Source organism: Chryseolinea serpens, assembly GCF_900129725.1.
GTDB lineage: Bacteria > Bacteroidota > Bacteroidia > Cytophagales > Cyclobacteriaceae > Chryseolinea > Chryseolinea serpens.
The window spans coordinates 346,029-576,714 of record NZ_FQWQ01000006.1; the positions used below are offsets into that span (position 1 = coordinate 346,029).

At 51.1% G+C, this 230,686-nt stretch carries 208 protein-coding genes and 2 tRNA genes (2 of these 210 only partly in view); 127 read left to right on the forward strand and 83 right to left on the reverse strand.

The features are described 5' to 3' along the window. The 3 genes in view from BUB30_RS32930 to BUB30_RS32940 are tightly spaced (at most 53 nt apart) and all read right to left on the reverse strand, a layout consistent with a single transcriptional unit that may run on beyond the window. Positions 1-499: the 5' portion of a substrate-binding periplasmic protein gene (locus tag BUB30_RS32930; RefSeq protein WP_073143054.1), read on the reverse strand. It extends 335 nt beyond the left edge of the window; 499 of the gene's 834 nt are visible here — the first part of the coding sequence; the start codon lies at positions 497-499; its stop codon lies beyond the left edge, outside the window. A gap of 53 nt (positions 500-552) precedes the next feature. Continuing rightward, positions 553-954 carry a hypothetical protein gene (locus tag BUB30_RS32935; RefSeq protein ID WP_073143055.1) on the reverse strand — a complete coding sequence of 134 codons (402 nt, stop codon included), beginning with the start codon at positions 952-954 and terminating at the stop codon, positions 553-555. Next, positions 951-1,514 carry an RNA polymerase sigma factor gene (locus BUB30_RS32940; RefSeq protein WP_073143057.1) on the reverse strand — a complete coding sequence of 188 codons (564 nt, stop codon included), beginning with the start codon at positions 1,512-1,514 and terminating at the stop codon, positions 951-953. Before BUB30_RS32940 ends, BUB30_RS32935 begins: the two co-directional genes overlap by 4 nt. A gap of 151 nt (positions 1,515-1,665) precedes the next feature. On the opposite strand from BUB30_RS32940, the gene BUB30_RS32945 reads away from it, so the two are divergent. Beyond that, positions 1,666-2,019 carry a DUF6249 domain-containing protein gene (locus BUB30_RS32945; protein ID WP_143165179.1) on the forward strand — a complete coding sequence of 118 codons (354 nt, stop codon included), beginning with the start codon at positions 1,666-1,668 and terminating at the stop codon, positions 2,017-2,019. Positions 2,020-2,050: 31 nt separating this feature from the next. Next, positions 2,051-4,480 (forward strand): ABC transporter permease, encoded by a 2,430-nt coding sequence (locus BUB30_RS32950; protein WP_073143061.1) that lies wholly within the window; start codon positions 2,051-2,053, stop codon positions 4,478-4,480. A gap of 97 nt (positions 4,481-4,577) precedes the next feature. Here the strand turns inward: BUB30_RS32950 and BUB30_RS32955 are convergent, their stop codons facing one another. Continuing rightward, on the reverse strand, positions 4,578-5,795 hold the full coding sequence (locus BUB30_RS32955; protein ID WP_073143063.1) for a BaiN/RdsA family NAD(P)/FAD-dependent oxidoreductase: 1,218 nt from the start codon (positions 5,793-5,795) through the stop codon (positions 4,578-4,580). 102 nt (positions 5,796-5,897) lie between these two features. Here BUB30_RS32955 and BUB30_RS32960 point away from each other — a divergent pair, with 102 nt between their 5' ends. Continuing rightward, a complete protein-coding gene (locus BUB30_RS32960; protein ID WP_178377250.1) occupies positions 5,898-7,145 on the forward strand; it encodes a THUMP-like domain-containing protein in 1,248 nt (415 codons plus the stop codon). Between the two features lie 4 nt (positions 7,146-7,149). On the opposite strand, the gene BUB30_RS34735 is transcribed toward BUB30_RS32960, so the two are convergent. Further along, positions 7,150-7,683 carry a peroxiredoxin family protein gene (locus tag BUB30_RS34735; protein WP_143165181.1) on the reverse strand — a complete coding sequence of 178 codons (534 nt, stop codon included), beginning with the start codon at positions 7,681-7,683 and terminating at the stop codon, positions 7,150-7,152. Beyond that, positions 7,680-7,874 carry a hypothetical protein gene (locus BUB30_RS34985; RefSeq protein ID WP_073143066.1) on the reverse strand — a complete coding sequence of 65 codons (195 nt, stop codon included), beginning with the start codon at positions 7,872-7,874 and terminating at the stop codon, positions 7,680-7,682. Before BUB30_RS34985 ends, BUB30_RS34735 begins: the two co-directional genes overlap by 4 nt. Positions 7,875-7,986: 112 nt before the next feature. Here BUB30_RS34985 and mfd point away from each other — a divergent pair, with 112 nt between their 5' ends. Further along, a complete protein-coding gene (mfd, locus tag BUB30_RS32975) occupies positions 7,987-11,361 on the forward strand; it encodes a transcription-repair coupling factor (protein ID WP_073143068.1) in 3,375 nt (1,124 codons plus the stop codon). Here mfd and BUB30_RS32980 read toward each other — a convergent pair. Continuing rightward, positions 11,322-11,573 (reverse strand): hypothetical protein, encoded by a 252-nt coding sequence (locus BUB30_RS32980; protein WP_073143070.1) that lies wholly within the window; start codon positions 11,571-11,573, stop codon positions 11,322-11,324. The two genes, mfd and BUB30_RS32980, sit on opposite strands and share 40 nt — an antisense overlap. Positions 11,574-11,830: 257 nt before the next feature. On the opposite strand from BUB30_RS32980, the gene gldJ reads away from it, so the two are divergent. Then, positions 11,831-13,063, forward strand: a complete 1,233-nt coding sequence (gene gldJ / locus BUB30_RS32985) for a gliding motility lipoprotein GldJ (protein WP_073143072.1) — start codon at positions 11,831-11,833, stop codon at positions 13,061-13,063. 50 nt (positions 13,064-13,113) lie between these two features. On the opposite strand, the gene BUB30_RS32990 is transcribed toward gldJ, so the two are convergent. Then, positions 13,114-13,812 (reverse strand): ComF family protein, encoded by a 699-nt coding sequence (locus BUB30_RS32990; protein ID WP_143165182.1) that lies wholly within the window; start codon positions 13,810-13,812, stop codon positions 13,114-13,116. 66 nt (positions 13,813-13,878) lie between these two features. Between BUB30_RS32990 and BUB30_RS32995 the strand changes: the two genes are divergently transcribed. From BUB30_RS32995 to BUB30_RS33040, 10 genes are all read left to right on the forward strand, one after another. Next, a complete protein-coding gene (locus BUB30_RS32995) occupies positions 13,879-14,220 on the forward strand; it encodes a carboxymuconolactone decarboxylase family protein (protein ID WP_073143074.1) in 342 nt (113 codons plus the stop codon). Then, positions 14,213-14,599, forward strand: a complete 387-nt coding sequence (locus BUB30_RS33000; RefSeq protein ID WP_073143075.1) for a hypothetical protein — start codon at positions 14,213-14,215, stop codon at positions 14,597-14,599. The genes BUB30_RS32995 and BUB30_RS33000 overlap by 8 nt, the downstream gene beginning before the upstream one ends. Before the next feature lie 110 nt (positions 14,600-14,709). After that, positions 14,710-18,222, forward strand: a complete 3,513-nt coding sequence (locus BUB30_RS33005) for a DUF4175 family protein (RefSeq protein ID WP_073143077.1) — start codon at positions 14,710-14,712, stop codon at positions 18,220-18,222. A 47-nt stretch (positions 18,223-18,269) separates the two neighbouring features. Continuing rightward, positions 18,270-18,674 (forward strand): ATP-binding protein, encoded by a 405-nt coding sequence (locus tag BUB30_RS33010; protein WP_073143079.1) that lies wholly within the window; start codon positions 18,270-18,272, stop codon positions 18,672-18,674. Beyond that, positions 18,675-19,097 (forward strand): rRNA maturation RNase YbeY, encoded by a 423-nt coding sequence (ybeY, locus tag BUB30_RS33015; protein ID WP_073143081.1) that lies wholly within the window; start codon positions 18,675-18,677, stop codon positions 19,095-19,097. A 133-nt stretch (positions 19,098-19,230) separates the two neighbouring features. Further along, positions 19,231-21,093, forward strand: coding sequence for a tRNA uridine-5-carboxymethylaminomethyl(34) synthesis enzyme MnmG (gene mnmG / locus BUB30_RS33020; RefSeq protein WP_073143083.1), 1,863 nt, complete (start codon positions 19,231-19,233; stop codon positions 21,091-21,093). Continuing rightward, positions 21,090-21,980 (forward strand): class I SAM-dependent methyltransferase, encoded by an 891-nt coding sequence (locus BUB30_RS33025; RefSeq protein WP_073143085.1) that lies wholly within the window; start codon positions 21,090-21,092, stop codon positions 21,978-21,980. Before mnmG ends, BUB30_RS33025 begins: the two co-directional genes overlap by 4 nt. Next, positions 21,977-23,719 carry an Ig-like domain-containing protein gene (locus tag BUB30_RS33030; RefSeq protein ID WP_084138528.1) on the forward strand — a complete coding sequence of 581 codons (1,743 nt, stop codon included), beginning with the start codon at positions 21,977-21,979 and terminating at the stop codon, positions 23,717-23,719. The genes BUB30_RS33025 and BUB30_RS33030 overlap by 4 nt, the downstream gene beginning before the upstream one ends. 257 nt (positions 23,720-23,976) lie before the next feature. Beyond that, on the forward strand, positions 23,977-25,878 hold the full coding sequence (locus BUB30_RS33035; RefSeq protein ID WP_073143088.1) for a tetratricopeptide repeat protein: 1,902 nt from the start codon (positions 23,977-23,979) through the stop codon (positions 25,876-25,878). Between the two features lie 156 nt (positions 25,879-26,034). Next, the gene (locus BUB30_RS33040; RefSeq protein ID WP_073143090.1) at positions 26,035-27,474 is read left to right on the forward strand and encodes a M20 family peptidase; all 1,440 of its coding nucleotides are present in this window, start codon (positions 26,035-26,037) and stop codon (positions 27,472-27,474) included. Positions 27,475-27,480: 6 nt separating this feature from the next. Here BUB30_RS33040 and BUB30_RS33045 read toward each other — a convergent pair whose 3' ends face one another. Both BUB30_RS33045 and BUB30_RS33050 read right to left on the reverse strand, forming a co-directional pair. Beyond that, positions 27,481-27,969 (reverse strand): MOSC domain-containing protein, encoded by a 489-nt coding sequence (locus BUB30_RS33045; RefSeq protein WP_317044241.1) that lies wholly within the window; start codon positions 27,967-27,969, stop codon positions 27,481-27,483. Positions 27,970-28,024: 55 nt separating this feature from the next. Next, positions 28,025-30,163: a DUF5916 domain-containing protein gene (locus tag BUB30_RS33050; RefSeq protein ID WP_245804217.1), complete on the reverse strand. Its 2,139-nt coding sequence runs from the start codon at positions 30,161-30,163 to the stop codon at positions 28,025-28,027. A gap of 235 nt (positions 30,164-30,398) precedes the next feature. Here BUB30_RS33050 and BUB30_RS33055 point away from each other — a divergent pair, with 235 nt between their 5' ends. The 5 genes from BUB30_RS33055 (at position 30,399) to BUB30_RS33075 (ending at position 36,861) form a co-directional block, all read left to right on the forward strand. Continuing rightward, positions 30,399-30,845 (forward strand): MarR family winged helix-turn-helix transcriptional regulator, encoded by a 447-nt coding sequence (locus tag BUB30_RS33055; RefSeq protein ID WP_073143095.1) that lies wholly within the window; start codon positions 30,399-30,401, stop codon positions 30,843-30,845. A gap of 69 nt (positions 30,846-30,914) precedes the next feature. After that, entirely contained in the window at positions 30,915-33,314 is a 2,400-nt protein-coding gene (locus BUB30_RS33060) for a 3-hydroxyacyl-CoA dehydrogenase/enoyl-CoA hydratase family protein (RefSeq protein ID WP_073143097.1), read from the forward strand. Between the two features lies 1 nt (position 33,315). After that, a complete protein-coding gene (locus BUB30_RS33065) occupies positions 33,316-34,491 on the forward strand; it encodes a thiolase family protein (RefSeq protein ID WP_073143099.1) in 1,176 nt (391 codons plus the stop codon). A gap of 34 nt (positions 34,492-34,525) precedes the next feature. Next, positions 34,526-36,328, forward strand: a complete 1,803-nt coding sequence (locus tag BUB30_RS33070) for an acyl-CoA dehydrogenase family protein (protein WP_073143101.1) — start codon at positions 34,526-34,528, stop codon at positions 36,326-36,328. Positions 36,329-36,573: 245 nt separating this feature from the next. Then, entirely contained in the window at positions 36,574-36,861 is a 288-nt protein-coding gene (locus tag BUB30_RS33075) for a hypothetical protein (protein ID WP_073143103.1), read from the forward strand. Between the two features lie 4 nt (positions 36,862-36,865). Here the strand turns inward: BUB30_RS33075 and BUB30_RS33080 are convergent, their stop codons facing one another. The 3 genes from BUB30_RS33080 to BUB30_RS33090 form a co-directional block, all read right to left on the reverse strand. Then, complete coding sequence (locus BUB30_RS33080; protein ID WP_143165183.1) at positions 36,866-37,249, reverse strand: hypothetical protein; 384 nt, start codon at positions 37,247-37,249, stop codon at positions 36,866-36,868. 466 nt (positions 37,250-37,715) lie between these two features. Continuing rightward, on the reverse strand, positions 37,716-38,327 hold the full coding sequence (locus BUB30_RS33085) for a thioredoxin family protein (protein ID WP_073143106.1): 612 nt from the start codon (positions 38,325-38,327) through the stop codon (positions 37,716-37,718). A 15-nt stretch (positions 38,328-38,342) separates the two neighbouring features. Beyond that, positions 38,343-38,813, reverse strand: coding sequence for a TlpA disulfide reductase family protein (locus BUB30_RS33090; protein ID WP_073143108.1), 471 nt, complete (start codon positions 38,811-38,813; stop codon positions 38,343-38,345). 349 nt (positions 38,814-39,162) lie between these two features. Between BUB30_RS33090 and BUB30_RS33095 the strand changes: the two genes are divergently transcribed. Both BUB30_RS33095 and BUB30_RS33100 read left to right on the forward strand, forming a co-directional pair. Continuing rightward, entirely contained in the window at positions 39,163-40,110 is a 948-nt protein-coding gene (locus tag BUB30_RS33095) for an NAD(P)H-dependent flavin oxidoreductase (RefSeq protein ID WP_073143110.1), read from the forward strand. Next, positions 40,107-40,499: a VOC family protein gene (locus BUB30_RS33100; RefSeq protein WP_073143112.1), complete on the forward strand. Its 393-nt coding sequence runs from the start codon at positions 40,107-40,109 to the stop codon at positions 40,497-40,499. Before BUB30_RS33095 ends, BUB30_RS33100 begins: the two co-directional genes overlap by 4 nt. On the opposite strand, the gene BUB30_RS33105 is transcribed toward BUB30_RS33100, so the two are convergent. Continuing rightward, positions 40,496-40,762, reverse strand: a complete 267-nt coding sequence (locus BUB30_RS33105; protein WP_073143114.1) for a hypothetical protein — start codon at positions 40,760-40,762, stop codon at positions 40,496-40,498. The two genes, BUB30_RS33100 and BUB30_RS33105, sit on opposite strands and share 4 nt — an antisense overlap. Positions 40,763-40,906: 144 nt before the next feature. Between BUB30_RS33105 and recG the strand changes: the two genes are divergently transcribed. The 9 genes from recG to BUB30_RS33150 all read left to right on the forward strand — a co-directional run bounded on the left by recG (position 40,907) and on the right by BUB30_RS33150 (position 57,098). Further along, the gene (recG, locus tag BUB30_RS33110; RefSeq protein ID WP_073143115.1) at positions 40,907-43,000 is read left to right on the forward strand and encodes an ATP-dependent DNA helicase RecG; all 2,094 of its coding nucleotides are present in this window, start codon (positions 40,907-40,909) and stop codon (positions 42,998-43,000) included. A gap of 62 nt (positions 43,001-43,062) precedes the next feature. After that, a complete protein-coding gene (locus BUB30_RS33115) occupies positions 43,063-45,852 on the forward strand; it encodes a triple tyrosine motif-containing protein (protein ID WP_073143117.1) in 2,790 nt (929 codons plus the stop codon). 194 nt (positions 45,853-46,046) lie between these two features. Continuing rightward, complete coding sequence (locus BUB30_RS33120) at positions 46,047-48,716, forward strand: PAS domain S-box protein (RefSeq protein WP_073143118.1); 2,670 nt, start codon at positions 46,047-46,049, stop codon at positions 48,714-48,716. Between the two features lie 31 nt (positions 48,717-48,747). Then, on the forward strand, positions 48,748-49,263 hold the full coding sequence (locus BUB30_RS33125) for a DinB family protein (protein WP_073143120.1): 516 nt from the start codon (positions 48,748-48,750) through the stop codon (positions 49,261-49,263). A 3-nt stretch (positions 49,264-49,266) separates the two neighbouring features. Next, positions 49,267-50,562, forward strand: a complete 1,296-nt coding sequence (locus BUB30_RS33130; protein ID WP_073143121.1) for a D-alanyl-D-alanine carboxypeptidase/D-alanyl-D-alanine-endopeptidase — start codon at positions 49,267-49,269, stop codon at positions 50,560-50,562. Continuing rightward, positions 50,549-51,829, forward strand: coding sequence for a glycoside hydrolase family 3 protein (locus BUB30_RS33135; RefSeq protein ID WP_084138529.1), 1,281 nt, complete (start codon positions 50,549-50,551; stop codon positions 51,827-51,829). Before BUB30_RS33130 ends, BUB30_RS33135 begins: the two co-directional genes overlap by 14 nt. Positions 51,830-51,886: 57 nt before the next feature. Next, the gene (locus BUB30_RS33140; RefSeq protein WP_073143125.1) at positions 51,887-52,702 is read left to right on the forward strand and encodes an N-formylglutamate amidohydrolase; all 816 of its coding nucleotides are present in this window, start codon (positions 51,887-51,889) and stop codon (positions 52,700-52,702) included. Continuing rightward, complete coding sequence (gene hutF, locus BUB30_RS33145) at positions 52,699-54,060, forward strand: formimidoylglutamate deiminase (RefSeq protein ID WP_073143126.1); 1,362 nt, start codon at positions 52,699-52,701, stop codon at positions 54,058-54,060. Before BUB30_RS33140 ends, hutF begins: the two co-directional genes overlap by 4 nt. 122 nt (positions 54,061-54,182) lie before the next feature. Beyond that, entirely contained in the window at positions 54,183-57,098 is a 2,916-nt protein-coding gene (locus tag BUB30_RS33150) for a DEAD/DEAH box helicase (RefSeq protein WP_073143128.1), read from the forward strand. A gap of 73 nt (positions 57,099-57,171) precedes the next feature. On the opposite strand, the gene BUB30_RS33155 is transcribed toward BUB30_RS33150, so the two are convergent. Next, positions 57,172-59,532, reverse strand: coding sequence for a prolyl oligopeptidase family serine peptidase (locus BUB30_RS33155; protein ID WP_073143129.1), 2,361 nt, complete (start codon positions 59,530-59,532; stop codon positions 57,172-57,174). Between the two features lie 62 nt (positions 59,533-59,594). On the opposite strand from BUB30_RS33155, the gene BUB30_RS33160 reads away from it, so the two are divergent. Then, on the forward strand, positions 59,595-60,098 hold the full coding sequence (locus BUB30_RS33160) for a GNAT family N-acetyltransferase (RefSeq protein WP_073143131.1): 504 nt from the start codon (positions 59,595-59,597) through the stop codon (positions 60,096-60,098). A 68-nt stretch (positions 60,099-60,166) separates the two neighbouring features. On the opposite strand, the gene BUB30_RS33165 is transcribed toward BUB30_RS33160, so the two are convergent. After that, complete coding sequence (locus tag BUB30_RS33165; RefSeq protein WP_073143133.1) at positions 60,167-61,489, reverse strand: amidohydrolase; 1,323 nt, start codon at positions 61,487-61,489, stop codon at positions 60,167-60,169. Positions 61,490-61,556: 67 nt separating this feature from the next. Between BUB30_RS33165 and BUB30_RS33170 the strand changes: the two genes are divergently transcribed. From BUB30_RS33170 to BUB30_RS33180, 3 genes are all read left to right on the forward strand, one after another. Further along, entirely contained in the window at positions 61,557-61,877 is a 321-nt protein-coding gene (locus BUB30_RS33170; RefSeq protein ID WP_073143134.1) for a Rieske (2Fe-2S) protein, read from the forward strand. A 53-nt stretch (positions 61,878-61,930) separates the two neighbouring features. Beyond that, positions 61,931-62,941: a hypothetical protein gene (locus BUB30_RS33175; RefSeq protein WP_073143136.1), complete on the forward strand. Its 1,011-nt coding sequence runs from the start codon at positions 61,931-61,933 to the stop codon at positions 62,939-62,941. A 120-nt stretch (positions 62,942-63,061) separates the two neighbouring features. Continuing rightward, the gene (locus tag BUB30_RS33180; protein ID WP_073143138.1) at positions 63,062-63,409 is read left to right on the forward strand and encodes a hypothetical protein; all 348 of its coding nucleotides are present in this window, start codon (positions 63,062-63,064) and stop codon (positions 63,407-63,409) included. Positions 63,410-63,560: 151 nt separating this feature from the next. Here the strand turns inward: BUB30_RS33180 and BUB30_RS33185 are convergent, their stop codons facing one another. After that, positions 63,561-65,657 (reverse strand): TonB-dependent receptor plug domain-containing protein, encoded by a 2,097-nt coding sequence (locus BUB30_RS33185; protein WP_073143139.1) that lies wholly within the window; start codon positions 65,655-65,657, stop codon positions 63,561-63,563. 337 nt (positions 65,658-65,994) lie between these two features. Between BUB30_RS33185 and BUB30_RS33190 the strand changes: the two genes are divergently transcribed. Next, positions 65,995-66,477 carry a TfoX/Sxy family protein gene (locus BUB30_RS33190; protein ID WP_143165184.1) on the forward strand — a complete coding sequence of 161 codons (483 nt, stop codon included), beginning with the start codon at positions 65,995-65,997 and terminating at the stop codon, positions 66,475-66,477. Position 66,478: 1 nt separating this feature from the next. On the opposite strand, the gene BUB30_RS33195 is transcribed toward BUB30_RS33190, so the two are convergent. Continuing rightward, positions 66,479-67,174 carry a hypothetical protein gene (locus BUB30_RS33195; protein ID WP_143165185.1) on the reverse strand — a complete coding sequence of 232 codons (696 nt, stop codon included), beginning with the start codon at positions 67,172-67,174 and terminating at the stop codon, positions 66,479-66,481. Between the two features lie 201 nt (positions 67,175-67,375). Here BUB30_RS33195 and BUB30_RS33200 point away from each other — a divergent pair, with 201 nt between their 5' ends. Both BUB30_RS33200 and BUB30_RS33205 read left to right on the forward strand, forming a co-directional pair. Then, on the forward strand, positions 67,376-69,751 hold the full coding sequence (locus BUB30_RS33200) for a GAF domain-containing protein (RefSeq protein WP_073143143.1): 2,376 nt from the start codon (positions 67,376-67,378) through the stop codon (positions 69,749-69,751). A 31-nt stretch (positions 69,752-69,782) separates the two neighbouring features. Next, the gene (locus BUB30_RS33205; RefSeq protein WP_143165186.1) at positions 69,783-70,313 is read left to right on the forward strand and encodes a hypothetical protein; all 531 of its coding nucleotides are present in this window, start codon (positions 69,783-69,785) and stop codon (positions 70,311-70,313) included. Positions 70,314-70,401: 88 nt separating this feature from the next. Here the strand turns inward: BUB30_RS33205 and BUB30_RS33210 are convergent, their stop codons facing one another. Then, positions 70,402-70,941: a TlpA family protein disulfide reductase gene (locus BUB30_RS33210; protein WP_073143477.1), complete on the reverse strand. Its 540-nt coding sequence runs from the start codon at positions 70,939-70,941 to the stop codon at positions 70,402-70,404. A gap of 198 nt (positions 70,942-71,139) precedes the next feature. Continuing rightward, the gene (locus BUB30_RS33215) at positions 71,140-71,727 is read right to left on the reverse strand and encodes a nitroreductase family protein (RefSeq protein WP_073143147.1); all 588 of its coding nucleotides are present in this window, start codon (positions 71,725-71,727) and stop codon (positions 71,140-71,142) included. Positions 71,728-71,773: 46 nt separating this feature from the next. Here BUB30_RS33215 and BUB30_RS33220 point away from each other — a divergent pair, with 46 nt between their 5' ends. Next, positions 71,774-72,529 carry a hypothetical protein gene (locus BUB30_RS33220; RefSeq protein WP_073143148.1) on the forward strand — a complete coding sequence of 252 codons (756 nt, stop codon included), beginning with the start codon at positions 71,774-71,776 and terminating at the stop codon, positions 72,527-72,529. Positions 72,530-72,588: 59 nt separating this feature from the next. Here BUB30_RS33220 and BUB30_RS33225 read toward each other — a convergent pair whose 3' ends face one another. Beyond that, complete coding sequence (locus tag BUB30_RS33225) at positions 72,589-73,695, reverse strand: amidohydrolase family protein (RefSeq protein ID WP_073143479.1); 1,107 nt, start codon at positions 73,693-73,695, stop codon at positions 72,589-72,591. A gap of 173 nt (positions 73,696-73,868) precedes the next feature. Between BUB30_RS33225 and BUB30_RS33230 the strand changes: the two genes are divergently transcribed. Together BUB30_RS33230 and BUB30_RS33235 are read left to right on the forward strand one after the other, a co-directional pair. Continuing rightward, the gene (locus BUB30_RS33230; protein ID WP_073143150.1) at positions 73,869-74,978 is read left to right on the forward strand and encodes a tetratricopeptide repeat protein; all 1,110 of its coding nucleotides are present in this window, start codon (positions 73,869-73,871) and stop codon (positions 74,976-74,978) included. Further along, entirely contained in the window at positions 74,975-75,880 is a 906-nt protein-coding gene (locus BUB30_RS33235) for a diacylglycerol/lipid kinase family protein (RefSeq protein ID WP_073143152.1), read from the forward strand. Before BUB30_RS33230 ends, BUB30_RS33235 begins: the two co-directional genes overlap by 4 nt. A 49-nt stretch (positions 75,881-75,929) precedes the next feature. Here BUB30_RS33235 and BUB30_RS33240 read toward each other — a convergent pair whose 3' ends face one another. Beyond that, entirely contained in the window at positions 75,930-76,406 is a 477-nt protein-coding gene (locus BUB30_RS33240) for an RDD family protein (protein ID WP_073143153.1), read from the reverse strand. Positions 76,407-76,511: 105 nt separating this feature from the next. Between BUB30_RS33240 and BUB30_RS33245 the strand changes: the two genes are divergently transcribed. Both BUB30_RS33245 and BUB30_RS33250 read left to right on the forward strand, forming a co-directional pair. Beyond that, positions 76,512-77,030, forward strand: a complete 519-nt coding sequence (locus BUB30_RS33245) for a DinB family protein (RefSeq protein ID WP_073143155.1) — start codon at positions 76,512-76,514, stop codon at positions 77,028-77,030. A gap of 57 nt (positions 77,031-77,087) precedes the next feature. Beyond that, on the forward strand, positions 77,088-79,625 hold the full coding sequence (locus tag BUB30_RS33250) for a M14 metallopeptidase family protein (RefSeq protein WP_073143156.1): 2,538 nt from the start codon (positions 77,088-77,090) through the stop codon (positions 79,623-79,625). Positions 79,626-79,693: 68 nt separating this feature from the next. Here BUB30_RS33250 and tpx read toward each other — a convergent pair whose 3' ends face one another. The 5 genes from tpx to BUB30_RS33275 all read right to left on the reverse strand — a co-directional run bounded on the left by tpx (position 79,694) and on the right by BUB30_RS33275 (position 82,796). After that, positions 79,694-80,194, reverse strand: a complete 501-nt coding sequence (gene tpx, locus BUB30_RS33255; protein ID WP_073143158.1) for a thiol peroxidase — start codon at positions 80,192-80,194, stop codon at positions 79,694-79,696. Positions 80,195-80,273: 79 nt separating this feature from the next. Beyond that, entirely contained in the window at positions 80,274-80,759 is a 486-nt protein-coding gene (locus BUB30_RS33260) for a regulatory protein RecX (RefSeq protein WP_073143160.1), read from the reverse strand. Between the two features lie 122 nt (positions 80,760-80,881). After that, positions 80,882-81,409 (reverse strand): YcxB family protein, encoded by a 528-nt coding sequence (locus BUB30_RS33265; RefSeq protein WP_073143161.1) that lies wholly within the window; start codon positions 81,407-81,409, stop codon positions 80,882-80,884. A 51-nt stretch (positions 81,410-81,460) separates the two neighbouring features. Further along, positions 81,461-82,318, reverse strand: a complete 858-nt coding sequence (gene nadC / locus BUB30_RS33270; protein ID WP_073143163.1) for a carboxylating nicotinate-nucleotide diphosphorylase — start codon at positions 82,316-82,318, stop codon at positions 81,461-81,463. 76 nt (positions 82,319-82,394) lie between these two features. After that, positions 82,395-82,796 (reverse strand): DUF4783 domain-containing protein, encoded by a 402-nt coding sequence (locus BUB30_RS33275; RefSeq protein ID WP_073143165.1) that lies wholly within the window; start codon positions 82,794-82,796, stop codon positions 82,395-82,397. Between the two features lie 168 nt (positions 82,797-82,964). Between BUB30_RS33275 and gpmI the strand changes: the two genes are divergently transcribed. The 5 genes from gpmI to BUB30_RS33300 all read left to right on the forward strand — a co-directional run bounded on the left by gpmI (position 82,965) and on the right by BUB30_RS33300 (position 88,566). Continuing rightward, entirely contained in the window at positions 82,965-84,491 is a 1,527-nt protein-coding gene (gene gpmI / locus BUB30_RS33280) for a 2,3-bisphosphoglycerate-independent phosphoglycerate mutase (RefSeq protein ID WP_073143167.1), read from the forward strand. Between the two features lie 62 nt (positions 84,492-84,553). Continuing rightward, positions 84,554-85,156 carry a hypothetical protein gene (locus BUB30_RS33285; protein WP_143165187.1) on the forward strand — a complete coding sequence of 201 codons (603 nt, stop codon included), beginning with the start codon at positions 84,554-84,556 and terminating at the stop codon, positions 85,154-85,156. Between the two features lie 8 nt (positions 85,157-85,164). After that, entirely contained in the window at positions 85,165-86,973 is a 1,809-nt protein-coding gene (locus tag BUB30_RS33290; RefSeq protein ID WP_073143171.1) for an ABC transporter ATP-binding protein, read from the forward strand. A 14-nt stretch (positions 86,974-86,987) separates the two neighbouring features. Further along, positions 86,988-87,404, forward strand: a complete 417-nt coding sequence (locus tag BUB30_RS33295) for a Fur family transcriptional regulator (protein ID WP_073143173.1) — start codon at positions 86,988-86,990, stop codon at positions 87,402-87,404. Between the two features lie 175 nt (positions 87,405-87,579). Further along, complete coding sequence (locus BUB30_RS33300) at positions 87,580-88,566, forward strand: TerC family protein (protein ID WP_245804218.1); 987 nt, start codon at positions 87,580-87,582, stop codon at positions 88,564-88,566. Here BUB30_RS33300 and BUB30_RS33305 read toward each other — a convergent pair. The 3 genes from BUB30_RS33305 to BUB30_RS33315 are packed head-to-tail and all read right to left on the reverse strand — an operon-like array spanning position 88,563 to position 91,543. Continuing rightward, positions 88,563-89,834, reverse strand: a complete 1,272-nt coding sequence (locus BUB30_RS33305) for a co-chaperone DjlA (protein WP_073143174.1) — start codon at positions 89,832-89,834, stop codon at positions 88,563-88,565. The two genes, BUB30_RS33300 and BUB30_RS33305, sit on opposite strands and share 4 nt — an antisense overlap. 55 nt (positions 89,835-89,889) lie before the next feature. Beyond that, positions 89,890-90,402 (reverse strand): 5-(carboxyamino)imidazole ribonucleotide mutase, encoded by a 513-nt coding sequence (purE, locus tag BUB30_RS33310; protein WP_073143176.1) that lies wholly within the window; start codon positions 90,400-90,402, stop codon positions 89,890-89,892. 1 nt (position 90,403) lies between these two features. Further along, positions 90,404-91,543 (reverse strand): 5-(carboxyamino)imidazole ribonucleotide synthase, encoded by a 1,140-nt coding sequence (locus BUB30_RS33315; RefSeq protein WP_073143178.1) that lies wholly within the window; start codon positions 91,541-91,543, stop codon positions 90,404-90,406. A gap of 155 nt (positions 91,544-91,698) precedes the next feature. On the opposite strand from BUB30_RS33315, the gene BUB30_RS33320 reads away from it, so the two are divergent. After that, a complete protein-coding gene (locus BUB30_RS33320; protein WP_073143180.1) occupies positions 91,699-93,069 on the forward strand; it encodes an enolase C-terminal domain-like protein in 1,371 nt (456 codons plus the stop codon). Positions 93,070-93,080: 11 nt separating this feature from the next. On the opposite strand, the gene BUB30_RS34740 is transcribed toward BUB30_RS33320, so the two are convergent. Genes BUB30_RS34740 through BUB30_RS33350 form a run of 4 tightly spaced genes read right to left on the reverse strand, consistent with a single transcriptional unit; the run spans position 93,081 to position 97,784 of the window. Next, positions 93,081-95,012, reverse strand: a complete 1,932-nt coding sequence (locus tag BUB30_RS34740; RefSeq protein ID WP_084138533.1) for a peptidylprolyl isomerase — start codon at positions 95,010-95,012, stop codon at positions 93,081-93,083. Beyond that, complete coding sequence (locus BUB30_RS33340; RefSeq protein WP_073143182.1) at positions 95,009-95,392, reverse strand: tellurite resistance TerB family protein; 384 nt, start codon at positions 95,390-95,392, stop codon at positions 95,009-95,011. Before BUB30_RS33340 ends, BUB30_RS34740 begins: the two co-directional genes overlap by 4 nt. Before the next feature lie 38 nt (positions 95,393-95,430). After that, positions 95,431-97,551, reverse strand: coding sequence for a ferrous iron transport protein B (gene feoB, locus BUB30_RS33345; protein WP_073143184.1), 2,121 nt, complete (start codon positions 97,549-97,551; stop codon positions 95,431-95,433). Beyond that, positions 97,551-97,784, reverse strand: coding sequence for a FeoA family protein (locus tag BUB30_RS33350; protein ID WP_073143186.1), 234 nt, complete (start codon positions 97,782-97,784; stop codon positions 97,551-97,553). The genes feoB and BUB30_RS33350 overlap by 1 nt, the downstream gene beginning before the upstream one ends. 215 nt (positions 97,785-97,999) lie before the next feature. Here BUB30_RS33350 and BUB30_RS35390 point away from each other — a divergent pair, with 215 nt between their 5' ends. After that, on the forward strand, positions 98,000-98,176 hold the full coding sequence (locus BUB30_RS35390) for a hypothetical protein (protein ID WP_178377251.1): 177 nt from the start codon (positions 98,000-98,002) through the stop codon (positions 98,174-98,176). Positions 98,177-98,188: 12 nt separating this feature from the next. On the opposite strand, the gene BUB30_RS33355 is transcribed toward BUB30_RS35390, so the two are convergent. Together BUB30_RS33355 and BUB30_RS33360 are read right to left on the reverse strand one after the other, a co-directional pair. Continuing rightward, complete coding sequence (locus BUB30_RS33355) at positions 98,189-100,624, reverse strand: bifunctional UDP-N-acetylmuramoyl-tripeptide:D-alanyl-D-alanine ligase/alanine racemase (RefSeq protein WP_073143187.1); 2,436 nt, start codon at positions 100,622-100,624, stop codon at positions 98,189-98,191. 4 nt (positions 100,625-100,628) lie between these two features. Continuing rightward, positions 100,629-100,970 carry a tRNA-binding protein gene (locus BUB30_RS33360; protein ID WP_073143189.1) on the reverse strand — a complete coding sequence of 114 codons (342 nt, stop codon included), beginning with the start codon at positions 100,968-100,970 and terminating at the stop codon, positions 100,629-100,631. Positions 100,971-101,131: 161 nt separating this feature from the next. Here BUB30_RS33360 and BUB30_RS33365 point away from each other — a divergent pair, with 161 nt between their 5' ends. Then, positions 101,132-101,518, forward strand: a complete 387-nt coding sequence (locus BUB30_RS33365) for a hypothetical protein (RefSeq protein ID WP_073143191.1) — start codon at positions 101,132-101,134, stop codon at positions 101,516-101,518. Positions 101,519-101,561: 43 nt separating this feature from the next. Next, complete coding sequence (locus BUB30_RS33370) at positions 101,562-103,955, forward strand: TonB-dependent receptor (protein ID WP_073143193.1); 2,394 nt, start codon at positions 101,562-101,564, stop codon at positions 103,953-103,955. A 10-nt stretch (positions 103,956-103,965) separates the two neighbouring features. Here the strand turns inward: BUB30_RS33370 and BUB30_RS33375 are convergent, their stop codons facing one another. After that, positions 103,966-104,709, reverse strand: a complete 744-nt coding sequence (locus tag BUB30_RS33375; protein ID WP_073143195.1) for a 1-(5-phosphoribosyl)-5-[(5-phosphoribosylamino)methylideneamino]imidazole-4-carboxamide isomerase — start codon at positions 104,707-104,709, stop codon at positions 103,966-103,968. A gap of 161 nt (positions 104,710-104,870) precedes the next feature. On the opposite strand from BUB30_RS33375, the gene BUB30_RS33380 reads away from it, so the two are divergent. Continuing rightward, complete coding sequence (locus BUB30_RS33380) at positions 104,871-106,457, forward strand: PD40 domain-containing protein (RefSeq protein ID WP_073143196.1); 1,587 nt, start codon at positions 104,871-104,873, stop codon at positions 106,455-106,457. Positions 106,458-106,460: 3 nt separating this feature from the next. Here the strand turns inward: BUB30_RS33380 and BUB30_RS33385 are convergent, their stop codons facing one another. Continuing rightward, positions 106,461-107,015, reverse strand: a complete 555-nt coding sequence (locus BUB30_RS33385) for a DUF2911 domain-containing protein (protein WP_073143198.1) — start codon at positions 107,013-107,015, stop codon at positions 106,461-106,463. Positions 107,016-107,287: 272 nt separating this feature from the next. Between BUB30_RS33385 and BUB30_RS33390 the strand changes: the two genes are divergently transcribed. Then, positions 107,288-107,821 (forward strand): LOG family protein, encoded by a 534-nt coding sequence (locus BUB30_RS33390; RefSeq protein WP_073143200.1) that lies wholly within the window; start codon positions 107,288-107,290, stop codon positions 107,819-107,821. Between the two features lie 63 nt (positions 107,822-107,884). Next, positions 107,885-109,135 (forward strand): retropepsin-like aspartic protease, encoded by a 1,251-nt coding sequence (locus BUB30_RS33395; RefSeq protein WP_073143202.1) that lies wholly within the window; start codon positions 107,885-107,887, stop codon positions 109,133-109,135. 46 nt (positions 109,136-109,181) lie between these two features. Here BUB30_RS33395 and BUB30_RS33400 read toward each other — a convergent pair whose 3' ends face one another. Beyond that, positions 109,182-109,664: a hypothetical protein gene (locus tag BUB30_RS33400; RefSeq protein WP_073143204.1), complete on the reverse strand. Its 483-nt coding sequence runs from the start codon at positions 109,662-109,664 to the stop codon at positions 109,182-109,184. Positions 109,665-109,792: 128 nt separating this feature from the next. Between BUB30_RS33400 and BUB30_RS33405 the strand changes: the two genes are divergently transcribed. The 6 genes from BUB30_RS33405 to BUB30_RS33430 all read left to right on the forward strand — a co-directional run bounded on the left by BUB30_RS33405 (position 109,793) and on the right by BUB30_RS33430 (position 115,050). Beyond that, positions 109,793-110,902, forward strand: coding sequence for an NAD(P)/FAD-dependent oxidoreductase (locus BUB30_RS33405; protein WP_073143205.1), 1,110 nt, complete (start codon positions 109,793-109,795; stop codon positions 110,900-110,902). Between the two features lie 100 nt (positions 110,903-111,002). Next, positions 111,003-112,001, forward strand: coding sequence for a sugar phosphate isomerase/epimerase family protein (locus BUB30_RS33410; protein ID WP_073143207.1), 999 nt, complete (start codon positions 111,003-111,005; stop codon positions 111,999-112,001). Between the two features lie 246 nt (positions 112,002-112,247). After that, the gene (locus BUB30_RS33415; RefSeq protein ID WP_084138534.1) at positions 112,248-112,691 is read left to right on the forward strand and encodes an SRPBCC family protein; all 444 of its coding nucleotides are present in this window, start codon (positions 112,248-112,250) and stop codon (positions 112,689-112,691) included. A gap of 81 nt (positions 112,692-112,772) precedes the next feature. After that, entirely contained in the window at positions 112,773-113,360 is a 588-nt protein-coding gene (locus BUB30_RS33420; RefSeq protein ID WP_073143209.1) for a TetR/AcrR family transcriptional regulator, read from the forward strand. Positions 113,361-113,440: 80 nt separating this feature from the next. After that, positions 113,441-113,734 carry a hypothetical protein gene (locus BUB30_RS33425; protein WP_143165188.1) on the forward strand — a complete coding sequence of 98 codons (294 nt, stop codon included), beginning with the start codon at positions 113,441-113,443 and terminating at the stop codon, positions 113,732-113,734. 17 nt (positions 113,735-113,751) lie between these two features. Further along, the gene (locus BUB30_RS33430; RefSeq protein WP_073143211.1) at positions 113,752-115,050 is read left to right on the forward strand and encodes an MFS transporter; all 1,299 of its coding nucleotides are present in this window, start codon (positions 113,752-113,754) and stop codon (positions 115,048-115,050) included. Between the two features lie 59 nt (positions 115,051-115,109). Here the strand turns inward: BUB30_RS33430 and BUB30_RS33435 are convergent, their stop codons facing one another. Then, positions 115,110-115,994, reverse strand: a complete 885-nt coding sequence (locus tag BUB30_RS33435) for a UbiA family prenyltransferase (RefSeq protein WP_073143213.1) — start codon at positions 115,992-115,994, stop codon at positions 115,110-115,112. A 73-nt stretch (positions 115,995-116,067) separates the two neighbouring features. Here BUB30_RS33435 and BUB30_RS33440 point away from each other — a divergent pair, with 73 nt between their 5' ends. From BUB30_RS33440 to BUB30_RS33455, 4 genes are all read left to right on the forward strand, one after another. Further along, complete coding sequence (locus BUB30_RS33440; RefSeq protein WP_073143214.1) at positions 116,068-117,171, forward strand: type III polyketide synthase; 1,104 nt, start codon at positions 116,068-116,070, stop codon at positions 117,169-117,171. Positions 117,172-117,178: 7 nt separating this feature from the next. Continuing rightward, complete coding sequence (locus BUB30_RS33445) at positions 117,179-117,889, forward strand: methyltransferase domain-containing protein (RefSeq protein WP_073143216.1); 711 nt, start codon at positions 117,179-117,181, stop codon at positions 117,887-117,889. Between the two features lie 106 nt (positions 117,890-117,995). Beyond that, complete coding sequence (locus BUB30_RS33450; protein ID WP_143165189.1) at positions 117,996-118,550, forward strand: hypothetical protein; 555 nt, start codon at positions 117,996-117,998, stop codon at positions 118,548-118,550. Between the two features lie 121 nt (positions 118,551-118,671). Further along, positions 118,672-119,532 (forward strand): DUF4097 family beta strand repeat-containing protein, encoded by an 861-nt coding sequence (locus BUB30_RS33455; protein ID WP_073143219.1) that lies wholly within the window; start codon positions 118,672-118,674, stop codon positions 119,530-119,532. A 20-nt stretch (positions 119,533-119,552) separates the two neighbouring features. Here BUB30_RS33455 and BUB30_RS33460 read toward each other — a convergent pair whose 3' ends face one another. Further along, positions 119,553-120,317 (reverse strand): hydroxypyruvate isomerase family protein, encoded by a 765-nt coding sequence (locus BUB30_RS33460; protein ID WP_073143487.1) that lies wholly within the window; start codon positions 120,315-120,317, stop codon positions 119,553-119,555. 197 nt (positions 120,318-120,514) lie between these two features. Here BUB30_RS33460 and corA point away from each other — a divergent pair, with 197 nt between their 5' ends. After that, positions 120,515-121,468, forward strand: a complete 954-nt coding sequence (gene corA / locus BUB30_RS33465; protein ID WP_073143221.1) for a magnesium/cobalt transporter CorA — start codon at positions 120,515-120,517, stop codon at positions 121,466-121,468. A 41-nt stretch (positions 121,469-121,509) separates the two neighbouring features. After that, positions 121,510-122,379, forward strand: coding sequence for a hypothetical protein (locus BUB30_RS33470; protein ID WP_073143222.1), 870 nt, complete (start codon positions 121,510-121,512; stop codon positions 122,377-122,379). Positions 122,380-122,383: 4 nt separating this feature from the next. On the opposite strand, the gene BUB30_RS33475 is transcribed toward BUB30_RS33470, so the two are convergent. Beyond that, positions 122,384-123,649, reverse strand: a complete 1,266-nt coding sequence (locus BUB30_RS33475; RefSeq protein ID WP_073143224.1) for a metal-dependent hydrolase family protein — start codon at positions 123,647-123,649, stop codon at positions 122,384-122,386. 43 nt (positions 123,650-123,692) lie between these two features. On the opposite strand from BUB30_RS33475, the gene BUB30_RS33480 reads away from it, so the two are divergent. Continuing rightward, entirely contained in the window at positions 123,693-124,556 is an 864-nt protein-coding gene (locus tag BUB30_RS33480; RefSeq protein WP_073143226.1) for a TolB family protein, read from the forward strand. A 52-nt stretch (positions 124,557-124,608) separates the two neighbouring features. Further along, positions 124,609-125,244, forward strand: a complete 636-nt coding sequence (locus BUB30_RS33485) for a deoxynucleoside kinase (protein ID WP_073143228.1) — start codon at positions 124,609-124,611, stop codon at positions 125,242-125,244. A 21-nt stretch (positions 125,245-125,265) separates the two neighbouring features. Here the strand turns inward: BUB30_RS33485 and BUB30_RS33490 are convergent, their stop codons facing one another. From BUB30_RS33490 to BUB30_RS33500, 3 genes are read right to left on the reverse strand one after another with little or no spacing between them, the layout of a single operon-like run. Then, a complete protein-coding gene (locus BUB30_RS33490; protein WP_073143230.1) occupies positions 125,266-126,180 on the reverse strand; it encodes a DMT family transporter in 915 nt (304 codons plus the stop codon). Positions 126,181-126,182: 2 nt separating this feature from the next. Beyond that, the gene (locus tag BUB30_RS33495) at positions 126,183-127,328 is read right to left on the reverse strand and encodes an aminotransferase class V-fold PLP-dependent enzyme (protein WP_073143231.1); all 1,146 of its coding nucleotides are present in this window, start codon (positions 127,326-127,328) and stop codon (positions 126,183-126,185) included. 23 nt (positions 127,329-127,351) lie between these two features. Beyond that, on the reverse strand, positions 127,352-127,561 hold the full coding sequence (locus BUB30_RS33500) for a DUF2905 domain-containing protein (RefSeq protein WP_073143233.1): 210 nt from the start codon (positions 127,559-127,561) through the stop codon (positions 127,352-127,354). 41 nt (positions 127,562-127,602) lie between these two features. Between BUB30_RS33500 and BUB30_RS33505 the strand changes: the two genes are divergently transcribed. From BUB30_RS33505 to BUB30_RS33520, 4 genes are all read left to right on the forward strand, one after another. Continuing rightward, positions 127,603-128,322, forward strand: coding sequence for an SAM-dependent methyltransferase (locus BUB30_RS33505; RefSeq protein ID WP_245804219.1), 720 nt, complete (start codon positions 127,603-127,605; stop codon positions 128,320-128,322). 111 nt (positions 128,323-128,433) lie between these two features. Next, positions 128,434-129,690, forward strand: coding sequence for a methionine adenosyltransferase (metK, locus tag BUB30_RS33510; protein ID WP_073143237.1), 1,257 nt, complete (start codon positions 128,434-128,436; stop codon positions 129,688-129,690). Between the two features lie 189 nt (positions 129,691-129,879). After that, positions 129,880-131,964 (forward strand): TonB-dependent receptor, encoded by a 2,085-nt coding sequence (locus BUB30_RS33515; protein WP_073143239.1) that lies wholly within the window; start codon positions 129,880-129,882, stop codon positions 131,962-131,964. Between the two features lie 5 nt (positions 131,965-131,969). Further along, positions 131,970-132,857, forward strand: a complete 888-nt coding sequence (locus BUB30_RS33520) for a fructosamine kinase family protein (protein ID WP_073143241.1) — start codon at positions 131,970-131,972, stop codon at positions 132,855-132,857. A 12-nt stretch (positions 132,858-132,869) separates the two neighbouring features. On the opposite strand, the gene BUB30_RS33525 is transcribed toward BUB30_RS33520, so the two are convergent. After that, on the reverse strand, positions 132,870-133,853 hold the full coding sequence (locus tag BUB30_RS33525) for a YpdA family putative bacillithiol disulfide reductase (RefSeq protein WP_073143243.1): 984 nt from the start codon (positions 133,851-133,853) through the stop codon (positions 132,870-132,872). 73 nt (positions 133,854-133,926) lie between these two features. Between BUB30_RS33525 and BUB30_RS33530 the strand changes: the two genes are divergently transcribed. From BUB30_RS33530 to BUB30_RS33565, 8 genes are all read left to right on the forward strand, one after another. Next, positions 133,927-136,329, forward strand: a complete 2,403-nt coding sequence (locus BUB30_RS33530) for an ABC transporter permease (RefSeq protein ID WP_073143244.1) — start codon at positions 133,927-133,929, stop codon at positions 136,327-136,329. 58 nt (positions 136,330-136,387) lie between these two features. Next, positions 136,388-138,529, forward strand: coding sequence for a S9 family peptidase (locus tag BUB30_RS33535; protein WP_073143246.1), 2,142 nt, complete (start codon positions 136,388-136,390; stop codon positions 138,527-138,529). A gap of 62 nt (positions 138,530-138,591) precedes the next feature. Then, positions 138,592-140,130, forward strand: a complete 1,539-nt coding sequence (gene gltX / locus BUB30_RS33540; RefSeq protein WP_073143248.1) for a glutamate--tRNA ligase — start codon at positions 138,592-138,594, stop codon at positions 140,128-140,130. Positions 140,131-140,272: 142 nt separating this feature from the next. Further along, on the forward strand, positions 140,273-140,491 hold the full coding sequence (locus tag BUB30_RS33545) for a hypothetical protein (RefSeq protein WP_073143250.1): 219 nt from the start codon (positions 140,273-140,275) through the stop codon (positions 140,489-140,491). 200 nt (positions 140,492-140,691) lie between these two features. Continuing rightward, the gene (locus BUB30_RS33550; protein WP_073143252.1) at positions 140,692-141,465 is read left to right on the forward strand and encodes a TIGR00266 family protein; all 774 of its coding nucleotides are present in this window, start codon (positions 140,692-140,694) and stop codon (positions 141,463-141,465) included. Between the two features lie 8 nt (positions 141,466-141,473). Then, positions 141,474-142,049 carry a Crp/Fnr family transcriptional regulator gene (locus tag BUB30_RS33555; protein WP_073143254.1) on the forward strand — a complete coding sequence of 192 codons (576 nt, stop codon included), beginning with the start codon at positions 141,474-141,476 and terminating at the stop codon, positions 142,047-142,049. Between the two features lie 90 nt (positions 142,050-142,139). Continuing rightward, entirely contained in the window at positions 142,140-142,721 is a 582-nt protein-coding gene (locus BUB30_RS33560) for a DinB family protein (RefSeq protein WP_073143489.1), read from the forward strand. Positions 142,722-142,777: 56 nt separating this feature from the next. Beyond that, the gene (locus tag BUB30_RS33565) at positions 142,778-143,983 is read left to right on the forward strand and encodes an NAD(P)-dependent oxidoreductase (protein ID WP_073143256.1); all 1,206 of its coding nucleotides are present in this window, start codon (positions 142,778-142,780) and stop codon (positions 143,981-143,983) included. On the opposite strand, the gene BUB30_RS33570 is transcribed toward BUB30_RS33565, so the two are convergent. Next, the gene (locus BUB30_RS33570; protein ID WP_073143257.1) at positions 143,980-144,408 is read right to left on the reverse strand and encodes a hypothetical protein; all 429 of its coding nucleotides are present in this window, start codon (positions 144,406-144,408) and stop codon (positions 143,980-143,982) included. The two genes, BUB30_RS33565 and BUB30_RS33570, sit on opposite strands and share 4 nt — an antisense overlap. Positions 144,409-144,484: 76 nt before the next feature. On the opposite strand from BUB30_RS33570, the gene trhA reads away from it, so the two are divergent. The 4 genes from trhA (at position 144,485) to BUB30_RS33590 (ending at position 146,292) form a co-directional block, all read left to right on the forward strand. Then, on the forward strand, positions 144,485-145,117 hold the full coding sequence (gene trhA / locus BUB30_RS33575) for a PAQR family membrane homeostasis protein TrhA (RefSeq protein ID WP_073143490.1): 633 nt from the start codon (positions 144,485-144,487) through the stop codon (positions 145,115-145,117). Positions 145,118-145,207: 90 nt separating this feature from the next. Then, positions 145,208-145,510, forward strand: a complete 303-nt coding sequence (locus tag BUB30_RS33580; RefSeq protein ID WP_073143259.1) for a DUF4286 family protein — start codon at positions 145,208-145,210, stop codon at positions 145,508-145,510. Positions 145,511-145,595: 85 nt separating this feature from the next. Then, the gene (locus tag BUB30_RS33585; RefSeq protein WP_073143261.1) at positions 145,596-145,901 is read left to right on the forward strand and encodes a hypothetical protein; all 306 of its coding nucleotides are present in this window, start codon (positions 145,596-145,598) and stop codon (positions 145,899-145,901) included. A 106-nt stretch (positions 145,902-146,007) separates the two neighbouring features. Next, positions 146,008-146,292 (forward strand): hypothetical protein, encoded by a 285-nt coding sequence (locus BUB30_RS33590; protein ID WP_073143262.1) that lies wholly within the window; start codon positions 146,008-146,010, stop codon positions 146,290-146,292. 64 nt (positions 146,293-146,356) lie between these two features. Here the strand turns inward: BUB30_RS33590 and BUB30_RS33595 are convergent, their stop codons facing one another. Further along, positions 146,357-146,836 (reverse strand): GNAT family N-acetyltransferase, encoded by a 480-nt coding sequence (locus BUB30_RS33595; protein ID WP_073143264.1) that lies wholly within the window; start codon positions 146,834-146,836, stop codon positions 146,357-146,359. A gap of 84 nt (positions 146,837-146,920) precedes the next feature. After that, the gene (locus BUB30_RS33600) at positions 146,921-147,598 is read right to left on the reverse strand and encodes a peptidylprolyl isomerase (protein WP_073143265.1); all 678 of its coding nucleotides are present in this window, start codon (positions 147,596-147,598) and stop codon (positions 146,921-146,923) included. A gap of 79 nt (positions 147,599-147,677) precedes the next feature. On the opposite strand from BUB30_RS33600, the gene BUB30_RS33605 reads away from it, so the two are divergent. Next, on the forward strand, positions 147,678-148,223 hold the full coding sequence (locus BUB30_RS33605) for a hypothetical protein (protein WP_073143267.1): 546 nt from the start codon (positions 147,678-147,680) through the stop codon (positions 148,221-148,223). 91 nt (positions 148,224-148,314) lie between these two features. Here BUB30_RS33605 and BUB30_RS33610 read toward each other — a convergent pair whose 3' ends face one another. Further along, entirely contained in the window at positions 148,315-149,556 is a 1,242-nt protein-coding gene (locus tag BUB30_RS33610) for a hypothetical protein (RefSeq protein WP_073143269.1), read from the reverse strand. Further along, on the reverse strand, positions 149,549-150,118 hold the full coding sequence (locus BUB30_RS33615) for an RNA polymerase sigma factor (RefSeq protein WP_317044245.1): 570 nt from the start codon (positions 150,116-150,118) through the stop codon (positions 149,549-149,551). The genes BUB30_RS33610 and BUB30_RS33615 overlap by 8 nt, the downstream gene beginning before the upstream one ends. 155 nt (positions 150,119-150,273) lie before the next feature. On the opposite strand from BUB30_RS33615, the gene BUB30_RS33620 reads away from it, so the two are divergent. Beyond that, complete coding sequence (locus BUB30_RS33620; RefSeq protein WP_073143271.1) at positions 150,274-150,999, forward strand: hypothetical protein; 726 nt, start codon at positions 150,274-150,276, stop codon at positions 150,997-150,999. Positions 151,000-151,003: 4 nt separating this feature from the next. Here BUB30_RS33620 and BUB30_RS33625 read toward each other — a convergent pair whose 3' ends face one another. The 4 genes from BUB30_RS33625 to BUB30_RS33640 form a co-directional block, all read right to left on the reverse strand. After that, positions 151,004-152,380: a hypothetical protein gene (locus tag BUB30_RS33625; RefSeq protein WP_073143272.1), complete on the reverse strand. Its 1,377-nt coding sequence runs from the start codon at positions 152,378-152,380 to the stop codon at positions 151,004-151,006. Between the two features lie 112 nt (positions 152,381-152,492). Next, positions 152,493-152,578 (reverse strand) — tRNA-Leu (locus BUB30_RS33630). Between the two features lie 103 nt (positions 152,579-152,681). Continuing rightward, positions 152,682-152,754, reverse strand: a tRNA-Gly gene (locus tag BUB30_RS33635). 141 nt (positions 152,755-152,895) lie between these two features. Next, entirely contained in the window at positions 152,896-153,273 is a 378-nt protein-coding gene (locus BUB30_RS33640; protein ID WP_073143274.1) for a RidA family protein, read from the reverse strand. A gap of 72 nt (positions 153,274-153,345) precedes the next feature. Between BUB30_RS33640 and BUB30_RS33645 the strand changes: the two genes are divergently transcribed. From BUB30_RS33645 to BUB30_RS33665, 5 genes are all read left to right on the forward strand, one after another. Next, positions 153,346-154,008 (forward strand): 3-hydroxyacyl-CoA dehydrogenase family protein, encoded by a 663-nt coding sequence (locus tag BUB30_RS33645; RefSeq protein ID WP_073143276.1) that lies wholly within the window; start codon positions 153,346-153,348, stop codon positions 154,006-154,008. Between the two features lie 82 nt (positions 154,009-154,090). After that, positions 154,091-155,707, forward strand: coding sequence for a Na/Pi symporter (locus BUB30_RS33650; RefSeq protein WP_073143277.1), 1,617 nt, complete (start codon positions 154,091-154,093; stop codon positions 155,705-155,707). Positions 155,708-155,744: 37 nt separating this feature from the next. Next, entirely contained in the window at positions 155,745-156,101 is a 357-nt protein-coding gene (locus BUB30_RS33655; protein ID WP_073143280.1) for a phage holin family protein, read from the forward strand. Positions 156,102-156,106: 5 nt separating this feature from the next. Then, the gene (locus tag BUB30_RS33660) at positions 156,107-156,520 is read left to right on the forward strand and encodes a hypothetical protein (RefSeq protein WP_073143282.1); all 414 of its coding nucleotides are present in this window, start codon (positions 156,107-156,109) and stop codon (positions 156,518-156,520) included. Then, positions 156,517-157,281 (forward strand): phosphoglycerol geranylgeranyltransferase, encoded by a 765-nt coding sequence (locus BUB30_RS33665; RefSeq protein ID WP_073143283.1) that lies wholly within the window; start codon positions 156,517-156,519, stop codon positions 157,279-157,281. Before BUB30_RS33660 ends, BUB30_RS33665 begins: the two co-directional genes overlap by 4 nt. Before the next feature lie 64 nt (positions 157,282-157,345). Here the strand turns inward: BUB30_RS33665 and BUB30_RS33670 are convergent, their stop codons facing one another. After that, positions 157,346-157,906 (reverse strand): DinB family protein, encoded by a 561-nt coding sequence (locus BUB30_RS33670; protein WP_073143285.1) that lies wholly within the window; start codon positions 157,904-157,906, stop codon positions 157,346-157,348. Positions 157,907-158,032: 126 nt separating this feature from the next. On the opposite strand from BUB30_RS33670, the gene BUB30_RS33675 reads away from it, so the two are divergent. From BUB30_RS33675 to BUB30_RS33685, 3 genes are all read left to right on the forward strand, one after another. Further along, entirely contained in the window at positions 158,033-159,892 is a 1,860-nt protein-coding gene (locus BUB30_RS33675; protein WP_073143287.1) for a M1 family metallopeptidase, read from the forward strand. Between the two features lie 45 nt (positions 159,893-159,937). Further along, complete coding sequence (locus BUB30_RS33680) at positions 159,938-161,293, forward strand: acyl-CoA dehydrogenase family protein (RefSeq protein ID WP_073143289.1); 1,356 nt, start codon at positions 159,938-159,940, stop codon at positions 161,291-161,293. Between the two features lie 70 nt (positions 161,294-161,363). Next, complete coding sequence (locus BUB30_RS33685; protein WP_073143494.1) at positions 161,364-164,231, forward strand: alpha/beta hydrolase family protein; 2,868 nt, start codon at positions 161,364-161,366, stop codon at positions 164,229-164,231. Between the two features lie 371 nt (positions 164,232-164,602). Here the strand turns inward: BUB30_RS33685 and BUB30_RS33690 are convergent, their stop codons facing one another. After that, positions 164,603-166,336 (reverse strand): alpha/beta hydrolase, encoded by a 1,734-nt coding sequence (locus BUB30_RS33690; RefSeq protein ID WP_073143291.1) that lies wholly within the window; start codon positions 166,334-166,336, stop codon positions 164,603-164,605. Between the two features lie 174 nt (positions 166,337-166,510). On the opposite strand from BUB30_RS33690, the gene BUB30_RS33695 reads away from it, so the two are divergent. Further along, entirely contained in the window at positions 166,511-167,383 is an 873-nt protein-coding gene (locus BUB30_RS33695) for a hypothetical protein (protein ID WP_073143292.1), read from the forward strand. A gap of 56 nt (positions 167,384-167,439) precedes the next feature. Here BUB30_RS33695 and BUB30_RS33700 read toward each other — a convergent pair whose 3' ends face one another. The 3 genes from BUB30_RS33700 to BUB30_RS33710 form a co-directional block, all read right to left on the reverse strand. Continuing rightward, positions 167,440-168,777, reverse strand: a complete 1,338-nt coding sequence (locus tag BUB30_RS33700; RefSeq protein ID WP_073143294.1) for an MATE family efflux transporter — start codon at positions 168,775-168,777, stop codon at positions 167,440-167,442. A 100-nt stretch (positions 168,778-168,877) separates the two neighbouring features. Continuing rightward, positions 168,878-169,288: a DUF6691 family protein gene (locus BUB30_RS33705; RefSeq protein WP_073143296.1), complete on the reverse strand. Its 411-nt coding sequence runs from the start codon at positions 169,286-169,288 to the stop codon at positions 168,878-168,880. Next, entirely contained in the window at positions 169,285-169,845 is a 561-nt protein-coding gene (locus tag BUB30_RS33710) for a YeeE/YedE family protein (protein ID WP_073143298.1), read from the reverse strand. The genes BUB30_RS33705 and BUB30_RS33710 overlap by 4 nt, the downstream gene beginning before the upstream one ends. 128 nt (positions 169,846-169,973) lie before the next feature. Between BUB30_RS33710 and proC the strand changes: the two genes are divergently transcribed. The 5 genes from proC (at position 169,974) to BUB30_RS33735 (ending at position 176,027) form a co-directional block, all read left to right on the forward strand. Beyond that, positions 169,974-170,771 carry a pyrroline-5-carboxylate reductase gene (gene proC / locus BUB30_RS33715; RefSeq protein ID WP_073143299.1) on the forward strand — a complete coding sequence of 266 codons (798 nt, stop codon included), beginning with the start codon at positions 169,974-169,976 and terminating at the stop codon, positions 170,769-170,771. A gap of 62 nt (positions 170,772-170,833) precedes the next feature. Then, positions 170,834-172,147: a sensor histidine kinase gene (locus BUB30_RS33720; RefSeq protein WP_073143301.1), complete on the forward strand. Its 1,314-nt coding sequence runs from the start codon at positions 170,834-170,836 to the stop codon at positions 172,145-172,147. Further along, positions 172,144-172,512, forward strand: coding sequence for a response regulator (locus BUB30_RS33725; RefSeq protein WP_073143303.1), 369 nt, complete (start codon positions 172,144-172,146; stop codon positions 172,510-172,512). Before BUB30_RS33720 ends, BUB30_RS33725 begins: the two co-directional genes overlap by 4 nt. A 146-nt stretch (positions 172,513-172,658) precedes the next feature. Next, positions 172,659-173,927, forward strand: coding sequence for a replication-associated recombination protein A (locus BUB30_RS33730; RefSeq protein ID WP_073143305.1), 1,269 nt, complete (start codon positions 172,659-172,661; stop codon positions 173,925-173,927). Positions 173,928-173,942: 15 nt separating this feature from the next. Continuing rightward, entirely contained in the window at positions 173,943-176,027 is a 2,085-nt protein-coding gene (locus BUB30_RS33735; protein ID WP_073143307.1) for a vWA domain-containing protein, read from the forward strand. Between the two features lie 540 nt (positions 176,028-176,567). Here the strand turns inward: BUB30_RS33735 and BUB30_RS33740 are convergent. Continuing rightward, positions 176,568-179,108: an ATP-dependent Clp protease ATP-binding subunit gene (locus BUB30_RS33740; protein ID WP_073143309.1), complete on the reverse strand. Its 2,541-nt coding sequence runs from the start codon at positions 179,106-179,108 to the stop codon at positions 176,568-176,570. Between the two features lie 104 nt (positions 179,109-179,212). Then, positions 179,213-179,839: a WbqC family protein gene (locus BUB30_RS33745; protein WP_073143310.1), complete on the reverse strand. Its 627-nt coding sequence runs from the start codon at positions 179,837-179,839 to the stop codon at positions 179,213-179,215. 217 nt (positions 179,840-180,056) lie between these two features. Between BUB30_RS33745 and BUB30_RS33750 the strand changes: the two genes are divergently transcribed. Then, positions 180,057-181,382 (forward strand): N,N-dimethylformamidase beta subunit family domain-containing protein, encoded by a 1,326-nt coding sequence (locus BUB30_RS33750; RefSeq protein ID WP_073143312.1) that lies wholly within the window; start codon positions 180,057-180,059, stop codon positions 181,380-181,382. Positions 181,383-181,385: 3 nt separating this feature from the next. Here the strand turns inward: BUB30_RS33750 and BUB30_RS33755 are convergent, their stop codons facing one another. Continuing rightward, complete coding sequence (locus tag BUB30_RS33755) at positions 181,386-182,015, reverse strand: L-threonylcarbamoyladenylate synthase (RefSeq protein ID WP_073143313.1); 630 nt, start codon at positions 182,013-182,015, stop codon at positions 181,386-181,388. A gap of 136 nt (positions 182,016-182,151) precedes the next feature. Between BUB30_RS33755 and mltG the strand changes: the two genes are divergently transcribed. The 3 genes from mltG to BUB30_RS33770 are packed head-to-tail and all read left to right on the forward strand — an operon-like array spanning position 182,152 to position 184,597. Then, on the forward strand, positions 182,152-183,210 hold the full coding sequence (gene mltG / locus BUB30_RS33760; protein WP_073143315.1) for an endolytic transglycosylase MltG: 1,059 nt from the start codon (positions 182,152-182,154) through the stop codon (positions 183,208-183,210). Positions 183,211-183,212: 2 nt separating this feature from the next. After that, positions 183,213-183,620: an acyl-CoA thioesterase gene (locus BUB30_RS33765; RefSeq protein WP_073143316.1), complete on the forward strand. Its 408-nt coding sequence runs from the start codon at positions 183,213-183,215 to the stop codon at positions 183,618-183,620. Next, entirely contained in the window at positions 183,617-184,597 is a 981-nt protein-coding gene (locus BUB30_RS33770; RefSeq protein ID WP_073143318.1) for a YihY/virulence factor BrkB family protein, read from the forward strand. The genes BUB30_RS33765 and BUB30_RS33770 overlap by 4 nt, the downstream gene beginning before the upstream one ends. Before the next feature lie 109 nt (positions 184,598-184,706). Here the strand turns inward: BUB30_RS33770 and BUB30_RS33775 are convergent, their stop codons facing one another. Then, on the reverse strand, positions 184,707-185,201 hold the full coding sequence (locus BUB30_RS33775) for a hypothetical protein (RefSeq protein WP_073143320.1): 495 nt from the start codon (positions 185,199-185,201) through the stop codon (positions 184,707-184,709). 66 nt (positions 185,202-185,267) lie between these two features. On the opposite strand from BUB30_RS33775, the gene BUB30_RS33780 reads away from it, so the two are divergent. The 3 genes from BUB30_RS33780 to BUB30_RS33790 all read left to right on the forward strand — a co-directional run bounded on the left by BUB30_RS33780 (position 185,268) and on the right by BUB30_RS33790 (position 187,392). Continuing rightward, positions 185,268-185,879: a 2OG-Fe(II) oxygenase gene (locus tag BUB30_RS33780; protein WP_073143322.1), complete on the forward strand. Its 612-nt coding sequence runs from the start codon at positions 185,268-185,270 to the stop codon at positions 185,877-185,879. Positions 185,880-186,021: 142 nt separating this feature from the next. Continuing rightward, positions 186,022-186,495 (forward strand): DinB family protein, encoded by a 474-nt coding sequence (locus BUB30_RS33785; protein ID WP_073143324.1) that lies wholly within the window; start codon positions 186,022-186,024, stop codon positions 186,493-186,495. A gap of 51 nt (positions 186,496-186,546) precedes the next feature. Continuing rightward, complete coding sequence (locus BUB30_RS33790) at positions 186,547-187,392, forward strand: dienelactone hydrolase family protein (protein ID WP_073143326.1); 846 nt, start codon at positions 186,547-186,549, stop codon at positions 187,390-187,392. A gap of 74 nt (positions 187,393-187,466) precedes the next feature. On the opposite strand, the gene BUB30_RS33795 is transcribed toward BUB30_RS33790, so the two are convergent. Beyond that, on the reverse strand, positions 187,467-189,101 hold the full coding sequence (locus tag BUB30_RS33795; RefSeq protein ID WP_073143328.1) for an AMP-binding protein: 1,635 nt from the start codon (positions 189,099-189,101) through the stop codon (positions 187,467-187,469). A gap of 255 nt (positions 189,102-189,356) precedes the next feature. Here BUB30_RS33795 and BUB30_RS33800 point away from each other — a divergent pair, with 255 nt between their 5' ends. Further along, complete coding sequence (locus BUB30_RS33800) at positions 189,357-189,836, forward strand: hypothetical protein (RefSeq protein WP_073143329.1); 480 nt, start codon at positions 189,357-189,359, stop codon at positions 189,834-189,836. A gap of 83 nt (positions 189,837-189,919) precedes the next feature. On the opposite strand, the gene BUB30_RS33805 is transcribed toward BUB30_RS33800, so the two are convergent. After that, complete coding sequence (locus BUB30_RS33805) at positions 189,920-190,450, reverse strand: Uma2 family endonuclease (RefSeq protein WP_073143331.1); 531 nt, start codon at positions 190,448-190,450, stop codon at positions 189,920-189,922. 78 nt (positions 190,451-190,528) lie between these two features. Here BUB30_RS33805 and polA point away from each other — a divergent pair, with 78 nt between their 5' ends. Further along, positions 190,529-193,258, forward strand: coding sequence for a DNA polymerase I (gene polA, locus BUB30_RS33810; RefSeq protein WP_073143332.1), 2,730 nt, complete (start codon positions 190,529-190,531; stop codon positions 193,256-193,258). 21 nt (positions 193,259-193,279) lie between these two features. Here polA and BUB30_RS33815 read toward each other — a convergent pair whose 3' ends face one another. Continuing rightward, positions 193,280-193,630 carry a YraN family protein gene (locus BUB30_RS33815; protein ID WP_073143334.1) on the reverse strand — a complete coding sequence of 117 codons (351 nt, stop codon included), beginning with the start codon at positions 193,628-193,630 and terminating at the stop codon, positions 193,280-193,282. A 136-nt stretch (positions 193,631-193,766) separates the two neighbouring features. Between BUB30_RS33815 and BUB30_RS33820 the strand changes: the two genes are divergently transcribed. From BUB30_RS33820 to BUB30_RS33845, 6 genes are all read left to right on the forward strand, one after another. Next, entirely contained in the window at positions 193,767-194,585 is an 819-nt protein-coding gene (locus BUB30_RS33820) for a metallophosphoesterase family protein (protein ID WP_073143336.1), read from the forward strand. Position 194,586: 1 nt separating this feature from the next. Further along, positions 194,587-195,321, forward strand: coding sequence for a lipoyl(octanoyl) transferase LipB (gene lipB, locus BUB30_RS33825; RefSeq protein ID WP_073143338.1), 735 nt, complete (start codon positions 194,587-194,589; stop codon positions 195,319-195,321). A 15-nt stretch (positions 195,322-195,336) separates the two neighbouring features. Further along, entirely contained in the window at positions 195,337-195,741 is a 405-nt protein-coding gene (locus tag BUB30_RS33830; protein WP_073143340.1) for a hypothetical protein, read from the forward strand. Positions 195,742-195,798: 57 nt separating this feature from the next. Continuing rightward, positions 195,799-196,518 carry a 3'-5' exonuclease gene (locus tag BUB30_RS33835; protein ID WP_073143341.1) on the forward strand — a complete coding sequence of 240 codons (720 nt, stop codon included), beginning with the start codon at positions 195,799-195,801 and terminating at the stop codon, positions 196,516-196,518. Positions 196,519-196,861: 343 nt separating this feature from the next. Further along, on the forward strand, positions 196,862-199,021 hold the full coding sequence (gene rnr, locus BUB30_RS33840) for a ribonuclease R (protein WP_073143343.1): 2,160 nt from the start codon (positions 196,862-196,864) through the stop codon (positions 199,019-199,021). Positions 199,022-199,030: 9 nt separating this feature from the next. Then, positions 199,031-200,008 (forward strand): polyprenyl synthetase family protein, encoded by a 978-nt coding sequence (locus tag BUB30_RS33845; RefSeq protein WP_073143345.1) that lies wholly within the window; start codon positions 199,031-199,033, stop codon positions 200,006-200,008. 17 nt (positions 200,009-200,025) lie between these two features. Here the strand turns inward: BUB30_RS33845 and uvrA are convergent, their stop codons facing one another. Continuing rightward, positions 200,026-202,875, reverse strand: coding sequence for an excinuclease ABC subunit UvrA (gene uvrA, locus BUB30_RS33850; RefSeq protein WP_073143347.1), 2,850 nt, complete (start codon positions 202,873-202,875; stop codon positions 200,026-200,028). 179 nt (positions 202,876-203,054) lie between these two features. Continuing rightward, on the reverse strand, positions 203,055-203,447 hold the full coding sequence (locus BUB30_RS33855; RefSeq protein ID WP_073143349.1) for a hypothetical protein: 393 nt from the start codon (positions 203,445-203,447) through the stop codon (positions 203,055-203,057). A gap of 177 nt (positions 203,448-203,624) precedes the next feature. On the opposite strand from BUB30_RS33855, the gene BUB30_RS33860 reads away from it, so the two are divergent. After that, a complete protein-coding gene (locus BUB30_RS33860) occupies positions 203,625-204,275 on the forward strand; it encodes an RNA polymerase sigma factor (RefSeq protein ID WP_073143351.1) in 651 nt (216 codons plus the stop codon). A 187-nt stretch (positions 204,276-204,462) separates the two neighbouring features. Here the strand turns inward: BUB30_RS33860 and BUB30_RS33870 are convergent, their stop codons facing one another. Next, positions 204,463-205,056: a 3-keto-disaccharide hydrolase gene (locus BUB30_RS33870; protein ID WP_073143355.1), complete on the reverse strand. Its 594-nt coding sequence runs from the start codon at positions 205,054-205,056 to the stop codon at positions 204,463-204,465. A 60-nt stretch (positions 205,057-205,116) separates the two neighbouring features. Here BUB30_RS33870 and BUB30_RS33875 point away from each other — a divergent pair, with 60 nt between their 5' ends. Continuing rightward, complete coding sequence (locus BUB30_RS33875; RefSeq protein ID WP_084138542.1) at positions 205,117-206,358, forward strand: glycosyltransferase family 4 protein; 1,242 nt, start codon at positions 205,117-205,119, stop codon at positions 206,356-206,358. A 5-nt stretch (positions 206,359-206,363) separates the two neighbouring features. On the opposite strand, the gene BUB30_RS33880 is transcribed toward BUB30_RS33875, so the two are convergent. The 6 genes from BUB30_RS33880 to BUB30_RS33910 all read right to left on the reverse strand — a co-directional run bounded on the left by BUB30_RS33880 (position 206,364) and on the right by BUB30_RS33910 (position 212,375). Then, positions 206,364-207,554, reverse strand: a complete 1,191-nt coding sequence (locus tag BUB30_RS33880; RefSeq protein WP_143165190.1) for a Gfo/Idh/MocA family protein — start codon at positions 207,552-207,554, stop codon at positions 206,364-206,366. Positions 207,555-207,624: 70 nt separating this feature from the next. After that, on the reverse strand, positions 207,625-208,821 hold the full coding sequence (locus tag BUB30_RS33885) for a nucleoside permease (protein ID WP_073143359.1): 1,197 nt from the start codon (positions 208,819-208,821) through the stop codon (positions 207,625-207,627). Positions 208,822-209,049: 228 nt separating this feature from the next. Then, positions 209,050-209,883, reverse strand: a complete 834-nt coding sequence (prmA, locus tag BUB30_RS33895; RefSeq protein WP_073143362.1) for a 50S ribosomal protein L11 methyltransferase — start codon at positions 209,881-209,883, stop codon at positions 209,050-209,052. Positions 209,884-209,964: 81 nt separating this feature from the next. Continuing rightward, entirely contained in the window at positions 209,965-210,726 is a 762-nt protein-coding gene (tpiA, locus tag BUB30_RS33900; protein ID WP_073143364.1) for a triose-phosphate isomerase, read from the reverse strand. Between the two features lie 67 nt (positions 210,727-210,793). Next, complete coding sequence (gldB, locus tag BUB30_RS33905) at positions 210,794-211,801, reverse strand: gliding motility lipoprotein GldB (RefSeq protein WP_084138543.1); 1,008 nt, start codon at positions 211,799-211,801, stop codon at positions 210,794-210,796. A 67-nt stretch (positions 211,802-211,868) separates the two neighbouring features. Then, entirely contained in the window at positions 211,869-212,375 is a 507-nt protein-coding gene (locus BUB30_RS33910; protein WP_084138544.1) for a DUF6702 family protein, read from the reverse strand. 190 nt (positions 212,376-212,565) lie between these two features. On the opposite strand from BUB30_RS33910, the gene BUB30_RS33915 reads away from it, so the two are divergent. The 3 genes from BUB30_RS33915 (at position 212,566) to BUB30_RS33925 (ending at position 217,753) form a co-directional block, all read left to right on the forward strand. Further along, positions 212,566-213,162 carry a HupE/UreJ family protein gene (locus BUB30_RS33915; protein ID WP_073143366.1) on the forward strand — a complete coding sequence of 199 codons (597 nt, stop codon included), beginning with the start codon at positions 212,566-212,568 and terminating at the stop codon, positions 213,160-213,162. 29 nt (positions 213,163-213,191) lie between these two features. Next, positions 213,192-215,414: a M1 family metallopeptidase gene (locus BUB30_RS33920; protein WP_073143368.1), complete on the forward strand. Its 2,223-nt coding sequence runs from the start codon at positions 213,192-213,194 to the stop codon at positions 215,412-215,414. A 110-nt stretch (positions 215,415-215,524) separates the two neighbouring features. Continuing rightward, positions 215,525-217,753 carry a M1 family metallopeptidase gene (locus BUB30_RS33925; RefSeq protein WP_073143370.1) on the forward strand — a complete coding sequence of 743 codons (2,229 nt, stop codon included), beginning with the start codon at positions 215,525-215,527 and terminating at the stop codon, positions 217,751-217,753. 33 nt (positions 217,754-217,786) lie between these two features. On the opposite strand, the gene BUB30_RS33930 is transcribed toward BUB30_RS33925, so the two are convergent. The 6 genes from BUB30_RS33930 to BUB30_RS33955 form a co-directional block, all read right to left on the reverse strand. Beyond that, positions 217,787-218,179: a hypothetical protein gene (locus tag BUB30_RS33930; protein WP_073143371.1), complete on the reverse strand. Its 393-nt coding sequence runs from the start codon at positions 218,177-218,179 to the stop codon at positions 217,787-217,789. A gap of 1 nt (position 218,180) precedes the next feature. After that, positions 218,181-219,134 (reverse strand): pyridoxal-phosphate dependent enzyme, encoded by a 954-nt coding sequence (locus tag BUB30_RS33935; protein WP_073143373.1) that lies wholly within the window; start codon positions 219,132-219,134, stop codon positions 218,181-218,183. Positions 219,135-219,220: 86 nt separating this feature from the next. Next, complete coding sequence (locus BUB30_RS33940; protein WP_221408838.1) at positions 219,221-219,733, reverse strand: endonuclease V; 513 nt, start codon at positions 219,731-219,733, stop codon at positions 219,221-219,223. A 90-nt stretch (positions 219,734-219,823) separates the two neighbouring features. Next, positions 219,824-220,654 carry a toxin-antitoxin system YwqK family antitoxin gene (locus BUB30_RS33945; RefSeq protein WP_073143375.1) on the reverse strand — a complete coding sequence of 277 codons (831 nt, stop codon included), beginning with the start codon at positions 220,652-220,654 and terminating at the stop codon, positions 219,824-219,826. 102 nt (positions 220,655-220,756) lie between these two features. After that, the gene (gene htpG, locus BUB30_RS33950; RefSeq protein WP_073143377.1) at positions 220,757-222,664 is read right to left on the reverse strand and encodes a molecular chaperone HtpG; all 1,908 of its coding nucleotides are present in this window, start codon (positions 222,662-222,664) and stop codon (positions 220,757-220,759) included. 114 nt (positions 222,665-222,778) lie between these two features. Beyond that, complete coding sequence (locus BUB30_RS33955) at positions 222,779-223,231, reverse strand: DUF4293 domain-containing protein (protein WP_073143378.1); 453 nt, start codon at positions 223,229-223,231, stop codon at positions 222,779-222,781. Between the two features lie 87 nt (positions 223,232-223,318). Here BUB30_RS33955 and BUB30_RS33960 point away from each other — a divergent pair, with 87 nt between their 5' ends. The 6 genes from BUB30_RS33960 (at position 223,319) to BUB30_RS33985 (ending at position 229,930) form a co-directional block, all read left to right on the forward strand. Then, the gene (locus BUB30_RS33960) at positions 223,319-224,521 is read left to right on the forward strand and encodes a thiolase family protein (RefSeq protein WP_073143380.1); all 1,203 of its coding nucleotides are present in this window, start codon (positions 223,319-223,321) and stop codon (positions 224,519-224,521) included. Positions 224,522-224,652: 131 nt separating this feature from the next. Continuing rightward, the gene (truA, locus tag BUB30_RS33965; protein ID WP_073143382.1) at positions 224,653-225,408 is read left to right on the forward strand and encodes a tRNA pseudouridine(38-40) synthase TruA; all 756 of its coding nucleotides are present in this window, start codon (positions 224,653-224,655) and stop codon (positions 225,406-225,408) included. Positions 225,409-225,416: 8 nt separating this feature from the next. Further along, entirely contained in the window at positions 225,417-227,189 is a 1,773-nt protein-coding gene (locus tag BUB30_RS33970) for an ABC transporter ATP-binding protein (RefSeq protein ID WP_073143384.1), read from the forward strand. A gap of 68 nt (positions 227,190-227,257) precedes the next feature. Further along, entirely contained in the window at positions 227,258-227,992 is a 735-nt protein-coding gene (locus BUB30_RS33975; RefSeq protein WP_073143385.1) for an outer membrane beta-barrel protein, read from the forward strand. A gap of 102 nt (positions 227,993-228,094) precedes the next feature. Next, positions 228,095-228,847, forward strand: a complete 753-nt coding sequence (locus BUB30_RS33980) for a hypothetical protein (RefSeq protein WP_073143387.1) — start codon at positions 228,095-228,097, stop codon at positions 228,845-228,847. A 57-nt stretch (positions 228,848-228,904) separates the two neighbouring features. Next, entirely contained in the window at positions 228,905-229,930 is a 1,026-nt protein-coding gene (locus BUB30_RS33985; RefSeq protein ID WP_073143388.1) for a tetratricopeptide repeat protein, read from the forward strand. 8 nt (positions 229,931-229,938) lie between these two features. Here BUB30_RS33985 and BUB30_RS33990 read toward each other — a convergent pair whose 3' ends face one another. Continuing rightward, positions 229,939-230,686, reverse strand: partial view of an ABC transporter ATP-binding protein gene (locus BUB30_RS33990; protein WP_073143390.1) — the final stretch only. It continues 1,055 nt past the right edge of the window; the window shows 748 of its 1,803 coding nt (coding positions 1,056-1,803); its start codon lies off the right edge, out of view; it ends in the stop codon at positions 229,939-229,941.

Here is a 230,686-nt window from a genome sequence, read left to right on the forward strand (position 1 = left end):
ACTTCATGTGCGTGCTTCCCGTGATCACCAGGGCTGAAAACCCGGCATATACTTTAGGCAGGTCCTTGAGGTTGGTAAGGGCGGGAGCGTTTTGATGGGTGAGCAGGACCAGTTGTGTGGTCATGAACGGTGGGGTGAACTTCAATATCTTTTTTCGCTCATCCGTGATGCTGGTGTTGGTAACCCCCAGGATATTGGGCGTTGACTGGACGACTTTCAGAAATCCCGAGAATTCGCGCTCCTCACCCGCATAGTTGACGGTAACAGTCTTGCTATACTTTTCCTGGATGAATTTCGAGAAGTCGGAAAGGATGTCGACACAAACACCCTTCATCTGCCCGTTGTCTTTATAGATAAGACCGGGCTGTTCGTAATACACAATCGTTAGCGTTCCTTTGCCGGAGGCTTTTGTGTCGGCCCAACTGTTGCCCTGGTATTTCTGTGCGGCGGCCGATAGGGATACCATCAATACAACGGCTGCGCTAATCCATTTTTTCATAGTGACAAATTTCTCTCACGAAGATAGAAGAGAAATGTTACCGCACAAATTTGTCAGCTCGCCGTTCGCTTGTTCCGGAGCAATCGCTTGTCGAGGAGATGAAGCAGGCTTATGAATACAATGGCAAATAAAAGTAGACCCTTATAGTTTTTCACGGCAGTAAAAACGCCGACGTCAAATTTGAAGTCCGTTAGCACAATCGCGGTGATGAATGCGGCCAGGAGGAGCACAATGCCCACACCAAACCAAACGTATTCCCGAGTCGTAGTTTTTTCGGTCTGCTGTTGGACCAGCGCCCTTATCACGCGATTTGCAAAGGCGTGGGGCAAAACAAATTCGGGCTCCTGCCGGAGAGCATCAAACACGTGCCGGTAGGCCTTCACATCGATTTCGTCTCCAGGGCCAGATCGTCCGGCCTCCAGATTTTTCTGCATTTCTTCGTCGTGGATGTTCATAGTAGCTCTTCTTTGCCGATACATTTCTTCACTTTCTCTTTCAACAAATTTCTGGCCCGGAACAAGTAACTTTTCACGGTGCCTTCCGGGAGGCCGGTCACTTGCCCAATTTCGTCATAGCTCATGGCGTCGACATGGTAAAGTGTCAAAATGGTTTTGTACTGCGGGGGCAGGGCGTCGACCAGCGTCATCACAAACCCATTCATGTCCTGGTCCGACAAAAGGGATTCGGGATTCTCCTCCTCTACAAACGCCGCCTTGAAATGATCTTCCTCCGCCAGGTCGGTCATGGGCATCTTCCGTTTTCGCATCCAGTTGATCGCGTGCCGGTAGGCGATGGTAGCGACCCAGGTCGACAGTTTTGACTGAAAGCTGAAATCCGAAAGCTTTTCATACACTTTCAGGAACACGTCCTGGCAAAGCTCCTCCCGCTCCTCGTTGTTCTTGACCAAACGCCCGATCATGTGGGCCACAAGCCTTTCATGCTGCCCGATCAGCAGCCTGAAAGCTTGCATATCTCCCTGCAAAACCCGGGATACAAGCGTTTTGTCATCCGTCATGGGTGGGTGAGACACGTTTTCCTGGGGCCATGTTGCAGTAAAAGGTAATTAATTTTTCTAAAGGATTTTTCTTTCCGTGTCTGCAACATTCCGGCGAAGAGCCGTGTCATACGCACCAAAACCGAAAAATCAACGCTTAAATATCCAGGTTATGAACGAAAACTTAAAAGATGTCTTAATGCCCCTCACCATTATCGGGACCTTTGGAATGTCGCTGCTATTCTTTGCGCGCACCATCACCGACTACATCCTGAAAAAGAAAATGATTGAAAAGGGATTTGTCAACGACGACACGCAAGCCATTTTCAAACGCCACACGGAAGAGAATAAATTCAGCACTTTGAAATGGGGTCTCATTATTTTGTCGGCCGGCCTTGCCCTGATCATCCTGGAGTATGTGCCCTACGAACGTGAGTCGCCCCTGCCGTATGGCATCTTTGCCGTCGCGGTATCGTTAGGCTTCCTGTTATATTATTTCCTGGTCCGCAAAGACCTCAACAAGTAGTCCGTTTTCTTCGACACTTTACTTCCAAAAAATGATCCGAAACTATATCCTCGTGGCGCTGCGAAATATCCGGCGCCACAAATTTTTCTCGCTCATTAATATCTTAGGGTTAGCCGTAAGTATGTCGGTTTGTTTGGGCATCATTATGTTGGTGGCCGACCAAATGATGTATGACCAATACAACACGAAACGCGATCGCATCTACCGCGTTATCACACGGCATCTAAACCCCGACGGTTCAGGGGCGGGAAACGATTACTCAACATCACCCCAACCTCTGGCCACTTCCCTGCTCGACGACTACACCGGCGTTGAAAAAGCCGTGCGCTTGCGCCGAGGATTTGGCAACACCTGGATGGAAATGGAACCCGACTTTGACGTGAACATCCCGCTGGGCGGACTGTTTGCCGATCCCGACGCACTCGATGTTTTTGAATGGGAGCTGGAGCAAGGCGACGCCAAAACAGCGTTGACAAAACCATACTCGGTAGTGCTCACGCGCAAAGCCGCTAACAAACTATTCAAGCAACCCAATCCTGTGGGCGAGGTGATCAAAGTAGGCCGCTTGGGAGAGTACACCGTTACGGGGGTGCTAAAAGAAAAAAATCAAAAATCACACATCGTCTTTGAAGCGCTCGCATCCTACAGCACCATCAAAAGCCTCGAAGCCGACAGCATTTTTTCCAAAGAGGATGGCGAATATGGAAACTGGACTTCCGGCTGGGTATACTTGCTGTTGGAGGAAGGCCATTCGCCAACGGAAATAGAGCGGCACCTGCACGACATCACCAAAAAAAATCTCCCCGAAAGAGAGTCGGCGGCCGACGAGCACATCTATCAATTCTACTTACAAAATCTTACGAGCATCACACCGGGACCATTCATCAACAATCCCATCGGTCCGTTTATGCCGATGATCTTTGTATACTTTTTTGGAGGGCTTGCACTATTGGTCATGATCACATCTTGTTTCAATTATACCAATCTCAGCATTGCCCGATCGCTGACGCGCGCGCGTGAAATCGGTGTGCGCAAAGTGAATGGTGCCAATCGTCTGCAAATATTTTCGCAATTCATGTCAGAGTCCGTGGTGATCGCTCTGTTTGCGTTGGGCCTTGCGCTGCTTTTGCTGATGGTGGTGAAGCCCTTCATGCTTCACCTGAAGTTCGCCCAAGTTTTGAAGTGGGACCTGGAAGCCAACTATCTGGTGTTCGGAGTCTTTGTAGTGTTCAGCCTGGTCGTCGGTTTGTTGGCGGGACTCTTTCCGGCCGTGGTGCTTTCTAAATTCAAACCGGTGAAAGTTTTGAAAGGAGCCGGCTCCATGAGGTTGTTTTCGCGCATGGGGCTGCGCAAATCTTTGTTGGTCGGCCAATTTGCGCTCTCGCTTCTTTTCATCCTCTCGGTGTTGCTGCTCTACAATCAGCTAAAACTCTTTGTGAAAGCCGATCACGGTTTCGACATGGCGAATAAAATAAATGTCCGCGCCAAAGATATTTCGCTGCAGGCCATGCAGTCGGAGTTGAGCAAATATTCCAACATCCAAAATGTGGCTGCCTCCTCACACATTCCCGCCACCGGCGTAACCTATGGCGACGGTTTTAAGCGCACGCTCGATGAGGCTGAAGACACCGGGGTAGATTATTTCTATGTCGATGAAAACTATCTCGCGAACATGAACATCGAGCTTTTGGCCGGCCGGAACTTCAGAGATGCGGATGGCGAGTCGAACAAGAATTTTCTGGTCATCAACGAAACGGCTGTAAAGAAATTTCAATTCACGTCACCCTCCGACGCGTTGGGTCAGGAGATCTATGCCGCCCGCGACTCGGTCAAATTCGAGATCATCGGCGTAGTGAAAGACTACAACCATCAATTCATGATGGCGAAGATCGATCCGATGGCTTTGCGTTTCGACACGAAAGAATTCAAGGTGTTGCAAGTGAAGTATTCCGGCAGCCACGACCAGGCCGTGAAGACCATCGAGAAAGCCTGGGGCAAGGTGAACCCCAACCTTAAACTCGACTACAAAGACTTTGAGGAGGAAGTGCGGTTTTTTTACAATACGATCTTTAGTGATTTTGTCACCATTGTCGGCGTCATTGCGTTCATGGCCATTTTCATTTCGTGCCTGGGTTTGTTGGGCATGGCGACTTATGCCACGGAGACGCGATTGAAAGAGATCTCCATCCGGAAAGTATTGGGGTCGAGCGATGGTGCGCTAGTCATGCTTTTATCGCGTGGGTTCCTGGGATTGCTTTGCATCGCGGTGTTCATCGCTGTTCCGGCTGCGTGGTTTATCAACAATTTATGGTTGGAACTGATTGCCTATCGCACCGAATTTAGTGTTGGCGTTATCGGCCTTGGCATTTTGATATTGCTTTTCCTGGGCGGCCTCACGGTGGGTTCTCAAACCATTCGAGCAGCGTTTACGAATCCGGTTGATAATCTGAAGAACGAATAGACTTCATTCAAAATTGAGTCAATGAAAAAGGTGGTCCTCACAAAGGCCACCTTTTTTTATTTTCTACCAGTGTAAACTCCCGCAAATTCATGACCTGCTATGAGGCGATGGTCCTCGCCGCCACGTACGCCGTTGTCCAAGCGGCCTGAAAATTGAAGCCACCCGTTTCGCCGTCGATATGCAAAACCTCGCCGGCAAAAAACAAACCGGGCACCAACTTGCTTTGCAGCGTTTCCAGATCGACCTCTTTCAGGTCCACCCCCCCGCAAGTGACAAACTCTTCCTTGAATGTAGTTTTACCTTTTATTTGAAACGGACAGCGGATCATGTTTTCCATGAGCTTGTTCATATTCTTTTGTGGCACCTCCGCCCAGATCTTGGTCTCTTCAATTTCCGACAGTTCGCATAATTTTTGCCACAAACGCTGTGGCAATCCAAATAATGGATTGGTGGTCACTTTTTGTTTGCCCCTTTGTTTCTTGTGTTCTTGCAAACCTTCCATAAATTCCATCTCCTTCATCGGACCGATCCAACTCACCAACGCCTGAAACGTATATTGAATGCCATTCAAATATTCTGCCGCCCATGCGGAAAGCTTTATCACGGCAGGTCCACTCAAACCCCAGTGCGTGATGAGCAACGGTCCCTCCTGTACAAATTTTGTCCCCGCAATTTTCACCTCCGCCCGCGGCACGGAGATGCCCATGAGATCTTTGAATTTCTTTTCACTTTCGTTGAAGGTAAACAAAGAGGGGATCGGTTTTATGATGGTGTGACCGGTGTCCGCTATCCATTGATAGGCTTGTGCCTGCGCATTGCCGCCGGCCGCAATCAAGACCTTGTCCGCTTCAAAAACTCCCTGACTGGTTTCGACCACGAAAATGTTGTCATGTTTCTTCACAGCCGAAACGGGGGCGCCAAGTTCAAGTCGTATTTTTCTGGAGTGCGCCTGCTCCATAAGGCAATCGATAATGGTTTGCGAGTCGTCGGTGATGGGGAACATCCGGCCATCCTCTTCTGCTTTGAGCGCCACGCCTTTTGATTCGAACCATCGCACAGTGTCTTCGGCCTGGAAGGATTTGAACAAATTTTTTAGCGCCTTCTCACCCCTCGGGTAGTGCCGGGCCAGCTCGAAGGGGTTGAAATTGTTGTGGGTAACGTTGCACCGGCCACCGCCCGAAACCTTCACTTTCGTTAACAGCTTGGTCGTTTTCTCGAGGATCAACACCTTCAGTCCCGGTTTCCGCTCGGCGGCCTGGATGGCCCCAAAGAAACCAGCCGCGCCGCCACCGATAACAACCAGATCGAATTTCATTTATAGATCCCTCTTTTTCCGTCAAATATAAACCGTCCAGACCACAAGTTGATGCTGGCTTATTTCTGCCGGGCCGCTTCTGTAAAGCGCGTGAGAGTAAACTTGCTAAAGATCCTGTTTATCTTTGGGAAAAAGCTGTCCTTGTTTCACAACATCCTATCCGCCGACGTCCAACGCTTCATTCACGAACACGACCGTGACGACGTGCGCGCACTGGTTTTGAAACATGCCGCCGTGAATGGTGTTCCGATGTCCATCATAGCCGAACAGATCTCCGGTCGAAAAAAAGCAAAAGAAAAAATTCCGCTCCTCGTCGAGACTGCCGGCATTGTTTATCCACCGAACCTTAATCTTGAGCAAAGCTCTTCCCAAAAAACAGCGCTCTACAAAAATACTCTACTCAAAGATGTCCAATCGAAAGATCGCTGCGTGGACCTCACCGGCGGATTCGGCATCGACGCGTTCTTTTTCAGCAAAGTTTTTCGGGAAGTTCTGTATGTTGAGCCGAATGAAAATCTTCTTCGCCTGGTGGAACATAACCATAAGCAACTGGAGGCCGACAATATTCTTCATCAAGTAAACACCGCCGAAAAATTCCTGACCGACGCGTTGTCGAAGCAAACGAAACTGGATCTTGCCTACATCGATCCATCCCGCAGAAACAAGATCAACAAAAAAGTCTTTTCATTAACGGAATGCGAACCCGATGTCACAACGCTGCTGGATACAATTTTCAAGATAACAGACGTGCTGTTGATCAAGGCCTCTCCCTTACTAGACCTTCATCAAGGCCTGTTGGAATTGAGGTTTGTTCAAAAGATCATTGTGGTTGCCGTGGAGAACGAGGTGAGGGAAGTGCTCTTTTTATGTGTGAAGAATTTCGAGGGCGAGCCTTTGATCCAACCCATCAATCTTTTAAAAGATGAGAAGGAAGAGGCGTTGTCCTTTTCGTTTTCTGAAGAACGTGCGGCCACATCAACTTTCTCGGATCCACAGAAATTTCTCTACGAACCCAACGCTGCCATCCTGAAAGCCGGCGCATTCAAAATGATTTCACAAAAGTTTCAGCTAGCAAAACTACATCCGAGTACACACCTCTATACGTCCTCCATACTTCTTGAAAATTTTCCTGGAAGAGTATTCGGGATCCTGGAAACGCTGAAAGCTTCTCCAAAATCAGTAGCGAGCCAATTTCCGGAAGGGAAAGCAAACATCACCACGCGCAACTATCCGTTGTCCGTAGAAGAACTCAAGAAAAAAACGGGACTGAAAGACGGCGGCTCAAATTACCTCATCGGCTTTTCGGGGCAACAAGAGAAATTTCTCGTGGCGGCCAAACGTCTGCAATAGAACGTTACAATACTTTCAGGATATCGTCCACCGGCGTCTCACCATTGAAATGTTTCACGAGGGCGTGGTCCTCGGAGTAAACATATAATGAAGGAGCGGAAATGGGCCCAAACGTGTTGACGATCTTTTCCACCGGGGTCAACGCAAAATGAACATTTATTTGATCGTTGAATTTATACTCCTTGGCAAACGCCTCCGATTCCTGCACCGTGGAGGCCGTAATAAAATAAACCTCGTAAGACTGCAGGGCTTCGATGTGCTCACGCAGTGCCGTAGACTCCCGCTGGCAATGGTCGCAATCGGGTTGGTATAAAATTAAAATGATTTTTCCTTTCAGGGTCCGCAGGTTCACCGGCGTGCCGTTCAGGAGATTGACGGTCAGTTCGGGCAGCTCATTTTTTGCCGGTTTGGGCGCCGGAACAGCTGCAACGGTGTCCGCGCTGGCCTGCGCACTGTTGGTTTCGGTGTTGGTTGACTTTCCACAAGCGGCGAAAAGCACGATCGAAAATAGAACGAAAAGTTGGGTTAGTGTCCTCATGGCATGATCCAGATAAAAAGCCAATATACCAGATAACTCACGATCCCCACACTGCCGTATAACTTTATCACCTTGCGCCGGTTTTGAACACCCTCCCACCAAAGCATGGCCCAGGGTCTGAAAAGTCCGATCACCATAAAAAGAAACGACGTTACACTGCAAAACAGGAAAATCTGAGGAAAGAATTTCATGGATCAAAAATAACGGAATTTTCGTTCTCCCTTTTTGGATCGGCATAGACCCCAGCCCTATCTTTGTGGCCTTTGCCGCTTTCCCAAGCAGCAGATAGTAAAGACACCGATATTGAGGGCGAATGATTTCTTAAGCATCTACACCGCGGATGGTTTCATAAAGACCGTAGCCGCAGGGATAAAAGCGTCCAATCACAAAAACACCCAACTCAAAGGATTATCCGGAAGCCTGGACGCCCTGGTGATGGCCGCCGTCTTCAAACTCCACCACCTCGACCACGTGGTCATTCTCCACGATCGCGAAGAAGCCGCCTACTTCCAAAACGACCTCCAGAACTTGCTGGGACGGGAAATTCTTATTTTTCCCATGTCCTATAAACGCCCCTACGAATACGACGAAACGGAAAACGCCAACATCCTCATGCGGGCAGAGGTGCTGAACAAACTGGCCAACAAAACGTCGCCCGAGATCATTGTCACCTACCCGGAAGCCCTCAGCGAGAAGGTTATCAATAAGCGATCGCTCGCCTCCAATACCTTCACCGTGACGCTCGGCGAAAAGCTGGATGTGCCGTTCCTGGAAGAATTTCTTCACAACTACGATTTCGAAAAAACAGACTTTGTTTACGAAGCCGGACAGTTTGCCATCCGGGGAGGCATCATCGATATTTTTTCGTTCGCCTATGAGTTGCCCTACCGCATCGAACTCTTTGGTGCCGAAGTAGACAGCATCCGAACCTTCGACCCGGGCTCCCAACTGTCGGTGGATGCGTTGGAAAAAGTCAACATCATTCCCAACGTCCAGTCCAAGCTGATGCAGGAAGAGCGCCAATCTTTTTTGGAGTTCATCGCACCCGATACGCGGCTTTGGTACAAGGACGTGCAGCTCACGCGCGATGTGATCCAGAAGAGTTTTGAAAAAGCAGAGCAGTCCTTCCAAAACATCAAAAAAACAAGCGGCACGCAGGTAATCTCCTCTGCCGACAAATTGTTTGATAACGGCGAAGCATTCACCGTAAAAGCCGCAAGCTTTCATGCCATCGAGTTCGGCAGCCGCTTTCGTTTTAGCGACGGGCAGCGGTTCGATTTCCACTCGTCGGCACAACCGTCGTTCAACAAAAACTTTGAACTGCTGGCCAAGGACCTGTACGATCAGCAAGTACAGGGCTTTAGCAATTTCATTACCGCCGATGTGCCGCGTCAAACCGAGCGTTTGAAAGGCATCTTCGAAGAGATCAATGCAGAGCTCCGTTTTCAACCACTCGATTTCGCGATGCGGCAGGGATTTATCGACGCCCAGCTAAAGATTGTTTGTTATACGGATCACCAGATCTTTGAGCGCTTTCACCGCTATCGCAGCAAAGAAAAATTTACAAAATCGAAGGCGCTCACCTTGCGTGAACTGCAAACCCTGCAGCCCGGCGATTTTGTGACCCACATCGATTATGGCATCGGCAAATTTGCCGGCCTCGAAAAAAAGGAAGTGAACGGCCACGACCAGGAAGCCATCCGCCTGGTGTTCCGCGACGACGATTTGCTTTACGTAAGCATTCACTCCCTTCATAAAATTTCAAAGTACTCCGGCAAAGACGGTTCACCACCCGTCATCAGCAAGCTGGGCTCACAGGAATGGGAAAACAAAAAATCTAAGGCAAAGAAACGCGTAAAGGATATTGCGAAAGAATTGATCTCGCTTTACGCCAAACGAAAATCTGCCCCTGGCTATGCTTTCCCACCCGACGGATTCCTGCAAGCGGAATTGGAATCGTCCTTCATGTATGAAGACACCGCCGACCAGGCCCGTGCCACAGAAGATGTGAAGCGCGATATGCAACAACCCCACCCCATGGACCGTCTCGTTTGTGGCGACGTGGGTTTCGGAAAAACCGAAGTGGCCGTGCGCGCTGCATTCAAAGCCGCCACCGAAGGAAAACAAGTAGCCGTGCTGGTGCCCACGACCATCCTGGCCATGCAACATTATCGCACGTTCAGTGAACGCCTCTCCGCTTTCCCGGTAAAGATCGACTACGTTTCCCGTTTCAAAACGGAAAAGGAGATCAAGCAAATTCTGGAAGATGTAAAGTCGGGCGACATCAACATTCTCATCGGCACACACCGTGTCGTGAGCAAGGACATTGAATTTAAAAATCTGGGACTTTTGGTCATTGACGAAGAGCAAAAATTCGGCGTGAAGGTAAAGGACCGGCTAAAAGAATTGAAGGTAAACGTAGACGTGCTCACCCTCACCGCCACACCAATACCCCGGACGTTGCACTTCTCCTTGATGGGCGCACGCGATCTCAGCATCATCTCCACGCCACCACCCAATCGCCAACCGGTAACCACCGAGTTGCACACCTTCGATGAAGCCCTCATTCGCGATGCAGTGAGCTACGAGTTGCGCCGCGGCGGACAAGTCTTCTTTGTGCACAACCGCGTCAGCGATATCGAATCCATCGCCAACGTCATCTACCGTCTTGTCCCCGACTCGCGCATCGGCATAGCGCACGGACAAATGGAAGGCGACAAATTGGAAAAGGTGATGATGCGATTTATTGACGGCGAATATGATGTGCTGGTGTCGACCAACATCATCGAGTCGGGATTGGACATTCCCAACGCCAACACTATCATGATCAACCACGCCCATATGTTCGGGCTTTCAGATCTGCACCAAATGCGTGGTCGCGTGGGCCGGTCGAACAAAAAAGCGTTTTGCTATTTGCTCACACCCCCCACATCCTTGTTGACGGCCGATTCGCGCAAGCGACTCGGAGCCCTCGAAGAATTCTCCGAACTGGGCGACGGCTTCAAGGTGGCCATGCGCGACCTCGACATCCGTGGCGCCGGCAACTTGCTCGGAGGCGAGCAAAGCGGTTTCATCACCGACCTCGGTTTCGACACCTATCATAAGATCCTGGACGATGCCATCCAGGAATTAAAGGAAACCGATTTCAAAGATCTCTTCACCGCAGAATTGGAGGAAAAGGCAAAACTTATTGTTCAGGATTGTGTGATCGAGACCGACCTGGAAATACTGATCCCCGACAACTATGTGAACAACATCAGCGAACGGCTGCAGTTGTATTCACGGTTAGACAACATCAAGGACGAAAAGCAGTTGAAAGAATTTTCAGACGAGGTGCGCGACCGCTTCGGACCGTTGCCGCCGGCTACTGAAGAGCTGGTCAACACCGTACGCCTGCGTTGGTTAGGGGAGAAGTTGGGATTCGAAAAGCTAAGCTTGAAAAGTGACAAGATGCGCGCATTCTTCGTAAGCGGCAACGACAAGTACTTCAGCTCGGATGTTTTTGGGGGCATCCTTTCCTTTGTCCAAAAACATCCGCGTCAATGCAAGATGAAAGACAGTGCCGGAAAAGCGATGCTGGTGATTGAAAGTATTAAGACCGTGGACGCCGCCATCGACCTTCTCGGTCAAATGACCATTCAAACCCCTAAATCGGCCAAGGAAATCCTATCCAAATAAGGCTCCAGCCCGAGGGTTTTCTCAAAGGCATTGATCATGAGCACCTTTTGGTAGCGGGGAGAATAGAAAACTTCGATGAAAAAACCATCTGTAAAGTATAAGAAAACCTTACAGTCAGAAAGGGTGCGCTGCGACAGGTAGTTGCCCGAAAACGTAATCACATCACATTTCTTCTCGAAGGGCATTACTCTAAAATCTTCCAGGGTGTACATACTTTGTGTGCTTTGCACAACCCAGTAGAAATTCTATGCCACTCACTTTGGCCCTTCAAAATGTTCACTAAACGCCATTAGCTAAACTTCGGCTTCCCAATTCTGGAGAACACTTTCCCGAAACAATAACTACCTGGGCAAAGCGTTCTTAATCCGCGCGTTTCTGTTCCATTACTAGTTGATCAATAAACTTGCACCAACTTGGAAAACATCTGATTATCCATTTAATTAGCATTCTGTTTAAACTCGAAAATCAAATGAGGTATTCACTCAGGGTTGTTTTGTATGTAATAGGCGGTTCAGTTGCCCTGACCTCCTGTTCACTTTTTGGAGGCAAAGGCGGTAAGCCGAATGCCCAGAACCCAGGTCAGAACAGTACGGCCACAGGCTTGGCGTACAATGACGAAGATCAGGGCGGTTTCATGGTGAATCCCTACGAAGGCCAACCTGATGCACCGAACATGGTGTTCATCGAAGGTGGTCGCGCCGTAATGGGTTCCTTTGAAGAAGATGTTATGTCCTATCGCGACAACATTGAAAGAACAGTTTCCGTCGCTTCTTTCTACATGGACGAAACGGAAATTGCAAACGTGCACTGGCTGGAATACATGCACTACCTCGCGAAAGATTCCTCGCAGGAAGCCTACCAGGCCGCCCTTCCCGACACTACCGTGTGGGTTGGAAAGCTTGCCTTCAACGATCCTTACGTAGAACATTATCTCCGCTATCCCGGCTTCCGCTATTTCCCTGTTGTGGGGATCACCTGGAGCCAAGCTAGCAAATATGCTGTGTGGAGAACCCGCGCGGTAAACATCAAACTGGCTGAAGATGCCGGCGAAGAATATGCAGAAAGCGATGGCCGCATTCCCCTGGAATCTGGTATCGTGGTCCCTGCCTACCGCCTGCCTACCGAAGCAGAATGGGAATACGCCGCCCAAGCCCTCATCGGCACCCAATGGCTGGAAGAATTGCAAACCCACCAACGCATTTATCCTTGGGACGGCCACGCGGTTCGTAATCCTTATGGAAAACAAATGGGCTTCATGCTGGCCAACTTCAAACGCGGCCGCGGTGACTATGCCGGTATCGCCGGAAGACTGAACGATGCTGCGCTGATCACTTCTTATATATATGAGTATCCTCCGAACGACTACGGTCTGTACAACATGGCCGGTAACGTGAGCGAATGGGTACAAGATATCTACCGCCCGATGTCCTTCCAGGATTTCGACGATCTGAACCCTATCCGTCGCGATGGTTTCCTCGATCCCGCTTCCGGAGCAAACTCTGGTTATAACAGCGACTTCGAAAAGAACCCCGAAGCATTCACTTCGCTCATCACCGACCGTGCCCGCGTTTACAAAGGCGGTTCATGGAAAGATGTGGCTTACTGGATGTCGCCCGGTACCAGAAGATACCTCGACCAGGATTCTGCCACGGCTACAATCGGTTTCCGTTGCGCCATGATCCGCGCCGGTTCGAACTACTAAGCCTCACGAGATCAAAAATATAAGACCCCGGCTAATCCCCGGGGTTTTTTTTATGTCTCGGCAATACAGGCAATGCTCAGCTCCGAGCATCCTTCTTTAAACAAAAGTTGACCGCAGGCCTCCAACGTGGCACCCGTCGTGACGACATCGTCCACTAAAAGAATCCGTTTGCCCGCGAGGTTTTCGCGACGGTTTAACTGGAAGACCCCTCTCATATTTTCCAGCCGATCCAATTTGCTTTTACGGGTCTGAGTCTCCGTTTTTTTCCCTCGCGCCAGCGTGCTGTCGGAAAACGGAATTCCTAACTTCTCGGATAAACCCTCAGCAAACTTGGCACTTTGGTTATAGCCGCGTCTCCTTCTCCGGGCCGGATGCAGGGGCACCGGCAAAATAAGGTCGAATGCCTGGCCCAGCCCACCGGCGATCATTCGCTCGCCGTACACTCTGCCCAGCATGACGCCGATCTCAGGGTGATTTTTGTATTTCAACTGGTGGAGCACCTGCTGAACCCGCCCGTTCTTGCTGAATTTAAACAGGGCCATCGCCCGCGCCAGGGGCATTTGCAGTGAGAGTCTTTTATATAGAGCGTTCTCCTGGTACAGGTGATCTTCTGTTTTGGCCATCTCCAGCATACAGGTGGTGCAGATCGTTTCTTCGCCTTTCACCAACGCGTCGCTGCATCCCAGGCAATAGCGCGGGAAAAAAAGATAGACAAAATCAAGCAGGATCTCCGTGAATCTTGAATTCATGGTTTAGGGATTATATTTGCCGCTAACAGTGTTTCTAAGTTAATTCAAAATCAAAGTTTTTTCTATATGGGATTAGTGGAAGATTTCAACGGCTACCGGAGCAAAATGAACGAAAAGATCATGGACTCCGACAGCCTCATCATCAAACGTATATTCAACCTCGACACCAACGCATACACCGAAGGACACCTCGATCTCAAATCCAAGGAATTGATCGGGCTCACCTGTTCGCTGGTGCTGCGGTGCGACGACTGCGTGAAATATCACCTGGGCAAAAGCAAAGAGGTGGGCCTCACCACCGAGCAGGTGAATGAAGCCATGGGGATAGCCACCCTTATTGGGGGAACCATTGTAATACCGCACCTGCGTCGGGCGTTTGAATACTGGGAAGAGCTGAGCCATGTTTAAGCGCGACCTCGACCTGGAACGAAGCTGGGCCTCGCTCACCACGAGCCTGGAATCGCTCATGGGCAAAAAGCCCAAAGATCTCAATGGCGTGCTTTTTCTCATCGGTGTTCAGGAGCTCGGAAAAGGAAAGCGGGTTTTTAGCAAAGAGGAAAAACAGGACCTCATGCACATCGGCATTTGCAAGGTGTTGAGCCTGGCAGGCTATTATGAGTTGGAGGGACTGGATCAGGATGGATGGCCCCACTGGAAAATGGTGAAAAAGCTTCCGCACTTCGACCTTCTGGAACAGGAGAAACTGCTGAAGCTGCAGGTCCTCGAATATTTCGAGAAGGAATTTGAATGGTCATTCGAAAAGCCGCCTCAGTCACCGGACGCCTGAAGTGCAATCCCGTTCGTGATTTTGTGAAACGCAGGGAAAGCCACTATCTTAGGAGTGTTTCAACTTTGAATGATATTATTGCGTTTTTGATCATATAAATACTATTGGTTATGGGAGCAGGAGTGGAGCGCATTCATGAAAAGATAGGGTCATTCAAGAAAAAGTATTACCTCAACATTTTTGTGCGAGGTGCTATTCTCACCTTGTCTATTCTCATCTCGTATTTTCTGATTGCCGTTTTGCTGGAGTACAATCTCTGGCTTGGACCGGTGGCACGGTTTTCCATATTCCTGGCTTTCTTCGCCGTCGTCGCGTTTTGTCTTTACCGGTTTTTGAAGGATCCACTACGGTGGTGGTTTGCAAAACAGGGTCTTTCCGAGGAACAAAGCGCCCAAGTGATCGGGAAATACACGCCCACCGTAAAAGACGGACTACTCAACCTCATCCAGCTCTCGGCAACACAAAAAGATTCCGCTTTGGCTTATGCCAGTGTCGAACAAAAGTCCAGGGAATTTGAGTCGGTTTCGTTTGATAGTTTTATCGATCTGCAGCAAAACAAACAGTATGTAAAGTACCTCATCGTGCCGCTGTTGGTCATCGTCGGAATTATTTTCATCAACCGGAGCATCCTCACCCAAAGCACCGACCGAATCGTCCACTTTACACGCCACTATTCTCCGCAGGCACCCTTCAAATTTTTAGTAGACCCCGAATCCCTCACAGCCTTTCACAATGAGAAGCTTACGCTGAACGTGCAGCTGCAAGGGGAAGCGTTGCCTGAAAGTGTCTACCTGCTTTCGGGAAACCAGCGGCTTAAACTTGAGCACTTGTCGGCCGATCAATATTCTTATGCCTTTGAAAATGTTCAGGAAGCATTCGACCTTCAGTTTGAAGCGGCCGGATTTTTCTCAGACGTCTATCACGTAACGGTTTCGGCCCGACCGGAGCTTTCCAACTTTAGCGTCGACCTGCAATTCCCGCGCTACCTGCAGCGGAAGAACGAACGGCTTAACAACGCCGGCAACCTGGAAGTGCCGGAAGGTACGGTGGTGAAATGGAACCTGGCAACACGCGATGCACAGCAGGCCAGCATTCTTTTTTCTTCTGAAAAATCACCGTTCGACATGCAGGAGTCCGGTGGTGATTTGTTTAGCTACGGAAAAGAATTCAGGAACCCCGATCAATACGAGATCATCCTGAAAAACGACAAGACAAAAAATAAAGAACGCATCGCCTATCACGTGGACGTGATCAAGGACGAGTTCCCCAAAATTCAGGTCAACAATTTCAAGGACTCCGTGCTCTACAAAATGGTGGTGCTGAGCGGGCTGGTCGGCGATGATTATGGGGTGAGCCAATTGGCGCTTCATTTCAAGATCAGAAATGAAAATCAAAAAGAGATCCTCAGCGAAACGTCGGTCATTCCCATAGCCAAAAACCAGCTGCAACAAAGTTTCTTCCATCCTTGGCGGCTGGATTCCCTGGACCTGAAGCCGGGCAACCAATTGGAATATTACCTCGAGGTTTGGGACAACGACGGCGTGAACGGAAGAAAGTCAACCAAGACCGCACGCTACACCTTCATGGTTCCTTCGGAAGACAACCTGGTGGCCGAGATCAAAAGCTCACAGAACAAAACGCAGCAGAAGATCGACCAGAGCGCCGGCAAAGCCAACAAGCTTCACGAAAAAGTAGAGGAGGCCAACCAAAAGCTGAAAGGCAAACAGAGCCTCGACTGGCAAGACAAAAAAATGCTGGAAGACATCGTCGACCAAAAACAGGGACTCGACAAGTTGGTGGAGGAATTGAAAGAACAGAACAAACTCCTGGAACAGAAAAAAGAAGCCTTCACTAAACAAGACGAGCGGATCAAGGAGAAGGCGGAGCAGATCCAAAAACTGATGAACGAGCTCCTGGATGATGAAACCAAGAAGCTGTTCGAAGAACTTCAAAAACTTCTGCAGGAAAATAAAGATGTTTCACAAATCCAGAAAATCCTGGACAAGCTGAACCAGAACACAAACAACCTGGAGAAAGAGCTGGAAAGGACACTGGAATTGTTCAAGCAATTGCAATACGAATTCAAGCTCGACCAGGCCGCTCAGGATTTGAAGAAATCCATGGAAGAACAAAAAGCATTGCTGGAGAAGACCGAGGCGCTTGAAAAAAACACCGAGGCAAAAGCCAACAAAGATCAAAAAGCCGATAACAAAAAAGATAAAAACAAAGACGCCAAAAATCAGGACAATAAAAACCAGGACGGAAAAGATCAGGACGGTAAGAACAAGGACGGAAAAGATCAGGACAGTAAGGACAAGGATGGTAAAAACCAAGACGGCAAAAATCAGGATCAAAAGAACGACGGCGACAAGAGCGACAAGAATAACGAGGACGGAAAAAACAGCGAAAGCCAGGAGCTGGCCAAAGAACAGGATAAACTGAAACAGGATTTCCAGAAAACAGCCGAGCAGATCGAAGAATTAAAGAAGCTGGGCAACGAGCTGCAGAAGGACGACGACCTGCCCTCGGAGAAATCTTCGGAAGAAGTAGAGCAAGACCAGGAGGAAAGCAAAGACCAACTCGAGCAGGACAGCCCTTCAAAATCAAAGAGCTCACAGCAAAAGGCCCTTCAAAAAATGCAGAAGATGCAACAGCAAATGGAAGGTGCGCAAGAGGGGATGGCCATAGAAATGGACATGCAAAATCTGGAGGCGCTCCGCCAGATCATCCACGGCCTGGTGAAACTTTCGTTCGATGAAGAGGGCTTGATGAAAGGATTTAGTGAGCTGAACCAGAACGATCCCAACTTCAACACCATTGCACAAAAGCAATTAAAGCTCAAAGATGATGCTAAAGTATTGGAAGACAGTCTGTTAGCTCTTGGAAAGCGTGATCCTTACATGAATTCGATCGTGACAAAAGAGGTTGGCGATCTGAATGAACACCTCGATAAAGTGATTGAAGCAAACCGCGAGCGCCGCCGGCCCCAAGCTGCGAGCGAAATGCAAATGACGATGACGTCCATCAATAACCTGGCCCTTATGTTGGATGACCATTTCGACATGATGACCCAGATGATGCAAAACGCAAAGCCGTCGATGGGCAAGTCAAAGAAGAAAGGGCAGAAGCAAAGCCTCAGCCAGATGCAACAACAATTGAATCAGAAAATTCAGGAGTTGAAGGGAAGTGGAAAGCAGGGTCGCCAGCTCTCGGAGGAATTGGCGGAGATGGCAGCCGAACAGGAAAGGATTCGGAAGGCGCTCCAGGAGATGCAGGAAAAGATGAAAGATGGAAAAATGCCGGGTGGCGATTTGCAAGGCAAGATGGAGCAATCGGAAATGGACTTGGTGAACAAGCAACTCTCGGAGCAATTGATCAAGCGTCAACAGGAAATTGTAACGCGATTGCTGGAGACCGAGAAGTCGGCACGCGAACAGGACATGGATGAAGAGCGCAAAGGCGAAACAGCTAAGGACTATGAAAAAGAAATACCCAAGGCCTTTGAAGATTATTTGCGTCTAAAGGAAAAAGAAGTAGAATTGCTTAAAACAGTGCCACCTAAGCTTTACCCATATTATAAGAAAGAAGTGAGTGAATATTTCAAAAGAGTGGGTGAGCAATAAAACCCTAATGCCAAACAAATAGTTAAGAGAAACGTACAAAACTCAGCATGAACACGATTAACATCCAGGTTCCGTCTATCGGAGAGAACATTAGAATGATTGAGAGTTTTATTGACAATGCGAAGGAGAAATTTCACCTGGACGACGACATGTACGGCAACATTATGATCGCTGTGACTGAGGCCGTGAATAACGCCATCAAACACGGAAATGCCAACGACAAATCGAAGAACGTATTCCTGAGCCTTTTCCTGGACGACTCGATGTTGAAATTTATCATAAAGGACGAGGGCACTGGTTTCGACTACGCAAACTTGCCCGACCCCACCGCTCCCGAAAATCTGGAGAAATTGGGTGGCCGTGGCATCTTCCTGATGAAGCACCTTTCCGACGAAGTGAACTTCAAGGAAAACGGCCGCATCGTTGAACTGAGCTTTTACATGAACTCCTAAATGTCGTCCATCCGATTCTTTGAGGAGGACATCACATTCCAAATCCCGCATCCGCGGAAGACATCAACCTGGATCAAGTCTGCGATAGCAAAAGAAAAGAGAATGCTCGGTGAGCTGAACTTTATCTTTTGCTCAGACAACCACCTTCGCCAGATCAACATCCAGTATCTCAACCATCACACCTTTACCGACATTGTGACCTTCGACACCAGTGAGGAAAAAGGTCTAATCTCCGGCGACATCTTTATCAGTATAGACCGCGTACAGGAAAACGCTCAAAAGTTCAAAACTACGTTCGACCACGAGCTACACCGGGTCCTCATTCATGGGGTACTTCACCTGGTTGGCTACTCCGACAAGGGAACGGACAAGAAAGCCGCCATGCGCAAAAAAGAGGATGCTTATCTATCTTTGCGTAAGTAAGTTCCACGTGGAACCTAAGCTTATCCTCATTGCTTGTAGAAGTAGCGTTCCACGTGAAACAAATTGTGGAATTGTTGATGAATTTTGTGGGTAAGTATCAGGTTCCACGTGAAACCTTTTTAAAAACACGCATATGTTTCAAGAATACGATGTAATTGTGGTGGGGGCAGGCCATGCGGGTTGCGAAGCAGCTGCCGCTGCGGCCACTATGGGGTCAAAGACCCTATTGGTGACGATGAATATGAACACGATCGCCCAGATGTCGTGCAACCCGGCTATGGGTGGGGTGGCTAAGGGTCAAATCGTAAGAGAAATAGATGCCTTGGGTGGAATGTCCGGAATTGTGTCGGATAAGTCCATGATCCAGTTCAGAATGCTAAATCGCTCCAAAGGTCCCGCCATGTGGAGCCCCAGAACCCAGAATGATCGGATGAGATTCTCCGAAGAGTGGAGACTGGCCTTGGAGCGCACCCCTAATCTCGACTTCTGGCAGGAAATGGTCAAAGAGATCCTCGTGGAGAACGGAAGGGCAGTGGGAGTGAAGACGGCACTTGGGTTGGACATCCGGGCCAAGGCTGTGGTGCTCACCAACGGCACTTTCTTGAATGGAAAGATCCATATCGGGGAAAAGAACTTCGGTGGGGGACGAACAGCTGAAAAGTCGGCCACTGGATTGACTGAACAACTCATTACCCTTGGATTTGAGGCTGGAAGAATGAAAACGGGCACGCCTCCCCGCGTAGATGGCAGAAGTCTCGATTATTCTAAGATGGAAGAACAACCCGGCGACCTGGAGCCTGGAAAGTTCTCCTACTCCGACACTCAGCCCCTTCAGAAACAAATCAGCTGTTGGATCACCTATACGAATGACACGGTCCATAAGGAACTTCAAAAAGGCTTTGAGAAATCGCCGATGTTCCAGGGCCGCATCAAGGGCCTTGGTCCCCGGTACTGTCCCTCTATAGAAGACAAAATAAACCGGTTCGCGGAAAGAGACCGCCACCAGATCTTTGTTGAGCCCGAAGGTTGGAATACGGTCGAGATCTATGTGAATGGATTCTCCACGTCCCTGCCCGAAGATGTCCAGCACAAGGCCCTTACCCGCATTCCAGGTTTTGAAAAGGCTAAGATGTTCCGGCCCGGGTATGCAATAGAGTATGACTTCTTTCCACCAACGCAGCTCGGCTTGAGCCTCGAAACCCAATTGATTCAAAACCTCTACTTCGCGGGGCAGATCAATGGCACCACTGGCTATGAAGAGGCGGCTTGTCAGGGACTCATGGCGGGCATCAATGCCCACCAGAAGGTCCACGGAAATGACCCTTTCATATTGAAGCGCTCGGATGCGTATATCGGAGTGTTGATCGACGACCTTGTCAGCAAGGGTACCCAGGAACCTTACCGGATGTTTACATCCAGGGCCGAATACCGTATCCTGCTGCGGCAGGACAACGCCGACATCCGGCTAACCGAACTTGGACATTCTATTGGACTGGCAAGTGATGAAAGAAATGAAAAGGTCCTAGCCAAGAAACGGGATGTGGAAGCCCTTACCATTGAACTCAACAAGACAAAGCTCGAACCGGAATCCATAAACGAAGGACTAGAAGGTCTCCAGACTACAGCCATTCGCGAAAAAGTTGCTGCAAGTCACCTGTTGAAACGTCCTCAAATCGGTATCACGTCTCTGAAAGGCATCAACTCAGATCTCGAAAGGCTTCTGAATAAATACTCTATCGAAGTACAAGAACAGGCCGAAATCAACATTAAGTACGACAGCTACATCGAACGCGAGGAGCAACTGGTGCAAAAGCTGGGCAACCTCGAGAACTTTAAGATCAGAACCGATTTCGACTATGATCGCGTGAAAGCTTTGTCATCCGAGGCCCGCGAAAAACTGAAGCGAATAAAACCCGAAACCGTCGGCCAGGCATCACGCATCAGTGGCGTGTCTCCCGCCGATGTTTCTGTACTTACAATCTATATGGGTAAATGAAAGAATTGAAGAGCTGTCCCGTCTGCCAAAGTATCTCGTTTCAGAAGTTCATCACTGCTAAAGACTATACCGTTTCACGGGAAACATTTGCCCTGGTCAAATGCGATAGTTGCGGATTTATATTCACCAACCCCATTCCCGATCCAGAGAGGCTAGGAGAATACTACCTCTCCGACGATTACATATCCCACTCAAAAAAAGCAACCGGCGTTATCGACAAGATCTATGTCGTGGCCCGAAGCTTCACATTGAAATGGAAATTGGGTCTCATTCAGAAATACACCGGAAACCAAGACAAAACCATTCTTGACTACGGCTGTGGCACAGGCGACTTCTTGAAAGCCTGCAAAGACAAGGGCTGGGTCGTCACCGGCGTCGAGCCTTCCGAAAAAGCGAGGCAACTAGCCACGGACCAAACCGGTGAAAAGATCGCAGCATCATTGAAGGATGTCGAAACAAAAGAATTCAATACAATAACACTTTGGCACGTACTTGAGCACATCGAGGACCTGAACCACACCCTCCAACAATTAAAGGACAAGCTCAGTCCAAACGGCACACTCCTGATCGCCGTGCCAAACCACGCCGCTTGGGACGGCACCCACTACGGACAATATTGGGCGGGATATGACGTGCCACGACACCTCTGGCATTTCACTCAACAAACCATGACGACGCTCTTGACGAAGAACAACCTTAAACTCGATGACATCGTACCGATGAAACTCGATGCTTACTACATTAGCTTACTCAGTGAAAAATATAAAGCCAACGGTAAGGCTGGACTCGCTGGCATGATAATCGCAGCCGCAAACGGACTCCGGTCGAACCTCAGCGCCCGGAAAAACAAAAACTATTCGAGCCTTATTTACATTGTGAGAAAATGAATCTCCGAAAGCATCTTCATTGGTTAATGTATCCACTGTTCTTTCTGGCCTGCGCCCGACAGACCACTCCCACCGGCGGCCCGAAAGACAGCCTCGCGCCAAAGTTAGGGCCCAGCATTCCTGAAAATGGACAAATTAAATTTAAGGGAAAAAGTGTAGAACTTACGTTTAATGAGGCTGTTCAGGTCAACAATCCAAAGGAACAAATCATCATCATTCCTTCCGTAGGCAAAGATTTCGAGGCGACCGCCAAAAAGAATAAAGTCGTGCTTACGTTCAAAGACAATCTAAAGGACAGCACAACCTACTCCATCAACTTCCGCGAAAGCGTTCAGGATCTCACAGAAAAGAACCCAGCCAAAAATCTTAAGCTCGCGTTCAGCACCGGCGACTACATAGACTCACTCTCCATCGAGGGTTTCATCTTCGATCCTCTCAAAGGCAAAGAAAGCAAAGACGCCACCGTCGCGTTGTTCCAGGCCGACACCTTCAACATCTTCAAACACAAGCCCGTCTATCTGACCAAAACCAATGAAAAGGGAGAATATATAATAGAGAACCTCAAACCCGGCGACTACTATTTATACGCCATGGAAGACAAGAATAAGAATCTCCTAGTAGACAGTAAATCAGAGACTTACGGGTTTGTAGCCCAAAAAATAACGCTCACCGAAGACATCAAACAAGAAGATATCCCGGTCATTAAATTGGATACACGCTCGCTAAAGCTCACAAATTCAAGGCCTTACAATACCTACTTCAACATAAAGACTTCCAAGAATCTGGATCACTACCATCTTACGCCCACAGAAGGCGAGATCCTCCTTTCGGCTTTCGCGGAGGACCAAAGCAATATCCGCGTTTACAACACCATCGAAGACAAAGACAGTTTGGCTGTCAGGTTCAACGCCTACGACAGCGTGAACAATTCTATCGATACTACCGTGTATATCAAATTCACCAAGCGCGAAGTGAAGAAAGATCCCTTCAAAGCAACAGCCTCTCAATTCAAAGTCATCGGAACAAAGGGAATTCTAAGGGGGACCATTTCCTTCAATAAACCCATCGCGGCGATAAACTTTGACAGCATCTATTACCAGATCGACTCCGCCAAAGTAGTACCGATCCTGGCCGAGGATATTAAGATCGATAGCGCTCACAATAAGGTTATCATCGAGAAAACCTTCGACAAAACCCTTATCCCAAAAAAACCAGACCCTTCGACGGAACCCCCGAAAAAGAAGGAAGCGCCAAAACCACCGCCGCCCAAACCAGCCACTGCCGCTGCCCCCACACAAGGTCCAAAAAAACCGGTGGCACAACCAAAGCCTGTGCAGAACCAATTCATCACCAGCAAAGGAACCTTCATCAGCGTCGAGCTAGACAGTTCCGCAGCAACTCGTGAAACACTGAAGCCCTCAACTCTCGAAGAAACTGGAATCATTTTCATCGAAGTGAAAACGGAAGAAAAAAACTTCATCATCCAGCTGCTCAACAAGGATTTCAAACCGGTTGCGTCGAAGACAAATACCGCCAAAACTTCATTTGAGGATCTCGATCCGGGCGAGTATATGATCCGGCTCATTATCGACAAGAACGGCGATGGAAAATGGAGTCCCGGAAATTTCCAGTTGCGTGAAGAACCCGAGCCAATAGTTTTCTATAAGAACGAAAAAAACACGCAAACCGTAAATCTCAAGGCAAATTGGGAGCTTGGACCATTGTTAATAAGCTATTGACAACTTGTGGATTGATGACAGCAACTTGGGCAAAAAACCGATAAATACCCCAATTCGCGGAAAGAGAAAATCTGCTTGTGCATAAGCAAACGGTTACCCACAACGTTTACATACCTAATGATCCACACCTCATCTATACACACCCAAAAACATTGTTGACAACCTCCTAAGCCGCTGATAAAGAAAAGATTAATATATATTTGAATTCTACATAACTTCCACAATCCAAACCGGGTAAAGGTTATACACAATTGAACATGCCTAATAATATCTATATATATATATCTTATATAAGATTAATAAGGAACACCCTATTCGGGATAACTTTTCTTCTCCTTTTCTCTTGTTTTTCCGTTTTCGCTCAGAACCAGGATGACATTCAGCTGGCGAATGAATATTTATTAAAAGGCGATAAGAAAAAGGCGCTGGAGCTTTATCGCGATCTGGCCAAAAGTGATGTGAACACACCGTTTATTTATAACAACTATTTGAACGTGTTGCTTGACCTGGGCAATTTCGATGAGGCGCAAAATTTCTTAAAAAAAATCTCGAAGCGCGACCCGCTTAATATTCAATACAGGCTCGATGTAGGTCTCACCTATGTGAAGGCCGGGGACATGGCCCGTGCGGATAAATATTTCCGGGAGCTGATCGGCGAAAGCAAGACCAACGTGCAGCGCATAAAAATGATGTCGGACTATTTTATGTCGCATTCGCTGAATGACTACGGGATCCTTTCACTGACGGAAAGCCGCGAATCGCTTGGCAACCCCTCGCTGTTTTGTCTGGAGCTGGCGATGCTCTATCGCATAAAAGGAAACCAGGATAGAATGGTGCAGGAATATCTGAACTATGTCACCCAAAATTCCGGCAACATTCAATATGTAAAAAATGTCATGCAGGCCCTGCTCACCAAACCGGAGGAGCTCGAAAGCCTGGAGCGGCTGCTATACGACAAGGTGCAACAATATCCCGATGTGGAAGTGTATGCCGACCTGCTGATCTGGGTGACGATGCAGCAGAAAAATTTTTATGGATCGTTTATCCAGGCCCGGGCGTATGACAAACGCTACAAGCGCGACGGCGAAAAATGTATGGAAGTTGCACGCGTTGCGCTGGACAATGAAGATTATGACACGGCTTTAAAAATTTACCGCTACCTGATCCGGGAGTATCAGGGATCCCCAAATTATTTATTGGCACGGCTAGGATTGATTCGCACCCGGGAAGCCCGCGTGAAAAATACCTACCCGGTAAAAATGGATTCGGTGAAAATTTTGATTTCGGACTACAAAAGTTTTATAAAACAATATCCCGACAACGTGAATTCGCTGGAGGCTTCCAAGAGCGAGGCCATGTTGTTTGCGAGCTACCTCGATCAAAAAGATTCGGCTGTTCATATCCTGGACAAGTTGATCGCCAATCCGAAAGCCACGCTCTATTTGAAATCGAAAGCCAAGCTGGACCTGGGTGATATTTATATGCTGAAGGGCGAACCATGGGAATCTTCTTTGCTGTATTCGCAAGTTGAAAAAACGCAAAAAGAGAATCCGGTCGGCTACGAAGCAAAATTGAAAAATGCAAAACTCTCCTACTACAAGGGCGACTTCCGCCTGGCGCAAGAACACCTGGACATTTTGAAACAGGCCACCACCCGCGAGATCGCGAACGACGCGTTGGACCTGAGCATGCGCATCAAAGAAAATGTGGCGATCGACTCAACCGGGGAGGCACTAAAACAATATGCGTCGGTTGAGTTGCTGTTGTATCAAAACAAAACTGAGGAGGCGTTGAAAAAAATCGAATTCCTCAAACAAGGCACCTCGGGCACCGGCGCTTCTTTTTCGAACCAGACGATCCTGGACGACGTCTATTTCCTGGAGGCCAACATCCGGATGCAGCGGGGTGAGTTTGAAAAATCCCTCACGCTCCTTCAAAAAATAATTGACGACTACGGCGACGACATCCTGGCCGATGATGCCTATTTTCTGCAAGGGGAGATTTATGAGCGCCAGCTAAAAAATAAGGACAAGGCAATGGAGATTTACCGCGACTTCCTTTCGAAATATCCCGGAAGCGTTTTCGCGGCGGAGGCCCGCAAGAGGTTCCGCCAGCTTCGCGGAGATTTTAACGGACAGGAGCAGCCCGCCCAATTCTAAAAAAAATTTAAAAGCCCGGTCGTCACACCGGGCCTTTTTCAGAATCCATTTTTGAAAATCGCGGCCGTCCTTTTACTGGGCTCCGATCCGAAAAAATTTTTAAAAGCCAGACCGCTTGCCGGGGTAGCACGCTAATTTTATATCTTCGGAAGAATTATGGTAAAGCGTATCCTCTGGGTTATTCTGGCATTGATCGCCGTTTTGGTCGCTATTCTCATATTCAATGCCGTAACGTTCAAATCAAAACAACTACCCATCGCTGCCTTGCCGGCTCCGGCAGTGCCGCCCACGGCGTTGGAACACCTGCAGGAAGCTATTCGCTTTAAAACCATTTCGTTCAATGATTCAACCTTGTTGGACACGGCCCAATTCTTGGGATTTCATCGCTTTTTGGAAAAAACCTATCCGGCGGTGCATTCAAACCTGGTACGGGAAAAAATAAAGAAATATAGCCTGCTCTATTTCTGGAAGGGGAAAAACTCATCGCTGAAACCCATTGTACTGATGGCCCACCAGGATGTGGTTCCCATCGAGGAAGCTTCAAAAAGCAACTGGACGGTCGAACCATTTTCCGGCGACGTGAAGGATGGCTTTATCTGGGGCCGGGGCTCGGCCGACAACAAGATCAATGTGATCGGCATTTTTGAAACCATCGAAAAACTTCTGAAGGAAAGCTATCAACCGGAGCGAAGCCTCTACTTTGCCTTGGGCCATGACGAAGAACGCGGCGGAACCGGAGCCGTGGCCATCGCCGCGGTTTTAAAGCAACGCGGTGTTTCCGCCGAAATGGTGTTGGACGAAGGCGGGATCGTTACCCGCGAAAAGGTGCCAGGCATGACCAAACCGGTTGCGCTGATCGGCACCGCCGAAAAAGGATACCTGACATTATTGCTTTCGGTTGACAAAAATGGCGGGCACTCCTCCATGCCCGAACAGGAAACGGCGCTCGATATTCTTTCAAAAGCCGTGGTGAACATCCGCCAGCATCCTTTCCCGGCAAATTTTGCGCCGGCAACTGTCGGCTTCATGAACCACGTGGGTCCCGAAATGCCTTATCCTGAAAAATTAGTGTTTGCCAACACCTGGCTTTTTAAAAGTGTGGTTATCGGCATTTATGAAAAAAGTCCAGGAGGAAACGCTGTGGTCAGAACTACCGCCGTGCCCACGATTTTTAACGCCGGCATGAAAGACAACGTGGTACCCACCAAAGCCACCGTCACCATGAACTTCCGCTTGCTCCAGGGTGATGGATCGGAAAAAGTGATTGCCGAAATAAAAAGGATCATTCAAGATGACCGCGTGTCGATTGTTGTGTCGAAGGAATTTTCGGCAGAGCCCTCGGCCACTTCACCCGAGGACGGCTTTGGCTATAAACACGTTGACGAAACCGTTAAAAAAACCTTTGCTGAAACGGTCACAACGCCTTTTCTCATGATCGGCGGGACAGACTCGCGACATTTCGGAGAAATATCGACCAACATCATCAAGTTCAGTCCCATGACCGATCCGATTGGATTTCATGGTATTGACGAGCGTGTGAGTTTGGAGAGCTATCAGCAGACACTTTGGTTCTATGAACAATTGATCCGTCAGTAAAAAAAATCAAATGGCGATAACTTCATCGCCGGTCTTGATCAATCCTCCCTGGATCACCTTCGCTGTGATGCCGCCGTGACCTCGCATGGCATTGTATCCTCCCGTTCCTAAATTTTCTTCCATCCGCGAACAAGGATGACATTCTCCGGAATATTGAAAAACAGCTTCCCCGATAGAAAATTGTTTTCCCTTTAACGCCAACAAATTGATGCCCTCGACCACGATGTTTCTTCGCGTTAGTTCAGGCTCCACGGATGAGCGACCGAGAAATGACGCCACGTCTTTCAGATGTTCGGCTTGAATGAAGGTGACCTGGCGTATTCCTGAATTTTTGTAGCGATCGCCTTCAAGCCCGCGGGCTTCGATGGCGACGACCTGGTCGAGCACTTTGACCGGCTCGCGGCGCTGAGGACGCACGCCGATGTAGACCACCCGGCCCGGCTTGGCAAAACCGTTTTGAAGTTCCTTTAATTCCATCACCAGCGTTCTCTTCAAATTTAACAGAAGTCGCCGGGCGAAGTTCAGCGAATTTTTAAAATGAATCCGCGTGTTAGATGTTCCACCAGTAGGTTAGCTTCACTACCAGCGCCCGGGTTTTCACGACAAAATTTTCCGGAAAATAATTATCCGTGTAAACGATAAAAAGATCCGAGGCGGGTTTGTAGCGCCACTGCAGGCGAGTGTTGAGGTTCACATTTTTTAATTGCTGGTTGTACTGAGCGTAGGCTGTGAAGAAAAGCTTGTTGGTCATCGTCACATCCAGCTTTGGGCCGACCAACCAGAACTTGGTTTCCCCCCAAGGCAGCGGCAGCCGGAGGTCGTTATAATTGAAGGTCACCAAAAGACTCATGTAGGGTTGAAACCGATAGCCTACCTCGCCGCCAATATTGAAACGCGTTCCGTTGGCATAGTATCCCCCGTAGCGCGTGGAGAGCGCATACGTAAAAATACTCTGGGGCATCGAAGTGAAATCGGCACCAACAGAATTCCACCAGTGCCGGGTGCCAACGCTGAGGGAATCCTTTCCGGAATTTGTCGGGTCAAAAGCCTGCAGCAATTGCACATAGTCGTGCATGCCGTAGACATTCAGTACGCTTTGTTTGCGGAAGGTGATGGCATACGAAAAGATGCTTTCGTTGTCGGTTTGTTTGAAGGAAGGGTTGTAGAAGTAGGTCGATGTAATTTTCGGTCCGTGGCTTAAGATCAATTTTCCTTTGGGAAAAAATAGATACTGCGCGATGGGATTTATCTTGACGTAGTTGCGGCGCGGCACATAGCCCACCTCCGGATTATAGTTTTGTCCCACCACTTCGTGCTGCCAGCTCAACAACCAGCGGCGTGTCGAATATTGCAGGTTGGCGGCATGCGTGAAATCCTTATCCTTTTTATCCGGACTGAAGGATTTTAACCCTAAGATTTTTCCCGTCCACACGTTGTTGGACGACGCAAGATTATATTCCAGTCCGATGTTTCGATTGTATTGGGAATACACCGGCACCGCAGGATCGTCCGACGGTTCGTAGTTGAGAGACTTTTTGTTGATAAAGATCATCCCGATGTTGGAGCGGGAGAAAACCCGCCGCTGTAAAGCCATGACGGCGAAATTCTGTCGGGGCAGGTTCTGGCTCTCCACATCGGCGGTTTGCATGTCCATGGCACCGACGCGCCAGTTCTTGTTTATTTTACCGCTGAAGCGGGCGCCGTATTGAATGGGGACGTTCAACCCGATGCGCCGCGAAAAAAACGGGCGAATGTTGGCGTACCCGAAATTGGCAAAAAGGTCGCCGTTCTCCAGGAAGAATTGGCGGCGCTCCGGGAAGAAGAGTTCGTAGCGATCGAGGTTCGTTACCTGCCGATCGACATCCACCTGCGAAAAGTCGGGATTCACGGTGAGGTCGAGGTTGAGCGAAGAGGTGACGGCAACTTTTGCATCCATCCCGATTTCCTTTTTGTAAGTCGTCGATGTGCCGTCGGTAAAATTTTTACTGCCGCCGCCGAGGGCATAGGGAATCAACGAAATGTTCGGACCCACCTGGGGAGGCGCTTCATCCCAGTTCAGCGTACCGGTGTAGGCCAGCGACGCCGTGGGAAACTGACGGGGCACGGGCGCCCAGCTGGATTTTTCAGTGGTCTTCAAATCGAGCCTGCTGAAATTGATGCCCCACTGGGTAATGCCTTTTTTATACCGGATCGACTTGAACGGAATGGCCGCTTCAAACACCCACTTTTCGTCGTCTTTGGTGACAACGGAGGTCCATTTGTTATCCCAGCTCAGGTCAACCTTTCCACCTTCATACATAATGCCGTCCCACTGCGCGCCGGCAGCGTTGGCGCCAAACGAGAAGCCGTTGGTCTGGTCTTCGAACGTGTCCATGAAGAGCAGGAAGTTGTCGTTTTTGCCAAAGGTGAAATCACGGCGCAGCGACTCCACAAAATATCTTCCGGGAAGCAAATGAAAACAGGTGGCGATCAGGTAAAGATGCTCATCGTCGTAGCTCATCCTGACTTCCGTTCTCACGCGGGCCGCACTGGTGTCCATGGGGAGCACCATGTAGAAATCAGTAGCCACTTCGGCCTTGCGCCAGGTTTCTTCATCCAGGATGCCATCGATCTTAATGGGAGAGGATGCCCGGTGGAGGTTTAGCTGATAGGACTCGTTTTTTTTCTGGGCCCAAAGAGAAACGCTCAAAAGGCAAAAAAGGGTGATAAGGGGGTGTCGCACAAAGCAATTTCACACTCTCAAATCAAATGGGCAAAGCGATATCGGATGGACGGATAACAAAGCGAAAAAAAATTTCTGTGAAGAGTGGAAAAGGCCACGGGGAGGCTGCAAAGGGCTGTTTCGGAGATTTGTAAACTATTTTATGAAATAGTATGCATGCATAACAAATTTTATTACCTTCGTTTCCACTTCCTGAAAACGTATGCGGAGAGAAGAAACCGTAGATCACAACATCAAGGCCGCCTGGCATGCTATTTCCAGAATGTACAATCAGCAGGCCAGCAAACACGATATTACAACATCTATTGGATTTGTTCTACTCAATATTCACTCCGACCAAGGAACTCCCGCCACCAAGATTGCACCGTTGATGGGTTTGGAAGCCCGCAGCCTCACACGCATGCTGAAGACGATGGAGGAAAAAAAGCTAATCTATCGCGAGCCTGATCCGCTGGACAAACGTTCCGTTAGAATTTTTTTGACCGCGATGGGCAAACGTAAAAAAGAAGTTTCGCGCGAGACCGTTCTGTTGTTCAACAACAAAGTGCGCGAGCTGGTGCCGGAAAGCAAACTGAAAATTTTTTTTGAAGTGATGACCGAGATCAACCAGTTGGCTAGTGCCGGCATGGCGGAGATGCAGAAAGTTTAAAACCGGGATAACAGAAGATGACCATCTATACTGTAAATTTCAAACCTCTGAAAATAAGAAATAGATAACATGAAACGATCAATTCGCAAAGTTGCTGTTTTGGGTTCCGGCGTAATGGGATCCGCCATTGCATGTCATTTTGCCAACATCGGTTGCCAGGTTCTTCTACTGGACATGGCGCCCAAAGACCTTACCGACGAGGAGAAGGCAAAGGGGTTGTCGCTGGACAGCCGGGTAGTAAAAAACAGGATCGTTCAGACTTCGTTTGACCGGTCGATAAAATCCAACCCGGGGCCTATCTACAGCAAGAAGTTCATTTCACGGGTTGCGTTGGGAAATTTCACCGACGACCTGGCCCGGATCAAGGACTATGATTGGACGATCGAGGTGGTGGTCGAAAATCTGGAGATCAAGAAAAAAATGTATGATGAGGTAGAGAAGCACCGCAAGCCGGGCACGCTCATCACCTCCAACACATCGGGCATTCCCATTCACCTGATGACGGAAGGAAGAAGCGATGACTTCAAAAAGCATTTCTGCGGAACACACTTCTTCAACCCTCCCCGCTATCTCAAATTGCTGGAGATCATCCCCACGCCGCATACGGATCCGGAGATCGTTCAATTCCTGATGCATTACGGCGATCTTTTCCTTGGAAAAACGACCGTGTTGTGTAAGGACACGCCGGCATTCATTGCCAATCGCGTCGGTGTTTTTTCCATCATGAAAGTGGTGGATGCGATGAGCAAACTCGATTTGAATATTGATGAAGTGGACAAACTTACTGGCCCGGTGATCGGCCGGCCCAAGTCGGCCACGTTCCGGACTTCCGACCTGGTGGGATTGGATACGCTGATCAAAGTAAGCAGCAACTTATACAACGGTTTGCCCAACGACGAAGGCCGCCAGTATTTCAAGTTGCCGGACGTGGTATTGAAGATGGAGCAGAACAAATGGCTGGGCGACAAAACCGGACAAGGCTTCTATAAGAAAACAAAAAATGCCAAGGGCGAAACCGAGATCCTGACACTGGACCTCAAAACGCTTGAGTATAAAACAAAAGCCAAAGCGAAATTTGCCACACTCGAAACCACGAAGACGATCGACAACCTGAAAGATCGCTTCAAAGTTTTGTTGGCAGGCAAGGACAAAGCCGGAGAATTTTATCGCGATTCGTTCTATGGCTTGTTTCAATATGCATCGAATCGTATTCCTGAGATCGCCGACGAACTTTATAAGATCGACGACGCCGTGTGTGCCGGTTTTGGATGGGAGCTTGGCCCTTTTGAAACCTGGGATGCAGTGGGCGTTGAGAAAGCCGTTGCCGATATGGAAGCGACCGGCAGCAAACCCAATCCCTGGGTGAAGGAAATGCTCGCCGCCGGGAACAAATCTTTTTACAAAGTCGAGAACGGCAAGCGCAAGTATTACGATATCCCAAGCAAATCCTATAAGATCATTCCGGGCAAGGAGGAATTCATCATCCTCGAAAACCTGAAAGAAAACATCGTTTGGAAAAACGCCGAGTCGAAAGTTACAGACCTGGGCGATGGGGTGATCAACTTTGCCTGGAGCAGCAAGAGCTATACGTTGGGAAGCTCGGTGATCGAAGGCCTGAACAAGGCACTGGACCTGGCGGAAAAAAATTACAAAGGACTCGTCATCGGTCACCAGGGTCCGGACTTCTCTTTGGGTGCGAACCTGGGATTGGTGTTTATGTATGCCATTGAACAGGAATATGATGAGATTGATTTTATGGTCCGTCAATTCCAAAACTCGGTGATGCGCATTCGTTATTCCTCGGTGCCGGTTGTGGTTTGCCCGCAAGGACGCACACTAGGTGGAGGTTGCGAAATGACCATGCACGCCGACATCGCTCAGGCAGCGGCCGAAACCTATATCGGTCTTGTTGAAGTGGGGGTGGGCCTCATCCCCGGTGGTGGCGGAACAAAAGAATTTACCAAGCGCGTGAGCGATGCCCTGGAAGAAGGCGACGTCGAGTTGAACGCCTTGCAAAATGCCTTCATGAATATTGCCACGGCAAAAGTGGCGTTGTCGGCCGAGGAGGCGCGCGAAATGGGCGTGCTTCGAAGCTTGGACCGGATATCAGTAAACAAAGACCGCCAGTTGCTGGATGGCAAAGCGGCGGTGTTGGAATTGTATGATGCCGGTTACACTATGCCGGTGCCCGCAAAGAATATCAAGGTGCAGGGGCGTGCAGGCCAGGCGTTGTTCATGGCCGGCGTGCAAGGCATGCGCATGGGGAATTACATTTCGGATCACGACCAAAAGATCGCCCTGAAAATCGCCAACGTCATGTGTGGCGGCGACCTCACCTCGCCCCAGGAAGTGAGCGAGCAATACTTATTGGACCTGGAACGCGAAGCTTTTGTTTCCCTGACGGGAGAAAAGAAAACACTGGAAAGAATTCAATCAATATTAACGGGAGGAAAACCTTTAAGAAACTAATATGGACGCCTATATCGTAGCTGCTAAAAGAACAGCAAACACCCGTGCGAAAAAAGGAGGCTTTCGCTTTACACGCCCCGACGATTTCGCCACCGATCTGATCAAAGCCCTCGTACAGTCCGTTCCCGGTCTGGAAAACAAAATGGTCGACGACCTCATAGTGGGCAATGCCGTGCAGGAAGCCGAGCAGGGTATGCAAATGGGAAGAATGATTGCGCTTACGGCCTTGGGAATCGACAATGCCGGGATGGTGATCAATCGCTATTGTGGTTCGGGCGTGGAGGCCATTCACCTGGCGTCGGCAACCATAAAGGCGGGGATGGCCGATTGCATTATTGCCGGCGGCGCAGAATCGATGTCGCTCGTGCCGGTCATGGGATGGAAGACGGCTTTAAATTACACCATCGCCAAAGAGCATCCGACCTACTACACCAGTATGGGCCTCACGGCCGAAGAGATATCGAAACAATATAAGATCTCGCGCGAAGACCAGGATAAGTTCGCCTATGAGTCGCACATGAAAGCCATCCGGGCGCAGAAGGAAGGGAAGTTCAAGGAGGAGATCCATCCCATTGCCACTAAGGAAATTTTTGTGGATGAATCCGGAAAGAAAAAAACGAAAGAAGCCGTGGTCGATACCGATGAAGGACCGAGACCTGAAACATCCATAGACGTGTTGGCAAAGTTAAAGCCCGTGTTTGCATTGGGTGGCTCGGTTACTGCCGGAAACTCGTCGCCCACAAACGACGGTGCGGCATTTGCCGTAGTGATGTCCGAAAAATTGGTGAAGCAACTGAATCTGAAACCCATCGCGCGCATGGTGAGCTATGCCGTAGCCGGCGTCGATCCGCGCATCATGGGCATCGGTCCGGTGGCCGCAGTTCCAAAAGCGCTTCAGCGTGCGGGATTGAAGCTTCAAGACATTGACCTGATCGAATTGAATGAAGCCTTTGCCGCACAGTCGCTGGCGGTGATCCGTGAATTGAATATGGATCCCTCAAAAATAAACGTGAATGGCGGAGCGATCGCCTTGGGTCACCCGCTGGGCAGCTCCGGTGCGCGCTTGTCGCTGACGTTGCTGAAAGAGCTGCAACGGAGAAAAGGAAAATACGGCCTCGTCACGGCCTGTGTTGGCGGCGGACAAGGCGTGGCCGGCATTTATGAACTATTGAACTAAACGAATCCCAAGAATCAATATTAAAGAAAGTTTTATGGCTACCACCACGGAAACAAAACACGCCATCAAAGGCGGCGAATTCCTGATTCGCGAATCGCAGGCAAGTGAGATCTTCATCCCCGAAGAATTCAGCGAAGAACAGCAGATGATCCAGCAACAGTGCAAAGATTTTCTCACTAAGGAAGTCTTCAATCGCCTGGACGAAATTGACTCCCAGAAAGATCCCAAGCTCATGCCTACTCTGCTGGACAAGGCCGGTGAGCTGGGCCTGTTGGGCACCTCGGTGCCCACTGAGTATGGGGGGTTTGGGATGGACTTCAACACCACCATGTTGGTGGCCGAAGTGATCGGCGGAGGCCACTCTGTGGCGGTGGCGCTTTCGGCACATACCGGGATCGGCACATTGCCCATCGTGTATTACGGAAGCGAAGAACAGAAAAAGAAATATTTACCCAAGCTGGCCACTGGCGAGTACAAGGCAGCCTATTGTTTGACCGAACCCGATTCAGGCTCCGACGCCAACTCGGGCAAAACGAAAGCTGTGCTCAGCGCCGACGGCAAGCACTATGTCATCAACGGCCAGAAGATGTGGATCACCAACGGCGGCTTTGCCGATGTGTACATCGTCTTTGCAAAAATCGACAACGACAAAAACCTGTCGGCCTTTATCGTGGAGAAAGCTTTTGGTGGCATCACCATGAATGAAGAGGAGCACAAAATGGGGATCAAGGGATCGTCTACACGGCAGATCTTTTTCAACGACTGCAAAGTGCCGGTGGAAAATCTTTTGTCGGAAAGAGAGAACGGTTTCAAGATCGCGGTGAATATTTTGAATGTGGGCCGCATCAAATTGGGTGTGGCGGCGATCGGTGGCAGCAAGAAAACCATCAGCACCGCTGTGAACTATGCCAAGGAGCGGAAACAATTTGGAACGGCCATTGCCAACTTCGGTGCCATCAAACACAAGATCGCCGAAATGGTGACCAAGGTTTTTGTGAGCGAGTCGGCATGCTACCGCGCCGGTCAGAACATCGACGATGCCTACAACGGGCTAGTGGCCGGCGGATTGGATCCTGCGAAAGCCAAACTGAAATCGCTGGAAGAGTTTGCCATCGAGTGCGCCATCCTGAAAGTGCACGGCTCGGAAGTCCTCGACTTTGTGGTGGATGAAGGCGTGCAGATCTATGGCGGTATGGGCTTCTCGGCCGAGGGCCCGATGGACCGCGCCTACCGCGACGCGCGCATCAACCGTATTTTTGAAGGCACGAACGAGATCAACCGCATGCTCACGATCGACATGCTGATGAAGCGTGCCATGAAGGGTTCGATCGATTTGATGAACCCGGCCATGGCAGTGCAAAAAGAATTGATGGCCATTCCGGATTTTGGGGCCAGCGAAGAGGAGGGACTGTTTGTGAAAGAAAAGAAAGTGTTGGCCAACCTGAAGAAGGCCGGCTTGATGGTGGCGGGCGCTGCGGTTCAAAAATTCATGATGAAGCTATCGGACGAACAAGAAGTGTTGATGAACCTGGCCGACATGCTCATCGAAGCCTATGCTGCGGAATCGACTTTGCTTCGCGTGGAAAAACTTATCGGCTTGAAAGGCGAAGCGGCCTGTGAAATTCAGAAAGAGATGGCGCTTATCTACCTGCACTATGCTGTTGAAAAAGCAGCATCGTGTGGCCGTCAGGCAATCACCGCTTTCGCAGAGGGCGATGAGCAGCGATTGATGTTGATGGGGTTGAAGCGGTTTACGAAAGTCGATCCCTACAACTTGAAAGAGGCGAGGAGAAAGGTGGCAAATTATGCCATTGAAAAAGGCGAGTATCCCTTCTAAGTCTTTTTAACCGAACAAGAGAAACGCAACGAACGCAAAGTTTGGCTCCAGCCAGGCTTTGCGTTTTTTCTTTGTGACTTGGCGCCCGGTGGTTAAAACAGCGACTGTTCATATTTGCAAAAACAGCTGTTCAATTCTCAACAATTTTGGCAGCAAAAAAACCGAAAAAGGCCCAAATTGAAGCCCTGACGCAGGTCTTAGTTCATTGCATTATTTTTGGTATAGCCTCAACAAAATTCAAACCTATGGAATCGCGAAGCACCACCACTGTTGTCGTTGTTTTATTGATCGTATTCACTTTTCCCATCTGGGTGGGCATAGCGGGTGGCCTTTTTGGCCTCATCGTCGGTCTGATTGGTGGCGTCGTCGGGATCATTGGCGGTGTGATTGGAGCGATCGGTGGATTGATCGGCGGTCTCTTCAGCTGGGCCTTCAATGGGCACTGGCCTTTTGGATTTTTTCACGTGCACACGCTTACCATCGTGCTCATTGCCATCATCATCGTGTTGATCAGCCGGTCGCGAAAAATCTGAACGTCTATGTGATGGGATGTTTGTTGTACAGGCTCGGGTTTAGAAAATACCGGGAGTACACCGGATATTGATTTATTTTCCGAAGCTCGGGTCTCGTTTTGTTTACAAACACAACCTTGTACTGAAACTCAAAACCCTTGTCGACGCGAATATCTTTTCGCACCAGGTACCATTGCTTGTTCCAGGGATTGAGGACTTTCACTTCCAAGTGGAAGAGACCAGGCGCACTGCGCACGCGCACAAACTTTCCGGGTTGTTTATTATACAGCTTTCCGTTCACGTACACCTGCATGGTGGTTCCTTTTTCTGTTTGAACGGCGATGCCGGAATCATATGCCAACGCCGAGGATCCCGACGCGAGCAGCAACAACAAAATCAACCTTCTCATATTCTTATAAACGCAAGCTCCGTGCCACCGTTTGCGGGAAGGCTATGCGAAATATTTTTTATTTCGCTCAGAAAATGAAACTTTTTATTCAGCAATAGAATCCATCACTGATTCGTGGGATGGATTTTAAGAGAGAATGTAGAAGACAAGTAGCGCGTTAACGACCAGTCCGCCCAAGTGAGCGAGAAACGTTTTGGAGCTACCCGTTTTTCTTAGCAAGAATGTAATCAAGTCGGTCGCTCCCCAGGATAGCCCAATAAAAATGAAAAAGGACCCCAGTAAAAAAGGGACCGGTGCAGTATGGGAGTCGGCAAATCCGAAGATCAGTCCACTCAGTACTGTCAGTAAGAGTGCAGCGAAGTAAAAACCCCAGATGAGATTTGTGTTTTGCGTCAAACTCTGATGACTGTTTTGAATGCGTCGTTAGGGACCTTGCTTTTGCTAAGAAATTTTTATTTCGGCGCCGCTAAGAATTTTTCCACCGGATACCGCATCCGATAGCCTTTGTTTTTGGTGTTGCAACGGGCTTGTTTTCTAACAGTGCATTCACCGCGTCCTCAACATATTTCTTGTCGGCTGCTGAGGCATCACGCGTGTTGTTATCGATCGTGCCGATGTAGGCTACTTTAAAGTCGCTGCCGTCTTTTTTCAAAACGAAAACGTGGGGTGTGTTGGAGGCGCCGAACGCGTGGGCTACTTCCTGTGAAAGGTCTTGGAGGTAGGGGAAATCATAGTGCTTCTTTTTTGCAACCGCTGCCATTTCATCAAACGAATCGCCGGGCGATTGTGCTGGGTCGTTCGGGTTGATGGCCACTACGGGAAAACCTTGGGATGCATATTTTTTGTTGAGGCCGATGATGCGGTCGTTGTAGGCGCGCGAGTAGGGACAGGTATTGCAATCGAAAATAATGATCACGCCCTTGCCGCTTTTATAGTCGGAAAGGGATACCATTTTGCCATCAACATTTTTCAGTTTGAAATCCGATACGCTATCGCCGAGTTGGTAGGACGTGGTGCTACCGGCAAACAAAATGCCTGCGCAGATCAACATCACCAGGGATTGCATTTTTGTTTTCATGGGGAACGTGGATTTTTATTTTACTTCTGCTATTAGCTTTTCAAGATCGCCTTCCTGCAGCTCTTTGTCCAGGAATTTTCGACGACCGTTTTTGGGGTTGATGATGAGGGTGGCTGGTATGGCGCCTCCCCATGACTTATCCACCTTGTCGATCCAGGTGTTGTAGTCTATTTCGTCTAATAACAACACATCGGTCTTCATGTTTTTGCGGGCGATGAAGGCGTTTACTTTGTCGAGCTTGTCGGCAAAGTCAAGGTTGATGAGCGTGACCTTCACGGTGGGGTCGTTGGCGGCATTGAGTTTCTCCAGCAGCGGGAGTTCCTTCACGCAGGGCGCGCACCAGGTGGCCCAAAAGTTAATGACCTGAACCTGGTCGCTTTTGGCGTCGATGAGGGCCTGGAGTTTATCGAATTTTATCACATTTGCCTGTTGGGCAGAAGCCGCCGAGGCAAGGAAGAGGCAAAGTAGGAAGACGGGTTTTCGCATGTTGTTATCAACTGAATTACAGGGCAGTGGTTGCAAAAATGTTACCAGAAACCCGTGTAATATTTTGGGCGGAAAATATAGAAAAACATTAGAATTCAGGTACTTAGAAATCAACAAAAAGGAGACAAAAAGATTTCCACAAAAAACTTCACTTATCCACATTACCTGGATATTAACGATTAAACTGCTGAAGGACAGTAATTTACGATGGATATAGTTAATCAATTCTTTGTGGACAACTTAAAGGGCCTAAAAAAGCGAGTGGTGCAACACGCGTTATTTCTAATTTTCAGATATTCAATGGCCTAGCAAAAATTACGTATCCGATTCACATTTTTTCACACCAAATATGAAGGACTTTTCAAACCGCGTTACAGAACTTTTCAACATTCAATACCCCATTATCCAGGCTGGGATGGTCTGGTGCAGCGGCTGGAGGCTGGCCTCGGCCGTGAGCAACGCCGGGGGACTGGGCATTATTGGCGCTGGGTCTATGCGGCCAGAGATCTTGCAGGAGCATATTCAAAAATGTAAGCAAGCCACGGACCGCCCGTTTGGGGTCAACGTGCCGTTGTTGTACCCGGAAATGGACCGGATCATGGCCATCATTGTTGAGGAGAAGGTGCGCATCGTCTTCACCTCCGCCGGAAACCCAACCTTGTGGACTGCCTTTTTAAAAGAGCGGGGCATCACGGTCGTGCACGTTGTGTCGAGCGTGAAGTTTGCCCTCAAGGCCCAGCAAGCCGGGGTGGACGCCGTGGTGGCCGAAGGTTTTGAAGCGGGGGGACACAATGGCCGGGAAGAGACCACCACCCTGGTGCTTATCCCCATGGTGCGCGACGCGATTTCTATTCCGTTGATTGCTGCGGGCGGTATTGGATCGGGACGCACCATGCTGGCGGCCGAGGTGTTGGGGGCGGAGGGTGTTCAGATCGGGAGCCGCTTTGCCGTGAGCGTGGAATCTTCGGCGCACGAAAATTTCAAACAAAGGATCATCCAAAGTAACGAGGGCGACACGGTGGTGACGTTGAAACAGCTCACGCCGGTGAGGTTGATCAAAAACAAATTTTACCAGAAGGTTCAGGAAGCCGAATGGCGCGGTGCGTCCAAGGAAGAGCTGGATGGACTTTTGGGGAAACGCCGTTCGAAAACCGGTATCTTTGAAGGCGACCTGGACGAAGGTGAATTGGAGATTGGCCAGGTGAGCGCGGCGCTGAAAAAAATCGAAACGGCCGCCGGGATCGTGCAGAGTGTTTGGGAGGAATATGACTCGCTCAAAAAATCGATCTGCTCATGAATATTGTCAAGATCAAGGAAACGTGTCTTTACGTACACGACCTGGAGGTGGCCAGGAATTTTTATCACGACGTGTTGGGTCTCCCTGTTATCAGTTATCTGCCGGGCAAGCATCTTTTTCTTCGTGCCGGTGGCTCCGTGTTGCTGTGCTTCAACCCGGATGATTCAAAAACAAAAAAAAGTCCACCAGCCCATTACGGCGAAGGCCGGCAGCATTTTGCATTTGAAGTGCCGAAAGAAGACTATGAGCGGACGAAAGCGGAGATCAAAGGGAAAGGGATCACCATCATCGACGAAGTGATCTGGAGCAGTGGCAAGGAATCGTTCTATTTTCACGACCCTGCTGGAAACATTTTAGAAGTGTTGCCCGATTCGGGCATCTGGGACTAAAGGCTTACCGGCTCGGCTTCGAGCGCCTTTTCCTTTTCTTTGACTGCTTTTGTAGCGGCTGGTTTCTCGGAGGCGTAAACCAGGTCGAACCAAGATTCGTAGTCTTTGAATTGGAGGCAGTTGCCTACCAACTTGTCGTCGATCAGTATCTTAATCAAAAGCTCACGGTTGATCGTTTTCATCAACGAGTCCATTTGCTCTTTCGGGAGGGCATTGATCTGAACGTACTCAATCCCCTTGTAAATTGTCGATTTAACTTTCATAGCTGCACGATTCTTTGATGACACTTAAACAGTTTTGGTAACCATTAGTTTAATCGAGACGCGAATTTAATACAGAAAAAATTCAGAGGGGGCATGTTTCAAGTCATTATATTTTGAATTTTTGTCTAACGACCTATTTACTCCATGACTGGATTTTTTGATACGTCTATAGAATACCTCAAAGGAGTAGGGCCTCAACGTGCCGCGCTGCTTAACAAAGAGCTGCAGATCTTTACCTATGGCGACCTCATTCAACATTATCCCTTTCGATATGAGGACCGAACGAAATTTTATACCATAAAAGAGCTGAATGAAGATATGCCCTTCGTTCAGATCAAGGGTGTGTTGAAGGGTAAAGAGTTGGTAGGGACCGGATTTAAGAAACGTTTGGTAGGCTACTTCGCGGATGATAGCGGAGAGATGGAATTGGTTTGGTTCCAGGGCATAAATTGGATAAACGATAAACTGAAACCCGGGGCAGCCTATGTAGCGTTTGGCAAACCCGCGCGCTTTGGCAATTTCTTTAGCATTGCCCACCCTGAAGTAGAGCCCCTCACGGTCAGCAACGAGAACGGAGGCTTCCTTCACCCGGTATACCCTTTGTCGGAAAAGCTGCGGACGCGGAAGATCGATAGCAAGACATTGTCACGGATCATGCAGCAGCTGGCAACGTTAGCAGAGAACCGGATACGCGAGACTTTGCCGTTGAGCATACAGAAGGCCAACCATCTCATTCCCAAGAAAGATGCGCTGCTCAACATCCATTTTCCCAAAAGCCACGAACTGTTGGCCCAGGCCCGGCAACGTTTGAAATTCGAAGAGCTCTTCTATGTTCAACTGCGGTTGTTGAAGATGAAACTCATCCGCCAGGAAAAGATGAAAGGGCAGGTGTTCCAGGACGCCACCTTGCTGACGAAGTTCTATCACGAACACCTTCCTTTTCCGCTGACCAACGCGCAGAAGAAGGTGATCAAGGAAATCTATGCCGATCTGAAATCGGGTCAGCAAATGAATCGCCTGTTACAAGGCGACGTGGGCAGCGGCAAAACCATTGTGGGTTTTATCTGCATGCTGGTGGCGGTCAGCTCCGGGGCCCAATGTGCGTTGATGGCGCCTACCGAGATCCTGGCGCAGCAGCACTACAAAGGGTTGCAGCGCTATGCCGACAAGATGAGCATACCCATAGCGTTGCTCACCGGTTCGACCAAGAAGGCTGAGCGAAAAAAAATTCACGAGGCGCTTCAAAATGGGGACTTAAAAATACTGATCGGCACGCACGCGTTGTTGGAGGAAGAAGTGCAGTTCAGAAACCTGGGCTTGTCGATCGTCGACGAACAACATCGATTTGGCGTGGCACAGCGATCGAAGCTGTGGCAAAAAAATGAATCGGTCTATCCCCACGTGCTGGTGATGACGGCCACCCCCATTCCGCGTACACTGGCCATGACGTTGTATGGCGACCTGGATATTTCGGTGATCGATGAATTGCCCGCGGGTCGCAAACCCATTAAGACTATCCACAAGTTCGATGCCCACCGCTTGCAAGTGAACCAATTTCTGCGCGACCAGGTGGAGGCCGGGCGCCAAGTCTATATTGTATATCCCTTGATCGACGAGTCGGAAAAGCTGGATCTGAAACACCTCATGGATGGCTACGAAAGCGTGAGCCGGGCTTTCCCCGACTATGCCGTCAGCATCCTTCATGGCAAGATGAAGCCCGAAGCCAAGGACTATGAAATGAAACGCTTTGCCAGCGGCGAAACGAAGATGATGGTGGCGACGACGGTGATCGAGGTGGGGGTGGATGTTCCCAATGCGTCGGTGATGGTGATCGAGAATGCGGAACGCTTCGGGCTCTCGCAGCTGCACCAGCTTCGGGGTCGGGTGGGGCGTGGGGCGGAGCAATCGTATTGTATCCTGATGACGGATGTGAAATTGAGCGCCGATTCTAAAGTGCGGCTGCAAACCATGGTGAAGACCAACAATGGTTTCGACATCGCCGAAACCGATCTGAAGCTGCGTGGTCCCGGCGACCTGATGGGCACGCAACAAAGCGGCGTGCTGGACTTGCTTATTGCCGATTTGGGCAAAGACGGTCCGCTCCTGCAAACGGCCCGGGAAGAGGCCATCAAGCTGTTGAAGGATGACCCGGAGTTGGAGAAACCGGAACACAGCGTCGTGAAAACGCAGATAGAGTCCCGAAGGCCCTCGGCTATGAATTGGAGCCGCATCAGCTAACCCCTCGGAGCCATTTTGCTTTGACCCCCTGCTTTCGCTAACTTTGGTTGTAGCCTGGACCCATGCGTTATTTTTTTTTAGCTTTTCTGCTTACCGGTTTTTTTAATCTCTTCGGACAAACCGGAAACTACTTCCTCTCGCACTTTTCTCCCTCGGAAAAAAAGTATGACAACGTCTGTTTTGCCATGGTGCAAACCGAGCAGGGCCTCATGTATTTTGCCACGCGCAGCGGCGTGCTGGAGTTCGACGGACGCAATTGGAATCTTATTCCCGGCAAAGGCGCGGTATATTCCCTTCAAATAAATGCCGCCGGCGACATGTACTGGGCCGGCGCCGATGGCTACGGCAAGCTGCAGGCCGACGAAAATGGATTTCTGCAACTGAAAACCTGGTCACGGCCCGAAGTAAAGGATGTGTACCAATGCCTGGTAGTAAAAGACAAGGTTTACTTTCTCACCGACGAGGCTTTGTACATGCACAGAGAGGAAAAGAAACCCGTGCGATTACAGGCCACGGCAACGAGCGGGTCCTTTACGGGCATGACGGAGATCTTCGGCTCCATTTATCTCAACACCGACCAGGGTATTTTGAAGGCGGATGGGAATCACCTGGTGGCCACCACCCTGGGATTTTCGAACGACGATGAAATTTTGTTTTCCTCGGCCTATCAAAACATGTATATCGTGGGCCTGGCCAATAACAAATTGTATCTCTGTGGCGAAGATCTCAGACCACGCGAGATGGTCCTGGAAGATCAGCCGTATATCACGGCAAGCGTGTTGGTGAGCGGCACGTGGGTGAACCGGGACCTGATTGCCCTGGGTACGTTGCGCGGAGGATTGGTCTTTGTCCATGCGGCTTCGGGAAAAACCCAGGAGATCATCAACTATTCAACCGGACTTCCGGACAACGAGGTATATGCGCTGATGAACGACAAAAGTCAGAGCATTTGGTTGGCCCATGAATATGGGTTTACCCGGGTGTCGCCCTACCTGCCATTCCGTTCTTTTAGTCATTATGATGGGTTGAAGGGTAATTTATTATGTGCCCTTTCTTTAGGAGACCAGGTCTATGTGGGCACGTCGCTGGGGCTGTACGCCCTGCAAAAAGAGGAGGTTTTTGAGGAGATTGTGCATTACGATTATATCCTGAAGGAACCGGTAAAAAAAGAGGTCAAAAAGGAAATCAAAAAAGAAACGGTCCCTCAATCGGGACCTATCACGGAAGAAACAAAGCCCCCGGTGGTTGAGGCACAGTCCAAGAAAAAGGGCTTTCTGTGGTTTCTGAAGCGGAAAAGAGTGGAGTCCAAACCAACCCCGGAAGCTAAAGCCGACGCGGCCGTTACGGTGCCCGACCAACCGGAAGCGACCTCGCAGGCCAACACGAATCCGGCCTCAAAGCCCGCTTATCAGCGGATAAAAAAAGTCGAGAAAGTACTTCGCAGTGCCCGTTACGTGTATAAAAAAGTGGAAGGCATCGACGCCAAGATCACCAGCCTGGAGCAGGTGGGCGAACAACTGGTGGCTGCCGGGCTAGGCGGGGCCTACGAAGTGACCGGTCTCCGGGCGTGGCCCCTGGTGGAGGAGCCTGTGCGCTCCGTCTTTTACGCGGCCGATGAAAAAATGCTTTTCATATCAAACTATAAGGACGAGATCTGGACGTTGGTGTTGGGTGAAGAAGGCTGGCAGACCTCGGGCATGTTGAATCCCCTGGACGAGCCGGTGATCCATATTTTTAAGGGGGCCGATCATGAATTTTGGCTGTGCGGCCTGGACAAGATGCACCGGGTGGAGGTTGAAGATCAACAGATCAAAACCATTCAGTCAATACCCGTGAACAATCCGAACTTCGATGGGACCGCTGGAATCTTCCGGAAGAACGAAGTGGTGGCAATCAACTCCCAGGGATTTTTCAAATACGACCGGGCTCACCAGGCGTTTGCGCCGATCGACACGCTGGCTAAACCCCTCCGGTATTTTGCCGGCGACAACGACATTTGGTTTCGCGATGCGCATCGCTGGAATTTATTTGGCCAGCATCCCGGCCAGAGCAACCTGGATCTGCTCAACTTGTTTAGCGACCTCCGCTTCATCGCATCGGACCAAACCTCCGACAACCTGTGGCTCATCACCGGCAACAACGAGCTTTATAAATTTTTCGGCGAGAAGTTCACGCCCTATGAGCCGGGCTATCCGCTTTTGTTGAAGTCGATTCGAAACGACAAGCGAAAGGTTTCGCGGGCGGGTATGATGGAGCTGGACCAGGAAAAGAGCTCGGTTTCTTTTGAGATCGTTCAACCCGACTACCTGGGTTCCGAGTCGGTGGAATATCGCTACCAACTTTTGGGATTGGAGAAAGGATGGTCAGAATGGTCCAGCAGTTATAACATGATCGACTTCCCCTACTTGCCCGCAGGCGACTACACCCTGCTGGCCCAGGCGAAGGACATTTTTGGGAAGGTGAAGGACCTGCCGTTGGTCTCGTTCGAGGTGTTGCCCCCGTATTGGAAGCGGCCGTGGTTCTATGCGTTGGAATTCGCTTTGTTTGCGTCGTTGGTGCTGTTATCGTTCCGGTTGAGCACACGCTACCGGTTCATCAGCCGGGTGCTGTCGTTGCTCACCATTATTTTGTTGATCCAATTTATCCAGACCGTTATTGGTGAGACTTTCGAAACGCGGACCAGTCCCGTGAAGGACTTCTTCATGCAGGTGCTGGTGGCCTTCCTGATTTTGCCGGTGGAGGGATACCTTCGTAAACTTATGTTGAGATCGTTGGGTGCCAAGACGGCCCTGCATCGTTTTGTTTCACCCAAGGCTCCCGTGACGGTGGAGGAGAAGCAAGAAGAGAATTAATTTTGGTAATTTCAGGGACTACAATCGCCAACGTCTATGAGATGTCTTAATCCTTCTATGCCCGCGCCAGCACCTTCGCCATGTCATGCCTGTAACGCCCGTTTTTTTCTACTCACTCAAGCGGCTGTTTCCCCTGCACTCAAAAGCATTTTTAACATGGTGAAGACCGTTCTCCGGTAGGGATAAGCGCTTGCATGAAACCAAAGCCCAACCATACCGGTGAGTTGACCACCCAGAGCTTTAAGGCCTTGATCGAAAATGCCCACGAAGGCATTGTTCTATATGACGTGAAGGGCAAGATCAAATTTGCGTCTTCCAGCGTGCGCAAGATCGCGGGCTACAAAGAGGCCGAGCTGTTGGGAAGGTCGGGTAAAGAATTTGTCCATCCCGAAGATGTGAAGCGGGCCACGCGGGCCTTTACGGATCTCCTGAAGAAACCGGGTAAAAGCGTTACGATCCTGGAACGTCTACGGCACAAAAAAGGCCACTTCATTTGGGCTGAATCCACACTCACCAACTTCACGCATCTCCCCGATATCCGGGGTGTTGTGTCGAACTTCCGTGATGTGTCCGAGCGGAAAAACGCCGAAGAAAAGGCACGCCAAAACCAGGAGTTGTTGATGACCATAAACCGGAACGTGTCGGAAGGAATTTTCATGGGCATCGTGAACGAGTGTTTTATTTACGTGAACGACGCGTTCATAAAAATCATGGGCTATGCGTCGGCGGCAGAGGTGCTGGCCATGAAGCCGTCGAAATTGTATGCGGATGAAGGACAGCGTCAGAAGGTTCGCCGCGAGCTGATGCAAACGGGCAGGCTAAAAAATGTGGAAGTCACCTTCCGCCGTAAAAACGGCGAAAAATTTTTGGGGGTTCTCAATGTGAATCTGTTGCAACACGAGGGCAAAGACGATCACCTGGTGGGCACTTTGCGCGATATTACGCGCGAGAAAAAAGCCGAAGCCGACCTGATTGAATCGCGCACGTTCTTGAACAACGTGATCGCCACGGTGGCCGCGCCGCTTTTTGTGAAGGACGAAAAACACCGTTGGGTGATGATGAACGAAAAATTTAGCGAACTGGTGGGCCGCTCACCCAAAGAGATGATCGGCAAAACCGATCGCGACTTTGTGCCCAGGGAAGAAGCCAAGGTTTTTTGGGACATCGACAACCAGGTGCTGAAAACCGGGAAGACCATTGTCAACCAGGAGCGTATCACTTCGGCCAAGGAAGGCGTGCGCGATTTGCTTACGGTGAAGTCGCGTTATGTGAGCGAGAAGGGCGAGAAGTTTGTTATCGGCTTTATAACCGACATCACGGCCACCAACCGGGTGCAGGAAAAAATAAGTCAGCTCAACGCCAACCTGCAAGGCATTATGGAAAGCACACGCGAATCCATCTATGCCGTTGACAATGATTTTTGCTATCTCGCTTTTAACGACAATCACAAACGGATCATGAAGTTGTTGTATGGGGCCGACATAAAGGCGGGTACCAACAAGATCAAACAACTGAAGGGTTCGTCCGATGCCCCATGGATCAAAGACGAGATCATGAAGGCGATGGCGGGCACGATTTTTATGTCCGAGCATTACCTCCATTATCCAAAGTACAAGGGCTACATACAAACGACCTACAATCCCATTCGCGACGACCATGGGCGGGTGAGGGGCGTTGCTGTTTTTGTAAAGGACATTACGGAACGCAAGCGGTTCGAGGGCATCATTCAATCCATACACGCCAACATGCAGGGTGTGATTGAAAGCACGGCCGACAGGATCTTGGCGGTTGACCGAAAATACCGTTACCTGGTCTTCAACCGGTCGCATGCCGAGGCCGTGAAGCGGATGGTCAACAAGGACCTGAAGGTGGGCGACAACTTGTTGGACATCATGAAATCGACACCCGACATCACAAAAGGGTTGCGGCGCAATCTTATACGGGCCATGAAAGGCGAGCAGTTTTCCTCAGAAGGCGCCATGCCAGACAAAACCATGTGGGAAAGCTCATTCAATCCCATTTATGGCAGCGACAAAACCATTTCGGGGGTAGCGGTTTTTATCCGCAACGTGACCGAACGAAAACGAATAGAAGCGCAACTCAAGACCTTGAACGAAGAACTGATGCAACAGAACTTCCAGCTGGCCGCCCAGGAGGAAGAATTGAAGGCCACGCTGGAGGAACTCTCGGAGCGCAACTTTGAATTGGATCAGCTCATGTACAAAACCTCCCACGATTTGCGTTCGCCGCTGGCGTCCATTATGGGCCTGGTGAACCTGGCCAACCTCGACAAGGACGAAGCCAGTCGCGACAACTACCTGAGCAAAATCGAGGGACGCATCAAGAAGCTTGACGAATTTATCCGTTCCATGCTGGACTATGCGCGGGTGAACCGCGTGGAGGTGGCCCCGGAAAACATTGACCTGAAGGCCGTCGCGCAAAATTGTATTCGCGAGTTGGAATATCTCGACAATTTCAAGGCTGTGCGCACCACCCTCCAGGTGAAAGGCGACGCGTCGTTCCGGAGTGACCCGCTGCGGGTGAACATCATTTTCAGCAACATCATTTCCAATGCCTATAAATATTTCAACCCGGAAGCCGAGAGTTTTCTGTCCATCAAGATGGAGATCACAGCCACACAGGCCCGGATCGATTTTCAGGACAATGGCATCGGTATAAAACCCGAACACCTGACCAAGATCTTCAACATGTTCTACCGGGCCACCGACCGGTCGCAGGGCTCGGGTTTGGGCATGTATATTGTGAAGCAGGCCATCGAGAAATTGGGGGGCACGATCGACATGAAAAGTGAGTATGGCAAGGGCACCCGGATCAAAATTACTTTACCGAACATGCCCGCATGAAAAATGTGTATTCTTCCTTATTTTTGACCGTATGACAAAACCCGACCTGCAAGCTGTTCCGACAGCCTTCAAACACTACGTTGAAAATGTGAAAGACCAGGACATGATGGCGGCATTGAAAGACTCCAGCGTGAAGTTTCTTTCCATCATACGTTCACTCCCCGAAGAAAAGGGCGCTTATGCCTACGCCGAAGGCAAGTGGACCATCAAAGAAATGTTGTGCCACATGATGGACGCCGAGCGGATCTTCGCCTACCGTGCCCTTCGTTTTGCCCGTAACGACAGCACGGCGCTACCCGGATTTGATGAGAACAGTTACGCCCCCGAGGCCAATGCGGCAGCCCGCACCCTGGCCAGCCTTGTCCGGGAAATGGAAACGCTACGCCAAACCACGATCGATCTGTTCGCAAACTTTACACCGGCCATGCTGGATCGCAAGGGCACGGCGAGTAACATGCCGATGAGTGTGTTGACGCTAGGCTACATTATTTCCGGGCACGAAACCCATCACCGGAAAGTGCTCACGGAACGCTACCTGGCCCACTAGCGCATGCGAACCTTTCTGCGCTATGTTTTCACGTTTGGAGCCCTGGGATTTCTTTTCTCCTGCTCGCCGCTGGCCCCGCGCAAACTGGACAAGTTGTTTCTGGGGACTGAAACAAACTTTCATGATCACACGGGATTCATGCTGTATGACCTGGAAGAAAAAAAGAGCGTCTATGCTTTTAATGCCGATAAATATTTCACGCCGGCCTCCAACACAAAAATCTTCACCTTCTATACCAGCCTGACCTTGCTGGGCGATTCCCTGCCCGCGTTGCGTTATGTGGAAACAGCAGACTCGCTTATTTTTTGGGGAACGGGCGATCCAACGTTCCTCTACAAAAATGTTTTCGACAACGGCCGGGTCTTTAATTTCTTGAAACAGTCCGGCAAGAACCTCTATTTTTCGGGATCAAATTTTTATACAACCACCTTTGGTTTGGGGTGGGCGTGGGACGATTATAATAGCGCGTATTCCGCCGAACGCTTTTCGTTTCCCGTCTATGGCAACCTGGTGGCCGTGAAGACGAAAAGCAACCGCCTCGATCTTCAACCACCATTTTTCAAAAACAGCTTTACGACGGGCGATGTGGAGGAAGAAGCCAAGGTGATCCGAAAAGTAGAAAGCAACGATTTTAAATTTTACCCCTCTCCAAAAGGAAGCTTCGAAGACGACATTCCTTTCCGCGCAGATGCCGACCTTGTGTCGAGACTGCTGGCGGATACATTGAAAAGAGCGGTAACGACTGTGAACAAGACGCTCGCCAAAAATGCCCGGGTGTTGTATAGCATGCCCGTCGACAGCGCCTACCGGGTGATGATGCAGCAAAGCGACAATTTCATTGCCGAGCAGTTGCTGATGATGAGCGCAGGTGTGCTCAGCGATAGCTTGCAGCCGGAAATTGCTATTCGCTACATGAAAAAAAATGCGCTAAAAGACCTGTCGAACGAACCCGAGTGGGTGGATGGCTCGGGGCTTTCGCGCTATAATTTATTTACACCCCATTCGGTGGTGCAGCTGTGGGAGAAGATCTATGCCAAAGTGCCGCGCGAAAGACTCTTTCCGATGCTGGCCACCGGTGGCAAGCCCGGCACATTGCGCAATTGGTACAAGGCCGACAAGCCTTATGTTTTTGGAAAAACAGGTTCGCTGAGCAACGTTCATTGCCTCAGCGGTTTCCTGGTGACAAAGCGGGGAAAAACCGTGATCTTCTCGTTCATGAACAGCGACTTCACGGTGGCCTCCAGCGAAGTGCGAAAAAATATGCAGACAATCCTGAATTTAATTTATGAGAACTACTAACCTCCCGATCTTCAAAACCATTTTTTGCTGCTCAATTTTAATGTTGGGCAGAACCCTGTCGCCGGCACAGACGCCCGACAGTCTCGATATCAAGATCGGGCAAATGATCCTCATTGGCTTTCCGGGGCCGGCGGTTGACGAGAAAGTGCTGGACGAAGTGCGTCGCGGGATGGTGGGTTCGATCATTTTGTTTGAGAAGAATATCCCTGCCAAGAACTCGTTTGTCGAGCTGAAGAAAATTATCTGGACCTATCAGAAGGCCTCACCCTATCCGCTGTTTATCGGCATTGACCAGGAAGGTGGGCGGGTGAACCGGCTCAAGGACAAATACGGATTTCCCCGATCCATCACGGCCTGGGCCATGGGCAAATCGCCTTCCCTGGACTCGGTGCGGTTTTATGGGGAAGCCACAGCCTCGACGTTGGCCGGGTTGGGAATCAACATCAACTTTGCGCCGGTGGTGGATTTGGCTTCCAACCCCGACAACCCCATCATTGCAAAATATGGCCGCGCATTTTCCGCCAACGAAGATTCCGTGGCCGTGATGGCAAAAGAATTTATAAAAATGCATCACCGCTATGGCGTGCTGACATCGCTGAAACATTTCCCGGGACACGGCAGCTCCAAGGACGACACGCACCTGGGCATTGCCGACGTGACCAACACTTGGGAAGAACGCGAACTGAAACCCTACCAGATCCTGATCGACTCCGGCTACGCCGACGCCGTGATGACGTCGCATATTGTGAACAAAAAACTGGACAAAGCCGGCAACCCCGGCACTCTCTCTGCCGACATCCTGACCGGTGTGTTGCGCCAGCGTCTGAATTTTGACGGGGTCATTTTCACGGACGACATGCAGATGCACGCCATCACCAAACACTACGGACTGGAAGATGCCATCAAGTTGGCCGTGAACGGAGGCGTTGACATCATGACGTTTTCCAACAACATTTCAGGAAGCGATGAGCGCACGGTAAACAAAGTGCACTCCATCATTCGCACCATGGTCGAAAAAGGTGACATCAAGCGAGAAAGAATTGAGGAGAGCTACCGCCGCGTGATCAAACTTAAAAAACAGCTGAGCCAGGGCGATCGTGCCGCATACTATCAGCAGCAGGTTGAAAAGGCAAACGTTGCGTTGGAGACCGAGAAAAATCTGGCCAAACAAAACGCCGAAGCGATGTATCAGAAGGGCAAGCAAGAAGGCAAACAGGAAGCAGAACAAGCGGGCTCTTCAAAGAAAAAGAAACGCAAAAAATCCTGATGCCCTGGTTCGTCTGAAACACTAGCGAAACAGCATTGTTATTTTTTAGAAAAGAAAATGGAACCGTTTGTCATTCACCCCGCCACAGCCCCGCTCGTTCCCATCCTGGTGAGCGTGCCCCATTGCGGCACAGCCTTTCCGGCGGAGCTAAAGGACCAGTACCGTCCGGACCTCATCGAGGCGCCGGATGATACAGATTGGTTTGTGAACAAACTTTACGATTTCGCGCCATCACTCGGCATCACCATGATCACGGCCGTGTATAGCCGGTGGGTGATCGATCTCAATCGCGATCCCCAGGATAAGCCGCTCTACACCGACGGACGGATCATCACCGGCCTTTGTCCGACAACAATTTTTTTGGGTGAACCGCTTTACAAGGATCAACGAAAAGAAGTGGCCGCGGAAGAAACCGAACGAAGATTGCAAACCTATTTTTGGCCCTACCACAACGCCCTTCAAAAACAATTGCAGGAATTGAAGGCGACCTTTGGAAAAGTATTGTTGTGGGATTGCCACTCCATCAGACAGTACGTACCAACGATCTATAAAGAAAAATTCCCCGACCTCATTCTCGGCGATGCTGACGGTGCCGCGGCAGCGCCGGCGCTCATTGAGCGGGCGTATAAACAATTGGGATCCGCCAAGTATTCGGTGAGTCACAATTTCCCATTCAAGGGCGGATACATTACGCGAAACAATGGGAAACCCCTGGAGAACCAACACGCGCTTCAGTTGGAGATGAGCAAGATCAAATACATGGACGACACCGAACGATCGTACCACGACGAACGCGCCGGCGAAATGCGAACGTTGCTGAAGAGCACCTTGACCGCGTTGGCTGACTATCTTCAACCGAAAAAAGGCACATGAAGTATTTTAAATTCAAAGGCTTGTTGTTGAGTAAGGGCTGGCTGTCGCCTGCCTATGTTGGCGTGGATGATGCCGGGTTGATCCAATACTTGTCGGAGCAACCGCCCGTGGAGGTTGTTGCCTTTGAAACGGTGAATGGTTATGCGTTGCCGGGATTTCAAAATGCGCATTCGCATGCCTTTCAGTTTGCCATGGCCGGCATGGCCGAGAAACATGAACCCGGGTCACGCGACGATTTTTGGAGCTGGCGCGAGGCGATGTATAAATGTGCATTGAGCCTTGACCCTGCGCAGATTGAAGCAGTGGCGGCGATGCTTTATGCGGAAATGCTCCGCAAGGGATACACCAGCGTGGCGGAATTTCATTATTTGCACCACGACCCTTCTGGAAAACCCTATTCGAATTGGGCCGAAACCGGCGAGCGCTTGATTGCAGCAGCAAAAACGGCCGGCATCAAAATAACCCTGGTGCCTGTATTTTATCAAAAAGGAAATTTCGGAGAACCGCCTCAACCCCGGCAGCGCCGTTTTATTTCAGCGACCCTCGACGACTACCTTCACCTACTCGACGACTCCGCGGCCGCCGTAAAAAACGACGAAAATGCAAAGCTTGGATTTGGCGTGCATTCGCTTCGTGCCGTGAATGCGGAAGATGTGATCAATACTTTCAAAGACGGTCCGACCAACATTCCCTTCCATCTTCACGCCGCAGAACAACGCAAGGAGGTTTCCGATTGTGAGGCCTATCTAAAAAAACGCCCGGTGCAATGGCTCACGGAAAATCTTCCGTTGAACGAACGCTTTCACATCGTTCACTGCACGCACATGAACGATGAAGAGGTCTTGGCACTGGCCAGGTCCGGCGCGCAGGTGGTGTTGTGCCCTGGCACGGAGGGCAATCTTGGGGATGGCATTTTCAGATTGACCGACTATGCGCGCGCCGGTGGAAACTGGTCTATCGGCACCGACAGCCACATCAGCTTAAACCCGCTGGAAGATCTCCGTTGGATGGACTATGCCCAACGGCTCACCACCCACCAGCGCAACACGTTTGACGACGGTGCAACAAAGCTGATGACAAAAACGCTGGAAGGTGGCCGCCGCGCCATGACCGCGTCGCCTGTAAAAGATTTCTTTGCGCTACACGCTCCTTTTGACGCGGCGGTCTTCGACGCAGCGAATCCCTTCCTTGAACGAGGACTGGATCATATGCTACCCTCCATTTTATACACCAGCGATGCATCCGCCCTTTTAGGCACCCTGGTGAACGGAAAATGGCGCGTAAAAAATCACGTCCATTTGCAGCAGGAGAGCATCCGCGCGCCCTTTCGCGGAGCCCTGAAAAACCTTTCTTTTTAGTTCAACAGGACGCTTTTTCATCCTGGCGCGCGAATCCGTAAATGCGGCGGTTGGTTTTCCCGGAAGGCTTCCCGGCACACCCGCATATTGTTATATTTGCCACCCACACGAAACGACGGAGAATGCTTTTTGATGATGCGTTTGATCAACCCAAACCAGCGGTGCGCCCCACGCTGCCCGTGGGTACGGTGATCGACTACGAGATTGGTTTTTTATTCAACTTTGCTTCCGGAAAATCCACGCGCTTTGACCTGGAACCGGTGCTCCTTTTTAAAAGAGGACCCTATACCGAATACAAAAGAATTTCCCTGCAATCGGACCGCGCACTGGCCTACCTGCAGCCGCTGGAGGATACACTGTACAAAGATTTCCTGGCGTTTTCAGATGACCGCCTATTGGATTGGATGACCAACACGGGCAACCGGTTCATCCGAAACCATTCCGGAACCTGGGCCCATGTTTCAGCCAAGGAGTTGGTGAACCTGCGCAAACACTACCGCGACCTACTGGAAAAACTTTGGCCGGCATTAAATGCCTGGCCCAACCTATTCATTCTAAAAGCGGGACGCTTCAATAACAATCAACAACAATTCGTCAAGCTTGGCAACGAGGTGGCTATACGGTTTACGGCTGATCGCAAAGGCGATGCGATCGTGTTGAACCTCGTGCTGGCCTTGGACGGTCGCGTATCCCCCCTGAACCTGTTGGGTGGATTTTTGCTGGAAAAAGACGGCCTGCTCTACCTGCCACCCGACGCGCAGACACTGGCGTGGATCGACACGTTCAAGAAAGGAGCCCTTTCGTTTCCGCTGTCCATCAAAAAAGAAATCGTCACGAAATACATTCTTCCGTGGCTGGACAAGTACCCGGTGGCCATCGATGACAAATTGAACATCGCTATCACCACACCCGAACAGCAGCCGGGCGTTTTTCTCAGCGAATTGAACGAGAGCAACCTGATGATCCGCCCGCAATTCCTCTATGCCGAAACGCCCATCGACTACAGCGAAGAGCGTTTCGTGGTGACCGAGGAGGGTGAGGCCATCAAGATCATTCGTCGCAACAAGGAACAGGAGAAGGGGCTCTATGAATATTTGCGCACGCTTCACAATTCCTTCAAGAATCAGCGCAACAACCTTTATTATTATCTTCCTTTTGATGAAGTGATGAAACGCGGGTGGTTCATCACCATGATGCGCAAAGTGCAGGACCAGGGCTATGGCGTTCACGGGTTGCATGAGCTGCAGAAATTCAGATACACCACCCATATTCCAAAGTTTACGATTTCGGCTTCCTCGCAACCCGATGGTTTCGATTTGAAAGTGACCATCCAATGGGGGGAACATACGGTGAGCCTGAAGGAAATCCGTCACGCCATCCTAAACCGGCAGGACACCATCATGCTGGAGGATGGAACGTTGGGCCACATCCCGGAAGAATGGATCAGTCAATACAGCCTGCTGTTGCGCACTGGCACGGAAGAGAACGGCACACTGAAAGTGAGCAAGCTGCACTACACGCTGCTGGAAGACATCCTGGATAAAATAGACGATAACACCGTCCAGCAGGACATCGAAGCCCGGAAACAGAAACTCCTGAAATACGACGACATTCAAAAAGTGCCGTTGTCCACTGAAATAAAGGCGTCGTTGCGGCCCTACCAGTTGTCGGGCTTTCATTGGTTGCAGGCGTTGGATGAGTTGAGCTGGGGTGGATGCCTGGCCGACGACATGGGCTTGGGGAAAACACTGCAGACCATTTCCTTTTTACAATTCGTAAAAGAAAAATATCCCGGTAGCACGCAATTGGTGGTGTGTCCCACATCATTGATCTTCAACTGGGAAAATGAATTGCAAAAATTTTGTCCCAGCATAAAATTTCACACACACTACGGTCTGCAACGCAGCTTCACCGAAACACACTTTGCCGACTACGATGTGGTGCTCACTACCTATGGCGTCGTGCGCAACGACCTCGATGATCTGACAGGCTTTTTGTGGCAATACATTATCCTGGACGAGAGCCAGGCCATAAAAAATCCTGACGCGCGGGTCACGAAAGCGGTGATCCAATTGCAGGCGGTGAACCGCGTGATCCTGAGCGGAACGCCCATTCAAAACAATACGTCGGATCTCTTTGCACAATTTAATTTTCTGAATCCCGGTCTGTTGGGGACGCGCGAATTTTTTAATCGTGAGTTTGCCATTCCCATCGATAAACTGGGCAGCAAAGAAAAAACAACCTACTTAAGAAAACTCATCAACCCCTTCACCCTGCGCCGCACCAAGGAGCAAGTGGCCAAGGACCTGCCCGACAAAACCGTGATGGTGCTCTGGTGCACCATGGAAGCCGAGCAACGCCGCATCTACAACGACTACCGCGATCGTTACAAGAGCACGCTCATGAAGCGGATCGATGAAGAAGGATTGGGTAAATCGGGGGTATATGTTTTGGAAGGTCTGCTAAGACTCCGCCAGATCTGCGATCACCCGGCATTGGTTGAAAAATCGGAAGAGCCCGTAAAACCGTCGGTGAAAATCGAAGAGCTGACACGCGAAATGCGAGAGAACGCCGGTGATCACAAATTCCTCGTCTTCTCACAATTCACGGAAATGCTGCACCTGATCCGCGACGAATTTGAAGCGGCCGGCATTTCTTACTGCTATCTGGATGGAAGCACGTCGCTGAACAATCGCCGGGAACAGGTGGAGAAATTTCAATCCGACAGCACGATCAAAGCGTTTCTCATCTCTCTCAAAGCCGGTGGCGTAGGGCTCAACCTCACCGTGGCCGACTATGTATACCTCGTCGATCCGTGGTGGAACCCGGCGTCCGAGCAACAAGCCATCGACCGTGCGCACCGCATTGGGCAAACACGGAAAGTGTTTGCTTATAAAATGATCTGCAAGGATACGGTGGAGGAAAAAATTCTTCAGCTGCAAGAACGCAAGAAAATGTTGGCCGATGATCTGATCCAGGAAGATTCCGGTTTTGTAAAGAACCTTTCGCGCGAGGACGTGGAGTTCTTGTTTGGCTAAGGCAAAACTTAACGGCAAAAAAAATGAGATGAGAAATTACGCTCATCTCATTCTTGTAATTTGTTAGACGTACTTACTTCGCCTTTAAATTTTCTTCGAACAATTTCAGGATCCGTTTGTACTCATCCGTCCAGCTGCTGGCTTCTACAAACCCATGATCTTCCATGGGATAAACGGCGAGTTCCCAATTGTCTTTTCCTAGTTCAATAAGACGCTGCGACAAACGCACGGCATCCTGAAAGTGAACGTTCACATCAACCATGCCGTGGCAGATCAACAACGCGCCCTTCAGACCTTGTGCATGATAGAGCGGCGAACTTTTTGCATAGGCGATGCTATCGCTTTGCGGGATGTTGAGAATGCTGCCAGTGTAAGGATGATTGTAGTGCGCCCAGTCGGTAACCGGTCGCAAGGCTGCGCCGGCCGCGAACGTGTCGGGCGTGGTGAACATGGCCATGAGCGTGATGAAACCGCCGTAGGAGCCACCATAAATACCGATGCGTTTAGGATCGATCTGATGTTGATCCACGAGGAACTTTGCGCCATCGAGATTGTCGGTCAGATCTTTTCCGCCCATGTGGCGATAGATGCCCGTTCGCCAATCGCGTCCATAGCCGGCGCTGGCGCGGTAGTCCATATCCAGCACGGTGTAGCCCATGTCGGCCAGCAAATTGTGGAACATGTATTCTCGGAAATAGCTACTCCACCACTTGTGAGCATTTTGAAGATAGCCCGCGCCATGCACAAAGATGACCGCCGCTCCATTGGGGTTTTTGGGCTTGTACAGGCGTGCATAAATATCCTTGGTGTCGCGCGCCTTGACCGTGACCAACTCAGGTTCGCGCCACGCATAGGATTTGAACTCGCTGGTGAGCGACTGCGTGATCTGCCGCGGTTTTGCACCCGGTTTGTTCTCCATGATAAAAAGCTCCCACGGTTTGTTGCTATAAGAATACCGGAAGGCAATGTTCTTCTCGTCGGGCGAAAGAAAAACTTCGTGCGAGCCGGTGAGGGTTGTCAATCGCTCGGGTTTTCCACCGGTTGTGGGCAAGCGATAGAGCTGCTTTTCGCCGGGATGTATTTCATTCGTCAGGATATAAAACAATTTCTTATCGGCGGAGAGCCACACTTGTTGTACTTCGAACGCACCCTGGGTGATTGCTTTTTTGGTGCCGGTGGCAACATCGACGGTGTAGAGGTGAAGGAACCCGGTTTCCTCGGAGGTGTACCACAGTTGTTTGTTATCGGCCAGCCAACCCATGCCCAGGTTGCCAAAGCCGTTGCCGCTGATCCAGGCTTCATCATGCTGGTGACTGAGGGTTGTCAGCTTTTGTGTTGCAGGGTCCAGCAAGGCAATCCAGCGATCCTTAAAATCGACGGAGTTTATGGTGACCACGCAATACTTACCCTCGGGCGACCAAAGCACGTTCCCGACGGCAACCGGTCGCGGTGTGGCTTTGGTTTTTTTATCCGTATCGGACGTTTTTTTGACCGGGTAATCCTTTGTGTACTCCAGCGTGTCCGCTATGCCTGGCAACTCATCCATTTTCACGAGTAGTGCCGTATCGCGGGCGATATCGTATAGATAAAACTCGCTGCTGCTCACCGGCGCACCCACTTTGGGACGGGAGAAAATTTCTTCGGTAAAACCCGATACCGTAACGTAGCTCGGCACGATCGTGCCTTTGGGACCGGATGTTTTTGATACGCGATAGGTGATAAATTTTTCATCCGGACTCACCATCAACAAATCTGCCGACTTGTCTTCGAGGTAGATTTTTTTGGGCCGTTTGGGTTGGGTGGCTTTTTGATTTTTTTGCGTGAGCTGTTGTTTTCGATCGCGTTCCCTCAACACATCAAAGTAGGCCAGTTGATCCTGGTGCAACCACTTGTCCTGATCGGTATAGGATGGAACGCTTTTCTTGCCTTCTTTGAAATCGGTGAGCTGGGCAAATTCGCCGGTGGCGATGGTCCAGCTAAAAAGGTTAGTGCCGGCGTTGAACACGATCTTTTTTTCATCACCCGAAAAGGAGGGCGACGATTCGCGCTGCACGGTGTTGGTGATTTGCGCGACCTTGCCCGTGGCCACGGTGTAAAGGAAAACATCGCCGTTCTTTTCATAGGCATAAAGGCTATACGCCTTGTTGAAGATGCCACTGCGTGAGGGGAGTGTCATTTGTGCCTTGGCGGGGACCATCACCGGCTTAGGGTTTTGGAGGGTTACTGAATACAGGGAGTCGGCGATCGCGTTTTCCGGGTTCCAGTTAAAGTAAACGGTCTTGCTGTCGGGCGACCAGGAAACGTTGCTGGGCGATACCCCGATCCACTTGGGATCACGCATTATTTTTTCAACGGTCAGTTTGTCCAGCACGGATTGGGCATGCGTGCAGAGTGCACTCCAGAGGAGCAAGGTCAGGCAGGTTAGGCGGTACATGAAGAAAAATATTTTTGACAAGATACTGTAAAGGAATATTTTCAAGTCTAATTTTTACAGGAATGTCACAGGTCATCATCCGCCCCATTACCCCAAAAGACAACGAAGCCGTGGCTTCTGTTATACGAACGGTCATGCCCGAGTTTGGCGCCGGCGGCGCAGGCTTTGCCATCCACGACAACGAGGTGGACGACATGGCCGCCGCCTATTCGCAACCGCGAACAGCGTACTTTGTTTGTGAAGTAGATGGGGTCGTTGTTGGCGGAGGAGGCATCGCGCCCCTCGCCGGTGGCGGGGAAAATATCTGCGAATTAAAGAAGATGTATTTCCTTCCGTCAGGTCGCGGGCTTGGGTTGGGGCAACGGGTGCTGGAAGCGTGCTTGCTGGCCGCAGGGCGATCCAACTTCCGGTATTGCTACCTGGAAACCTTCAACACCATGAAGAGCGCCATGAAACTCTATGAACGGAATGGCTTTATAAAAATTCCCGGTCCCCTGGGAAATACGGGGCACTTTGCCTGCGATACATTCTATCAACTGGACTTGAAGGCTGCAAAAATCGCCTGAGCAATACCCATAAAAAACAAAGTCGGGCGCAGTGAATTTTGCGCCCGACTTGCATGAAGCGATTCAACTTATTTTTTGGACGATACGCTGGCGGGCATATACATATAATCCAAAGTAACATCCAACATCGCTTTTAACCCGGTGAGCATCCCGCGCTCGTCGATCATGAAGTCGGGTGTGTGGTGAGCGGGCACTTTGCTGGGATCCTGGTCCGGAGGCATAGCCCCAACGAAGAAGAAGAAACCGGGCACTTTCTTTTGATAAAAGGCAAAGTCTTCCGCGCCGGTCACGGCATTGATACGCGCCACATTTTCGGCACCGGCTGCCTTCTGCAAGCTGGCCACCATTCTTTCCGTAAGCGGAATATCATTGTAGGTAACCGGTGTTTTGTTCTCGATCGTCACCTCTGCCGTAGCGCCTGCACTCTCGGCAATTTTGGTGGCGGTCAGTTTAATTTTTTCGTGGATCTTTTTCTGCATGTCTTCATCCAGCGTGCGGATGGTGCCGGCCAACTGGGCTTCTTCCGGAATGATGTTCTCGCGAACACCCGCCTGAAATTTTCCAACGGTGATCACCGCGGCTTCTTTCGTCAACTCGGTTTGACGGCTCACGATGGTTTGCAGACCTAAAATAATTTGCGAACCCACCACGATGGGATCGATGCCCATCCAGGGTGCCGCACCATGCGATTGTCTGCCTTTGATGTTGATATAAAACCAATCCGACGCCGCCATCATCCCGGCGGGGCGATAAGTAATTCTTCCCAGCGGAGAGATCGACTGAATGTGCATGCCAAACACGACATCCACTTTCGGATTTTCCAGCACACCTTCCTGAACCATCAGGTTGGCGCCGCCTGTTAGGCCGGGTAACGAACCCTCTTCAGCCGGTTGGAAAATAAATTTTATAGTGCCCTTCAGATCATTTTTGTTTTTAGCAAGGATCTCAGCCACTGCCATGAGGATGGCCACATGCGTGTCGTGTCCGCAGGCATGCATCACGCCCACTTCGGTGCCGTTGAGCATGGCCTTTTCTTTGGAGGCAAAGGGAAGGCTATTGCGTTCGATGACCGGGAGCGCATCCATGTCTGCCCGCAAGGCAATGACCGGCCCAGGTTTGCCGCCCTTCAGCAGGCCCACCACGCCGGTTTTGGCCACGCCGGTCTGTACTTCGATGCCCAGCTTCTTCAGGTGCTCGGCTACATAAGCGGCAGTCTTCACTTCCTGGTCCGACAGCTCCGGGTATTGGTGAAAGTGGCGGCGCCACTCAATAACTTTGGGCTCAAGTTGTTTGGCTTGCTCATCTATTTTAGCTTGCAGCTTAGGGCTTACCTGTGCAATCGATGCAAACACGATGAGGCTGCCGGTGAGGCAGAGAAAAACTTTCTTCATAGGTTTTTGTATGATTAACGAAGGAAACAATATAGAGATTAAAGCCAACCAGACAAACCGATAATGTATGGAGTGGATCAAAATATTTGCCGGGGAAGACATTGCCCGGGAGCAATTGAAAGAAGATAAACCGCGTCTCCTGGTGGTGAACGGCCGCCGCATTTGCCTGGCACGACATGGTGAAAAATTCTTTGCCGTTCAAGATGCCTGCACCCACAACGGCGAATCGCTCAGCAAGGGACAAGTGAACTACCTGGGCGAGATCGTCTGCCCCTGGCACAACTACCGTTTTGCCCTCGACAACGGCAAAGCCTGCGACTCGTCCTGCCGCGATCTGGCCACTTACCCGCTGAAATGGGATGAGGCCGGTTTTTTTATCGGTATGTGAAAATAGATTAATCCGTATTTTCGTTTCAAAATATATTGACCGGCCAACTGAACATGCATCGACCCACGCGAGTACTTTTTTTTAGCTTCATCATTTTCCTGCTTTCCGCGCCCGCTGTCGCCCAACGTGTGGTGACGCCAAAAGAATGGATCGAGCAACTGAATCTGAAAGCGGGCTTACCGGCAAAATTGCTGAGCACCCGGAGCGTTGTTTTCTACGATTATTCCCTGACGGAAAAGAATCTTCTCGATGTGCAACAAATGCTGCAACGCACCGGTGTTGATGCCGTCGCCTATTTTGAGTTGGATATGCTCATGGCCAGCAAAGACGTCACGAAAGCTTTTGCCGATTATTTCGCAAAACGGGAAATGACCAACATCGTGTTTGTGGAGCGCGACGAAACCAACTACCGGGTCACCGTGACGGCCTACAACGAAAAAGAAAATGTGGTCGATCCAGGCCAGGGCGCGTGGTCAGAGTCCAACAGCGTGTTGCTGGAGGCCATGAAAGCTCTTTACCGGACGGCAGCCACCCAACAGAAAAAACAAAATCTCCTCATCAACGACACACCCGAGACCGGCCTCGCCATAAACCCTATCCTGGGCAAGCGAAATGAGTTCTACGCGCCCGATCTCAAAGTCGACCCCCTCGCTGTACAAAAAACGGGTGATGAAGCCATCGACAAAGAACTGGAAGCGATCTTCACCGCCAACTATCCCCTGAAATTTAAAATGGCCGAACCCAATCTCACGGAAAAAGAGTTGCGCAAACAAGGCCTTCTCTACGTGCTCTGCGTGGTTCACACCCGTGGCGCCGTGGCCAAAGAACTGCTGGGCTATGACATGAGCAAATCCGAAAGCGCCCTGGTATCGGTGACTTACCCCGAGACAACGCAGCAACTCAAGAACATCCCCTCCAACACCACCATTTTCAAATTCTACTTCAAACACATCGATTCCGGAAACGCCTTCTTTGGCACCAAATGGGACGCCGACATCACCTGGCAACAAGCCCTCCTCAACCAAATCAGGGGCATGAAAGCCGAACTCCGCATCAACAATTGATAGGTGTGTTTCCCCCCGAGTTTGCGGCTATAAAATTTTCTTTTCCCTCCTGACATAGGGCTGACACATGCGGATCGTTACTTCACACCAAAGCAACGCATCACCCTAACCCAAAAGAAAATGTACACCCCGGAATTCTTTGACCGCCTCTGCGCCGTGCTCCACGAAGTGATCCCCCACTTCAACGAACGCCGCTTCATCTTCCGCATCTTCAACACCGACTGGCCCGACCTGGAACTGAGACAACGCACCCACCAGGTGACCACGGCACTGCACGAAGCTCTCCCCAAAGAATTTCCCGCTGCGTCCCAAATGATCGACGCCATCACCGCGCGCTTGCACCAACAAAAAGAAAACAAAGGCTACTCTCCATTTATGTTCTTGGTAGAATACAAAGAACGCTATGGCCAACACCACCTCGAAGAGCTGCCCCGGAAGACCGTCATGTCGCAGGCACACGCTGTTTAAAACCTACGCCCGCAGTTCAAGACATCCCGAATTCCGAAAGCACTGAACCGGGATAACCCCCACACGAACTAAAACGAACCCCGGCAAGAACGCATAAAAAAAGAGGCTGCCCCGTAAAGAGCAGCCTCGGCTTAGTTTAGGAAAAAATCTATCAATTCAGATGGAACGCCGCACCCAACGCATACACGGCACCGATCTGATCGGTACCATAATATTCGCGTGAGTTGCTATTCAGCACATTGCGTCCGTTCACAAACACATTGAATTTCTGCGTGACGTTGTAAGCCGCCTTCAAGTTCACCAACACCTTACCGGAGATGTTTCCTACCGCGCTGTTGTCTAACGGACTATCGCCGCTATACTGTCGCTGCGACGAGAAGCAATAACCATTCAAATTGAAATTGAACTTGTTGCTCGGCCTGAAGTTCACGAAATACCCGCCATACAGGGCAGGCGTGCTCTTGTGGTCGCTGTTGCTATACGTTGTCGTCGGGGTGAAGCTGGCCGGCAAGTCTTCTGTTGTTGTCTTTTGATAGGTGACGAAGGGTTTGATTTGCCATTTTGCATGAGGAACAAAGTTGAGCGACAGCGTGGCACCCGTTTGCTTTGCTGTCGTAGGCACGTTCGCGAAGGCCGACGCGAGGGGACTCGTGGTGATGATCGCCGCAAAGTTCTCCGCTTTTTGCTGGAACACATCGATGTCGAGTTGCAGGGTCTTCGAGAACTGTGTGCGATAACCCAACTCGATCATGCTGATGCGGAAAAGATTAACATCCTGGTTCCCCACGCGAGAGGCATTGACCGTTACACCGGGGGCGATTTGCACCGGTACTTGTATGTTCAAATAGTTATTGCCAATAAAAGAACCGCTGTTGGACCGGGTCACAGCCGCACGGATCAGGTTGTTTTCGTTCAGGTTATAGGTCGCCGCGAATTCATAGGCCAGGTAGGCATCGTTAGGCACAGAGAATTTGTCGACGCGAACGGCGGCAATCACACGAAGGTCTTTCACCGGCTTGATGTCGGTGCGCAAGTAACCCGAAGTGGTGTTGATGATCACGGTCTCGCCGTTCAGGTAAGCGCCGGTTTGCGCATTGAAGTAATCCTTGTCGTTGTAGTTTGCATTCTGGTAGTTGATCCCGGGAACGATCGTCGCCACGTTGCCAATCTTGAATTCATACTCCGCCTCCGCATTGGTGGTGATATAATCGTATTTGCCGGGAGAAGTGCCATAGTTCAGGTTATCGGTACCGTTGATGACCGAACCGCGCACGTGAAAGCCATAAACATGCGCCGCGAGATTGGCGTACTGGCTTTGCGATGTATTCACCGTGAACGGCGTGTTGCTGCCCCCGATAAAATTCTTTTGAACATCGGATTCCTGCAAACCGAGGCTGAGGTCGAACGACACTTTCTCGCTGGTCTTGTAGTTCAGGAAAGCATTTGCTCCCCATTTGTTCAAGGCGCGATCCGGGTGGGGATATTGTTTTTCAAAATTGCTGGTGAGCGTTTGAATGGGAACAAATTCCTGTGTGTTATCATTGTAGTACAGGTCATCAAAGCGCTTGCGATTTTGATAGTTGGTCGAAAGCGTGTAATTGAATTTGTCGCTTACTTTTTTTCCAAACGAACCATTGGCAATGAACGTGGAAGGCGTCGCCGCCTGAACCGAGGCGTTGGCATAGGTCTTGGCATCCTTGTTCGCGCGTTTCGTAATGATATTGATCACACCGGTCACGGCGTTGGGACCAAACAACGGCGAAGAAGGACCCCGCACGACTTCGATGCGATCGACGTCGTTGATGTCTACGGGCAACGCTTCCCAGGAAGTACCTCCCAGGTTGTTGTTGAACACCGGGCGATTGTCGATCATCACCAGCGTAGCCAGGTTTGATTTTTGGTATTCGGTACTGTGACGCAGCACGTTATCAAAGCCACGGATGTGAATGTCATAGACACCGTTGGTTTGCTCGCGTACGATCACACCGGGAGCCAGGCGCAAGGCTTCCATGATGCTGGTGGAACCGGCCTTGTCGATGTCGGCGCGGGTGATGGTATAACTGGAAAGGGGAGCGTCAAACAACGTTTCGTTTTTCTTGGAGGCCGAGTTGATCGGGACGTTCATTAAATCCTCCAGCGACATTTCATACAGATCTTCGTCTGTGGGTTCCTGTTCCTGGGCATAGGACGGAACGGACATGCCAAGCAGGAGCATGCCCGCGAGGGGCAAGGTAAACTTAAGGGACATAAAGGAGTTTTTTGTTTAATTAAGGGCGGACAAAAATAGGGCGACTGCCCGCGGCAGTTTGTCGAAAAGGTCAGCCAAACTTACACCCACTTGATTATCAGCATGGTTGTATAAACAACCCAATAAAATTTGGCCGTTCAAACAACGAAAAAATCGGTTTAAACAGCCCTGCAAACGAATTAAAGCGTGTCGTACAAAAATTTGCCGGTAACACGGTTAGGGATGAACGGTGCGTGATAAACTGGGTTTAATTGAAGTTTTTTGCTGAAAGTGGTTGATATGGCCCCATCTTTTGGGTGCGCAGGCCATTTTCAGGAATGCGCGATCGAACGAACACATGAAAAAAATAAAAACCTTACCCTTCGATTTTGTGCTGGACGAGCTCTTTCCGGCCGACCCGGTGACGCGGCCAATGTTTGGAGGCTATGCCATTTATGTGAAAGACAAGATCGTGATGATGCTGCGCAAAAAGGACACCCTGGTTCATGACAATGGCGTTTGGCTGGCCACCACCTTTGAACATCACGAGAGCCTCAGAAAAGAACTTCCCGCGATGCGCAGCATTCGCTTGTTCGGCGGAAAAGAAAGCGGTTGGCAAAACCTGCCCGAAGACGCCCCGGATTTTGAGGAAGAAGTAAGCCACGCCTGCCGTCTTATTCTGAAGGGCGATGTTCGTCTGGGAAAAGTGCCTGCGTCGAAAAAGAAGGCTACTCCTGCAAAAAAGAGTGTGTTGAAAAAGAAGAAGGCTTTGAAAAAACCCACGCCAAACAAAATAGGATCATCGCCTGCCAAAAAGACGCTCAAAAAGAAGAGGCCGTAATTTATTTTACAACGGCGCTGAAAACGATGTTCACCTTCGTGTAGTATACCGTGGTGATGCCTTCAAATCCAGAGTCCGTTCCCACAAACAACCATATCTCACCGTTGCTATTGCTGCGGCCAATAAACGGAGCGGCATTGGATGACGCATTGGTGCGGGTAATGAGTGCGTAGTCCGTTGAACTTTCGGTGGTAGCAATGTTGCCCAGCACGGTGGACATGACACCGGCACTGTTTTGATTTCCTTTGTCGAGGTTGAAGGTATACTGGTTGCTTTCGATCACCTTCTTGGGTTCCATCCCCGAAGCGCCGGCCTTGAGAAACACACTTTCACCGGGTGCACCGCCTACGCCACTGTATCCTTTGGGGGCGTTTGAGGCCAGTTCCACGTCAAACACGACCGTGTAGTCCGTGTTGGGGGAGAGACCGGTCACTTTCTTCTTCATGAACATGAACAGGTCATCGCTGTGGTTATTGCCCGACAGCATGATGGATTTCCCACTGCCCACGCTGGCTGGCCGGTCGGTGTAGGCAAATTTTAATTCATAAAATGTAGAATCGTCTGCACCGGCTGGGAAGTCCGAAAAATCGGCTTGCCAATCATTTTGCGAGACGGCGAAGTCGTAGCTATAGGACGTCACCAAAATGCTGCCATTGTCATTCGACATGCTGCACGACGCCAATACAATCGATAACATGATACCCAAAAGCTTACCGCACGTTTTCATATTCTGTTTTTCATAGTCATAGACACGGCCCCCTGTGCAAAGGTTGGAAGCCCGCGCTCCTGCAAGCAAGATCCACCCCAGACTAAATTTATAATACTTACGTCATCTATAAGAGAACTCAGACTTCAAAAGTATCGTTTTACCGACTATATTATATTGTTTTTAGCGCCTATGCAACATTCTACACTCCCCGGTAACTTTCCCTTTCGCTCCAAGCTCAGCCTGAAGCTGCTCATCGAATATTGGGAGCAGACCATTGCACAAGGCAACGTGCCCGATTTTGCAAAGAACATGATGGCCTACCTGGATGATGCGCCGGAGTTGCGGGGACCCATCGAAGATTTTGCCATTGTTGAAAAACACAGAACATTTATAAACTTTCTGATGTCGGCGGTGTTGCCCCCGGCAAACCAGGACACCGAACGCGCCGCGGCCATTCTTCCTTTCCAATTCAAATCCATCTACAGCACGCGCGCCTTCGACAGAACGCTCGACATGAAGCGCATCGAAGAAATGGTGGTCACCAATTTCCCGGACAATCATATGACCCTGGGCAAGACCGTGAAAGCCTGTTTGCTGATCCTGGAAAAATTCTACGGCTGCAAACTCGATATGGACAAACCCATTTTGTTCACGCTCCGCGACCCAAAGACCAATCTCGACAGAGTATATAAAGTAGAGATCAGCCACCAGTTCTGCGAGATCATTTGCACGACCACGCCCAAGCCCATCGAAAAACATGTGCTGAAATTTTTGATGGAAAAGATCTACGACGTCGATCTGTGGCTGCAATACATCCGCCCGGAGGATTATGAATTCCAGGGCTTTATCGAAATGAGACTGATCGATGTGACGGAGCAGGAAATGCTGTCGTCGATAAAATACGATCTGCTGAAAAAGAACGCCGTGGTGCGCGAGGAAAGCTTCTCGGCTATCCAACAGAAATTGCGCTCACTTTTCGGCATCGAAGAAATAAAGCTGGGCATTGCCTACATGGACGCCAGCAACAACATCATTCTCAACAACGGCTCGTCGCAGTGTTGGAAGAGTTTGGCCGACCGCCCCTCCGACCGCCCCTGCGATGACTATACCGGCTCGGTCTATGAAAGGAGCTGGATCGAAAAACGTTATGTAACCGTAGAGAACCTGAAGGAATATCCGTTCCCGTCGAAGGTAGAGGAAGCGTTATTGGCCAACGGCATAAACAACATTTTGCTTGCACCCCTGATCGATGAAGGGGAAACCATTGGCATGCTGGAGCTGGCCACTTCTACACCCGGGAAACTCAATCCGGTAAGCGCCCACAAAGTGGAGAACGTGTTGCCGATGTTTACCGCGGCCGTGAAGCGTGTCAAAGAAGAAATGTCCACCGAAGTTCGGGCGCTGATCCAGGAAGAGTGCACGGCCATTCACCCCAGCGTACAATGGCGTTTCTTCGAAGCCGGCGTGAAGCTGATGAACCAGCGCCGTCACGACGAGAAAGCGATCATGGAGGAAATTGTTTTCAAGGATGTGTATCCGTTGTTCGGCCTGTCGGACGTGCGCAACTCGTCGATCGAGCGCAATAACGCGATCCAAAAAGATTTTCAGCAAAACTTGAAACTGGCCAAAGACCTATTACAGAAAATTTATGAGCAGAAAAAGCTGCCCCTGGTGGAAGAAGTGATCTTCAAAACCGAGGAGCAGCAACAAAAAATAAATCGCGGTCTCGCTTCCGGCGACGAAAGCAATGTGATCGAATTTCTGAAAACAGAAATTCACCCGCTGATCCAGCATTTTGAAGAAGACGATGAACTGAAGAAGCACATCGTGCGCTACCGTGCACACCTCGATCCTATATTTGGCGTGGTGTATAAGCGACGGAAAGCTTTTGAAGAAGACCTGGCCCTCATCAACCGAACCATCGGCGACCACCTGGACGAAGCGGAGGTGAGTGCACAGGAAATGTTCCCCCACTACTTCGAGAAGTATAAGACCGACGGCGTGGAGTTCACCCTCTACGTTGGCAGTGCGCTGGTAAAAGGAAAACCATTTGATGCATTCTATCTGAAGAATTTTCATTTGTGGCAATTGGTCACCATGGTCGAGATCCATCGCAAAATGGAAGCCCTGAAGCCCCGCTTGAAAAACCACCTGGACATCACCCAATTGATGTTGGTGTATGATCAACCCATCTCCATCCGTTTTCGCGCCGATGAAAAACAATTCGACGTCGACGGTGCCTACGACATTCGCTATGAGATCGTGAAGAAGCGTATCGACAAGGCACACATCAAAAACACCGGCGAGCGCCTCACGCAACCCGGCAAGATTGCCATTGTGTATAACCAGGCAAAAGTGGAGGAAGAGTATCGCCGCTATTTCCACTATCTGGCCGGTAAAAAGCTGATAACCGGTGAGGTGGAGGACTTGGAATTGGAAGAGCTTCCGGGCGCCACGGGCCTGAAGGCCTTGCGCATCCAACTAGCCGAACCCGAAAAAGAGTTCATTTCGAATCAAAAAGACGATTTGCTGAAGGACATAGAAGATGCGCTGAGACTTCATTAAGTGAGGCCAGTTTGTTATCTTCGGAATGTTTATGAAACGGCTCGCCCTTCTTTGCTTCTTATTGGTAACGATCTTTTCCTGCAAGGAGATCTCGTATAAAGAGCCTCAACCGTCTGGCAAGGCGACCCTCAAGACCGTGCCCGCGGAGCTTCACGGCATGTATGTGCTCTCGGACGACAAAGAAACCTCAAAAGACACCCTGATCATCACCGCCAGTGGCTACCGCGTCGTGAGCGACCACAAGGAAAGTCCGCTAGGGGATAGTTTGGTGTTGAAGTACTACAAAGGGTATTACTTTTTGAGCATCAATGAAAATCCTGAGTGGCTTTTGCGCATCGTGAAACGCCAACCCAACGGCGACCTGGCCTATTTTTCAATGGACACTGAAGAAAAAAATTTCAACCAGCTGTTGAGGAATCTTACCAAGGAAACGACCGTCGATTCCGTTGTCATAAAAGGTGAGAAACTCTACCAAATCAATCCCTCTGCCCACAAACTCATGAAGCTGATCAAGAAGGGTTATTTTAAAAAGGCCCTGATCATGAAGAAGATGAATCCGTAACGCGGCCCTTCTTTAGCGTTCTTCACGACACAAAAAAAAGACGACCCAACAAGGGGTCGTCAAGAAGATCAGGAACTATTAAAAGAGCTTACTCAAGCACAGCTTCCACGTCGTCCATTTTTGCGGTCGTAAACTTTCCGGAGGTTGCGTGTATAATTTTCCCGTCGGCGTCCAACACGAAGAAATAGGGAATGTCTTTCTTTTCGAAGTCGAGGGCTTCCTTGTAAGGTTTTAGTTCACCGCGATAAAAAAGAATATAGGGGAGGAGTTGCGGATCGATATTTTTTATGGCTTTGCGCTTGGCCGTGCCGGTGGCCGCTGCATTCACACCGGTGAACATGGGGACGAAATAGACGTTCACATCATAGGCAAAACTGGACATAAGCCCTTTGTTTTTTTGGATGAATTTTTCGAACACGGGTTGGAACCAGGAGTTCAGTTCGTCTTCGGATTTTTTGGAATACGCCAATCCCAGTAATGTGTATTTTCCTTTTACATCTTGCGGAAGTTTGACTTTTTTGTCCTCCACGGTTTCTGCTTCCATGTCGGGGAACATTTTACCCGTCACCTGCGCAAAGGAAGAAAGGGCCAAAAGAAGCCCCATGAACAACAAGCCTGATTTTTTCATAACGTAGTTTTGGTTTGAATTTTGGAAGGTACTAAAACCGCGCCAGAAGAACGGTTGTGTTCCTTTGGTCAACGCTTTTTGCGAGATGTAAAGCAAAAGACGCAGTTGGATGGTGTTGCGAAGCTTTCATGTTTTTCACCGCAAAGACGCGGAGACTCAAAGTCTTTACGCGTCAGTGCCTTTGCGGAAAAAAAATCTTTAGTGCACCCATTTTATTTTCTCCGCAACGGGTTTGCGCCTTCCTTCCGGAAGTGGTCCCTTGGGAATGCCCACGTGAAAGAACCCGATCAGCTTATCGGCTTCGCCCCAACCGAAGAATGTTTTTGCTTCTTCAAAATACGTAACACCTCCCGTGCTGAGATACCCACCGACGCCATAGGCAGTGGCCGTGAGATACATGTTTTCGATCGCGCAAAAAACCGCGCCGACCTCTTCAATCTCGGGCACGGCCTTCTTCTCGTCGCGCTTCATGCCGATGGCAATGATGTGCGATGAAAGTAAGGGCTTGGAGAGCAGACCCTGGTATTTGTCTTCGCTGAAAGTCCCGCTGGAGGTGGTTACCTTTTTGTATAACTCGGCCTGAAATACTGCGAGTTGCAGAATTCCCTGGCCGGTGAAGACCACAAAGCGCCAGGGCTCGGTGAACTTGTGTGTGGGTGCCCAGTTGGCGTTGTAAAGCATTTGTTCAACAATGGCATCGCTCACGCGGGCGCCACTATATTGCGCCTGGAACACGGAACGGCGGTTTTTGATGAGCGCGTTGACAATATCGGGATCAATATTCATTTGTTTTCTTTTTCATAAATTTACAAGAATCAAAACGTTTTATAGCATGCAAAAACTTCTACTCTTCATCTTAGTAACGATCGCCATAAGCGCTTGTGCGCCGGTCTATGTGCCCAACATGCGCAACTCGCCGTTGTTCCGCAAAGCGGGAGAGTTTCAAGGTTCGGTGCAATTTGGTAACGGCCTGGACGCGCAAGCAGCCGTTGCGGTGACCAACCACATCGGAGTGATTGGCAACTTTTCATTTGCCGACCATACCAGTTACGACAACAACAACAATCCGAATAACAACGACGACTATCACAAACATAAACTGCTGGAAGGAGGCCTTGGCTACTACCAGAATGACGGCAATTGGTGTTTCGAAGTGTTTGCCGGCTACGGTAGAGGGGAAGGCTCCAGCTACGCCAACTATGAATTTTGGCAAACAACAACAGCACGATCGACTGGAAAGTATGAGCGCTATTTTATTCAACCTGCTTTTGGATACAACAAAAAGATTTTTCATTTCTCCATTATACCGCGCATTTCGGTTGTGAATTTTACGGAATTTTCAAGCGATGCCACCACTTCCACCCCTCCCGTTCATCTGGGCAGCGATCCAAGGGTATTTATTGAGCCCGCTTTCATGGGCCGCGTAAACCTAATGGATAACCATATGTTTTTTTGTTTCCAGGCCGGCGTCGCTGTGCCCGCAGCCACCAGTGTTTATTTTGAATACCGCTGGTTTCAATTATCCACCGGCATCGGCTTCCGCATCGGAGGATGGAAACCGGAGGCCAAAACAGACTCTTCTAAATAAAAAAAAACGCCGCCTCAAAAGGGCGGCGTTTTTTTTATAACAAACTTTCTTAACCCCAATTATTTCGGGAACAAGCTGGCATCGATGTTGGGAATTACTTTTATGGCGTTCTTGTAATAGATCTTTTTCAACACGTCGTCGGGAAGATCAAGGCCATACATCCTCCAGAAGGCGTGATAGCGCTTGTGATAAGGGAAATAGTCATCGGCTGTTTCCAGCACGCGGAAATACGTCGCGTACTCTTCGGGCACCCACGAATCTTTGCCAAACATGACACGGTCCTGGTACTTGATCAGGAACGCGCGGCCTGCACGCGGCTGCCGGCCCAATTCGGCGATCACGGCGCCGAGTTCGCAATACATGTTGGGCATCTGATCCAGCAACGTGCCAAGTGTTTTCAGATCGTTGGCATACCAGCCCATGTGCGCGTTGATGAATTTTGTCTTCGGATGTTTTTTGAACATGCGATGCTGTTCGTCAATGACCGTTTGCCACGACGTAGTGTCCGTGTCGTGTCTTCTGCCCGGGTGAAGTTTCAATTCCAGCCAGCGCTCGTTGTTCTTGTCGATGGGTTGCCAGAATTGGCTGGGGTCGGCGCTGTGGATAAACACGGGGATGCCCAGTTGACCGCATTTGTCCCAGATGGGATCGATGCGCGGGTCGTCGATGTGGATGCGCCGGCCTTTGCTGTCGACAGCAAACAGTCCCAGGGTTTTGTAGATCTTCAAACCGTTGGCGCCTTTCTTCACGTCATCTTCCAGTTGCTTGAGCATGCGACCCTGCCATTCGGGATCGTCGATCGCGGCAAAGTCCATGTTGGTGAAAACAATGAGCCGCTTGGGGTTGGTCTTCTTCACGTTCTCCAGCGACTTATCTAAATGTTCGGTGCTGCCCCGGCCCCGGCCACTCAGGTTTACCATGACGGCCATGTTGAGGATGTCCATTTCCCGGAGCAGGGCATTGAGGTCCTGCGTGGGCATGTTGAACTGATGGTTGTGCACATCGACAAATGGATATTTGGCACGCGTTAGCACGTGCTCTGGGACCACCAGTGTCGACGGCGGATCATAGTCTTCAAAATCCATTTTCATGTCCAGTGGCCTTTCCTGTGCACAGCCCGCGATCGCGCTCAGGATGGCGAAGGTGCCTATGTAGATTTTTTTCATGTTCATGCTAAAAAAGTTGCCCTGAAGATAACGGGAATCGCGAAAGCGTGGATAAAAATTTTTCAGGCGGACCAAACCGTATTTAAGACATAGCGCCACCGATTTCGCCGTGTGATGCAGGAGGCGCCGGATTTATTTTTATCTTGGGGGTTGATTCATCCTAATCTTGCGACATGAGAAAGTTCGCCTTCATTTTTTTAGCACTCCTTATTTTTTACGCCGCGCGCGCGCAAGACCCGCAGCTCGAATCGGCCAAAAAGAAGCTCCAGGCAAGCGATTTTGCCGGCGCCAAAACGGAACTGACCAAGATCATCGACGCCAACCCGAAAAATAAAGCAGCCCTCAACCTGCGCGGCCAGGCCAAGGCAGGGCTCGAAGACTTTTATGGCGCCATTGGCGACTACAATTTTGCCCTGGAAACAGATTCCACCTATGCCGAAGCCCTCAACAATCGGGGTGAAGCCAAAATGTCGCTGGGCGACGATGAGGGTGCCATTTTGGATTTTGGAAAGGCGTTGAAATTCAACCCCAAACTCGTGGATGCCTATACCAACCGTGGCCTGGCAAAATACAATGTGGAAGACTTGCAGGGTGCCTATTTCGATTTTTCAAAAGCCCTGGAACTGGGACCCGTGGATGCCGACAAATACTTTAACCGCGGCGTGGCCAAAGCCGAACTCGGCGAATTTGTGAGCGCCATCGACGACTACACCAAAGCGATCGAACTGGACAAAACCGACCCAAGCCTCTACAACTACCGGGGTGTGGCACATTACAATGTGGGCAACCTCGATCAAGCCATTGCCGACTACGACGAAGCCATAAAACTGGAGAGCAAAGACCCGCAGATGTACGAGAACCGCGCGCTGGCCAAAGGGGCAAAGCAGGATTTTAAAGGCGCCGTAGACGACTACACCAAAGCGATCCAACTCAACCCCGACGAGCCTGAAACCTATAACCTGCGGGGCGTCACTAAATACAGCCTCGAAGACCAGGACGGGGCCATTGCCGACTACACCAAAGCGATCTCCCTGGATGCCACAAACCCCGTCTATTTCGACAACCGGGCATTGAGCAAGACCGAAAAAGAAGACTATGCCGGCGCCATGGAGGACTACTCGGCGTCCATCGAATTATACCCCAACGACCCCGAAACTTTCTACCAACGCGGATTGGTAAAATTGAGCATGAACAACAAGTATGATGCATGCCTCGATTTTAAACGGGCCGAAGACCTCGGCTCGGCCGATGCAAAAACCGCGATCAAGAAAAATTGCAAGTGAAAGTCGCAGTTGTGCTCAACGGGATCTCATTGGAGAAAGATAATTTCTACCGAAATTATTTTCCAGCCATTGCCATTGTCAGCCCGCCGCAGGTTTTTGAAACCCGTTCCGCCAACGACGCGGTGGCCCTTGCCTCAAAAGCAGTAGACAAACGCTTCGACATTATTTTTGCTGCCGGGGGCGACGGCACCCTGAACCAGGTTGTCAACGGGGTACTTCAGGGAAGGGAAGATGCATCGAATTTGCCAGCCATCGGGGTCATCCCCATCGGAATAGGGAACGACTTTGCGCGGGGCATGGAAATAAAAGCCGAACCCGCAGAGCTGACACAGCTTATAAAAAATTTTAAGCCCACCAATATCGATGCGGGCATCGTGCGGTTCACCACGAAGGAAGGAAACGAGGCACAACAATATTTTGTAAACATTGCCGAGTTGGGCATGGGACCAGAAGTGGTGCGGAAGGTGCTGGCGAGCGACCGGATTTTTGGTTTGGGCATGTCCTATTTTCAGGCCATAGTAGCCACTTTTTTCACCCACAGTGCCGTGGAGGTGAAACTGGTCGCCGACCAGTGGCATTGGCAAGGCAAACTGCGCACGTTGGCGATTGCCAACAGCAAATATCTTGGACACGGCCTCTGCATAGCGCCGCATGCCATACCCGACGATGGCATTTTTGAGGCGGTGGTCTACGGCAAGGTTTCCTTGTTCGATTTTCTCCGCCACTCCAGCACGCTGAAACAGGGAAAGAAAGTGGAACACCCCGAGGTGACCTACCGGCAGGTGCGGCGTATAGCCATGACGTCGGCAACAGAATGCCCGATCGAGGCAGACGGCGAACTTTTGGGATGGCTGCCGGCCAGCGTGGAGATGCTGCCGCGGAAGTTGAAATTCCTGATATAAAAAAAGCCGGAACATTCGCCCCGGCTATTTTCTTAAAGCAGATTAAAGTCTATTTTCTTACGACCAGTGCACTGGCGATCATGTCGTGAAGCGCTTGCTTTTTGTCTGTGAAAGCGGCCATGATGTAACCGATCAAGGCAATATAATACGATACGATCTTGCTCAGGTTCCTCACGATGGCTTTTCCAAACTCTACTTTGTTGCCGTCCATGTCGGTCACCTTTATGCCCAACGCCAGCTTGCCAACGGACCCTTGAAATTTGGAAGATTCCATGAACGAATGATAGAGGATTTGCAGGATCCAGAAAACGATTTGATACAACACAAAAAAGGCCATGAAGGTGGCGACGAAACTCAACGCGGCGGCTTCATCGCCCGATTCGAGTTCTTTTGCCCGGGAAACGATGCCGACGCCAAAGACGGCGAGCACGGGCATGACGAGAATGAATTGAACGCAGCCCAAAATAAGTCCATCGATAATGTAAGCCACGAACCGCAGCCAGAAGCCAGCATAATTTGTATTCATAGAGGTAAAGGGATTGGTTTATTAAAGCTAATGATAAAAATCATGCGCACAAATGCCTGACGTTGGCCGATCTCTGTTAAATTTAGGGCCTCACCGAAAGCGGTCATGAATAAAAAACTTCAAACACGATTTGACCGGCTTACACTGGACCAGCAAAAGCTTTTACAAAAGCTGTCCGCCCTTTCCGAAACGCAATTGAACACAAGCCCGCCAGGCAAATGGCCGATAAGTTATATCGCGGCACACCTCATCACCTCCGAGCGTTTGTCGTTGCTGTATATGAAAAAGAAGTCGCAAGGGATATCCGGCTTGCGAAATTCAGGGATGGTGGAGGAAGTTAAAATGTGGGTGTTAAAGCTGTCGCAACGCTTCCCCTTTAAATTCAAAGCCCCCGGCTACCTGGTGGAACACACGCCAACCAGCGAGCCACTGGCCGACCTGGCTCAACGTTGGAACGCCGAACGCGGGAAACTCCGAAAATTCCTGGAGGAGATAAAGGATGAAGACCTCTATAAACTGGTCTACAAACACCCCGTGGCCGGCCGCCTGAATGTGTTGCAGGCGCTGGATTTTATGATCGAACATTTTCATCACCATTTACCACAGATCAATCGCCTCCTGTAAGAATTCAGGCTGGACCATCGATCGCTTTGAACATCTTTCTACGTCAAATGTATTTCTATGAAGAAAATTTACTTGCTCGCTTTTTTGCTGATCACCGGATCCTTCGTTCACGCTCAAAAACTTCTTAGTCCGAAAGAATTTTTGGGCTACGAATTGGGAGACCGGTTCACCCGTCACTATAAAGTGATGGAATATTTCAAACACGTGGCCGACGTCATGCCCAACGTGGAGTTGATCACCTATGGCGAAACCTACGAACACCGCCCGCTGGTCTATGCCGTGGTGGCCTCGGCGGAGAACTTTGCCATCCGGGAACAGATCCGCCAGGACAATCTGAAACGCGCCGGCCTGCTGGAAGGCTCACCCAGTGCCGACAAGAAAGCCATCGTGTGGATGAGCTACAACGTGCACGGCAACGAAGCCAGCTCGCTGGAAGCGGCAATGTGGACCCTCTATGACCTGGCCAACCCCACCAACACAAAATCACAAGAGTGGCTGAAAAACACCGTAGTCGTGCTCGACCCTTGCATCAATCCCGACGGCCGCGATCGCTACGCCAATTTCTACAACCAATATTTTAACTCACCGGCCAACAGCAGCGGCGACGCCAAAGAGCACCGCGAACCCTGGCCTGGTGGACGCGCCAACCACTACCTCTTCGACCTGAACCGCGACTGGGCTTGGGAAACACAAATCGAATCACAGCAACGCCTCAAAGTATATCAGCAGTGGATGCCGCATGTGCACATCGACTTTCACGAGCAGGGATACAACGAGCCCTACTATTTTGCGCCGGCCGCGGAGCCCTTTCACGAAGTAATCACCCCCTGGCAACGCGAATTTCAAACCACGATCGGAAAGAACAACGCCAAACATTTCGATGAACACGGCTGGCTGTACTTCACAAAAGAACGTTTCGATTTGTACTACCCCAGCTATGGCGACACGTACCCGACCTACAACGGAGCCATCGGCATGACCTACGAACAGGGTGGCGGTGGCTATGGCGGCCTCAGCATCCTTGGCGAAGAGGGCGACCCGCTGACGTTGAAAGACCGCATTGCACACCATTACACTTCCGGATTGTCGACCGTGGAGATCACGTCGTTGAATGCGACGCGTGTGGTGGATGAGTTCGAGAAATACTTTCGCGAGAACAACACCGCCCCCACGGCGCCCTACAAGACCTATGTCATTAAAGGCGACAACAACATCGACAAGCTGAATAAGATCACGCGGTGGATGGACACGCATGCCATCAAATACGGTCACCCGGCTGCCGGAAAAGCCAGTCGCGGATACGAATACCAAACCCAAACCACCGCATCGTTCAACCTCACCACCGACGATATCGTGGTGAACGTCTATCAGCCCAAATCAAGATTCATCACCACGGTGTTCGAACCGCAGTCGAAGCTCTCGGATTCGGTTACGTACGATATCACCGCGTGGAATCTCATGTACGCCTATAACCTGAAAGCCTACGCCGTGAACGAGCGCATCAATCCCGGCAAGGCATACCAGCCTAAATCAGCCAACAATGCCACGGTGGCGGCTGCGCCGTACTCCTACATTTTCAAATACCAGAGTCTGAACGATGTTGAATTGCTTGCGGGCTTGTTGAAAGCCGGTGTCCGGGTGCGTTATGCTGAAAAGTCATTCACGGTGGGGGGTCAACTGTTTGACCCCGGCACGCTCATCATCACCCGCCGCAACAACGAGAACACGAGCGACTTTGATAACACGGTCGTGAACCTGGCCAAATCGCTCGATCGTAAAATATATACATCCACCACCGGCTTCGTGGATAAAGGCTATGACGCCGGTTCGCCCGAAATAAAATTTATGAAGGCACCGAAGATCGCGGTGTTGTTTGGCGAGCAAACCTATTCGTTATCGTCGGGCGAGATCTGGCATTTCTTCGAGCAACAAATTCATTACCCGATCACGCAGCTCGGCACCGAATATTTCAAGAACGTGGATTTGAGAAAATACGATGTGCTCATCGTGCCCGAAGGAAACTACAGGCTGTTTGATGAAATGGTGTTGGAGCAGGTTTCCACCTGGGTGTCCGGGGGCGGCAGGCTCATCGTGATCGCCAACGCTCTGAATGCGTTTGCCGAAAAGAAAGGCTTCTCCCTGAAGCCCTACACGACGGACAATGAAAAGAACGACGTAGAGAAAAAAGAGAAAGACTGGAAAGAAAAAGAAGCGCTCATACGCTATGAAAACAGCGAGCGCAACCAGCTTTCCGATGCCATCTCGGGCGCCATCTACAAGGTGACGCTCGACAGCTCGCACCCGCTGGCGTTTGGTCTGAAGGACACCTACTACACCTTAAAAACCAACGAGCTTCGCTTCGGCTATTTGGAGCACGGCGGCAACGTGGGCATCATCAAAGGCAAAGCGAAGCCGGTGCAAGGCTTTGCCGGAACACGCATCAACAAGAAACTGGACAACAGCCTGGTGTTTGGTGTGGAACAGAAAGGACAAGGTTCGGTGGTCTACCTGGCCGATAACCCGTTGTTCCGCTGCTTCTGGGAGAATGGAAAATTGTTGTTCTCCAACGCCGTGTTTATGGTGGGAAATCACTAAGCGAAATCAATAAAAAATGCGTTGCCATGCATAGATACTGCACGGCAACGCATTTTGTTTTTATGTCTTTATTGAATGGCCTTCAAGGCGCCGTCATAGTCGGGCTCCTGGCCAATGGTTGGCACCAGCTCGGTGTACTTCACCGATCCGCTTTTGTCGATCACGACGATAGCACGCGCCAGCAGACCGACCATTGCACCGTCAACCATCTCCACACCATAGGCGGTGGAAAAACCAAGGTGGCGGAAATCCGACAAGGTGATCACATTGCTGATGCCCTCGGCGGCGCAAAAGCGTTTGAAGGCAAAGGGCAGGTCCTTCGCGATGCAAAGCACCACGGTGTTGGCGAGCCCGGCCGCGCGCTTATTGAACTCACGCACCGACATGGCGCAAACGCCCGTGTCGATGCTCGGAAATATGTTCATGACGATGTTCTTGCCGGCAAAATCTTTCAGTTTCACTTCTTTCAAGTCGTTTCCAACTAACGTGAAATCGGGTGCGCTGGTGCCCGCGGCGGGCAGCATGCTGATGGTGTTAACGGCGGTCGCGCCAAGTTTTGTTTGTGCCATTTCGGTATCTAAAGTTTAAGGGTTCGAAAGAAAAGATTAACAACGTTGAAATTTATATTGTTTAAAGTCGATGATTTGGTCAGGGTTTGTCCTTCACGAGCTGCTTCACAAATCGCCACACCAACTCAGGTTCGTATCCTTTCTGAATAATATACTGCGCCACCTTATCACGTTTCACAAAGGCGTTGTCTTCGTCCAGGGCGGCAGATTTTTTCTCCACCAAGGCTCGCAGGGTGGTTTCATACTCGGCGTCGTCGATCTCCTTTAAACCCGACTTGATACAATTCTGTGTGAGTCCCCGGGCTTCCAGTTCGTGCACGATCTTGATCCTGCCCCATTGCTTCATTCTGAACTTGCCGCCGGCAAAGGCTTTTGCAAAACGCTCTTCATTCAAATAACCTTCGGTGATGAGGTGCGAGAGCAGTTCGTCCACTTCGTTTCCATAGAGGCCATAGCCATACAGTTTGTCCTTTACCTCCTGGTGGGACCGCTCCTGGTAAGCACAATAGTGATAGATTTTTTGCCGGGCCTCGGCAACGGAAAGTCTTTTAACGGGCTTCTGCACAACCTAAAATTAAAGTACGCCACGCCCTAAAGCAAAAAGGCCCGAAGGCCTTTTTAAAAACTTGAAAATCGACAAGCAAAACCAAGTGCGAAAAACGCATACAACGCTTTGCTTGTCTTCTTTTATGCTTTTGATTTCTCTTTTTCTACCGGTTTATCTTTTTCGATCTCCTTCACCAATCCTTTGCTTCTCAACACACTGCCCACAAACTTGCGCTCGTTGTCGCTGTTGAAGATCTTGAAAGGCCAATAGATCAACTGCGCCTTGTTCACAAAAAGGACATAGTGATCAGCGCCTACCTCCGCGCTCTGGATCTGGTCCCACTTCAACGGCATGCCCTCGCGGGGATTGAGCTTCATCAGGATCTGCTGGCTGCTGATCTCATACGAGAATTTCTCAAACAACATTTTGCCCTGCTCCAATTGGGTGACGCCATAGAACTGGATCCACCAGAAAAGCAAATAGAGACCCACGCCCACAAACGCTCCGATGAACCACCAGATGGATTGCGCCCCGGGTATGGCATAGCCCAGGCAAATGACCAAGGCACCCACGGCGGCCATCCAGCCTTGTTTCTTTAACACTCTTTTCAGGGCCAGGCTGATGTACAACTTCTTTTCCAGTTTGTAATTTTTCGTTTTGACTATCATAACTTTTAATTCACCAAAAATTTATTTCTCAATACTCGTTCGACCCCTCCATCAAAAAGCCTTCAAACTCAAGTCCAGGCTTTGGATGGAATGTGTGAGCGCACCCACCGAAATAAAATCCACGCCGCATTCGGCGACGCTGCGAATCGTTTTTTCGGTAATGCCTCCGCTGGCCTCCGTCTGGCAGCGGCCGCCGATAAGCTTTACGGCCTCGCGCATTTGCTCCACCGTCATGTTGTCGAGCATAATGACATCTATGCCCCCGATCTGGAGCACTTTTTCGACTTCCTGCAGATTGCGGGTCTCGACCTCGATCTTCAGGGTTTTATGCGAGGCGCGAAGATAGTCTTTTGTTCGAAGGATTGCCGCTTCTATGCCGCCGGCCATATCAATATGATTGTCTTTGAGCATGATCATATCGAAAAGCCCGATCCGGTGATTCAATCCGCCGCCAATCAGCACCGCCCATTTCTCCAAAAGCCGGAAATTGGGTGTCGTTTTGCGGGTATCCAGCAGCCGCGCACGGGTGCCCGCCACCAGCGAAGTGAGGAAATGGGTTTTCGTGGCAATGCCGCTCATGCGTTGCATGCAGTTGAGCACCAGCCGTTCGGTGGTGAGAATAGAACGGGCCGAACCCTCCACGGTAAACGCCACATCGCCTTTTTTAACCGAAGCGCCGTCGGTGAGGTTTATCTGAAGGGTGAGGGTGGGGTCGAACGTGTGAAAAATCACCTGCGCTAACTCCACGCCGGCCAGAATTCCATCGTCTTTTACCAGCAGGCGGGCTCTTTTGCTGGCCCCTTCGGGGATGGCCGCCAGGGTGGAATGGTCACCATCGCCCACGTCCTCCGCCAGGGCGGATGAAATGAAGCGGTCAATAAAAGCAGGGGTGATGTAAGGTGGTCGCACCGTGCAAAAATAGAAGAGAGATATTTAGGAACACCCCCCGGAGATGAATTTTTGATGCGATGGCGTAGATCCGCCCTTATTCCTTGGCAAACGAGATCTCGTGCACCAGTTGTTGGTTGTTCACCGGCTTGATCTTCATAAAAACCCGGTAGGTCTCTGCCCCGCTTTTATACTGGCCAATGGCAAACGGCTGCCCTCCCCGGGAAGATCCCTGGTGGATGATGTTGAATTCTTCGGGCGGATGTTGCTTGAAAAAATCGCGGAACACAAACTCGGCCTGGGCCTTGCTGTAGGACTGAACCGTGCCTTCCAGGGTCACATCAACCGTTTGATTGAGGTATTTGGAAAGCTCTTTGGCACTGCCGGCCTGGATGGTTTCTTTCACCTGGTTGATCACATCCGCCTGAGCCATCACGGAAACGGCCTGGAAACTCAATACAACGAAAACTATGGATGAAAAAAATCTGTTCAATTTCATAGTGATAGGATGAGGCTAAAATTATGCCATTGTCGAAAGATAAGGAATTCTGTTTAATCGCATGGTGAAGGCGAAATCGGCCGGGAGAACCTAACAACTGTAATCTTGCAATCCTGATTATATTTACGCCCTGATTTTAAGTCACCCGGCACACAAAAAATAATTCCCATGAGTAAGAAAGTTTTATTGATGATCCTGGACGGATGGGGCATCGCGACCAACAAAAAAGTATCGGCCATCGACAACGCCAAAACGCCTTTTATCTCTTCTTTATACGGCAAGTACCCACATAGTAAGCTCGAAGCCTCGGGTCTGGCCGTAGGGTTGCCTGCCGGCCAAATGGGCAATTCTGAGGTAGGTCACATGAATATCGGCGCAGGCCGGGTGGTTTACCAGGACCTGGTGCGCGTAAACAAGGCCATTGAAGAAAAAGAACTTGACAAAAACCCGGTTTTGCTGGAGGCTTTTGCCTACGCAAAAAAGAATAACAAAAACATACATTTCATAGGTCTCGTGTCCGATGGCGGCGTGCACTCGCACATCGACCACCTGAAAGGCCTGGCCACCATCGCCCAAAACAACGGCATCAAAAACCTCTTTATCCACGCCTTCACCGACGGCCGCGACACCGATCCGAAAGGCGGCCTGGATTATCTCAAAAACCTGACCGACCATCTCTCCAAGACCACCGGCAAACTCGCCAGCATCGTGGGCCGCTACTATGCCATGGACCGCGACAAGCGCTGGGAGCGTGTGAAACTCGCTTATGATGTGATGGTAAATGGCATCGGCGAAAAAACCACGGACCCCCTGAAGGCCGTACAACAATCGTACGACAACAACGTGACCGACGAATTCATCAAACCTATCGTGGTGGTGGATCAACAGCAAAAGCCCGTGGCCACCATCCAACAGGGCGACGTGGTACTTTGCTTTAACTTCCGCACCGACCGCGGCCGCGAAATCACCGAAGTGCTCACCCAACAGGACTTCCCCGACCACGGCATGAAGAAATTGCCGCTCTACTACATCACCCTCACCAACTACGACGAGTCGTTCAAAGATGTGAAGGTGATCTTCCACAAAGACAACCTGGAAAAAACCCTTGGCGAAGTGGTAGCCGACGCCGGCAAAAAACAGATCCGTATCGCGGAAACCGAAAAATATCCCCACGTAACCTTCTTCTTCTCCGGCGGCCGTGAAGTAGCGTTCAACGGAGAGTCGCGTATCCTCTGCCCGTCGCCCAAAGTGGCCACCTACGACCTGGCGCCCGAAATGAGCGCCAATGACATCAAGGACAAGATCATTCCCGAACTGGAAAAGAAAGCCCCCGACTTCATTTGTCTCAACTTCGCCAACCCCGACATGGTGGGTCACACTGGCGTATTTTCTGCAGCCGTAAAAGCCGTGGAAACCGTTGACGCCTGCGCTCAAAAAGTGACGGAAGCGGCCCTGAAGAACGGCTACTCCACCATCATCATCGCCGACCACGGCAATGCCGACATGATGATCAACGACGACGGAACACCAAACACGGCTCACACCACCAACCTGGTGCCCTGCATTTTGGTAGACGACACTTACAAGGGAAAACTGAAAGACGGCAAACTCGGCGACTTGGCCCCGACCATCCTCACACTGATGGGCATTCCCATTCCGCCGCAGATGACCGGCACCGTACTTGTTGACAAATAAACCTTTCTCCGGAACGGTCGTACTACAGCACGTCCACCATTGCGATGTACAGGAAAATAGATTTGAAACCGATCGTTTGTGTTTTGCTTTTGGCCACGCTCTTTTCTTGCCAGACCGGCAAAAACAAGAACGTCGCGCTCTATAACGCCGATAGCCTCATCACCACCCAGGTGGCCTACCTCAGCGAGCACAAAGCAAGGCTCCACAAGATCACGAAGCTGGGCGGTAAAGAAAGTGAGGCCGCCACGGTTCCCAAGAGTGTGAAGGACTGGGAGAATGAGCTGGACATTTTCAGAGAACTGGCCAGCGTCAACAAACCTGTGAACCGCCGCCTGTATGCCGTGGAAAGATCCTCGGATGTGAAAAGCAACCTGGAGGTGAAATCATTTATCGGGCAACCGGAACCGGGCAAAAAAGAGGTGGAAATGCCCGTAAAGTATTTGAAAGTATTTTATCAAAACACGCCGGACAACATTCGGAAAATAGAAGCGCAGTATGATGAGTCGAACGCGCTGTATACCGGTAGCCGTTTTTTGAAGATGGAATTTCAGCAGGTATACAATAAAACCGTGCTCACATCCTACTCTATAACGGGAGGACAGAAAATATTCATGGGCGATTCCGTGAGTTATGACATCAGTGCCTTCGTGACGATACCAAATTAAAATTTATCATGGCGAAACGAGAAAGAGGAGGGGTAACCCTCAGTGCGGAGGAAAAGAGACCGATCAACAAAAAGACCATTCGCCAACTGCTGACCATTTTCCGGTTTGCATTGCCGTACCGCGGTGTTTTTATTTTTGGGCTGGTGGCATTAGCGTTATCCACATCGACGACACTGATTTTTCCCTATCTGGCCGGCCAGTTGCTGGACGTTGCCTCCAATAAGCCCACGAAGTTTTTCTCATCGATCAACCAGGTGGTGCTCGCCATGATGGGCGTATTGTTTTTTCAAGCGATATTTTCGTTCGTTCGCGTTTATACGTTTGCTTTAGTAAGCGAGAAGGGTCTTGCCGACTTGCGAAAAGCGGTCTATCAAAAAATCGTCTGGCTGCCGACCACGTTTTTTGATTCCCGACGGGTGGGCGAGCTGATGAGCCGCATCACGTCAGACGTGGGCACGCTTTCCGACATACTGTCCTTCACCATCGCCGAAATGTTACGCCAGGTATTGACGCTGGTGCTGGGCACAGCAGTGATCTTTTACCTGACGCCCAAACTTGCAGGATTTATGCTGCTCACCTTTCCGGTACTGGTTGTGCTGGCGCTGGTCTTTGGAAAATATATCCGGCGGCTATCCAAACAAACGCAGGATAAACTGGCGGACGCCAATGTAGTGGTAGAAGAATCCTTGCAATCAATTTCGGTTGTGAAGGCCTTTACGGGCGAGAACTTTGAAATTGGTCGTTACGCCAATGCGCTGCGCGAAACGGTGAGTGTGGCCATTCGCACGGCGCGTTTTCGCGGATTGTTCATTTCCTTCATCATCTTCACCATCATGGGGGGAATTGTTGCCGTGGGATGGTATGGCGCCACGCTGGTGCAATCGGGCGCCGACGGAATGACGACCGGTATGCTCATCTCCTTCGTGATGTACACCGTCTTCATTGGCGCCTCGGTTGCCGGACTGGGCGACATCTATGCCCAACTGCAAAAAGCCATCGGCTCGTCAGAGCGTCTGCAGGAAATCCTGGAGGAAAAAGATGAAGCCGAGCCAACGGCCGGACAGCCGTTCAGAGTGCATGGCGAGATTGAGTTCGAAAACGTGTCTTTTGCATATCCCACGCGACCCGAGTTTCCGGTGCTGAAGGGTCTTGATTTCAAAATCGAACGCGGCGAGAAAATAGCCCTTATCGGCCAAAGCGGCTCGGGCAAGTCGACCATCATCAACTTGTTGATGCGGTTTTACAACCTGAAACACGGCGTCATCAAAGTCGATGGCAACAACATAAAAGACGCTCACCTCACCAACTATCGCAAAAATATCGGCATCGTGCCGCAGGAGGTCATCCTCTTTGGGGGCACCATCCAGGAAAATATCGCCTATGGCAAACCCGGCGCTTCGTTTGACGAGATCCGGGAAGCCGCCCGCAAGGCCAACGCCCTGGAATTCATCGAAAGCTTCCCCGAAAAATTTGAGACCGTCGTGGGCGAACGGGGTGTGAAACTCTCCGGCGGCCAGCGCCAACGCATCGCCATTGCCCGCGCCATCCTGAAAGATCCGGCCATCCTCATCCTGGACGAGGCCACGAGCTCGCTCGACGCCCATGCCGAAGTGTTGGTGCAGGAAGCCCTGGAAAAATTGATGGAGGGTCGCACGTCCATAATTATCGCCCACCGGCTAAGCACCATTAAGAAAGTTGACCGTATCTTTGTGATCAAGGAAGGGACGTTGGCCGAAGTAGGCTCGCACGCCGAGCTGACCCGGATCAATAACGGGAACGGCATCTACAGTAACTTGCTAAAATTACAGCTCCAATAAACGGCGGGCACGCTATGAACAGTGCGATATCCGATACCTTGCTGAAGGACTTCAACCTTCGCTCTACCCCGAACCGGCAGGAGATCCTCCACCTGTTCCTGCGAAAAAATTATGCCCTCTCCCACGGGGACATTGAGAAGGAAATCGACAATTCCCTGGACCGCGTAACGGTCTACCGCACCCTGAAAACATTCCTCGACAAAGGACTTATCCATAAAGTGCTCGACGACGAGGGAGCCTTGAAATACGCCCTCTGCAACGAGGCCTGCACCACGGCCGGCCACCACCACGACCACGTGCATTTCAAATGCACCAAATGCGGACAAACCAATTGTCTTAACATTGAGGTTCCGGTGGTCAAATTGCCAAAGGGATACCGTGCCAGCGAGGTAAATTTGTTGATCCAGGGCGTGTGCGAGCGTTGCCTGTGAAAAAAGAGGTTCCGGACACCCGGTTCCTTTTCTAAATCCTTCCGGATAAATCAGCCGTGTATGTTTTCCGAGATGAAAATATATTTGTAGTTTTGACGTCCACTGTTTCTACAAACCGTGATTTTTTTATGTTTTTTGGCTTGAATAACCGGAATAATTCTCTTTGCTGTCATTGGTGAACATACTTCTATTTTCCCTCTTTAGAAACCAAAGTGAAAGGGAGACTATTCTATTTGGCCTATTTGCGCTGATCATCCTGGTTTTCCTGGTGTTGGATCTGGGGCTTTTTCATAAAACAGCACACAAGGTTTCGACAAAATCAGCCCTTTACCAGTCCATTTTCTGGGTAATTATCTCCACACTTTTTGGATTTTTCATCTATAAATACGATGAAAGCGGGGCCGACGGCGCCGTGGAATACTTCTCTGCCTACCTCACCGAATACGCCCTTTCCGTAGACAACATCTTTGTGATCCTGCTTATCCTGAAATATTTCCAGGTAAAGGAAGAATACTATCACAAGACGCTTTTCTGGGGTATCCTCGGTGCCCTGGTTTTTCGCGGTGTATTCATCTTCGTTGGGGCGCTGCTCATTCATCAGTTCCATTGGCTGCTCTATGGCTTTGGCGTGTTCCTGATCTACTCGGGGATCCGGATCTACTTCGAGGATGGCGACGAAAAGATCGAACCCGAAAAGAACCCCATCATGCGGATCTGCCGCCGCTACCTGCCCATGACCCAAGGCGACTACGGGGGGAGCTTCGTGGTGAAAGAAGGCGGGCGGCTGATGTTCACCCCGTTGTTCCTGGTTATTGTACTCATCGAAACCACTGACCTTATCTTCGCAGTCGATTCCATTCCTGCAGCTTTTGCCATCACCCAAAACGAATTCCTGGTCTACACATCAAACATCTTTGCGGTGATGGGGCTGCGAGCGATGTTCTTCCTGTTGGCGGGTGTGATCGACAAATTCTACCTGCTTCAAAAAGGATTGTCCATTATCCTCTTCTTCATCGGCGCTAAAATGTTGCTGGAGATATTCGAATTCAACGTCGGCGTATACACCTCGTTCTCGGTGATCATTGCCACGCTCACCCTTTCCATCATCTTCTCCATCATCGTTCCCCGCAAGGATGGCGACGGCGAAGAGGCAGGAAGCTAGTCCGGAACGCCGTCGGCAAAAAGATTTTTCGGAAGGATCTTCAGCAAGATCGGCAGCGTGAGAAATCGCTGCGGCAACGACACGATCACAAACGTGGGGATGGTTTTCAAAATGTGGATCAACTCCAGCCGTACCTGTTCCTTTTCTTCTAACGTAAGTTCATTGGCGCGCGCCTTGCGCATGAGGTTGAGCACGTTCTCGTTCTCTTTGATCTCTTTAAAAATGCGGCTCTTATTTCTTTCCGCCACCCGTGCCACGCGCCGGACGAACTGCTCGCTCACCTGTTGATAGTCTTGCTTGTCTTGCAGGTGTTCCAACTGTTCCCAATGCTCCAGCACAAACCCTTCGATGGCGATCATGCTGTTCTCCAGGTCTTCGTCTGAAACACCCAGGTAATGCGTGAAGCGTTTCAAAAAATCCAGTTCGGCCTGCTCCACTTTCTTGTCGGCCCAAATGGTGAGGATGGCGATTTCCAGGAAAAACTTTTTCAACAGCCACGAATTTTCCGTGGGCAGGTTGATGTCCTCCATGGCAAAACCTTCTTCGAATATTTTCAGTGCTTCCCGCCGGCGCTCCGACGAGAGGTCGGTGCTTTGAAGAAAGTGCTCATACAACTTACGCTCCTCATAAACCACTTCCTTGTTGGCGTGAGCGGCGGCAGCGATGACTTTTGTGACAGAGAACCGCAGCTCTTCGCGCTCGTATCGAAAAAAATCCACGACAATGCGATCGGCATTGGTGTGCATCCATTGCCCGTAGATGAAGACGTCTAGAAAAAGCAGGCTGTTATGAAAAAAGAAAGACCAGAAATTGCCTTCGAACCGCGCCGTATGTTCAATGCGTTTGTCGAGAATTTTTTCTGCCAATTCCAGCGGCGATTTTTTCCGGCCCAACAAGGTTTTGGTGGGCGTGGACAATTCGGGAAAGATGTTGTTGTAGAAATTGCCGATGCTCTCCAGGGTCTTCAGGATCACGACCGACAAGTCTTCGGCGGTCTTCACCGGCTTGTCGTAGTTGAGCAACGAACTGCTGATGAGACTTTCGGCCAGCAACACTTTCATGCGCTCCTTCTCATCCCATTCATCGAAATTCGGCAACGGCACTTCACCCACCGACTGGCCATACATGAGGCCCGTGGGCTGAAGGATGCGATAAAGTGAATGTTCGGGATGGGACGACTTTCGGCTGTTTTCAGTCGAAATGGTTTTCAGCAGTTCTTTACGGAACTCAAGATAGTCCTTAAGCCATCCTTTGTTGTGAGGGTTCATGCCGGGTATTCTGCAATTTCAAGTTACAGATTTTCGGCAAAACCAACGAATGGGGTCATAAGCTCGCTTTCCAGCCCTTTTTTTCAATGTTTTTGGCGGCGGCCTCCACCTTGGTTTTCAGGGATTTTTTGAAGGCATCGAGGCGTTTTCCGATGGTTTTATCGGATGCACCCAGGATTTGGGCGGCCAGGATGCCCGCGTTTCGGGCCCCGTCCAGGGCCACGGTGGCCACGGGGACGCCGGCCGGCATCTGCAAAATGGAGAGCACGGAATCCCAGCCGTCGATCGAGTTGGAGGATTTCACGGGCACGCCAATCACCGGCAGGGACGTGACGGAGGCGACCATGCCTGGCAAGTGGGCGGCTCCGCCCGCGCCGGCGATGATCACTTTCAGACCCTTGCTGCGCGCCTGGGTGGCATATTCAATCATGCGCAGCGGTGTGCGGTGGGCCGAGACAACGGTAAGCTCATACGCAATGCCCAGCTCTTCCAACACTTCGGCAGCGTCTTTCATGATCCTCAGATCCGATTGACTGCCCATGATAATACCGACAAATGGTTTGCTCATATCAGGCGACGACTTTTAAGGTTTGCTTTACAAAAGATACTTTCTTTTTCAGACGCTCCACGTCGGCATCCATGATGGTGACGTGGCCCATTTTGCGAAAAGGCTTTGTGAAGCGTTTTCCGTATAAATGTACATGCACGCCCGGCAGCTTCAGCACCTCTTCCAGGCCGGCATATTTTGCCAGACCGGTGTGTTCGGGCTCGCCCAGCAGGTTCACCATGGCGCTCGGTTGAATGAGCGTGGTGTCGCCCAGGGGCAGGTTCAGGATCGCCCGGAGATGTTGCTCGTACTGCGAGGTGATGTTGGCTTCAATGGTCTGGTGCCCGCTGTTGTGCGGACGCGGCGCCACTTCGTTCACGAGCACTTTCCCGGTCTTGGTCACAAACATTTCAACGGCGAGCAAACCCACCATCTTTAATTCGTGCACGATTTTCCGCGCGATGGTCTCTGCCTCGTGCACGACGTTTTTATGAAGCTGGGCCGGGGCAAAGAGATATTCCACGAGGTTGTGCACCGGGTGGAACACCATTTCCACCACGGGAAACGTGGTGATGTCGCCGCGCTCATTGCGGGCCACGATGACCGAAATTTCTTTTTCAAAATCGACAAGTTCCTCCAGCAGGCCGGGCGCATCAAAGGCTTTGTCGAGATCCTCCAACGTGCGGAGTATTTGCACGCCCCGGCCGTCGTAGCCTTCGCGCCCCAGTTTGTTTACGGCGGGAAGGAAATTTTTATTTTTTTTGACATCGGCGGCATTCTCCACCAGAATGAACGGTGCCGTGGGGATGTCGTAGTCGCGATAGAATATTTTTTGAGTGCGCTTGTCCTGGATCAGCTCGATCACATCGGGCTGGGGATATACCTTTTTGCCGGCGCGGGCCAGGGCTTTCAACGCGGTGGTGTTCACGTTCTCGATCTCGATGGTGATCACGTCACAGGCAGCGCCGAACTTCATCACCGTGTCATAGTCGGTGAGCTTGCCGTGGTGAAATTCCGCGAGCGAAGCGCACGGTGCATGTTCGTCGGGGTCGAGCGTAGCAAAGGGAATGTTGAAGTCGATGCCCGACTGAATGAGCATGCGTCCCAACTGGCCGCCGCCGAGAATGCCGAGTTTAAAATTTTGCTCGAAAGAAAGACTCAAGGGTTGTGAATTTGGCGAGAAAGTTAAGAAGGATCGCCGGATAAACAGAACGGCGAAATGAATTTATGGGTCCGGCCGGCAGTGTAAATCCTTTTTAAAGGGTAGGAAGACCGCCTGTTTTTCACGAGCTTAATTCGCACGTAAACCCCACAGCCATGAACCGCAGACTAAGCCTGAAAAAATTATTTGCCGGCGCCACCGCGGGCAGTCTCTTATCCCTGTCGCCACAACTGGCCGCAGCACACGAAAAACCGAAGTCCCCGGCAGGATTGCCACCCCTCAAGATCACCGACGTCAAGACCATACTCACGGCCCCCAACGGCATCCGCCTCGTGGTGGTGAAGATCATGACCAGCGAGCCCGGCTTGTATGGCGTGGGTTGTGCCACCTTCACACAACGGGCCTACGTCGTGCAAACCGCCATCGAAAAATACCTGAAGCCCTTCCTCCTCGGCCGCAACGTAGATGAGATCGAAGACATCTGGCAGTCGTCCTACGTGAGCTCTTACTGGCGCAACGGCCCCGTGCTGTTCAACGCCATGAGCGGTGTGGACATGGCCTTGTGGGACATCAAAGGCAAACGCGCCAACATGCCCGTGTATCAATTGCTGGGCGGAAAAGTGCGCAAGGGAGTGGACTTGTACTATCATGCTCAAGGAACGGAGCTTTCGGAGTTGGAAAATGCCGTGCAGGCCGCCGTGGAAAAAGGCTATCGCTATGTGCGCATACAAATGGGTCAAAAAGGGAATGCCAACTATGGCGCCAAGGGCCCCTCGGGCACACCCGCCAGTTCCCTGAGCGTGCCCCCGCAGCAAGCCGGTCCCACCGATCCGAAAGTTATTTTCGATCCTGCTCTGTATGCCCGTTCGGTGCCAAAGATGTTTGAAGCGATCCGGACAAAATTCGGTGAAGAGCTGGAACTGTTGCACGACGTGCACGAGCGCATCTCGCTGCCACAGGCCATCACCCTGTGCAAATCGCTGGAGCCTTACCGCCCGTTCTTCATCGAAGATCCCTTTGCGCCGGAAGACAACGAGCACTTCCGCCTGCTACGTCAACAAACCAGTGTGCCGCTCGCCATGGGAGAGCTGTTCAACACGCAGCATGAATATGTGCCACTCATCAAAGACCGGCTGATCGACTTCATACGCATCCACATTTCCCAGATCGGTGGACTGAGCCCCGCGCGGAAAGTGCAAGCCCTGAGCGAATTCTTTGGCGTGCGCACCGCCTGGCATGGCCCTGGCGATGCTTCACCCGTGGCCCACGCAGCCCAATTGGCATTGGAACTAACAAGCTACAACTGTGGCATCCACGAAGGCTATGTCTTTCCACCCGAAACCCGCGAAGTATTTTCGGGCTGCCCCGAAGTAAAAGACGGCTACATGTTCGCCCAGGAAGCCCCGGGATTGGGCATCGACTGCGACGAAAAACTAGCCGCCAAATTCCCCTTCCCCGAAGGGCCAAACTTCGACTACAGCTGGGGCACGACGCGCCGAAAAGACGGAACGGTCATCCGACCGTAAAAAAACTTTGACTAAGGTACAAGCGCAATCTCTAAGATCTCATCTCCAATCTCAAGCCGATGCACGACATCCATCCCACTCACCACCTCCGCAAAAATGGAATACTTTCCATCGAGGTGTGGAGTGGGCGAGTGCGTGATAAACCATTGAACGCCCTCCGTATCCTTGCCCGCAGAAGCCATGCCGACGCTTCCCGTGGTGTAGCGCCGCTCTGAAAATTCCGAACGAATAGAGTAATCCTCACCCCCATAGCCATCGCCGCGCGGGCACCCTGCCTGCACCACGAAGTTGGGCACCACGCGGTGAAAGAATTTGTGATCGAAATATTTTTGTTCCGATAAGCTTATAAAATTGGAAACCGAACCCGGTGTTTCCTCAATAAAAAAACGGATGGTGATGTCGCCACGCGTAGTTTTTATAATGGCTTTTTGATCGCGCGGAATGCGCTTCACCAACGCCCAGTCTATTGGGTGATTGAAAGGATTTTTAACAGGGGCAACATTTTTTCTGCCTTCGAAATAGGCGATCGCAGCCTCGAGGGGCTGCAGATTTTCGTAGTCTTTGGGCAATGAGAGCTTCTTTTTCGCTTCGTATAAAAAGGTGAGGTCGCGGACGGCGTGCTTAAATCCCAGCAGGGAGTCGGACAAGGCCTGCGAAAAAATGCCGATCACCGCGGGGTCGCCGGTGCGAATGCCCTTTGCATAGATCGACGCAAAGGTCTGGGGTGCTGTCGGATCGTTTCGCTTTTGAAAATTCAGGGCCACCAACGCGGTCGCGGCTGTGCTGCGAATGACCGGAGGATTTTCCAAGGATATTTTTTCGGCGATAAAATCGCGACTGGTAGTGGCGTGCTGAAGGCTGCCCAACAATGCTGATTTTTGATAGACGTTGGTGGCCGATGCATACGCTTTTTCAATTTCCCGGGCCAGCCCCGCATCGCCCTGCGAGGCACCGAGGGCCGTCTCGTATAGATTGGCCTGCACCCGCCAGTTGGTGCTGCTCCGTGCCTCGGCGGCAAGGTCTTTCCACGGTGCTTCCGAAATCCAGCCTTTGATGGCCTCAGAGGCTGCAATACAAACTTGTACATTTTCGTCGTGGAGGGCGCCGAGCAGGGCAGATTTTGTGCTTTCGAAAGGCATGGCCCCTAGCGCGCGGGCGGCATTGGCTCGCACGCGATAATCTTTGTCGGTTTGTAAAATATGCTGCGCGATGATGCGAGCCGAATCTTTTGCTATTCTTCGCAGCGCCAACGTTGTGGCCATGCGCACCTCGGCGAGGGCGTCGTGCTGTGCGGCCGCGAAAATGCTACCACTGAGCCGATCAAATTGCTTGGCGGCTCTTCCAAAAAAATGAGCGGCTGCGAGGCGGGTCGAGTCCGGGAAAACCGGGTTGAGCAAATGGATAGCTTTCTCATTCACCGCACTGTCGGCAGCACCGTTCATGCCGGCCCTGTAAAACGACCAGCCCAGCCCTTGGCTGAGTGAAGTATCGCGAGGGATGTAGGGGAAATCCCAATGTTTTGTTGTTTTTCCATAACCCTCCAAAATGGCAGAAAGCACGCCGGGATCTCTCTCCAAGCCAGAGGCTCGTGCAAGCATGCGTGCACCCTCCGCACACCCGGTCTGTCCAAGGGCAAAAGCTGCGGCCCTCCGTACGTCCTTCTCGTCATCGTTCAGCAAGAGTTTGGAAAGCCGTCCCGCCGCCATCGAATCCTGAATGGACGCAAAAGCGAGCGCAGCCTCCCGCCGGTAATTTGGATTTTTGTGATCCAAAAATTTGTAAAGACTGTCAGAGAGTCGTTGGTCCTGAAACTGTGCAATCCGGATGAAAACCGTATCGGCAAATTTATTGACACCGGTAGCCTGGGGTTTGCGACAAGCCATTGCACAGGCCACAATGGTCACTACGGCGATTGTTCTGAACGAAAAAAAAGAAAACTTCATGAGAGCGCGCTGGGATTCATCTTGGCATAGTTCACCACATCGTTGAACCCGATACCCGCAGAGTTGATGGAGTACAACAACAGCCGTATTTCTTTTACGTGAACGCGTCCGTCAATCTCCGACAGACAGTAGAGAAGGGCGAAGATCTTGAGCTTTTCCTGGTCGGAGCAAAGCTGAAGGTGCTCCAGGCCACTGTCGTAGATCTCTCTTTCGGATTTGTTTGACTTGGTCTCTTCAAAAAAACGGAGCACCTCGTCAGAGATCTTTTCGTCGGCCGTGATCTTGCACAACGCCTCCAATTCGCGAATGTCAATAATGCCGTCGGCTCCGATCAGCAGGTGCACCAGGTGCAGCAATCCCAGTTGATAGTTTTGATTCATGGGTTAAGGATTCCTAAAGATAGGAATTCTAACCTATATCAGGACAGGAGATGAAATACGGCGAACGCCGAAACATAAGCCAACGTGGTCATATAGGCCAATTGAATGAGGGGCCACTTCCAACCTTTGGTTTCGCGGTATACCACGGCGATGGTGCTCATACACTGCATGGCGAATGTATAGAAGACCAGTAGTGAAAATCCCGTGGCGGGTGTGAAACGCGGTCCTCCGGTTTCGGGATTCACTTCTTCTTTCATGCGGTCCTTTATGGTAGCGGCGTCATCGTCGCTCACGCTACCGATACTGTAAATCGTGGCCATGGTCCCCACGAATACTTCGCGTGCCGCGAAAGAGGTGATGAGCGCGATGCCGATCTTCCAATCATAGCCGAGCGGCCGGATGATCGGCTCAATACCCTTGCCGATAACACCGGCATAGGAATGTTCAAGCTTGTAGGCCGCCACACGGTCGTTCAAGCCCTGTTCTGTAAGGCGAAGATTTTTTGATTCCTCCAATACATTTTCCCGCGCCTTGCTCAATGCGTCGCCGGGACCGTAGCTGGCCAGCACCCACAGAATGATTGAAATCGCCATGATCACTTTTCCAGCCTCGAACACGAACGCCTTTGTTTTTTCGAGGATGGTATAGCCCACGTTCGACCACTTGGGAATGCGATAGGTGGGAAGCTCCATGATGAGATAGCTGCGTTCCTTTACGCGGATCAAAAGCTTCATCACGTAGGCAGAAACCAGGGCAGCGACAAATCCCAGTAAGTATAGCCCCATCAATGCCAGACCTTGCAAATTGAAAAAGCCCCACGCCTTTTCGTCGGGCACAATGAGGGCGACCAGGATCGTGAAGACCGGCAAACGTGCCGAACAGCTCATGAGGGGCGTCACAAAAATGGTGATGGTTCGCTCTTTCCAGTTTTCGATGGTGCGTGTAGCCATGATCGCGGGGATGGCACAGGCCACGCCCGACATGAGCGGCACAACGCTCTTGCCATTGAGCCCGAACTTGCGCATTACCTTGTCCATGAGGAACACAACGCGCGCCATATAGCCGGATTCCTCCAGCACCGAAATAAACGCAAACAAAATGGCGATCTGAGGAATGAAGATCATGATGCCGCCAATGCCGGGGATCAACCCTTCGGCCACCAAACTACTGAGCGGCCCTTCTGGAAGCACGGAGCCCAAAAAAGCACTCAGCTTGGCGAAGCCCGTGTCGATGAGGTCCATCGGCACTTGGGCCCAGGCAAAAATGGATTGAAAAATAAGAAAGAGCAGGGCGAAGAAAATGAGATATCCCCACACCTTATGGGTGACGATCTGGTCGAGGCGCGAGGAATTTTTCTTCCACGAATGATCGGAGGCCTTCAGTGTGACCGTGTTGAGCAAATCCTGGATGAAGCTATACCGCTGAATAGTCTCTGCACCTTGAAATTTGCCCGGGAAAAAAGAATACTTATTTCGAATGTTCGTGACCTTGGTCTGATCGGCGGCGCCTAGAAATTTGAGCGATTTTGGCTGTTCCAGGAATTGATACGCTTCATAATCGTTGTCGACGTTCAAGGTGGCGCGAAGTTCTTTAACAGCACTTTCAACTTCGGGCCAAATGGAAAAGACAGGTTTCTCTGGTGGGCTCAGAGGCTTTTCCATAAGCTTTTTCAACTCGTCGAGGCCAACACCTTTGCGGGCGTTGATGGCCACCACGGGCACACCTATTTTTTTTGAGAGGGCATTGAAATCGTAGCTGATGCCTGCCTTGGCGGCCAGGTCCATCATGTTTAAGGCCAAAATCGTGGGAAGACCCATGTCGATGATCTGCGTGAGCAACAAGAACCCGCGCTTCAGATTAGTGCCGTCTACGATGACAACGATTTTATCGGGAGTGGAAGGCGAATGATGATCTAATAGCACCTCGGCCACAATTTGTTCGTCGAGGCTGCGGGGGTAGATGCTATAGATACCGGGAAGGTCGATAATGTCGGCCGTGGTGCCGTCGGGAAGTTGCGAATGGCCGGTCCTTTTTTCGACGGTAACGCCTGGAAAATTCCCGATCTTTTGGTTGAGGCCTGTAAGGTGATTGAACAGCGAAGATTTCCCCGAGTTCGGGTTGCCCACCAGAGCAATCTTAGGCTTCCGCGACGAGGTCATTAATCGAGAATTGAGATCGTGGCGGCTTCTTCCAGCCGGAGGGATAGTTCATAGCCCGAGACGCTGATACACACCGGGTCGCCAAACGGGGCTGTAAAATTGAAGCGAACGGCGGCGCCGGGAAGACATCCCATTTCCATGAGCTTCACCGACAGATGGTCATCCGTAAATCCGGAAACAATGCCCACCTCACCTGGATGCATTTCCGCCACATTTTTTGAACTGCCCGCCATTTCCTCTTATTTAGATTAAATTTAAACAAGGCAAATATAAAGGCGGTTCCCCTCTCAAACAATGATTTATGACAGATAAAAACCTGAGATAAGGTTTCTTGCGGGATATTTTAAATAAGTAAGGAATCGCGGTCGGATTCCCATTAATCCCCGGTTTTTGGAGAGCGATTCGCCCTAATTTTGTGTTAGACCATAAACGTCCCTCCCGAAGCAACATGGAAACTCCAAATACGGATCAGAAGACGCCAAAAGAGACCCCGGAAACAAAACCCCAGCCTAAACCGGAAGAAAACGTCCCCCAGGAAAAACAACCGGAGGAAACGGAAGACCCATTCGACTTCGGCGGTCTCCCCAAACGCAACCTGAAAAAGAACCTCGGCTGCGGTGGCTGACGCTTCCCAGGATCAGATTCCTTCTGAAACAAAGACCCGCTTCACCCGCTCGCTGGTGCTGGTCAGGATCTCATAGGAAATGGTGTTGATCGAAGCCGCCACATCCTGGATGGGCAGGCCCTTTCCAAACACGATCACCTCGTCGCCTTCGCGCGCATCGATGCCGGTGATGTCCACCATAGTCATGTCCATACACACATTGCCAATCACTTTCGCGGGCGCTCCATGCACCAACACACGCCCTGCTCCCCGGCTGAACGCGCGGCTAAATCCGTCGGCATAACCAATAGCAATCGTGCCGATAGTAAGGTCCTTTTCGGCCACGCCGCGTCTTCCATAGCCAATGCTTTCGCCTTGGTTGATCTTTTTTATTTGGGAGATGATGGTCTTTAGCGTAACCACGGGTTTAAGGGGATGAACCTCGCTGGTCGGGTCCACGCCGTACAACCCGATGCCTAGCCGCACCATGTCGAACTGCAACTCGGGCAGGCGAAGGATGCCGGGTGAATTTAAAATGTGGTAGAGCGGCCGGTAGCCAAGGGCTTTCGAGATTTGATTTGCCGCGGTCTCAAAAGCGCGGCCTTGCGCCCTTGAAAAATCATCGTGCGTGGCTTCGTCGGCTCCAGCCAAATGGCTAAAAATGGAAGCGACGCGGATTTGCGGATTGGCCAGCAACAAGGCGATGACCTCATCCAAATGCGCGGATTCAAAACCCAGGCGGTGCATGCCCGTGTCCAGCTTCAAATGGATCTTACAAGGTTTGCCCTGCAGATAATTCAACAGGGCATGAAAGATCTTAAAGCTATAGATCTCCGGCTCCAGGTTTTGACTAAATAGGATGCCAAAACTTTCCTCGGAGGGATTCATCACCATGATGGGCAGGGTGATGTTGTTTTTTCGCAACGCAACGCCTTCATCCGCATAGGCCACTCCAAGATAGTCGGCCTGGTGATATTGCAGCAAGTTGGCGATCTCGGTGCTCCCGCTGCCATAGGCAAAGGCTTTCACCATCACCATGATCTTGGTTGAAGGCCGCAGAGTAGATTTGAAATAATTGAAATTGTGTACCAGCGCATTCAGGTCCACCTCCATCACGGTGCCATGCACTTGACGCTGCAAACGACCAACGATTTTTTCGAACGCAAAAACGCGGGCTCCCTTCACCAGCACGATTTCCTGTTGTAGCAAATCAAAATCGAATTGCGCCAGGAAGTCTTCAGTCGAAGCATAGAACAATGATCCGGCGGGAAACACGTTTTGATAACGACCTAGCACAGGCCCCACACCCACAAAAGCCGCCGCGCCATTTTTAGTCAACAGTCCGGCAATTTTTTTCACCAGCGCTTCGTCTTCCAACCCCGATTCCAGAATGTCGGAGAGGATGACGCGCTTCTTTTTTTTCTGATGCTGATGCGTCAGAAATTGTAACGCGATCTCCAGGCCGCCCAGATCGTTGTTGTAGGTATCGTCTATAATTTGACTTTGATAAATGCCTTCTTTCAACTCCATGCGCATGGGCACACCGCGCAGGCTTTGCACGCTTTCGCGGATAAAGGAAAAAGAATAGCCCATCGTCAGCAACAAAGCCACGCAATGCAGGCAATTTTCGACCGATGCCGTGTCGGTGAAAGGTAGCCGGAGGATCTCGGTCTGTGCCTTATAACGGATGGCCCAGGCATTGTCGTGGGGTGTGACCTGCAGATCGGATTCGGGCGAAGCGCCCCAGGAAAACGCAGGCAGACCCCGCTTTAGCAAAATGTCGTGCAGCGTCTTATGATCACGGCAATAAATGAGCGTCTGCACATGATCGAACAACCTCAACTTCTCGCGGATTTTTTCCTCCCGGTTCTTAAATCCCTCGTCATGCGCCGAACCGATGTTGGTGAAGATCCCAATGGTGGGCTGCATCACCTGCGCTATTTTTTCCATTTCGCCCGGGCGTGAGATCCCCGCCTCGAAAATCCCCAGCTGATGATGCGGCTGCAACTGCCAAACCGACAACGGCACACCTATCTGCGAATTATAGCTGCCGGGATTTTTAACCACCACGCGGTCTTTCGACAACATCTGGAACAACCATTCTTTGATGATGGTCTTTCCGTTGCTGCCGGTTATGCCTACCACGGGAATAGAAAAAGCGCTGCGATGAAATGCCGCCAGCCGTTGCAAGGCATCAATGGCCGAGCCCACCAAAATGACGTTGGCGTCCTTAAAAACTTCCGGCGAAGACAACGGGCGCTCCACCACAAACTGGCGGATTCCCTGTGCATAGAGATTCTGCAAATAGTCATGACCATCGTGACGCTCGCCGCGGATGGCAAAAAAAACCGTGCCCTCGGCTGCCGAGGCCTTGCGGCTATCGAGACTGATGGTGGTGACGGGCGTGTCGGAAGAAAACAGTATGTTCTTCCCGCCGGTAATGGACTCAAGTTGTGAAAAGCGGATCATGGGATCAGAAAAGACGCGCGCCGTTGGGCACTTTTTTATCGATACTACTCAGCACCACAAAATTCTCCTCGTCGGGAAAACCCGTGACCAGCACTTCAGAGACGAAAGTGGCAATTTGACGCGGTGCAAAATTGACTACGCATATCACCTGTCTTCCCACCAGCGTGTCGGGGGAATAATGTTTCGCGATTTGGGCGCTGGATTTTTTTATGCCCAACTCGCCCAGGTCTACCCACAGCTTGATGGCGGGTTTTTTGGCCTCGGGGAAGGGTTCGGCCTTCACAATGGTGCCGGCGCGGAGGTCTACCTTCATAAAATCGTCCCACTGTATGGTCGGTGAAAGCATGCGTTCGGGGGTTAAAAAGCGTACAAAAACATAAAATTGCTTACATGAAGTCAAATTCCATACTGTTGCGATACCAAAGAACTGGGAATGACCGTTTAATTTTGTACTTTTCAGAAACAAAAAATTAAATTCTGGTGTTCCTGCATTAGTTTTGCAAAACCATGAAGATAAAACTTCATTACATCTTGTTCGCCATAAGCCTGAGCCTGGTATCGCTACTGGGTACGAATACGGCGCATGCCCAAGATAACACCTTCCCCGCCCTGGACGCCGGCACCTACGACGCAGAAGCCGAAAAAGAGAGAGACAAAGTCATTTATTCTTCTTCGTCCAGCGAAATGGAACCCCAGGCCATCCACAAACTCCAGACACCGGCCGTAAAAGACTCCTTAGCCAACCGCAATAACGCGCATCGCACCGTGAAGACTGCGGCAGAAAGCGGAAAAAACGCCAATAAGCCCTCTTCCCACAGCGACGACTCGGTCCTTTCCTTCAATTTCCTCTATTATCTTTTTGAGAAATATAAACTTCAGGATATAGTAGACTGAGGTTTTTTGCTTTCCATTCACTTATTTGCAACCTTGTTGCAAAATGACCAATTCCATTAGAATTTTAATTTTCCTCACCGCTTTGCTGCCATTCCAGGCAAAAGCCCAGCAGCCCTGCGACCTCGTGCTTTCGGGGACGATCGCGTCCAAGCAAGGCGAGCCATTGCCGGGCGCCGCCGTTTTTATTTCGGGTCTGGAGAAAGGCGTGGCCACCGATGCAGACGGCCATTATCACATGGCCGGTCTTTGTGCCGGAAAATATACCGTCACCATAAAATTTCTGGGCTATAGAGATCAGCAGCAATCCCTCAACTTAAAAGCTTCACAAGTGCTCCAAATCGAAATGGAAGAAGAAGACGAAGTGCTGGAGGAAGTGGTGATCGAGGACAAGTTCAAGACAGAGAACGAAACACAAAGCATCTCCGTGTTAAGCGGCAAAACGCTGGACGAAGCGAAGGGCAGATCTTTTGGCGAGGTGCTACGCGAAATGCCAGGGGTAAATTCCATTCAAACGGGCCCCACGATTTTTAAACCCGTGATCCATGGCGTGCACAGCCAGCGGATATTGATCCTCAACAACGGCATTCGCCATGAGGGCCAACAATGGGGCGCGGAGCACGCTCCGGAAATCGATCCGTTTATTGCTTCCAATATTGTGGTGATCAAAGATGCCGGGGCGATTAAATATGGTACCGATGCTTTGGGGGGTGTTATCTTGGTCAATCCCGCTCCGCTTCCGGTAGACGCCACGTTGGGTGGCGAATGGAACATGATCGCCAACTCCAATGGCCGTTCGGGGACTGCATCCGGCATGCTGCAGGGAGGCTCGAAAAAATGGGAAGGTTTTGGATGGAGAGTGCAGGGCACCGGCAAAAAGGGAGGCGATTTTCATGCGCCGGACTACGTGTTGTCGAATACCGGTTTTAACGAGTTGAATTATTCCGCTGCCGCGGGATATCATAAAAAGAAAAATGGGATTGAAGCCTTCTACAGCCACTTCAAAAGCAATCTCGGCATTCTGAGAGGTTCTGTCGTGGAGAGTGTGCAAGACCTTGAAAATGCACTCGAGCGCGAGCCGCCTCAAAATACACAAGACTTCACGTATCAAATCAACAACCCACGCCAGGAAGTGAGTCACGACCTGTTCAAACTGAACGGCGAGCATGTGGAAGGGAAGAATACGTACCGCTTTCAATACGGACTGCAGATCAACAAGCGAAAAGAATTCGATGTACGCCGGGGCAACTTGAATGATATTCCTTCCATCAACCTGAAATTGTACACGCATACGCTCGACCTGGAGTGGCTGCGCGTCGGCACGAGAACCGAACGTAGCGTGGGTTTGAACGGCATGCTGCAGGACAACAACAATATTTATGGAACGCAGCGCATTCCATTCATCCCCAACTTCACGAGCACTTCGGCCGGCGCATTTATCGTTGAAAAATTTCATGCCGGTGCCTGGACGATCGATGCGGGGTGGCGCTATGATTTCAAACACTATGATGTGTCGGGCTATGACTATAAAAATGCGCCCTATCACAGCCAGCTCAATTTTCACAGCATGACCGGCACCTTGGGTGTCAACCGGCGCATCGGCAAATACATGCAGTTCGTGACGTCAGTCGGGAGTGCGTGGCGGCCCCCGCATGTGGCCGAGCTTTATAGCTTTGGGCGGCATCAGAGCGCGGGTGCCGTTGAGTATGGATTGTTGTTGGGGGGCAACGAAGGAGTTCTGGACATTAATAAAACCGACTATAAAAACGAGAACGCTTTAAAATGGGTAGCCACCTGGCATTACGATCGCGACAAAATATCCGTGGAGGCGTCGGGGTATTACAACTATATCTTCAACTATATTTATTTGAGACCGTCGGGCATTACGCAGACGTTCACAGGCCCCACGCCGTATTTCAACTACCGCCAAACCGACGCCTCGTTTCTGGGCGCTGACCTTTCCGCATTTTACTGGTTATACAGGTCGTTAAAACTTACCGCAAGGGCTTCGTTGCTCCGGGCGACCGATGAGGTGAATCACGACTACCTGGTCTTTATTCCTTCCAATCGGTACGAGGTCGGCTTGCGCTATGAAAAAGCACAATATAAAAGCTGGAAGAATTTTTATGCCGATCTGCGTCTGAAATATGTAGCAAAACAAAATCGTGCGCCGCAATACATGTCCGTCGAGCAGATCCAGGCGTTGGAAGATGCCGGCCAGCCCATTCCGAACTTCGACTTCATGCCGGCGCCGGATGGCTATTTTCTCTGTGGTTTTTCCACGGGCATCTCGCATGCTTTTGGATCTTCGCGAATGGACCTGAAAGTTGGTGTCGACAATATGTTGAACACCAGCTACCGCGAATACACCAACCGCATGAAGTATTATGCCGACGACCTCGGTCGGAATTTTACAGTAGGGGTGAAGTATATTTTTTAGGAGAAAGCGCTTACGATTCCTTTTTCACCAGGAATTGTTCCAGGTCTTTCAGGTTGAGAAAGCCTTCGTAGTAGGCCTTGCCAAAAATAACGGCAAAGATGCCCATATCATTCAGACGCTTGATGTCGTCCACGCCGCGCACGCCGCCGCTCGCGAGAACGCATATTTCGGGAAATTTTTGGACGATCTCTTCGTAGAATTCGAAGGCCGGTCCTTCCAACACGCCATCGTGCGACACGTCGGTGGACTTTACGTATTTCAATCCGCGGGAATAAAAGTATTCGAGGTGTTCGAAGAGCGTGAGTTGGGAGCGATTTTGCCAGCCACGGAACAGGAGTTGCTTGGTGGTGCGGTCGACCACGTCGGCGCCCAATGTCATTTTTTCGCGGCCATAGGAAATGATCCACGAAGCGAAAAGTTCAGGGTCGGTCACGGCGATGCTGGCGGCGGTGATATAGTCGGCGCCAAATTCATAGGCCTTGCTGATGTCGCCATCGGTGGAGATGCCGCCGGTGAAATCTACTTTGAGGTCGGTGTAGCCGGCCACCGCTTCCAGCACATGCCAGTTGACGGGGCTTCCTTTTTCGGCGCCATCGAGGTCGACCAGGTGAACGACTTCAATGCCGTGGTCTTCGAAACGCTTGGCCAGGTCCAGCGGGTTTTCGTTGTATGCTTTTTCGCTCGACGGATCGCCTTTGCGCATCTTCACCACTTTGCCTTTGCGGATGGCTATGGACGGAATTACCTGTATCATGGCACGGAATTAGGACTTGAATTATGCAACTACCAAGGTACGGTGCAAATCCGAAAAACCTTTTGGGGCTGCTGAAAATCTGAAAATATTTCAGGTCCGTCGTGCGAAGCGGCGCCCTTGGTAAAGAATTCGCTACTTTTAATTGTCCATACTGCGACCCTATGAAAAAATTGTTCAGCATGCTTTTGCTTCTGGCCCTTCCCACGGCCACACTCTGGGCCCAGGCCAAAACGCGGCGTCTCCCCGGAATTATCAACCACCCTTCTCTGAACCTGTTCGATCCCTACATTAGTCACGACGGCAATGCCCTGCTGTTCATTTCCGACAATGGCGAAGACGGCGCGCTCACGCTTTCCTACACGTCGCGTGAAAACGATTGGACGGAGCCAGTGACCATTCCAAAAAACATCAACCACCGCCTTATTTACTTGCGGGGCTTTGGACTCAACGCCGATGGCAAAAAACTATTCTATACCTCCACCAAGTCGCCCGTCGTGGGTGGCTATGATATTATGGTGAGCGAATTGAAAGGCACCACATGGGCCGAACCTGTGAACCTGATGTTGCCCGTGAACACAAAATCCAACGAAGGTTGTCCTTCCATAAGCGCCGATGAGACCACGTTGTATTTTATGCGGTGCGACAAAATGGATCAGAGCAAAGCCGATGGTTGTAAACTTTTTTATTCGAAGAAAAAACCCAACGGCCAGTGGGACGAAGCCGTAGAGCTTCCCGCTAACATCAACACCGGCAATTCGCAAACCCCGCGCATCATGGCCGACGGCGAAACCCTGATTTTTTCGTCCAACAAAATGGCGAGCTCCAAAGGCGGCATGGACCTTTACCTGACAAGACTTGCCAATGGAAAATGGTCTGACCCTGTGCCCATGGATTTCGTCAACACCGAAAAGGACGATCAATTTGTGAGCGTTGCCGCCCTGGGAAGATATTTGTTAAAGGAAGCCCCCGGACCTCGCAAGAACAGCGAGATCGTTGAGTTCCTCATCCCGCAGGAACTTCGGCCGAAAGGCATGATGAAAGTAGAAGGTAAAATAACAGACGCCACCAACGCACCGACAGCGGCCTACATCGACATCACCGATCTCGATCAAAGCAAGCGCGTGTACAGTGGACGACCGCTCGCCGATGGATCCTACCAGGTCTACCTGCGGGAAGGCAGTCATTATGAATTATCGATCGACCCCGAGCAAAGCAACATCACCTACTTCACCAAACGCTTTGACCTGACGACCGACAAAACACCGCAGAAAGAAAAAGTGAATGTCACCCTGAAACAACCCGCAGCAGGCGACGAGCTTAGCCTGGATGCCGTGACCTTCAAACCCAACAGCAGCGAGCTCGAGGCATCGTCGCAGACGGCCTTGAAAAAATTAACGCGTCTGGTGAAGGCAAACCCGTCGTTGAAATTCGAGATCCAGGTGATGTTGAAAGGCTACCTGCAGGATTCCGTGAAAAGCGACCCGGACCTGACAGAGATGATTGTCGATTCGGTGGCCAGCCAGGTCACTGCCACGGACAGCCTGGGACAACCCTATCAAAAAGAAGTGATGATTGCGCGGACCACGTATCACAACGACCGCACGCAGCAAGAAGCCAAGCAGATCACGGACTATTTGGTTGCGCAAGGCGCTGATGCAACCCGGCTCACCATGTTTGTGAACGCCATCCCGGCAGCGCCGGAAGAGCCGAAAAAGCTTACGGTAAAAGCCGTGGCACGGGCGAAATAGATTCTACTGCCAGAAGGGAACGGCCACCAGGGTCTTGTCCCAGATGAGCACCATCTCGGCCTCTGCGCCGGTTTTTTCAAAGGAGATGGTGAATTGCTCAAATTCGCGTTCGCTTTGAACAGAGCGGACCTCGAGTTTGAGTACGTCTTTTTCCGGGTCACGGTTGGCGTCGCCGCCAGGACCGATTCCCCATTGCCCGTATTCGGAATTGAAAATGATGGTCCATGTTTCCTCCCCCGGGATGGTCCAGAGGCTGTATTTGCCTTTTTTTAGTTTTTGATTCTCAAATTCAATGTCTTTGTTGGTCTCGAAGGTAGTGGCCTCGTTGGCACCGGTGCGCCAAACCTTGCCATAGGGCACCAGTGCGCCGAAAATCTGCCTTCCTTTTTTGTAGGGGCGATTATAGAACACCTTGATTTCCAGGGCGTCCTGTTTAAAAACCGTTTCTTCTTCGGGGCTGAACGACTTAGTGTGCTTGGTCAGGAAGTAGTTGGTGAGCACTCCCAAAATGATCAAAATAGTCACGGCGATACCTGCTATGACGAGAAACTTTTTCATGGGTCTCAGGGGTTGAGTACGCTTTTTTAAATCGAGGTTAACAAGCTAAACAATTTTATGACGCATTGTTTAAAAATTAATGTCTTTGGGCCTATTTTTACGTTCCTAAAAAAATTCAGTTATGGACTTATCATGGTGGCCTTTTTTTGTAGTGATCGCTCTTTTTATCCTAGCCATTATGGCGCCCTGGATTTTCCCCAACAAAATGGTGAGCAAGAACAAGCACGACAACAAGTTCTAGTTAGCACGCTTACTTTTCCCCCCACACTGCTATGAACATTTGCGTTTTCTGCGGCTCGGCTGTAGGACATGATCCTGTTTATGCAGAAACAGCTTATTCCCTGGGCCGGGCTTTTGCCAAAGGCTCACACGGCCTGGTATACGGAGGGGGAAACATTGGTCTTATGGGCATCGTCGCCGATGCCGTTCTGGAACACCAGGGCGAAGTGATCGGCATTATTCCTCAATTTTTAATGGACCGCGAAGTCGGTCACGGTTTTTTGACGCGCCTCGAGATCGTTGGCAGCATGCACGAGCGCAAGAAACGAATGGCCGATCTCTCCGATGCTTTTATCGCCCTGCCCGGCGGCTGGGGCACGTTAGACGAACTGGCTGAAATCCTCACCTGGCGCCAACTAGGCCTCATTCACCAACCCATCGCCGTGCTGAATATCGCCGGCTTTTTCAACCCCTTGCTGGACCAAATGCGTACAATGGTTGACGGGGGATTTCTAAAACAGGGGAATCTTGATTTTCTGATCGTCGAAAACGATGTAGAAAAGATTTTATCCCGATTATTCCCGTAAGGGGGGTTATATCACACTCTCTGAAATTTGTTCTATATTGACCATTATGGGTGTTGATTTTTTATGATCCGGAGTATCCTGTTTGTCTTATTTCTATGCGGACTTGGCATTCATCTTCATGGCCAGAATGTACCCCAGAACCAGAATCTGGGCTTTTCTCTTGCGGACGGCAAAAAGAAAGTCCGCATCCCCATCGAGGTCTTTAACAACCTGATCGTGGTGCCGGTGGTGTTGAACGATGCATTGCCGCTAAAATTTATTTTGGACACGGGGGTGCGCACGACCATTCTCACGCAAAAAACTTTTACCGACATTCTCAATCTTCCCTATTCCCGGAAATACACCATTTCCGGACCCGGCGGTGTGAAGCTGGTAGATGCCTATGTCACCAACAACGTTTCGATCGAACTGCCCGGCGTCCATGGACGGGGGCATGCCATGCTGGTTTTGGAGGAGGACTATCTGGAGTTGAGAAATTACCTCGGCACCGACGTGCACGGCATCCTGGGCTACGAATTGTTTAGTCGCTTCATCATCGAGATCGACTACGAAAAAAAGATCCTGACGCTGATGCTGCCGGAGAAATTTCACAAGGGGAGACGGTTCCAGGCCATTCCCATTATGATCGAGGACACGAAACCCTACATGATCGCGCCCGTGACCCTTGAAAATGGCAGCACGTTGAATGCAAAAATGTTGATGGACTCCGGCGCCAGCCACGGCCTGATGCTCGAGCCCTCTTCCGACACCCTCATCAAGGTGCCCGAACACACCGTGAGCAGCCTGATCGGCCGTGGACTGGGAGGCGAGATCTTTGGTAAAGTAGGACGGATAAAATCGCTCTCGCTGGGCACCTATACATTGGACAGAGTGATCTGCAATTTCCCTGACCCCAACAGTTACAACGACAGTATAAAAGTGGGCAACGTATTCCGGAATGGTGCCATCGGGGGAGAAGTGCTGAGCCGTTTTACGGTGATCTTCAATTTCCCGCGCGAAAGAGTGTATTTGAAAAAGAACGCCGCCTTTAAAAAGAACTTCTACTACAACCTTAGCGGGCTTACGCTGAAAGCAAAGGGCTCGCAGCTCAACATTTTCGAAGTAACGGAAGTGCGCGATCAATCGGCCTCACAACGCAGCGGCATTTTGCCAGGTGATATTGTCGTAAGCGTGAACGGAATTGCCACACGCGATCTGAACCTGAACATGATCAACGGATTTTTTAACAGCAAGCCTGGCAAGAAAATACGCGTGGAGATCCTCCGCAAAGGTCAACGCATGAAAAAAGAAATGCAGCTAAGAGATCAGATCTGAGGCCGGGAAAATTCTTTGCTATTCTGGCACGGGGCGTCGTGCGGTCCTATTGCATGTATTCCATCAACTGCTTCTTGCGCTTTTTATACGCCTGATATAAATACAATTGTGTGCGACGGAACCGCAGCGAATTTTTTATGGTGTTGTAAAGATCCTCGGCCGACAAATTTTGCTTCAGCAAATAATCCAGGATACTGCCCGAAGCCAGGGCCTCATGGTAGTTGGAATTTTTGAGGACGGTGATGGGAATGTCTTTCGTTTTATTGTGCGTCGACAATTCATTCACGGTTTCCAGGAGTTCGCGTTTGCCGATGTTGTCGTCGATGAGAATAAAATTCGGGCGGAAGCGAATCAGGCGTTCCAAAATGCTTTTCAGATCGAAAGCGATTTCGGTGTCCATCTTCTGGCTGCGGACCTGGTGCAATTTGTCCAGGACCTTGCCCATGTCGATGGGATTGTTTCCGATCAGTAAGACGTGCAAAGGCTCCAATGCCTGGCGCTTTTGAAGAGGTGTAGAGATTGTTTCCATAAAGCCAACTTAAGTCCTTAAACACTGTATAAACGTAAAAGGTTGCCGTGCAAGATCTATTCCAGCACGGATTTTAATAGCACGGTTGATTCTTTCTTTATAATTTTCTCACTTATGGAAAATAATTCTTGAAAAGGGTTGTCGTGATCGGTGGGGGCCTGGCGGGCCTGGTGGCGTCTGTGCAATTGGCGAAGGCGGGTATTTCGTGCGCCCTCGTCGAAAAAAAGGTCTATCCCTTTCACCGGGTATGCGGTGAGTACATTTCAAACGAAGCCGTTCCATTTTTGAAGGCCAACGATCTTTTCCCGGAACCATTCAATCCGCCGCGCATTACACGATTCACCCTTTCTTCGGCAACCGGAAAAAGCAGCACGATGCCGCTGGATCTTGGGGGCTTCGGCATCAGCCGGTATACCTACGACAATTTCCTCTACGAAAAAGCAAAACAACTTGGCGTGGAGTTCTTTCTTTCGGAGGAAGTTGAAGCCACGACCTTCGAAGGAGAGAAATTTCACGTTCGCACCCCGGCGCGATCGCTGGAGGCCGACGTGGTGATTGGCTCTTTTGGCAAACGCTCGCGCATGGATCACATGCTGCAAAGAGCATTCATCCGCGAACGTTCACCCTATGTGGGTGTGAAATATCACATCCGCACGCAACACCCCGACGATCTCATCGCCCTGCATAATTTTAAAGGCGGCTACTGCGGCATGAGCAACATCGAAGACGGGAAGACCACCCTCTGTTACCTGACCCACCGCGATCATTTGAAACGCTTCAAAAACATTCGCGACATGGAAGAGCAGGTGATGTTTCTCAACCCGCTGTTGAAAGAGATCTTTACCCACGCTGAATTTCTTTTTGAGCGGCCCGAGGTGATCAACGAGGTGTCGTTCCTCACTAAATCGTGCGTGGAAGATCATGTGCTGATGGTGGGCGACAGCGCGGGCATGATTGCGCCGCTTTGTGGCAACGGCATGGCGATGGCCATTCACGGGGCGAAAATGGTGAGCGAACGGATTATCCAGTTCAATCGGGGAGAGGTGTCGCGCGAGGCCATGGAAAAATTGTACACGCAGCAATGGAACGAGAATTTTAAAGGACGTTTATGGTCCGGGCGACAGATCCAAAAATTGTTTGGCAGCTATTGGGCCTCGAATCTCGCCGTGAACCTGGCGCTCTACATTCGGCCCGTTGCCAACACCATTATGCGCAACACACACGGTGAGCCGTTTTAATACCTGAAATCTGGCTTTTGCGCCACCTACGGAAAACAGGGATGGCTTTGGCTGAAAGTATCCTTACTTTAAAATATCATCTATCATCAACCAGAAAATCATGAACCAGGAAACCAATCGCAGAAATTTTTTGCGCTCGCTCGGCCTCATCACCGTGAGCGCGCTGCCCGGCGCGGCCCTCTTAAGCGCTTGCGGCAAAAAACCTACCGCCGCTGACACAGCCGCTGCTGTTGACTCAGCCGCCATCAAGGCCGCCGCTGCCCCCAAAGAATTGTTCTTCAAGATCTCCCTCGCCGAATGGTCGTTGCACAAGACGCTGTTCGACAAAAAACTCGACAACCTCGACTTCCCGGCAAAAGCCAAAAACGACTTCGGTGTTTCGGGTGTTGAATTTGTGAATCAATTCTTCAAGGATAAAGCCAAGGACCAAGCCTACCTGACCGAACTGAAAAAGCGCTGCACGGACAATGACATCACCGCCGTGCTCATCATGATCGACGGCGAAGGAGGCCTGGGTGATACCAACAAGAAAAAACGCATTGAAGCCGTAGACAATCATAAGAAGTGGGTGGATGCCGCCAAATTTTTGGGCTGCCACTCCATCCGCGTAAACGCGCACGGTGAAGGCACCCGCGAAGAGGTGGGCAAAGCCGCCACCGACGGTCTGCGCCTGCTTTCCGAATATGGAAAAGGAGCCGGCATCAACGTGATCGTGGAGAACCACGGTGGCTATTCGTCCGATGGTGGCTGGCTGAGCACCGTCATCAAAGACACGGGTATGGCCAACTGCGGCACCCTGCCCGACTTCGGCAATTTCTGTCTGAAGCGCGAGAAGGATAGCTGCGTGGAAGAATACGACCGCTACAAAGGCACCGCCGAGATGATGCCTTTCGCCAAAGGCGTGAGTGCAAAAACCCACGAATTCGACGCCGCAGGCAACTGCGTAGAAACCGACTACACCAAGATGTTGCAGATCGTGAAAGACGCTGGCTACACCGGTTTCATTGGCATCGAATACGAAGGCAGCAAGCTCTCCGAAGAAGAAGGCATCCGCGCCACGAAAGCCCTATTGGAAAAGGCCGGCGCCGCCGTATCGTAACCTGCATTTCCTCTGCGCCGACTTTGCGTCTCCGCTCTTTGCTCGCCGAAGCTTTAGCGAGGTGAGGCGGTGAAAAAGGCGGCACGAAAATCATCCATAGTTCAAAGGGCCGGTATACCGGCCCTTTGTGTTGAAATCGTCGGTGAACGACGAAACTCTTAAGAGCCACAGGGAGTTAATTTTTATGACGTTGCGCCAATTGCTGCGGAACATCAGATCGAAATTGTTCAACAAAAAAAACGCTCTATGGAAACCTTAAAGATGAACATGACGGCCACGTCAACGGTGCGTATAGACGCTCCCGCCGCCGAAGTATGGAAAGCCCTGACCACACCTTCCATCATCAAATTATATTTCTTCGGAACCGAGGCCCAGTCGGATTGGCAAGTGGGCAACCCCGTGGTCTTTAAAGGCGAATGGAATGGCCAACCCTATGAAGACAAGGGCATTATCATCGCCAACGAGCCCAACCGCCTCTTGCGCTACTCCTACTGGAGTTCCATGAAGGGCACCCCCGACCTTCCCGAGAACTACGCAAACATTTCCTTTATCCTCACCCCCGACGGTTCCGGCACCCTGGTGACGGTGGCGCAGGACGGCGTGGAAACCGAAAAAGAGAAAAAACAAAGCGAGCAAAACTGGGTGAAGGTGTTGCACAATATGAAAGACGTATTGGAAAAGAAGGCTTAAACCCTTCTTTTTGGCCTTTTTTATTTTTTTTGGCGGATCATTTCATAAATGAATGAACATTCATTTATATTTGAACCGTCAATGAGAACACGCGACGAAGCAAAAGAAGTAGCCATCCGGGAAAAAGCGATCGAAATGATCGTGAAGGAAGGTTTTGACGGTTTCAGCATGCAGAAACTGGCCAAAGCAGCGAACATATCGCCGGCTACGATCTATCTGTATTTTAAGAATCGCGAGGATTTATTGAACCAACTCTACATCACCATCGACGAAGTGTTTTCGGATTCGAGCCTGAGAGGTTTTGATCCGGAAATGACTTTTGAGGAAGGCTTGTGGCTGCAATGGAAAAACCGCTTCGACCACCATGTGAATTATCCGAACCATATTTTGTTCATGGAGCAATTCCGGAGCTCGCCGCTGGTGGACCATAAGGACATCAAGATCACGAAGTTCAAGGCCGCCATGGAGCAATTTTTTAGCAATGCCATCAAGCGCGGAGAGCTGACCGAACTGCCCCTGGAGATCTTCTGGGCCATCGCTTACGGGCCGCTGTACACCCTCATTAAATTTCACATGCTAAAAAAGTCGTTGGCGGGCAGAAAATTCTCTCTCACCGAAGCCAAGATGCGCGACGCATTTAATCTGGTGGTGAAAGCACTAAAAAAATAACTTTTACGTCTACAGCAACGGAAAGCTTGTATCTACAATAAAGAATGAACATTCATTTATTTACCAAAATGCGCAACCCCATGAGAAATACCGCGTATGGCATTAGTAACAACCTGGAAAACCACCCTATGAAGGGCACCTATATGAATGAAATATCCCCCGACATTCATGTGTTCAAAACCAACATTGGATTTGCACACGACGTAAAGAAGATTTCACCCATTCTGGGAGAGGAATCGCGCATTAAGAAGTGGAGTGTGGACGTCGAGGATGTGGACAACGTGTTGCGTGTGGAGGCCCACCGCATCGAGCCCACCGAGATCATTTCACTCATCACACAATGCGGCTATTCCTGTGAGGAATTGACCGATTAATTAACCACAACCTTTATATGACCCAACCTTCGACCACTAAGCAAAAGATTTTTTCCTCCTATGAGGTATTCATCATTGCCGTTTTAACCTTTCTTCAGTTTACGATCATTTTGGACTTCATGGTGTTGTCTCCGTTAGGAGCCATACTCATGCCCAAACTGCACATCACGACCGCCCAGTTCGGCATGGTCGTGTCGGGCTATGCCATCAGCGCCGGGCTTTCCGGATTGCTGGCAGCGGGTTTTGCCGATAAGTTCGACCGGAAGAAAATGCTCTTGTTCTTTTATGCCGGCTTTATTGCGGGCACAGCGTTCTGCGCGCTTGCCCAGGACTATTACGCACTTTTATTGGCGCGCATCTTTACCGGAATTTTCGGTGGGGTGATCGGCTCCATCTCGTTTGCCATCATCACCGACTTGTTCAAACTGGAAGTTCGCGGCCGCGTGATGGGCTTTGTGCAAATGGCCTTTGCCGGCAGCCAGGTGTTGGGCATTCCGATTGGATTTTACCTGGCCAATAAGTGGGACTGGCATTTGCCTTTCGTGCTCATCGTTGTGGTGAGTCTCATCGTGGGGGTGCTGATTGTGATGTACATGAGGCCGGTGGATAGCCACCTTCACAACAAGATCCAGAGAAACGCATTGAAGCACCTTTTTCAAACCGTGACGCGGTCGGAATACGCGAAAGCCTTTGCGGCAACCACGTTGCTGGCCACGGGAGGTTTCATGCTCATGCCTTTCGGTAGCGCGTTCAGCATCAACAACCTGGGACTGAGCGCGGATGTGTTGCCTGCGCTTTATTTGGTTACAGGAATTTTTTCTATGGGCACAGGACCTTTCATCGGAAAACTTACCGACTCCATTGGCAAATACAAGGTTTTTGTACTGGGATCCGTGCTCACCTCGGTGTTGGTGGCCTACTACTGTAATTTGGGTGTCACACCGTTTTGGCTGGTCACATTGATCAGCGTGTTGATGTTCGCCGGGGTATCGTCGCGCATGATTGCCTCTTCGGCATTGATCTCGGCCGTGCCCGATCCCCAAGACCGCGGCGCTTTTATGAGCGTTAACTCGTCGGTGCAACAAATCTCCGGGGGCATCGCCACGTTTGTGGCGGGTCTGATCGTGGTGCAGAGCCCCGATGGCAAACTAGAACGTTACGGAGCGTTGGGATGGGTCGTTATCGGTGCCACGGCACTGACCGTGTTCCTGATGTATTTCTTAAATCAATACGTGATGCAGAAAGCGGCTTCGGCTCCTCCTAAACCCACGGTGGTGGAAGCGACGCCACAGGAAGTTGCGCCTTCGATCGAGTAGAAAAATAATTTTCCCTTTCAATAAAGCAAGCCGGCGACAAACCATCGCCGGCTTATTTTTTATATGAATTTCATCGCGGAAAACGTGAGGTAAAGAAAAAAAGCGTTGAGACAGGTGGCCGAAATAAAATTGAGCCACATTGTGTGTTGGTAGTCAGCTTTTGTTTCATCACGGTAGGCCTGGGCGAACCAGTATAGAAAATAGAGTACCACCGGCGACAAGGCGATCAAAAATGCGATGGCCTGGCGGCTTGAGAAATACGCGTTAAAGTAGACCACAAAGGCCAGCGTGACCATCCCAAAAACAGCACCTACAAAATAGAACGTACCGCGGATCCCCAGCAAGAGGCTTAGCGTTTTGTCGCCACGGCGTCCGTCTTCGTCGTGTTGATAGATTTGTGTCATGGGATAGTTACCCCAAAGCATCAGGGTAGACAAGGCTGCGGGGATGAGTACGGGCCACTGCCAGGCTGTTTCGAGCGAAAATTTGTTGATGCCCACGTAGCACATGATGAAGGTGAAGAATCCCTGGAAGATCCCCGCCACCAACCAGCCCCCAATGGGATATTTTTTGAGCCGGACCGCCGGGTGGCTATAGGCTTTCGAGACCAGGCCATAGATAAGGAGCATGATGGCAAACGTGAAATTGATCATCAACCATCCCAAACCAATGGCCAGCGCGTCGAAAAACAAGGCAAGCGAATAGAGTCCTTTGTTTACGGGCGGCGGATTTTTCAGACCGCCGATGCTTTTTTCATCTTTGTCGAAATAGCTGTTGTAACCATTACTGGCAGGGTATAGCAGGAGGTGTACAATAATGAATGTCCAGAACACCGGCTCGTACATACTGTTATTAGGAGATATCGCAAGGGTAAAAAGGAACACGGGCATCAAAAAATAAGAAAACGGAATGCGCATGTGTAACCACGACGACAAAGAAAGCATAGGCAAAAAATTAATTTCCGAAGCTAAGAACAGCCTGACTTAAATTATAGTTTTTTGGAATATATTGAAACGCATGAGCCACATCAGCGCCATTGGAACGGCCAACCCATCGCATCGCTTTAGCCAGTCACAGATCGCCGACTTCATGACACGAGCCATGCAGTTGTCGTATGAGGACGGCCGGAAGTTGCGGGCGATCTTCAATGCCAGTGGCATTTCTCACCGGCACTCGGTGCTGGAAGATTATGGGCGTTCCGGGGAGTTCACATTCTATTCGAACGCGGCCGACTTCGAGCCGTTTCCCTCCACGTCCAAACGCCTGCGTTTTTTCAAGGAGAATGCTTTGAACCTTAGCTACGCCGCCGTGCAGAACATGTTGGGGCAGCGTCCCGGATTTGATTTGAAAAGCATTACGCACCTGGTTGTGGTGTGTTGCACCGGCATGTATGCACCGGGTCTTGACGTGGACCTGGTGAAGACGTTGAGCCTGTCAACAAACGTGCAACGCACGGGAGTGAACTTCATGGGGTGCTATGCCGCCTTCAACGCTTTGAAAGTGGCAGATGCGTTTTGCAAGGCCGATGTGAAAGCCAAAGTGCTGGTGGTGTGCACCGAACTCTGCAGCCTGCATTTTCAGAAAGTGGCCACAGAGGATAATCTTTTAGCCAATGCGCTTTTTGCCGATGGTTCGGCGGCTGTGTTGGTGGAAGGCGAGACGACAGCGACCCCGCGTTTGCGACTCGAGAGTTTTTGTAACGAACTTGCCATCGAGGGAGAGGGCGACATGGCATGGGCTATCGGTGACCTGGGTTTTGAGATGAAGCTGTCGACCTATGTGCCGGATATAATAAAGAGTGGCATCGCCCGTCTCACGGCTACGTTGCTGAAAAACATCGGGTCCGATATTTCGGCGATCCGTTTTTTTGCCATTCACCCCGGGGGCAGAAAAATACTGGAGAGCATAGAGGATGCGTTGGGCATTGACAAAGAGAAGAATGCGCCGGCCTACAGGGTGTTGAAGAACTATGGCAACATGTCGTCGCCCACGGTACTTTTTGTGTTAAAGGATATCTTCGACGGGCTGACCCCGGAGCACAACGACCAACCCATCCTGAGCTTTGCTTTTGGTCCCGGGCTGACGTTGGAGAGCATGGTGTTGAGAATAGAAACCGAATAAAGATCCTATGCCCGATTTCTCTACCCGCTGCACCGACGCCGAGATCATGGACGACCTGGACTATGCGGGTGGATTGATGGACAAGACGCTGCGCGAGCTGGAGATCATCAACAAATGGCTTGGTGGAAATGCGGTGACGTTCTCGGCCTTGTCGCAGTTGTTGAAGGAAAAAGATCACGACGCGACCGTTCGCATTGCCGACCTGGGTTGTGGCCGGGGAGATATGCTGGCGCTGGTGGATGGATGGGCTTCGAAGCGCGGCATCAAAACAGCGCTCACGGGCATCGATGCCAATCCTTACATTATTCGCGCGGCTGAACATCAACTAAAGAACTACCCCCACATCCGGCTCCTGGCGCAAAATATTTTCTCGCCGGCTTTTCGTGAGCAAAAATTTGACGTCGTGATCGGCACGCTGTTCTATCATCACTTCACCCAAGACCAGCTTACGGCTTTTTTTGCGCAGTTGAAGAACCAGTGCACCAAAGGCTTTATTATAAATGATATTCATCGCCACCCGCTGGCCTACTACTCTATTAAATGGTTGACACAGGCATTTTCGCGTTCGTCGATGGTGCAGTATGATGCGCCGCTGTCGGTTTTAAGGGCCTTTAAAAAGGAGGAGTTGTTGCAGTGCCTGGAGAACGCGGGAATAAAAAAGTATTCCATACGCTGGAAATGGGCATTTCGATGGCAGGTGGTGGTTTGGACGATCTGAGACGCCGCACCGTGAGATGCTGTGGCAATTTCCATTCATGTATTCTCACCCCGACAATTGGCACAATTTTCGTAGTTTTACCGCTGTGTTAAACCGAATGAGCTTTATGCGGTCATTTTGTTCCCTTCTGATATTATTTTTGCTGGCATCGTGCGCTTCGAGCCCGTTTGGCAAGAAGGTGAACGAGCCTTTTCAAGGTAATGCCTATGAATCGAACAACCGGTTTTTCAGGGGCACCGGCAAGGGCACCAGTTCGCAAGACAACATTGCGCGCGCCAAGGCCGATCTGGAAGCCAAGGCCCAGGTGGCCGGGCAGGTGAACACCACCGTGAAGCAAGTGGCCGACCAATATCTGGGGCAAACGGAAAATGAAAAGGCCGCCGATGTGGCCGACAAATTCCAAAGCCTGGTTCGCCAGGTGATGAATACCAGTATCAGCGACCTGCGCAAGACCGGAGAAAAGAAATATTTTAATAAGAAGGAGAACGAATACACGGTGTTTATTGCCTACGAAATTAAGAAGAACGCCATGTTCCGGTTCTTGAAAAAGCAGGCCAAAACCGACCAGACCATCGATGAAAGACAACGCGACGTGATCGAAAAGATCATCGACGAAGAAATAAAGAAAGCCGATGCCGAGGATGCGGCCGGCGACAACTGATACAAAAGATCGTTTTACAGGTAGAATCAGACCTGTTGGGCTTCGCGCCTGGCAGGTCTTTTTCATTTGCAACCTGCGGCCCGGGGAATGCGTCTAATGGGATATAGACCACCCCTTAACCATGAAAAATCTGATCCTCACACTATTTGCCGTGACCTTTGCCTCGAATCTTTTTGCAGGCGAGGGCGATTTCCATCTCGATAAAGAATATAAAATCGACAAGGCCGGGTTGTTGGAGCTGCAGACCTCCGACGCTAAAGTGTTCATCACCGGGTCAACCCGTGGAACAGCTCACGTGAAGATCGACCGCACCATCACCGCCAAGGGATGGACCTGGGGGTCGGACGATTTTAAAGTGGAGGTGAAAGAAGAGAATGGCAACCTGATTGTGCAGGAAAGACAGAAGGGAGACCATGTGGCGGCCATTGGCTACTACATGGAAGTTTACCGGATCGAAATTGAAATACCCGAAGGCGTGAGTCTGAAAGTGCGGGGCGACGACGGAGATTACTACATCAAGAACGTGAACGGCGCCATCTCCCTGCGCATGGACGATGCCGACGCAGAGCTTGCCGGTTGCAAGGGCGACCGCTTTGAGTTTAGGCTGGACGATGGCGACATTCACATGGACCAGGGTCGTGGCTCACTCGAAATCGACGGCGACGATGCCGATGTTGAAATCTACAAAGCCAATTTTACTTCTATCCGCGCCGATGTGGACGACGGCGATCTGATCATTGAGACCTCGCTGGCCAACAACGGCGACTACAACATCGCCTCACAAGACGGCCTCATTTCTCTGAACATCACCGGCGGCGGCGGGCAATTTGAGATCCGTCACGACGACGGCCGGGTCATTACGGAAGGCGCCTTTAAAACCCTGGAAGATGGTGAACACGAAACCCGCCTGGCGCTGGCCAACGGAACGGCTAAAGTAAATCTGAAAGCGGACGACGCTCGTGTGAAACTGAGAGCACAATAATTTTCCGCAAGCAAGCCTTTCTACACATCGCATAGTTGCACCGCCGCACGCAGCGAGGTGAGCGGGTCTTTGACGGGAATGAATTCCTGTGCAACAAATCCTTTATAGCCAGTGGCCACGATGGCCTCCATGATGGCCGGGTAATACAACTCCTGGGTCGTGTCGATCTCGTGCCGGCCGGGAACGCCGCCCGTGTGGTAGTGGGCGATGTACTTTTTGTTTTGGCGAATGGTGGCAATCACATCGCCTTCCATGATCTGCATGTGGTAGATGTCGTAGAGCAGTTTGAAATTTTCCGAACCCAATTTTTCGCAGAGGGCGACACCCCAGGCGGTGTGGTCGCATTGATAATCTTTGTGGTCCACCCGGCTGTTGAGGAGTTCCATGCAAACCGTGATGTTGTGGCGGGCGGCCACGTTCAGGATGGGCTCCAGTCCACGGGCGCAGTTTTCCAGGCCCTGTGCGTCGCTGAGGCCGTTCCGGTTGCCGGAGAAACAGATCACGTTTTGGAGACCGGCCTCGGCGGCTTTGGGGATATTGAGGGAATAGTCTTTGAGCAGTTGGGCATGGAGCGACAGGTCGTTGAAGCCGGTTTCTAAACGGAGGGATGTGGCGTTGGCCATGGCGCAGGTGAGGCCATGTTTTGCCACCAGGGGCCATTGGTCTGGGTTGAGCAGTTCAACGGAGGTGATGCCCATCTCTTTAGCGGCTATGATGAGGTCTTCCAGGGGCATGGTGTAGCACCAGGGACAAACGGAATGACGGATATTGCCTTTTAAAGCCATAGTGTTTTTCGGATTCAGGTTAGACGGGAGCGTATAGGCCGCGTGTTTAATCTCTTCAAAAATAATGAATCTGCCCCTGGCTTTGATCATCAGCCTTTGGGGCCCGAAAAAAGTAATGAAACAATAAAGATTTGGGGCGGGGAAAACGAGGTCAAAATCGAAATAATGGTAATAAATTTGCGGCGGAGGGTTTTATTATGATCCGCGTCTACACCATCAGCCAAGGGAAAATCAACCAATACAAAAATCCCTCTTTTAAAGAGATCGACTCCCTGGAAAACATGGTCTGGATCGACCTTCAGTCGCCGACGCGCGAAGAGAAGGAGTTCATCGAAAAGAACTATCACATCGAATTTTTTACCTCGCAGGAATTGCAGGAGATCGAAAGCAGTTCGCGCTTCCTGGAAACCGACGAGACCGTGGAAATGAACCTGGGCTTCCTCAGCAACGAGGCCGAGCTCACGGTGCAGAGCGTGACTTTTATTTTGAAAGAGAACCTGTTGTTCACCTATCGCCAGGGCGACCTGAAAATATTTGCCGAAACGGTGCGCCGCCTGAAATCGGCCAGTTCGTCGGAGAAAAAGGAACATGGCCTCAATGTTTTCCTCACCGTTTTGGAAACCCGCATCGACGGCGATGCCGACTTGATTGAAGGGATCAATCGCAAGCTGAATGGTATCAGTAAGGAGCTCATCTCCCAGCAATCGCTGAAGCAGGACCTGCTGTTGGGGATCGCGCAGTTGCAGGAGAACGTGATGTTGTTGCACGAGACCATAACGGAGAAACAACGCGTGGTGAGTTCGCTGGTGCGCATACCCGAATTTAACCGGATCGAAAGCGAACGGCTCAAGATCATCCTGAAAGACATTGCCTCGCTGCTGCAACACTCGCAGTTCAGCTCCGAGCGCCTGGAATATTTGCAGAACACTTTCCTGGGTTTGGTGAACATCGAACAGAACCAGGTGATCAAAATCTTTACCGTGGTGACGGTGGTGTTTATGCCACCCACTTTGATCGCCAGCATTTACGGTATGAACTTCACCTTTATGCCGGAACTGAAGTGGATGGCGGGTTATCCGTTTGCCATTGCGCTGATGATCTTTTCGTCGCTGATCTTTTTATGGTATTTCAAGCGAAAGCGTTGGCTATAATTTTTGTCTTCTGAATCTTCATCTTTTAACGTCCGGGCACGATGAGCAAGAATCGCGAAAAAGTAATGCTTGACCTTCAGCGGCTGCTGGCGTCTCAAAATTTTCAGTCGAAGGAGGAAGCGGAAAAATTTATGGATTCGCTAAAAGGCAGGCCCCTCGGCGAAGCCCCATCCACAACGCCGGAGGGACGCGCTAAAGACCTGGTTTATGAAGCGCGTGAAATACGCTCGCCTTTGGAAGCGGATAAGAAGATCTTCTCCGCGCTGAAGCTAGATCCGGAATGTGTAGAAGCGTTTGAGTACATGGCCGGATTTGCCGCCAGTCCGTTGCAAAGCCTTATTTTCTTCCGGAATGGAATGAACGCTGGCCGGCGCAAGCTGGGGGAAAAGTTCTTTGAAGAAAACAAGGGCCGCTTTTGGGGATTGCAGGAGACCCGGCCCTTTATGCGTTGCCTGTTCGGCTATGCGATGACGCTCTATGAACTGGATGAGAAACAAGCCGCCTTGAATCTATTCAAGGAGTTGCTGGCGCTCAATCCGAACGACAACCAGGGTGCCCGCGACTACGCCATGCTTTACAGTCTTGACCTTTCGCAGCCCGATGTGTTTGATGAAATTCAGAGGGCTTATCCCGACGATCGAAGCACCTTCACCCTATTCAATACATCCCTGTACACCTTTAAAAAAGAGGGTGACACGTCTGCAGCCAGGGAAATGCTACAACAAGCCCGATCGCAAAACGGCCATGTCATGGCGTTGCTGATGTCTGATAAAACATTGACGCCGGGAGCCAGCGAATATATTAAAGGAGAAAAAAGTGAGGCGGTATATTATGCCACGATGGCCCGTGGCGTTTGGCACAACACGCCGGGAGCGCGGGCTTGGTTAAATGATGTGTACCGGAAGAAATGATCGCTCATTCATAGAGCACACCATCCTTCATCACCCATTTCACCTGGCGCAGATCCGAAATGTTTTTGGACGGGTCGCCGGCCACGACAAGAATATCGGCTTTTAAATTTTCCTTGATCTTTCCCACTTCTTTGTCGAGGTGAAATGCTTTGGCGTTTATGCTGGTGGCGGAGCGCAGAACATCCAAGGGGTTCATGCCATAGGCCACCATCAGCTCAAGCTCATAGGCATTTTGACCATGCGCGAAAACACCCACGTCGCCGCCCGCGAGGATCACAACGCCAGCCTTGAGCGCATCCTGAAACGTTTGACGTTTTTGCACAAGCCGTTCGGGCTCCGGCTGTGAATCTTTTTTCCACCCGCGATACTGCGCAATCGAAGCCCCCGCCGCCAGTGTTGGGCAGAGTGCTACACCTTTTTCTTTCATGAGCCTGAAAACTTCCGGTGTTCCATCATCGCCGTGTTCGATGGTTTCCACGCCCGCCAGGACCGCCCGTCGCATGCCTTCGGCGGTTGACGCGTGGGCGACTACCGGGCGGCCGCTGCTTTTGGCGGTCTCTACGATCAGCTTAAGTTCTTCCACGGAAAATGTTGGTTGGGTTTCGCCTTTCAGACCCCAGCGATAGTCGGCGTATACTTTGACGATATCGGCGCCCTTGCCAATCTGGTCCCTGACGACCTGGATCAGGTTGGAGCCGTCGGCTTGTTCGGCGCCCAGCATCACCGTGAAGTCGGTGTCAAATCCTTTGGGGCCATAGCTTCCCGTGGCCACAATGGCGCGACCGGCCACAAGCATGCGGGGGCCCGGGATGATGTTTTGGTTGATGGCTTGTTTCAACCCCACATCGGCATAGCCGGCACCTTCCGAGCCTAGGTCACGCACCGTAGTGAAACCAGCACGTAATGTTTTTTCGGCGTGAACCGTGGCGCGGGCTACGCGCAGGGCGTCGGATTCTTTGAGCACCTGGTCGTCCCACGGGGTTTCGTTGTAGGGATGGAGAAGCAAATGCGAGTGGCCTTCAATGAGCCCGGGCAGGAGGGTGCAGCCGGGTAGCTTCAACGTGGTGGCGTCGGGGGGGAGGTTGAGTTGGGATGGGGCTCCTGCGGCCGTAATTTTATCGCCGGTGACCACGACCACCCAGCCGCTGTGCAGTTGTTCGCCGTCGAAAACGCGGTCGGGTTCGAGAATATATTTTTGTTGGGCGTGAACGGCAAGCGCCAACCAGAAACCAACGGCGGCCAGTATTGTTTTAGCTAAAGGGTTTTTCATGATTAAAAGGTAACTTTAATTGCAGATGCTTACAACACTTTCTATGTTCAGGATATTCGCTTTCATCTTTTTTATGTTTTGTAGCGGACTGGCCAACGCACAGCCCGGAACGGAAATTTATCTCTTCGACTTGTCGCTGGAGAAAGATCGCATCACCCTGGTGCAATCCAAAAACATTACCGACCGGCCCGGCTATGACAACCAGCCGTTCTTTCACCCAGACAAAACCGTGTTGTACTACAGCGCCGCCGACACCGCCGGGCGAACCGACATCATCGAGTTTAACTACGCTACCCTCAGCCGTCGAAACATCACGCGAACGCCGGAAAAGGAATTTTCACCAACAGTTACCCCCGACAAAAAATTTCTCAGTTGCATCATCCAACGCGACGATGGCAAACAAGACCTTGGTAAATATCCCATCGAAGGTGGCGCCCCCGTGGTGCTGATCGACAACCTGACGGTGGGCTATCACGCTTGGGAAAATGCTCAAAGCCTGGTGTTGTTTGTTTTGGGCGAGCCACATACACTGCGCCGATATGCGGTGAATGATCATACCGATAAAGTCGTGGCCGAAAATATCGGCCGTTCGCTGCACAGCATCCCCAAATCGTCTGCGATAAGCTTTGTTCAAAAAACAGGCGACGATGCCTGGATCATCAAACGGCTTGAAAAAGACGGCACAGCCACCGAACTGGCGAAAACACTTCCAGGCCGCGAAGACCTGACCTGGACACCCGACGGCCGGATTATTATGAGCGACGGGGAAAAATTATTTTTTATTCGTCCCGGTAAAGATGCCGTGTGGAAAGCCGTGGAGATCAACACGTCACTGCCCCTGAAAGGAATTACCCGGCTGGCGGTGAATGCCAAAGGCGACAAAATGGCGATCGTGGTTTCGGAATGAAAGGCGCAACGGCCGTGAATTATTTTTACCTTGGCGCCCTGAAAAAATAAGGATGCAGCACAAAATCAAACACATTGCCATCAGCGGCAACATCGGCTCGGGGAAGACCACGTTGGTGGAAAAACTTTCCAAACATTATAACTGGATACCGGTCTACGAGTCGGCGGACAACAATCCTTATCTGAAAGATTTCTATGAGGACATGACCCGGTGGGCATTCCACCTCCAAATTTATTTTCTTAACAGCCGCTTCAAACAGGTGACGTCCATCAAAGACAGCGACCGTACCATCGTGCAGGATCGCACCATCTATGAAGACGCTTCTATTTTTGCAGCCAATCTCCACGAAAGCGGCCACATCGCCGAACGTGACTACCAGAACTACCTCGACATTTTCAACTCGATGGTAAACTTTGTGCATCCCCCGGACCTACTCATCTATTTGAGAGCCGACATTCCCAAGCTGGTGCAACAAATTCAAAAACGCGGCCGTGAATACGAATACTCCATGAGCCTGGACTATCTCCGGAAACTGAATACACACTACGAGCAATGGATCAGTAACTACACGTTGGGTAGACTGCTCATTATCGACGTGAACAACCTGGATTTCGTGGAGCGCATCGAGGACTTCGCGTTTATTATCGGGAAGATGGAGCTGGAGCTGAACAATTTGTTCGAGATGTAACTTCGCCCCAAAGACATTCATCTATTTTTTCTTCATGCTAATCATGAGCACCCCCGCGAGGATCAGCACGGTGCCGGCGATCTGCAAAGCGTGAATGGGCTCCTGTAGAAAGAAATAGGCCTGCAAGATCGTAGACACCGGTCCAATGCTTCCCACAATGGCCGCGTTGTTCGACCCCACGCGTTTAATGCCCCAGGTGACGAGATAAGAAGGAATGACCGTGCCCAGAATGGCCATGAGCAAACTATAGAGATAAGTAGAACCATCCTGATCCCACAGTGAATTGGATGACGTCACAAAAAAGTGAAGCAACACGGCAGCTGCCGCAAAGCTCATAGCATAGCTGTTAAACTTGGCTGCGCCCACCGAAGGAATGAGTCGCCCGCTGCCGACGATGTACATGGCGTAGGTGATGGCACACATAAAGATGAGCAGGGCTCCTTTGTAAAAATCACCGGACGCGTCTTCCACATGGGCTTCTCCCCAAAAGGCAATGAGTAAGCCACTATAGGTAATGAGCAGTGCCAGCCATTGCCGAACGCTGATCGTTGACCGGAACACCAACGCCGACATGAGCAGCACGAAGGTAGGATAGATGAAGAGCACGAGCCGTTCGATGCCTGCCGAAATATATTTCAGCCCCATAAAGTCCAGCAAGCTGCTCACGTAATAGCCGAGGCATCCCACCAGGGCAATGCCCAACCATTGTTTGCCCGTGAACTTTACGTTGTCACTTTTTTGGGACGACACAAACGCAGACACGATAAAGAACGGAAGCGAAAAAAGCATCCGCAGCGCCAGCAGGGTGATGGCATCCACCGGCGCCTCGCGATAGGCGAGCTTGACAAAGATGGCTTTGGTGGAAAAGAAAATCGAGCCCAGTAAGCAAATAACAATTCCGCCGATAAAGTAGGCGTACGATTTCTTGTCGGACATGCTTAGCGCGATATCAACGTAGCAAATTTCTTCAAGTCTTTTTCCGTATTGTAAACATTGGGCGCTACGCGGATGGCATTGCCCCGGTACGACACGTAGACATTGTTTTTGAGCAATTGGGTTTTGATCTTTTCAGGATCGTGCTGACCCAGCCGGATGCCGAACAAGTGTTTCGCGCGGTGGGCCTCATCTTCGATCAGAAACCCTTTTTCGCGCAGGGTTAGGATGGGCTCGCGGCTGATGTGGCCACAATACTCCTGGATATTGGACACGCCCCAACGGTTGAGCTGTTGGATGGATTTCAGCAGCATGGGCACCAACACAAAATTGCTGTGCTCGCCCACTTCATAGCGCAAGGCCCCTTCCTGGTAGGTGGATTGATAGTTGGTGAGTTGCGAGAATTGTTCACTATGCGCCCGGTTCAACCAGCTTTCTTCGATGGGCTTGCCATGATCGAAATATTCGCCATAGTACGCCAGGCCGGTCGAGTAGGGACCGAGCAACCATTTATATCCCGCACAAACCAATGCGTCGGGTTCAAAGGCTTGCATGTCGAAGGGCAAAGCGCCCACAGACTGGGTGCCGTCGACGATGAGCACGGCGCCCACTTCGCGGGTGCGCCGGCGGATGGCGGCAAGGTCGAACAACGTCCCGTCCACCCAATGAACGTGGCCCAGGGCGACGGCTTTTGTATTGATATCGATGGCGTCGAGAATGCGCTCGTTCCATTTTTGACCACGGCCCGTAAACGCCTCGGGGGGTGCGATGGATTTTAGTTGTGCACCGGTCTCTTCACACAGGCGATGCCACGGATAGTAGTTGCTGGGAAACTGCTCGGCGGCCACGATCATGTTGTCGCCGCGACCGATCTTGAGGTTGCGCGCCACGTTGGCCATGCCATAGGAAACGGAGGGGACGGTCACGATGCGTTTGGGGTCAGGCGCATGAATGAGCTTGGCAAATTCCTGTCGCAGCAATTCCGTGTCGTTGAAAAAGTCTTCGGGCTTGATAGAGGCCGGGTTGCGCTTGCGGCGCAGGTTGCGGATGCCCACCTTCTCGGCATCTTTCAATTGAGGAGACATGTAGCCGCAGTTGAGATACGTGATGCGCGGCGGCAAGGTGAAAGCAGAGCGTTTACAAGTGAGCATGGGAAACGTTGAACGATATTTGATTACGATTTAAATCGATTATAGAGAAACAAGATCAGTGACAGCAGCAGGCTGATGAGGATGCTGGTGGTGAGCGGAAAATAAAATTTAAAATTTCCCCGCTCCACGGAAATGTCGCCGGGAAGTTTGCCCAAAGGGAACTTGTTGGCATAGGTTAGGATGAGTCCTACCGCGATGCAGACGATGCCTATTATGATCAGCAATTTGCCCATATTAAAAATTTCTTCTCAACTTGGAGCCTCAAACCGCGACTTTGTCACGAAGCATGCCAGGAAAGCTATACCTCATCCCCAACGTCATTGCCGACGACACGCAGAACGTGGTGATAACGGCCCAGGTCCGGAACGAGTTGCCCCACATTGTTCACTTTCTGGCCGAAGATATACGCACGGCCCGACGATACCTAAGCAGCCTGAAGATTTATGAGTCCATCGAGCCACTGCATTTTGGTGTGCTCAACAAGGACACCAAGCCCCTGGAGTTGGAGCAATTGTTCGACCCCATCACCCAGGGTCACGACCTGGGGGTCATTTCAGAATCGGGTTGCCCGGGCGTGGCCGACCCCGGGGCGCTGGCGGTGAAGTATGCACACGATCGCGGTATCCGGGTAGTGCCGCTGGTGGGCCCGTCGTCGTTGTTGCTGGCGTTGATGGCCTCGGGTCTGAATGGGCAGCGCTTTGCTTTTCAGGGCTATCTGCCCATCGATGCGCGTGAAGGCGCCAAGGCCGTGAAGGAATTTGAGAAGGAATCGCGGCAAAAGAACCAGACGCAGCTCTTTATTGAGACGCCCTACAGGAACAATGCTGTTTTTGAGGTGTTGATAAAAAATCTAAACCCGGAGACCCTGCTTTGCGTAGCGGTAGAGGTTACCGGCAAGGAGGAGTCCATCCTAACCCAGCCGGTCAGCCGGTGGCGCAAGACGAGCCCCACCTGGCCGAAGGCCCCGGCCATATTCCTCTTTTTAGCCATTTAATTCGATTGATTTGGTAGACTTTTTTCTTTTTCAATAATCGCTCTAAATTTGCGATTCGAAATTTTTCAAAACAGTCCTTAAATCTATAAACACTTTAATCCAAAAATCCTTATGCCGTATTTATTCACCTCAGAGTCCGTTTCGGAAGGGCACCCCGACAAAGTAGCCGACCAGATCTCGGACGCACTTATTGACTACTTCTTAGCCTACGACCCCAATTCCAAGGTGGCTTGTGAAACCCTGGTAACTACCGGACAGGTCGTATTGGCCGGCGAGGTGAAATCTGAGGCATACCTGGATGTGCAGGACATCGCCCGCGAAGTGATCCGCAAGATCGGCTACACCAAAAGCGAATACATGTTCGAAGCCAATTCGTGCGGTATCCTTTCGGCTATCCACGAACAATCGCCCGACATCAACCAGGGCGTTGAGCGCAAGAAGAAAGAAGACCAAGGCGCCGGCGACCAAGGTATGATGTTCGGTTATGCTACCAACGAAACCGACAACTACATGCCGCTGCCGTTGGACCTGGCCCATGCCCTGCTCCGTGAAATGGCCGCTATCCGCAGAGAAGGCAAGGTAATGACCTACCTCCGCCCCGATGCCAAGTCGCAAGTGACCATCGAATACAGCGACGACAACAAACCCCAGCGCATCGACACCATCGTGGTATCTACCCAGCACGATGATTTCGCAAAGGATTCGGTGATGCTGAAGCAGATCAAAGAAGATGTGATCAACATCGTTGTTCCCCGCATCAAGAAAAAGCTCCCGAAACGCGTTCAAAATCTTTTTGGCGCCGACATCAACTATCACGTGAACCCCACCGGCAAGTTTGTGATCGGCGGTCCTCACGGCGACACCGGTTTGACCGGCCGTAAGATCATCGTAGATACCTATGGTGGCAAAGGCGCTCACGGTGGTGGAGCCTTCTCCGGTAAAGATCCTTCTAAAGTAGACCGCTCGGCAGCCTACGCCACCCGTCACATTGCCAAGAACCTGGTAGCGGCCGGCGTGTGCGACGAAGTGTTGGTGCAGGTAGCTTACGCCATTGGCGTGGCACAACCCGTTGGTTTGTATGTGAACACCTATGGCACAGCCAAAGTGGGACAAAGCGATGGCGAGATCGCCAAGCGTGTGGCCAAGATCTTTGACATGCGCCCTTACTTCATCGAGCAACGCTTTAGCCTGAGAACCCCGATCTACGCCGAAACGGCTGCTTATGGTCACATGGGCCGCGAGCCGAAAGTGGTAGAGAAGATCTTCAACAAAGGCAAGAAGAGCGAGAAGAAAGTGAAAGTAGAATTGTTCCCCTGGGAAAAATTAGACTTCGTCGATACTGTTAAGAAAGCTTTCAAAATCGCGTAAGCATCTTCGATATTCATAGAAGAAGAGGTTGCCGGATGGCAGCCTCTTTTTTTTGCCTATCCTTCACCCAGTCCGTGTGTGTTTGTGCTCCTGTTGAATGACCATTGAAACCGCCATTTTACGAACTCTTCCCAAAACGAAATGGAGGAATGCTTTTCCTTCCCTATCTTTCTTTCATAATCAAACACCGTGAAAAAAATTCTACTCTTTAGTTTTCCAATACTGTCCGCCAGCCTTGCTTTTGCTCAGGAACCTGCAACCCCTTCCGTGCAAACGGATACGACAAAAATCCTGAATGAGGTGGTCGTGCAAGCCTATGTATACGACCGGCCCATGAGCGAAGTGCCCGCCGCGGTGGGCGTGGTGTCTACCAAAGACCTCGAGCGCTTTAGCAATACGTCTATTCTCCCCGCGGTGAACACCATACCGGGCGTGCGCATGGAAGAGCGGTCGCCTGGAAGCTATCGCTTTAGCATCCGCGGCAGTTTGCTTCGTTCGCCGTTTGGTGTGCGCAATGTGAAAATGTATTGGAATGGTTTGCCGCTCACGGATGGTGGAGGCAATACCTATTTGAATCTGATCGACTTCAATGCCATCACCAACGCCGAGATCATCAAAGGTCCGGGCGGAAGCCTGTATGGCGCCGGTACGGGCGGTGTAATGTTGTTGACAAAACAGATCGAACCGCTTCCGCAGCTGCAATTTTCGGCCATGGGGGGAAGCTATGGTTTGCAACGGTATCAGTTGTCGGCTTCGGGTGGATCGGATAAAGTAAAGGCATCGGTACAATTTGCGCATCAGCAATCGGATGGATACCGGCAGCAGACGGCCATGCGTCGTGATGCGGTGAATGCGGACCTTGCCTTCAAGATAAATTCAAAGAGCACATTGTCGGCTACGATTTTTTACACGGACCTTTTTTATGAAACACCGGGTGGCCTCACCAAAGCACAGTTCGAACAGGACCCAAGCATGGCGCGACCCACTACCCCGGCAGCTAAGGGAGCCGTCGATCAAAAGGCCGCGGTCTACAACAAAACAGCCTATACCGGTTTGGTGTATGACTATGCCTGGAATAGCCGCTGGTCTATTAAGACTGCGGCCTATGGCTCGATCACAGATTTCAAAAACCCCACGATCCGAAACTTTGAAAAGCGCCATGAAGACAACGTTGGCGGGCGCGTCACTACCCAATATAATTTCGACAAGGAAAAATGGAATGGGAAGATCTCATTCGGCGGTGAGTATCAATACTTTTATTCACCGGTAAAAGTATACGACAACAACCTCGGCGTCGCTGGCAACATCCAATCGGACGACAAATTGAAGTCCAATCAGCTCCTCGCCTTTGCGCAAGCCGACCTGGAGTTGCCCGGCGATCTTTTCCTGACATTGGGAGGAAGCATGAACTTTTTGAAATACGACTATGCGTCGCTCATTGCTACGCCGGTGATCAACCAGGAGCGCAAGTTCGATCCCGTATTTTCACCCCGCGTCGCCCTGTTAAAAAAATTGACGCACACCCTTTCTGTGTATGGCAGCGTGAGCAAAGGCTTCTCACCACCCTCCCTGGCTGAAGTGCGTCCTTCGACCGGAAATTATAACAACAGCCTGAACCCCGAGCGCGGCCTCAGCTATGAAGTGGGCCTCCGCGGCAGCGTGCTCAATCGCCAGGTTTCCTACGATCTGACGGCGTACGACTTCCGTTTGGATGAAACCATTGTGATCCAACGCACGCCCGATGGCGCCGATTATTTTGTGAACGCCGGCAGAACTTCTCAACGCGGACTTGAAGCCACACTTTCGTGGATGCCAACGCTGGGTGCCGACCAAGCCGTGTCCTACTTGCGCGTGTGGGGAAGTTATACTTACAACCACTATCGCTTTTCCGACTATGTGCAAGACGGTAAGGATTATTCCGGCAATCAACTCACGGGCGTGGCGCCAAACATCGGGCTCATCGGCGTTGATCTGACTGTGAAGAAATTTTACACGAACATCACCACGAGCTTCACGGACGATATTCCATTGAATGACGCCAACAGCGAGTTCGCCAAATCGTACGTATTGTTAGGCGGCCGTATTGGTTACCGGGCGATGCTCACCCGGAATTTCCCGTTCGAGGTCTTCTGTGGCATTGACAATGCGCTGAACAAGACCTATAGCCTCGGCAACGACTTGAATGCTGTGGGCGGTAGATTTTATAATGCCGCTGCCCCGCGAAATTATTATGGAGGCATTCGCATCAAGCCACTTCTGAAAAAAGGATCGTAGCGATTATGCTATCAGAAGTGCCATCGGAGGTTCAACAGGCCGTGAGCGCCTTTCTGCAAACCACGACGCCTTCTGTAGTGTTGAAAGATTTTTCGTTTGTGAGTGGAGGCTGCATCAACAGCGCCGGCCGATTGAAGACTACCGCTGGCGACTTCTTCCTAAAATGGAATCTTGCGGACAAATATCCCCGCATGTTTGAAAGTGAACGCAAGGGGTTGCAGCACCTTCGCCAGCCGTCGGTGATCGACATCCCGGAAGTATTCACCGCCGGACAGGCAGGCACCTTTCAATTCATCCTGATGGAGCTCATCGCCAAAGCCCCCGTTGCAAAACGCTATTGGGAGATGCTGGGCGAAAGGCTGGCACAATTGCATCGCGTAACGGCAGCCCGGTTTGGGCTGGACCACGACAATTATATCGGCTCCCTTCCGCAAAGCAATGCACAACACGATACCTGGATCGAGTTCTTTATCCACGAACGACTGGCTCCCCAATTGCAGCTTGCCTGCAATACCCGTCGCATAGACCCACCGTGGCTCCGGGCCTTTGAAAACCTTTACCCCAAACTTCGCTCCATGCTTCCCGATGAAAAGCCTGCGCTGCTACACGGCGATCTCTGGAGTGGCAATCTCATGGTGAATGAAAAGGGGGAACCGTGCCTGGTCGATCCCGCAGTATATTTCGGTCACCGCGAAATGGAATGGGCCATGACAAAACTTTTCGGGGGTTTTTATGAAGTGTTCTATTCATCCTATCACCTGGCTTATCCCCTGCAACCTGGCTACGACGATCGCGAAGATCTTTACACGCTCTATCCGTTGCTCGTGCACCTCAATTTGTTTGGTGCATCGTATAAGCTGTCGTTGGATAGCATCCTGAGAAAATATAGCTGATGGAACTGCGCCTTAAGGGCGGACAAGTTTTTTCTTCAGTGCATCCACGATCATCACGGCGTGCACGCGGCTGTTTTCGATAAACCATTTGTTTGTTTTTAAACCACCCACCATCACGCCGGCCAGATAAAGATTTTCAACATTGGTTTCCATGGTCTGCTCGTCGTAAACTGGCGTGTGAAAGGCATCGTCGTGGAACGTGATGCCACATGCGCGCATGAACGCGAACGGAGGCTGGTAGCCGGTCATGGCCAAGACGAAATCATTCTCCAGTGTTTTTTCACCCTGTGGGGTTTTGATGACCACATTCGTGGGATTGATCCGCAGCACGTCGGATTCAAAGTAGGCCGTGATGGAGCCCTCGGCGATCCGGTTTTCGATGTCCGGCCTCACCCAATACTTCACGCTTTCGCGGATGGTTTTCTCGCGGATCACCATGGTGACCTCTGCGCCCTTGCGAAAGGTTTCCAACGCCACATCCACTGCCGAGTTGGCCGCGCCAACGACCACGATCTTCTGCGCGTAGTACGGGTGTGGCTCGTCGTAGTAGTGTTTCACTTTTGGCAAGTCTTCGCCGGGAACATTCAACAAATAGGGCAGGTCATAAAATCCCAGCGCCAGGATCACCGCCGCGCTCCGATAACTTCCTTTGGAGGTGACCACCTCGTGCACCCCTTGCTGATTTTGAATAGACACCACCGGCTCATATAAATTGACATGCAACTTCCATGTTGACGCCACCCGGCGGTAATATTCCAGCGCTTCCGAGCGAACGGGCTTGGGTCCGTGCGAGACAAAGGGCACTTCGCCGATCTCCAGCCGGTCGGACGTCGAGAAAAAGGTCATGTTCAGCGGATAGTGATAAAGCGAGTTGACCAGACAGCCTTTTTCCAAAATGCAATAGCGCAATCCTGCCTTCGCCGCTTCAATGCCACACGCCAGGCCGATGGGGCCGGCGCCAATAATAATAAGATCGTATTCGGATTTTGAATTCATGAATAATTGCTAATTTTAATATATCGGCTATGATCTGACCCCTGATTAGCTCTCACCTTTAAAGTGACATCGCGTGTTCCGTAACAATTTCAGGGTGGCTTTTCGAAGCTTACTCAAAAATAAGGTTTATTCGCTCATCAACATCGCCGGACTTTCTATCGGCATGGCGGTGTTTGTGCTCATCCTCCTCTACATCCAACACGAGCGCACCTTCGACCAGTTCCATACCCACAAAGATCGCATCTACCGGATCCAGCAAGATCGCTTCAATCGCGGGGAGCGCACGTTGCATTCGGTAACGGGCTGCTATGCGGCGGGCCCTGCCATAAAGGCATCCTTCCCTGAAGTGGTCGACTATGTGGCCCTGCACAAAGTGGAACCGATTATCGCCTACAAAGGCGAAGGCTTCAAAGAAGAGAACACTTGCTTTGCCACCGATAAATTTTTCAAATATTTCTCATTCCGCCTGCTAAAAGGCGTCGACACCCTCGTCCTCAAAGAGCCCCACACGGCCGTGGTGTCGCGCTCGTTTGCCAATCGCGTCTTTAAAAACGAAGACCCCATAGGCAAGACGTTGAGCTTTCGCGGAACCTACGACTTCGATGTGACCGGTGTGTTTGAGGACATGCCCGAGAACTCGCACATGAAGTTCGACCTCATGATCTCCTATCCCACTTTGGAGAAACATCCCTACAAGGGCGTGCTCGATCTGCCCTGGCAATACGACGGCATCATGACCTACCTCGTGTTGCGCGACGATGCCAATGCCGCCGAACTGGAAGCCAAGTTCCCCGACTTCATCATGGCCAACACCGGCACCTGGCTGGAAGAAACCGACCAGAAGATGACCTGGCAACTTCAGCCGCTCACCAGCATACACCTGTATTCGGATTTCGATCACGAGTTGGGGCAAAACGGAGACTATCACAACATTGAATACCTCACCGTGGTGGCCATTTTTATTTTGGTGATCGCCTGGTTCAACTACATCAGCCTGGCCACGGCCAAATCGCTGGAGCGCGCCAAGGAAGTGGGCATTCGAAAAGTGCTGGGGAGCTACCGGATCCAACTGGTGGGACAATTTTTATTGGAGTCCATTTTTCTGAACCTGGCTGCTGGAGTGCTGGCGTGTTTTATTGTTTATGCCATGCTGCCCACGTTCAACAACCTCATGAGTACGCACGTGACGCTGTCGCTGCTGCGCCCGGAGTTTTGGTGGATCATGGCCGGCATTCTTTTTGGTGGCAGCCTGGCGTCGGGAATGTATCCAGCTTTTTTTCTCAGCACCTTCAAACCGTCGCTTATCCTGAACGGAAACTTCACCACGTCGAGCACAGGACGGTGGGTGCGCCGGGGCATGGTGATGATCCCCTTCATTACGGCTATCATTCTCGTGAGCTGTTTGTATATTATCTTTAGTCAGATCAGTTTTTTACGCAAACAGCGGTTGGGATTTGACGTGACCCAGCGGTTGGTGATCCGCGATTCGGAGATCTACGACTCGCTGGCAGACCAACGCATCGCCACCTATAAAAATGAGATGATGCGCATTCCGGGCGTGAAGGCCAACACCTTTTTGAACGTGGTGCCCGGCGATCACATTCTCTATTCTGCCAACGGCGTGCGCCGGATCAAAGACGACGACACCAAGTCGTATCAGTACCAGCGCTTGTGGGTGGATGAAAATTTTGTGGACGTGCTCGATCTTCGATTGCTTGCCGGCCGGAACTTCACCCAGAAGAGCATTCCACGCAAAACGCTTTTTGTAAATGAAAAAGCCCTGTCCACACTGGGCTTCGAAAAACCGGAGGATGCCATCGATGAGAAAATCCTTTTTATGGACGACACGGCCACCATCATCGGCGTGGTGAACGATTTTCACCATGAGTCGCCGCGCGACCCGATCCTCCCCGTCATCTATGCCTATCGACCCGAAGGCGGATTGTTCTATCTCATCAAGATCGAAACCGCCCAGGCCCAGCCGGTGGTGCAAAAATTGGAAGCGCTTTTCAAACAGGTTTTTCCCGGCCAGCCGTTCAGCTATTATTTTCTGGATGAAAAATATAACCGGCAATACAAACGTGACATACAATTCGGTGAGCTGATCGGATTTTTCTCCACGCTGCTGGTACTGGTCACCGCCCTGGGGCTCTTTGGATTATCGGCCTACATGGCGTCAGTCCGCACCCGCGAGATTGGCATCCGCAAAGTGTTGGGAGCAACCGAGAAGGGCATTGTGCTGCTGCTTTGTCGTGAATACCTGATCCTGATTTTTTTGGCCACCTGCATTGCCGTGCCCACGGCATGGTATGCAATGGACAATTGGCTCAACAATTTTGCGGTGAAAGTGGAGATCAACATTTGGATGTTTGCGCTCCCCACTTTATTGCTGTTGCTCATCACGCTCTTGACCATCAGTTTCCAAACCCTGCGGGCCGCCTTGTCGAACCCGGTGGATGCGTTGCGTCACGAATAGAAAATTTGTTTTGCCCGAAATGGGGAAAGTGTAGCTTTGCCGAAATTTTTTTTAAGCTATGCACCAGCGTTTTGTCCTGATTCTCCTTTTGACGACCTTTTTTACGGGCGCGATTGCGCAAAAACAGATCACCGTAGAAGATTTTACCACAAAAAACACCTTTGCCGAAAGAACCGTTACGGGCATCAACTGGATGAACGACGGCAAATTCTACTCGACCCTCGAGGGCAATAAGATTGTGAAATACAACATCGCCACCGGCCAACCGGTGGAAACCTTGCTGGATGGAAACCAGCTCTCCCCTGCACTGATCATTCAGGAATATAGTTTTAGCGCCGACGAACAAAAACTACTCGTACTCAACTCACGCGAAAGCGTTTACCGCCACTCGTTTACGGCGGAATATTATGTCTTTGACCGGGCGGCGAAAACATTAACGCCTTTGTCCACCCAGGGCCGGCAATCGTATGCCACCTTTTCGCCCGATGGAAAGCGCGTGGCGTTTGTGCGAAAGAACAATGTGTTCTATGTTGACCTGGAGACCAAAACAGAAACCCAGGTGACTTCCGATGGTCAGTTCAATTTCATCATCAACGGCACCACCGATTGGGTGTATGAAGAAGAATTTTCGTTTGTGGAAGGCTTCTACTGGTCGCCCGATGGAAAGAAGCTGGCCTATTATCGCTTCGACGAGTCGGCCGTGAAAGAATATGACATGCAGGTGTGGGGCACGGTCCTCTATCCGCGCGAATACAAATTCAAATATCCAAAAGCCGGCGAAGCCAATTCATCGGTGGAGGTGTGGATCTATGACCTGGCCAGCCGCCAAAAAGTGAAGGCGGCCCTTCCGGAGGAAAAGGATTTTTACATTCCCCGCGTCCAATGGACAACTCATCCCAACGTTTTGTCTGTGTCGACCTTGAATCGTCTTCAAAATCATTTCCAGCTTTTTCATGCCGACGCTACCACCGGTGCGTGCACGCGCGTACTGAATGAGAAGAACGAAACCTATGTGGACCTGGAATTGCTGGACGACCTGATCTATCTGCAGAACGGTAAACAATTCATCCGCGCCAGCGAGTCGAGTGGGTTCAAACATTTTTATTTGCACAACCTGGATGGATCGCTCGTGCAACCGATCACTACGGGTGCCTATGAGGTCTCCACGGTCGTGGGATGCGATGAAAAAACAAAGACGTTATACTACACGGGCACGGAAGCCTCGCCGCTGCAACGCCAGTTTTATTCGATATCGTTCGACGGGAAAAAGAAAACAAAACTTTCCGCAGCGTCCGGCACGCACGCGATCAACATGAGTCCCGACTTTCAATTCTATCTCGACTATCACAACAGCACGACGCAACCGAACGTGGTGAGCCTGTATCAAACAAAAAAGAACACGCTGGTGAAAGTGTTGGAGAAGAACGAGCGCCTGACGAAAACCACCGCGGAGTATACACTGGCACAAAAAGAATTCTTCACCTACAAGACCATAGACGGCACAGAATTGAACGGCATGATGATGAAGCCCGGGAATTTCGACGCGTCCAAAAAATATCCCGTCCTGATTTATCAATACAGCGGCCCGGGCTCACAAAATGTGACCGATGCGTTTACGGGCAGCCACTATTATTTCCACCAGTTACTCACGCAGAAAGGTTACATCGTGGTCGTCATCGACACGCGCGGCACCGGTGGCAGGGGAGAAGCGTTCCGGAAAGTTACCTACAAGCAACTCGGCAAGCTGGAACTCGAAGATCACATTGCCGGCGCAAAATTTCTTGCAGGGTTGAACTATGTCGATGCCAAACGCATCGGCATTTGGGGGTGGAGCTATGGCGGCTACATGACTTCGCTGGCCATGACAAAGGGTGGCGACACATTTACGATGGGCATTGCCGTAGCGCCGGTGACCAACTGGCGTTTTTATGACACGGTCTATACCGAGCGCTACCTACAAACCCCGGCCCTCAACGCCGCCGGCTATGACGACAACTCTCCGCTGACCTACGCCGCAAATTTGCAAGGGAATTTCCTGCTCGTTCACGGCACGGGCGACGACAACGTGCATTTTCAAAATTCAGTTGCCTTCGAAAATGCACTGATCAATGCCGGCAAACAATTCCAGTCTTTCTACTATCCTGACAAGCACCATGGCATCCAGGGCGCGAAGACGCGTCAGGGAGGCAAAAAGGTTTGAAATCCTGTCGTAAATCGCAAATTCACTTTACCTTTGCAGTCCGAAAAAAAGGAAGCTAAGGAATGAGAGACGTTCGCGTAAGATTTGCCCCCAGCCCCACCGGCGCCCTCCATATTGGTGGGGTCAGGACGGCCCTGTATAATTATTTGCTGGCCCGCCAGAACAATGGCACCATGATTCTGCGCATCGAAGACACAGATCAGACCCGCTTTGTGCCCGGCGCCGAAGACTATATTTTGAAATCGTTGGAATGGGTGGGCATCAAGATCGACGAAGGCGTGGGCGTGGGTGGACCCCATGCGCCGTATCGCCAGTCGGAACGCAAACCCCTATACATGGAACACGCATTGCGCCTCATCCAGGAGGGCAATGCCTACTACGCTTTTGATACCGAACAAGAACTGGAAGCCATGCGCGAGCGCCTGAAGGCAGCCGGTGTGGACTTGCCCCAATACAACAGCATCACGCGCGCACAAATGCGCAACTCGCTCACCTTGTCGGAAGCCGAAGTGAAGGCGTTGTTACAAGCCAACACGCCCTATGTGATCCGCCTCAAAGTGCCCCGCAAAGAAGAGGTGCGGCTCAACGACATGATCCGCGGATGGGTGATGGTGCACTCCTCGCAGATCGACGACAAAGTGTTGATGAAAAGCGACGGCATGCCCACCTATCATCTCGCCAACGTGGTGGACGATTACCTTATGAAAATTTCGCACGTGATCCGCGGAGAAGAATGGCTGCCTTCGGCACCCCTCCACGTGTTGCTGTACAAATACCTGGGCTGGGAAAAAGAGATGCCTCAATTTGCTCACCTTCCCCTTTTGCTAAAGCCCACAGGCGATGGCAAGCTGAGCAAACGCGACGCCGACCAGATGGGCTTCCCCATCTTCCCGCTGGATTGGGTTGATCCCAACACCAACGAAAAAGCCTCCGGCTTCCGCGAGTCAGGCTACCTGCCCGATGCCCTGGTGAACTTCCTGGCCTTCCTCGGTTGGAACCCCGGCACTACGCAAGAACTGTTTTCGATGGACGAGCTCATCAAAGAATTTACCGTGGAACGCATCGGAAAGGCAGGAGCGAAATTCGACATTCACAAAGCGAAATGGTTCAACCAACAATACCTGCGTGCCAAATCCGACGAAGCACTGACGGAGTACTTGCACGCCTCTTTGGCCATGGAGGGCATAACTTGCCCGCAGGAAAAGGCACTGAAGATCGTTTCCATTATGAAGGAGCGGGTCACGTTCCCGAAAGATTTCTGGGAGCAAGGCAAATTCCTGTTCCTGTCGCCCACAGCGTTTGACGAAACCGTAGCCGCCAAAAAGTGGAACGACGAAGCGGTGAAAGTGTTGACAGCTTATAAAGAAGAGGTGGCCAAGCTCGCGCAATTTGACGCTGTGATCGCCAAAGCTACACTTGAGCAGGTGACTGCTAGCCTTGGCGTTGGCACGGGTAAGATCCTGCAAGCCCTGCGACTCTCCATCACGGGCGCTGGCGCCGGACCGGATCTGATGATGATCATGGAGATCATTGGCAAGGATGAAGTGGTGAAACGGATCGGTTTTGCTTTGGAGCAATTGAAAGTGAAGAGCAGCGTGTAAATATTTAACGCCTCACCTTCGCTAAAGCTACGGCGAGCAAAGAAAAGCGCTGAGGCGCCCTCCTTCGCCGAAGCTACGGCGGGCAAGCCTTTTTCGTTTTGTCGTGGAGGCCATTTTTAGGGGAATTTGTTACCTTTGGTCTATGGCCAAGAAAGAAAAGAAACCCACTCCCAAAGCGAAACCGCGCGTGCACAAAGAGCTGCAGGGCCTCGACATCACCATCGACCAGTTTGGTGAGATCAAGGCGAACATGAACATCGACAAGCTGAACGAGTTCCTCGACAAGAACGTGGATGACAAGAAGCTGGCCGAGCGCGATGATTATGATGAGATGAAGAAGGGAAAAAAGAAGAAGAAGTAGACCATCCCAATCCAGCCTCGGGGCCGGCCTTGCGCCAGAAGTTCCCCGGTTTTTTTCATTTCCATCTCCATCCTTACGGGTTTCCCGGCCTTTGGAATAATTCCCCGTGTATTTTTCGAATGCCGTCGGTAACGTGATGAGGGTATGTTCCGTTTTAGGAAGATAGTCTAGAAACAGGTTTTAATTTTAATCTATCCCCCATGAAAAAATCACACGAAATTGATTACGAGATCAAAGGCGAGAGCATCCAGATCGTAGAAGTGGAACTCGACCCCAACGAAACCGTTATTGCCGAAGCGGGCGCCATGCTCTTTATGGAAGATGGCATCCAGTTCGAAGCCAAGATGGGCGACGGCTCCAATCCCAGCCAGGGGTTGTTCGACAAGTTGCTTTCGGCTGGCTCGCGCGTGCTCACGGGCGAGTCGCTCTTCATGACACACTTCACCAACCGCGGGGGTCGCAAAGCAAAAGTGGGCTTTTCGGCACCCTACCCCGGCACGGTCATCCCTGTAGATCTTTCGCAAAGTCCCAATAACGAACTCATCGTTCAGAAAGACGGCTTCCTCTGTGCGGCCTATGGCACGAAATTGTCCATCACCTTCAACCGGAAACTGGGCTCGGGCCTGGTGGGTGGTGAAGGATTTATCCTGCAAAAACTTCAAGGCGACGGCAAAATATTTGTGCATGCCGGAGGCACCGTGATCGAACGGACGCTCAACAACGAAATGTTGCGTGTAGACACCGGGTGCGTTGTGGCATTCGAGTCGCAGATCGAGTTCGACGTACAAACCTCAGGAGGTCTTCGCTCGATGGTGTTTGGAGGTGAAGGCGTTTTCCTGGCCACGCTGCGGGGCACAGGTCGCGTGTGGTTGCAATCCATGCCCATCCGCAAGCTGGTGCAGGCCCTGGCGCCCTATGGCCGCAACCGCGGAAAAGAAGCGAGCTCATTGCTGGGTGGATTGTTTGAGGAATAAGCCTGTCCATGAACGCGGAGCAGGAGAAACTCATCGCTATTTTCAATTCGAAGATCACCCTTCACGACGAGGAGGCCACCGCATTGCTGGACCGTTGGCATCACGCCGCCACGCTAAAGCGAAACGATTTCCTGATCAGCAAAGGGCAGGTGGAGTCTAACCTGTTTTATGTGATCCAGGGGAGCATGCGGATCTACTATCCGCATCGCGACGACGAGATTTGTGTGGGCTTTGCGCACGAGGGAAACCTGATTTGTTCGTATCCTTCTTTTATCCGCAACCAACCCTCGGACTATTTTATACAGGCCCTTGCCAAAACGGATCTGATCGCCATCCGGCGACAGGATTTCTATGGGTTGTTCGACGCCTATCCACGCATCGAAAGGGTGTGGCGCCTGTTGGAAGAAGAGGCGTTGCTGGGCAAGATCGAGCGGGAAGTGGAGATGCTCACGTTCACACCCGAAGAACGCTACCACCGGTTGTTGGAACGGAGCGCCCACATTTTTCAAACCATCCCCCGGAAGTACATTGCGTCCTACCTGCGGATGACGCCGGAAACGCTGAGCCGCATACGGCCTTCGTGAGCGCAACGAACACATGGGGTTACACGTTCTTCTTGACGGCGATCAATATTTACGATGCATGGCCCCGGTAGTTTTGTCAAAAAAAATCACATGACAACAAACCAACTTCTCTCCACGCTCCAATCCAATATCCACGCGCTCGTCGAGACGGTGGAAACCGAATTTATGGCGCTGCCCGACAAGGCACTGAACACCAAAGAGGCCCCCGGCCGTTGGAGCATCCTGGAATGCCTGGAGCATCTGAATCGCTACAGCCGCTACTACAATACCGCGCTGGCCAAAGCCATTGCCCATGCAAAGACTTCAACCCAGACCCGCGATGAACCGGCGCGATCCACCTGGCTGGGGCGGAAATTTATCGCTATGTGCCATCCTTCCAACACAAAGAAGCAAAAGACCTTCAAATCCATGAACCCCGCGCAAAGCGTATTGGATCGCTCGGTGATAGAAGAATGGATCCATCACCAGGAGCAGCGCCTGGAGCTTTTGAACGATGCCCGGTCGATCAACCTTAACCAAAACCACGTGCCCATCGAATTCTTCAAATGGCTGCGGTTGAATGTGGGCGACACCTTTCAGTTGCTCGTGGCGCATGAGCAGCGGCACCTGCTGCAGGCCTTGCGCGTGAAGGGCAAGGTGGAGTCCGTTCGGGCGCCTGCGCTGAAGGTTTGAGGATGTGAGAGCAGGTGTTAGCTTTGTGTCCGTTAACCAACCCGTAGAGAAGTGCTATGCGACTAGGTCTTATCCGCGAAGGAAAAACTCCACCCGATAAACGGGTTCCCTTCACGCCCCATCAAGTGGAGGAAATCGTACAGCGTTTTGCCCATGTCACCGTAGTGGCACAGCAAAGTGAGTTTCGATGCTTCAAGGATCAGGAATATGAAGCCGTGGGCATTGCCGCACAACCCTCGGTGGCGGACTGTGATATCCTGATGGGCATAAAAGAAGTGCCCGTGGCGCAGCTCCTGGAAGGCAAGACCTACCTTTTTTTTTCGCACACCATCAAGAAGCAACCCTATAACCGGAAGCTCCTGCAGGAAGTGCTAAAGAAAAAGATCAGGCTCATCGACTATGAAGCCTTGAAGGATAAACAAGGCAACCGCCTGGTGGCCTTCGGGCGCTATGCCGGCATCGTCGGTGCGTTCAACGGGTTGTGGACCTATGGTAAGCGATATGGTGGCTACACCTTGCGCCGGGCTTTCGAATGTTTTGATGTGAACGACCTGAAGCTTGAATTGCGCAAAGTGAAACTCCCCGCCGTGAAGATCATTTTAACGGGCGCCGGTCGCGTGGGAAAAGGCGCCATGGAGACTTTGGATACCGCCGGCATTCGCAAAGTGTCGCCCCAGGATTTTTTAACGCGCACGTTCAACGAGCCGGTCTATGTTCAACTGGCCAGTGCCGACTATCACACGCGCAAAGACGGTGGACATTTTAACCGCGAAGAATTTCATGAGTACCCCGAGCGTTACACCTCGCACTTCAAAGACTTCACGGCAGTGACCGACATCCTGATGGCCGGTGCTTTCTGGAATCCGAAGGCGCCCGTGCTTTTCACCCGCGAAGAAATGACCTCGCCCGATTTTAAGATCAAGATCATTGCCGACATCACCTGCGACATTGGTGGATCTATTCCCAGCACGAAGCAAGCCAGCTCCATCGCCGATCCCATCTACGATTTCGATCCGCGCACGGATGCCCTGAAGCCGCCGCTGAGCAACGATGAATTTGTTACCGTGATGGCGGTCGATAATTTACCCTGCGAATTGCCGCGCAGTGCCTCCGAAGAATTCGGGCGCGATCTGATCGACCGCATCCTCAAGCCGCTGTTGCTGGACGATCCCGAAGGCATCATCGAACGCGGCACCATTGCCCGCGACGGGGCCCTGACGGAGACCTTTCAATACTTGAGCGATTACGTAAAGGGAATTTAGAAGGTGAAGCCGTGGCGGCGGGGGAAAACCAATTTTAGGCCACGTTTATTTTTTCCGGCAATATCGAGGAAGAGATAAGACTCGCGCAGATTTCCCTGCATGTCCCAATAATAATAGCGGCCGATCTTTCCCTGGTTATACGATTGGCTGGTGACCGACCCGATCCAGTACGATTCGCTTACGGGCAGGCTGGCGGGTGTGATCATGGAAGGCACGGCGGGTTTATAGACCACCCGGTCTCTGTCGCCGGTCAGGCCGGGAATAAACCATTTTCCGGAAATTTTGGTTTTTGTGCTGCTGACGTCCGTGGGCATGGGTACGCGCATGGGCATCGGGGCATAGCTCCGTTTAAATTGAGCGGTGGCCGTGGAGGTGATCAGCACGGTGAAGAAAAGCACGGTCGGTAAAGCGATGCGAAACTTCATTTGATGAGGAAGATACTATTTTTTCGGATCATTCCGTTACTTGACCGTAGATATTCGCATTCAAAAAAAAAGGATTATGGAACATAAAACTCCCTCGCTAGGTGAAGAAATAGCCAACGCCATAACGCACGGCGTGGGTGCCTTGCTGGCCATTGCCGGGTTGGTGTTGCTGGTCGTGTTTTCGTCGCTTTATGGAACGGCGTGGCACATTACCGGCTTCACGGTGTTTGGAGCGATGTTGGTGATCCTCTATGTAATGTCCACCCTATACCACAGTTTGCCGTCGCCCCGCGTGAAGCGGCTGTTCCGGAAATTCGATCACATGGCCATCTTCCTGCTCATCGCCGGCACCTACACACCGTTTTGCCTCACCGTGCTGAACGGCTGGTTGGGCTGGACGATCTTTGGATTGGTGTGGGCGTGCGCCATCGGTGGCGTGGTGTTGAAAGCCTTTCACACCGGCAAGGCCGAATGGATCTCGACCTTGTTGTATGTGACGATGGGATGGGCGGTCGTATTCTTTATTAAACCGGTCTATGACCACATGACGACACAAGGATTTCTTTTTTTGGTTTTTGGTGGGGCCAGCTATACGGCCGGTGTTTTCTTTTTTATAAAAGATAAAATGAAATATGCCCACAGCATTTGGCACATTTTCGTGCTCGGCGGAAGTGTCTGTCACTTTTTCGCGGTGATGAGCTTGCTGTAGTTGGACCGGCCATTTTATTTCCATCCTCCATTTTATGTTAAACCCTGCATCGCGCATTCGTTCTGAAAGTAGAAAGCGATACCTTTGAACATGCTTTTATATAACGTGACCGTCGGCATCGATAAGGAAATCCAGGAGGAGTGGCTCGCCTGGATGAGAGAAAATCACATTCCCCGGGTGATGGCCACGGGCATGTTTGTGGACTGGAAAATCTATAAAGTCCTGCACGACCAGGACGACGACGGTGTTTCATACAGCGTTCAATATTTTGCAAACACCATCAATCACGTGACAACCTATCTCGAAAAATATGCCCCCAAGCTCGTAGAAGAGCACCGCACACGTTTCCATAACCGTCATGTTGCATTCATGACCTTGCTCGAAGAGGTATGAAAATCCCCCTATAGAAATAGAATATTTCGTTGTCTTCAAAATAAAAAATATTTACTTTCGTTTCTCTCCCTAAGAGAAGCATAAAATGAAAGTGAGGCTCACCACATTATCGCTAAGCATCCTGTTCCTGTGGGGCAGCCTGTTCGCGTATGGCGAGAGCGTTGGTGACACCAAACCCACGCAGGTGAAAGCCTCCAAAGAATGCGTGTCGAGCACGCTCATCTCGCTTGACGATGCAGACGAGGTGAAGCCTTTGCATTTTCAGGATGCCGTTCCCTTCAATGCATTAATTCTCGTGCCCACGTGCGGGCAGATCATAAATAACAACTTCCGTTCATCGCTGTATAAGCCCATCCGGGCCTATATCGTTTTCAGGGCCTTGCGGAATTAGACCGCCAGGATGTCTCGCCCCGTAACAGTTTGTAAAAACTGTGTTCCCGCAAGATTGTCTTGCACACTTTTTTTTCTATTTACCAACCTTTTTAATTCTCTTGGCTATGAAAGACACCAGAGTGATAAACCCTTCTGATATTCGTCTGTTTTATTTCGGATCGAAAGACGTGCTGTCGAACACAGAAGAAAAGGAACTGCGGCGGAACAAGCTTCTGCGCGCCATGATCCTCAGCAACTGCGAACACATTCCCATTAGCCTATATATGCGATTGCCCAACGGCGAAACCCTCGAAACGGAAAGCGACGTGATCGACTATGCCGACGACTTCGTGATCCTGAAAGGAGGCATCAGCATTCCGGTGTGGACGATATTCGATGTGGATGCCTAGCACCACAAAAGGAGGAGGCCGGAACGTTCCGGCCTCTTTGCTTTTATAACGTTTGCAAAAGGGATCATCCCTTTAGCAATTTTTCGATCTGCTCTTTTTCCAAGGCGCAGTTGATCCACTCCTGGCCCAGCGTTGAGCCATATTTTTTATAGAACACAATGGCAGGCTCATTCCAATCGAGCACCTGCCACACCATGCCCGAGCAGTTTTCCTGCAAGGTCACTTCCAGCGTCTTGTCAAATAAGAGTTTGCCAATGCCTTTTCCCCGTTCCGATTCGGTAACGATGATGTCTTCCAGGTAGAGGCGGCGGCCTTTCCAGGTGGAGTAGCGATAGTAGTAGAGCGCCAGGCCCACAATGCCGTTCTCGTTTTCGGCCACGTAGAATCCATAGATGGGGTTGGGACCAAAGCCGTCTTTCTCCATCATCTCCACGGTGTTGATCACTTCGTCGGGAGCGCGTTCGAAAGTGGCGAGTTCTTTGATGAGCTCAAGTACGCGGGGAAGATCTGATTTTATTCCTTTGCGGAGGGTGGTGTTGTTCATGCGATAAAAATAAAAAAGTATGCTGAATACAGTCGGTCGTGCGAAAGACTTTTCACAGCCTTTCCATGGCGGTCACGGTTATATTTATTTTTTTTCCACGACGGTGACCTTCATCGGAATTTTGCGGAGTGGTTTCTCCAGGTCGTATACCTTTTCGTGAGCGATCTTGTCGATGACGTCAAAGCCTTCCACCACCTCACCAAAGACGGTATATTTTTGATCGAGCGTCATGTAGCCGCCCACCGTTTCGTAGACCTTTCTTTGCTCCGGAGTGTGCGTGATCCCCAGCGTTTTTTCTTCTACAGTGATGTCTTCGGGATAGTAAGGCGTGCCGTGAACGATAAAGAACTCGGCAGCGGACGATTCCAGGTTGGGATTGTTCTCGTCCTGGCGGGCCATGGACAGGGCGCCTTTTTTATGATAATGCTCCGGTCTGAATTCGGCAGGCACGCGGTATTTCAGCTTCTTATTCAGGTCACCACCCTGGATCATGAAGCCGCTGGCGATGCGATAGAAATCGGCGTTTTCGTATTGGCCATCTTTGATGAGCTTGATGAAGTTGGCGCGATGGAGCGGGGTGTCTTCATATAACTTCAACCGCATGGTGCCAAAGGAGGTCTCGATGGTCACTTCGTTCTCGGGATTCTCCTGGCCATATTTGGTGAGGATGTCGCGGACGTTTTCTTGGGTGATGAGGATGGTTTCTTTTTTGGTGCAGGAGGCGAGGAGGAGAATGAGCAGTGCGGCGGTGATTTTTTTCATGCGCAAGGGATTAGTGGTCAAGAAAGGCTAAAATTAATTTTTATCCGGTTATTTTGGAGCACATTTTAAGTTAAATAGTATGTATAAGATAGTTGTCTTGATAGTTTTAAGCCTGATAGGATCAAACGCAAGTGCTCAAAATTATTCGCCTTTAGCGGTCGGGAACAAGTGGACTTTCAGAATGCCGCAAAATTCCTTTGTGGACGAGGTAATCGAAGGAACATTAAACTACAAGGGGAAAAATTATACAAGATGTCTACGAAAATATTCTTGGGGTGATACCGACACACTCTTTTCGAGAGTTGACGAGAGGGGCACACTCTACTCGCTGGACTCAAAATCGAGACAAGAAACTGTTGACATTCCCGGCGAATTGAAAATTGACCATACCTGGGTTAGCTCCGATGGCGCGTGGAGGTACGAAATCAAAAGCCTATCAGGAACACTGACGACACCTAACGATCGGTTTGAAAATTGTCTTGTAATTAAGGCAGAACAATTGACGGGAAGAGACAAGGAAAAGCTGCAGGTGTATTACAATTACTACGCAAAGGGCATCGGATATGTCGGAAGTAAGCTAGAGAAAGGATTGATGGCCTATTTGGAAAAATGGGAATTGAAATAGGTCGTCCTCAGTCGCTGGTGAAGAGCAAAAGAATTATAAAGCGTTGGGGCGAATGCATATTATTCAGAAAAAATAATCCCTCTCGACGCTTTCAACGAATGGTGAACCAATAAACCCCACGCACCCCAAAAAACCGTGTCCTCGTTTCTTCGACGCCCTGCGTTCCAAGTCCGTGATTGTAAAAGAGGGAGGCTTCGATTGCTCGTCGGTCCTTCAGTGCGTGACTAAAGCCTAGCGAGAGATTGATGGTCCCAGGATAGATGGTTGTTTTTTTTGCGGTAGCGGTAGAGATTATAGATGTCGGATTTGCGGTTTGGTTATCGAACCGGTAGGTATACTCCAGGTCTTCGTTCAGATGGATGGTCGAAGAATAGCCGATGCCGGCAAGCCAATGATTGGCCAACGAAAGCGGGTATCGGAATTTCAGGTTTAGTGGGATTTCGAGCATGCGGTAATCGATCTCGGCACGTTGCAGATCGCCCAAATGGGTGTCTACTCCGGGTAGGGGGGCGTTTGCCAATATTTGTTCATCATGAATGGCATAAGAACGTGTGCTGTACTTCGCGCCGGTTTCCAATGCCAGGGACGGCGAAAAAATCAAGTCCGCCAGAATGCCTGCACCTAAATTTGCATGACCGTCGCCCAAAGAATACAGGCCATTTGAAAATTCAACAGCGGGACCCAGTGTTAATCCAACACCCCGGCTATAGTGCTTCTCCAGGTTGTAGATGGTTTTTGCAGAAAGCGATCGCTCGATGGAAGGGTTCATTTCCTTGTGCTCACGAGCAACGCGAGAACTCTTGCCTTCCACCTCATGCGGCGTGATGCGTGTCGGAGCGGCTGCGTTCATTGCGTCATACTCCGATGCCGATTCGTTACCGGGCACAAAAGCTGCTCCATTGTTTTTTTGCAAAAGGTTATCGGCCATTAATTTTCGATTGGTCTCTTCCAATGTGGCAATTCGCCGGATCAGCGATGCGGTCAACAAAGATCCTTGCTGCCGGCTGTCAATGATCCGGACAGTATCGGCTTTTCGCATCTGCAATTGATGAACTTCTGCACGCAATTTCTCAATCTCCCCGGTTTGCGCGGTCAGGGTTTTAACTTCCTCCTCCAGTTCGCGCGTTATCAACCATTGTTCTCCAAGAATGATCATCGTGACAATCAACAACCCCGTGCCAATCAACAACTCGACACGGTGGCGTGAATACCATGATGCCGTCGACATTGCTGCAATCTGGTGATGAAGTCCGGTCAGGGCGCCAGGTTCGCCCGGATGCTCGTATTCGCGCAATTTTTTTCTTATGGCACTATCGAACCTGTTGTCATCCATGCTGGCTGTACTTTAGCTTTTCTTCCTGGTCCGTCATCAGCATTTTCTTAAGCTTATTTCTGGCAATGGCCAGATTCGATTTCGAAGTGCCTACGGTGATGTTGAGCTGGTTGGCGATCTCTTCATGTTGATATCCTTCGATAACAAAAAGATTGAACACCATGCGATAGGAGGGCGGAAGCCTCTGGATCGAAGAAATGATCTCTTGCGCCGAAAGATTATCCAGGGCGGTTTCGGATAATGATTCATGCTGAACGTGCGAAATGTCAAGGCTGTAGTAATGTTTCTCGTTTCTCCTGAAATAATCAATGGCTGAGTTGATCATGATCTTCCTCAACCATCCGTTGAACGACAAACCTGTGGAATACAAATGAAGCTTGGAGAAAATTTTGATAAAGCCATCATTCAAGATCTCGATGGCCTCTTCGCTTGTCCTGGAGTAGCGCAGGCAAATGCCCATGGCGTAGGCGTAAAATTCTCTGTAGAGCCGGTCTTGGCTCATGCGATCCCCACTTCGACAAGAATCCAGGAGTTTATATAGTTCGGTCTCTTTGATAGGCAGTGTTTTAGGTGTGACCGTTAAATAGTAACACGCAAGTTTTTGCCTAAGGGTTGGTTGCGCCTTGTTAAAAATTGAAATAAACCTGGCGAACCAACCTATTCTCGTTTTCTCCCGTGATGTCAGTGTTTCTCCATCCACCCTTAATTTACCGCTTTATGAAAAATATAACCCTCTATGCACTTCTTTTCATTGCGCTGATGCGTTGCGGCAAAGACGAAGACCCTGTGCCGGAAAATCCTGCGGATACGCCTTACGATGTTGCGATCGACCCCAATGATTTTGAAACCACCAGCATTGTCGGGAACGAGTTCTTTCCTCTCATTCCGGAAAAAACCTATGTGTATGAAGGCAAGAGCGACGAGGGTGGCGACACCCGCATCCTGGTGGCGTATACCAGCAAGACCAAAATGATCCAGGGCGTTACTTGCGTGGAGGTGCATGATCAAGCTTATGAGAATGGTAGTTTGGTCGAAGACACGTACGACTGGTATGCCCAGGACAAGCAAGGCAATGTGTGGTACTTCGGCGAAGCGACCCAAACTTTTGAGAACGGTCAGGTAACGGGCACAAAGGGATCGTGGGAAGCGGGCGTCAACGGCGCCATGCCGGGGATTATTATGTTGGCAAAACCCCTGGTCAGTATGTGGTACAGACAGGAGTACTTTAAAGGCGAGGCCGAAGACGTTGCCCAGGTACTCAGTAGTGCCGCGTCTGTCAGCGTACCGTATGGCTCATTTGAGAATTGCTTGCAAACGGCGGAATGGAGCTTGTTGGAAACGGGGATCGTGGGGCAAAAATATTACGCTCCAGGTGTTGGGGTGGTGAAGTCGATCGGGGTGAAGGGCGAGTCGGGTTATGAGGATTTGAAGGAGATCCAATGACGATTTAATCTCCCCCACATCCCCCACAACTGCTGCAGGAACTTCCACAACTCGACCCGCAAGACGAACTGCTGGAACTGTCCCAACTGGACGAATCGTTGTTGAGGGCCGAATCAAAATCCTTCACTACCGGAAAAAAAGTCGTTGACAACACTGCCGGTCCCATAACAAAGAAACGCCATGACCAGTCCTTGCGATTTTCTTTTGTTGGCAGGATCTCGTTTTCGTAGAATGCGGGAATGGTGTTTATGCAAACCAATTTTGTTAACCGCACAAGGTAATAGCCTGCACCGTAGGTTAGTACAAAAAGAACGATGACCAGGTTCGCGACTTCCTTATCTCTCATCAATCCGGTCGAGAGCCGCACAAACCCCAACAGGATCAAAAAGGCGTACACAGCGAAGTTGAGATAGAAAAGCTTCCCGAAGACTGTCGATTTTGAGAAATACTTTTTGAAAGCGTCCATCGAATTTGAAATGTTGCTGAAGGCAGGTTTGCTTGTCAACGTTCGTAGCAGTAAGGGGTATTCTCTTTGCTCGCGATCTTTCAGTTCTTCGAAAATGGTATACTGTTCAACATTTTCCGGTTTCGCGTCCGGATTCAGTTTCAAAGCATTGTCTGTTTTGACAACCTCGATCATGTTTTCGTCAATCAGTTGGCTCACGTTTCCATGGACTACGTTGGCGAGCTTCTGTGTTTTGAGATACACCAACTCCATCGGGTCGAGATGATGAATGAACGTGAAGCGTTTGAAACCCTTGACAATGGTTGTGAGGCGCCATTTATTGAATTCATGCAGGCCGACGCCGGAAGCAATCGCCAGGATGCTATAACCAATCAGGAAGTACGGATTGTCGATGTGTATGTAGACCGGCTTCAAAAGAAAATAAAAAGGGATCAGCGACACGATCGTCACCAACATGGCAAAAATCACAAAGGTCCTGATTTTATATTTGGCCTTTGGCAGTCGCAAAGCTTCATACATGCCCGCATACTCCCATATTTCACGCGGCTGCTGACCGAAGGTGTCGGCATACAATTTTTTTGTTCGCTCTTTGGCTTGCTGAAATTTCTCGAAGTCTTCCCGGTTGTGCGTGGAGGGAATGTGTTGAATGGCCTTCCCGATCAGATCACACAGATCGGCATACGATTTTGTGAAGATGAGATGCTGATGCCAGACCGTGTCCACAATTTCTGAAGGCGACACCATGAAACTGGAGGTCCCGGCCAGGTACATAAATTTTTTATATTCCAGGATGGCCTTGCGTGTAAAGTCCTGCGTCCAAAAATTTTCGGCTGCGAGGCGGGTGGAAAATCCATATTCGCTGATGGGATCGTCGAGGTCGAAGGCTGCTATTTTTTCCCAGAGAATTTTATCCATAGTGATGATGGCTTAGGGTTATGCACAAAGGCCGCTATGGGCCGCAGATTTAATTACGCAGTGTGAGGGAATTTATAAAGGGAAAACCTGGCGACGGGGTTTTCCTTTTGAGTACCCAGGGCGGGACTTGAACCCGCACGACCTTTTGGGGTCACAGGATTTTAAGTCCTGCGTGTCTACCAATTTCACCACCCGGGCAGGTTTTGCTTGTGGGCATTTCTTGCTGACAACGAGGGAGATCTTTTTACAAACCTCCTGAAAAAATAATCCCCTTTCCATCCGGAAAGGGGCTATTCTTTTGAGCGGGAAACGAGACTCGAACTCGCGACCCCGACCTTGGCAAGGTCGTGCTCTACCAACTGAGCTACTCCCGCAAAATCTTGGTTGTGTGTGGGTGTGATCGATTTGGGAGTGCAAATTTAATTCCGATTCCTAAATTTCCAAATTCACATCAAAAATCTTCGTTTTTTAATGGATTTAGCCAAAAAATTCGTGTTTCGGTCACCCGCCAAACATCACGGTTTCAGGGCGATACACGAGATCTCCACGTTCACGTCTTTGGGCAGGCGGCTGACCTCCACGGTTTCGCGAGCGGGCGGGTTTTGGGTGAAATATTTTCCATAGACCTCGTTCACTTTGGGGAAATCGCCCATATTCTTTAAAAAGATCGATGTTTTCACCACGGCACTAAAGTCCAGCCCGGCGGCTTTCAGGATCGCGGCGAGGTTGGCCATCACCTGGGTGGTCTCTTCTTCGATGGTGCCTTTCACGATCTCGCCCCCCTTCATGGGAATCTGACCACTGATGAAAAGCATGTTGCCGGCCTGGATGGCCTGGCTGTAGGGACCTATGGGTTCGGGTGCATCCGAGGAATAAACAACAGTTTTTGCCATGTTTGTGAAGTTTAAAAATTAATTTAGCAGTCGTCAAAAATAAACAATCGTTCAACGGATTTAGCTTCGCGCATGAATATTTTAGTTATCGGTGAGCCCGTCAACCTGCAGGAATGTCACCAGAAATTTGGTGACAAGCACATTTACTCCCGGGTAGACGAGCACCGCGACGCGGAAAAGTTTTTGAGGAACAGCGACTTGGTCTTCGACTTCATCATCGAAGAAGAAGTGCACCAGTTCGAGATCTATAACGAATACGCCGCCACCGCCTTCATCAATACGTGCAAGGTGAGCCTGGGCGAGTTGGTACACCTCACCGACCATGCCTTGGAAAGCACGATCTTCGGCTTTAACGGCCTGCCCACATTTCTTTCGCGCGAGGTCATGGAAGTGAGCCTGTGGAAACCCGAAGACGAACCCCGCCTCCGGAGAATTTGCAGCGAGCTGAAAACGGATTTCCTGCTGGTCGACGATCGCGTCGGACTGGTCACGCCGCGCGTCGTGTGCATGATCATCAACGAGGCCTACTATACCGTGCAAGACGGCACCGCTACCCGCAAGGACATCGACCTGGCGATGAAGCTGGGGACAAACTATCCCTATGGACCCTTCGAGTGGTGCCAGCGCATTGGAGTGAAGCATGTGTACGAGCTCATCGAGGCGCTGTATGATGACACCAAGGACGAACGCTATAAGATCTGCCCGTTGTTGAAGAAAGAGTATTTGAAAAACTAGCGCTTGCCCCGGCGTATTAAGTTATTGTTAATCCAGGAGGGCCTGTGAATTTTAAAGGTATTTTTAGCGCACATTAAAGAAGTTGGAACCCGTCCCACACACCGAGTCGAACCTGAACGCGAATCACAACGCCTGGAGTAACGTCCGCATCGTGCTGGCCATTGCCGGGGCCTTCGTGTTGTTCTTGTTTGCCCTCGACCTGATGACGTCGTCGCTGCAACACATGGGAAAAAATGTGGCTGAGACCATCTTGCTGGCCACATCAAATCCGTTTACGGGATTGTTCATCGGGTTGCTCATCACCGCCATGTTGCAGAGCAGCTCCACGACCACCTCGCTGGTGGTGGCGCTGGTGGCCTCGGGGTCGATCACGCTGCAGAGCGCCATCCCCATCATCATGGGCGCCAACATCGGCACCACGATCACCAGCACCCTCGTGTCGCTGAGTTTTATAAACAAGAAAAAAGAATTTCGCCGCGCCGTTGCGGCCGGCACGTATCACGACTTCTTTAATATCCTCACCGCCACGGTGCTCTTCCCGCTGGAATATTATTATGGATTTCTGTCATCACTTTCGGCCTGGATCACCAGTTTCTTTTTCAGTCCCGTGGCCGCGCCGGTGCAAAACAAGATCTCGCATTTTTGGGTGGGCTTTAGTCCCGTCATTGACTTTTTGATCCGGGAGGTGCCGAGCCCATTTTTCCTGGCCTTCACGGCACTGGTCCTTTTGTTTTCATCCATCCTGATCTTTCGCAGGCTGATCTCCAATTTGCTCAAGGCAAAGTCGCCGGAGCAATTTGGCCGCTTCTTTTTTAAGAACCAGTTTAAATCTTTTTTATGGGGCTTGCTGACAACGGCGGCCATCCGCTCCAGCACGATCACCACATCGGTGGTGGTGCCCATCGTGGCCAAGAAGATCGCCAACCTCAAGCAAGCAGCGCCCTTCATCATGGGCGCCAACGTGGGCACTACCATCACCGCGTTTATCGCGGCCACGTTAAACGCCAACACGGCGCCGGCCATCAGCATCGCGATCGCGCACTTCCTTTTTAATTTTATCGGCGTGTTGTTGTTCTTCCCCGTGCCGGTGATGCGCCGGTTGCCGATGGCCCTGGCGGAGGGATTGGGAAAGCTTGCACTGAAATACCGGCTGGTCGGTTTCGTCTACATCCTGGTGACGTTCTTCTTTGTGCCCTTCACCCTGATTTATTTCAACCGCGACTCGATCAAGACCCTGGACCTGGACTATGCGGAGACCACTGCTACGGGTGAGACCGCTCCCTACCGTGTGGTGATCCGCACCAACGTGCGCACACAAACGGGTGAATGGACAAAATATAACAGCGATGAGCCAGGAGCCGAGCCCGCCTTTATTTATCCCATGACGGTGAAGAACAACACCTTGCTGGTGGGCAAACAAATGTTCCGTTTCAGCCGGCCAGGTTTCTGTTGGGATGGCGAAGACGAGAAGGGGAAGTTCAAAACCTGTATCGTGCAGATCCTCCCCAAAATGGAAGTAGCCGGGCAGTCGTTCGACTCGGTGTTTGTGGCACAGGTCAACTATGAGCACGCCATCGATTCCGTTGCCCACCGCTATTACATGAATGCCACCTATAAGATCCTGTTGCAGCACGAGATCCTGACCCCCGGAAAGGCCCCGCTCGTGGCTGAAAAGCTCACCCGGTTTGGGATGGAGTGATCTTCTCTTTATATTGCATGATCACATTTACAGAGCCGTGCTGAAAGATTCAATACTGAAATTTCTGAAACTGGATACCCTCATCGAACACCTCACCGGCTTCGTGGAGACCCGCATCGAGTTGATGAAACTGGAGATCAAGGAAGAGGTGGCCAAGGCCATGGCACGTGTGTTGATCCTGGGACTTTTGATGGCCGTGTTCACTTTGTTTATTATGCTGATAAGCATGGCCGTGGCCTTCAAGATCGGCGAATCCCTTGGTGCATCCGTAGGCTTTGCCATCGTGGCGGGCTTCTATTTGCTGGTGGGCGTTTTGCTTGTGTTGATGCGCGAGGGCATCCGCGAGACGCTGGAAAAACAGCTTGGCGAAATCATGAAGAAAAAGAAAAAGTAGCGCGTATGGAGTTGCTGGAATCGAACGACCCGAAATTGGAACTGTTAAAGAAGTCTGCCAAGCACCGGCAGGATCTGGAAGATGAAGTGCGGTTGATCTCTGCCAAGACGGAACGGATCATCACCAACGCCCTCATCATCGGTGGAACACTGGCGGCCGCCTACGTGCTGGTGCGTCAGTTCTCTGGCCCTTCCAAAAAACGTAAAAAAGTAAAATCACAAAAATTGAAAGTGGTGCAGGCTGCTCCCGCAGACGCTGTCGAGGTGGAAGAGGAAGAATCCTTTGCTCCCGGCATTGTGTCGCAGGTGGGGCAGGCCATCGCCAGCCAGGCCACCGTATTCCTGCTGGGCCTGGCCAAGGAAAAACTTTCGGAGTTTCTCCAGGGTCAATTCGAAAAGAAAGAAGAAGAAAAGCAATGAGCGTCCTTAAAACCCTGCGCGACCGGCATGCGCTGGGCAAAAAATCCATCGCCGTATTGGTCGACCCCGACAAGGCCGAAGACCCCGCACGGCTGATGCAACTCGTGAACCTGGCCAGCGAAAACTGCATCGACTTTTTCTTCGTAGGCGGAAGTCTGGTCACCACATCCAACCTGGCGGAGGTGGTGAAAGTGATCAAAGAAAATGTGACCATCCCCGTGGTGCTCTTCCCGGGTAACTCCATGCAAGTGGAGCCCACAGCCGATGCGTTGTTGTTTCTATCGCTCATCTCGGGCCGCAACCCCGAGCTGTTGATCGGCCAGCATGTGGTGGCCGCCCCCATCATCCGCAATACGAAACTGGAAGTTATTCCCACGGGCTACATCCTCATCAACTCGGGTCGCATCACCTCGGTGGCCTACATCAGCAACACGATGCCGATCCCCGACGACAAATATTCACTGGCCGCTTGCACAGCGCTGGCCGGGGAGATGCTGGGGCTTCAATCCATTTATCTAGATGCCGGCAGTGGCGCGGAAAAAGAGATCAGCGCCAAAATGATCGCCACCGTGCGCAAGTCGGTGAGCGTACCCCTTATTGTGGGGGGTGGCATCAACACCAGTCAAAAAGCGTTCAACGCTTTGGAGGCCGGTGCCGACATGATCGTGATCGGCAATGCGCTGGAAAAAAACCCCAATCTGCTGATCGAGATCTCCGATAAGGTGTATGAATGGAACGAAAGTATAGAAGCGGGTAAATAGACCGGCTGACTTGTGTAAAAAAAAGAGGCTTCCGCTGTGGAAGCCTCTTTTTTTTGATATCCGATCAGAACAATTTTTCTTCCGGGGGTTTGATGTTGCTCAACCGGAGATAGACGGTGGTTTGTCCGCGATGGTGGGTTTGGTGTTCGAAGGTCTTGGCCAACGCCACCTGGCGCGTCATGTCCATGTTGAAGACTTTCACCATTTCGCCACCCGTGGCGTCGTTCATGCCTTTGGCGATGCCGATCACGTAGTCATAGCTGTCCATCACCGCGGTGGTCAGTTCGGCTTTGGTTTTGTATTTGTCGGATTGTTCCATCGAGCCAAAGGCGACGGGACTTTGTTTGCCGGCGGCGGCAGAGGACAGGCCATAGTTAGCTTCCGCGAGGTGAAGCATTTGTTGCCGGAAGCTGCGCATCTCGCCGGTGGGTTTGAAGTTGATGGAAGCGTCGGTGGAAGCATCCAGGTAAGATTTTGTATAGGCCTTGGCACGTTCCCAGTCCGCTACATTTTGCGTCATCTGTTCCAGGGCGACGCGCTTGTTTTCGGCGCGATTAAAGGATACCAGCACACTGGCCATCACCACAAGGGCAACGACGGTGAGTACAATTTTGGTGGTTTTCATAACATTGGGGTTTTTGGGTAGGATGATAAAGGTAAGCTTTCGGTGAAGATTACAGAAGCCCTTTATCATAATGTTCTTGGTTAACAGACCTGCGCGGGCGTACTTTGGATGAATAGTATTTGACCTATGAAGAATCTTGCAGTATGTTTATCCCTGATCGCCGTGATCATTTACGGATGTTCTCCCGCTGAAAAGCCGACCGAAGTTATGACCATACAAGACCCGCACACTTTTTCTGTTCCCGGCACCGCCACCGTGACGCATCTGAAATGGAAAGCCACTGTCGATTTCGACACCAAGACCATCAAAGCCACCGCCAGCTGGCAGATCAAAACCCAACCCGACGCCGACGTCATCATCTTCGACACCAAGGATCTGACCATCGATAGCGTGACCTTTGACGACGGCAAGCCAGCCGACTTCAAATTAGGCAACCCTGACAGTTTGTTAGGGAAGCCGCTGGCCGTTCTCCTTCGGCCCGGTGTGAAGACGGTGAACATCACCTATCAAACCGCACCCGGAGCAGAAGCGTTGCAGTGGCTTTCGCCGGCACAGACCGCGGGCAAACACGAGCCTTTTTTGTTCACACAGTCGGAAGCGATCCTGGCCAGGAGCTGGGTGCCGTGTCAGGATTCGCCCAGTGTCCGGTTCACCTACGAGGCCGACGTCACCGTGCCCAAACAACTTTTGGCGCTCATGAGCGCTTCCAATCCACAACAAAAGAATGCGAGCGGCACCTACCATTTTGAAATGAAACAACCCATACCGTCCTACCTGTTGGCGTTGGCAGTGGGGGATATAGCCTTCAAACCGGTCAGCGCCCGCAGTGGTGTTTATGCTGAACCCTCGGTGGTAGACACCGCCACGTGGGAACTGGTAGATATGGAGAAAATGATTGCAGGGGCAGAAGAGTTGTACGGCGCTTATCCGTGGGAACGCTACGATGTGATCGTTCTGCCACCCAGCTTCCCGTTTGGTGGAATGGAAAATCCGCGACTCACGTTTGCAACGCCCACCATACTGGCCGGCGATCGTTCGCTCACTTCACTCATCGCGCACGAGCTCGCCCACAGCTGGTCGGGCAACCTGGTGACCAACGCCACCTGGAACGACTTCTGGCTCAACGAAGGCTTCACCGTCTATTTCGAACACCGGATCATGGAGAAGCTGTATGGCAAGGACTACTCCGAAATGCTGGCCATGTTGTCGCTTCAGGAATTGAAGGAGACCATCGCTGCATTGAAAGCCGACAACCTGTATGGCGACACCAAACTGAAACTGGACCTCGAGGGGCGCAATCCCGACGACGGCATGACCGACATCGCGTATAATAAAGGCTATTTCTTTTTGAGGTCGATCGAAGAACAATATGGCCGCGACAAGTTCGACGCCTTCCTGAAAGATTACTTCACGGCGAATGCCTTTCACGGCGTGAACACCGATGGCTTTATACGCTATATCAAAACCTATTATAAAGACAAATTCTCGATCGCGTTAGACGACGCAAACTTCACCGCCTGGATCTTTACCGAAGGCTTGCCTCAAAATTGCCCCGTGCCCGTGTCGGACCGCTTCGCGAAAGTGGACGCCTTCCTGGCCCAATGGAAAGCCACCGGAAAAACCGATGACGCAGTGGCCAAGGCCTGGAGTACGCACGAGTGGCTTCACTTTATCAAAAATCTACCCGACAAGTTGTCACCGGCACAATTGAAGGCGCTCGATACGTTTGGTCACTTCACGGCCTCGGGCAATTCTGAAATTGTTACTGCCTGGCTGGTCAAGACCATACGCTTCGGCTACACGCCTGCGGAGACAAAACTGGAGGACTTCCTGGTCCACAATGGCCGTCGTAAATTCCTGAGCCCGCTGTACAACGAGTTGGTGAAGACGCCGGAAGGCAAGAAAAAAGCGCAAGCCATCTATCGGAAGGCGCGTCCGAACTATCACTTCGTGGCGACCAACACATTCGACAAATTGCTGAAGTAACCTAATGTCCCTGCATACGTCCTTCAAACCTTAACCGCTTCCACTATGTCTATCATCAAGAAATTCAAATCGACCCTGGGCCTTTTGCAGACGCTCGACCTGGATAAGATCGGGAAACTCTCGCAAAAAGTAGACCTCAACAAAATGGTGGGGTTGGTGAGCAGTATGAAAGAAGAAGATCTGCAGAAGCTGATCAAATTCATGGAGGGCGGAAAGAAGAAACACGAGTTCCCCGAAATTGATGGCGACTTCTACGATTTGCACGATCTCTTGAAGCCAGATGAACAGGCCATCGTCATGCAGGTGCGTGAGTTTATGCAGAAAGAAATCCGGCCGATCGTGAATTCGTATTGGCTGAAAGATGAATTCCCACACCAGATCATCCCGGAATTGGCCAAGCTCAACATTTGTGGGCTCACCTATCAAGGCTATGGTTGCCCCGGAAAGTCGTCGTTGCTGGAAGGCTTCCTGGCCATGGAGATGGCGCGGGTGGATTGCTCGGTGTCCACTTTCTTTGGTGTGCAGAGCGGGTTGGCGATGGGTTCCATATACTATTGTGGATCGGAAGAGCAGAAACAAAAATGGTTGCCCCCCATGCAACGCATGGAGCTTATCGGCGCGTTTGGCCTCACGGAACCCGAAGTGGGCAGTGGTGCGGCCGGCGGACTTACGTGCACCTGTAAACGCAATGGCGATAAGTGGATCATCAACGGACAAAAAAAATGGATCGGCAACGCCACGTTTGCCGACGTCATCATCATCTGGGCACGCGACCTGGACGATGGCAATGTGAAAGGCTTCATCGTAGAAAAAGACTCACCGGGTTTTAAAGCCGAAAAGATCAAAGGGAAGATGGCATTGCGGATCGTGCAAAATGCACTGATCACATTGACCAACTGCGAGGTGCCCGAATACAACCGCCTGCAGGAGGCGAATGGCTTTAAGGATACGGCCAAAGTGTTGCGCATGACCCGCGCCGGCGTGGCGTGGCAAGCCGTGGGTTGTGGTCGCGGGGCCTATGAAAGCGCGCTGCGCTATACGAACGAGCGCAAACAATTTGGCCGGACCATCAGCAGCTTCCAGATGGTGCAGGATCTTTTGGTGATGATGCTGAGCAACCTCACGGCCATGCAAACCATGGTGTGCCGCCTCTCTCAGTTGCAGGACAGCGGCCGGCTCACCGACGAGCATGCGTCGCTCGCAAAAGTATTTTGCACCTTGCGCACCCGCGACATTGTGAGCCACGCCCGCGAACTGTTTGGGGGCAACGGTATTCTGATTGAAAATGACATCGCCCGTTTTGTGGCCGATGCGGAGGCGATCTATTCTTACGAAGGAACAAAAGAGATCAACACCCTCATCGTTGGCCGGGCCATTACAGGACAGAGCGCTTTTGTATAAAATTTAAATGGACGTTATGCATCACGGGGCTGTGAACACGCACGGCTCCGGCTCCAAAAAATTATCACACATGAATAAACTGTTTACGGCAGCGCTTCTCCTGGTGGCCTGCTTGCCACTGTCGGCACAAAAAAAATCCGTTGCCCAACCCAAGAAAGCACTCACGGCCGAGGCCTTTGCGATCTGGAAGGAGATCCCCTACAAAGCCATCAGCCCCGATGGCGGTGTGGTGGCGTTCACCATAAATCCGCAGGACGGCGACGGCAAGGTGGTGTTCTATCATCTGAAAACCAATGCGCAGGACTCTGTTCGCCGCGCTGCCGAAATAAACCTGACGGCCGACAGTAGATATGCCGTATTCAAGATCAAGCCGCCGCTTCAACAAGTAAAAGAATTGCGTCGTCAGAAAAAGAAAAAGGAAGACCTGCCGAAAGACTCGTTGGGTGTTTATTCGTTTGCTTCCCGGAAGACGGAGAAGATCGCGGAAGTGAGGTCCTATAAAATTCCGGAGAAGGTGGGGGGATGGATCGCCTACCAGCTCGAACCCAAAAAAGATGTAAAGCCCAAACCCGAAGACAAAAAGCCGGACGAAAAACCAAAGACCCTGCCCGACACCCTTAAAAAGAAAGAAGTAAAACCCAAACCTGTCAAAAAGAACAACGACACCAACGGCTACACGCTGAAGCTCAAACGGCTTGCCGATGGCAAGGAATTTTCATTTGGCTTTGTAAAAGAGTATGCGCTCGCCAAATATGGCCAGGGCCTGCTCCTGACCACCACCGGCAACGACAGCAGCATGAAGGCGGGGGTTTATTGGTTCGATTTAAAAGAAGAGAAGCTGACCGCATTGCTGGAAGGAAAGAGCAAACAGAAATTCAAAAACCTTTCGATAAACGAAGACGGAACACAAGTTGCCTTTGTCGTCGACCTGGACACGACGAAGGCGCCGCTGCGCTATCCGAAACTTTACTCCTGGAAAACCGGCGAACCCAAAGCCGGCATTCTGGCCGACGAGACATCGGCATCGCTTCCCGCCAAATGGATCGTAAGCGAACACAGCACTCCCTATTTTTCAAAAGACGGAACAAAACTTTATCTCGGCGTGAACCCCCAACCGGTAGTGCAAGACACCACCTTGCTCCCGGAGGAAATTGTGAGCGTCGAGATCTGGAGCGCCCGCGACAGTGTGTTGTATACGCAACAAAATAAACAACTCGAGGCCACGCGCAAACAAGCCTTCGCGGCGGTGGTGCACCTTCAAGATAAAAAGCTGGTCGTGCTGGCCAACAAAGACATCCCCACCATAGCGGTAGCCGATGAAGGCAACGCCAACATCGTCCTGGCCACATCCGACATCAACTATCGGTGGTCCGATTTTTATGATCCCTCCGGGTTCAGCGATGCTTATGTGTTGAACCTTAGTAACGGCGCGCGTCAACCTGTAATCTCAAAAGTCAAGGGGAATCCAAATCTTTCCGCGAAAGCGAAATATGTTTATTGGTTTAACCTCGAGGATACAACGTGGTATAGTTATTCTGTCGCCACGCAAAAGACAGTGGCCCTCACGAAATCGCTGAAGACCTCTTTTGCCGACGAAGAAAACGACACGCCCGACTATTCTCCGGCTTACGGCATTCTCGGTTGGACCGCCAACGATGCCGCGCTGCTGGTGTACGACCGCTATGACATTTGGTCGCTTGACCCCGAAAATAAGATCGCCCCCGTCAATATCACTAAGCTCGGACGGCAACAAAAGCTGGTCTTCCGCTACATTCGCCTGGATCCGGAAGAGCGCTTCATCGACCCGGCGAAGGAACTGCTGTTGTCGGCTTTCAACGAGGACACAAAGCAATCCGGCTACTACAAGCTTTCGCTGAAAGACAACAAGCTCACCAAATTGTTGATGAGCGACCATCGCTACGCCGTTACCACAAAAGCTAAGAACGCAGACAAGCTCATTTTTACGCGCGAAAATTTTCGCGAATTCCCCGACGTTTGGACTTCGGATGTGAACCTTACGGCATCGTCGACCAAAAAACTGTCGGATGCCAACCCCCAGATGAAACAATACAAGTGGGGCACGGTGGAGATCGTGGACTGGGTTTCGCTGGACAACGTTCCGCTGAAAGGGCTCCTGTACAAGCCTGACAATTTCGACGCGTCGAAGAAATATCCCATGATCGTGTACTACTACGAAAAAAACAGCGACGGCATCCATACCTATGTGGCACCGGAGCCGCTGCGCTCGTCGGTGAACCGGTCGATGTATGTGAGCAACGACTACATCATTTTCGTCCCCGACATTGTTTACCGCATTGGCTATCCCGGCCAGAGCGCGTACAACTGCATTATGCCTGGCGTCACAAAATTGCTTTCGCTGGGTTTTGTGGATGAAAAAAATGTGGGCCTGCAAGGTCACAGCTGGGGTGGCTATCAAACGGCCTATCTCGTCACGCGCACCAACTTCTTCAAAGCCGCCGAGGCCGGAGCCGTGGTGTCGAACATGGTGAGTGCGTATGGCGGCATCCGTTGGGAGACGGGCTTGAGCCGGATGTTTCAGTATGAACATTCACAAAGCCGCTTGGGCGCCACTCTATGGGAGAAGCCGCTGCTCTACGTGGAAAACTCACCCATCTTTTTTGCCGACAAGATCGAAACACCCCTGTTGCTGCTGCACAACGACGCCGACGGCCACGTGCCCTGGTACCAGGGAATTGAAATGTACATGGCCCTGCGCCGTCTCAACAAGCCGGCCTGGATGCTCAACTACAACGGCGAACCCCACTGGCCCGTGAAACGCGAAAACCGCATCGACTTCCAGATCCGGATGGGCCAGTTCTTCGATCACTACCTGAAAGGCGCACCCATGCCCGAGTGGATGCGCAAAGGAATACCCGCCGTGGAAAAAGGTATCAACAAGGGTTACTCGACAAAATAATTGTTAATGAGTTGTTAAGCGCGTGTGCGCGTGGTGCCGGGCATTTCACCTCAGCATACACTTTCGGCGGTTCAGTTGTCGGAATGGACGGGTCATTGAAAATTTGTGGGTGGGCTCCAACCTTTCCACTACTTTTCGTGTCTAGAAATTATGACCCTCGTGCACATGTTTACAAAACGCAGAATTTTATTGATCCTTGGGATTGTTGTAGCCATCATGGTTGGGCTTTACACCGGCCTTTTTGGAATGACCATGCCTTAAAAATGGGATACGCGCCCGCTTCATTAAGCTGGCAAATCGTCTTTGCCAATCCCTGAAATCCTTTATATATGAAATAAGAAAGCCGGCCTTGTAGCCGGCTTTCGTGTTTTTTAATAGCGCCAACTCTTTGTGTCGGCGCCTTTGGGTGCGCTTTCCTGGATGCGCTTCAATATTTTTGGCAGGTACATGGTGTTGTAGCGAAGGCGTGAAACGTAGTTGGGATTTTCGTGGTCGCCGTTCCAGCAATGTTCGGCGCGGTCGCCATAGTCCACCTCGCCGTTGTAGAAAGGGTTGTTGGTCTTCTTGAGGAAATCCTCCATGAGGTAGACAGCGTTGTTGAGATAATAGTTGTCCATATCACCACAGTAGATATGGATCTTTCCTTTCAGTTTGGGACCCAGCGTAGCCCAATCGCGTTGCAGAATATAGCGAAGATCGTAGTGCTCTTTCCAGTAAGCTGCCACCTCCGGATCGATCTCGCCGGTCAATTTGTCGAAGATGCGTTTCGGATAGCCGTCTTCTCCCTGAGGTGAATACACCGCCTCCCAAATGTCCCACTGCTGCCCGGACCGCGACTTGGTGCCGAGGGCCAGCTCCAGGTGGTTGCTTTCTTCCATGGTCGATTGGATCTGGCCGAGGTAGTTCCGGTGAGAGGGTTTTGGCAATTTCTTGAAGGGCGCGTCATACCAATAGGCGTTCTTGTCTTTGTAGATGTTCACCAGGCAGTAGGCACGGAAGTCGATGGGGTCGGGGCACGCCGCAAAGCAGCCGTTGAAATCGTCGGGGTAGAACATTTGCACGGCCAGCGCTTCCCAGCCGCCAGTAGACCCCCCGTAGGTGAAACGCGCCCACCCCTGGCCAATGCCACGGAATTGTTTTTCGATCTCCGGCACAAGCTCTTTCATGATGGCATCGCCATAGGGCCCCAGGTTGGCAGAGTTCACGGCATAGGAGTCGTCGTAGTATGGATTGGCATGTTGGATCTCTACAATAAGGAAGCGGGGAAAATTTTTGCTTTTCCATTGTTGGTGGAAGTTGTAGGCTTCCTGTTGCTGGAATTTGTTATAACCATAAATGCCGAAACGGGCGACATAGTCGGTGGTGTCCATCTTCGGATCGGGCGGGGTCTCGCTGAAGCCCCCGAAGTCGGCGGGAAAATGGCCGTGATAGATCATGAGCGGGTAGTGCGCGTTGGGGTGCTCGTCAAAGCCTTCGGGAAGGAGCACGTTGGCGCCGAGATACATGGGCTTGCCCCAGAACTCCGTCAACAACTTGCTTTGGATTTTGATGTGCTTGATATAGCGCGTGTCCTTTGGTGGTTCGATGGGCGCGATCTTTTGATCCATCACCAGCTTCACCGTTTGTGGTTTGGCGGGATCGATGTTGACTTCAATGGGCTTGCTATAAAAATTTCCCGGTTTGCTTTGCCATTGCTGGCCTTCACCCTGGTCGGGGGGAAGCTTCACGGTGTGGCCCGTTTTCAGATGAAAGGTTTCGTAGCGGTTGATGAGCGCCTGTGCGAAATATTTTCCTCCGGGAACGTCGGCCAGACTACGCTTGGGGAATCCGAAGGCCGATGCATCGATCGTGATCTCGTCGCCGGGCTTCATGCCTTCCACGTCCACGCCAAAAATGAGTTGGGCGTTCAGGCCGTCGCCAATTTGCGTGCGGGGCTCCGAGGCGTTGTTGTTGGCCAGCATCAGCAGTAGCCGGCCGTCCTGGGCCTGGTCGCTCATTTCTTTGGTGAAGGAGATCGTAAATTTTGGAACAGAAGCGCCCGGGGGCGAGGAGCATTGTTGGGTGGCGAGGACCACCGCGAACAACAGAATAAGTTTTGCACGCATGACAGCTCAGGTTAGGTATGGAAAATAGACCATGGGCGCGACAATTCCAATGCATGTTCCACGGGTGGGGAAGTGGCCGGCATCCGGCAACGATTACTGATGATTTGTTAACAAAAAGTACTTCGAATTGCCTGGGGAAATTCCTTTCTTCGTGCCTTACTTAGCGATTGCGTGATGAAGCATGTTCTTTTTGTGTTGATGATCCTGGTGATCTCCTGCCACAGCCGCACCCCCACTCAAAATGCTACCTACGCTTTTATGCCACCCAAGCGCCTGGCCGAACTCACCCACGAGAAACTGAGCGAGCTGTCGGGCCTCGTGGCCAGCCGCAAACATCCCGGCTTGTTGTGGACCCACAACGACAGCGGCAATGGAGCGGAGATCTTTCTGGTCGATACAACCCTTCACCTGAAGCTCACCTGCATACTGCCCGCCTACAACCGCGACTGGGAAGACATCGCCGTAGGCCCCGGACCCGACCCGACAAAGTCGTATGTCTATGTGGGCGACATTGGCGACAACGACGCTATCTATCCCCTCAAATACATCTACCGTTTTGAAGAGCCCGATCTGAATCCAAAAAAAATCGCCCGGATCACGGCGCTCGACACCATCACGTTCCGCCTGGCCGATGGGCAGAAAGATTCCGAAGCGTTGATGATCGATCCGAAGAGCAAGAGTCTTTATGTCGTGTCTAAGCGCGAGAAACCGGTGTATGTGTACGAGCTACCCTTCCCGCAGTCGACCACGGATACGCTAGTTGCGCAGCGAAAAATCTCCCTGCCGATCACACAGATCGTATCCGCCAGCATCTCCTCTAAAGGAGACGAGATCCTGATGAAGAACTACGAACACATCTACTACTGGAAAGCAAAACAAGACGAGTCAATTGAGAAGGCCCTGGCCAGAGTTCCTAACGAAGTCGACTACGATCCGGAGCCTCAGGGCGAGGCCATCACTTGGTCGGCTAACGGTTCTGGATTCTATACGATCAGCGAGCGCACGCTGGGTAAAAAAGTGTATCTGTATTTTTATAAGCGAAAATAAATGCAGAACCGCCCGCTTTCGCTAAAGCTTCAGCGGGCGAAGCTTTAGCGAAGCGGTTAAATTTTCTTTCCCCTCCACTTACCCGACTTCATATAGAAGAACGACATACTAAACAAACACGCCCAATACACCCACTCCGAAGCCCATCCATACGTAATCGGTAAATTCAAATACTCCAGCACTACAAAAATGTAGATACAGTAAACGATGATGGTAATAAACTCAATCGAAAGATTGATCACCGTATTTCCTGTTCCCGTCACCGCATTTAGCCATACCGTGGAAAAGCCCATCATGATCACCGCGACCGAAACCACACGCACCACCGGCAAGGCGTGTTGCACAAAGACATCACCCTGGTTGTAAAACGACAGGAACCACTCGGGAAACAGGTTCAGTAAAAGGCTAATCACCACCGCAAAGCAAGTGCTGATGCCCATGATGCGCCGGATCAATCCCAACACCTCATCCTGCCGCCCCTGACCGATAATGTTGCTCACCATCGTGTTGGTGGTAGAAGCAAACGCCCACGCAAAAGTGCCCGACAATCCGAAGATGTTCCGCATGGTGTTGGAAATGGCCAGCGCCTCGGGACCATGGTGTTCGATGAGTACATAAAAGAACTCCCAGCTGATAATGCTGATGGCATATTGCAGAATGAGCGGCGAGGATTGCACCAGGATCAATTTGATGACCTTCATATCGAACGCCGTCTGCGCGCTAAAGGCAAATGCCCGGTGAATGCCCCTGAAATGAATGACCGCATAGATCACCAGCAGCCCCGTGCCCTCGGCAATGATGGAAGCATAGGCCGCGCCATTAAAACCCAGCCTCGGCAACCCGAAATGGCCATAGATGAAACCATAGTCCAGGAAGATGTTGGTGACCGTCTCTGCCAACGTTCCCCATACGAGTAGCCGCGTTTGGTTGGTGCCCACCAACAAGGCGTTGCGCATCACGTAGAGATAAAGCAAGGGCAACCCCCAGATACGCTTCAGCAGGAAATCAATCGACATCGACGAGATGTCGGCGTCGTGAATCACCGCGGTGAGAATGAGCGGGGCAAACAAATAGGTGATCGCGATGCCCGCGGCGGCAAAGAACAACGCCAGCCACACGCCGTGAAAGAACAAGCGTCCGATCTCTTCCGGCAGATTTTGTCCGGCACGGCGCGCGATGAGCGCTTGCAGGCCGTTGTTGAGCCCGTTGCCGATCACGGCAAAGATGAGATAGAACACCCCGGTGATGCCGGCGGCCGCCAATTCTTTTTCGCCCAGGCCGCTGAGGAAAATGTTGTTGGTGATGAAGTTGATCTGAGGCACAAAGATGGCCAGCGAGATGGGCAACGCCATCCCGAGAATTTGCCGGTAGCCGGTTTGTAGCTTCAGTTCCATGTGAAAGGGTGTGGTGAAGTGAGTGGTCTACCTCTTACGACAAAAGCCGCGCGAAGGTTAAGACTTTTTTTGAATCCGCTAAAGCGGATACGTGTCGCTTCTAGCTGGGGAGATACGGTTGCAACCGGGCATAGACCCAAGTGCCTGCCAGGGCAGAGACGAACGTAATGATCGTCACCAGGTACCCTGCGCCCACTTGCGCGTACAAAGGTCCCGGGCATGCCCCCGTAAACGCCCATCCAAAACCAAAGATCAGTCCGCCGGGGATGATGCCGCGGTGATACGGTTTCACGGGCGCGTCGATCAGCTGACCGTCGGCGCTGTGCAGCTGGAGCTTCCGGATGATCCACAGCGACAATGCCGCCACGGGCACGGCCGTCATGAAGATGCCATACATGTGAAAGCTCTGAAAATGAAACATCTCCTGGATCCGATACCACGAAATGGCTTCACCTTTTGTAAGGGCCAGCCCGAAGACAATCCCCACCAACGCATATTTCAAATTCTTCATAGCGCCAGGACGTAGGGTAAAACAAAATAGCTGAACAAGATGCCACCCAAAAAGAACGACATCGTTGCCAACAGCGACGACCACTGCAACGCCGCCAGTCCCATGATGCCATGGCCCGACGTGCAGCCCCGGGCGTAGCGCGTGCCAAAGCCAACCATGAAGCCGCCCACCACCATGAGGAGGAAACCTTTTACAGAAAGTAACGTGTGCCAGTTAAATAACTCCACCGGCATCAGGCCATCAAGATTTTCTATGCCTTGCCGATGCAACAGATCTACCGTGGCGGGCGCCAGATGGGTGGGCTCCGGGTTGGCAAACAGCGTTCCGCCAACGAAGCCACCGATCAAAATGCCGGCTACCAGGAAAAGATTCCAGCTGTCTTTCTTCCAGTCGTAGTGCAGGAAGGGGATCTTGGCCGGGTAGCAAGCCGCACAGATCTGCCGAAGCGTCGAGGAAACGCCCAGCTTTTTGTTGCCCATGAGCAGGAGCGCGGGAACGGAGAGCCCGATGATGGGGCCGGCGACATACCAGGGCCAGGGTCTATAGAGGAAATCCATGCGGTTTGAATTTAAATCCGGGAGAAAGTTACGATAGCAAGTTAAAGTATTTTAATTTTCATGCCCTCTCGCCGACGCATGAAACGAAGGCGGGATGTCATCGACAGATATGTAACGCAGAAGAGGAAATGAAAAATTCAAAGATCGCCATCATCGGAGGTGGAAATTTAGGAGCCGCCATTGCTGAGGGGCTCATCAAAAGCAAGTTTGTGGCTGCTGGGAACATTACCGTGACCCGCCGCAATATCGAAGCGCTGCAACCCTTGAAGACGCTGGGCGTGAACATCACCAACGACAATGCTGCGGCCATCCGCGACAGCGATGTGATCATCGTGGCCCTCAAGCCCTACAACGTTCGCGAAGTGCTGGGCGGGCTGAAAGAAAATTTCAAACCGTCGAAACACATCGTCATCAGCGTGGTCACGGGCGTGCTCATCAAAGACCTGGCCGAGATCATCGACAACGGCGTGCCCCTGTTCCGGGCCATGCCCAACACGGCCATTGCCATACAAGAATCCGTGACCTGTCTCTGCCAACAGGGCGCATCGGAAGAACAAGTGGAATATGTGACCGACCTGTTCAGCCAGTTGGGTGTCTCCATCAGCATCGACGAGAAATTGATGGATGCGGCCACCGTGCTGGGTGCCTGCGGCATAGCCTATGCCTTGCGATTTATCCGCGCCTCCACACAGGGCGGTATCCAAATCGGGTTCGACGCGAAGACCGCCAACCTGATTGCAGCGCAGACGGTGAAGGGCGCCGCCGAACTTTTGCTAAAACTCAACAGACATCCGGAAGAAGAGATCGATAAAGTGACCACACCCAAAGGCTGTACCATTGCGGGGCTGAATGAAATGGAGCACCAGGGTTTCAGTTCCTCGCTCATCAAGGGCATCGTCGTCTCCTACGATAAGATCGGGAAGTAGAGGCTTGTATAACTCCACTTCACCATGAACGTGCAGGGCACTTTGGTGTATTATTGACAGACATGAATTTTCTTCGTGAATATTTTATCGGGGACTATCTCCGATCCGAGCCGGACGTGCTGAAACAGGCCAGCATCCGGCTGGTGTTCAACATTGTCTTGCTTTCCGTGCTTTGCATGGTGCTTGTCTTTTTTGTCTACCTGGCGGAGGGCTTTCACTACCAGCTCATCAAAACCATCGTGCTGATCGTGCTGTTCTCGTCGGCGTTGTTTTATATCCGCGCCGTCCGGTCCATCACCGTCATCAGCCACATCCTGGTGCTCGTCTCGTGGGCCAACGACGTCATCAACATTTACCTGTTCGATGACTTCACATTTTTTATTGCGATGATCGCCATCTGCAATATCATTTTTGCTTTTCATACGCTGGGGAGCAAAGCGGGCATCTTTTATTCGGCATTGCATTTCATCCCCATCTTTATCCACCAGTTCGGAAAATACAGGGGATATCAAATGGGGTCGCGCACACCCCAACAGTTGGTCTTCCTGGAAGTGATGGTCACGTTGTTCATCGTCACCTTTATCATCTGCTACATGGTGTATCACTATCACCGGGCATTCGAAGTGGCCAAGAGCAGTATCCGCCGCTCGGTGGAGGATCTGCAAAAGGCCAAAGAGCTGGCGGAGGAGATGAACCGTTTGAAAACGAATTTCCTTTCCAACATGTCGCACGAGATCCGCACGCCCATCAACGGCATCCTCGGCATCAGCCAGGTGATTGAAATGGAGACGGAGAATGAAGAGATCCGGCATTATGTGCAGTTGCAACAACAAAGTGGTCGCCGCTTGTTGAACACCATCACCAGCATCCTGGAGCTTTCGCGCATCGAAGCGGAAAGAAGACAACTTACCCTGAACGTGATCGACGTGAACAAACTCGTGCGCGACTGCATGAACTCGCTGGAGTCGATGGCGAAGAACAAGGGTCTGCAATTTACGTTCTATCCTTACCATGAATTGTTGCAATGCCTTTCCGACGAGACCATGTTGTACCAGGTGGTGAACAACGTGGTGGGGAACGCCATCAAGTTCACAAGCAAAGGGAAGGTTCAGGTCTACACAGAACGCATCAAAACCAAGATCCACATCCGCGTGAGCGATACGGGCATAGGGATCTCGGAGGAATTTTTGCCGCGGATCTTCAACTCGTTCGAACAGGAAAGTTCTGGCCGCAGCCGTCATTTTGAAGGGTCGGGTCTGGGTCTTTCCATCTCACGCAAGTACATCGAACTGCTGGGGGGCGAGATCCTCGTGCAATCGGTAAAGGACCAGGGCAGCCAGTTCGAAATCGTTTTACCATCCTATAAAAAATCATGAAAAAAAAGGTCCTGTATGTCGAGGATGACGCCATCAATGCCCTGGTGATGAAAAAATTGCTCGGCACGCACTACGATGTAAGTCACACGCCCGACGGCGAGACCTGCCTGGCCCTGCTCGCCACCGAGCCGTTCGACATGATCCTGATGGACATCAACCTGGGCCATGGCCAAATGAACGGTGTGGAGATCCTCCATGCCATAAAAAACAACCCTACCACCGCCGGTATCACCGTCATCGCCGTCACCTCCTATGCCTTACCCGAAGACGAACAGCGATTCCTGCAGGAAGGGTTTAGCGACTACCTGGCCAAGCCCGTGGATCGGAAATTGTTGCTCGATACCCTTCATCAATATTTGGGATAGGCCCTCGTTTTCTCTCTCCACTTTTCCGTAATTTCAAAACTTTAAAAAGGTCCTTCCGGGTAAATTTTCCGGCGAAGTTTTCGTTTCCAGGAAGGCGCAAACACCACGGAAACTGTTATTACGTTCAATCCAAAAAATAGCCAGCCATGCTAACGTCCACACGACCGCCCCTTGCCGAGCGTATGCGCCCCAGGAAACTGGATGAGCTGGTGGGACAGGAACATCTTACGGGCCCTACGGGCGTGATCCGCAGGGCCATTCAAACCGGCAGCATCCCCTCCATGATCCTTTGGGGACCTCCAGGAGTGGGCAAGACCACCATCGCCAATATTATTGCCAACGAGGTGAAAAAACCTTTCCACACCCTCAGCGCCATCAATTCGGGTGTAAAAGATATCCGGGAGGTCATCGACAAAGCCAAGCTGTCGCCGCGTTCTATTTTATTTATCGATGAAATTCACCGCTTCAATAAAAGCCAGCAGGACGCCTTGCTGGGGGCTGTTGAAAAAGGAACCATCACCCTGATTGGTGCAACCACCGAGAATCCGTCGTTTGAAGTGAACTCGGCGTTGCTTTCGCGATGCCAGGTCTATACCCTTCGGCCGTTAGGTGAAGACCAACTCATGGAGCTGGTGAACCAGGCCTTGCAACGCGACGATGAATTGAAGCAACGCAAAGTAGAAGTTCGCGAACACCAGGCCCTGCTGAATATTTCCGGTGGCGATGGCCGCAAACTCTTGAACCTGGTCGAATTGATCTGCGACTCTGTTTCCGGCGACGTGGTCATCACCGACGACCTGGTGATGGAGTTGGCCCAAAAACATATCGCCATCTACGACAAAAGCGGCGAGCAGCATTACGATATCATTTCAGCATTCATCAAATCCATCCGCGGCAGCGACCCGAATGCTGCGGTATATTATCTGGCGCGCATGGTGGAAGGTGGCGAAGACGTGAAGTTCATCGCGCGCCGCATGGTGATCCTTGCCTCGGAAGACATCGGCAACGCCAACCCCACGGCCCTGGTGATGGCTACCAACACTTTCCAGGCGGTGAATGTGATTGGCTATCCTGAAGCGCGTATCATTCTGTCGCAATGCGCGGTCTATCTCGCCAGTTCACCCAAAAGCAACGCCAGCTATGAGGCGATAAACAAGGCGATGCAGGTCATTCAACAGACGGGCGACCTGCCCGTGCCGCTCGCCATACGCAACGCGCCCACCAAGCTGATGAAAAATATGGACTATGGGAAAGGCTATCAATATGCCCATAGCTACGATGGAAACTTCGTGTCCATGGAATTTTTGCCCGACGAACTGAAAGGCACAAAATTTTACGATCCCGGCAACAATGCGCGTGAAGAAGAACTAAGAAAGTATCTTCGCACACGCTGGAAAGAAAAATACGGCTACTAGTTCTTAAATTCAGACATGCACCAACAACGCGTCATATTCGAATCATCGCCCGCCTACATCCTCGTTTGCGTGATCCTCGCATTGGGTTTTGCATTCCTGTTGTATCGCACCGAGCACCCGTGGAGCAAAACATGGAACCGCCTGCTCTTTGCCGGCCGGGCCGTGCTTTCTTTTTTCCTCATGTTTTTGCTGTTGGGGCCGGTGGTGAAACAGATCAGCAATCTTTTTGAGAAACCGCTTTTCCTGGTGGTCTACGATAATTCGGTGTCGATCAAAGAGACCACCGATACCACCACATTGAAACAGTTGCAGGCCCGCGTGAAGGAAACCGAAACGTTATTGGTGGAGAAAGGCTATGAGACCCGGACCACAGACCTGGCTGGAAATGAAATTGAGAAGCCGGCCTATACCAGTCCCGTGTCGGATTTGGGTGGAGCGTTGAAGAAGATCGTGAACCGTTTCGAGGGCAGTCGCATTGGCGGTGTCATCCTGGTATCGGATGGGATCTACAATGCGGGGTTATCGCCTTTGTATGCTTCGTATAACTTCCCCGTGTACACCATCGGCGTAGGCGATACGCTGGAGCGAACCGACGTGCTCATCAAGAACATTGCCTACAACAAGATCGTCTACCAGGGAAATAAATTTCCGGTGCATGTCGAGGTGATGGTGAAGAACCTTCCCCCGCAAACCATCAAAGTGTCGCTGCTGCAAGGTGGCAAAGTGTTGGAAACGCAATCGAAAGCCTACAAATCGGAGAGCCTGTTGAGCTACGATTTCCAACCGCTGGCTAACGACCAGGGCATTCAAAAGCTGGACGTTCAGGTGGAACTGAAAGAAGGAGAAGTGAATGCAAGGAACAACCGGTCGTCAATTTTTGTGGAGGTAGTGGAGGGCAAGAAGAAGATCCTGGTCGTCGCCCCCTCGCCACACCCCGACATCAAAGCGTTGCGCGAGGTGATCGATAAAAATCCCAACTACGAATTTCTGCTGCACATTCCCGGCGTGGAAGAACAACCCGCCAGCGTTTTGCGCCCCGATCAAATTGACCTGGCCATCTTCCATCAGTCGCCCGATATGCGGGGCAAGACGCGCGACCTGTTTCAACAGTTCGCGGCCAGCCCCACGGCGCTGTTCCTCATCCTGGGCATTCAATCGGACTTGCAGCTCATCACCAAACAAAACATGCCCGTCAGATTCGAGGCACCTCCCCGCGACTATGATGAGGTGACCCCGGCCACCAATGCGGCCTTCTCTCATTTTCTTATTTCGGCCGAAACCAACACGATCATGTCCAACTATCCCCCCGTGTCGGTGCATTTTGGAAAAATCAGGATTCCGCCAACAGCTACTCCGTTGCTCTTTCAGAAAGTGGGAAGTGCGACCACCGAGAAGCCATTGCTTTTGGTGGACGTAGAAAACAGCCGCAAGATCGCTGTCATGCTGGGCGAGGGGCTGTGGCGCTGGAAGCTGAACGAGTTCGACCGCAGCGAAAACTCACAAGCCTTCGACGAGGTGTTCAGTAAGCTGATGCAATACCTCAGCACCTCCGACGACAAACGCAAATTCAGAAGCTACCCCATCCAACAGGAGTTCTCCGACACCGAATCGGTCGTCTTCGAAAGCCAGGTCTACAACGACATCTTTGAACCCATCTACGGCAACGCCATCGACATCGACCTCACCGACGAAGCGGGCAAACGAACCAAATACGCCTACACCACCAGCCCCGGCAACATCCGCTACCAGATTGGCGGCCTCAAAGAAGGCGTTTACCGCTACACCTCCAAAACCGTCCTCGAAGGAAAAGCCGAGCAGGTCCGCGGCCAATTCGCCGTGGTGCAACGCCAGGCCGAACTCCAAAACCTCACTGCCGACTTCGACCTGCTGCGAAAACTCTCGGCAAGCTCGGGCGGCAAGTTCTATCAGGCATCAAAAATGGAATCGCTCAAATCCGAACTGAGCAAGACGGAAGCGAAGAGTATCATCCACTCGGAAGAATCGTATCACTCCCTCATCAACCTGAAATGGATCTTCTGGGTCTTGCTGATGATGGTGAGTCTGGAGTGGTTCGCGAGGAAATTCTTTGGGAGCTATTGAATATGTTCCACGCTAAAGGTCAGGGCTAAAGCCCTGGATTAGGAGAGACGTGTAACCCCGGCCTAAAGGCCGGGGTTATTCATTTGGACGAGTCGAATGGACGTGGACGTCCAGAAGGGCCAGAGAGCAATGATCTATGAAACTCCGGTCTTTAGTAGCTCGACCTTCGTGATCCGGACTTTTTATTGACTCGGATCTCCATCAACCTTTAGCAACTTGATCTTATCGACTCCGCCCTTTGTAGCCCCCGTCTTTAGCGACCTGATCTTATCAATCCCGGCCTTTGCAACCCCGTCTTTAAGTTGATCTTATCGACTTCCGGCTTTTGTACGCCCGTCTTTAGTAACTTGATTTTTTAGATGACTCTGATCTTTAGTAACCCCGGCCTTTAGGCCGGGGTTAACGGACACATGCTGAAAGGGCTTTAGCCCTGACCGAGGATACTGCGCACTTATCTCGGTGGTCCGCCACGAGAATGTAGTACACAAAAAAAGGCACTCTCACGAGTGCCTTTTCCTATTGGGAAGTGTGTGTATTCGATTACTCTTTTTTCTCCTTAGACGAAGCTTTCGCTTTTTTCACTTTGATGGTGAGCACGTCGCCCTTGCCATCGTAGTCGGCCAGGATGGTGCCGCCTTCTTCTACTTCGCCTTTCAGGATCTCTTCCGCTACCGGGTCTTCGAGATATTTCTGAATGGCTCTGTTCAAAGGACGAGCGCCGAATTGATGATCGTATCCTTTTTCGGCCAGGAAGTCTTTCGCTTTCTCGGTCAGCTCCACGTTGTAGCCGATCTGGATGATGCGATCGAACAGCTTCTTCAGCGTGAGGTCGATGATCTTGTGGATGTTCTCGCGTTGCAGCGAGTTGAACACGATGATGTCATCTAACCGGTTGAGGAACTCGGGGCTGAAGGCACGCTTCAAAGCATTTTGAATGGTGGTCTTCATGTGCTCCTCGTCGCTCTCGCGCTTGGCGGCGGTGGAGAAACCAATGCCCGATCCGAAATCTTTCAGGTCACGCACCCCGATGTTGGAGGTCATGATGATGATCGTATTGCGGAAGTCCACTCTGCGGCCTAAACCATCGGTAAGAATACCGTCGTCCAGCACTTGCAGCAGGATGTTGAACACATCCGGGTGAGCTTTTTCGATTTCGTCCAGCAACACTACGGAGTAGGGCTTGCGTCTCACCTTTTCGGTAAGCTGTCCGCCTTCTTCGTAACCCACGTAGCCGGGAGGGGCACCCACGAGACGCGATACGGAGAATTTCTCCATGTACTCGCTCATGTCGATGCGGATCAATGAATCTTCTTTGTCGAACAAGTAGGTGGCCAGCACCTTGGCCAATTCCGTTTTACCCACGCCGGTAGGTCCGAGGAAGATGAAGGAACCGATGGGTTTCTTCGGATCTTTCAAGCCTACGCGTGTGCGCTGGATGGCCTTGGTCAATTTCTTGATGGCTTCTTCCTGACCGATCACCCGGTTGTTCAGCTCATCGGCCATGCTGAGGAGCTTGTTGCTTTCTTTCTGGGCGATGCGGTTGGTGGGGATGCCCGTCATCATACCGATCACATCCGCAACATTTTCTTCGTTGACGGTGTATTTCTCGGTGCGGGTTTTTTCTTCCCACTTGATCTTCGCGTTGTCGAGTTGCTCGATGAGTTTCTTTTCGCGATCGCGGAGTTGAGCAGCCTCTTCGTACTTCTGGCTTTTCACTACGCGATTCTTTTCTTTCTTCACCTCTTCGATCGCCTCTTCAAACTTCACGATGTCGTCGGGCACGTGGATGTTGTTGATGTGTACGCGCGCTCCGGCTTCATCCAGCACGTCGATGGCTTTGTCGGGCAGATACCGGTCGCTGATGTAGCGGTCGGAAAGCTTCACGCAAGCTTCGATGGCTTCCTTGGTATAGATCACATGGTGGTGATCTTCGTATTTTTCCTTGATGTTGTCCAGGATCTGGATGGTCTCTTCCGGTGTGGTGGAATCGATCATCACCATCTGGAAACGACGGGCGAGGGCGCCGTCTTTCTCAATGTACTGTCTGTATTCGTCCAGCGTGGTGGCGCCAATGCATTGGATCTCGCCCCGGGCCAGTGCCGGTTTGAACATGTTGGAGGCGTCCAGCGAACCGGAAGCGCCACCGGCACCTACGATGGTGTGGAGCTCGTCGATGAACAGGATCACGTCGGGTGATTTTTCCAATTCGTTCATGACGGCCTTCATTCTTTCTTCGAATTGGCCGCGGTATTTCGTACCGGCAACCAGGGATGCCAGATCCAGGGTCACCACACGCTTGCCAAACAATACGCGGGAAACTTTTTTCTGGATGATGCGCAGGGCCAGGCCTTCTGCGATGGCAGTTTTACCTACACCGGGCTCGCCGATAAGGATGGGGTTGTTTTTCTTGCGGCGGGAGAGGATCTGCGCCACGCGCTCGATTTCCTTTTCCCGGCCCACGATGGGATCGAGTTTGTTGTCTTCGGCCAGGCGAGTCAGGTCGCGGCCAAAGTTGTCGAGTACCGGCGTTCTGGATTTTTCCGTTCCTTTTTTCTCTTTGCCGGGAGCGCCCGCGCCACCTGCTCCAAAGATTTTCGAGGAATCGTCATCCGGATCGTCAGTATCCTGGGAGGCCATAGGGCCTTCGTTTTGATATTCTAACATTTCTTTCACGGTCTCGTAGTTTACGTCAAACTTATTGAGAATTTGGGTGCCCAGGTTGTCCTGATCACGGAGTATGGAAAGGAGGAGATGTTCGGTGCCGATGAGTTGGGCCTTGAAGATCTTGGCTTCCAGGTAGGTGATCTTTAACACTTTTTCGGAAGCCTTCGTGAGCGGAATGTTCGCGAGGTTTTTGATCTGGTGTGTAGCCGTACCTTTGGAAATTTTTTCGATCTCGTTACGCAATTCATCCAGCGGCACACCCAGCTTTTTCAGCACCCCTACGGCCACGCCTTCGCCTTCCCGTACCATGCCCAAAACCAGATGCTCCGTCCCGATGTAATCATGCCCAAGGCGCAACGCTTCTTCCCGGCTCAGTGAGATAACTTCCTTGACCCGATTGGAAAATTTAGCTTCCATAGAGAAAGTTTAATGATGGTTAATGTAAATGTAAAGTATTTTGTGTGTTCAATGCTATTGAATCCTGAAGATTTAAATAGAAACGTCTGCCGCTTTTTATTTGTTCATTTTGCCGTTGTGGATAGTTGAACAATCGTTGCGGCTTTGGGCCCCTCACAAAAGATCAGGTCAACGAGACTCAGGTTCTCTGCAAACGCATTGCCAAATACTTGGTAATAACGTGCCGGATGGTAAAATCTGCTAAGATTCACCGCTTTCTTCGGGTTTATGACCGATCGCAGGTCTGAAATAGGTTGGTCGGGTGCAGGGTTGTACGACAAACTTGCCTCTACTGACACATCCCAGTTCAACCACTTGAGACACATTGACAGCAAATCGCGATTGAGGTCATAGAGAAACTCCTGTTTTCTGAACAAAATCTTCTCCAGGTCGTGACTATAATGTTCAAAAAAGGGCGCCTTGCCATAAGCCGACCGCAGGGTGCGCCAGTGGTTGTTGAGCCACTTCTGTGAATGGTCTATCCGCACCTCCGCGATGGGCACCTTGCCATGCTTGGCCGTGAGCGGCACAATGAGCGCCTCCCGTCCATGTACCGAATTGATGTAACACCGGTTGCGGTAGGTCTGCTTTTCGTAGTGCTCGTACTTTTCCAGGATGATTTTCTTCGCGGGCCGCAGGGCTGCAAAGTAGGCGATGGACGGAAGATACTGGGCTTCGATGAGGGTGGTCAAATGCGTCAGGTCTTTGTTGCAGCCAAAGTTAATGGCGGGGACTCATTTTCTGGGGAAAAGACATAGCCTGTGTATGAAAAACTTCAAAAATTGACACCGATTTTGAAATGGGCGGCTTTCCCCGTAATCTTGGTAAAGCTTGTTTTTCTGTATGTTAAGTCGATGGCGCCGTTCCCGTGGTATTTCCACCTGTTTAGCTCTTTGTGTCCTCACCATTTTGTATTCCTGTCGCCACGAGGAGGAAGAAGCCGTGACACCTCCGGTCGTAAATCCGCCACCGCCGCCTCCCACCGGTCTCCCTACCAATCCGTGCGCGCCTACGATTTCACTGGGTTATACCGACAAGGTCTCCTATGCACCCGACGAACAAGTGACAGCCTATCTTCAGTCCAGCAAAGTCGTGGAACTCTGCCGTCTGGATATCTATGATGTAAAAGGCGTCAAAGCCTTTTCGATTGCTTCGCCGCTCACCGTCCAGGAGATGAATGCAGATCATCCGTCCACCAATGGATTTGGTTTTAACCCCACGATAAAATTTCCGATCCCTGCCACGGTGAAAAGTGGCATGTACTTCATCGAAAATAAAATTCCCTTTATTGTCAGAACTCCCGAAGCGATAGACTTGCTCATTGTCTATCCCTCCAACACCGCCAACGCCTATGAGGAAAGCGGAGGCAAGAGTCTCTACTCCGCATCAGACCGCCCGCCGATGGTTTCCTTTCTGCGGCCCATCGCGCTGCAACCCTTTTCAACGGTCTGCCTAACATGGTTTAGCGACATGAAGAATGTGAAGATCGGCTATGCGGCCGATTCCGACCTGGATGTTTACGAACGCCTGTCGAACGCAAAGATCGTCGTGATCGTAGGTCACAACGAATACTGGACCCGCCCGGGACGTTTGAACTTCGACAAGTTTGTCGACAACGGAGGCCATGCACTCGTGTTGTCGGGCAACACCATGTGGTGGCAAGTGCGCTACTCCGCCGACAAGACAGGACTCATTTGTTATAAGCATCACGACAACGATCCCGAAACCGACGAGTTGTTAAAGACCATCGAATGGACGAACGCCTCGCTACAATATTCCATCCTCTCCAGCCTCGGCGCCGATTTTCCCCACGGCGGCTATGGTTTGAAAACCGACAACGGCTGGAACGGCTACAAGATCATCGCTCCCAATTCTCCTTTGTTGGAAGGCTTAAACCTGGCAAAGGGCGATATCATTTCCTGTCCCACCTCGGAGTATGACGGAGCACCGGTCACCGGTTTTGACGGCGATGGCTATCCGATCCTGGACAAGGCCGCACTCCAATTTGAAAAGGCCGAGATCGTGGGCTTCGACAAAGGCTTCCGGGTGAACGAGACCATTTCAACATTCATCGTGAGCCAGAAAACAAAGACGTCGGGGATCATTGTGAATACCAGCTCTACCGATTGGTGTTCGAGCGGCGGCATGGGTGGAAGCTCGGGCGACAAGATCAAAGGCATTACGCAAAACGCCATTAAAAAACTGCTGGCCGGCCAAACGGTTTTCTCGAACTAACGATCAGATGATCTTATCCACATCGCCCAGACCGCGGCGGATGATCGTGATTTCTTCATTCGTACAATCAATAACACTGGAGGGCACATTGCCGCCGGGGCCACCGTCGATCACGAGATCCACATCGTTTTTAAAATCTTCGTAAATCTCCTCCGGGTCAGTGGTGTATTCTTTAATAACATCGTCGTCTTTTATGGAGGAAGTGATGAGGGGGTTGCCCAGCAACTTCACGATGTCGAGTGGGATGTTGTGGGCGGGGATCCGAATGCCTACGGTGCGCTTGTTCACGTCCAGGATCTTGGGCACTTTACTGCTGGATTCCAAAATAAAAGTGTAGGGTCCGGGCAACGCTTTTTTCAATATCTTGAAAACCGGCGTGTCGATCTTGCGCACGTATTCCGAAATGTGGCTGAGGTCGTTGCAGATAAAAGAGAGATCGAGTTTTTGGGGTTTAATGTCCATGATCCGGCAAAGGCGCTCGATGGATTTGCGGTTCATCAGGTCGCAGCCGATGCCATAGATGGTGTCGGTGGGATAGATGACGATGCCCCCTTTCCGGAGCACGTCCACCACGTGGGCAACCTTTCGGCCTTCCGGATTTTGGGGATGTATTTTGAGTAATTCTGCTGCCATGTTTTCTGAAAGTTAAGTAAATCGGGAAAATTCAAACCGGGGAGGGCTTTTTGTGCGGATCCAAAACCTTTCCCCGGTGTTTTTACTATGGGTTAACTAGTAACCTTTCACTATTTTTGAGCCCTATTATCCAGTTATGAAGCCGAGCAAGCGCCTGATATTCTTTCTACTGTTTTCCATCTTAGGGATCTCCTTCACCTTCTACGGTTTCCAGATGGTGTATACGCCTAACATCCTGGTCGATAAAGAAAACCGCTTGCTTTTAGTGCCCGAAGGGGCCACGTTCAAGGACATCCAAAAAGAATTGCACGACGGTGACTTCGTGCAGGATCTTTTATCCTTCAGCTTCCTGGCGCGCATCATGGGCTACACCCACGACGTGAAGCCCGGTCGTTATGTGCTGGTGAAGAACATGACCAACCTGGAGGCGATCAGAGCTTTGCGGTCGGGCAAACAGGAACCGGTCAGGATAACATTCAACAATGTCCGATTGATTCCCGAGCTGGCCGAAAAAATCACGAAGAACCTTAACATGGACAAGGGTGAGTTCGAAGCGGCCCTCATCGCGTTTGCCATGAACAACAAATACGGCTTCAACAAGGACAACGTGTTGAGCATGTTCATCCCAAACACCTACGAGGTCTATTACAACATATCGCCCCAACGGCTGATCGAGCGCATGCATCAGGAATACGAAAAGTTCTGGAATGCCGAGCGAAAAGAAAAAGCGAAAGCCCTGGGCTACACCCCCATCGAGGTGTCCACCCTGGCTTCGATCGTGCAAGCCGAAAGCATTAAGGATGAGGAAGCTCCTATCATTGCCAGCCTTTACCTGAACAGGCTCAGCAAAGGCATCGCCCTGCAGGCAGACCCCACGTTGGTTTTTGCCGTGGGCGATTTCACACTGAAGCGCGTGCTGAACGGCCACAAGCAGATCGACTCGCCCTACAACACCTACAAGTATCCTGGCTTGCCTCCCGGCCCCATCAACATGCCCGAGATCAGCTCCATCGATGCGGTGCTGGACCACGCAGACACCAACTATTATTATATGTGTGCCCGCGAAGATTTTTCCGGGTTTCACAACTTCACCAACAGCTACGAGGAACACATGCGCAACGCCGCCCGCTACCAGCGCGCCCTCACCATCGAGCAGGAGAAAGGCGAGGCGCTGCGAAAACAACAACAGCGCTAAGCATGTATCAATCCGAGACCAAGATTCGCGTGCGGTATGGTGAGACCGACCAGATGGGATATGTGTATTATGGATTTTACGCGATGTACTATGAAGTGGCCCGCGTGGAAAGCCTTCGCCAACTGGGACTAACCTACCGCGAAATTGAAGCGATGGGCGTCATCATGCCCGTGCTGGAAAATAAATCGAAGTACCTGGCCCCCGGTCGCTACGACGAAGAACTGAGGATCGTGACCACGCTGCGCGAAAAACCCAGCGTGCGCATAAAATTTGAGTACGAAATTTTTAACGAGCAAAACAAACTCATCCACCAGGGCGAAACGCTGCTGGCGTTTGTCGACAAGCTGACCAACCGGCCTTGCCGGCCCCCGGCAGCGATGGAAAAAGTGTTGCAGCCATTCTTCGCATGAAATTCAAATACAAACGACTTTTACTCCAATGGAATCCCGGGTGGTTGCTTTTCACCTGGCTGAAGAAAGTGCGTTTCAAAAAACACGAGAATGTTTCGCTCTACAAGATCCTGAAGATCTTTCTAAAAAACCTGACCGACGACGAGATCCTGGACCGCGCCAACGGAGTGGCATTCAACTTTATCCTCGCCATTTTTCCAGCCATCATCTTCTTGTTCACGCTCATTCCCTATGTGACGGACTATTTCCCCGAGATCAACACCAACAGTATCATGGATTTTGTGGGCGAACAAATTCCGCCCAGTATGTTCGAGGTGATCTCGTCTACGGTGTTGGACATCGTGAGCAACCAACGGGGCGGCTTGTTGTCGCTGGGTTTTGTGTTTTCGCTATACCTTTCCACCAACGGCATGATGGCGCTCATGCGCGCATTCAATGCCTGCTACCGGACCATCGAAAACCGCGGCGGAATTAAAACACGTTTGATCGCTACGGCGCTCACCGTCAACATGGCCTTAGCACTTCTTTTGGCTGTGATCTTACTGATTGTTGGCCAATTTGTGCTGCAATATGTCATGGCAAACTTGCCCGAATACGATTGGCTCACCGGCTTCACCGTAACGCTTCTTCACGTTTCGCGTTTCGTGGCCGTCTTCATTGCTTTCTTCATGGCCATCTCTACCATCTATTATTTTGGTCCCGCCATTCACTACAACTGGCGTTTCTTTTCCATCGGATCGTTGCTGGCCACCTTGCTCAGCCTGGCCGTGTCGTATGGATTCTCCTTCTACGTCACAAACTTCAGCACCTACAACAAAGTCTATGGCTCCATCGGCGTGCTCATCGCCCTCATGGCCTGGATCCAACTCATCACGGTGGTGCTGCTGGTCGGCTACGAAGTGAACACCAGCATCCACGACGCCATCCGCAAAGAAGCCCTGTGGAACGCCCGCAAACTCCGCCTGAAAAAATCCTGAATTTCTCTGCGTCTCGTTTGCGCGCCGAAGGCTTCAGCGAAGTAGGGCTTTGCCCGCCGAAGCTTTAGCGAAGGCGAGCGGTTTAAAAATTAAGAGGGGAGGGACTCTCTTAAAAACTGATTCGTATCGTATCGGTATAATCTACCGGCACCTTAATCGGAATGCCGTGATAATTCAATTTCAGAAACCCTTTATAATGGACCTCAAATTTCTTCCCCCCAATCATCCCCAGGATCGTATCTAACAACCCCAACTCCTTAATCGCAAGCTTCACCTCCAAGGGCACGGAAAATTCCTTTTGCGCAGGGATCTCCGTCCGCAGTTTCTGATCCACCGTCGCCGCCTTCTTCCCATTCACCCAAATGTCCACGTTGATGCGCTTCAATTTACCCCGCACTTTGTTCGGGTTATAAAAGATGGCATTGGCTTTCAGCATCGGTTCGGTGGAAGCATCCACCACCACGTCGCGGATTTGCCGCAACTCGATGCCTTCATGCGGCCCGTTGCAGGCCGAGAGCAAAAACAAAAAGCCCAATAGCGAAAAAGCAAAGCCGAAAGTTCTTCTTTTCCCGGGGAATGAAAGCTTTAAAAAGGAATGCGTCATAAGTTTACGTGTGAAGTTGCCATCGTCGTGGTAAGTATAGACATTCTATTTATAAATTTGTTACACATGAACACCCACTTTGATTCTATTGCCGACGGATTGGCGGAAAAAGGCTACGCAATCGCCGACGATTTCCTGAGTCCCGCCGAAGTGTCGGCCATTCTGAACCTCGACACATTCAAGGCGGGCATATCCGAATTCAAAAAAGCCGGCATCGGCAAAGACCAGGGCCTGCAGATCAACGAAGCCATCCGTGGTGATTATATTCAATGGCTGGATAAAACTAGCTCGCCGGATGCGGTACGCGTGTACCTCAATCGATTGAATGAGCTCGTCCAGTTCCTTAATCAAAATCTGTTCCTGAGTTTAAAAGATTATGAGGTGCACCTCACGGTTTACCCGCCCGGTTCGTATTATAAACGCCACCTCGATCAATTCAAAAAAAACGACCACCGTCGCCTTTCCGTGATCTGCTACCTCAACCCCGACTGGAAACCCGAAGAAGGCGGCCAACTCCGCATGTACCTGGAGGAAGACCAACTCGACACCTTGCCACAGGCCGGCCGCCTGGTTTGTTTTCGCAGCGACCAGATCGAGCACGAAGTGTTGCCCGCCACACGCGAGCGCCTCAGCCTGACCGGTTGGATGCTCGATCAATTGGTGGATGTCAGGATTTGATGTGACACGGCGATCAACGGGAATTTTTTTATAGAATGATGCATTGTTTTTATTATCGGTATGCTTCACGCATTCGGGCGTGAATAAAAGCGTGTAACTTGCCTGCCGTTTTATGAACCATCATTTCAATTTTCTGTAGAACATGAAGCAGTATTTCCTCAAACTTTATCAGTACAATCAATGGGCGAACAACCGTGTGTTAAGTGCCCTGACCCGTCAGCACGTGAGCGATGAAAAGATCCTCGGCCTTTTGGGTCACATCGTGGCCGCGCAATTTCTTTGGCTGCACCGTATCAAAGGGTTGCCCCCGGCACAGGTGAAGCTTTGGGGTGGAGAGTATAGCCTGGCGCAATTGACGACCATGGCGGAGGAAGTGGGCAGGCTTTGGTTGGAGTTTGTTGAGAGTACCGACAACTTTAATCGCGAGCTCACCTACACGAACTATACGGGCGATCCCTACATCAACAACGTGGAGATGATCATGATCCACCTCGTGAACCACAGCAGCTACCATCGCGCCCAGATCGCCATGCAGCTGCGCCAAAAAGGATTCGAGCCCATCAATACCGATTTCATTACCTACGACCGGGTGATCACCGGCCAATGGAAGGAGTGATGAACAAAATCAGACCGGCCGCGGTTTTATGAACACCTAAACATAACCCTTATGAAAAGAATTGCACTTCAACTCTTTGCGCTCCTTTTGGCGGTAACGGCCTTTGGGCAGGATGGTATCACCGTATGCCACACCTCGTCAACCGAAAAATTTGCCGTTTTTGCATCCAACAAAAAATTTAACAGCGAACACGCTACGCCCTTGCCCTACGTGCACGTGAGCCAGGAGGGTGGCAAAATGATCACCTACAAAACCGCCGATGGCCAGCAAGCCAACGCCTACCTGATCATGAGCAAAACAAAAACCAACAACTGGATTTTTGTTTTCCAGGAATGGTGGGGCCTGAACGACTGGATCAAGAAAGAAGCCGATGAACTGTTCAAAGACCTCGGCAACGTGAACGTGATCGCCCTCGACATGTACGACGGCAAAGTGACGGCCGACCGCGCCGCCGCCGGCCAACTCATGCAGCAATTCAAACAAGAACGCGGCGACGCCATTGTGAAAGGCGCCATCGCCTACGTTGGTCCCCAGGCAAAGATCGGCACCATCGGTTGGTGCTTTGGAGGAGGACAGTCGTTGCTGGCCACCCTCAACGCCGGCAAACAAGCCGCGGGCTGTGTGATCTACTATGGCATGCCCGTGGACGACGTTGAGAAACTGAAGACCCTCAACACCGACGTGCTCGGCATCTTTGCTTCCAAAGAAAAATACATCACCCCCGAAGTGGTGAGTAAATTCGAAGCCAACATGAAGGCCGCCGGAAAGAAGCTGGAAGTAAAAAACTATGATGCCGACCACGCCTTCGCCAACCCCAGCAATCCCATCTACGACAAGGCAGCAACGGAAGACGCATACAAGCGCACCTTGGCGTTCTTCAAAGCACACTTGAAATAATCAGACAGACATTAAAAGTAAAAGGGAACTGAAATCATCAGTTCCCTTTTTTATTGACGGAGGTCATGATGCATTCATTCCCACACGACCACGGAATTCGCTTTATACCACTCGGGATATTTTGAAAGATTGGCCTTCTCCAATTCATTCCGCTTGAGCTTTAGCGAAGGCGTTAGCATGCCGTTCTCCACCGTCCAATCGTCGCGCATCACCACGGCGGCGCCCAGGCGTTCATAGGTTTCCAATACGGGATTGAGCTCCGAAAAAGTTTGACGGATGCTTTCCAGGATGGCTTCCCTGGATTTTGATTTCCCCGCGGCAGAGAGATTTATCAAAGCAATAGGCTGGGGAATGCCCATGCCCACCACGCAGACCTGATCGATGTCGGGGTTTCGCAGAAGCTGCAGCTCGATGGGTGTGGGGTTCACAAATTTTCCCTTGTCGGTCTTGAATTGATCTTTCACACGGCCGGTGAGGGTCAGGAATCCTTCGTCGTCCACAACGCCTTTGTCGCCCGTGCGCAGAAAGCCGTCGTCGGTGATGACGGATTGGGTTAGCTCCGGGTCTTTGTAATAGCCTTTCATCACCGCCGCGTGTTTCACCTGCAGCTCGCCGGTCTCGCTAAAGCGAACCTGCACGTCGGGCCAGGCCTGGCCGACGGTGCCATACTTCACACCGGGCAGATTCACATGCGAATAGGCCAGGTTCTCTGTCATGCCATACGTGTCGCGGATGGTGACGTCGAGGCGTTGAAACCATTCCAACAACTCGGCGGCTATCGGCGCGGCACCGGAAATCACCCAGTTTGCTTTTGCCAGACCCAGCTTCTTTTTGATAGCGTTTTTTATGATGGAACGCACGATGGGAATTTTTAGCAGCCGGTCCAGTTTCGGTTGAGGCATGGCTTCCAGGATCTTCTCGCGAAACTTGGCCCAGATGCGGGGCACGGCCAGGAAGATGGTGGGCTGTGCATGCGCAAGGTTTTCGCTAAAAGTTTGAAGCGATTCGGAGAAGTACACGGTGGAGCCCGAGTAGATCGTGCCCATTTCCACCAGTGAACGCTCGGCCACGTGGCTCAAAGGCAGGTAGGAGAAGAACCGCTGTTTGCCGTTTTCGGCTTCGAGGTGTCTGAGTCCTTCAGTGATGACATAAGCAAAGGAAGCGAACGTAGCCATCACACCCTTTGGATTACCAGTGGTGCCCGAAGTGTACATGATCGTGGCTAAATCGTCGGAGCGCAGCGCTGCGAAAGATGTCATCGGTGCATGCTGTGCCACGAGCGATTCCCAAGTGGGATAAGGTGTGTTGATGTAAGTAGAGATCCCGATGCAATGAAGGCCTTCAGGTATCCCTGAACGTTGCTCGTCCCACGTATCGAGTTTGCCGATAAACAAAATTTTCGATTCGCTGTGTTCTAAGATCTGACGGATCGTGGCCGCGGTGAAGGTTGCGTAAAGCGGCACGGAGATATGTCCGGCCATCCAGATGGCCATGTCGGCCATGAACCAGTGCGCGCAGTTTTTGGAGAGGATCGCAATTTTGCTTTTTGGCGGCAAGCCGTAGGTGGACAGTGCCGTGGCCATGCGCCGGATCTCGTCGCCCGCTTCTTTATAGGTCCATTTTTTCCATTGACCGGCGAGCGGTTGTTGTAGAAAAATCGCCCCAGGGGTGGTGGCCTCCCAATGACTGAATTGCTGAACAGGGTTCATGGAGATAGGTTTCGGTTTGGTGATGGCCTTTTTGTTGAGGGAAACGGGGCTCGAACAAAAAAGACGTTTTTCAAGCTAAAAACCAATTTTTTGAGGGCTTTTGTCAACTCGCTGTCGACCCCCGGAAAACCCCGTGTAAACCTTTTGTTAACGGCTTTTGACGGCTGAGACGGCAACCGTGCCGTATCTGAACCCAGGCTCAAAATTTGCAGCCTCGGAGTAATCCGCCCATTCACAACAAAAGTTTAACGATTCATGAAAAAAACACCCCCCTCTTCCAAAAACTTGGCGGCACGATTCACGTCCATCGATTCCCTGTATCCGTTCCTGGCAGGCATCCTGATCTTCATCGGAACCCTGATCCTGAGCAGTTGCAGCAAAGATGAGAACGAAGATTTTAGCGCAGACGTATCCAAGTTGGCCGGCACCTATGCCGTGGCCGACACCGATGAATACGACGAAGTAGAGAACTATGAAGTGACCATCACCAAATCCAAGGATGGCGGCGCGAACGTGGAGATCAGTAATTTTGGTGATTTCATGTATGTGCCGGTAAAGGCCACCATCAAAGGCAACACATTCGACATCCCGCACCAATCCTTCAAAGGGAAGTCCATGACCATTGCGTTATCCGGTTCGGGCACGGTTAGCGGCAGGAGTATAAACTTCAAGTACACTCTGGAAACAGACGACGATTATACGTTTGAACACAACTGCGCGGCTACCAAGAAATAGCAAGCATCAATTCATCTTGTCAAAATAGTTAGGTGGTAAGGAGCGTGGCGGGATTTTCCTGTCGCGCTTTTCTTTGTGCCGGATCAGAACACGAAAACATCTTTGAGGAGGCGTGATGTGAGCATATTTTTTTCTGTCGGAAGTTTCACATACACACCTTTCTGAAGTTGAAATCCGAAAGCCGCATTTGTATCGGGATCGATGATCCAATATTCCTTCACGGCAAATTTCTCGTAAAGACGTTTCTTGGTGATAAGGTCGCGCCTTCTGTTGGATGGAGAAAGTATTTCTATGATCAGATCAGGTGAGCCGTGTACGTGGCCCCTGACGATATGCGCATTTTCTTTAAGAATGAATAGAAGGTCGGGCTGGACGAGGTTCTTTTTCTCGTCCAAGTAGACATCGAAAGGTGCTGCAAAAACGCGACCCGCGTCGTGTTTCTGTGCATAGAAGAATAATTGCGCGGTCAATTGCGCACTAATGCTCTGATGGCGGTCAACGGGTGATGGAGACATATAAATTTTGTTGTCAATAACTTCAGCCAACGTGCTTTCGGGGAGGTTTTCGTAAACTTCCAGGGCGGTGAGGGGAGGGTAAACGGCAATGCTATGCATAGTTAAAAATAATCAAAAACGTTCTGCATTCCTTTCAGAAACATTGGATTCTTTTCGAAATGTGCGATACTTTGCAGCATGAGCAGACCCGATAAAAAACTTTTCCTTCTCGACGCCTACGCACTGATCTATCGCGCGCATTTTGCCTTTACCAAAACCCCCCGGATCAACTCCAAAGGCATAAATACCTCCGTGGCCTTCGGGTTCACCAACACGTTGATGGAAGTGCTCCAAAAACAAAAACCCACCCACATCGGCGTCGCCTTCGACACCGTGGCCAAAACCTTTCGCGACGAGATCTTCAAAGAATATAAGGCTACCCGCCAGGAAACCCCCGAAGACATTCGCTCCGGTATCCCCATCGTGAAAGAAATTATCCGCGGCTTCAACATCCCCATCCTCGAAATGGACGGCTACGAAGCCGACGACATCATCGGCACCCTCGCCGCGCAAGCCTCCAAGCAAGGTTTCGAAGTGTACATGATGACACCCGACAAAGACTTCGGGCAGTTGGTGAACGACCAGGTTTTTCTTTACAAACCCGCCTACATGGGCAACGCCGTCGATGTGCTCGGCCCCAAAGAGGTATGCGAGAAATGGGACATTGAAAACGTGTCGCAAGTGATCGATATACTAGGCTTGCAAGGCGACACCTCCGATAACATCCCCGGCATTCCGGGCTTCGGTCCCAAGACCGCTGCCACCTTGTTAAAGCAATACGGCACAGTCGAAAACATTGTCGCCCACGCCGCCGATCTGAAAGGCAAGCAAAAAGAATTGGTAACACAATTCGGCGACCAGGCGATCCTTTCCAAAAGACTCGCCACCATCATCACCGACGTACCCGTTGCCTTCGACGAAAACGAGCTGGCCTACAAAGGTCCCGATGCCGAAAAACTGAAACCTATTTTCAACGACCTCGAATTCAAATCCATCTCTGCCCGCGCCTTTGGTGAATACATGGCCGATGTGCCCCGCGTGGCACCCAAGCCCGCACAACTCTCCATGTTCGGCCAACCCGACGAACCCGTTGTGGCGGAAGTGATGACCGAACGAAAAACGCTCTCCAGCCAAACCGTGCAATACACACAGCTGGAAAACGAAGAACAATTACAGGCGTTGATGGTGAAGCTAAAAGAACAACGCCACATCGCCCTGGACACGCTCAGCGATGATGCACCTAATTTCGATTTTCAATGGAGAGCCATCGCTTTTGCCTATCGCGCAGACGAAGCCTTTTATTTTTCCATCGACACGGCGGAGCAGGCAACACGGGCCGCGAAGATCGTGGCACCCGTTTTAGGGGATGCGCAAATCGGCAAAGTGGGTCACAATCTGAAGGCCATGATCCTGGCGTTAAAGAAAAATAACGTGGAGGTAGCGGGCCCGTTGTTCGACACCATGCTGGCGCATTATCTGATCGAACCCGAGGCTTCGCACGATCTACCCATCATTTGTTCACAATACCTGGGCTATGACCTGATGGAGACTGGCAGCCTGAAAGACCGCCTCTGCGAACGCGTCGACCAGCTTGTTCAGTTGCGTGAGAAACTAAAAGCTGAACTGGAACAACGCCGCGTGAGCCGCCTGATGAGCGACACTGAGATGCCGTTGGTGTATGTGCTGGCGCAAATGGAATTTGAAGGCGTGAAGGTAAATACCGAATCGCTGGCTAAAATGTCGGAGGAACTGAAAATAGAGAGCGACAAAGTGCAGCACGATATTTTTCAAATGGCCGGCTCCGAATTCAACATCGGCTCGCCAAAACAGCTAGGGGATATTCTTTTCGATAAAATGAAGCTGATCGAGAAGCCGAAGAAAACCAAGTCGGGCCAGTACGCCACCGGCGAAGATATTTTATTGACCCTCGCACCAAAACACGAGATCGCCAAGCGCATTCTCGACTACCGCGAATACGAAAAGCTCCGCTCCACCTACGTGGATGCGCTTCCAAAAATGATCAGCAAAACCGATGGCCGCATTCACACCGACTATCGCCAGGCTGTGGCAGCCACCGGACGTTTGAGCTCGAATAACCCCAACCTGCAAAACATTCCCATCCGCACCGAGAAAGGACGGCAAATACGCAAAGCGTTCGGGCCCCGAAACGATGAGTTTCTCTTCATGTCGGCCGACTATTCGCAAATTGAACTGCGCATCGCGGCGTCCTTTGCAAAAGATCAAACGATGATCGACGCCTTCCGCAACAAGCGGGACATTCACACCACCACCGCGGCGAAAGTTTTTAAAGTAGACCTCGACAAAGTGACCCCCGATATGCGGCGGAAAGCAAAAGAGGTGAACTTCGGCATCCTGTATGGCAGCACGGCTTTCGGACTGTCACAAAACCTGGGCATTTCGCGCACGGAAGCAGCCGAGATCATCCAATCGTACTTCACCGAATTCGCCGCCATCAAACGCTATATGGACGACTCCATCAACATGGCGCGCGAAAAAGAATATGTAGAGACCATCCTGGGCAGAAAACGCTATTTGCGCGACATCAACTCCCGCAACGTGACCACCCGCGGCTTTGCGGAACGCAACGCGATCAACGCCCCCATACAAGGCAGCGCTGCCGACATCATCAAGATCGCGATGGTAAACATCCACCGCTGGATCGGCAAAGAGAAACTCAAGTCGAAAATGACCATGCAAGTACACGACGAATTGTGCTTCGACGTGCACAAGGACGAGGTGGAGATCGTGAAAACAAACATTGTCAATTTGATGAAATACGCGGTGCACCTGGAAGTGCCCATGGAAGTGGAGGTCGGCGTGGGGCTGAACTGGTTGGAGGCACACTAGGCATTCGCTTTCTCGGAAGTCTCAATTGATCGCATCTTCAAAGTGAATGATCTCCGGCGGCATACCCATGCGCACCGACACAATGTCGAAACGAATGTGTCCTTGCCAGTCGGTGGAGTAGATGTATTCTTCGGCGGCCTGAAAGATCAGTCGTGCTTTTTGATCATCGACAAACTCTTCCGGGTAGCCGTATGAAATAGAGGTCCGGGTTTTCACCTCCACAAAAATGAGCCAGTCATCGCGCTTCACAATGAGGTCGATCTCCGCGCGACGGTGGCGGTAGTTTCGGGCAACGATCTCAAATCCTTTGGTTTTTAAGAAGTCCGCGGCAAGCTGCTCGCCACGGGCGCCAGTGTCTAAATGATCTCTCACAACGGTAATTTTTTTGACAGGATTAATTTACGGATGTATCCGAAAAAAACATCGGTGATGAAATAAATATTAACATTTATTTCCGGCTGTCACTAAGGGGAATAAACCGTACCTTAGCGTTGTAAAATTCTTGACCATGCCAACCCGCAGAGAATTTATCCGCCACATATCTTCCGCATCCCTCGTGATGCTGGGAGGCAGCGTGTTGAAACTCACACCGACGCAAGCGGCCGGATTTAAAAAAGATATCGTGCTGCGCTTCGCCGTGGCTTCCGACGGACACTATGGCGAGAAAAACACAGACTACGTTTCGTTTTTCGAGACCATGACCGGCAACGTCACAAAATTCCACCAACAAAACCCCCTGGATTTTTGCGTGATCAATGGCGACATCATTCACGATGAAAAAGATTTTCTTGTGCCCGCCAAGGCCCAACTGGATAAGCTTCCTGTAAAATATTATGTCACCAAGGGCAATCACGACAAAGTGAGCGATGACTACTGGAATGCGTTCTGGGGCATACCCGTAAACCACGACGTAACGATCAAGGAAAGTGTGCTGTTGCTGGCCACCACCTCCAACGAAAAAGGCGAATACCTGAGCCCCAACCTGGACTGGATGAAGGCCAAACTGGAGGAACATAAGCAACAGAAAAATATCTTTGTCTTCATACACATCCCCCAGGCCAAATGGGCAAAGTTCTCGCTGGAAACGCCGGCCTTTTTGGAAATGATGCAGCAATACAAAAACATCCGGGGCGTGTTCCACGGCCACGAGCACGAGGAGGATGGGGTGAAAATGATCGGCGCCGTCCCCTGCATGTTCGACTCACATTTTGGTGGAAGCTGGGGAACTGCCTACAAGGGTTTTCGTGTTGTGGAGCTAATGCGCGATGGTTCGTACCTCACGTACATCATGAACCCGACAAAAAAGATCAATCAAGCGTCATTCTGAGGTGAATTTCCATATCAACAAAAAAACCAACGTCATCGATCTCGGTCTCATCGACTACAAGGAAGCTTGGGACTATCAGGCGTCGTTGTTTGATAAGATCCTGGCCGTGAAGGCCCTGAACCGATCGCTACCGGAACAGGAACACCAGACCACCGAGAATTTTCTTCTTTTCTGTCAGCATCCCCACGTCTACACCCTGGGCAAGAGCGGCAAGGAGAATAATTTCCTTTTAAAACAGGAAGACCTCACCGCCATCGACGCCACCTACTACCACATCAACCGGGGTGGCGACATCACCTACCACGGCCCGGGCCAGATCGTGGGATACCCGGTGATCGACCTGGAGAATTTCTTTACCGACATTCACCAGTACATGCGCTTCCTGGAGGAGGCTGTCATCCTGACATTAAAGGACTACGGCATCGAGGCTGGTCGCGTCAAAGGCCTGACCGGCGTGTGGGTTGATTTTGAGAAGGGCAACCAGGCCCGGAAAATTTGCGCCCTGGGAGTGAAGATGAGCCGGTGGGTGGCCATGCACGGGTTCGCGCTGAATGTGAATCCCGACCTTTCGTACTTTAGCCACATTATTCCCTGCGGCATCACCGACAAAGCGGTGACTTCCCTGCAACAGGAATTGGGCAGATCCGTAGATGTACTGGAGGTGCAGCAAAGACTTCAGGGACATCTCGCACAGTTGTTCGAGATGGACATGGTGGAGAATGGAGTCAGGAGTTAGAATTTTGAGATATTTATGATTAAGGATATTGTCATACCGGAAGTAAAGCACGTTACGCTGGCCGTGGGCCGAAAGAAAAATGAGTTGGGGAGTTTTGACTGGCGGGTTTACCTGATCAACAACAATCACGAGCCCATAGAGAATACGTTGGTGGCCAGCAAGGGCTACGGAGAAAAGGACGGGGAGGAACAAAAGACGTCCATCTTGCGTCACTTTCTGGACACGATCGCGCCCAACAGCGCGACATTGATCGAGCCCATCGACCCGGCGATATTTCACCCCAACAACGAGTACTGGGTGAGCTACTACATAGGCTCACAGATCTTCGACAAGCGTTTTGTGTTTGTGCCGGACTCCATCCGCGAGGAGAACATCTCGTTTATCAAGGAAATTGAGATGGATGGGGTATTGCACTCGTGAAAAATTTTTTGCCTCGCGTGCTAATCGTTACATTTATCCAGCAACTCCCGATGTGAGATGATCCAAGAACTACGCGACCTGATGTTTCTCGATATTGAGACTGTCGCCCAAACGGCAGACTACAACGCCCTGGATGAGCGCCTGAAAACCCAATGGGCGCGCAAGGCAGGTTTTTTTAAACGCGACACCGACCACACCGACGAAACCATCTTCCACGACCGCGCAGGGATTTACGCAGAGTTTGGCAAGATCGTCTGCATCGCCGTGGGAAAATTCTATGACACCGAGAACGGCGACCTGGGTCTGAAAACAAAAGCCTATGCCGGCGACGACGAGCGCGAACTGTTGATGGAGTTCAAAACCATGGTGGAGAAGCTTGACCCGTTCGCCTTAAAATTCTGTGCCCACAACGGCAAGGAATTCGACTACCCCTATCTCTGCCGTCGCATGCTGGTGAATGGCATCGCCCTGCCGCCGGTGCTGAATCTGATGGGCAAAAAAACCTGGGAGGTGCCGCATCTCGACACGATGGAGATGTGGAAGTTCGGCGACTTCAAACACTACACCTCGCTGGACCTGCTGGCCACCATCTTCAACGTACCCTCCAGCAAAGGCGATATGGATGGCAGCCAGGTGAACAAGGTCTATCACGTCGATAAAGACCTGGCCAAGATCCGGGACTATTGTCTGCGCGATGTGGTGGTGCTGGCGGAACTGTACCTGAAAATGAAGACGATCACCTTAAACCAGCCCCTGGTGCACAAAAGCACTGAATAACGTCTCGGAAACCCCTTCGGATACGGAACGCCGGAGCCGTTTCGGGACACCTAAAAATAAATTTCGTATCTTCGTTCCGTAAAACAGTGATGAATAACTGCAGCCGGCATGTTATGCTTGAAGAATTAAGTTTGGAGACCCGGACATCGCGCCATGTCCAACGCTACCACACGGCAATCCACCCCGGGGAAACGGCAACACCCCGAACTATTCAAACCATACTTTTTCAGGTGTAGATGATGCCCCTGCACCGTTATCAATCCAAGTTATTTATACTAAAATCAAAACAATTTGTCACCGGGAAGCATTTCCCAAAGGGTGACGTACGTCAACAAATCAACTAATGAGTAAATCGAAAAAAAAATCAAAAGATAAAAAAAGCGGAAATAAGCGGGGAGTTTTAGAAGCGGCCCTCCTCGCCGTGGTCGACAACAACGTGGGCAAACCCTATTCGTTCAAACACCTCCTCAAAAAATTAAGCCTCAAAAAGAAAGATGATATCAAGGCCCTCGGCCAAATCCTGGACGACCTCGTAGAAAATGGCCGTCTCCAGGAAGACAACGGGGCGTTCATCAGCAACCGGAAACAGGAAACCCTCACGGGCATTTTGGATCATGTGAGCTCACGCTTTGGCTATGTGAAGCTGGGCAACGATCAGACCGACGTGTATATCAAAGAAAAAGACCTCGGCTCCGCCGTAGATGGTGACACGGTCACTATTGTGGTGTATCCCACCCGTCATGGTGAACACCCAGAGGGCAAAGTGACCTCCGTAGTAAAGCGCAACCGCACCAAGTTCGTAGGGAAAGTGGAACTGTCGAAAAGTTTTGCTTTCGTCGTGCCTGACTACAGAAAGATGCACACCGATTTCTTTGTGTATCCTGAAAATATCAACGGCGCAAAAAGCGGCGACAAGGTGATCATCGAGGTAACCTCCTGGGCGGAGAACGATCGAAAGCCTGAGGCGAAGATCGTAGAGGTGTTGGGTAAAGCCGGCGAAAATGAAGCGGAGATCCACTCCATCATGGCCGAGTTCGACCTGCCCTTCAAATTTTCTGAGAAGGTGGAGAGTGAATCCAAAAAAATCGACGAAGACATCACCAAAGAAGAAATCAAAAAACGGTGGGACTTCCGCGAGATCACAACCTTCACCATCGACCCCGAAGATGCCAAGGACTTTGACGACGCCCTGTCCTTCCGCAAGCTCGACAACGGGCTCTACGAGATCGGCGTCCACATTGCCGATGTAACGCACTACGTAACGCCCAATTCCATCCTGGACCAGGAAGCTTACGATCGCGCTACGTCAGTTTACCTGGTAGACCGCACCATTCCGATGTTGCCCGAGCGCCTGTCGAACGAGTTGTGCTCGCTTCGTCCACACGAAGACAAGCTCACCTTTGCCGCCGTTTTTGAAATGGACGACAAAGCCCACATCAAAAAAGAATGGTTTGGCCGCACCATCATCCACTCCGACAAGCGTTTCAGCTATGAAGGCGCCCAGGAAGTATTGGAAAAAGGAAAAGGAGAACTATCGGAAGAGCTGACCATATTGAACACACTGGCCAAAAAGCTGCGCAAGGAACGTTTCAGCAAAGGTGCCGTGAACTTTGAGACGACCGAAGTAAAATTCAAGCTCGACGAAAACGGCAAACCCCTCGAAGTGATCCCGAAAGTGCGCAAAGACGCTCACAAACTCATCGAAGAGTTCATGCTGCTGGCCAACAAACAGGTGGCTACGTATGTGTACAATCTGAAGAAAGGTAAGGAGAAGAACACCTTCGTGTACCGGATCCACGATTTCCCGGATCCTGAAAAGGTGAAGGATTTTTCTGTGTTTGCCCGTCAGTTCGGTCACAAAATGAACGTGGACGAGACCAACATCTCCAGCTCGCTGAACAAACTGATGACGGAGATCGAAGGCAAGCCGGAACAAAATGTTTTGGAACAACTCGCCATCCGCACGATGGCCAAGGCCAAATATTCCACGGATGCAAAAGGTCACTTCGGGTTGGCGTTTGGCCACTACTCGCACTTCACCTCACCCATCCGCCGCTATCCCGACATGATGGTGCACCGCCTGTTGCAGCACTACCTGGACGATGGCAAGGCCGTGAACAAAACCGAGTACGAAGCCAAGAGCGTGCATTCTTCCGAAAGGGAAAAACGCGCCGCCGATGCCGAACGCGCCTCGATCAAATACAAGCAAGTGGAGTTCATGTCCACCGCCGAAAAGAGACCGTATGAAGGACTTATTTCAGGCGTGACCGAATGGGGTATCTATGTGGAGATCGTGGAGACAAAATGCGAAGGCATGATCCGCATGGCCGACATGACCGACGACTTCTACGAATTCGACGAAAAGAACTACCGCATCACCGGGCGTAAAACACGCAAGAGCTACACGTTGGGCGATCGCATCCAGGTGATGGTGAAGCGAACCGACATCGACAAACGACTGATCGATCTGATCTTCGCTCCAAAATTAACCACCGAAGAATAATTCTCAGCCATGCCGTCCTCCATCACCCGCTATCAGCAGTGGATCGAACAAGAAATCAAAAAACAGCAGTATGGCAAGGCACCCGTTTCCCTCTACGAGCCCATCCGTTACCTGATGGGCTTGGGGGGCAAACGCCTGCGGCCTATGCTGACGATGCTGGCCTATGGCCTTTATAAACCCGACCCAAAAAACATAGTGCGCTACGCCGTGGCCGTGGAAGCCTTCCATAATTTCACCTTGATGCACGACGACATCATGGACAAGGCGCCCTTGCGAAGGGGCAAAGCGACGGTTCACAAAAAATGGAATGTCAATACGGCCATCCTGTCCGGCGATGTCATGCTGGTGAAGGTTTACGAGATGTTTTTGTCCGTGGAGAGCGACAAACTGAAACGCATCCTCAAAGCTTTCAACACCTGTGCCGCCGAAGTGTGCGAAGGGCAGCAATGGGACATGGAGTTTGAAACCAAACCCACCGTGACGGAAGACCAATACCTGAACATGATCCGTTTGAAAACGGCTGTGTTGTTGGGCTTCAGTCTGGAGCTGGGCGCAATTTTGGCGGGTGCCGATGAGAAGGAGTGTCGCGCCCTGCGTCAGTTCGGAACCAACATTGGCATCGGCTTTCAATTGAAAGATGATCTACTGGATGCTTATGCCGACCCAAAAAAGTTCGGCAAACAAGTGGGTGGCGATATCCTCAGCAACAAGAAGACCTTCTTGCTCATCAAAGCCTTGGAAAATGCAAAGGGCAAACACAAAACGGAGCTCCAGCAATGGTTGCAGGCAAAGAAATTCAAAAAAAATGACAAGATCGCGGCCGTAAAAAGCATCTACGACGCGTTAGACATTCGCGTGCTCACCGAGCGAAAAGTCAATCAATACTTCAGGAAAGGATTCACGCAATTGAAGGCGCTGCAAGGTTCGCCAGAAGCGCTGCAAAGATTAAACACCTTTACAGAAGCGCTCATCGGGCGGCAGTCATAAAAACGGAGATCGAAGTTTTATTTTAATTTCTTCTTCAGGAATTCTGCCGTATACCCTTTCCCTTTCTTCGTCATTTCCTCCGGGGTTCCTTCAAACATGAGGGTACCCCCTTTTTTCTCGCCTCCTTCCGGGCCCAGGTCGATGATCCAATCGGCGCATTTGATCACTTCGAGGTTGTGCTCGATGATGATCACCGAATGGCCTTCATCCACTAAAGCATTGATGGCCTTAAGCAATTTGAAGATGTCGTGGAAATGCAAACCCGTGGTGGGCTCGTCGAAGATGAAAAGGATGTGACCTTCTGTCGAGTTTTTGCCCAGGAAAGATGCCAGCTTCACGCGCTGTGCTTCGCCGCCGCTCAGCGAGTTGGAGGATTGCCCCAGTTTCACATAGCCCAAACCTACTTCGAACAGCGGAACGATCTTTTCATAGATCGGTTTTTTGTCTTTGAAGAATTCAAGACCCTCCTCTACGGTCAGATCCAGGATGTCTGAAATATTCTTGCCGTTCACTTCCACTTCCAATACCTCCTGTTTGAAGCGCTTGCCATGACAGCTCTCGCACTTCAGGTAGATATCGGCCATGAATTGCATTTCGATCTTGATCTCGCCTTCACCCTGACAGGTTTCGCAGCGTCCACCCTCCACGTTGAAAGAAAAGTGCGAAGGCTTGTAGCCGCGCTGCTTGGCCAGGGGCTGGTCGGCGTAGAGCGTGCGAATGGCATCATATGCCTTTACATAGCTGATCGGATTAGAGCGCGACGATTTGCCGATCGGGTTCTGATCCACAAATTCCACTTGTGTGATGCGCGAAAAATCACCCTCCATCTTGTCGTATTTCCCCGGCGTTTCCGAAACGGATCCCGACAAACGGCCCAGCGCCGGATAAAGAATTTTTTTGATGAGCGTCGACTTCCCCGAACCGCTCACACCCGTAACCACCGTAAGAATACCCAGCGGAAACTTCACGGTTAGATTTTTCAGATTGTTTTCTCGCGCGCCGATAACCGTAACAGAGTCTCTCCACTTGCGACGTGTCTTTGGGATCGCAATGGTTTCGCGGCCGCTGAGGTAGTCCGTTGTGTGCGAGCGTACGGTCCCATCAATTTCATCCACCGTGCCCTGGAACACCAACTCGCCGCCGTGACTTCCTGCGTCGGGCCCAATGTCGATGATCTGGTCGGAAGCGCGCATGATCTCTTCTTCGTGCTCCACCACGATCACGGTGTTCCCCAAATCGCGCAGCGAGATCAGCACACTCACCATGCGGTCTGTATCCTTTGGATGCAATCCAATGCTGGGTTCATCCAGCACATACATAGAGCCAACCAGGGCGCTTCCCAATGACGTAGCCAGTTTAATGCGCTGGTATTCTCCACCCGACAGAGTCGAGGTGAGGCGGTTCAACGTGAGATATCCTAAGCCTACGCGATCCATATACTCCAGCCTTGAAGTGATTTCCGTCAGAATGCGATCGGAAATTTTCTTGTCGAAGTCCGGCAACTGGATCTTTCTAAAGAACGCCAGCATGTCTTCGATCGGCATCAGCACCAGGTCGGTAATGGAGACGCCGGCGATCTTCACATACTGAGCATCCTTCCTCAACCGGGTGCCGCGGCAATCGGGGCAGTTGGTGCGCCCGCGATAACGGGACAGCAACACGCGGTATTGGATCTTATGGGTTTTGGATTCCAGGTACTTGAAGAAATCGTGGATGCCTTCGAAGTAGGTATTACCATTCCACAGCACATCCTGCTGAGCCTTGGTGAGCTCGTTGTAAGGGCGGTGGATGGGGAAATCGAATTTGATGCCGTTTTTCAGCAAGGGTTTCTGCCATTCGCCCATGGTTTCGCTGCGCCACGGCGCGATGGCGCCCTCGTAGACCGACAGCGACTTGTCCGGAATGACCAGGTCCTCGTCGATGCCGAGAATTTTTCCAAAACCTTCGCAAGTCTGGCAGGCACCGAAAGGATTGTTGAAGCTGAAGAAATTTATGGACGGTTCGGTGAACCGCATGCCGTCCAGCTCGAAGCGGTCGGAGAATTTTACCTTGTCGCGCCCCTCGGCATAGATCAGGCAGTCACCCTCGCCTTCGAAGAACGCGGTTTGGACGGAGTCGGAAAGACGGAAGGTGGTGTCGTCGTCGCCGGGGTTGACCACGGCGCGGTCGATGAGGATCTCGACGGAAACGTCGGGTTGGGCGGCGGCTTTTTTCTTTTTGCCCCCTTCGGCGGGAGGGGCCACCATTTCTTCAATAAACTTGACTTCGCCGTCGATTAACACCCGCGCGAAACCTTTACTCAATAACAGATTCAGCTCATCCACTAGCTTACGGCCCTTTTTTATGTGGAGCGGGCAGGCCACCATCACACGCGTGCCGGCGGGAAGCTGGTTGACATAATCGACCACGGAGGTCACTGTGTCGCGCTTCACTTCCTTGCCGCTGACGGGCGAGTAGGTCTTGCCGATGCGAGCGAAGAGCAATTTCAGGTAGTCATAGATTTCTGTGGTGGTGCCTACGGTGGACCGGGGGTTGCGCGTATTCACCTTTTGCTCGATGGCAATGGCCGGCGACACACCCTTGATGTAATCGACCTCCGGTTTCTCCATCCGGCCCAAAAACTGGCGGGCGTAGGCGCTGAGGCTTTCCACATACATGCGTTGGCCCTCCGCAAAAAGCGTATCGAACGCGAGGCTCGATTTTCCGGAACCCGACAGTCCGGTGATGACCACCAGCTTGTTGCGGGGAATGGCGACGCTAAGATTTTTCAGGTTGTTGACACGCGCCCGCTTGATGATGATGTAGTTGCGGGGGTCGAGGTCTTCCAGATACGAATCGTTCGCTTTAACAGAAAGGGTTTTTGACACAGAATCTTCGGTTATAATTCAAAAGCTAGTCCTTGCAATCTCGCACAAGAGATGTGGGGATGAAATAAGTTTGACGAAATAATTACGGCAAGGTTGCCGATTCAGCATTTCCCATAAAAAGAAAAAACACCATCTGACGAGACGGTGTTCATTTTTATGCCATTATCTTTTTTTTCAGATCAATTGTCGAAGTCAGGATCGTAGCTGGCTTCCCGACCGCCGCGGCCGCCACTGTCTTCGTCATAATCGCTGTCGCTATCAGCGCTGTCGCCGGCATTGCTATCGAAATCTTCGCCTCCGGAATCGAATCCGTCGTCGTTTTTGTCGAATTCGCCCTCGGCTTTGGATTCTACATCGTATTCGCCGTCACTATTTTTGGTAGCCGGGACTTTTACCAGGTAAGTCGCGTCTTCGGTTTCCAGGGGGAAAACGAAAATCGGTTCCCGCTTCGCATTCGTGATGCGCTGAATGCTGCCCTCATACCCGTTCGGGTACTGATCGCGGAGCAGCTCTTGGAGATCCTCGGAGAGATTTTCCAGGCTTTTGATTACTTTTTTCTTGCTGATGGCCATACTATTTAAAGACGCAGTATTTGCGAGCAAATAGCTAAAGAAATTGTGTGAGAGGCAAGAATTTTTTGAAAATTTTTTGCGCTAATCCAAAATCTTTCTATCTTTTCAAACCTATTTGTTCCACTAACCCAAAACAATATCGAAAGAGATCTCTACGTTACCTTAAAGTGAGAAAGAATGATTGACAGCAGATTAAGCGACTCCCAACTCGTGTCGCTCTATCAAAACGGTAACGAAGAAGCTTTCGAAATGCTCCTGCACCGGCATAAATCGAGAATCTATACTGCGATATACCTGATCGTGAAAGATCGGTACACCGCCGAAGATTTACTCCAGGAAACCTTTGTAAAGGCGATCAACACCATCCGTGGTGGACGCTACAACGAAGAAGGTAAATTTTTACCCTGGATCAGCCGGATTGCTCATAACCTAGCGATCGACAACTTTCGAAAAGAAAAACGTTACCCCGAGGTAGTGTTGGAAGACGGCAGCAGACTCTTCAACTCCATGGAATTTGCCGAGGAGTCGATGGAGGACAAGCAGATTTTTAAAGATACCCGGACCAAGCTCAGGGATTATATTAAGGAGTTACCGACCGAGCAGAAACAAGTGCTGATCATGCGGCACTATCTGCAGATGAGCTTCCAGGAGATCGCGGAACGCACAGGGGTGAGTATCAACACAGCGCTGGGACGCATGCGCTATGCACTCATCAACCTGCGGAAAAAGATGGTGAAACACAGAGCCAATGATAAAAACTTTTACTCAAACGGACTTGATCAGGTATTTATACCACGAGACTACGGAGAAGGAGACGAGGGAGATTGATAAGGCCCTCATTTGCGACAGTGACCTGCAAGCTCTCTACAACGAGCTGTACGTCATGAAAAAGAATATGGACGCTGCCCAACTGGAACCTTCTTCCAGCACGGTGCTCAACATTTTGAGCTACGCCCGCAGCGTTCCGCAACACAAACAATGAAGGGCATAAGGCCCTTCATCGTCGTTGCCCCGCCTACAAGGCCTTGATCTCCACTTTGCGCCAGCGCACCTTTACACCGCCCCCGTCGTGTATCTGCAAGGCTATTTTGCCCGTACTTGCCCCAATTTTCTCATCTTTTAAGGTAATCATCTGAACACCGTTCAAAAACGTGTTCACCTCGTCGCCTACCACGCGCACAACCATCGTGTTCCATTCGCCCTCCTTCAACAGCTTTTCCTTGTCCGCCGGAGGCTGGATCAACCAACCCCTTCCATACGATTCGTAGATGCCACCCGTGTGATGATTGAGGGGTGCCACCTCGGCCTGCCAGCCGCTGATCGTGGTTCCTTCAATGCCGCAATGAAAGAACACACCGCTGTTGCCATTAGACTCTTGCTTGAATTCTACGGTCAATTCGAAGTTTTTGAACTCGCGTTCAGAAACCAAATAGCCATAAGCCTTGTCCGGACCGCTCTCGCAGATCATTTCACCCTTCTCCACATACCATTTTTCGGTGCCGGCCACTTTCCAGCCGGTAAGGTCTTTTCCATTAAAAAGTTTGATTTGTGCGTGTGCGCCGGCAAGGGAGCCGGCCACCAGCAAAAGCGTTATCAGTGTCTTGTTCATAATTGGGTTTCGTTTGTCCTGAAACTACAAAATCGGGTTTCATAAATAAAACGTTTCTGGATGGCCGGAGCGGACAAAAAGATCGCGCCGGGAAAGGGCAGGCCTCCGAACTATTCTTTTCTTTGCACCGTGAAAATCCTGATCCTTCATCAGCACTTCAACACCCCGCAAACCGGCGGGGCCCTGCGCTCCTACTACCTGGCCAAAGCGCTGGTAGCCGCCGGCATGACGCCCGTGGTGATCACGGCGCACAATGAGGGGAAATACAAAGGGGTGAACGTTGAAGGCATCGAGATCCACTACCTGCCCATCGTGTACCACAACCACTTTGGATTTTGGCGTCGCAGCATTGCGTTTATCCGCTATGTGGCCGGCGTGGTATGGACTACCCGCAAGCTGGGCCCGGTGAAAACCTGTTATGCTATTTCCGTACCGCTCACGGTGGGGCTGGCGGCGCGTATGGTGAAAAAGGTCTATGGCATTCCCTACATTTTTGAGGTGGGCGATCTGTGGCCGGAGGCGCCCATACAGATGGGGTTTGTGAAGAACTATTTTTTCAAGCAGTTGCTCTATGGGCTCGAGACGTCTACCTATCGCAAAGCACAGGCGGTGGTGGCCCTGTCGCCGATGATCCAATCGGAAATTGAGAAAAAAATGCCTGGAAAAACCATTCACCTCATTCCCAACATGTCGGACACGGATTTTTATTTTCCAGAGGAGAAACAGCGTTCGTTCGAGATAAAATTTGGGGTAGAGAACAAGTTTGTGGTGTCGTATATCGGTGCCGTGGGATTGGCCAATGGGCTCGATTTTTTTATTGAATGCGCGCGGGCCTCTCAAAAAGCAGATCTGCCCATACATTTTTTGCTGTGTGGCAGCGGCGCCTTGCTGGAAAACCTGAAAGCGATCGTGAAGCGATTGACACTGACCAATTTCACCTTTATCCCCTTTCAAGATCGCGACGGCGTGAGAGAAGTCATGAACGTGACTGATGCCGCGTTTGTCTGCTACAAACCGATCCCCATCCTGGAAACAGGGTCGCCGAACAAATACTTCGATGGCCTGGCCGCCGGCAAGCTCATCCTGGTAAATTTTGGTGGCTGGATCCGGTCGGAGATTGAACAACAACGCTGTGGCGAGTATGTCGATAGTCGTCAGCCGCAGGATTTTGTGAAGGTCATTACGCCTTACCTGGAAGACCGGGTAGCGTTAAAAAAAAGCCAGCAAGCGGGGCGCTTGCTGGCAGAGACAAAATATTCGCGGAACATTCTTGGCCGGAAATTCGCGACTTTGTTCCAGTGATATGACTACTGGGTTATCTGACTGAGCTTCCCAGTCGTCTTATTTTTCAGGATAATTTTCTTTGCGCCATAGTGCGTCACTTCTTCTTTCACCAGGTAGTGGTCAGCATCATATTCCTGCAGGTGGCTGTCTTTGGAAACGCCGGTGCGGCCGCGCCAGATGTCGAGCTTCACGGGTTCCCACAGTTTTGTTTTGGCCGATTTGTAGCAGGCATCGAGCACGGCGTTCACCACATAGCCGTCGTAGAAGGTCTCCTTGGGTTGCTGTCCTTTTTCCAGGGCGGCAAACATGTCCATGAACATGTGATTGTAGCCAAGCTCGTTCACCTCGTCGCCTACGGGGAACAACCAGCCCGAATTGCTTTCAGCCTTTTCGGCCAGGTAGTCGCCGCTCTTGCCGGTGGTGAACATTTCGAAGCCGGTGCGGAGAAAGCTGTTGATCCAGATGGTGCCTTCGGTGCCCATCACTTCGTCGCGCAGGTCAAGGCCGCCGCGGAAGGTCCAGCTCACTTCAAACTGGCTGATGGCGCCATTCTCGTATTTGATCAAAGCGATGGCGTGATCTTCGGCGTCGATGGGTTTCACTTGCGTGTCGGCCCAGCACATCGCTTCCACGGGAAGAATGTCCTTTCCGATGTAGCTGCGGGTGATCTCTACGCAGTGGCATCCCAGGTCAAGGATACAGCCGCCGCCGGCTTGCTCGATGTCCCAGAACCAGTCGCTGTGCGGACCAGGGTGCGTCTCGCGCGACTTTGCCCAAAGAATGCGGCCGAGCGCGCCGTTCTTCACGCTCTCGTGTGCTTTGAGGAACTTGGGTGTATACACCAGATCTTCAAGATAGCCGTTGAAGATACCCGCCTTTTCCACGGCGAGCAGCATGCGCTTGGCTTCTTCAGCGGTTCGTGCGAGCGGCTTGGTGGTGATCACCGATTTTTTGTGTTTGCAGCAAAGCAACACGGCCTCTTCGTGCATGTTGTTTGGCAGGGCGATGCAAACCACATCCACGTCGGTGCGGTCGATGGCGGCTTCGAGGTTGTCGGTGGCAAACCCCACGTTATAGTCCGTGGCAAATTTCGTTGCAGTTTCTTCTTTGCGGGAATAGACACTGACGATCTTGTCTTTGCTTCTATAGCCCTGGATGGATTCGGCATAAAACCGGCCGATGAAGCCCGACCCTAGCATGGCAATGTTCATAATCTCTTGCGTTTTTGTGGTGTAGTTGATTTAGATTTTTTTAGTCTCCGACTCCAAGTTTCAAGTCGAGTGGTCAGGCCTTGCTTATTTCTTTTTTCTCATTGAAGAAGAAAATGAAATAGAGCAACACAGCAACAGCAATGTAGGCCGGAACAAGCCAGATGTTTGTCCATTGGTGCACGCCTTCTGTTGTGTAGAAATCCGCGGTGAAGCCCGAGAACCAGGTTCCAATGAACATCCCCAGGCCATACGTAGCAAAGGTGAACAACCCTTGTGCGGCGTTCTTGATTTTTTCTCCGGCCTTCTTTTCCGTATACATGTAGCCGGTCACAAAGAAGAAATCGTAGCAGACGCCATGAAGCAGAATGCCGCCATACAGCATCCATGTGCCGGTTTCAATATTTCCATACGCGAAGCATACATAGCGTAGTATCCAGGCCGCCATGCCCAGCAACAACATCTTTTTAACGCCAATGCGGTTGAACAGGAAGGGAATGGCCAGGATGAACACGGCCTCCGAAATTTGTCCCCAGGTCATCTTGCTGGCAGGGTTCTCCATGCCGACTTCGTTTAGGAAAAGGTTGGCAAATCCATAGTAGAACGAAAGCGGGATGCACACCAGAATGGCCGCGATGAAAAAGATGAGATAGGGTTTATCTTTGAACAACACAAACGCTTCTGTACCTAACACACTTGAAGCACTTGTGCCAGACGCCTGGCCCTTGGGCGGCGTGTGGGGCAATATAAAACTGATCAGCCCAAGCGCAACGGAAGCCATGGACGCCATCACAAAGGTGAACTGTGTTTTCTCGATCGAAAATGCGCCGATCAGACGACCGGCGATGATCCAGCCGAGCGTACCGAACACGCGGATCCAGGGGAATTGTTTTCCCGGGTCGGTCATTTGCGAGAAGGCGATGCTGTTGGATAGCGCGATGGTGGGCATGTAGAGCAACGAATAGAACAGGATCACCCAATAGAAGGCCGTGTTCCCCGTGATCTGTGTGGCCAGGTATAAAAGCGCTCCCCCCACCAGGTGAAGTATTCCCATGATTCGCTGCGCAGCAAAATAACGGTCGGCCACCATACCCACAAAGAACGGAGAGATGATGGTCGCAATGGCCAGCGCACTGTAGGCCGCGCCAATCTGCACGCCGCTGGAGTGCAAAAATTCAGACATGTAGGTGCCCATCGTAACGTACCAGGATCCCCAAATAAAATATTCGAGGAGCATCATGACCGAGAGCTTTGTGAAGATGACAGGTTTCATGGGTTTTGATAAAAGGGTGGAAATGTACGAACGGGTGCAGCCGCCACGCGCTAAGTTGAAGGGGCTGTCCGTGAAGATACAGGGAGAAGCAGACAGACAAAAACCTCCTGTAAAATTTTTTCGATTCCGAGGCCCTTGCCAGCGCTCACGGGGACGCCAGAAAAATGGTGGAGTGAAATAAAAGGAAGAATGTGGAAATAGCGTGGAGAGATCCCCGACGCGTTAGGGTCAGGATAATTTCTTCAGGAGCAAGGCTGCCCACTGTTCACGCTCGTCGCGACGCACTTCAGCGAGGTTGTAGCGTCCCGCTTCAAGGAGAAGATCGTCGATGTCGTTTGTATAAAAACCGCTCAGCAGCAGCAGGCTTTCCGGGGCCATATAGTGTTGATAGAGCCTGATCTCGTCGAGCAGTACGTTCTTGTTGATGTTGGCTAAAATGATGTCGAAGGTTCCTTCGAACGAGAAGTTGCTAAGCTTGCCTTGTTGCTGGTGGATATTGGTGCACCCATTAACGTCGATGTTTTCCTGGCCGTTGCTCACGCTCCACTCGTCGATGTCGAATGCCTCGACTTCCCTGGCGCCCAGCTTGGAAGCCATGACGGAGAGGATTGCTGTGCCACAGCCAGCGTCCATCACCCGCTTGTTTTGGTGGTTGATGTCCAGTTGGCTCTTGATCATCAAATAGGTGGTTTGATGATGGCCGGTTCCAAACGACATCTTGGGAGTGATGATGAGTTCGTAGGGATATTTTTTTTCGATCTTATGAAAATCGGCGCGGATCAGGCAGCGGTCATCCACGATGATGGGCTCGTAATTTTTTTCCCACTCTTCGTTCCAGTTTTGTTTCTGGATGCGATCCTGGAAAAAGACCACGGGCGTTTGCAACGTATACTTGTCTTTGATCGCCTGCAGATATTCCTTGTCGTATTTCTCCATCTCCACATACGCCTCAAAACCTTTCTCCGTCTCCATGAACGTATCGAATCCGGCCTCGGCAATTTCGGCCATGATCAGTTCGGAGAAATCGGGGTCGCAGATGACCTGGAGGCGGGAGTAGTACATAGAAGATGCGTCGCGTGAGAAGAATAAGATCAAACAAAAAATAAATGCCGGCGACGATCACGTCACCGGCATGTTGTGGTTTTACATCGCCTTGATGATCTCGGCAAACTCTCTGGATTTCAATGACGCGCCACCCACGAGGCCGCCGTCAACATCCGGTTGAGAGAAAAGTTCTTTGGCGTTGGCCGCGTTAACGCTGCCGCCATATTGAATGGTGATCTCGTTGGCCACTGCCTCGCCGTATTTGGAGGCCAGGTGCTTGCGGATCACGGCATGCATGTCTTGTGCCTGCTGTGACGTGGCTGTTTTGCCGGTGCCGATCGCCCACACGGGTTCATAGGCCACGATAACTTTCTGTAGCGACGCGGCGTCCAGGTGGAACAGGCTTTCTTCGATTTGTTTTTTTACGAGGGCCTCGTGGCCATTGCTTTCGCGCACTTCCAACGGTTCGCCGCAGCAGAAGATGGGGGACAGGCCGTGTTTCAACGCGATGTCTACTTTCTTGGCCAGCAATTTTCCGTCTTCACCAAAATACTGGCGACGTTCGCTGTGACCCAGGATCACATAGCCAATGCCCAGCGACTTCAACATGGCAGCCGACACTTCGCCGGTATATGCGCCCGATTCATGCTCGCTGCAATTTTGAGCAGCCACAGCGATGCGGGTATCTTGTCCGATAAGATTTTTGATGGGGAGCAGGTAAGGGAATGGCGTGCAGAGAATGACCTTCACGTTGCCCTTCACTTCATCGGCCACCATGCCTTTGATCTCCGAGGCCAGGATGTTGGCTTCGTCCAGGGTTTTGTTCATCTTCCAGTTGCCGGCTACAATTTTTTGACGCATACAATTTTGAGTTGGTTATAGAATTGGGTTTCAAAGATAGTTCAGCTTTTTGCTTCTCGCACAAGGCCTAGCGCTTTTTCGGTTTGTAGTACGATTCCCGGAACAATTGCTGTGCGTCGGCCGCTTTCATCACCTGCGGCAAGGTGGCCTCTGAATGCTTCTCGGCGTATTTGTTCACGATCTGCCAGCCCACCCATTGACCAATGCGGCCAGGGCACTTTTCGCCTACTTGTATGGTCACTGGGCGCTCGCCCAGGTAATCCTGCTTCACCTTGTGGCTGGTGGCATACAACACCTGGCTGTCGACAAACCGGGCCCAGATCAGGTCCTCGTTGCTTCGTGTGCCTTTCATTTCTTCGGGGGTGTACCAAATGAAAACGCTGTCGGGCACACAGGGCAGCATGTGTTTGGCGAAATAGAATGACTTTCCGAAGACGACCATGTCGGCCAACACGGTTTTATCGTTCGGTTGATTTTTGTTGAAGCGGCCTTCGATACCATAGATGAGCATGGCGCAAGGCACGATGTCGTTGGGGTCGTATTTTCGCAGCAAATACTCATACATCTTGGGGCGGTATTTGGCGCCACGGCCCAGGTAAAAATCAAGACCGACGATGATGAGCGAATCCGTTACGAGCATATCCGTTTCCAGGCCGGAGACCACGGTTTGAATTTTGGGTGGGGTGAAATCGGGGTAATAATATTTCACATTGCTGAAGGCCTCATCAAACTGTTGCTTCAATCCGGACAAATCGCCGAAGACGCGTTTGGTCTCCATCACTAGCGTATCCATGTGCGGACTGGTGAGCTTTGCAAAAAGCTGGTTGATAAATGCCGAATCGGATGGATATTCCGTGCGCCGGAAAATATAATCGTGCACCAGCGGATGATGGGTGAGGAGGTCGACAAGTTCTTCCTTCGAAGAGAGGTTCACCAGTGAATCCTGCAGTTGCTGAATTTCTATGGACACGGGTTTTTCAATGGAGGGAGGAGCCACCACGCATTCGTCCTTTTCGCCGCTGCAACCGGCCAGGATCAAGGCCATGAATGAGACGATTACCAATACCTTCTGCATACGCTATGATAATTTCCGCGAAGATGGGATTTTTTATGCTATCCCGGCCCTTTTACGGCGCAGGATTTTACTTTACATCGAAAGTGAGCTTGTCGGTGGGAACACTTTTGGTGAGGCGCAGGCTCCGCACCGTTCCCCGCACGGTCACATGCACCAGGTTCGACTGATCTTCGAACACTTCCGTGATGATATTGTTCTGGATTTGGATGGTCTTCAATTTTTTTACACCGGGCACTTCGATATAAAAGATAAACGCATCGCCCTCCAACTCATAGCCCAGGTATTTCGATTGCACAGCCTTGTTATCCACTGCGATCTTGAAACGCGGCGTCAGGTATTCTTTCATGGTGGCGTCCAGGGCAGCCTTCGATTGCTTCGCGATATCGTATTCGGGTTGTTTGAGGTGCTCGCGCAAGGTGCTCTCCAGGTCGTCGGCAAAAACGCGCATCATGATCTCCAGCCGCTTGTCCTTTTCATCCATTTCTATTTCCGTGACGGAAACGTGCATAGGGTGGAGGAGCAGTGAAAAAACCAGGCTTTGCAGCGTGGAAATAAAGCAAAGGGATGAGAACATTCGTTTGTGAAAAATGAGATCCTGCAAAGATTGTTCTTTCTGATAAAATACTAAAAGGATTTTTGTTGCCGACCCCGCAATAAACCCTACCGCTTAACCATCAAACCCGCCCGGCTACCCAAATGGGGGTGTCATAAGTAAAAAATAACTAGTATACTTGCTCCCTTTTTCAAGACGTGCTCAGCGTTTTATGACGGAATTTCAGCTGTATTTCGGACTGGGGAAAGATCACATCCTGGACTATGCCAATGGATATGATCACATCCTGTTCATCGTGGCGCTCTGCGCCCTTTATATTACACGCGACTGGAAACAGATCCTGGTGCTGGTCACAGCGTTCACCATCGGGCACTCCATCACGCTGGCCCTATCGACGCTGCGGATCGTGAACGTAAAACCTGACCTGATCGAATTTTTGATCCCGCTCACCATCTTCGTCACCGCCGTCTCCAATTTGTTCAAGAACGAGAACAACATTTCCAGCGGCCCCATGCAAATGAATTATTTCTATGCGGCTTTTTTTGGATTGATCCACGGGCTGGGATTCTCCAACTATCTGCGCAGCATTTTGGGAAAAAGCGAGAATATTTTCACGCCGCTTTTGGCCTTCAACCTGGGTCTCGAATTCGGACAGATCATCATCGTGGTGCTGTTCATGTCTGTGTGTTTCATTTTAGTGGATTTATTCAACCTGAACAGAAGGGATTGGAAGATGGTTATATCGTCTGCGGTGGCCGGCATGGCCTTGCTGCTGATGAAGGACCATATGTTCTGGCTCAAAGATTAGTAACTCATTAACCTAACCATATTCTTTTTATGAAGCAATTTCTGATGTACGCGCTGATCCTGCTGGTCAACGTTGCCGTCGCGCAACAGACACCACAGTGGCAGGGCAAATTCGAGCAGTTGGATCAAACCCTGCCCACGCCAAACGAATACCGCACAGGCTCTGGCGCGCCCGGTGTGAAATACTGGCAACAAAAAGCCGACTACGTGATCAGCGTAGAGCTGAATGACAACAACCAAAGCATCAGCGGCAGCGAAACCATCACCTACACCAACAACTCGCCCGATGTGTTGAAGTATTTGTGGCTTCAGTTGGACCAAAACATCATCGCACCCGAAAATACATTGCGCACCACAGCCACCGGAAATGTGGTGGATTCGGCCGCAGCCAAAACCTATGCTGCCCAGGTCTCCGATTTCAAAGGAGGCTATACCGTAAAAGGAGTGAAGGAAGTAAGCGGCAAAGCGCTTCCCTATTTCATCAACAACACGATGATGCGCGTGGACCTTCCGCAGCCCCTGCGCTCGGGTGAGAAATATTCGTTCAACGTAGAGTGGTCGTTCAACATCGTCGATCGCAGCGTGTTTGGACAACGCAGTGGTCTGGAGTTTTTTCCGGAAGATGGAAACTATGTGTACACCATCGCCCAGTTCTTCCCTCGCATGTGTGTGTACGACGACTATGAAGGCTGGCAAAACAAACAATTCCTCGGTCGTGGCGAATTCACCTTGCCTTTTGGCGACTACAAGGTGCGCATCACGGTGCCCGCTGATCACATCATTGGAGCAACCGGCGTTTTGAAAAACCCCACCGATGTATTGACAAAAACAGAGATCGAGCGTTTCGAAAAAGCAAAGGTTACTTTCGATGCGCCTGTGATCATCGTTACGCAATCGGAAGCCACTCAAAAAGAAAAAACGAAATCTACCCAAAAGAAAACCTGGGAATTCCACGCCGAAAACGTGCGTGACTTTGCGTTTGCCAGCTCCCGTAAATTTATCTGGGATGCACAGGCCGTAAAGATCGGAAGCAAGACGCCGTTGGCGCAGTCGTTCTATTCCAAGGAAGGCAACCCGCTGTGGGAAAAGGAATCCACGAAGGCGGTGAAGAATACGCTGGAAGTATATTCCCGCTACACGCTCGACTATCCGTATCCGGTAGCCACCTCCGTTCACTCAGCCAGCATCGGTATGGAATATCCGATGATCTGCTTCAACTTCGGCCGTCCTGCCAAAGACGGCACGTACACCGAAAAATTAAAGCAAGGCATGATCGGTGTGGTGGTGCACGAAGTGGGCCACAACTTTTTTCCCATGATCGTGAACAACGACGAGCGCCAAACCACCTGGATGGATGAAGGCGTGAACAGCTTTGTGCAGTTGCTTACCGAGTTGGAACGCTACCCTGAACTGAAGTACACCCGCGGCAAACCGGCCGATCTCGTGCCCTACATGAAGGGCGACAAGAGCCAGATGCGCCCGCTCATGACCAACTCCGAGCAAGTGATCCAATTTGGCCCGGAGCAATATGCCAAAGCGGCAACCGGTTTGTTCATGCTCCGTGAAACCGTGATGGGTCCCGAGCTTTTCGACAAAGCCTTTAAAGAATACGCCACGCGCTGGGCCTTCAAGCATCCCAAACCTGCGGATTTCTTCCGCACCATGGAAGATGCCTCCGCCGTCGACCTCGATTGGTTCTGGAAAGGCTGGTTCTATTCCACCGACAACGTAGATCAGTCCATCGACCAGGTGAAATGGTACAAAATGCGCACCTCACAACCCAACCTGGAGAAAAAAGAAGTGACCGCCAAGAAAGGTGACCTCGCGCAAGGCGATGGTAAGAAATATGACTCGTTCAACAACGGTCCCGAACCCTTCAGCCTCATTGAAACCGACCCGCGCCTCAACGGCGAATTTCAAAGCCGCGTCGATGATAAAGCCATTATGCAAAAGCTGGAAGACAAGAATATCTATGAAGTAACGTTGTCTAACAAGGGTGGCCTGGTGATGCCCGTCATCATCGAGTGGACCTACAAGGACGGTACCAAGGAAATCGAGAAGATCCCTGCGGAGATCTGGAGAATAAACGAGCAAAAGATCACTAAGGTGTTCGTGAAACAAAAAGAAGTGGTGAACATCGTGCTGGACCCCAACTTTGAACTGTCGGACATCAATGTGCAGGACAATGTTTTCCCCAAGCGCGAAGTCGAATCGAAATTCGACGACTTCAAAAAGAAGGAGAAGTCAAAATAAAACGTAGCGTGTTCGCCGGACGAGGCGTTCACAAACAAAGTACAGCGTGCCGGAACTTTCCGGCGCGCTTTGAATTTTAATTAGAACGGAGCACCAAAGAAAGGAACGTGATGAAGCGAATATTGGCATGCATATTTACCCTCGGCATTGTGTTGCAGGCGTCGGCACAAGCCCAACAGGGTTGGAAAGGAAAATTTGAACAACTGGGAGAAATGCTTCCCACACCCAACGGTTATCGCACGGCTTCCGGCGCTCCCGGCCAAAATTACTGGCAGCAGCGCGCCGATTATACGATCCAGGTGGAACTGGACGACAACACCCAAAAACTTACGGGCTCCGAGACCATCACCTACTTTAACAACTCACCCGACGCGCTGAATTTCCTCTGGCTGCAACTGGATCAGAATATTTTCGCACCCAAAAACATGACCTCAGAGACCCACACGGGGGTGGTGAAGGATTCGATCCCGGCAAGTTTCTTCACAAAATCATCGGGCGTGGTGGTGTCCGACTATTCGGGTGGATATACGATTCAATATGTGAAAGATGTTTCCGGGAAAGAGCTTTCACACATCATCAACAATACGATGATGCGCGTGGACCTGGCCGTTCCGTTGAAGACGGGCGAAAAATTCACGTTCTCGGTGGCCTGGACATACAATGAATACAACCACCAGGTGTTTGATGGCCGTGGTGGATATGAATATTTTCCCGACGACAACAACTACGTCTACACCTGTGCGCAATGGTTCCCCCGCATGTGTGTGTATGACGACTACCAGGGCTGGCAGAACAAACAATTCCTCGGGCAGGGCGAGTTTGCGCTGGTGTTCGGAAACTATAAAGTGAAGATCACCGTGCCTTCCGATCACATCGTGGGTGCCACCGGAGTACTTCAGAATCCGAAAGACGTATTGACCAAAGAACAGATCGAGCGTTTTGACCGCGCCAAGAAAACATTCGACAAGCCGGTTTTCATCGTGACGCAAGATGAAGCCGAGCAAAAAGAAAAAACGAAATCGGGGAAGAAAAGTACCTGGGAGTTTCACGCAGAGAATGTGCGTGACTTTGCTTTTGCCAGTTCGCGGAAATTTATCTGGGATGCCCAAGCCGTGAAAGTTGGCAACAACACTCCGCTGGCACAGTCCCTTTATCCAAAAGAAGGCAACCCGCTGTGGGAAAAGGAATCCACGAAAGCCATTCGCAACGCACTGGAGCTCTATTCGTCGCGCACGTTTGACTATCCCTATCCGGTAGCCTACTCCGTGCACACGGCGCATCAAGGCATGGAATATCCCATGATCTGTTTCAACGGCGAACGCCCGGACAAGAAAGGCGAATACTCAAAACAAACCCTGACCGACCTGGTGTCGGTGGTGGTGCACGAGGTGGGGCACAATTTCTTCCCCATGATCGTGAACTCCGACGAAAGACAATGGTCCTGGATGGATGAAGGCTTGAATACATTCCTCGAAAAAGAAACGATCCGCGTCCGCTATCCGGAATTGTTCGCTACCCACGGCACCCCGAAAGGCATCGTGCCCTTTATGCGCGGCGACAAAAGCCAGATGCGACCCATCATGACCACGTCCGACAACATCCGTCGCTCAGAATTCGGCCCCAATGCCTACACCAAACCTTCGGCTGCGCTGACGGTCCTGCGCGAGACCGTGATGGGTCCCGAATTGTTCGACAAGGCCTTCAAAGAATATGCGCAACGCTGGGCGTTCAAGCATCCTAAACCCGCCGACTTTTTCCGCACGCTGGAAGATGCCTCCGCGGTTGACCTCGACTGGTTCTGGCGTGGATGGTTTTATTCTACCGATAACGTAGATGTCGACCTGGCCGAAGTGAAATGGTATACGCTGAACACCGCGAAAGCCGATCCCGAAAGAAAAGAAGTAAAGGCAAAGAAGGGCGACCTCGTCACGAAAGACGGCAAGCCGGCCGACTTCAGTCAAGGTCCCGAGCCCCTCACGCTCACCAACACCGCCGCGAAACTCAATGGCGAATTCATGAGCCGTCCCGACGATGACGCTATCCGTCAGAGACTGCAAGGCAAAAACATTTATCAACTCCGCTTCAAAAATGTCGGCGGACTGGTCACGCCGTTGGTGATCGAGTGGACGTATAAAGATGGTTCCAAAGAAATTGAACGGATTCCCGCCGAGATCTGGCGCACCAACGAGAACGAGGTCACCAAAGTGTTCATCAAAGACAAAGAAGTGGTGAACATTGTAGTCGATCCCAACGCCGAGTTGGCCGACGTGGAGACCAGCAACAACACCTTCCCCAAAAGAGAAACGGCATCGCGCTTCGACCGCTTTATGGCGAAATAGCGAAAGACTTTTTGTTTACAGGAGTAAAAGCCATCACCGCGAGGTGGTGGTTTTTTTTTGTGGTTGATCCGGTTCGTCCAGGTTGAATTTGTGGAGAAAACGATGGACAATGGGCGACAGGAAAACGGCCGCGATGGTCAGAAAAGCCACACCGCTGAAGATCGCATAAAATGACGCCCACAATTTTGCCAGGTCATTCTTTAACGGATCGACCGGGCCCATCCCGGTGAGGATCATCGACGCATTGACCAATGAATCGATCCAGTTCAAATCGTTGAAGAAGTGATAGCCTACTACGCCGATGCCAAGCGACACGAAAATGAGGAGGGCCGTAAACAAGCCGTAGTGTGCCTGGCGCATATAGAACTCCCGCAACGGCAACAAGGGGTGGCGGCGGTGCTCAAAAGGCGTGTAGTGAAGTTTCATTTTATTCGGTCATTAATTTTAATGCGCGCCCCAGGTCAACGTTCCCACCGGAAAGGATGATGCCCACCCGCTTGCCCTTGAACTTTTCTTTCGACTTCAACACCGCAGCCAGTGGCACGGCGCACGAGGGTTCCACCACGATCTTCATGCGCTCCCAAATCAGCCGCATGGCAGCAACAATTTCTGCGTCGGTAACCGTGATCACTTCCTTGACCAGCTCGCGGATGATGGGGAATGTTTTGTCGCCCAGTGAAGTGAGCAGACCATCGGCGATGGAGTCGGATTGGGAAGGTTCGATCTTTCCGCTTTGCATGGAGCGGAAGGCATCGTCGGCACCCGCCGGTTCTGCGGCGAAGACCTGCGTGGCTGGCGAGAAATATTTTGTGGCCAGCGCCGTGCCGCTCAACAATCCACCGCCGCCAACGGGGGCAATGATCACATCGAGGTCTTTCGCTTCTTCAAACAATTCCTTGGCTGCGGTGGCCTGGCCGGCAATCACATCGTAGTTGTTGAAGGGATGTATTTCGGTGGCGCCGGTTTTCCGGATCACGTCGGCCAGCGTCGATTCGCGCGCGGCCAGGGTTGGCTCACATTCAAAAATTTCGCCGTCAAATCCCCGCACACCGCGCTTCTTCACCTCGGGAGCCGTACGCGGCATCACGATGTACGATTTTACACCCATGATCTTCGCTGCCCGCGCAATCGCCTGAGCGTGGTTGCCCGACGAGTGCGTGGCCACGCCTTTCGCACGGGCCGATTCCGAAAGCGACAACACGGCGTTCATCGCCCCGCGCGCTTTGAAGGCGCCGATCTTTTGAAAGTTTTCACACTTAAAATAAAGCTGGCACCCCGCCTGTTCGTCGATGCCCGCCGAAGTCATCACGGGTGTGCGGTGAATGTAGGGTGTTATGCGCGCATGCGCTTGCTGAATGGTTTGCTGATTTGGGATGGACATAAAAGAACGGGTTCGGGTAGCAAAGTATGTAAAAATGATGTTTTCATAAAGGAAGATTATCTGAAGCCAGGTCGCTGCCGGTCGCATCAGGCCTTGCGGGTTTCCTGATCCAACATTTTCAGAAGCGTCGGCATCCGGAAAGGACCATGCATGCGGCGGACATTTTCGGCTGCGACTTCCACACGCATGCCGACGGCACTGACAAACAGAGGGTTCTTGCTCTGCCGTGTAACGGTCACCACATGGCGCGCGTTGTCGTGAAACGAAGTTTTGGCCACACCCACTACCGCTATTTTTTGGTCGAGGGCTTCGTAAAGGTGTGCGCCCAACCCAGGTTTGCCATCGTCATTGAGATAAACATAGCCGTCGACGATGAGGGTGTCGATCGTAGTTATATCGAAGAGGGCCAGCAAGGCGAGAATGCAGGGCAGTTCGCGTTTATAAAAATTCCCCGGCTCATAAGGTAATACCGCGTTTACGACAACCGACTTGATGTCGAGTGGCGCGTCATCCGTCCAGTCCCGGAACTGCAAGCCGACGGCCTTTGCGTGTTCGTCGCGATAGTAAACGTCGATGGCGAGCTTCAGACCGGATAGCATGGTTGGTAATTTATTCGCGGCGTTCTTAGAAACAAAAAGAGCTGCCTGAAAAAGCAGCTCTTCTGTGAAAGGAGATATTTTCTGAGGCTATTATTTTGCCATTTTATTGTTCCGGTAGATCTCTTTGCCCTTGTCGTTCCACTCGGCTTTCACATAGGGCTGAACCGATTCATCGAAGGGTTCTTTTGGATAGGCAATGATCTTTTTGCGTTTGCCGTTGGAATAGAACTCGGTCCAGTCGCCCACCTTCTCATCCCACTGGTATTCGCCTTGCACGGCCAGTTGACCATTTTCGTGGAAGAAATAGTAAAAGCCTTCCTTCTCACCGAATTCGATCGGCGTCATTTCTTTCATGCGCTTGCGCTCTGTGGGGTCGTAGTAGCTCACCAGCGACTCTTTGGGCCAGCCGTGATAATATTTGTCTTTGTCCAGCAAGGTGCTGTCGCGGCTGTTGTAGCGCATCCAGCGGCCGTGGCGGGTGCCTTTGTAGAAGATCCCTTTCTCCACTACCGTTTCGCCCACGCGTTTTTCATAAGGTCCGTGTAAAAGCACACCTTTCGTGGGATCGAAAGTGGAAGTTTTTCTGATCTCACGCCGCGTGTAGTCATACCAGAAAATATCGCGCACGAACGTCTGCGGTTTTTCAGATTTTTTCAGATAATAAAAAAGCTCGTACGTAATGCGGTCGCCTACGCCCTTGCGGGTGAAACCTTTCTTGGTTTTGATGCCATAGAAAACCTTCTTTTTTGGTTTTTTCTTTTTGGTGGTGTTAACGGGTTCTTCTTCCTTTTGGAAATCCAGGCTGGCGGGCGTGTCGATGGTGAAACGCTGCTCTTGCGGTTCCTGAGGCTCGTCCTGGGCCCAGCTCACGAGGGGAAGGACGGGCAGGATCAGCAACGATATTTTCCGTAAGAAATGCATAGAAAAACTTAACGTACCGGCTTTAGTTGATATTGTAAAAATAACAAACCCTCCGGGCTTTTTGAAATCCGGAGGGTTTGAATGCTGGCGCGCTCGCCGATTTTACGAAACCATTTCCACGCTGCGGCGGATAAAGTTGGTGAGGTCGGCGCCCGTGAGCATGTTCTGCGAAAGCAGGGCCAGGTCGTAAGCCTGTTTGGCCAACCTGTTTTTGTCTTCCTCGCTTCCGGCTTTCAATATTTTCTGGACGATCGGGTGATTGGCATTCACGGCCACGTTATAGTTGTCGGGCATGTTGCCCATAAACGCATAGCCACCGCCGCCACCCAGTTTGGCCATGTCTTTCATGCGGCGCATAAATTCGCTCATGGTGATCACCACGGGCAGATCCTGCGGCGAGAGCGACTCCACGGCCACGGTCATGGTCTTGCTGTTGATCGCTTTTTCGAACACCGTCTTCACGGCCTGTTGCTCGTCTGCGCTCAATACGCTCTCCATTTTCTCGTCCTTGTCGATCAGCTTGTCGGCCGTTTCGCTGTCCACGCGTTTGATCTGTACTTTCTCCAGCTTCTGTTCGAGTGTGTTGATGAAGTGATTGTCGAGCACACCGTCCAGCAGCAACACATCATAGGCTTTTGCTTTGGCCGCCTGGATGAAGCTGTCTTGCTTGCCGGGATCGGAAGCGTAGACGTAGATCACGTTCCCGTCTTTGTCGGTTTGCGTAGCAGCGACTTTCTCCTTGTATTCTTCAAACGTGAAATACTGACGGTCCACATTTTTCAACAGGGTGAAGTCTTTGGCGCGGTCATAGAACTTTTCGTCGCTGATGATGCCGTACTTCACAAAGATGTTGATGTCGTCCCATTTCTTTTCGAAATCCTTGCGGTCTTTCTTATACAGTTCCGAAAGCTTGTCGGCAACTTTTTTGGTGATGTGCTGGCTGATCTTCTTCACGTTGGCATCGCTTTGCAGATAGCTGCGCGACACGTTCAGCGGGATGTCGGGCGAATCCAACACGCCGTGCAACATCATGAGGAAATCGGGGACCACGTCCTTCACTTCGTCGGTGATGAACACCTGGCGGGAGTAAAGCTGGATCTTATTTTTCTGCATCTCGAAGTCGTTCTTCACTTTGGGGAAGTAAAGCACGCCCGTGAGGTTGAAAGGATAGTCCACGTTCAGGTGGATCCAGAACAGCGGGTCTTCCGAGAAAGGATACAGCTCTTTGTAGAATGCAAGATAGTCCTCGTCCTTCAGCTCGCTCGGAGATTTCACCCAAAGCGGTGCGGGATTGTTGATGATCCGGTCTACTGTAACACTTTTATATTTCGGCTTGCCTTCGGCGTCTACGCCATCGTCTTCCTGTTCCTGGGTGGTGCCGAATCTGATCTCTACGGGAAGGAACTTGCAATATTTGTCGAGGATGCCTTTCAATTTCCATTCGTCCAAAAATTCCTCAGAGTCGGCGTTGATGTGGAGGATCACATCCGTTCCACGCTCCCCTTTGGTAGCGGCCGACAACTCAAACTCTGTGGAGCCATCGCAGATCCAGCGGGCCGCTTCATTTTCTTCGGCTGTGAACGAACGCGAGATGATCTCCACCTGGTCGGCCACCATAAAGGCGGAATAAAAGCCCAACCCGAACTTGCCGATAATGTCTTTGGCGTCGGTCTTGTCTTTAAATTTCTCCACAAACTCGGCGGCGCCGGAGAAAGCAATCTGGTTGATGTATTTTTTGATCTCCTCGCCCGTCATCCCGAGGCCTTTGTCGCTCACGGTGATGGTCTTTTTCTCCTTGTCGAAGCTTACCTCGATTTTGAGGTCGCCCAGTTCGCCGGTAAATTCCCCGAGGGAAGCGAGCTTTTTCAGCTTTTGGGTGGCGTCCACGGCGTTGCTCACGAGCTCGCGGAGGAAGATTTCGTGGTCGGAGTAAAGAAATTTCTTGATGATGGGGAAAATGTTCTCGGTGTGGATCGAGATCGTGCCTTTTTCTTCGGTTACGGCTGCCATATGTTCAGTTTTTTCGGTTATAGGATATGCGTGATCAATAAATAATAAAAAATCCCTGTGGTCGACAGGGATGACAAAATTTGTTCCAGCGTGCTGGCGTGACAGGTTGTCAGCCTACCGCAGGCGGTCCGAATCGCGCACCAGTCGCTCATCCTTCCGGATAAAGAAATTGGCGACCAGGTTGCAGATCACGGCCAGGCCCGGAAGCCACATCCCCAACCCATAGCCACCCCCTGCCTCATTGGCCTTGATCAGGTTCGTAGCAAACCAAACCGACGAGATAATGGTGGCAGCCATGAAAAGGGAGTTCAGCGCACCCAGCTTAATTTGTGTGAGCCGGTTCTTGAATTTTGTGATCTCGATAAACGCCACCGTGGCCGATGCCACCGCCAACACGGCCGTGAGTGAATAGGGATTGTATTGATAAACGCCACCTTTCAAATAATAGAACGCTGTGAGCACGTGAAGCTCTCCGTTTTGTTCGAGTGTCCAGACGGGAAAGACCGTGCTGGAGAGTAATGAAAGGACAGCGATCGCCAGAAATACCGTTTGAATTCTTTGCCACATAGGTGCGTTACTTTAACTTGGGGGCAAAGTAAATAAATTTCGCGGTGTAAATCGCCCGGAAATTTTGGCGACTACGCGATCCAGAAAATGACTTCCGCCTACATCATCGACATCCTCCGCACCCCCATTGGCAAGTATGCCGGAACGTTGGCGTCCGTGCGTCCCGACGACCTGGCGGCCCACGTCATCCGCAAGCTGCTGGAACGCAACCCGGCCATAGACCCCAAACAAATTGAAGACGTGATCTTCGGCGCCGCCAACCAGGCCGGCGAAGACAACCGGAACGTGGCGCGCATGGCCCTGCTGTTGGCGGGTCTGCCCGTCGAAGTGGGGGGCGTCACGGTGAACCGTCTGTGTGCGTCCGGCCTCCAGGCCATCATGGATGCCAGCCGCGCCGCGTTGGCGGGCGATGGGGAGATCTTTATCGCCGGCGGTGTGGAAAGCATGAGCCGCGCACCCTATGTCATGGCCAAACCCGGCGAAGCCTTTGCACGCAAACCCGAAATGTTCGACACCACCCTGGGCTGGCGGTTTTTGAACGACCAACTGGCCGCGCTGTATTATCCCTATTCCATGGGCGAGACGGCCGAAAATGTGGCCGCCACCTGGAAGATCACCCGCGAAGCACAGGACGAATTTGCCTTTCAATCCCAAAAGAAATATGCCGCCGCTCACGAGACCGGAAAATTCAAAGACGAACTGGTGGGCGTGACCATTCAGAAATCCAAAGACGAATTTTTGCTTTTCGAAAAAGACGAACACCCCCGTCTCACCACCCCGCAAAAACTCGCGACACTGAAACCTGCTTTTAAAGATGGAGGCACGGTAACGGCCGGCAATTCATCGGGCATAAACGATGGGGCCGCGGCTTGCCTGGTGGCGAGCGAGACAGCCGTGAAGCGTCTTCACCTGGCGCCTATGGCACGGGTTGTTTCCATGGCTGTGGCGGGTGTCGACCCTGCTTACATGGGAATGGGGCCCGTGCCGGCGGTGCAAAAGGCGTTGAAACGTGCGGGGCTTTCTATAAAAGATATTGGATTGGTGGAGTTGAATGAAGCCTTTGCTTCGCAATCGCTGGCGTGTATCGGTGATCTCGGGATCGATCCGGACAAGGTCAACGTGAATGGCGGCGCTATTGCGTTGGGACATCCGCTGGGGTGCAGCGGGGTGCGCATCAGCGCGACGTTGCTGCACGAGATGCGGAGGCGAGGAATCCGGTATGGATTGGCGACCATGTGCATTGGAGTGGGGCAGGGGGCGGCCGTGATTTACGAAAGCATCAAAAGTTAAACCGCCCACCTTCGCTAAAGCTTCGGCGGGCAAGCAAGGTTAGGCACAAAGGAGCATTGCGTTTATCTTTGCGCCTCCGCGTCTTTCCTTGGTCGCCGAAGCTTTAGCGAAGGTGACGCGGTTCCACAACAATGCGCTACTTCTTCGAAATCGCCTACAACGGCAAGAACTACGCCGGCTGGCAAAGCCAGGCCAACGCCACCGGCATCCAAACCGTGGTGGAAGACGCGCTTTCCAAACTCCTCCGCACCCCCATCCGGATCGTGGGAAGTGGAAGAACCGACACCGGCGTGCACTGCGAGCAACAATTCTTTCACTGCGATCTCGAAAAACTTCCCTTCGACTATGCCACGCTGCTCCAAAAACTCAACTCATTCCTCCCCAGGGATGTGGCCATTCCATCCATCCGCCGGGTGAAAGACGACGCCAGCGCGCGCTACGACGCGGTGGAGCGCACCTACCATTACCGGATCACCCGCAAAAAAAACCCTTTCAAGGAGGGCCTGGCATGGCATTATTTTAAGACTGCCGATGTTCAAACCATGAACAGTGCAGCTGCGTTATTACTGGGCGAGCACGATTTTGAATGTTTTAGCAAAGTAAAAACGGATGTAAATCACTTTCTTTGCGACATTAAAAAAGCAGCCTGGCGCGAAGAAGGCGATTTGCTGGAGTTCACCATCACCGCCAACCGCTTCCTCCGGGGAATGGTGCGCGCCGTGGTCGGCACCCTGCTGGACGTGGGGACCGGTAAAACATCGCTGAAGGAATTTCAGGCCATCATCCAGAGCCGCGATCGTAAAAAGGCCGGCGCCAATGTTCCTCCGTATGGTTTGTATCTGTCGAAGGTAAAATATCCGCCTTCGGTTTTTGTAAAAGAATCTTAACGCCACCCGTGGAGAAAGAAAAAGTAAGTAGCGGCAATATCATCGACTGGTCGGTGCTCTCGCGCCTGATGAAATTTGTAACCCCGTACCGCTGGCGGTTTATTGTCGTGATCGTCCTCACCGTCGTGCTCGGCTTGCTCGCCCCTACACGACCCTTCCTCATCCAATATACCCTTGACAACGATGTGGCCTTCGGCGACTATGCCGGCATGGTGAACATGATGTGGATCCTGCTGGGCCTCCTGGTCTTCCAATCCATCGCACAATACATCCACACCTACATTTCGGGTTGGCTCGGCCAACAAGTCATCCGCGATATTCGCGCCCGGCTCTATGAACACATCATCAGCCTTCGACTCACCTTTTTTGATAAAACACCCATCGGCCGGCTTGTCACCCGCACCATCTCCGATGTGGAAACGCTCGCCGATGTTTTCAGCGAAGGTCTCGCCGCCATGGTGGGCGACTTGCTGCAGATCGTTTTCATTCTGGCTTTCATGTTCTACCAGGATTGGCGCCTGGCCCTGCTCAGCTTGTCGACCATACCCCTGTTGCTCATCAGCACCTACGTATTCAAGGAAAAAATCAAAGTGGCGTTCAATGATGTGCGCAACGCCGTGGCCAACCTCAACACCTTTGTACAGGAACATATCACGGGCATGAACATCGTCCAGATCTTTGGCAGTGAAAAGATCGAGTTCGAAAAGTTCAAGGAGATCAACGAAGAGCATCAACAGGCCAACCTCCGTTCGGTGTTGTATTATTCGATCTACTACCCCGTAGCCGAGATCATTGCCGCAGCCGGCATTGGTTTGCTGGTATGGTATGGCGCGAAGGGTATCATTAATTATGAGCAGACCGGGCTCACCATCGGCAAGCTCGTAGCCTTTATCATGTACATCCAAATGTTCTTCCGTCCCATCCGGATGATTGCCGATCGATACAATACCCTGCAAATGGGTATCGTGAGTTCGTCGCGCATCATGAACTTGTTGGATGCCACCGAGCACGTGCAGGAAAACGGCGAGATCAAACCCACCCGAATTCAGGGCGCGGTGAAGTTCGAGCACGTGTGGTTTGCGTATAACGACGCCAACTATGTTCTAAAAGACATCACCCTCGACATCCAGCCCGGCGAAACCGTAGCCATTGTGGGCGCAACCGGGGCAGGGAAATCGTCGATCATCAATTTGCTGAACCGGTTCTATGAGATCAACCGCGGCTCCATCCAGGTGGATGGCATTGACATCAAAGCCTATGAACTGGGATCGCTCCGCAAAAACATCGGCGTCGTTTTGCAGGACGTGTTCCTTTTCTCCGATACCATTTTCAACAACATCACCCTCGACCACCCGGAGGTAACGGAGGATATGGTTTGGCATGCCGCCGACCTGGTGGGCGCCCGCAAATTCATCGACCGCCTGCCCGGAAAACTGGGCTACAACGTGATGGAACGCGGGGCAACCCTCAGCGTAGGGCAACGGCAATTAATTTCATTTATCCGGGCCATGGTCTACGATCCCCGGATTCTGATCCTGGACGAAGCCACTTCCTCGGTCGACAGCGAAACGGAGGAAATGATCCAGCAGGCCATCGGGAAAATGATGAAAGACCGCACCTCCATTGTCATCGCCCACCGCCTCTCCACGATCCAGAAAGCCGATAAGATCATTGTGCTCGACCACGGCGAAATCAAGGAAATCGGGCGTCACGAAGACCTGCTTTTACAGGAGGGTTATTATGCCCAGCTCCACAGGATGCAGTATAAGGAGTTTGTTTGAAGCTGGCATCGGCGCAATAAACGTTTGAAGTCCCTCACTGAAGGACAAAACGTTTATATTTGTCCTGAATGCACTTTCAGAAAACGCTCTTCGTTCTGTCATTTTGCCTTTGCGCGATCGCTACCTGTGCGCAGAAGGCCCGGATCTACAATGGCGGCAAAAGCATGTACACCCGCGAGCGCTACGGCGCCGCCAACAAAGTGAAAGGATCGAAGGCCAAAACGATCTGCCCGATCTTCATCACCAGCAAATATCCCTACCAGGGCATCGGCATCAAGCTCGGCGACCCCTTCGCCGTCACCTATAAATACTATTTCAATAAAAGAGTGGCCGTGGCCGTCGACGTTGGGAAAGCTTCCAGTGGGCTCTACAACCGCTATTTCCGCGAGAAGTTCGACCAGTATGCCGTGCGCGACACGTTTTCCAACAAAGAGGCCACCATTGAATACTACACCCACAAAGTGTTGGCGGATCTGATCGGCGAAGTAAAATTCCTTTACCACTTCGATGCGTCCAAAGTATCGCAGGGCTTGCAGTTCTATGTTGGCGCTGGCTGGGAATGGAAGAACACAAAACTGCAATACGACTATACCTACAAAGCCGACGTTTTTTCTCCCGATAAGTTCGGGCGTTTCACGGAGACGCGATTTACGATGGGGCCTCAGGCCGTTGTTGGTATTGAGTATGCTTACTTTAAGATCCCCATATCGGCGTTCATGGAATTGGAATATTTTGCCGATGTGCTGGCGGACCCTGGGTGGAGAAGGGCTGAGGGGGGTGTTGGGTTGAGGTATGTGTTTTAGCGGGTATCCTTTAGTTCTGTGATTTTTTAGAATCCTCCTATACTGCAGTCATTTTGCGGTCGTTTGATTTTACATTCCCGGTCTTTGCGTTCTGAATTTGCCATGAACGACTCACGTGCACTTTTTTTGATGTTCGTCTTACTGTTATTCTCCTACGAGATTCAGGCACAATATCCGTTCGAAAAATTCCCCGCCATCCTGTACAAGGAGTTTGAGGATTGGAAAGAATACGATCGGCTAGAAAAAGAGCAAAGAATACACTTCACACTAACCATTCCCGATTTTTACACCAACCACGATACCGTAACGATCCAACTCACGGGTTTTCAGGACCAGATGGACACTTCTCTTATTCGGGTCTTTAGAAATAAAAATCTAATTGGAAAAATAAAAGAGCCGATGTTCTTCATCAGTACGAATGTCAAGGATCATCCTGTGAGTGTCGCCGACATAAATGGGGATTCACTAGACGATATAAAGTTAGTTATTCCCTACATGGGCAACGGCATAGCTAGCCTGAACGTGCGAGTGATCTATTTTTTTCAAAAAACCGACGGAAGCTTTGACAAAATCTCTTTCCTCGACAAAATGGATGGGCCGGAGCGGGATTTTAACGCAGACAACAATTTCGAGATCATTACCATGACATTGGATCAGTATGAGAGTCACAGCTACTGGACGTTCAATATCTACAATTTTGAAAACGGTACGTTGGTAAATCAAAATCAGAAGTATGGATACCCCATTATGATCCAGTTTCTTTACCGCGACAACTATGCGGTAACGAACAAAATTTCTGCAGAAAAAATGAAATCTTTTGAAAGGGCTTTGCCTAAAAATTTCGACAAAAAATAAAAGCTGTAAATTGCATCCGCTTTAACCCCCACGCTGCGAAGAGAGCGTCAACTGCCCATGAAACCGATAGCCATTACCGTTGCACTTCTCTGTTGCTTCGTCACTCCGACGCGTGCGCAACGTGGCAGCGATGTTGACAGTCTGGAGTATTTTAGTGGCAAGGAAGATTTCGAAATGGCCAGTATCTATTTGGATAATCTTATAAAAATGAATCCAACCTCGGCTGCTCTCCGGATGCGGAAAGCCGAATACCTGGTTAAAATGCGCCAGGTTGAAGAAGCAAAAAAAGAATTCACCAAGGTCATTGAGATCGATCCATCTATATGGCAAGCTTACGGACAAAGAGGATCGATATATCTGAAGTCCAAACAATACGATTCCGCTATACTTGATTTCACCCAGATTATGGGCACGAGCAGGGAAGTGGATTCGTTGACGTATTCATTCAGGGCGTACGCCTATCTGGAATCAAAAAATTATAAGGCGGCGTCGCGTGACTATGATTCTATCATCCGGTTGAGACCCAAAGATCCTAACCTTTTAAACAACCGGTCTTATGCTCGCGAGCAACTGGGCGATTTTAAGGGTGCGTTGCAAGATGTGAATGACGCGATTGATGCCGACAAAACATATGTCAGGGCTTATGGCACTCGCGCTCTTCTTTATTTACGGATGGGTGACAGGGATGAAGCCCTTGCTAGCATAAGCGTGTATCTAAAAGCTTATCCCGACGATGAAATGGGAAATTGTCTGGTGGGGGAGCTTTTGTCTTATAAAAAGGACTATGAAAATGCAATTCCTCACCTTACGGTCTGCGTGCAAAAAGAGGCTCGCAAAGACCCTTACCTGTTAAGAGCGATGGCCTATTACAACACAGGGCAGTGCTCGGCGGCGATAACGGATTTTTTAAAAATCTTAACGTTCAAACTCAGCGCGCCAGAAGAGGCCGAAGCATTGTATCATATCGGCGTCTGCAAAAACAGGCAAAAGCCGAAATCGGGGTGCGATTTTATCAGGAAGGCATTTCAAAAAGGAGCAAATGATGAAAAGCAAAAGCGAGTCTTATTGACGGAATGTCAATGACCTCCTCGCTATTGGTCATAGTCCTTAGCCTCGGCCTCGTCGAGCTGTCCTTGTTTTTCGAATAGGTCTTTGTACATACCTTCGGCCGCGATTAGCGCGTCGTGCGTGCCCTCTTCGACAATATGACCATCGACAAGCACCACAATGCGGTTCGCTAACTTGGCAGACGACACGCGATGAGAGATGATGATGGTCGTACGCCCTTGCATGATCCGCTTCAAGCTATTCAAGATGGTGTTCTCCGTTTTCGTATCCACTGCCGATAGCGCATCATCCAACATCAATATCTTAGGCTCGCGCACAATAGCCCGGGCAATCGAGACGCGTTGCTTCTGTCCACCGGATAAGGTAATGCCCCGCTCGCCCACGCGTGTACTGAATCCGTTGGGAAAGCCCATAATGTTTTCATACACATCAGCATCTTTCGCAGCCTGGATCACCTTCTCCTCTTCGGGGTCTTTCAAGCCGAAGCCGATGTTGTTATAGATCGTATCACTAAAAAGGAATACGTCCTGCGGCACATAGCCGATCTGGGTTCGCAGCGCGTGCAGGTCGTAGTCGGCGATGGGCACACCGTCGATCAGGATCTCGCCATCGCGTACGTCATACAGACGCGAAACCAGCGCCGACACCGTGCTCTTGCCCGAACCGGTGGTGCCGATGATGGCCAGTGACTCGCCGGGCTGGATGGAGAAAGAAATATTTTTTAACGCTTTGATGCCCGTGTCGGGATAGGTGAAGGATACATTTTTGAAC

Coding starts and splice junctions, on each gene's coding strand:
- BUB30_RS33600 (WP_073143265.1), bottom strand. CDS start 147,598: ATGAAAAAAATCACCGCCGCACTGCTCATTCTCCTCCTCGCCTCCTGC.
- BUB30_RS33155 (WP_073143129.1), bottom strand. CDS start 59,532: ATGTACCGCCTAACCTGCCTGACCTTGCTCCTCTGGAGTGCACTCTGC.
- BUB30_RS33075 (WP_073143103.1), top strand. CDS start 36,574: ATGGAATCGCGAAGCACCACCACTGTTGTCGTTGTTTTATTGATCGTA.
- BUB30_RS33350 (WP_073143186.1), bottom strand. CDS start 97,784: ATGGCGGGCAGTTCAAAAAATGTGGCGGAAATGCATCCAGGTGAGGTG.
- corA (WP_073143221.1), top strand. CDS start 120,515: ATGATCCGCGTCTACACCATCAGCCAAGGGAAAATCAACCAATACAAA.
- BUB30_RS33565 (WP_073143256.1), top strand. CDS start 142,778: ATGCGACTAGGTCTTATCCGCGAAGGAAAAACTCCACCCGATAAACGG.
- BUB30_RS33125 (WP_073143120.1), top strand. CDS start 48,748: ATGACAAAACCCGACCTGCAAGCTGTTCCGACAGCCTTCAAACACTAC.
- gltX (WP_073143248.1), top strand. CDS start 138,592: ATGAGAGACGTTCGCGTAAGATTTGCCCCCAGCCCCACCGGCGCCCTC.
- gldJ (WP_073143072.1), top strand. CDS start 11,831: ATGAGGTATTCACTCAGGGTTGTTTTGTATGTAATAGGCGGTTCAGTT.
- BUB30_RS33550 (WP_073143252.1), top strand. CDS start 140,692: ATGAAAAAATCACACGAAATTGATTACGAGATCAAAGGCGAGAGCATC.
- BUB30_RS33960 (WP_073143380.1), top strand. CDS start 223,319: ATGACTTCCGCCTACATCATCGACATCCTCCGCACCCCCATTGGCAAG.
- BUB30_RS33160 (WP_073143131.1), top strand. CDS start 59,595: ATGTCACAGGTCATCATCCGCCCCATTACCCCAAAAGACAACGAAGCC.
- gldB (WP_084138543.1), bottom strand. CDS start 211,801: ATGCAGAAGGTATTGGTAATCGTCTCATTCATGGCCTTGATCCTGGCC.
- polA (WP_073143332.1), top strand. CDS start 190,529: ATGAGCAGACCCGATAAAAAACTTTTCCTTCTCGACGCCTACGCACTG.
- BUB30_RS33135 (WP_084138529.1), top strand. CDS start 50,549: ATGAGAACTACTAACCTCCCGATCTTCAAAACCATTTTTTGCTGCTCA.
- BUB30_RS33460 (WP_073143487.1), bottom strand. CDS start 120,317: ATGGCTTTAAAAGGCAATATCCGTCATTCCGTTTGTCCCTGGTGCTAC.
- prmA (WP_073143362.1), bottom strand. CDS start 209,883: ATGTACTACTCCCGCCTCCAGGTCATCTGCGACCCCGATTTCTCCGAA.
- BUB30_RS33585 (WP_073143261.1), top strand. CDS start 145,596: ATGAAAGTGAGGCTCACCACATTATCGCTAAGCATCCTGTTCCTGTGG.
- BUB30_RS33240 (WP_073143153.1), bottom strand. CDS start 76,406: ATGAATACAAATTATGCTGGCTTCTGGCTGCGGTTCGTGGCTTACATT.
- BUB30_RS33640 (WP_073143274.1), bottom strand. CDS start 153,273: ATGGCAAAAACTGTTGTTTATTCCTCGGATGCACCCGAACCCATAGGT.
- BUB30_RS33010 (WP_073143079.1), top strand. CDS start 18,270: ATGAACACGATTAACATCCAGGTTCCGTCTATCGGAGAGAACATTAGA.
- BUB30_RS33395 (WP_073143202.1), top strand. CDS start 107,885: ATGATCCGGAGTATCCTGTTTGTCTTATTTCTATGCGGACTTGGCATT.
- BUB30_RS33920 (WP_073143368.1), top strand. CDS start 213,192: ATGAAGCAATTTCTGATGTACGCGCTGATCCTGCTGGTCAACGTTGCC.
- BUB30_RS33780 (WP_073143322.1), top strand. CDS start 185,268: ATGAACACCCACTTTGATTCTATTGCCGACGGATTGGCGGAAAAAGGC.
- BUB30_RS33150 (WP_073143128.1), top strand. CDS start 54,183: ATGCTTTTTGATGATGCGTTTGATCAACCCAAACCAGCGGTGCGCCCC.
- BUB30_RS33555 (WP_073143254.1), top strand. CDS start 141,474: ATGAACGCGGAGCAGGAGAAACTCATCGCTATTTTCAATTCGAAGATC.
- BUB30_RS33710 (WP_073143298.1), bottom strand. CDS start 169,845: ATGGATTTCCTCTATAGACCCTGGCCCTGGTATGTCGCCGGCCCCATC.
- BUB30_RS33420 (WP_073143209.1), top strand. CDS start 112,773: ATGAGAACACGCGACGAAGCAAAAGAAGTAGCCATCCGGGAAAAAGCG.
- BUB30_RS34985 (WP_073143066.1), bottom strand. CDS start 7,874: ATGAAATTCTTTCCTCAGATTTTCCTGTTTTGCAGTGTAACGTCGTTT.
- BUB30_RS34735 (WP_143165181.1), bottom strand. CDS start 7,683: ATGAGGACACTAACCCAACTTTTCGTTCTATTTTCGATCGTGCTTTTC.
- BUB30_RS33220 (WP_073143148.1), top strand. CDS start 71,774: ATGCAAAAACTTCTACTCTTCATCTTAGTAACGATCGCCATAAGCGCT.
- BUB30_RS33140 (WP_073143125.1), top strand. CDS start 51,887: ATGGAACCGTTTGTCATTCACCCCGCCACAGCCCCGCTCGTTCCCATC.
- BUB30_RS33095 (WP_073143110.1), top strand. CDS start 39,163: ATGAAGGACTTTTCAAACCGCGTTACAGAACTTTTCAACATTCAATAC.
- BUB30_RS33400 (WP_073143204.1), bottom strand. CDS start 109,664: ATGGAAACAATCTCTACACCTCTTCAAAAGCGCCAGGCATTGGAGCCT.
- BUB30_RS33875 (WP_084138542.1), top strand. CDS start 205,117: ATGGCCGGAGCGGACAAAAAGATCGCGCCGGGAAAGGGCAGGCCTCCG.
- BUB30_RS33430 (WP_073143211.1), top strand. CDS start 113,752: ATGACCCAACCTTCGACCACTAAGCAAAAGATTTTTTCCTCCTATGAG.
- BUB30_RS33495 (WP_073143231.1), bottom strand. CDS start 127,328: ATGCTCACTTGTAAACGCTCTGCTTTCACCTTGCCGCCGCGCATCACG.
- BUB30_RS33955 (WP_073143378.1), bottom strand. CDS start 223,231: ATGTGGCAAAGAATTCAAACGGTATTTCTGGCGATCGCTGTCCTTTCA.
- BUB30_RS33885 (WP_073143359.1), bottom strand. CDS start 208,821: ATGAAACCTGTCATCTTCACAAAGCTCTCGGTCATGATGCTCCTCGAA.
- BUB30_RS33685 (WP_073143494.1), top strand. CDS start 161,364: ATGAATAAACTGTTTACGGCAGCGCTTCTCCTGGTGGCCTGCTTGCCA.
- BUB30_RS33645 (WP_073143276.1), top strand. CDS start 153,346: ATGAATATTTTAGTTATCGGTGAGCCCGTCAACCTGCAGGAATGTCAC.
- BUB30_RS33190 (WP_143165184.1), top strand. CDS start 65,995: ATGAAAAAAATAAAAACCTTACCCTTCGATTTTGTGCTGGACGAGCTC.
- hutF (WP_073143126.1), top strand. CDS start 52,699: ATGAAGTATTTTAAATTCAAAGGCTTGTTGTTGAGTAAGGGCTGGCTG.
- BUB30_RS33690 (WP_073143291.1), bottom strand. CDS start 166,336: ATGCGTGCAAAACTTATTCTGTTGTTCGCGGTGGTCCTCGCCACCCAA.
- htpG (WP_073143377.1), bottom strand. CDS start 222,664: ATGGCAGCCGTAACCGAAGAAAAAGGCACGATCTCGATCCACACCGAG.
- BUB30_RS32950 (WP_073143061.1), top strand. CDS start 2,051: ATGATCCGAAACTATATCCTCGTGGCGCTGCGAAATATCCGGCGCCAC.
- BUB30_RS33185 (WP_073143139.1), bottom strand. CDS start 65,657: ATGTCCCTTAAGTTTACCTTGCCCCTCGCGGGCATGCTCCTGCTTGGC.
- BUB30_RS33735 (WP_073143307.1), top strand. CDS start 173,943: ATGCACCAACAACGCGTCATATTCGAATCATCGCCCGCCTACATCCTC.
- BUB30_RS33320 (WP_073143180.1), top strand. CDS start 91,699: ATGAACCGCAGACTAAGCCTGAAAAAATTATTTGCCGGCGCCACCGCG.
- purE (WP_073143176.1), bottom strand. CDS start 90,402: ATGAGCAAACCATTTGTCGGTATTATCATGGGCAGTCAATCGGATCTG.
- BUB30_RS33435 (WP_073143213.1), bottom strand. CDS start 115,994: ATGCTTTCTTTGTCGTCGTGGTTACACATGCGCATTCCGTTTTCTTAT.
- BUB30_RS33605 (WP_073143267.1), top strand. CDS start 147,678: ATGTATAAGATAGTTGTCTTGATAGTTTTAAGCCTGATAGGATCAAAC.
- BUB30_RS33770 (WP_073143318.1), top strand. CDS start 183,617: ATGAAATTCAAATACAAACGACTTTTACTCCAATGGAATCCCGGGTGG.
- BUB30_RS33980 (WP_073143387.1), top strand. CDS start 228,095: ATGAACGACTCACGTGCACTTTTTTTGATGTTCGTCTTACTGTTATTC.
- BUB30_RS33275 (WP_073143165.1), bottom strand. CDS start 82,796: ATGAAATTGAACAGATTTTTTTCATCCATAGTTTTCGTTGTATTGAGT.
- BUB30_RS33800 (WP_073143329.1), top strand. CDS start 189,357: ATGAAAAAAACACCCCCCTCTTCCAAAAACTTGGCGGCACGATTCACG.
- BUB30_RS33820 (WP_073143336.1), top strand. CDS start 193,767: ATGCCAACCCGCAGAGAATTTATCCGCCACATATCTTCCGCATCCCTC.
- BUB30_RS33290 (WP_073143171.1), top strand. CDS start 85,165: ATGGCGAAACGAGAAAGAGGAGGGGTAACCCTCAGTGCGGAGGAAAAG.
- BUB30_RS33230 (WP_073143150.1), top strand. CDS start 73,869: ATGAGAAAGTTCGCCTTCATTTTTTTAGCACTCCTTATTTTTTACGCC.
- BUB30_RS33225 (WP_073143479.1), bottom strand. CDS start 73,695: ATGAAAAAAATCTACATAGGCACCTTCGCCATCCTGAGCGCGATCGCG.
- BUB30_RS33415 (WP_084138534.1), top strand. CDS start 112,248: ATGGAAACCTTAAAGATGAACATGACGGCCACGTCAACGGTGCGTATA.
- mltG (WP_073143315.1), top strand. CDS start 182,152: ATGAAGCCGAGCAAGCGCCTGATATTCTTTCTACTGTTTTCCATCTTA.
- BUB30_RS33660 (WP_073143282.1), top strand. CDS start 156,107: ATGGAGTTGCTGGAATCGAACGACCCGAAATTGGAACTGTTAAAGAAG.
- BUB30_RS33625 (WP_073143272.1), bottom strand. CDS start 152,380: ATGGATAAAATTCTCTGGGAAAAAATAGCAGCCTTCGACCTCGACGAT.
- BUB30_RS33455 (WP_073143219.1), top strand. CDS start 118,672: ATGAAAAATCTGATCCTCACACTATTTGCCGTGACCTTTGCCTCGAAT.
- BUB30_RS33855 (WP_073143349.1), bottom strand. CDS start 203,447: ATGGCCATCAGCAAGAAAAAAGTAATCAAAAGCCTGGAAAATCTCTCC.
- BUB30_RS33560 (WP_073143489.1), top strand. CDS start 142,140: ATGACAACAAACCAACTTCTCTCCACGCTCCAATCCAATATCCACGCG.
- BUB30_RS33305 (WP_073143174.1), bottom strand. CDS start 89,834: ATGAACCCTCACAACAAAGGATGGCTTAAGGACTATCTTGAGTTCCGT.
- BUB30_RS33845 (WP_073143345.1), top strand. CDS start 199,031: ATGCCGTCCTCCATCACCCGCTATCAGCAGTGGATCGAACAAGAAATC.
- BUB30_RS33375 (WP_073143195.1), bottom strand. CDS start 104,709: ATGATACAGGTAATTCCGTCCATAGCCATCCGCAAAGGCAAAGTGGTG.
- BUB30_RS33870 (WP_073143355.1), bottom strand. CDS start 205,056: ATGAACAAGACACTGATAACGCTTTTGCTGGTGGCCGGCTCCCTTGCC.
- BUB30_RS33765 (WP_073143316.1), top strand. CDS start 183,213: ATGTATCAATCCGAGACCAAGATTCGCGTGCGGTATGGTGAGACCGAC.
- BUB30_RS33065 (WP_073143099.1), top strand. CDS start 33,316: ATGGACGCCTATATCGTAGCTGCTAAAAGAACAGCAAACACCCGTGCG.
- BUB30_RS33180 (WP_073143138.1), top strand. CDS start 63,062: ATGTACACCCCGGAATTCTTTGACCGCCTCTGCGCCGTGCTCCACGAA.
- BUB30_RS33475 (WP_073143224.1), bottom strand. CDS start 123,649: ATGAAAAACCCTTTAGCTAAAACAATACTGGCCGCCGTTGGTTTCTGG.
- BUB30_RS33030 (WP_084138528.1), top strand. CDS start 21,977: ATGAATCTCCGAAAGCATCTTCATTGGTTAATGTATCCACTGTTCTTT.
- BUB30_RS33545 (WP_073143250.1), top strand. CDS start 140,273: ATGGCCAAGAAAGAAAAGAAACCCACTCCCAAAGCGAAACCGCGCGTG.
- BUB30_RS33165 (WP_073143133.1), bottom strand. CDS start 61,489: ATGAAGAAAGTTTTTCTCTGCCTCACCGGCAGCCTCATCGTGTTTGCA.
- BUB30_RS33985 (WP_073143388.1), top strand. CDS start 228,905: ATGAAACCGATAGCCATTACCGTTGCACTTCTCTGTTGCTTCGTCACT.
- BUB30_RS33665 (WP_073143283.1), top strand. CDS start 156,517: ATGAGCGTCCTTAAAACCCTGCGCGACCGGCATGCGCTGGGCAAAAAA.
- BUB30_RS33860 (WP_073143351.1), top strand. CDS start 203,625: ATGATTGACAGCAGATTAAGCGACTCCCAACTCGTGTCGCTCTATCAA.
- BUB30_RS33170 (WP_073143134.1), top strand. CDS start 61,557: ATGGAGTGGATCAAAATATTTGCCGGGGAAGACATTGCCCGGGAGCAA.
- BUB30_RS33805 (WP_073143331.1), bottom strand. CDS start 190,450: ATGCATAGCATTGCCGTTTACCCTCCCCTCACCGCCCTGGAAGTTTAC.
- BUB30_RS33365 (WP_073143191.1), top strand. CDS start 101,132: ATGAAGATAAAACTTCATTACATCTTGTTCGCCATAAGCCTGAGCCTG.
- BUB30_RS33785 (WP_073143324.1), top strand. CDS start 186,022: ATGAAGCAGTATTTCCTCAAACTTTATCAGTACAATCAATGGGCGAAC.
- BUB30_RS32990 (WP_143165182.1), bottom strand. CDS start 13,812: ATGAATTCAAGATTCACGGAGATCCTGCTTGATTTTGTCTATCTTTTT.
- BUB30_RS33620 (WP_073143271.1), top strand. CDS start 150,274: ATGAAAAATATAACCCTCTATGCACTTCTTTTCATTGCGCTGATGCGT.
- ybeY (WP_073143081.1), top strand. CDS start 18,675: ATGTCGTCCATCCGATTCTTTGAGGAGGACATCACATTCCAAATCCCG.
- BUB30_RS32995 (WP_073143074.1), top strand. CDS start 13,879: ATGGGATTAGTGGAAGATTTCAACGGCTACCGGAGCAAAATGAACGAA.
- BUB30_RS33445 (WP_073143216.1), top strand. CDS start 117,179: ATGCCCGATTTCTCTACCCGCTGCACCGACGCCGAGATCATGGACGAC.
- BUB30_RS32940 (WP_073143057.1), bottom strand. CDS start 1,514: ATGACGGATGACAAAACGCTTGTATCCCGGGTTTTGCAGGGAGATATG.
- BUB30_RS33425 (WP_143165188.1), top strand. CDS start 113,441: ATGAGAAATACCGCGTATGGCATTAGTAACAACCTGGAAAACCACCCT.
- BUB30_RS33200 (WP_073143143.1), top strand. CDS start 67,376: ATGCAACATTCTACACTCCCCGGTAACTTTCCCTTTCGCTCCAAGCTC.
- BUB30_RS33120 (WP_073143118.1), top strand. CDS start 46,047: ATGAAACCAAAGCCCAACCATACCGGTGAGTTGACCACCCAGAGCTTT.
- BUB30_RS33835 (WP_073143341.1), top strand. CDS start 195,799: ATGATCCAAGAACTACGCGACCTGATGTTTCTCGATATTGAGACTGTC.
- BUB30_RS33975 (WP_073143385.1), top strand. CDS start 227,258: ATGCACTTTCAGAAAACGCTCTTCGTTCTGTCATTTTGCCTTTGCGCG.
- BUB30_RS33775 (WP_073143320.1), bottom strand. CDS start 185,201: ATGACGCATTCCTTTTTAAAGCTTTCATTCCCCGGGAAAAGAAGAACT.
- BUB30_RS33450 (WP_143165189.1), top strand. CDS start 117,996: ATGCGGTCATTTTGTTCCCTTCTGATATTATTTTTGCTGGCATCGTGC.
- BUB30_RS33680 (WP_073143289.1), top strand. CDS start 159,938: ATGTCTATCATCAAGAAATTCAAATCGACCCTGGGCCTTTTGCAGACG.
- BUB30_RS33935 (WP_073143373.1), bottom strand. CDS start 219,134: ATGTCCATCCCAAATCAGCAAACCATTCAGCAAGCGCATGCGCGCATA.
- BUB30_RS33100 (WP_073143112.1), top strand. CDS start 40,107: ATGAATATTGTCAAGATCAAGGAAACGTGTCTTTACGTACACGACCTG.
- mnmG (WP_073143083.1), top strand. CDS start 19,231: ATGTTTCAAGAATACGATGTAATTGTGGTGGGGGCAGGCCATGCGGGT.
- BUB30_RS33025 (WP_073143085.1), top strand. CDS start 21,090: ATGAAAGAATTGAAGAGCTGTCCCGTCTGCCAAAGTATCTCGTTTCAG.
- BUB30_RS33360 (WP_073143189.1), bottom strand. CDS start 100,970: ATGCTTTCACCGACCATACAGTGGGACGATTTTATGAAGGTAGACCTC.
- BUB30_RS33930 (WP_073143371.1), bottom strand. CDS start 218,179: ATGAAACTTCACTACACGCCTTTTGAGCACCGCCGCCACCCCTTGTTG.
- BUB30_RS33480 (WP_073143226.1), top strand. CDS start 123,693: ATGTTCAGGATATTCGCTTTCATCTTTTTTATGTTTTGTAGCGGACTG.
- BUB30_RS33610 (WP_073143269.1), bottom strand. CDS start 149,556: ATGGATGACAACAGGTTCGATAGTGCCATAAGAAAAAAATTGCGCGAA.
- BUB30_RS33490 (WP_073143230.1), bottom strand. CDS start 126,180: ATGTCCGACAAGAAATCGTACGCCTACTTTATCGGCGGAATTGTTATT.
- BUB30_RS33595 (WP_073143264.1), bottom strand. CDS start 146,836: ATGAACAACACCACCCTCCGCAAAGGAATAAAATCAGATCTTCCCCGC.
- BUB30_RS33265 (WP_073143161.1), bottom strand. CDS start 81,409: ATGATAGTCAAAACGAAAAATTACAAACTGGAAAAGAAGTTGTACATC.
- BUB30_RS33570 (WP_073143257.1), bottom strand. CDS start 144,408: ATGAAGTTTCGCATCGCTTTACCGACCGTGCTTTTCTTCACCGTGCTG.
- BUB30_RS33205 (WP_143165186.1), top strand. CDS start 69,783: ATGAAACGGCTCGCCCTTCTTTGCTTCTTATTGGTAACGATCTTTTCC.
- BUB30_RS33245 (WP_073143155.1), top strand. CDS start 76,512: ATGAATAAAAAACTTCAAACACGATTTGACCGGCTTACACTGGACCAG.
- BUB30_RS33055 (WP_073143095.1), top strand. CDS start 30,399: ATGCGGAGAGAAGAAACCGTAGATCACAACATCAAGGCCGCCTGGCAT.
- BUB30_RS33470 (WP_073143222.1), top strand. CDS start 121,510: ATGAGCAAGAATCGCGAAAAAGTAATGCTTGACCTTCAGCGGCTGCTG.
- BUB30_RS33105 (WP_073143114.1), bottom strand. CDS start 40,762: ATGAAAGTTAAATCGACAATTTACAAGGGGATTGAGTACGTTCAGATC.
- BUB30_RS33250 (WP_073143156.1), top strand. CDS start 77,088: ATGAAGAAAATTTACTTGCTCGCTTTTTTGCTGATCACCGGATCCTTC.
- BUB30_RS33000 (WP_073143075.1), top strand. CDS start 14,213: ATGTTTAAGCGCGACCTCGACCTGGAACGAAGCTGGGCCTCGCTCACC.
- BUB30_RS33910 (WP_084138544.1), bottom strand. CDS start 212,375: ATGTTCTCATCCCTTTGCTTTATTTCCACGCTGCAAAGCCTGGTTTTT.
- BUB30_RS33675 (WP_073143287.1), top strand. CDS start 158,033: ATGAAGAATCTTGCAGTATGTTTATCCCTGATCGCCGTGATCATTTAC.
- BUB30_RS32980 (WP_073143070.1), bottom strand. CDS start 11,573: ATGTACACCCTGGAAGATTTTAGAGTAATGCCCTTCGAGAAGAAATGT.
- BUB30_RS33085 (WP_073143106.1), bottom strand. CDS start 38,327: ATGAAAACAAAAATGCAATCCCTGGTGATGTTGATCTGCGCAGGCATT.
- rnr (WP_073143343.1), top strand. CDS start 196,862: ATGAGTAAATCGAAAAAAAAATCAAAAGATAAAAAAAGCGGAAATAAG.
- recG (WP_073143115.1), top strand. CDS start 40,907: ATGACTGGATTTTTTGATACGTCTATAGAATACCTCAAAGGAGTAGGG.
- BUB30_RS33370 (WP_073143193.1), top strand. CDS start 101,562: ATGACCAATTCCATTAGAATTTTAATTTTCCTCACCGCTTTGCTGCCA.
- BUB30_RS33730 (WP_073143305.1), top strand. CDS start 172,659: ATGCTAACGTCCACACGACCGCCCCTTGCCGAGCGTATGCGCCCCAGG.
- BUB30_RS33215 (WP_073143147.1), bottom strand. CDS start 71,727: ATGAATATTGATCCCGATATTGTCAACGCGCTCATCAAAAACCGCCGT.
- BUB30_RS32935 (WP_073143055.1), bottom strand. CDS start 954: ATGAACATCCACGACGAAGAAATGCAGAAAAATCTGGAGGCCGGACGA.
- BUB30_RS33740 (WP_073143309.1), bottom strand. CDS start 179,108: ATGGAAGCTAAATTTTCCAATCGGGTCAAGGAAGTTATCTCACTGAGC.
- BUB30_RS33040 (WP_073143090.1), top strand. CDS start 26,035: ATGGTAAAGCGTATCCTCTGGGTTATTCTGGCATTGATCGCCGTTTTG.
- BUB30_RS33385 (WP_073143198.1), bottom strand. CDS start 107,015: ATGAAAAAGTTTCTCGTCATAGCAGGTATCGCCGTGACTATTTTGATC.
- BUB30_RS33340 (WP_073143182.1), bottom strand. CDS start 95,392: ATGAATCAAAACTATCAACTGGGATTGCTGCACCTGGTGCACCTGCTG.
- BUB30_RS33520 (WP_073143241.1), top strand. CDS start 131,970: ATGCTATCAGAAGTGCCATCGGAGGTTCAACAGGCCGTGAGCGCCTTT.
- BUB30_RS33195 (WP_143165185.1), bottom strand. CDS start 67,174: ATGTTATCGATTGTATTGGCGTCGTGCAGCATGTCGAATGACAATGGC.
- BUB30_RS33295 (WP_073143173.1), top strand. CDS start 86,988: ATGAACAGTGCGATATCCGATACCTTGCTGAAGGACTTCAACCTTCGC.
- BUB30_RS33590 (WP_073143262.1), top strand. CDS start 146,008: ATGAAAGACACCAGAGTGATAAACCCTTCTGATATTCGTCTGTTTTAT.
- metK (WP_073143237.1), top strand. CDS start 128,434: ATGCCGTATTTATTCACCTCAGAGTCCGTTTCGGAAGGGCACCCCGAC.
- BUB30_RS33115 (WP_073143117.1), top strand. CDS start 43,063: ATGCGTTATTTTTTTTTAGCTTTTCTGCTTACCGGTTTTTTTAATCTC.
- BUB30_RS33035 (WP_073143088.1), top strand. CDS start 23,977: ATGCCTAATAATATCTATATATATATATCTTATATAAGATTAATAAGG.
- feoB (WP_073143184.1), bottom strand. CDS start 97,551: ATGACCTCGTCGCGGAAGCCTAAGATTGCTCTGGTGGGCAACCCGAAC.
- BUB30_RS33915 (WP_073143366.1), top strand. CDS start 212,566: ATGACGGAATTTCAGCTGTATTTCGGACTGGGGAAAGATCACATCCTG.
- BUB30_RS33535 (WP_073143246.1), top strand. CDS start 136,388: ATGCACCAGCGTTTTGTCCTGATTCTCCTTTTGACGACCTTTTTTACG.
- tpx (WP_073143158.1), bottom strand. CDS start 80,194: ATGGCACAAACAAAACTTGGCGCGACCGCCGTTAACACCATCAGCATG.
- BUB30_RS33830 (WP_073143340.1), top strand. CDS start 195,337: ATGATTAAGGATATTGTCATACCGGAAGTAAAGCACGTTACGCTGGCC.
- BUB30_RS33355 (WP_073143187.1), bottom strand. CDS start 100,624: ATGATCCGCTTTTCACAACTTGAGTCCATTACCGGCGGGAAGAACATA.
- BUB30_RS33060 (WP_073143097.1), top strand. CDS start 30,915: ATGAAACGATCAATTCGCAAAGTTGCTGTTTTGGGTTCCGGCGTAATG.
- BUB30_RS33940 (WP_221408838.1), bottom strand. CDS start 219,733: ATGCTATCCGGTCTGAAGCTCGCCATCGACGTTTACTATCGCGACGAA.
- BUB30_RS32945 (WP_143165179.1), top strand. CDS start 1,666: ATGAACGAAAACTTAAAAGATGTCTTAATGCCCCTCACCATTATCGGG.
- BUB30_RS33725 (WP_073143303.1), top strand. CDS start 172,144: ATGAAAAAAAAGGTCCTGTATGTCGAGGATGACGCCATCAATGCCCTG.
- BUB30_RS33670 (WP_073143285.1), bottom strand. CDS start 157,906: ATGAAAACCACCAAAATTGTACTCACCGTCGTTGCCCTTGTGGTGATG.
- BUB30_RS33795 (WP_073143328.1), bottom strand. CDS start 189,101: ATGAACCCTGTTCAGCAATTCAGTCATTGGGAGGCCACCACCCCTGGG.
- BUB30_RS33080 (WP_143165183.1), bottom strand. CDS start 37,249: ATGAGAAGGTTGATTTTGTTGTTGCTGCTCGCGTCGGGATCCTCGGCG.
- BUB30_RS33500 (WP_073143233.1), bottom strand. CDS start 127,561: ATGGGCAAATTGCTGATCATAATAGGCATCGTCTGCATCGCGGTAGGA.
- BUB30_RS33090 (WP_073143108.1), bottom strand. CDS start 38,813: ATGCGAAAACCCGTCTTCCTACTTTGCCTCTTCCTTGCCTCGGCGGCT.
- BUB30_RS33070 (WP_073143101.1), top strand. CDS start 34,526: ATGGCTACCACCACGGAAACAAAACACGCCATCAAAGGCGGCGAATTC.
- BUB30_RS33525 (WP_073143243.1), bottom strand. CDS start 133,853: ATGAATTCAAAATCCGAATACGATCTTATTATTATTGGCGCCGGCCCC.
- BUB30_RS33705 (WP_073143296.1), bottom strand. CDS start 169,288: ATGAAGAATTTGAAATATGCGTTGGTGGGGATTGTCTTCGGGCTGGCC.
- BUB30_RS33380 (WP_073143196.1), top strand. CDS start 104,871: ATGAAAAAATTGTTCAGCATGCTTTTGCTTCTGGCCCTTCCCACGGCC.
- BUB30_RS33390 (WP_073143200.1), top strand. CDS start 107,288: ATGAACATTTGCGTTTTCTGCGGCTCGGCTGTAGGACATGATCCTGTT.
- BUB30_RS33410 (WP_073143207.1), top strand. CDS start 111,003: ATGAACCAGGAAACCAATCGCAGAAATTTTTTGCGCTCGCTCGGCCTC.
- tpiA (WP_073143364.1), bottom strand. CDS start 210,726: ATGCGTCAAAAAATTGTAGCCGGCAACTGGAAGATGAACAAAACCCTG.
- BUB30_RS33925 (WP_073143370.1), top strand. CDS start 215,525: ATGAAGCGAATATTGGCATGCATATTTACCCTCGGCATTGTGTTGCAG.
- BUB30_RS33580 (WP_073143259.1), top strand. CDS start 145,208: ATGCTTTTATATAACGTGACCGTCGGCATCGATAAGGAAATCCAGGAG.
- BUB30_RS33695 (WP_073143292.1), top strand. CDS start 166,511: ATGAAGCATGTTCTTTTTGTGTTGATGATCCTGGTGATCTCCTGCCAC.
- BUB30_RS35390 (WP_178377251.1), top strand. CDS start 98,000: ATGGAAACTCCAAATACGGATCAGAAGACGCCAAAAGAGACCCCGGAA.
- BUB30_RS32955 (WP_073143063.1), bottom strand. CDS start 5,795: ATGAAATTCGATCTGGTTGTTATCGGTGGCGGCGCGGCTGGTTTCTTT.
- BUB30_RS34740 (WP_084138533.1), bottom strand. CDS start 95,012: ATGAAGTTTTCTTTTTTTTCGTTCAGAACAATCGCCGTAGTGACCATT.
- BUB30_RS33005 (WP_073143077.1), top strand. CDS start 14,710: ATGGGAGCAGGAGTGGAGCGCATTCATGAAAAGATAGGGTCATTCAAG.
- truA (WP_073143382.1), top strand. CDS start 224,653: ATGCGCTACTTCTTCGAAATCGCCTACAACGGCAAGAACTACGCCGGC.
- proC (WP_073143299.1), top strand. CDS start 169,974: ATGAAAAATTCAAAGATCGCCATCATCGGAGGTGGAAATTTAGGAGCC.
- BUB30_RS33700 (WP_073143294.1), bottom strand. CDS start 168,777: ATGGAACTGAAGCTACAAACCGGCTACCGGCAAATTCTCGGGATGGCG.
- BUB30_RS33790 (WP_073143326.1), top strand. CDS start 186,547: ATGAAAAGAATTGCACTTCAACTCTTTGCGCTCCTTTTGGCGGTAACG.
- BUB30_RS33130 (WP_073143121.1), top strand. CDS start 49,267: ATGCGAACCTTTCTGCGCTATGTTTTCACGTTTGGAGCCCTGGGATTT.
- BUB30_RS33440 (WP_073143214.1), top strand. CDS start 116,068: ATGAGCCACATCAGCGCCATTGGAACGGCCAACCCATCGCATCGCTTT.
- BUB30_RS33175 (WP_073143136.1), top strand. CDS start 61,931: ATGCATCGACCCACGCGAGTACTTTTTTTTAGCTTCATCATTTTCCTG.
- BUB30_RS33210 (WP_073143477.1), bottom strand. CDS start 70,941: ATGAAAAAATCAGGCTTGTTGTTCATGGGGCTTCTTTTGGCCCTTTCT.
- trhA (WP_073143490.1), top strand. CDS start 144,485: ATGGAACATAAAACTCCCTCGCTAGGTGAAGAAATAGCCAACGCCATA.
- BUB30_RS33720 (WP_073143301.1), top strand. CDS start 170,834: ATGAATTTTCTTCGTGAATATTTTATCGGGGACTATCTCCGATCCGAG.
- BUB30_RS33485 (WP_073143228.1), top strand. CDS start 124,609: ATGCAGCACAAAATCAAACACATTGCCATCAGCGGCAACATCGGCTCG.
- BUB30_RS33755 (WP_073143313.1), bottom strand. CDS start 182,015: ATGGCAGCAGAATTACTCAAAATACATCCCCAAAATCCGGAAGGCCGA.
- gpmI (WP_073143167.1), top strand. CDS start 82,965: ATGAGTAAGAAAGTTTTATTGATGATCCTGGACGGATGGGGCATCGCG.
- BUB30_RS33945 (WP_073143375.1), bottom strand. CDS start 220,654: ATGCATTTCTTACGGAAAATATCGTTGCTGATCCTGCCCGTCCTTCCC.